Origin of the sequence: Vibrio diabolicus (genome assembly GCF_011801455.1) — a bacterium.
GTDB lineage: Bacteria > Pseudomonadota > Gammaproteobacteria > Enterobacterales > Vibrionaceae > Vibrio > Vibrio diabolicus.
In genome coordinates this window covers 1326437-1557122 of sequence record NZ_CP042451.1, presented here as the reverse complement: position 1 = coordinate 1557122, position 230686 = coordinate 1326437, and the positions used below count along the sequence as shown (strand labels likewise).

Genomic DNA, 230686 nt, shown 5'->3' with positions numbered 1-230686 from the left:
ATCGCAATGTTGAAGAAGGGTTAAGGCTTTCATGGAGCGCACTGGATTTGACCCTACAGCAAAAAGAGTTCTTGTCAGATCATGTAGACTCGGCATCTGAAACCGTTATTGCGTATGAAAAACAATATCGCATTGGTAAGCGAACACTGCTTGATCTATTGAATACTGAAAACGAACTCTTTGAGGCACGTAAAGACTACTTAGATTCTAAATACGCAGAGCAGTACGCCAAATATCGAGTGATGAACGCAACAGGTCAACTGTTGAGTGCATTAAGGGTTGAAATGCCTAAAGAATGGCTAGAAGAAGTGGAGTATTAATTATGAAATACATAACTCTTATTGCACTCTCATTGATGATTTCGGCATGCAGTTCATCCGATAAAGGCGATGAATATGATTATATTGATACGCCCATTGCCGATCAGTGGGCAGATCATCTTGATGATGATTCTGATGGAGTCATTAATGAGCGCGATTTATGTCCGGGTACTCCTTTAGGTGCCGAGATAGATAACGATGGCTGCGGTTCGTATGTCGACTCCTCGCAAGAAATGCAAATTCGAGTTCTGTTCGCGAATGATTCCGATGTGATCAATCCTATCTTTACGGAGCAAATTCGAGAACTATCCGACTTCTTGAAGGAGTATCCAAATACATCGATAGAGATTCAGGGCTATGCCAGTCGTACTGGTACTGCAGAACACAATCTTGACTTATCTAAACGCCGCGCTGAGAACGTTAGAAAAGAACTCATGATGAATGGTATTAGTGGAGATAGAGTCACCATTGTCGGCTATGGAGACACGGTACTTGCAACACAAGGCACAGACCAAGTGAGTCATGCGTTGAACCGTCGAGTCACCGCAACGGTGATTGGCCACAAAGGTGAAGTGAAGAAAGAGTGGACCGTTTTCACGACACTTCCTAAGAGCTAACATCGCGATGAACTGAGTTTAAAAGTAAAAGGTCTGGCAAAATGCTAGACCTTTTTTGATTTTCAATTTTCCCTGTGACTAGACTACTACATGTCTTTGTATTGCGCTTCTAAACTTGCAATCAGACTTTGAGTCACATCATCGACACTTGCACCATCAAAATGGATGTCCAATGTCGAGCCGCCTTTCGTAATACTCAAGTTCGCTTCCGAGCCGCCATCTGGTGCCACTTCTACGTGATACTCTCCGACATCACCAGTATGATCACCGGACTGAAGATCAGTAAGAAGCTCACCAACTTCATCTTTTGATAAGTCATCAAACAGATCGGAGAAGTCTAAAGTATCCTCATCTTTGTTGAAATCAGTAACGGTATCAACCTCGTTGGTCACTTCACTCCACTTAAAGATGTCAGAGCCCTCATCTCCCGTTAAGATATCATTACCCAAACCACCAATCAGAATATCATCACCTTCACCACCAACGAGTATGTCGTTACCACCCTGACCAAACAGTAAATCGTTGCCAGCACCACCAGATAAGTTATCCGACTTATCACCTTGGTGAGATTGGTTGAATTCTTCTAAGTTATTTTTAACGTATTCATGGATGTCTTCACCATCAATGGTAGAAACATCTTGACCCGTTTGCTGTGCCACATGTGATTGAATCGCACTCAAACCTTGCTCATTACCGCCAAATTCAATTAAATCACCCAGCAAGATATCGTCACCTTCTCCACCCTGAATAGTGTCTGAGCCTTGTTTTAGGGGCACATCTTGACCCAATATCGTTTCAGCAAGTTTAGTAACATCGATATCTGACTCTACCACACCATCAGTGTCATACTGCTTAAGTGTCTGTTCATCAACACCACTACCAAGACCTATCGACTCTACTGAAGACAATGCTGCTAACACTTGATACATATGTTGAGCTTGTGTTGAGCTGCCACTTTCATCGTAGTAACGGATAGAACCATTATATCTGTCGATATCACCAAGGGTTCTGCCTGTTAGCGGTGAATATACCTGACCGTAACTATCTATAACGACGTCACCTTTGTAGGTAACCGTCTGTCCGTATGAATAACTACTGTTACTAACTATATCTTGCAGGGTAACAAGCTTGCCAGAATCATCGACATCCAAAATCACTTTCGAGAATTCATTCGGCGCTAAATGATAGAGATGCGTTGCTCTATTTGGTTGACCATCAGTAACAAAGTACGTGATATTTTGGCCATTAGGGTTAGGTTGACTGCTAAACCATTCAACAGCTGACTGTAAACCCGCCTCATAGTTTGTGCCGCCGTCACCCTCATCACCTATAGCACTATTCAGTTCTTTTACAAACTCATCTCTTGCTGTTGGAGAACTCAAGTCAACGGAAATAACTGCTGACGCACTTGAAGCAAACTCACTGAGGTGAATATTCACTGTTCCAGGCTTCTCACCCTGATTTGCAGCACTTAACAGTTCATCAAACACATCTAGCACTTCTTGCTTCGCAGTTCCTACCCAGTTACCCATGCTCCCCGAAGTATCCAAAACAAAGGCGATGTTGTAGTCCTGACCGGCCATGATCTCCAACCCTTGGACATCGCCAACAATAATATCGTGATCGTCACTGCCCGTTATCTGATCGTTCCCATGTGAACCCGACTCTAGAACATAGTCACGAGCTGTAAGCTCAACAGACTCTGTTGTTGAAGCGGCATCATTATTTGCTTCTTCAACCGACGTCGCGGTAACGCTTAGTGGGAACTCTAGACTACCTTCATAATCAAACGGTACTCTGATATCTAAAGAGACCTTACCGTTAGCATCCAGGGTGACAAGATAATTACCGTTTGCGTCCTGATTAACGGCATGTCCATCGATATACAGCTCTACACCATCCGGCAAACCTTCCACAAAAACAGTTTGCGCCAAGCTTTCACTTCCATCGACATCAACCAAATCAACGTTAATATCAACGGGAATCCAACGCTCTTGAAGCACTTCATAGGTGCCGTCGGGCTTCAATTCAACGACTTTGTCTGCAAAAACAATTCGTTCAATTTCATATAAGTGATCACCACGATCATCACTACCTGTGTGGTCGTTTACCGAATCGATAGAACGATTATCTAGCAAAATCCAATATGGGACTTGACCTCCATGATCGTCTTTGAAGGTCATTTTGTAGTCACTGAAGTTTCCAGTTAAGTAAACCGTATCTTGGCCATCATAATCTGTAATAGTGGACGCATCATCACCATAGAAAGAGTCGTTATTACCACCGCCAATAAATACGTCATCACCGCCGCCACCGTAGAAGGTGTCATTGTAATCAGTCCCAACGAATAAGCTATCGGTATCGCTTCTGTCGTTGTTGTCTCCTACCATCACTCCGGCGTATGAGTGATTTTTTTGCACGACATCATCCAAACCAAGATCAGCAGCGACGAGTTCATTCTCTGTAGGCGTTTTATCTATCGCAGAAGTGGCTAAGTTGTGATTAGGATCAACAGCATCTCTCTTTACTAACTCTCCAACATTAATCGTGATCGCAGGGGCATCTGCAACTGCGACAACGTTGATATCAAGCGTATTTGTTGCGCCAGTATTTGTGGTGTAATTAATTAATGGAACATCACCTGACCAGTGCTCGGTAGGTTCAAATACGTAACTACCATCTTGGTTTACTAATAAAGTGCCACTGGTCAAAGATACGTTTTCACCTACCGCATAGTCAGTGCCATTAATAGTAATGTGATCAACCATCAGAAGGTTGTCGTCATCAGAGTCATTAGGCAATACATTACCCTGTAGCGAATTATCTTCGTTGGTCTTCCCAATATCACTTTCCGTTTCCGTCGGTAAGTTCTCATGTACTACAACATTGATCGCCAAGTTAGATTCTGCTGAATCACCATTCGCGCGTTCTGTACTCGTTGCCTTCAAATTGATTGTGAAGTCATCATGGGAGCCCGCTGGTGGAGTCACAGTAAGTGCATCTAATGCCCAACTTGTCACGTCCAGTTCTTCATCAATGTTTGCTACAGTAATAGAGCTGTTTCCATCTGAAAGGATCGCACCTACAGGTAAGCCAGTTAGCGTGACTTTAAGTGATTCAGAGCCATCTGTATCATTTAAGCTTGCTTTAATTTCAGAGAGCGGTATCGCTGTATCTTGTAACCCTTCGTTCAGCTGATATGTTTCGTAAAACGCAACACCATTAACTTCTTGTAGTTCAGACGTTCTGATATCAGTTGCTTCTAGTGCACTTTCATCACTAACTACGTAAAGACTACTATTGCTCAGATTGACAGGCGCTTGTCCATTAATGGATACATCCACATTAAAGTTACCCGGACCACTTTGGTTATGGTGATAGATTTCAATTGGATAAAAGCCAGATACCGAAGGGGTAAAGCTAGCACCCTTAATATCACCACTGTCGCTACCCCAACGAGCTTGATCAAGTAACGTACCACCCAACTTGATAGCAAGGCTATCATCTGCTTGGCCAACAAAGTCGTAACTTGAACCAGCTTCCAGATAAACAAGAGATGTAACGAGAACGGCCTCATTTGCTAAGGTCGCATTAGTACCTAAATCTTCTACATTTGCCCAACTCAATCGAGTACCATCGGCTTCATCAAGAACGTTGATCGCTGAGATTAGAGTCTCTCCATTGACCCCCATACCATCACTAGAACCAACTTGAACATTACTCCATGTCGTAACGTTAAACTCTTGTTGGGGTAATGAGTTCTCGTGCGTCACTGCGATTAAGTTCGGTTTATCAGCGATAGGGTTTACGTCTATTGTCAGTGTTGACTCTTGACCAGTACTCTGTCCATCTGTTGGTTTAAAGCCAATTTGAGCGTAACTAGACTCCTGATCTCCGACTTGATTTCCGCCGAAACTGTCACTGCCAGACTCATTTAATTCAGGTACAAAACGAACACTGTTTTCATCAAAGAGCGATTTATCAAGCACTTGATCGATTTGGACAGACTGCCAATCGCCCTCCGAATCTTTATACTCTAATGACCCATCGCTAGGAAGCGTTGTGATTTGGACGGAGAGCTCTGATACGTTAGAGTCCACATCGCTAATACCGAATGATGACCAATCAAGCATCACTTGGGTATCTTCACTCATCTCAACCGCGGAAGGCGAAGATTCAGGTGCATCATTCACATTTACCAGAGAAACATTGACCTCGGCAGTATCAATCCCGCCAGTTCCATCGATAACCTCAACCTGAAGCGTATAATCGCCCAAGTCAACATCATCGATTGTCTTGTTCAATGAAATCTCTCCGCTTGTCGGGTCGATATCAAAAATACCATTAGTGGTCGAGCCATCTGCAAAGCGGTATACAAGCACGTCATTATCGTGATCTTCAGCAACGACCGTACCAATAACGGACCCACTCACCGTGTTTTCGTTAACTGACCCGAAGTCGTAAACATCATCATTTGGTTTGTCACCAGCACTATCGCCGCCAGAAATAAACTCTGGAGCGTGCTGAGCATCTATAATAGAGACTGTTGCTTCATTCGAGTCACTTGCAAGCGTCGAATCTGCACCAACCGTACCAATTAGAGTCACAGTTAGGTTTTCAAGATCTTCGTAAATACCATCATCGAGAGTTTTTATATCAATCGGCGCCGACGTTTTACCCGCTGGAATCGTGACTGTGTACGTACTTGGAGCAATATAATCTTTGTCATCAACATTCCCGCCGATTGTGAATGTTACCAGTACATCTTCATCTGCTTTTTGGTCAATGTTGACGATAAATTTTGCATCACTACCTTCATCAACTGAGGATTGATCTGAGCTAATAGTCACTTTCGGTGCACTTTGGGCATCAACGATCACAACACTTGCGCTGTTATTTGAAGCAATGCTCGCATCAGCGCCATCCACCTCTTTAATGGTTACTGTGAAAGATTCTGTGCCCTCATAAATACCATCGGTGAGCGTCAGTAAGTCAAGAGCAGCTGAAGATTGACCCGCAGGAACTTCAACACTCAGAACGCCAACAAAATCTTTTCCATCTTGGGCCACGCCACTATATTCGACATGAACCGTAACGCTCTCATCTGCAACTTTATCAAGTGTCAGCGTAAAGCCTGCCGTTTCACCTTCATTTACGCTGTTTTGATCGGCACTAATACTAACTAAAGGTGCAGGATCAGAATCCACAATATTTGCGTTACCAGTTGCAATACCATTACTGGTGACACTACCGATTTCCGTAACCGTCAGACCAAAGCTCTCATTACCTTCATGGACATTATCTAGTTTGGTCGGGACTGCGACTTTAATTTCAGCGACACCTGGAGGTATAGTAACGTCTCCATTAGGCGCTATATCTAATGCTTGAGTTTGACCATGAGTATCCACATAGGTCACTACCATAGTGCCTAGATCAACATCTTCTGCAGTATAGCTATCATTTGTTGTTGACTTCAGATTGACGACAACGGCCTCTTGAACAGGGTTAGAGAGTAAAACGGTAAATATTGCGTTAGTTCCTTCAATGACATCGCCGGCATCTACTACGCTAAGTTCTGTACTATCATTATCAAGAACTGTTGCCGTCCCCGTTTCACCGCCGAGCTCAAGAACGATCGTTTCACTGCTTTCCACAACCAAATCATCAATAGTCGGAATCGATATTTCGAAGCTACTTATACCTGCAGGAACAATCAAGTAACCACCTAAGAAAACAACACCATTTGTGTAGGTTGCATTTGATAGATTTACGTCATTCTTATCAACTGAAGAACCTTGAGCAAGCATATCAACTTGGTACTTAACAGCAGTACTGGTGACTTCATCTAGAACAACCGAAAACGTGACATTGTCACCCTCAGTCACGCTATCACCGACCACAGACAGACTTGGCCCATTTTCAGCAACATTACCATCTAGCATTTCATTAACGATATTGACTGTAGATGGATCGCTAACGCCACTTTCAGAGTCGACGGCCGCATATCCAAAGCTGTCTTCGGCAGGAACACCTTCTACATAACGTAACTCCCAGTTACCTTCATTTTTCGTAGAAAAATCTAACTGAGTAATGACCGAACCTTCAGGAAGAGCTAGATCTTTCCCATAACCAACGCTTGTTTCTTGGAATAGCATGAAGTTGCCTTCAGGCTTCAAAAACTCGAACGTTTGAGTCTGTTGGACATTATTTGAATCTAAGTATGTAACCGTAATAAGCGCTGCGTTGTCATCACCGTAATCAAACAATCCACCTAGTCCATCTAGTCCAAGGTTTACGCTGCCCACAGGGTTGTTAGACAAATCGATCGTAATCGTTTCACCCTTCTCAATACCTTGCCCATCATTGTCAGCGATACCATTGCCGATGTGTGACACCTGGCGGTTGTACTGCGCAAGCTCACCGCTATCAGAAGAAATAGTGATAGAGGCTCCATTTGCTAAATGCTCAGTACGGGAAAGTGATGGACCACCATCTTCACTTAATCCCCAGTTATTGAAATCTGTTGTAGATTCCGAGCCATTAGGCGTATTTGGACGATCTTTGATACCTAATAAGAAGCCAACATTATCAGCTTCATAGTAAAGGCTGTCTTTGTCATAAAGCGTATCGCTTACTTCTTTAATTTCGTGCAACTCACCATCACTATCTTTAAAGAACAACGTACCTGAGGTTGGCAGTTCAGTAATTCGGACATGTAGATCGTTGCCTTTTAAGTCGTCTTCAACATCCGCGATATGATCTTGAGAGTCACCGCTACCCAGAGGTTTCGTATCGGTATCAAACACAACGTGCGTAAGCTGATCATCGGCCACATGCGTAAAGTCTTCACTGTCAGGTTTGTCGTTTACTGGCGTGACATCAACTTTAACAATGGTGGATTCACTGACACCACCGGAGGTGACGATATAGGTGAAACTGTCTACCCCGTGGTAGTTGTCGTTCGGCGTGTAGGTCACGGTGCCATCAGGGTTGACCGAGACAGTACCGTTAGCTGGGCCTTTATTGGTATCAAGCGACACTACTTTATCGTCGCCGTCAAACGTGTCGTTACCTAAGACTTTAATGATGGTTGGCGTGTCTTCCACGACTGTCGCGCGGTCAGATTCAATATCCGCCACAGGTGCAACCATGAAGTTCACCGTTTGGCTGATGCTTTCACCACTTGGATCAGTAGCAGTAAACGTTAGGGTTTCTGAGCCGTTCCAGTCTGCAGTCGGAGTGATATTGGCAACGCCATTCACAATAGAGACTTGGATGTTGTTATTGCCAGAGACGGAGAATTCTAGCGAGGAATCGGAATCTTTAAATACTTCATTCAAGTCGATCGTGTATGCATCGAAATCTTCCGATAAAACTTGGTCTGCAATCGCATTTTCAACAGTTGGTGCATCGTTAACACGATTCACAATCAAACTATCACTGTCGTTAGCCGTTGGATTAACACCATCCGATACTGACGCGCTTATAGTCAGATCTTTAAGGTTGAGTTCATCGTTGTTAACTGCATCAACACCCGCTTGAGTTAGTTTGACTTCATTGCCAACCAACACGAAGTAACCGTTTGAATTGTTTTCTAAAGAAACGGTTAATTGGTCTTCTGGCGTATCAGAATCAGCGACTTCCAACGTCGCCACTACCGTATCCGTGTTCACTGCGTCTTCAGTAATGCTTTCCACGGCATCGACCTTGATGGTTGGCGCATCGTTTACTGGATTAACGGTAACGGTCACCTTCGCTTGATCAGTCAGCACACCGTCGGTGATGGTGTAAGTGATCTCAGCATCACCATTGAAGTTTTCTCCCGGAGTGAAGACGAGTTTTCCATCCACCACTTCAACCGTACCCTGCTCTTTAGGTACAGAGGCTGATTCAATACTCAGCTTATCGCCATCCACATCGCTGTCGTTTGGCAGGACATCAATCGTCACTGGTGTGTCTTCGTCAGTAATCGCCGTGTCATCTTTTGCCACTGGCGCATCGTTGACTGGCGTCACATCGACGTTCACCGTGGTGGATTCCGATACCCCACCGGACGTAACGATGTAGGTAAAGCTGTCTGCCCCGTGGTAGTTGTCGTTTGGCGTGTAGGTTACGCTGCCGTCCGGGTTGACCGAGACCGTGCCGTTAGCTGGGCCTTTATTGGTATCAAGCGACACTACTTTGTCGTCGCCGTCAAACGTGTCGTTACCTAAGACCTTGATGATAGTTGGCGTGTCTTCAACAACCGTCGCTTTGTCTGCCACGATGTCCGCCACAGGCGCTACCGTGAAGTCCACCGTTTGACTGACGCTCTCGCCGCTTGGATCGGTAGCAGTAAACGTTAGGATTTCTGAGCCGTTCCAGTCTGCGGTTGGTGAGATGGTCGCGATGCCATTTTCAATCGAAACCAACACGTTGCTGTTGCCGGACACTGAGAAGCTAAGCACGGAGTCGCTGTCTTTAAATGCGTCGTTTAAATCAATCGTGTAGGTCGCGAAATCTTCCGATAACACTTGATCTGTAATGGCATTATCAACTGTTGGCGCATCGTTAACACGATTCACAACCAAGCTATCACTGTCGCTAGCCGTTGGATTAACACCATCCGACACTGACGCGCTGATAGTCAGGTCTTTAAGGTTGAGTTCATCGTTGTTAACCGCGTCAACACCCGCTTGAGTTAGCTTGACTTCATTGCCAACCAACACGAAGTAGCCGTTTGAGTTGTTCTCTAAAGAAACGGTTAATTGGTCTTCTGGCGTATCAGTATCACGAACCGTTAAGGTTGCGACTACCGTATCAGTGCTCACTGCATCTTCAGTGATGCTTTCTACGGCATCAACTTTGATAGTTGGCGCATCGTTTACTGGATTAACGCTAACTACCACTTTCGCTTCGTCGGTCAATTGACCATCCGTTACGATGTAGGTAATTTCAGCGTCGCCATTGAAGTTTTCTGCAGGAGTGAAAACGAGTTTTCCATCCACCACTTCAACCGTACCCTGCTCTTTAGGTACAGAGGCTGATTCAATACTCAGCTTATCGTCATCCACATCAGTGTCGTTTGGCAGAACATCAATAGTAACTGCGGTGTCTTCTTGTGTCGTAGCGATGTCATCTTTCGCCACTGGCGCGTCGTTGACCGGCGTCACATTGACTTCAACGGTAGTGAATTCGGATACACCGCCTGATGTCACGACATAAGTGAACGTATCTTTGCCGACGTAGTTGTCATCTGGTGTGTAGGTCACCGTGCCGTTGTTATTCACAATGACGGTGCCATTTTTAGGACCATTATCGGCGTCCAAAGACACCACTTTATCAGTGCCTTCGAACGTGTCGTTACCTAAGACGTTAATGATGGTTGGTGTGTCTTCGACTACATCCGCACTATCAGCCTCAATGTCAGCTACTGGTGCTACCGTAAAGTTCACCGTTTGACTGATGCTTTCACCGCTTGGGTCTTTAGCTGTGAAAGTAATTGTCTCTTTGCCATTCCAATCCGCAGTCGGAGTGATGGTAGCAACACCATTCACAATAGAAATTTGGATGTTGTTATTGCCAGAGACTGAGAATTCTAGCGAGGAATCGGAATCTTTGAATACTTCATTCAAGTCGATCGTGTATGCATCGAAATCTTCCGATAACACTTGATCTGTAATGACATTATCAACTGTTGGCGCATCGTTAACACGATTCACAACCAAGCTATCACTGTCGCTAGCCGTTGGATTAACACCATCCGACACTGACGCGCTGATAGTCAGGTCTCTAAGGTCGAGTTCATCGTTGTTAACCGCGTCAACACCCTCTTGAGTTAGCTTGACTTCATTGCCAACCAACACGAAGTAACCGTTTGAGTTGTTTTCTAGCAACACCGTAAGCTCATCTTCCGGCGTGTCAGTATCGCGAACCGTTAAGGTTGCCACTACCGTATCAGTGCTCACTGCGTCTTCAGTGATGCTTTCCACGGCATCAACCTTGATGGTTGGTGCATCGTTTACTGGGTTAACGGTAACGGTCACCTTCGCTTGGTCAGTCAGCACACCGTCGGTGATGGTGTAAGTGATCTCAGCATCGCCATGGAAGTTCTCTGCCGGTGTGAACACCAGTTTTCCATCAATAATTTCGACTGTACCTTGTGTTTCAGGTACAGACGCTGATTGGATAGACAGCGTATCGCCATCCACATCGGTGTCGTTTGGCAGGACATCAATCGTCACTGGCGTGTCTTCGTCAGTAACAGCGGTATCATCTTTTGCCACTGGCGCATCGTTGACTGGCGTCACATCGACGTTCACCGTGGTGGATTCACTGACGCCCCCGGAGGTAACGATGTAGGTGAAACTGTCTGTACCGTGGTAGTTGTCGTTTGGCGTGTAGGTTACGCTGCCATCAGGGTTGACCGAGACCGTGCCGTTAGCTGGACCATTGTTGGTATCCAGCGACACCACTTTATCGTCGCCTTCGAACGTGTCGTTATCTAAGACCTTGATGATGGTCGCCGTGTCTTCCACAACCGTCGCTTTGTCTGCCACGATGTCCTCCACAGGTGCAACCGTGAAGTTCACCGTTTGGCTAGCACTCTCGCCGCTTGGGTCGATGGCTGTGAACATTAACTCTTCTGAGCCGTTCCAGTCCGCGGTTGGGCTGATGGTCGCAATACCGTTCTCTATTGAGACATTTACATTACTATTACCAGAGACGCTGAAGGTCAGATCGCCATCCACATCGCTGAAAGCGGTATTTAGATCGATGGTGTATGGCGTGAAATCTTCCGCCAAGGTTTGGTCTGCGATGCTACTTTCAACTACAGGCGTGTCGTTCACGGCATTCACCGTAACTTTTACAGTCGCTTGGTCAGCTAGAGAACCATCAGTAACGGTATAAGTGATTTCAGCGTCGCCATGGAAGTTCTCTGCCGGTGTGAACACCAGTTTTCCATCAATAATTTCGACTGTACCTTGTGTTTCAGGTACAGACGCTGATTGGATAGACAGCGTATCGTCATCCACATCAGTGTCGTTTGGCAGAACATGAATCGTCACTGGTGTGTCTTCGTCAGTAATCGCCGTGTCATCTTTTGCCACTGGTGCATCATTCACTGGCGTCACATCAACGCTCACCGTGGTGGATTCCGATACCCCGCCTGACGTGACAATGTAGGTGAAGCTGTCTGTACCGTGGTAGTTGTCGCTTGGCGTGTAAGTTACGCTGCCATCAGGATTGACCGAGACCGTGCCGTTAGCTGGACCGTGATTGGTATCAAGCGACACCACTTTGTCGTCGCCTTCGAACGTGTCGTTATCTAAGACCTTGATGATGGTCGCCGTGTCTTCCACAACCGTCGCTTTGTCTGCCACGATGTCCGCCACAGGCGCAACCGTGAAGTTCACCGTTTGGCTAACGCTTTCACCGCTTGGATCAGTGGCAGTAAACGTTAGGATTTCTGAGCCGTTCCAGTCCGCGGTTGGAGTGAACGTAGCAATGCCATTGACGATCGCCACTTGAATGTTGCTGTTGCCAGAAACGCTGAAGCTCAGCTCGCCATCAACGTTATCCACATCGCTGAAAGCGGTATTCAGATCGATGGTGTATGGCGTGAAATCTTCCGCCAAGGTTTGGTTTGCGATGCTACTTTCAACTACAGGCGTGTCGTTCACGGCATTCACCGTAACTTTTACAGTCGCTTGGTCAGCTAGAGAACCATCAGTAACGGTATAAGTGATTTCAGCGTCGCCATTGAAGTTCTCAGTTGGCGTAAATACAAGCTTGCCGTCAATAATCTCGACTTGACCTTGGTCACTCGGCACAGACGCCGATTCAATGCTTAACGTATCACCATCGATGTCAGTGTCGTTTGGCAACACATCAATCGTTACTGAGGTATCTTCCTCTGTAATTGTTGCGTCATTAAGGGCAATAGGCGCATCGTTAACTGAGTTTACTGTTACCGAGACTTGAGCTTCATCCTCTAGCTCACCATCTGAGATGGTGTAGCTAATAGTTGCATTACCATTGAAGTTTTCAGCCGGAGTGAAAACAAGCTTACCATCGACAATCTCAACGATACCTTGCTTTTCTGATACAGAAGCAGAAGTAATGGATAAATCGTCACCTTCAATGTCACTGTCGTTAGCAAGCACATCAATTACAACCTGGGAATCTTCGTCAGTTTGAATCGCATCGTTAGTCGCTATTGGCGCGTCATTAACAGGCTTAATATCTAAATTAGCAGTGCCATTAATAACACCCCCATCGTCATCAATGACGTCATAGGAGAATAACACTTCAGTATCATCATCAGCTTCTGGTATATAAGTCCAAGATCCATCGTTGTTATCAATTAAAGTGCCATTCCCACTCTCAATAGTCACGTTTGTAACGATAAGAGTATCGGCATCATCAATATCGACATTTGATAGTAATTCTTCGGTAGTTATCGTGATGGGATCGCTATCTTCTTCGATAGCGCTTAATGTCACTGGAGAATTAGTAAGTGGTTTATTTGAGCCATCTCCACTGGTTTCTATATTTGTTGCGAAAAAGTCATTTAAGGTCAACGCTTGTGTTTCAGATAAACCGAGGGATTCCAAGCCAATAGTTTCAAAATTTGTTGAGGCCAGTACTTCAGTGCCATCCCGTGCAATCGTGGCACTATTTTGTAAACTTGAACCACTGTTTTCACCCGCAGCTGGCGCGAGTTCTTCATCAACTATAGAAGGGTCTTGACCTTGCTCAATAGCACCAATAATTCGTGCCACATCATCAGAAATATCTTTTGAGCCTTGCTCTTCAGTTAGTTGAATGTTCAAATTTAGAGGTGCAGCATCTGTCGTTGCCACTACCACTTCACCTGGTAGGGGCTGTTGTCCTTCTGTTAGGACTCTCAGCTCCCCATCTAAACCTATTACGACGACTTGATTACCGAGTGACACTAACGCTGTACGATCCATATAAATCTTAACCCTAAATAACTGTCAAGTTTTTGACTAACAATACTAATTTGCTATATATTGCCTGATTATATAGTGCAATAACAGCAATTTGATGCTCAATTAAGTAATTATGCGTCATACATCAATAGGAATCTATGCGCATATTTGTCTTGTTTTAATAAAAGCCACTCAACTCTTGTTAAACATCAATTTCACTTTAAAATCGGGATCCTTATTCAAAATTTAGACCCACCAAATGAATTGATTTATCAAGAATGAAACAAATGAACAATGAATCAACAGGTTACTTCATCGTGTATTAATGTTATTGTGCGCTAAATTATTGACGCCCTTATAGGTATCCCACTTATAAGCCCTCTCACCTCGAGAAATTTTATTATTATCTAGGAGAATCACAGTGAAGTGGACTCGTGCCAACGCCTTTTGCATTGGTGTGTTCGCAGCTAGTCATGCTTTTGGGCAAACACTAGAGCAAGCGGTTGAAAACACATTAAAAACCAATCCTGACATCAAAAGTGCGTTCAATGAATTCGTTAGCAAGCAGTATGTGAATGAAGCATCTGGCGGTGCTTACCTCCCATCCGTAGATTTAGACGCCGGTATCGGTTATGAAGGCATTAACCCAGCAGAAGCAGGGCGAGATTCAACGGATCTGACAAGAAAAGAAGCGACCGTGACACTAACCCAGTTGATATGGGACGGTTCTGCGACACTTAACGATATGGATCGAACAGCAGCTGACGCAGAATCAGTTCGTTATCAACTGCTCGCTGATGCTCAAGACACGGCACTCGAAGTGGCAAAGGTTTACTTAGATTCAGTAAAAGCTTATGAAATTCTTACACTTTCAGAAAACAACTTGAAGGTTCATAAGAAGATCTACGAAGACATTAAAAAGCGAGTTAACTCAGGACTTGGGTCTACCGCTGACCTAACTCAAGTAGAAGCTCGTTTAGCAAAAGCTCACGGTAACTTGGTGGCGGCTCAGAACAACTTATATGACAGCCACACCACGTTTACACGCCTTGTCGGACAGTCCCCACAAGGATTGATTTTTCCGCGAGCGGACCAGAACTTTATTCCCTACACCATAGATGAAGCAATTGACTTGGCATTTGAATCGCATCCAGTAATCAAAATTTCGATGGCAGATGTAGACTCAGCTAAGTTCCAATATAAGCAATCTAAGGGAACTTACTATCCAACGATATCTGTAGAAGCGGCTCAAACGTGGCGTGATGATGCAAGCGGTATCGAAGGAAGCAGTGATGAAACGACAGCGATGCTGCGTATGCGTTACAACCTCTTTAATGGTGGTAGTGATGTCGCCAATGCTGAAAACTTTGCCTATCAACTAAACAAAGCCAAAGATTTACGAGAACGCGCATACCGCAGCGTTGAAGAAGGACTTCGTCTATCATGGAGCGCGTTAGATTTAACGCTTCAGCAAAAAGAGTTTCTAGCGGATCACGTAGATTCGGCATCTGAAACTGTTATCGCCTACGAGAAACAGTATCGCATCGGTAAACGAACCCTTTTGGATTTGTTAAATACTGAAAACGAGTTATTTGAAGCGAGAAAAAACTACTTGGATGCTCGATATTCAGAGCAATACGCGAAATACCGTGTAATGAATGCGACCGGCCAATTGTTAAATGCCTTGCGAGTCGATGTGCCTACGGAATGGAATGAAAAGGTGGAGTACTAATCATGAAACCAATGAAAATTCTATTTGCATTAAGCCTTCTCGCCGTTACTCAACAGGTTGTTGCTGAAGACGAGTATGACTATCGACCTGTACCAAGTGCAGAGCAAATCGCTGACCTTCAAGATGAAGATAACGATGGCGTCATCAACGCTCGAGATATGTGCCCTGGAACACCGGAAGGCTCAGAAGTCGACAATGACGGTTGCGGCGAATACATTAAAGCATCAGATAACATGCAAGTAAGAATACTTTTTGCCAATGATTCTGATGAAATCAATCCCATGTTCAGAAGACAAGTACGTGAACTGTCCGATTTTTTAAAAGAATACCCTACTACGTCGATCGAACTGCACGGCTACGCGAGTAAAGTTGGTGGCTCTCAACACAACCAAGATCTATCAGAGAGACGAGCACGCAATGTCCGTGAGGCGCTATTGAGCTACAACATCGAACCGAGCAGAGTTCGTATTGTTGGCTTTGGTGATACTCACCTAGCGCAACAAGGTACCGATGAAGTCAGCCACGCTTTAAACCGCCGAGTAACTGCTTCTGTCGTTGGTTATAAAGGCGAGATTAAAAAAGAGTGGACAATATTCACTACCCTCCCTGAAAGGTAAAAATATCTGTATTAATGTTTGTTCAAACAAGCATTAATAAACCTAGAACGACATAAGAAAAGGAGCTTCGGCTCCTTTATTTTTACTCATTGCAATAACCGTATTATGCTTTAGGAATCGGCACTTTAGTGTTACCCTAGCGGCGTCATAACAACGAGAGTTTTGAAATGAGCAAACTTACATCAGATATCCAAGCAAACCTTGACCTTTTTGTTGCAGAAACAAAAGAAAACCAACTGGTTTGGGGTTTACGCAATGAAGAAGGTTGGCTATCTTGCGATTCAACTGAATTCGAAAACAGTGAAGTCATGCCTTTCTGGTCTTCTAAAGAAGATGCAGAAGCGCACAATGTTGAAGAATGGGCTGACTTCACTGTACTAGAAATCCCACTAGATATCTTTGTTGAAGATTGGCTTTTAACTCTTGCAGAAGATGGTGTTCTTGTTGGTACTAACTGGAACGATCAGCTAGAAGGCAAAGAAATGGAGCCTCAAGATCTAGCTAAGCTTTACATTGCATAACGACTCCTAGACCTCAACTTTATGTTGGGGTCTTTCTTTTGATGCTCTTTTTTTGATATATCGACCAAGTGCATAGTTTTCCTATTCTTTTTCTTCGTACACCCAACTCAATCACAACGCTGATCAATTAATAGCGCTATGATTCTCCAATTCCAAAGCAACAAAAGAACATAAGGCACGTTTAAATATGCGCACGCTCTATCCTTTGCTTGCGTCACTCTTACTCGCCCCGGTATATGCTAGTGACACTCAAGATATTGAGCCAGAACAAAATATCACGCAGTGGCACGCCGTTTATCAAACCACATTGAGAAGTAATCCTGACTCAGCATTAAGCATGCTTCAAGATCGATACCACACCGCGAAATCGCACAGCGAAAAACTCTACGTCAGCGGGCTGATTTATGAATATATGTCGAACATAAAGCAGCCGTACTATGGAAGCAGCCAAGTTCTCAACAATAACTTTGCTCAGTTAGAGTCAGAGTACATTCTTGCCTTAAATGAACGTAAGCATGGTAGTTATGACGCCTCAGTAAATAGCTTTTCTTCATTGCGACAAAAAATGAAGCAGACTTCAGATTCTGAAGGCAAAGCTTTGATGAACTATCAGCTCTGTTATACGTTGAATCAACAAGGTCGTTATCACAAAGCAAACTTTTATTGCTCGTCGTTAGAAAGCCATCTAAGTCAACAACACCAAGAAAACTTCCCTATTGATCTCGCGTTACGTGTGGTAGCGAATAACTATAACTATCGTGGTGACTATGAAAAAGCGCTGAGCCTTTATCGAAAGCTGCTGGCCAACATGTCTGCTCAAAGCGATCCTTCTGGCATTTACAATGACGTCGGAAATTTGCTAGCAGAGCTTGGGCAGTTTGAACAATCAGAACAATATCTCATCCAAGCCCTACTCGCTCGTCAAGATGAAGGGACACCACTCAAAGTCGCCCAGGTCGAACATAGCCTTGGGGCAATGTATAAGAAATCCAAAGAATTCGATAAAGCCATCAATCATTATCAAAATGCATTAACAATACTCAACCAACTCCAATACCCATATGGTCAAGGGTTAAGCTACTTAGGGCTGTCTGCGGTTTTAGCCGAAAGTGGGCAACTGGATACCGCAGTAGATTACATTAGAAAAGCTTTAGACATTGCTGAAACGTATGAAAATACGCACCTCGAAACGGAAGGGCATTTAGCTGCTGGGTTCGCGTATTTGAAAAACCATGCTACTGAAAAATCGATTGCACATGGCAAAGTCGCGTTAACACTAGCGATCAATAACTCTAGGCCATTATTACAGGCACAAGCTCAATTACTCCTTTCCAAAGCGTACCAAGCCCAAGGTGATTATAAACTGGCATTAGAGCACCACGAAGCCTATTCAAACATTGAATTGGCCAACCGAGACGCTAGCAATATTAAAGCATTAGAGGCATTAGACCTCACAAAGAAAGAGTACGAATATGATCTTCAAGTCGCTCGGTTGAATAATGAAAAAAGCTTAAATCGGCATCAATTTGAGAAGCTTACCGATCAAAAGCGCACTTATAATTTTGTGGTTTCCTGTTTGTTGGTCTTGCTCATTCTGGCATTGATACTTCAGCGACAAACACGACAAAAAGCCAAAATAGATAGTCTAACATGTGCGTTGAATAGAGCGGCAATTATAGAGACCATCAAAGGTCAAACCTCCAAAGCGGACGAAGACTTCCGCTATGTTTTAGCATTAATCGACCTTGATGACTTTAAGACGATAAATGATCAATACGGTCATCCGACTGGCGACTTGGTGTTACAGCAAGTTTGCCAAGTGCTTAAAGCTAAGCTCAATAAGGGAGAGTATATCGGCCGTTTGGGTGGAGAAGAGTTTATCTTATTATTGAAAAACGTCGATGAAATTGACGTTCCTTTCCGGGTGCAAAGCCTACACAAAACGATTTCAGAGAAGCGCGTACGCACGGTAGATAATAGTGATCTGAGTGTAACTGCTAGCTTGGCCTATCTATCAACATCAATGCCGCTTACCAACTTTGATGAACTTTATTCGATACTAGACCAAGCTTTATACCAGGCTAAAAAGCAGGGAAAAAACATCATTATAGACGCATACGATGAGCCAATTAGCCTAAGTTCTGACTATGTTAGCCAGTAAAGCAAGGCACGACTATACGTCAGCAGCCTGCTTGTTCACAAGAGACTGCATTACGGTCTCTTTATTGTTTAGGTAATCATCTAAGCCAGCTTTGCGCAAATCGCACGATGGGCACTCACCGCAACCATCACCAATGACCCCGTTGTAGCAGGTCAACGTATTTTCACGAACCAGTTGCAACGCGTCATATTGATCAGCTAACGCCCACGTTTCTGCTTTATTTAGCCACATTAACGGTGTTTTGATCGTCAGGTTACGGTCCATCCCTTTCACCAAAGCCGTGTTCATTGCTTTCACAAAATCGTCACGACAATCTGGATAACCACTAAAGTCAGTTTCACACACGCCAGTAATTACGGTTTCAGCCCCAATTTGGTAGGCGTAGATTCCTGCGAGCGTTAAAAATAGGATGTTACGGCCAGGAACAAAAGAGTTTGGTAGGCCGTTTTCTTGCAATTCGTGTGAGACAGGGATGTCATCGCGCGTGAGAGAGCTAATCGCAAGTTCGTTTAAAAGGCCAACATCCATCACTTTATGCGCTTTGACACCAAGATCCTTTGCGATCTTTTGTGCCACTTCTATCTCTAACTTGTGGCGCTGACCATAATCAAAAGTAATGGCATGAACTTCATCAAACTCTTTAAGTGCTTGAACCAGACAAGTCGTGGAATCCTGACCACCACTAAAAACAACAACGGCTTTTTTCATTTCTCTCTCCGCTCTTAAGCAATACTTAGGTATTTATGAGTTTGAACAGACAAGCGCCAATTGCGAGCAATGCACGTTTCAATACACAATTGCGTTGCACGAGGCTTTTGGCTAATAGGCTGCAATGCAATGATAGTCTCAACCGCGACATTCGCATTTGCCAATAGCTCATCAAGGTGGTCGATGTCTTTTTGCGTACCAACTGGGTGCTTAATCTCATTCGCACGCTCTAACGCGCTATTGAGAACTGGCAGTTTACCCTTCATCGCCACTTTTGGTGACACGGTCACCCATGTATTTTCTGACGTGATGACTTCTGATGTGCCACTGGTTTCGATTTGGCATTGGCAACCCATATCTTCAAACGCCTTTGTTAAAGGGCGTAGATCATAAATACAAGGCTCCCCACCAGTAATCACGATATGTTTAGCATTAAAGCCTTGCAGTTGATATTGCTCTACGATGTTCTCGGCAGATGCGACGCACCATGTCGGAGAATCTTCCGTCTTCACCAAAATATCACCAATTTGACGTTGGTCATTCTCATCTGCATACCACGTTTGTTTGGTATCGCACCATGAGCAACCAACCGGACACTCTTGAAGGCGAACAAAAACAGCAGGTACTCCAGTGAAAACCCCTTCCCCTTGGATGGTTTCAAACATCTCATTTAGCTTATACAACGTAGAACTCACTCAACTCATAATACTTCGAGGCGAAGACCTTAATGGACACACGTGTCTAGGTCAATTTAAACCAAAAATTAATTGTTAAAATAGACCATTTTGTAGTTTCATAGTCGCGGTGAGCGTAGGTTTCTGGTTCGCGTTATACCAAACCTTATTCACTTACAGTTCCCAAAAACTTTAAGGTAAGAAATGATGTATAAACTGATCGCATTAGATATGGATGGCACACTGCTCAATAGTGATAAAGCAATCTCTGAAGAAAACAAACAAGCGATCGCAAAGGCTCGAGAAGCAGGCGTTACTGTCGTTCTCGCTTCTGGTCGCCCATTAGAAGGAATGCAAGGCAAGCTCGACGAACTGAATATCCATTCCGATAAAGATTTTGTCCTTTTCTACAATGGCTCTATGGTTAAGAACGTAGGAACAAATGAAATCATCCACCAGCAAATCATTGATGGTAAGGCAGCTAAATTAGTCGCTCGTAAAGCGAAAGAATTAGGCGCTTATGTGCACGCATTCAGCCAAGTACATGGCTTGATCACCAATGAGAAAAACCCATACACTGACATCGAAGCCAACATTAATGGCTTAAATGTAACAGAGATTAATTTTGAATCGCTAGAAGATGATCATCCAATCATCAAAGCAATGATGGTTGCCGAGCCAAGTAAGTTAACTGAGGTCATCGCTGCGCTTCCGTCTGAAATACGTGAAGAGTTTACGGTGGTTCAAAGCGCCCCGTTTTTCCTGGAATTTCTTAACCCAGCGAGCAACAAAGGTATTGGTGTTGCTGCAATTGCTGAGTATCTAGGTATTCAACCGGAAGAAGTGATCTGTATGGGTGATGCTGAAAATGACCACCACATGCTGAAGTACGCTGGCCTTGGTATCGCGATGGCAAATGCGATGGAAGAGACCAAACAAATCGCTGATTACATTACGGCAAGTAATGATGAACACGGTGTAGCTAAAGCGATTGAAAAATTCGTCCTTAACGCTTAATTCTCTCCGCCGCTATGGCGTCAACGTTATTACCTTTAACTCAGCCATGGCGTCAGATATACGCAAAGCCACATTGTTGAGCTACTCAACGTACAAAAAAGCCTTGCTGTAAAGCAAGGCTTTCTTTTTACTCGTATGCCTGAGAAAGAAAGCATACAACCATCAATCTAGCACTGTTTCTCTCTGTTGTTTTTCATGAATCAGCTTTCTTGCAAGCAAGATAAACAGCAACATCAACAATGGATAATGCAACGTCGACAATACCAATGACCACAAACCACTAAACGAGACAACAGAGCTTGAGTACAAATAAAGTTGCTCAACGAATACCAACGCAAGCGTTACAAAAATCATCTGACGAGAATCCAAATGCACTTTTGACTCTCTAAACGTCATAACCAATGCTGATGCCGTAATTAAAATAGCCAACCAACGACCAAACACAGGTAATGGCCAGATAACAGAGATGACCGCCGTTACCGCAGTCATAATGAACCAGACGCCTTTTGAGCTCAGCACTTGATCAACATTCACGTCTTGATTTGTTTCCAATCGCAGAACATGCCAGGCCACCAAGCTTCCTAACAGCGCACCAAACAACATATCTAAGAAAAAGGCGCTACCAAGGAAAAACTTACATAACATAATAGTAAGCGTGATGAGCATCATGACAGCGGTCGTACCATTCAAACCGAAATAATGTGTTCTCTGAAATAAAAAGGTTAAAACACAAAACCAAACGGCAATAGGCAAACTTGGAAAACTAAATCCAAAGCTGTGTGTTAACTCCATCATTGGTATGTAGACATGCGGGCGAGGAAGCGCAAAGCCCTGTTGAGCTACAAGTACCATCAGGGACGTCGCGCTAATAGCGAAAAAGAGTCGGAATACAAATCGACTGCCAAAACGCATCATTACTAACGGAAATAGAAAAAGCAGTATCGTAGGTTCTGTCAGTTCTATAACAAGATTTGAGATCTGATTCGCTACCTCGAAACTCGTTTCTGATAAAGCTCCTACCCAGCTTTGTAAGTCTTTCATCCACCTCAATTCAATCTGACGAAATGAAGGCGCGGATTCGATCAGCTGAGTCACATAAGATGCGGACTGCTGAGTAGCTTGTTCAAAAAACTGAATGGCTTGTGGCCATTGAGCGGGATAGCGGTACAAAAATGATGGCAGCTCGGATGGTCCAAGTAACATTGCAGATGCGATTTCTACTCCGTAGTGAGGAGCAAACCAAATAGGTAACTCATTCCCACCTAAGGAATTGTTCATCGAAAAAGCAATAATCTCAGAGTCTGATATGCAATCGTAATAAACCGCGGTGTCTGTTCTGCCAAGTTCCTCCCCAACCGTGACCACTAAACCCGTTTCTTCCCACGTTTCTCTTTGCGCAGCAACTTTGGGGGATTCTCCATCAATAATTGTCCCACCAGGTAGAGAAATCTTATCCGTCAATATTTCATGAACTAGCACTAACTTGTCGTCAGCACGAACAACGCAGAGCGCCCCTTTTACTTCGCTCGCGGCAGCTTTAGCCGTAGAGATTGGTGAAACAGGTAACAAAATAAAACAAAGGATGAGTAATAACAGCTGTCTCAACACAAAATATGACCTTAAGTAAACATTATGATAACCAATGAATAATGGCAGTTAATCTTATCTTTTTCGATAAAAATTAAGTAACGAGTTATGCCAAACAACGTTGATCGAATAAAGCATGATCTTGAAGCTCATTGGAGAGTAATTTAATGCAAACCTGACAAAAATCAGACAAAACATGAAATGTTGATCGCAATTCTGCCAGTTATATGAAGGTAGCGTCAGGATAAAGTCATACACATTTTATGGGTTCTCAAAGTTGGAACAATAAAAAAGGGCTTATTATTCGAAAACAATAAACCCTGCTTATGATAACTATGCGCTGTTCGTTGAAACCAAGAATGAATTCTACCTCAAGTCACCAACGAGTCAGCTTTTGAATGCTTGATGGTTAGTTAGACTTGCAATGTGCGTCGCGAACTTCTTGCCAAACACCCCAAGGTCCAGAGTCTGCTGGGTTATCGCCTTGAGTCCACCACTGCGCCTGCCACACTTTGCCATTCCAAGTAACGTTATCCCCTTTGAGATACACCGTACTCGCTTGCCATTCTGCTGCGCAGTTATCTGTTGGAGGCGTTGTCACTGTTTTCGCTTGAGCCGACACTAGCGCCTGATATTGTGTACTGGTCTTATCAACGTTGAAGTTCAAAGCAACTCTTGCTTCTCCCGCCTGAGCTGCTCCAAATTCGACATCGACACGACAACTTGCATTCATTGCTAACGTCGCCTGAGAACACTGATCATTTGCAATAACGGCAGCATCAGCAACGCCAGAAGCAAACGCGCGAACGTTTTCTACAGTGAACGTCGTGTTACCTGAATTTTTGATAACAAAACTATGTTGCTGCAACTCGCCAACATTAAATGATGCCAATATCTGTTCGGTGGTATACCCAACAGAAACATTCTCTTTCGGAGGTGTAGTCGTGCCAATGACACCATTAACAAAATTACGCATGGCGGCGATATCGCTATAAACACCATACATACCCGGACGAGCACAACCTATCCCCCAACTGACCACACCAAGTTGAGTAATTACGCCACCACGATTAATAACGATTGGGCCACCACTATCTCCCTGACAGGAATCTATCCCACCTTGAGGAATTCCCGCGCAGAAAGACACCTCTCCAACGGTTGTATAATTGCCACCGGCTTGACGACAAGTCGTGTCCGACACGAGCGGAACGTCAACCTCTTGCAACCGAGATGGAGAGCTTCCTCCTTCAGAGGTTCTCCCTAAACCTGCGACTGTAAGCCAATCTCCGATGCTGGCGTATTGCGTTAGACTGCCATCGGCAATTTCAACCGCAGCAACACCTTGAGGTACAGAGTCCAACTTTAAGACTGCGAGATCGTGAGAAAGCGTTGCTCGGCGATATGCCGGGTGCATGTGGATTTCACTCACGTTAGCTCGAACACCGTCAGTGCCATTGTAAACGACGCCACCAATTTTAACCGCAATCTGATTCGGTGAATCACCCTCGACACAGTGTGCCGCAGTCAGGACGTAGCCATTCCCAATATAACTGGCACCACAATATGATCGGTTACCATAACGGCTAACAATTTGGGTGTAGAATCTCCACTCACTAGGATCAGCAGTGATGCCGCCTACGATCTGGGGTTGTATTGTGTGATTTTGTGTCTGTGACAAATCATCAGCACTTGCGAACATTGGCAAAACAGCCAACGCAAGTAACGATTTTGTTAGTTTCAAAATATTGTCCTCTTGTTTTTGTAAGCACGATCCTCGTGCTACTAATAAACAAGCAGACAAAAACGCCAATACCAATGTGGGCGCATATTAATTTACTAACATTGCGAGCAACTTATAGAGAAAAGTCTATTGACGAACTGAATGATTTCAATTCGCTAGAATGTGTATCACAATATTAAAATTAAGCATGGCCATTAGCTCAACGGCTTTCTTAGATAGTGAATATGGTGTGCAAACCCTTGTTTTTCATACAAAGAGACTGCACCCTGGTTAAAGTGCCATACTTCAACAAACATCTGTTTTGCACCGTAATCAGAGAACGTTGACTCAATTTTGTTAATCAATGCCTGAGCCGTGCCTTGTTTCCGAAACTCAGGTAACACATAGAGCTCATCCACACTTCCCATCATAACCGGCTGACTGACGGTAGAAACAAGTTCACAGAAATGACCAGAGATAAAACCAATAATTTCATCTTCTTGTTTTGCTACATAAACAAGACATTCAGGATCATCAATGTATCGAGCAATACTTTTTTCTTGCTCTATCTCCTCTGCAGTTTTGAACAGCTCCGGAGATTGAAGATGATGCTCATCATGCAGCTCAAACATAAGGTCGTTGAGCGACTCAAGGTCGCTAAAACACGCAGATTTAATTACAAACGTGGTCATACAAAGGGTCACTAAAAATTGAATGGCTGTAGTTTGTGAGGAAAATGCCGTATTGGCAAGTCACAAAATTGCCTGCACGAGACGTTTACGCTATCTACAAACAAAAAAGCCCCTGTACTTAATAAGCGTACAGAGGCAGAACCAACCTACAGAGTTCGAGGATCAGGGGTTAGTTAGAATTGAGTTTTAATTAACGTCTTAACACTCGTTCAATTTCGTTCAAGCTACTTGGGTCATCAATCGTTGACGGAACGGTGTATTTTTCACCATCGGCTATTTGACGTATGGTTCGGCGCAGAATTTTACCCGAACGTGTTTTCGGTAAGCGATCTACAACCAATGCATGCTTAAAGCAGGCAACCGCACCGATCTCACTACGTACCTTGCCAACAAGCTCACCTTCAAGATCAAGCTCGTCCACTTTGACACCATCTTTAAGCACAACAAAACCAAGTGGTAACTGCCCTTTTAACTCATCGTGGATACCCACGACTGCACATTCCGCAATCGCTGGGTGGCCACCGACAATCTCTTCCATTTCGCCTGTCGATAAACGATGCCCCGCAACATTAATCACGTCATCAATACGTCCCATAATGAACAAGTAACCGTCTTCATCTAGATAGCCACCATCACCTGACACATAGTAGCCAGGGAATTGGCTAAGATAACCGGTTTCAAAACGGTCATGGTTACGCCAAACCGTTGACAGACAACTCGGTGGCAGCGGACGTTTTAGCGCGACAAAGCCTTGTTGATTTGGTTTCACCGGTTCACCAAGCTCATCAAGAATTTCGACTTGATAACCCGGAATTGGCTTAGTTGAAGAACCCGCTTTCACAGGCATCATCTCAATGCCCGTTGGGTTACCCGCGATAGCCCAACCCGTTTCCGTTTGCCACCAGTGGTCGATAACCGGTTTATCTGCTTTACTCTGCACCCATTCCAGTGTTGGAGGGTCCAAGCGCTCACCAGCCATAAAGATGGTTTTTAAGTTAGACAGATCGTACTGCTTTAAGAACTCACCTTCTGGGTCTTCTTTCTTGATCGCACGGAACGCTGTCGGGGCAGAGAACAACGCATCTACTTTGTATTCGTCACACACTCGCCAGAATGCACCAGGATCCGGTGTTCGGACGGGCTTGCCTTCGAATAAGATTGTTGTGCAACCGTGAATCAGTGGCGCGTAAACAATGTAAGAGTGCCCTACTACCCAGCCAACATCAGATGCCGCCCAAAATACGCCATCTTGAGGAATGTTGTAGATTGCGCTCATGGAGTACTTCATCGCGACGGCATGGCCACCGTTATCACGCACAACGCCTTTTGGCTTACCTGTCGTACCAGAAGTATAAAGAATGTAGAGTGGATCGGTTGCCAACACCGGAACACAACCGTGTGGCAACGCTTGGTTGTACTCTTGCTGCCAATCCAGATCTCTTTCTTGGTTTAGATCGGCTTCGCACTCAGGACGCTGGAATATAAATACTTTTTCAGGCTTCCATCGGCTGTCCATAATGGCCTTGTCTACCATTGGCTTATATGGAATAACTTTGTTGATCTCAATCCCACACGACGCCGTCATGATGACTTTCGGCTCTGCATCTTCAATTCGTACAGCAAGCTCATTAGGTGCAAAACCACCGAATACAACGGAGTGAATCGCCCCCAAACGCGCGCAGGCTAGCATCGCCATTGCAGCTTCTGGAATCATCGGCATGTAAATAACGACTCGGTCGCCTTTTTCAACGCCTTGGGCAGACAGCATGCCGGCAATTTTTGCCACTTGGTCACGCAGGTCACTATAGGTATACGTTGTTTTATTGCCGGTTACTGGCGAGTCATAAATGAGTGCCGTATTATCACCGCGTCCTTGCTCGCAATGGTAATCCAATGCTAACCAGCACGTATTCATTACACCATCTGGAAACCAACGTTCTATGCCGTTTTCATCAGATTTCAAGATAGTTTTAGGAGATTCGAACCAATCGATATTCTCCGCTTGAGCGCGCCAAAAACTCTCCGGTTCGTTTTTCGCCCATAAATATTCTTTTTCGTATGAAGACATATTGCTTCCTCCAGTATGTCCTGACATTGCTCTCGTTCTATTCAAAGACCGTTCTTTTCACTCAAAGACATCAGAGGGTACACGCACAAATCCCTCCATTAGTATTCTCGCACTTCGGCTCATGATGGCTTTGTGTACCACCCAGCCCTGTTCAGCTTGCTTCGCTCGTGCTCCAACTTTTAACGTTCCTGAGGGGTGGCCAAAAGTCACTGACTCTTTTTCACCGCCACCAGCCGCCAAGTTAACCAACGTACCCGGCACACACGCCGCTGAAGCGATAGCAACGGCTGCTGTTCCCATCATTGCATGGTGAAGTTTGCCCATCGACAACGCACGTACCAGCACATCAATTTCCGACTCATTGACCGCTTTGCCACTTGAAGACAGGTAACTTTTCGGTTTAGAAACAAACGCAATTTTCGGTGTGTGCTGGCGTGTTTGAGCTTCTTCTAAATCAGAAATCAGGCCCATTTTTAACGCGCCATATGCACGGATGGATTCGAACATCGCTAATGCTGTGTCATCGTTGTTGATATCGTCTTGCAGCTCGGTGCCCTGATATCCAATCGATTCAGCATCAATAAAAATGGTTGGTATGCCCGCGTTAATAAAGGTCGCGTTGAACGTACCCACATCCGGCACCACTAAATCATCAACTAAGTTGCCTGTTGGGAACATGCTGCCCTCGCCATCAGAAGGGTCAACGAAATCGACTTGAATCTCGGCGGCCGGAAACGTCACGCCATCGAGCTCAAAGTCGCCGGTTTCTTGGACAAAACCATTAACAATTGGAACGTGAATCAAGATAGTTTTGCTGATGTTCACCTGCCAAACACGCACCGTCACAATGCCATTTTCTGGAATGCGATCTTGTGGAATCAGCCCAGCATGAATGGCGAAAGGACCGACAGCGGCAGACAAGTTGCCGCAGTTACCACTCCAATCGACGAATGGTTTGTCGATCGACACTTGTCCAAACAAGTAGTCAACATCGTGATCGGCTCGGCTACTGCGAGAAACAATTACTGTTTTACTGGTGCTTGACGTCGCGCCACCCATGCCATCAATTTGCTTTGCGTACGGATCTGGGCTGCCGATAACACGCAACAAGAGTTTGTCACGAGCTTCGCCTGCCACTTGTGCTTCTTGTGGCAAATCGTCGAGGTTAAAAAAGACCCCTTTACTTGTACCGCCACGCATGTACGTCGCCGGCACTTTGATTTGGCTCATTTGATTCGGAGTTTTGCTTTCCATACCCACTCCTTATTGCGCCAAGAAATCTTGCGCGAAACGCTGCAAAACACCACCTGCGTTGTACACGTGAACTTCGTCAGCGGTGTCTAGGCGGCAGGTAACAGGAACGTCAACTTTATCGCCGTTGCTACGCGTGATAACCAAGGCCAGATCCGCACCCGGTTTAATCTCGCCAACTACGTCGTAAAGTTCCGTACCATCCAGTTCTAACGTATTACGGTTTACACCTGGTTTGAATTGCAACGGCAGTACGCCCATGCCAACCAAGTTAGTACGGTGAATACGCTCAAAGCCTTCAGCAACAATGGCTTCTACGCCTGCCAAACGAACACCTTTTGCTGCCCAGTCACGAGATGAACCCTGACCGTAATCAGCACCAGCGACTACAATCAGTGGCTGTTTACGGTTCATGTAGGTCTCAATCGCTTCCCACATGCGTACAACCTGACCTTCTGGTTCGATTCGCGCCAGAGAACCCTGAACGACTTCACCGTTCTCTTTCACCATTTCGTTAAATAGTTTCGGGTTAGCAAAGGTCGCACGTTGCGCCGTTAAGTGATCGCCACGGTGAGTCGCATAAGAGTTGAAGTCCTCTTCCGGAACGCCCATTTTGGCAAGGTATTCACCCGCAGCACTGCTCGCCATGATCGCGTTGGATGGTGACAGGTGGTCAGTCGTGATGTTGTCGCCCAGAATCGCTAATGGACGCATGCCAGACAGTGTTCTTTCACCCGCCAGCGCACCTTCCCAGTAAGGTGGACGGCGAATGTAGGTACTCATCGGACGCCAGTCGTAAAGCGGACTAGAGCTTTTCTCTGCGTCATCGAGCTTAAACATCTGGATGTAAACTTGGTTAAACTGCTCTGGCTTAACGTGTTTGCCGACCACAGCATCGATCTCTTCGTCGCTAGGCCACAAATCATTTAAGTAAATTGGTTTACCGTTTTGGTCAGTACCCAAAGCATCACGTTCGATATCGAAACGAATCGTACCCGCTAGCGCATAAGCGACAACCAATGGTGGTGATGCAAGGAAAGCTTGTTTTGCGTAAGGATGGATTCGGCCATCGAAGTTGCGGTTACCAGACAGAACGGCTGTCGCATATAAATCGCGATCAATGATCTCTTGCTGGATTTTTGGATCCAACGCGCCACTCATGCCGTTACAAGTGGTACATGCGTAACCGACGATACCAAAGCCAAGCTTTTCTAACTCTGGTAATAAGCCCGCTTCTTCCAGGTAAAGACGCGCTACCTTAGAACCCGGAGCAAAAGACGACTTCACCCAAGATTTACGTACAAGGCCGAGCTCATTGGCTTTCTTAGCCACAAGGCCGGCAGCAACGACGTTTCTTGGGTTGCTGGTATTAGTACACGATGTGATAGCAGCGATGATCACTGCGCCATCTGGCAACTCACCTTCTTTCTCTTCCCACGCACCAGAAATGCCACGTTGTGCCAATTCAGAAGTTGGCAAACGGCGGTGAGGGTTTGACGGGCCGGCCATGTTACGACTTACTGATGATAAATCGAACTCAAGTACACGCTCATAAACGGCAGTATCTAGATCGTCAGCCCAAAGTCCGGTTTGCTTTGCGTACTTCTCAACTAAGTCAACTTGCTGTTCGTCACGACCAGTCAGTTTTAGGTAGTTGATGGTCTGCTCATCGATGTAGAACATACCCGCGGTTGCACCGTATTCTGGTGTCATATTGGAGATGGTTGCACGGTCACCGATTGTTAAATCACGTGCACCCTCACCAAAGAATTCAAGATATGAAGAGACGACACGCTCATTACGCAGAAACTCAGTAATCGCGAGGACAATATCCGTTGCGGTAATGCCCGGTTGACGTTTACCCGTTAGTTTTACACCAACAATATCAGGTAGACGCATCATTGATGGTCGGCCAAGCATTACGGTTTCAGCTTCCAGACCACCAACACCGATCGCGATAACACCGAGGGCGTCTACGTGAGGCGTGTGACTATCTGTCCCCACACAGGTATCTGGGTAGGCAATACCCTGCTTTGCTTGCACCACAGGAGACATTTTCTCCAAGTTGATTTGGTGCATAATGCCGTTACCCGCAGGAATCACGCTTACGTTCTCAAACGCTGTTTTACACCACTCGATAAAGTGGAATCGGTCTTCATTACGGCGTTCTTCAATCGCGCGGTTTTTGTCGAAGGCGTCAGGGTCAAAGCCCGCATGCTCAACCGCTAAAGAATGGTCAACGATCAATTGAGTCTCAACCACAGGGTTCACTTTTGCAGGATCGCCACCCTGATCCGAAATAGCATCGCGCAGACCCGCTAAATCGACTAGAGCGGTCTGACCAAGAATGTCATGACAAACAACGCGTGCTGGATACCAAGGAAAATCAAGATCACGTTTACGTTCAATTAACTGTTTCAGGCTATCCGTCAATGTGTTCGGTTCACAGCGACGGACCAGTTGCTCGGCTAGCACGCGGGAGGTATAAGGGAGTTTTTCATAGGCTCCAGGAGAAATGGCATTGACGGCTTCGCGTGCATCAAAGTAATCCAGTTGAGTTCCCGGAAGCGGCTTACGATATTGGGTATTAATATTTGTGTTCATGGTTTGCTTCCATTCAGTCTGTACATCTTGCCTTCATCAACGTTTTTCCATTGCTCCAGAAACATCGTGATGAGAGGGACTCCTTCCTCTGTCAGAGAGAGGTACAAAGGAAGGAGGTGGTCAATCAAAGCGTATGTGCCCTAATTAACCTTCGCGCTAGCGATTCTCGATAGGCACCCATTCTTGATGATCTGGGCCCGTGTAATCAGCACTTGGGCGAATGATGCGGTTATTGGCACGTTGCTCATAAACGTGTGCCGCCCAGCCCGTTAAACGACTCATCACAAAAATTGGTGTGAACAGCTTGGTTGGAATGTCCATGAAGTGGTAAGCCGATGCATGGAAGAAGTCCGCATTACAGAACAGACCTTTCTCTCGCTTCATCACTGATTCCACACGCTCAGAAACAGCATATAGATGTGTATCACCGACTTGCTGTGACAGCTCTTTCGACCAGCGCTTAATCAACGCGTTGCGAGGATCACTTTCGCGATAGATGGCATGGCCAAAGCCCATGATCTTGTCTTTGTTGGCCAGCATTTTCATGATGTTCGCTTCCGCCTCGTCTGGCGTTTGCCAATCTTCAATCATCTCCATCGCTGCTTCGTTTGCGCCGCCATGAAGTGGTCCGCGAAGCGTACCGATTGCTGCCGTGATACAAGAATGAATGTCTGATAACGTTGATGCACAAACACGCGCTGCAAAAGTTGATGCGTTGAATTCATGCTCAGCGTAAAGGATTAAGGAACAGTGCATCACTTGCTTGTGTAGCGCTGATGGCTCTTTATCTGTAAGCAATCGCAAGAAGTAACCGCCGATGCAGTCTTCGGTTTGATCTTCTGTATCGATACGAACGCCATCGTGACTAAAACGATACCAGTAGCAGATGATAGCTGGGAAAAGCGCCAGCATACGTTCCGTCGAATGCAATTGCTCATCGAAGCTCATTTCTTGCTCTAGGTTTCCTAACACAGAACAACCAGTGCGCATCACATCCATTGGATGAGCAGTAGCAGGAATAAGCTCTAACGCTTGCTTAAGCTCAGTTGGTAAGCCGCGAAGGTTTAAGAGATGTGTCTTGTACGCATCCAGTTCTTTCTGAGTTGGTAAGTGACCGCGTAACAGAAGATGTGCAACTTCTTCAAATTGAGCATTATTGGCAAGGTCAGTAATATCGTAACCGCGATAAGTCAGACCGGTCCCCGTTTTTCCGACAGTACATAAAGCTGTGCTTCCGGCGCTTTGACCGCGTAGGCCTGCACCACCTAACTCTGCTTTCTTTTCTGCAGTTTGAGACATTGTTTGAACTCCTTTTCTGTCTGGCTTTGCCCTCTTTGGAGCGTTTTTTAGCCAGACGAATTTCACGTTATTGAATTAGATAAATTCCGATTATCTTTTCTTGGGCTTCCGTCTATCTTTTCTTTTCCCGCTATTTTCCTTCAGAGAATAGCTGGTCAAGTTTGTCTTCGTAATCGTGGTAGTTCAGGTGCTGATACAACTCTTTGCGTGTTTGCATTGAATCAACCAAAGCTTCCTGATTGCCCACTTCTAGCAAATGCTTATAAACCGTTTCAGCGGCTTTGTTCATGGCTCGGAACGCACTTAACGGGTAAAGCACCATATCGACTTTCGCTTTTGCAAGCTCGTCGCAGCCATACAGTGGCGTTGCGCCGAACTCGGTAATGTTCGCCAGAATAGGAACGTGCTTTCCAGTTGCTTGCTCAAGTGCGTTTGAGAACTGAAGGTACTGATCCAGCTTGGTCATCGCTTCTGGGAAGATCATGTCTGCGCCAGCTTCCACACACGCAATCGCACGCTCAATTGCACTGTCCATACCTTCAACAGCTAGCGCGTCTGTACGAGCCATAATCACGAAGCTTTCATCATTGCGTGCGTCAACCGCTGCTTTTACGCGATCAACCATCTCTTGCTGGCTCACAATTGCTTTGTTCGGACGGTGCCCACAACGTTTCTGTGCGACTTGGTCTTCCATATGAACCGCAGCAGCACCCGCCTTTTCCATTGCTTTGATCGTGCGAGCAATATTAAATGCGCCTCCAAAACCAGTGTCGATATCAACCAATAGCGGTAAATCACACGCGTTAGTGATGCGGTCAACATCGACCAGTACGTCGTTCAATGTTGTAATACCGAGATCCGGCAATCCGTATGACGCGTTTGCAATACCGCCGCCAGACAAATAAATCGCTTGATGCCCCAAGTTTTTCGCCATCATGGCGCAGTAAGGGTTAATGGTGCCGACAATTTGCAGCGGATTGTTTTGTTCAATGGCGAGTCTGAACTTCGCTCCCGGTGTTAAGCTCATGACGAATTCCTTCTAGTCTTTGTCTAAACTTTCTGTATGTATAATTTGCGATTGGATGAGCTTTCGACTTCCTGAGATGTGTCTTCTCATCAGCATTTCTGCAAGCTCTTCATCGCGATTACGGATGGCTTCCAGAATGAATTTGTGTTCAGTCAACGCTTCATTTGGACGAGATTGCGCGCGCGGTGACTGATAGCGGTACATGCGTAACAAGTGGTAAAGCTCGTCGCACAGCAGAGAAATCAGCTTGCTGTTTCGGCTTGCTTGGATGATGCGATAGTGAAAATCAAAATCTCCATGCTGATGGAAGTAAGAGGCTCCTTCCACTTGATCAATGTGCTTAGAATGTGTCGACAATAGCATTTCCAAGCTCAAGAGCTCTTCTTGCGTAATATGTCGCGCTGCTAACCTTGCCGCCATACCTTCTAGCGCTTCGCGAACCGCATAGAGTTCTATCAGCTTTTCTGGAGAAAAAGTGGTCACTCTAGCCCCGACATGAGGAATACGTTCAATGAGCCCTAGCCCCTCTAAACGCATTAATGCTTCACGCAAAGGGCCGCGGCTGACTTGATATTTCTTCGCCAGTTCAGGCTCCGAGATTTTATGACCAGGCTTAACATCACCATTCACAATGACTTCAATCAGTGTTTCTGTCAGTGTTTCTGACTTGGTGTGTTCTTTCTCAGAACCCAGTACTTTATAACGAGTTTTCAACTCAGAGTTCATACTCAGATACTCACGTTACCGACATCAAAATGTCTACAATTTCTTAACCTGAATATAAAGTAGTCGATCAAAGTGTCGACAATCAAGTAAATTGTCGACAATTTAGACTAAGGTCGTAATTTAAATCGATGAAAATCATCTATTACGAGCTAAATTGAGGGGTAATTGCGAAGGAAAAAGCAAATTGTCGACAACTAAACACCTCTTAACATTATGATATAAAAGAAAAACAATTAAGCTGTCGAACAATTAAGGATACAAAAGGCTATTCTTTAGATGAAAATTGCTCAAAAACTTGCTGCGATGTCATCTTTTGTGAGGTGGGATTGAGGTCATAATACGCGGGCTTTTCATCGGTAAAGATCTCTAATGAGAGTTTGAAATCTGGATTGTCGAACAAACCAGCGGAGAGAATGTACTCGCCTGTCGGTAACAAATGATAGAAAAGGTTTGTGCCGCATTCGCCACAAAAGCCTCTTACCGCCCATTCAGACGATTGATAGCGCTTTGGCTCGGCCCCCTTAAACGTTACGTTAGGACCACAATGCACAGCATGGAGTGCTCCACTCGACCATTTTCGACACATCGAGCAGTGGCATAGACTCACTTCATTCTTAGCATCTGCGATCACTTCAATAGCGCCGCACAAACATGTCCCTTTCATTCTCTGTTTCCTTATTCGTTTGATGTCATTCCATTATGACGCAATTGTTAGCACGCACGCGTGATGTGCAACCAATTTTTCAGCGTGAACTTTATGAACAAAATACCCGTTATGCTCAATATTCTCTTTATCGACGTTTTAAAGACATCAATTTAACACTTGATTAACCTTTGATACATCAGCATCCAGTTCGAGTTAAAGGCTGAAACAAAAATAAGACTCATCAAAAAATAGAGTCACCAACATAAGGAACGTGAACATGTTAAAGGTAATCAAACCAACGCTCGCCACATCTATCATCGCAGCTTCATTTTCATTTAACGCTTTTGCTGCTGATGTAGAAAAAATGCATTTCTTGATCCCTGGAGGTGCCGGTGGCGGCTGGGATATGACCGCACGAGGTACAGGTGATGTGCTACTCAAATCAGACATCGTTGAGACGGTATCTTTTCAGAACCTTTCTGGTGGCGGCGGCGGTAAAGCCATTGCGCACTTGATTGAAACGGCAGATCGCCAAGAAGATACGCTGATGGTGAATTCAACACCGATCGTCGTTCGCTCTCTAACAGGTATTTTCCCTCAATCCTTTAGAGATCTCACTCCCGTTGCAGCCACCATTGCGGATTACGGTGCCATCGTAGCCTCTGTTGATTCGCCATACAATTCTTGGGAAGACGTAGTAAAAGCATTTGAATCTAACCCTCGCAAAGTGAAAATTGCGGGTGGCTCTGCTCGTGGCTCGATGGACCACCTCGTCGTTGCCGCCGCATTTAAAGGCGAAGGATTTGATGCGCGTAAAGTGCGTTACATCGCTTACGATGCGGGCGGTAAAGCCATGGCAGCCCTTCTTTCAGGCGAAACTCAACTGCTCTCTACGGGCCTAGGTGAAGTACTGGAGATGTCAAAATCTGGTCAAGTCAAAGTGCTAGCGGTAACTGCACCAAAACGCCTAGAAGCTGCACCAAACATTCCTACGCTAACAGAATATGGTAACGAAACTGTCTTCGCTAACTGGCGTGGATTCTTTGCTGCACCAGGTACTAGCCAAGAAAAGCTGGATGAATGGAATGCAGCATTTACCAAAATGTACAACACTGACGAATGGCAAGTCGTCCGTGACCGCAATGGTTGGATAGACAACTACAAAGCGGACAAAGCGTTCTTCGCGTTCCTTGAAGAGCAAGAGCAGCAAATGGGTGACTTAATGCGCGAGTTAGGCTTCCTAAAGTAACAGTCGAACTGGGTCCCTCAGATTCCAACCTCACCCAATAACGTGGGGTTGGTATTTCCCCAACTGTATTTGCACTCTAAGTTTCACCGTATATGGATATTGTCGACAATCGGCATGCACACTCCTTTGTTTATATACCCAAAGCAGCTCGACTAGCAGCGAAATGCTTAATTGTTAATGGTTTAGTTTATTCATTAACGTCCATATGCGGTCTTTTTTATTTTTGTTAGGAGTTGAATATGTCTCGTTCAACCAACTTTTTCACCAAAGAATATTTGCTCTGTCGTGACCGTGTCGGCGCAATGATCTTTCTACTCTTCTGTCTTTGCTACGGTTATCAAACCTCGCAGATTCCATTGTTTCCAGGTGATGAGTATGAACCATTCACCGCACGTACTCTGCCAACCATCCTGACTTACGTTGGTGTCGGCCTTTCTTTGCTATTGCTGGTGACAGGACAACCAGATAAACAAAGTGGCGCAGTGCTGACCTTCAATTGGAAGTTACTGATCGCTTTCTTGGTTTTGATGGCGCTTTACGGCGTGGGCCTGACTTACCTAGGTTTTGTTATAGCTACTGGCTTCTTTTTATTGGCTGGCTTTTATCTGCTGGGGGAAAGACGTAAACCCGTTCTGTTCGGCGCGTCGTTTCCATTCGTGATCGCGTTCTATTTACTACTCACTCAAGGTTTGGACATCTATCTCGAACCGGGTTTGATTTTCACCATCTGGTAGTCAAAGAAAGGACTGAATTATGTTAGATGGAATTCTACAAGGTTTATCCACTGCAGTAATGCCAATGAACATCATGATGGTGATCGTTGGTTGTTTCGTCGGTACATTTATCGGCATGTTACCTGGGCTTGGGCCGATCTCAGCCATTGCTTTGATGATCCCAATTACTTATGGCCTAGAGCCCTCTTCTGGCCTTATTTTGATGGCGGGTGTTTATTACGGTGCGGTATTTGGTGGTTCTACGTCGTCGATTTTAATTAACGCGCCGGGTTGTTCTTCAACCGTAGTGACAGCATTCGACGGATACCCAATGGCTCAAAAAGGCCAAGCAGGTAAAGCATTAGCTTTGGCAGCTTATTCTTCTTTCACTGGCGGTACACTATCTGCCATTATGTTGCTTGTTGCCGCACCAGCATTGGCTAGCGTTTCACTTAGCTTCCAATCGTCAGACTATTTTGCGTTGATGCTACTTGGGTTATCAGCAGTCGCGGCTTTTGCGGGGAAAGGTCAGGTCATCAAAGCATGGATGATGACCATTCTTGGTTTGATGCTATCTACAGTTGGTATCGATAAAGGCGTAGGCGTTGAACGCTTTACCTTCGGTTTGACGGATTTAATGGATGGCTTTAGCTTCTTGTTGCTTGCAATGGCGACATTCGCACTGGGTGAAACATTGATGGGCATTCTTAAACCATCAAAAGACACCAGCGATGAAGAACAGGAAAAGCTGAGTAACATTGGCTCAATGAAAGTGACCAAGGAAGAAATCAAAGATGTTGCGCCTGTTTCAATTCGCTCTTCAATATTAGGTTTCTTCACTGGCGTTCTTCCTGGCGCAGGAGCAACCATTGCTGCTTTTTTAAGCTATGGTATGGAGCGCAACCTCGCACCTAAAGAGAAAAAGGAAGAGTTCGGTAAAGGCAGTATCCGTGGTTTGGTCGCGCCAGAATCAGCGAACAACGCAGCCTCTAGTGGTTCATTTGTACCGCTGCTAACGCTTGGCATTCCGGGTTCTGGTACAACAGCAATAATGCTCGGCGCGCTGATCGCTTACGGTATTCAGCCGGGCCCTCGCCTGTTTGTTGAGCACCCAGACGTGTTCTGGTCGGTGATCATTTCCATGTACTTCGGCAACATCGTACTCGTGATCCTGAACTTACCGTTGATTCCGTACATCTCAAAGCTTTTGGCGGTGCCTAGAACGGTACTTCTGCCGATGATTTTATTCTTCTCAATCACCGGAGTTTATTTGGTCTCATTCAATACCATGGATGTGTTCGTGATGCTGATTGTCGCTATGGCTGCCATTGCACTTCGACTCGCTAACTTCCCACTTGCGCCTTTATTGCTGGGTTTCATCCTTGGGGGATTAATGGAAGAGAACTTACGCCGCGCATTAATGATTTCAGACGGCGAATTGAGTTTCCTATGGGAGCGCCCTATTACCCTTACCTTTACTGTTTTAGCCGTATTGGTACTGGCAAGTCCACTAATCGTAAAGCTGATTCAAAAGTTTAAAGCACAGCCAGTGAGCGTTGAGCAGTAATAGCTGTCTCTTTCAACCTAGATAAAGCCATCCATCGCGATGGCTTTTCTTTCTCCTATCAAATCGTTCACTTATTAAGCAAAACAATATTGACAAGTCATCGCCTATATATAAGAGTAGTTGCATGAATACACACTTAGCGCAACTTAACCAACGAATTATCATCATTCCATAGGAATGGTGGGATATTTGATGCGCTCAATATTTATCGAACCCACCCATAGCGGTGGGTTTTCTGTCTCTACCGTATGGGAAATACTCTTTTGGAGGCGGTCACATGCAAAAAGTAGCGGTTTTTGGTAAGCCCGGCAGCGGAAAATCGACGATAAGTAAAGCAATCGCGTCTGCTACCGATCTCCCTCTTCATCAATTAGATTCCATAGTCTATAAACCAAACGGTGAGCCCGTTGAGCGTAACGTTTTTGATGAAGCACATAGCAATATACTTCACTCAGATCGTTGGATCATAGATGGTCTGGGGCCTATCAGCTCCTTTAATGCTCGTTTAGATGCAGCCGATACTCTCGTTTATATTGATCTACCATACTCCGTAAGCTATTGGTTTGTGACGAAACGTCTCCTTAAAGGACTATTTATTAAACCCGAAGGTTGGCCTGATGGCAGTTCGGTATTGAAAGGGACATTACAAAGCTACAAAGTTCTTCAGCAATGCCCTGCATTCTGGAATGATGACTTTATGTCTCGTCTCGAAGGGTACTCTCAAAGTAAAACCGTTCATGTCATCAAAAACGTCACAGAACTGAACAATTTTGTTTTAGAGCGGGTAAAGTAAACTTCATATCAGAACACTAGAGCATGTGGGATGGGCCATCTAAAGCTCTAACAATGAAAAAGAACATAACAAGGATTGTTTATGCTTTTAGAACTAGCGCTTTTATTCGTTGCCGGCGTAGTTGGTGGGATCATTAACTCCATTGCGGGAGGCGGAAGCTTTATTACTTTTCCAGCCCTATTGGCGGTTGGTGTGCCTCCTATTATGGCCAATGCAACAAACACTTATGCTTCATGTGCGGGGTACATTAGCGGAGCCGTTGGCTTCAGAGAAGAGATCATGAAGAACAAGCAAGAACTGTTGTTCACAGTCTCATTCAGTTTAGTAGGTGGCGCTGTCGGAGCATATCTGCTGCTCAACACACCAGAATCGCTATTTTTGGAAGCCATTCCTTGGCTACTCTTGTTTGCCACCGTGCTTTTCCTGACTGGTTCTCGTTTAACAATGCTTATCAAAACTGTCGCGAAAGAGCACAAACACGCAGGAATACTCGGAGCAATCGCTTTGGGTCTATTACTTGTTGGTGTCTCTGCTTACGGTGGTTTTTTCAACGCAGGTTTAGGGGTTATTGTTCTGAGTTATCTGGTAGTAGCGGGTCACCAAGACATTAATTTAATGAACGGTTTGAAATTGCTGGTATCTACGTGTGTTTCACTCATTGCTATCGTGATATTTGTTGCGAATGGTTCCATTGACTGGCGCACAGGTAGCGTTGTTTTGGTCGGTACGTTGGTGGGTGGTTATCTTGCAGCTCGTGTATCTCGTCAACTTAATCCCAATCATGTTAAAGGGTTTGTTGCTCTTTCTTCTATTCTGATCACTATCTACTTTTTCATTGATGTTTATGCTTAAGTAAAGCTTGCACAAGTAGATAACACTCCTATAAAAAACGCCATCGCGAAAGATTAATGCAGATAGCTTAACGAGGTTTTTGTGTCATTCCAGCGAGCCTTGGCGAGACTAGGAATCTAATAGCAGTACGCTGAGCGGCTAATGAAACTATTTTGACCATAAAGTGCTCGGATAGAAGATCCTTTATCACGCTCCTCCGTCGCTGTACAGGATGACGAGAGACATAAATATGCCACTCGCTGTTAAACGAGTGGCATTAGTCGCGAAAGATGGCGTTTTACATCAATAATAAGCGAAAGTAACGGTTACTTAATCAGCCCTACTTCTTTGTAGTATTTAAGCGCACCTGGGTGAAGAGGCGCAGATAAACCGTCTTTTACCATTTCCTCTTTCTTCAAGTTCGCAAACGCTGGGTGGAGACGGCGGAAATCATCGAAGTTTTCAAATACCGCTTTGACCACGTTATAAACCACATCTTCTGGTACCGCAGTAGAGGAAACAAACGTCGCACCCACACCAAAGGTTTGAACATCACTATCTGTGCCACGATACATACCACCCGGTACATTTGCGACACGATAGAAGCTATTGTCTGCAACCAATTTTTCTACATTAGGTCCAGCTACCGTTACGATATTACTATCACACGACGTAGTGGCTTCTTTAATCGCTCCACTTGGGTGACCAACGGTATAAATCATCGCATCAATTTTGTTATCACAAAGTGCTTTTGATTGCTCTGCTGCTTTTAACTCAGACACAAGCTTAAAGTCATCGTTACTCCAGCCATACTGGCTCATTAACACTTCCATGGTGCCTCGTTGACCTGAGCCAGGGTTACCAATGTTGACGCGCTTACCTTTCAAATCATCAAAAGTTTTGATGTTCGCGTCTTTACGTGCAACGACAGTGAACGGTTCTGGATGAACGGAGAATACGGCGCGTAGTTCTTTAAAAGGCCCGCTTTCCTTAAACTTACTGGTTCCTTTGTAAGCATGATACTGCCAGTCTGATTGAGCGATACCGAGATCCAATTCACCAGCACGAATAGTGTTGATGTTATAAATCGATCCCCCAGTACTTTCTACCGAACAACGGATACCGTGATCTTCTCGCGATTTGTTAACCAAGCGACAAATTGCTCCACCAGTCGGATAATAAACCCCTGTTACGCCACCAGTACCAATCGTGACAAACGTTTCTTCCGCAGACGCAGAAAAGCCAGTTGTGAGTGCCGCTAAAGAAGCAGCAAGTGCGATTTGCTTAAACTTAAACATTGAACATCCTTTTTACCTGTGTTAATGACCGTTTAAGTATAGCAACCGTTAACAATTTGATAACGTTTGAGTTCTCATCTTTGAAGGTTGAATTATAGATATGTACTTTTTTATCAACGTAACCTACTGATAAATAATATCTATACTTGAATTGCACAAAAAAAGCGTTGTATAAACAACGCTTTGTAGTTAATGAGATGGACGGTTACACCGTTGGGACTGACGCTCGCCACGCTTGGTTCTGACTATCTGAGATAGAACGGAACAAGTCACGTAGCTCTTTCAATAAACCTTCTTGGAAACCAATGTTTTCATCGGCTTTCTGTTTGGCTGCTTGTGCGCGAGTCGCTTGTACTTCATCATCTTTGCTGCGCGCTTGCGCTTTGGTTTGCTCTACATTCGATGCTGAGTTTGCCATCTGGCCCAAAGCTTGAAGAATAGCGTTCTTCGCTTGGTTTGAGCTCATCAACTTATCGAACTTACGGCCACCACTTGTCAGCTGCGCTGTCGTGTCTGCGATATTGTCTTTCGCTAGTGAGTGCGCACGCTTAACCTGATCTTGCTGAGTTTTAGACAAGCTATTGTTATTCAATAACTCTTCTGCTTGATCGAAGCCAGCTTTTTGCGTTTTCAGTACATTATTGCTCGCCATTTCATTCTTGATTTCTTTCCCTGCTTTGAAAGAACCAAGGGCACCAATAATTGCGGTAGCACCCGCTAATACACCCGAAACGACTGCCATCGCGATCATCGCACTTGCCGAGTTGTTTAGTTCTGCCGCTTGGCTTTCTAAACTCGCGACGTTTGCTTCAACAGCAATTTCACGTTGTAGCACTTGCTGCTCACGGCTCAGCTTTGATACTTGATACAACAATGTTAATAGCGTCAACGATTGTGATACCGCATCTGATGGTGACTTGATCACCTCTTCACCGTTAAGCGCTTTCATTGTTGTGCTCATTAGCGAACTGACCGTCGGTGCAAGAGCGTTCATTAAGTTTGCAACAACTTGAGCTTGGTTGCTCACTGCTGGTACTTTAGGAGTCTCTAACTGGTAGCGTGCTGCACCAGAAACACCTGATTCACTTTGGCTTTTAATAGCGCCCGCTTCAAGCTTTGTTTCTGGTGTTTTTTCTGCTTTGGTTGTTTTGATAGTGTCGCCTAAACCATACAGTTCGCCGCGTCCCGTTCCGCCTACTTTATCTAGCATAATAAACTCCTTATACCGTTGCAGGACGGCTTAACACCGTTTGCATGGTTTCACTTTTCGCTTGGATCATTTGCATGATGACGCTCATCAGCTCTTGGAAATCTTCCATCAACTTGCCAATTTCTTCTTTAAGCTTGTCGATGACGGCCTGGCTTAAGGTCATTTTGGCGCGAAGGTCTGTGATATCAGCCTGAATTTCTGTCACGTGAGCATTGTTAGCTGCGTGGACACTGTCCGTTGCGCCTTTACCCACGTTGACGGCAAGATCGACGGTTTCTGCGCCATAACGAATCGCTTTCGCTGTTGTTGTCGCAGCTTTTGTGCCCATATCCGCCACTTTCGCCATGTTTGCAGCGGCTTTCGTAGCGATTTCTGTGACCTTTTGAGCTACCTTACCAGCACCTTTTGCTGCAAGTTTCGCGATACCGCCAGCTGCTGCACCACCAAACGTCACAACAGCTCCAATAACCGCGACGGCGATTTCTAGTGCCATTACGACTTTGTTTAGCACATCGACATTTACGCCCGCTTCTTTTAGCGCATCTTGAACGGCTGGCTCTTGCAGCGCCATGCTCACTGCTCCCATGACGCCACCAGCGATCATAAGAGCACCAGCTGCTGCACCAACACCCGTTGCCACCATTACGGCACCAACAACAATAGAAACCACCGCACTGATCCAACCAAAGATCTTCGCTGCTAAGCCTGATTTTTGGGCTTCTTTTGCAGCGGCTTCCGATTCTTTGATTTTGTCTTGGTTTTCCACCATCTCTTTTTCGTGCTTAGCTTTTGCGACCTTCACTTCCTGAATTTTCAGCTCGTTTTGAGCACTTTTCAGTTTATCCGTGATAGCAGCAAGCTCTACTTCAAAATCATCAGCAGAACCTGCGATGATTTTGACTGCAATCGAACCTGTTTGGTCTGCAACTGCATGGAGAGATTTTGCAATGGTATCGACGATCTTTTGCAGCTGTGCCATGGCTTTTAGCGTCAAATCATTCACTTTGTCGCTAACAGCTGCGTTAGGTGCATCTAACTGAACTTTCACTTTTCCAGTGTTCAGTACATCTGCATCTTTACTCTTCACGTTTTCTACCGTCACAGAAGGCGTCGCTGCAGACGCCGTTTTCTGCACGTTATCTAACGTGGTTTGGCCAGATTCAGGGCTATAAACCTGTGTCTGGATGCGGTCAAGTGCAATAGAACTCATAGTCTAATTACTCCTTTTTATTTCTCACCGCTTCTAACATGATGCCTGCACGCTCATGCAAATCTGCATATTGTGATTTTCCGGCAGACATCTCCTTCGCGCTATAAAACCCACTCTCTGCTTCTGTCAGTTGTTCCAGTTTCAGGTGACATTCAGCAGAGTGAAAAGGTGGGCGTGGATCATTTACGTCCACTAGCGCTGCGTAGCTGTAGGCGTCTATTGCCTGCAGATACTCACCCAACTCCTGACGAGCCGCGCCAAGGCCAATGAAAAATCGCGCCTGATAATGATCAAGCATGCTGAGTAATTGAAATACTTTCGCTGCTTGCTCAATCTTTCCCGATTGGAAAAAGTTGTAACCTACGGCATAAATATGTTCGATGGTGTCCTGAGACACATCGTGCAACATTTTTAGCGTGCCTCCCTCTTCCAGAAAAGACAGCAGCTCTTCTGCTTGCATTTGGGATGGATCGGTCGCGTTTGTTTTAGTCATGGTTGGTTATCCTTAAATGGCTCGTAGGATTTCTTGTAAAATACTGTGGTACTTCTGAACAAACTTGTTCATTGCTTCAACGGTCGAGTTGTATTGAGAACTGGTGTCGTTCAGCTCAGTGGTTTTGATTTGCACTTCATCGTTAAGCAACTTGGATTTAGCACTGACAGAACTAGAAAAATTAGACAGTTTTTTCGACTTCTCTTCGTCTTGGTACGACGCACCATCACCGATAGTAATACCTTGTTTTTGAAGGAAGTCTCGATGGTTTGTTATCTTATTATCCGTCAAATACTTGTACTCAGGTGAAGCTTCGAAATCCGTTTGATTGCTGTAGTTAAAGTCACTCGCTTTGAAGTTACTTTCTGGATCTCCCGGTTTATAAACTCCATCAACACTTTGCGTAGAGTGAATTTTCGACTGAACAACACCAAAGATTTTTAGTTGCACGGTTAAATCTTGCAGTGCTTCCTTTTGCTCGTTACGTTTTTCTAAGCGATTTACGCGACGCTCGTTTAAGGCAAACAGCACGCGCTCATCAAAGCGATCACCAATACTAGATTCAACGACAGCCAGCAAATCACGAGCCGTCAAAGAGTGCTCTGCTCTCACCTCGCGATCCGCTTTCTCTTTATCGGTGATATTGAGTAGACGCTCTTTCAATGCCCCTAAGTTCTTGCGCAATGCCTCATACCGCTCGGTAAACGAAGCCCCGGTAGATTCACCTTTTACTATTTTTTCAAACTGTAATCGGATGTCTCGTTCGGTGTTTTCTTTGATTAAATTAACTTGAGCTGCCGTTATTTGTGTCTTTTGGACATCGGCTATCGCGCTATCTTGGTAAAAGTTGTCGATTTCTATCTTTGTTAAACTCACGGCGAAGTTGGCGAACAAGCCAGAAAGCGTCAAAGGTTCGGTTCCACCAATGACAGTGTTAAGTGCCGCTTTAAGATTTTTCGTTCCAGCCGCATCCCCATAAGCTGCGCTATATTGGCCTTTCACTTGAACGGCCATTTCATCTAACGCTTCTTTAAGCTGCTGTTTAGAAATACCAGGAGTCCAGGTAATTCTGTTAGCTAGCGCACTTGCGTCATCGGTGCTTAAAGTAATACCGATGCCTTGAAAACTACTTTTTAATTGAGCTGAGACTTGAAGAGCGAAACTCTCTTTAGTCAACAGGAAATCCGAGCTCTTCAGTTGCGCGAGATTAACGGAACCTAAGCTACTAAAGGCATTGCGAAGAAAAGAAATAGAAGCATCTCTCACTTCACGGAAGCCCATTTGATTAGCAAGCTCTGCAACAAAAAGAGAAATTTCTTTGGTGGCATTAGCCAGTTTTGTCTCGGATAGGTTGGCGATCTGCTCCGCTTGGTTACTCTGAGTCCCCAAATTAAATTGACTAACAAACTCAGTAGATAACGAGCTATCTACGTTTTCCGTCAGTAACTTACTAAACCAAGCTTGAAACTGATTTGATAGCGTTTGGTTTGTTTGAGCATTGAACTCGGCTGCGGTTAATTCGCCATCTGAGTTAGCACTTTGTAGCGACTTTATCCAAACAGATGCGGTGTCGGTCAATGATATACCAGCAAACGCGTTATTTTTCGCGTTTAGGTTTTCAAGTGTATCAACATAAAGCGCGATGCTTTGTGATTCCGTTTGTCCCGAGATAGTTGGCAATGAAGAAATTAGAGAGGCAAGTTGCTGAGTCTCTGCTTCACCCAGTACAGGGGTAAATGCCTCTATCAAGTTTTGTTGGAAAGTGGGTAATGGTGCACTACTCGCAGCTGTGTCTGTTGCTCCTGTCGTAGAGCCAGTCGTTTTCATATTCGTCATTTCCAAACCTCTAAATCATCATGCCGCGCATCACTGTGGGACGCTTTCTGCGTTTACCTGACGTACCTTGTAGCTGATTTTGTTGTTGCCGGCGGCGCTGGACTTCGTCTATTAGCTCTTGCTCTGCACGTTTCATGGTATCTACTGGCGCTTTTATGCCGCCAAGTAAAACATCACCCGCAACAGGACCAACACCTAAGCCTTCCAATAGCTCGTTAAAAATATCGGTTCTGTCTTCAGCTTTTCTAATGGCAAGCTCAGCGTTCTCAATCGCATCGGTAAACGGTTGCTTCATCTTGATTCCTATCTTAAAGCGGGTCATCTCATCGGTGCTGTCAGTAACAGTCGTGAGTTTTTACTTTTTCAACTTTTTCAAAGGTCTATAATCTGCTAGGCGTAAACAGTACCAGTCGTCTAGCTCATCATGGCTTGCACCGCATGCTTTTAGATAGAACTGTGCTAATCGCTGGCTGCTCATGTTGCTACCACGTAACACATCAACGTTTCCGCGAATGACCCAATCGGAGGGATAAAGTTGAATGGCATGTTCAGCCAAGAGAAATAAGCCGGCAAAGGGGTTACTCAACCCCAATTTTGGACGAACGCGTTTCAGAAGAACGATGATGATTTCTCCGTCCTCCACCCGAAAAACGAGCTCTAAACCCTCTACTTCAATTCGATAACCAAGTTGAATTTCACTTTTTTGCCAAAAGTATGGCGTCACTTCGATCCCCGCTTGCGCGAGCGAGAGCATTAGTTTTGTTTTCATTACATCCCCACCCTTCCAAGTGGCTGAATATTGATTTGCTGAGTTAATTCTTGAAATGACAAAACGGGCAGATCGTAGTACTCCGATTCAATAAGCTTTCGCACATATCGGCGTACATCCATAGACACAACTAACACAGGCTTATTCGGCATGCGGCTTAAATCACCAATGGTCTGTTTCACATCACTCACAAATTGTTGAGTTACTGACGGGTCTAACGCCAAGTAGCTCCCTGCAGAGGTTTGACGAATACCGCTGCGTATTGTGTCTTCGAGACTTTGATCTAATAAGTAAGCGGGCAACATGTTTTGTCCGCTCGCGTATTTGTAGCAAATGTAACGTTTTAAGCTGGAACGAATGTACTCCGTCAGCTGTACAACATCTTTCTCTTTTTGGCCCCACTCAACCATGGCTTCCAAGATCACGCGAAGGTTTCGGATGGAAATATCTTCAGAAACCAAGCGTTGCAAGATTTCCGTCATTTTTTGTAACGGGACAATGCGCTGGGCCTCTTTAACTAGCTCCGAATAACTGCCTTCCATCTGCTCCAATAGATAACGCGTCTCCTGAATACCAATAAAGTCTTGTGCGTACTCCTTGAGAACATGAGACAAGTGGTACGTTAAAATTCTGTCGGGTGTGAGAAAGCCGACATGGCTAGTCGTGAGTTTTTGCTCGTAACTTTGTGCCACCCAAATGCTAGAAATACCGGGTAGAAAATCTTCATCTTGCTCATAAGGCACGCCTAATAAGTCGATCTGCTCATTCCCTTCTGTCACCAAGAGTTGGTCTTTTACAATTCGTCCTCGTGCAACCGGAACTTCTTGTAACTGAATTAAATATTCGTCATTTTGCATCCCCTCGTTAAAACGCAGGTGGATACCCGGGAAAGGCACGCCGAGGTCGAGATATAGTGCGCGCCTCACCCTTGCTAGCTCTTCATTCAATGCGACCGCTTCCAAGCTTTCCTGAAGGCTCGCGTCAAGATCAATTAAGAGCGGGACCGTCATGGCGAACTCTTCTTGCTCACCTAATTTGCCTTTACTGTTTCTAGATGGGGTTGGTTTGCTTGGCTTCGCTGCTGGTGAACCCGCCCCTTGCGAAACAAAGCTTGATAAGTCGGTACTATCTGATTCAGCCTGTTTTTTCTGTTGATAGAAAAGGAAGAAACCACCACCACCAACCACTGTGGCCAAGACCAGAAAAGTAATTTTTGGAAAACCAGGAATCAGTGCGAACAGCACCAAAAGCACACCGCCAATAAGAAGCGCACGTGGCTGAGCAATGACCTGCCCACCAATGTCCGAACCAAGATCAGAAGAGTCTTCATGAGAAACACGCGTCACGATAATACCGGCCGTAATCGCGATAAACAGAGCCGGAATTTGCGACACCAAACCATCGCCAACGGTCAAAATCGCAAACAACTCAAGCGCTTCAGAAGCACTCATGCCTTTTTGCGTTACCCCGATCGTGACGCCACCTAAGATGTTGACCACAATGATGACCAAACCAGCAATGGAGTCGCCTTTAACGAACTTCATCGCGCCATCCATCGAGCCATACATTTGGCTTTCTTTTTCAATCAGTGATCGTCGGTGCCGTGCTTCGTGTACGTCAATCACCCCAGCGCGCATGTCACCGTCAATACTCATCTGCTTACCAGGCATCGCATCAAGTGAGAATCGCGCACTAACTTCTGCAACCCTCTCCGAGCCTTTGGTGATCACCATAAACTGAACAATGGTAATGATCAGGAACACAACGATACCGACCACTAAGTTACCGCCCACAACGAAGTTACCGAAGGTATAAACGATTTGACCAGCATCGCCTTGCAGCAAGATCAAACGGGTTGTCGTGATGGATAAAGACAAACGAAACAATGTCGTGATCAGTAGCACCGCAGGAAATGCAGAGAACTCAAGCGGCGTAGTGATGTAAATCGCTAACATAAGCAGCACCACCGCAATGCTCATGTTGGTGCCAATCAGCACATCCACCAGCGCGGTAGGCAGTGGCAATATCATCATAAAGACGATCGCGAGCAACATCACAGCAAGCATAATGTCTTTACGTTGCCCTACCTTGTTTAAAATATCGATCAACTTATTCATGTGATTCACTATTTAAAGATTGCAGATAGCGTCGGTGCGCTTGGCGTGCCCCATCGACGTCATTTTGTTTCCAACGAGCTTGGCTTAAGCAAAACCAGAGTCCTGCCGAATCAGGTTTAAGGTCGGATTTTAATAAGTGCTCACATACCTCAACAGCACGCTCATATCGACCACTTTGTAAACACGCCACTGCGAGCGTTTGCATCGCCTCTTTGTGTTGCGGGTCTATCTCTAAAACCGCATCGAGAATAGAGATAGCATGCTCTGGCTTTTGGTATTGAACTTGTAGTGCAGCGTGAACAAGCAACAGTTCAATGTCTTTGGATCTCAACATGTTGGTTAGACCTGGATAAGAAGATTGAGCGCCATGGTGAGGTAGCGCTGATCCAGTTGCGTGCTTTGTAACGTTTCGGATGCTTTGATAAAAGAAGCGGAGCCTGAATCCTGTGCAAGAACTTGCAACTGAGCCAACGTTTCATCGAACTGTTGGCGGTACTTTTCTGGACGCAACAATTCTGAGTGCAACAATTTTGGCTTGGTTAACGCGATTAGGTATTGGTCTGAAGGCCTGAGGTCATAGAGCTTCTCTAAGTGCGTAGCGACCGCCTGTCCATCAGGAAGTAATTGAAACCGTTCGGGGAAATCGGCCTTAACCTCACTATGCGTAACATGCGTGAAGGCTTCTATGCCTACGTTTAAAGTGCTTACTCGAGTCATGAGGTTGCCACATCGTTATGTAGACGAACCAAAAGCGTAAACGCTTGTTCTAAAGTCGGAAGCGTGACCTCTTCTCCGTTTAACCTCGCAGAAAAAACCAAAGTTTGCTCATCTAACAAACCAGTTTTAATTTCGAAAGGCCAGCCTTGATCGGCATGACACAAACTGAGTGCGCTTTGAATGATGTCACTGGTTTGATGCCAAGATAACGCTTGAGACAACATCAAGAATAGCTGCTCCCCGTGTCGCTCAATATGTAGTGTACCGCTTTGCTCAAAATCCAGCTGCACCCGTCCAGCTGATGAGAAATCGACGGCATCGAGCCCCATTCCTCGGCAAAATTCATTGACGGATGCATCAATCCAACTCATCTTCCCACGCTTCCTCTTCTTCTATATCAATGGCTTCGTCTAGCGCCTTTTGTACCGCTTGTATTAAATTCTGTCGTTGTTCTTCATCGGCGAATACATCAATAGGGATCGCGCGAACTAACTTGTGGAACTCTCGAAAAAAATCGATTTTTTGTTGTACCGCCGTCAATTCCATTGCGTTGGAGACTTTCCAAATCTCATCACTGCTTACCCATCGCTGCTCTACCAACGCAATCACATCAGCCATCAAATTAGAAACTTGATAAGCCATAACTCGTCCTTTCCGGTTTAAACATTTGGAACAACTGACTCACGCGATCTTGCAACGTATTCAGAGTTTTGAGTTTTTGCATATCGGACATCAACCACTGCAACTTAACCGAGTCGATACTGCTGCCTTGAACACTAAGATCTGCACTCATGCCTTGCAGCATAAACTCAACAGCGGTCGATACCTCCTGTTCACCAAAGCGCGCCACTACGTCTTGATAAGCAGCGCCGAGCCCTTGATAGCTATGAACGGTATCGCGATAGAAACCGCGCAGCTGATGTAATGAGCTAAACTCTTGCTCTTGGCTGTACTCATCAGCAAAGTTTGAGACGCGAATTTCCGTATCAATTTGAGCCCAAGAATCTGGGTTTTGCTCGATTCTCAGAATCGCTTGATCAATCAGCGCTAGTAGATGTTTACTTTCTGGGCTCGCACTCAAAAACTTTTTAACGGCTTTTAACGCAAGGTATTGATGGCTTTTCTCCTCTGAAAATCCATTCAAATAAGCTTGCAATTGAGCGATGGTCGAGATATTTCCTCCCGCCATTTTTGCAGCCAGATCTTTGATCTTTTGGTTCTTTTCAAGATCAGGGACTTTTCGCAGATAGTCAGAAACGAGTTCGTGCGCTTCATTAACTCGAACGCCACTGTCTTTTACTTTACGCTTGGTCAAATCTTTTTCTGCTTTTTCGGAACCGAGTGAAGTGAGCTCTTCCATCGCATCAAAAAGTGATTGTGTGGCATTGTGAACACGGACCGTTTCACCGCGGTAATTGCCTTTTCGTGAAGCGTCGGTACGAGACGATTCCAACCCGTTTTGGATAGACGCATCAAACTTTGGGTTTGTTGCGATATGATTGTTGATAATACTCATTCACTTGCACTCCTTCCGTACAATACAGGCGAATTATAGGAAGTGCGCTTTCTCGAAGCTGTCAAAATCAGACGTGTTTTTTTAGTGCGTTTTCAGTTTTCTAAAAACTCCCGACTGATATTCACTATAAATACCCCCTCATCCTTTCTATCCTCCCAACATCAATCATTGCGCATATTTTTACCTTGAACGATTTCTCATACATCACTGATATCCAACAATCTGCGATCAGGCAAACTCGTCTGATCCAAATTCGCGGGCGCGTTACGCAAGTAACCGGCACCATCATCAAGGCCGTTGTCCCCGGCGTTCGTGTTGGTGAGCTGTGTGAGTTGCGTAATCCTGATCAAACTCTGTCTTTATTAGCGGAAGTCGTTGGCTTTCAACAGCATCACGCTCTGCTCACACCGTTAGGAAATATGTTTGGGATTTCCTCAAATACAGAAGTTAGCCCAATGGGAAAAATGCATGAGGTCGGCGTTGGCGATCACCTATTAGGTACAACGCTTGACGGGCTTGGGCGTCCTTTCGATGGTACGCAAAGTCAGGAACCAAGTGCTTGGTATCCGGTTTATCGCGATGCACCGCCACCAATGCAACGTAAACTGATTAAAAAGCCAATCTCTCTTGGGGTTCGATCCATTGATGGACTACTGACCTGTGGTGAAGGTCAGCGCATGGGCATTTTTGCAGCGGCGGGCGGTGGTAAAAGTACCCTACTGGCAAAACTGATTCGATCCGCAGACGTCGACGTGACCGTTCTCGCCTTGATTGGTGAACGCGGACGCGAAGTACGAGAGTTTATTGAGCATGACTTGGGCGAAGAAGGAATGGCCAAATCGGTTTTAGTGGTCGCGACATCCGATCGCCCGGCCATGGAACGTGCCAAAGCCGCTTTTGTTGCCACTTCTATTGCGGAATATTTTCGTGACCAAGGTAAACGCGTGTTACTGCTGATGGATTCTGTAACGCGTTTCGCCCGCGCACAGAGAGAAATTGGCCTAGCCGCAGGTGAGCCACCAACACGACGCGGCTATCCGCCTTCCGTTTTTGCCGCTTTGCCAAAGCTGATGGAACGAGCCGGCCAATCTGACAAAGGGTCAATTACAGCGCTGTACACCGTGTTGGTTGAAGGCGACGACATGACAGAACCTGTCGCCGATGAAACTCGCTCCATTTTAGATGGGCACATCATTCTCTCGCGCAAACTTGCGGCAATGAACCATTATCCCGCCATTGATGTACTCCGATCAGCAAGCCGCGTGATGAATCAAATCGTTGAACCTGATCATCAGGCGTCTGCTGCTCACCTTCGCGAAATGTTAGCCAAGTACGAAGAAGTTGAGCTACTGATAAAAATTGGCGAGTACCAGCATGGGGCAGATAGCCGAGCAGATATGGCGATTGCACAAAGTGATGATATACGCGCCTTTTTACGTCAAGGAACGCATGAGCCAAGTGATCTTGATGGTGCTATCGCTCAACTAAAAGGGATGGCGAACCAATGATCGAACGGTTATTAGAAATCAAACAAATTCGAGCTGAACGTGCGGATAAAGCCGTTAAGCGCCAAGAATACCGAGTATCAAATTCGGCAGCACAGGTTCAAAAGGCCGAACGTTCCGTCGAGGACTATCACGTTTGGCGTCAGGAAGAAGAAGAACGACGTTTTGCCAAAGCAAAGCAACAAACACTCGTTCTCAAAGAGTTGGAAACATTGAGACAAGAAATCGCGTTGTTGAGAGAGCGAGAAGCCGAGCTTAAACAGCGCGTTGCCGAAGCAAAAAAAGCGCTTGAGCACGAACGCTCGGTACTTAAAGAAAAACAAAAAGAGGCACGGCAAGCCCATAAAACCAAAGAAAAATTCGTTCAGTTGCAACAACAAGAACTCGCGGAACAGTCGCGAGAAAGACAATACCAAGAAGAACTCGAACAAGAAGAGTTTCGCACTGTCGATATTATCTAAAGGTTCATTATGCGCATTACTCCAACAGAAGAAACACCGAATACGCTGTACAAATCAACGCCAGAAAAAAAGCCCCTGGAACGAGAGGTTGAGCTTCAATCACAGTTCGAGCGTGCAATGACGGAGAAACCTAGCAAGGAAGAAGAATCTACCGTTGCGAGCAAAAAAGACACTCAGAGCAGAGACGAGAGCCTTCCGTTAAGACATGAAGCATCTCAAAGCCTAGACAAACAATCGAAACTTTCTAACCAAGAAGCCAGCACTTATAGAAATACCGCTACATTAAAAGGAAAAAGTGACGTCGTCACAAAGGAAGGCGTAGAGAAACCACAAGACGACGCAACAAATAGCGAAGAACGCCTGATTGAAAACAGTAAATTGCATGAGAAAGATAAGAAACTTGAGATCGATCAGGCTCCAAACTCATCCTCGATTGAGCGCGTTGGCCCCCATTCTCAAGCACAAGCTTCTCTCGACGGTTCTCTCCCTAAAAAGGCCGTAGGGAAATCGCTCGCTCAAGATGCAATTAACCATGCTAACTTCACGACGAAACAAACCGAAACGACACACAATAAGCGTGCAACTCAGCGACTACAAGACACAGGCAAACTAACAGACAAAACCGATAGTCGTTCTGAAACTAAATCGCTTGAGAAAATCGAGACGAAAAGCGCAACACTGTCCGGTAAAGCGGATGACGAAAAAGCAGATCCTCAACACCTTGCGAGCGCGGCAACGCAAGGCGATGTCATTTTAAAGAGTGTCGCTTCACAGGCTCAGCCGGCCCCTGTACGAGAAGTAAACACGTTACTCCAACAATTGGTGGACAAAATCTATGTTTCGCTGCCAACCGCATCGGACAACAAAGAGGTTCGACTGTTTCTGAGTGAAGGACAATTAAAAGGTGGCGAAATCCACATCAAGTTGGACGCGCAAGGTTATAGCGTGACGATTCGACAAGAGCATGCCCTTTCCATTATTAGCCAGCAAGCTAGACAAGATCTTGCCGAACGCCTAAACCGATTTGGCGGTGATCAGCCACTTCGTCTAGCGATCAGCGAACAAACTCAACAGCTCGATCAACAACAACATGAACAACAACACTCACGCCAGAAACGTAGCGTGTATGAAGAATGGCAAGCGGAGAATGACCTATGACGCCGTTAACGATACCCAAAGTCGATTCAGACAGTATTGCGCTCAGTAATCAACTTTGTGCAAAGCAATGCCATTTCCAAGGGGCTGATGGTCAGAGCGTATCGATTACTGTTTCTCAAATCCCTTCATTTGAAGGATTCCGTTTAACCACGTTGATTGGAGGGCAAACGATCCAAGTGGATTTTTGTCGTGCGCAACTCCAGAAATGGCTTGAGTCTACTCTGAATGCCACTGCATTCGAGTCACTGCCCAACTCGCTCCAGTTAGCACTTTTGAGTTCTCAGATTGAACCGCATAGTGAGGCATTCAAAGCACTATTTGGTCAGTTGCCCATTCTTAGCCAGTTACAACCGTTAGAGTCGAGCCAAGTTCAAGAGCATACCTTGATGTTAACCCTCAATAAACCTAACGGCTCTCTTTGTTTGTGGGTTAGCGAAGGAGCAAACGTGCTGTTGGATGCACTACCAAACAGCGCTGCTCTTCAGGCGCGACATCTCGCTTTACCTGTGTGGTTAAGCCTTGGAAAGACCCATTTAATGTTAAGCGAATTTAATTCGCTCGAACTGGGAGATGTGATCTTTTTTGACGATTGTTATATCGCCCAACAACAAGCCATTTTTCAAGTATCTAACCAGAATCTCTGGCGCTGCCAACTGGATGACCAAATTCTTCACATTATTGAAAAAGAAACCAATATGAATGACGTAAACACTTCAGAAATGTTAACCGACCACCAGCAACTGCCCGTGGAACTCACGTTTGATATCGGCCATCAAACCATCACTCTAGAACAGCTTAACCAGCTTCAGCCTGGGTACGTATTCGAGCTAAACCAACCTGTATCTAAGCCGGTAACATTGCGTGCCAACGGCAAAATCGTCGGTGAGTGTGAACTGGTTAATGTTAATGAGCATTTAGGTGTGCGCGTACTGGAACTGTTTGGTGGCACGCAGGAGCCAGCATGATCCAGTTACCTGACGAGCTCAATCTCATTGTCAGCTTAGCACTGCTGGCACTGATCCCATTTATCGCGATGATGGCGACGTCGTTTGTAAAACTCGCCGTTGTATTCTCACTGCTGCGTAACGCTCTCGGTGTACAGCAAATTCCACCGAACATGGCGCTGTACGGATTGGCGATCATTTTGTCTATTTTCATCATGGCTCCCGTCGGGTTTGAAACCTACGACTACGTAAAGCAGCATGATATCTCCCTCGAAGATTCTGCAAGTGTAGAAGGCCTCATTGAAAGCGGTTTACAGCCTTATCGAGAGTTTTTGAAAAAACATATTCGGGAAACCGAAGCCATATTCTTTACCGATGCTGCGCGCACATTATGGCCTCAAAAGTACGTGGACCGTTTAGAGTCAGATAGCTTGTTGCTGTTGCTGCCAGCGTTTACGGTCAGTGAGCTTACCCGTGCTTTTGAAATTGGCTTTCTATTGTACTTACCGTTCATCGCTATCGACCTAATTGTATCGAATATCTTGCTCGCCATGGGCATGATGATGGTATCGCCAATGACGATTTCCCTCCCCTTCAAATTGTTACTCTTTGTCTTGCTTGACGGCTGGACGAAACTCACTCACGGCTTAGTGCTGAGTTACGGTTAATCACGGAGAAAGTATGCATTCTGCAGAAATCATTCATTTCACGACTCAAGCATTAACCCTAGTTTTGTACTTGTCGTTACCGCCGATTTTAGTCGCAGCGTTGGTTGGTACATTGGTGTCGCTTATTCAGGCGTTAACTCAGGTCCAAGAACAAACGTTGGGGTTTGTGGTCAAGCTTATCGCGGTCATTATTACGCTGTTCATCACAACACAGTGGTTAGGGGCAGAGCTCCACGCCTTCGCCTCGCTTGCTATGGATAAAATTCCTCAAATACGATGAGCTATCACGACTTACACCAGGCCTTATTTTTGTACAGCCTGACGTTGCCTCGGTTAATGGCATGCTTCATCTTTTTGCCTATTTTGAGCAAGCAAATGCTAGGCGGCACCATGGTGAGAAATGGTGTGCTTTGCTCACTCGCACTGTTTATATTTCCGATGATTAATCAGCAAAGCTTGCCCGCAGAAACCGACGGTATTTGGCTGATAGTGATTTTGGGTAAGGAGGTATTAATTGGGCTATTGATCGGGTTTGTTGCTGCTATCCCCTTTTGGGCAATAGAAGCGGCTGGCTTTCTGGTCGACAACCAACGTGGTGCTGCCATGGCAAGTATGTTTAACCCAACGCTAGGCTCGCAATCGACGCCAACCGCAGTGTTGCTGACCCAAACGTTGATTACCCTGTTCTTCTCTGGTGGGGGCTTTGTCACTTTTATCTATGCGTTATTCAAAAGCTACACATCTTGGCCGGTCGTGGACTTTTTCCCAACCGTTAGTGATGCATGGGTGAGCTTCTTCTACGCACAATTTGAACAGCTTATGTGGCTTGGTGTGCTGATGTCTGCCCCATTAGTGTTGGCAATGTTTCTTGCTGAGTTTGGTCTGGCTCTTATCAGTCGTTTTGCACCGCAATTGAATGTTTTTTTCCTTGCCATGCCAATAAAAAGTGCCATCGCAAGTGTTTTACTGATCGTGTATCTCGGGTTAATGATGGATCACTTTGAAGTACAGTTTTACGGAATTACCCGATTCGCAGAACAACTCAATACCATTTGGCAATAACGCTTAGGATTCTTTATGAGCGCAGAAAAAACAGAGCAACCCACCGCAAAAAAGTTACGCGATGCCAGGCAGAAAGGTCAGGTAGCCAAAAGCCAAGAAATCGTATCGTCTGCATTAATTTTAGCGCTCATAATTGTACTGTTTGCGTTCGCAGATTCTTACATGTCGCACATCTCAGCGCTTATTCTCCTACCAAGTAAGCTTGCTTATCAGGGCTTCCAAGATGCGCTAGTCGATGTCGCTATTGCCATCGCAAAAGAAATTGCCTATCTACTCGCCCCGATTATTCTGGTTGCTGCACTCGTCGCCATCTTTTCCAATATGGGGCAGTTCGGCTTTCTATTTAGTGGTGAATCCGTTAAACCCGACATCAAAAAGATCAATCCCGTCGAAGGTGCCAAACGCATTTTTTCGCTTAAGAGTGTGATTGAGTTTATCAAGTCGATCCTTAAAGTCTCTCTTCTTTCCTGCATTATTTGGGTGACCTTACGCGGTAACATCAACGCTTTGATGCAAATTCCAACTTGCGGGCTAGAATGTGTCCCGACCATTACTGGCGTCATGATTAAACAATTAATGATTATCTCTTCGGTAGGTTTCATCGTCATCGCTGCAGCTGATTTTGCGTACCAAAAATTTGACCACACGAAGAAACTCAAAATGAGCAAGGACGAAGTGAAACGCGAATACAAAGAGATGGAAGGCAGCCCTGAAATCAAAAGTAAACGCCGTCAGTTGCACCAAGAGCTACAAGCCTCCAATCAACGCGAAAACGTTAAACGTTCTAATGTATTGGTTACAAACCCAACGCATATCGCGGTTGGTCTTTATTACAAGAAAGGCGAAACGCCCCTGCCCGTCATCACCTTGATGGAAACCGATGCGGTAGCCAAACGTATGATCGCAATCGCTAAAGAGGAAGGCGTTCCTGTGATGCAAAAAGTCCCTCTTGCTCGCGCACTATACGCGGACGGCAACGTCGACCAGTACATCCCAAGTGATCTTATTGAAGCAACCGCCGAAGTGCTTCGTTGGTTGGCATCATTGGAGTCGGATAAGGCGCTGAACTAACATGATTTCGAGAGTAAAGGCTATCGTACGAAGAACGGTTATCACTTTTCTATACGTAATGATATTTTTAAATATGTCACCCTTCGCTATAGGTTTCAGCATATCGAATTTGCCTACTTTTGCTTGTCTCAATGAAGCACTTGGTTCATGAAAAGTCGTGTTTACTAACGTCAATAGTGGTACTGTACTGGACAGTTTTACTTTCACCTCTAAACCACCTAAAGCTCGGTAATAAACCACGCCAGCCACAACAAAGGTGGATTTTTGCTTGGGTTGATTTATTTATGCGCATATCTACCGAAAAGAAACGAACTCGAATCATCAAAGTTGCCACTGACCTTTTTATAAAACAAGGTTACAAAGACACATCACTCGATCAAATCGTCGCGATTTGTGGAGGCTCAAAGCAGACGTTATATCGCTATTTTTCGAACAAAGAAGGGTTATTTGTTGAAGTTTTAGCATACAATACCAAAACCAGCTTAGAGTCCGTCTTCCAGCTTGCCGACAAGCAATCGGAGCCTTTACAAGAAACATTGAATGACTTCGCCAAGAAGTACCTAAAAGGTGTATGCTCCAATCCTATGCTATCACTTTATCGGATCGTTTCGGCTGACTTCAACAAACATGATTCCGTACCAAATCAATTCTGGCAGACAGGGCCGCATCGCATTCATCAATACCTCATCGACTTTTTAAAGAGTGAAACTGTCAGCTCACAACTCGATGTTGAAAATGCCGACCTCGCTTGTGAGCAACTACTCGCATTAATTAAACTTGATTACCAGAACATGGCACTAATTGGCTTCGACTTTCCGACAGATGAAGAGTTAGATGCACATACGAAAAAAGCGGTCACCGCCTTCCTAAATCTATACCAAAAGTAAACTCACTGAATATAAAAGGGAGCATCATCGCTCCCTTGTTGTTTCTATGGCTTAGTGAATCTCTCGCTTCGCCGCCAGTTTTTTACCGATTATTAAGATTGGCGCGAGAGCAAAGACCGAGATAATAAACATCAATAATGAATTACTCAGTGCGAGAGTGGTCGCCTGTTCTTTGACAACAGAACTAATTTGGCTCATTCCTAATGCCGAATTTGGCAAGTGTCCATGAGTCAGAATCGTACTGCTCAACGCATTTTTATAAGCACCAAAAGCATGATTCACATCATCTAGCGTTCGGCCAATCTCTCCAGCAGCTTGTGCACTATGGCTTTGCATTACCCGAGAGAACACGGCACCAGCGATCACACCACCAATGGTACGAAAGAGGTAGAAATTGGCGATGCCTTCTAAGCGCTGCCCGACATTGAAGTACATCAATACTGCAATGGTCACAGACACATTCAATAAGCCGACACCAAACCCTCGCAACATCATCGGAACGGGCAAAGATTCCGTACCAGCAAAGCTAGGTAACTGACTAAACTTATGTACCGAAAGTATAATCATCACCACACCAAACGGGACGACTGCATCCGCTAATGGCCGGCGGAAGTAATACACCAGCACGCTGACTAACATACCACCTAGCATGGCATAAAATGCCGGTAGTTGGGCATATCCAGCATTAAGGTTGTTGTACTGCAACGCCATTTTCAAAAAGCTAGTAAACAACACATTGCTCGCCATAACAGCAAAACCTGCCAAAAAAGCGTTGTACATAAAAACATTAGTTTTCAACTTACTATGCAGCTGTATTGATGCTGTATTTAAAGGACTGGTTTTCACAAAGTAATACACCACTAATAAAGTCAGAGCCGCGGCTATCGAAGAGGCTTTAACAAACCATTCCGAGTCAAACCAGTTGTAATAACTGCCTCTCATCAATAGAAATACAACGAGGCTTATTGTCAGGGCAAAAACTAAATAAAACCAACAGCCAGATTTGGGTTCGTCCTCGATTTGAATCGACTTAGGATTGTAGATGCATGCAATTACCAAGGCAGAGAAGTACAGCCAAGCCGACACGACACACAACAGTGACCAATCAAAGATTTCGACAATATTGGCCACTACCCAAGGGTAAGCGCCGATCGGTAGCAAGGTTGAAAATACTAGCGTTAAAGCAATAATGGCAGGTAGCCAACGCTGTTCAAAGAAGTGGAGCAAGTAAAGGTTTAATACCACCATTAACATGCTCATAAAAAAGCCACTCGAGAGCCAAGTCAGAGTGAACACCAGTTCTTGCTGTCCGCCCCAGTAAAGTACAAGATTGCTCGCTAGACCTACCAATAAAATGGCATGTAAGAGAATTAACGTACCCAATCTACGCACCAATATTGGTGTGAATATAAAACCTAATACCTGGGTAATCATAAAGCCGACTTTAACCAGAGCAACTTCATCGACAGATAAGCCTGACGTTGCCGCCATCTCATACGATAACTCGGTAAACATCACGGAGTTAATACCAAAAGCAGCAATCGCAAAAAGCGTCAAAATCAGCAGCGGTGAACGTTTTTCCATTGCAGTTAACCTTGTGCCGCGGTCTCGATCGTTACTTCTGCAGACAACCCCGGATAGACTCGTTGACTCAACTCTTGAGGGATCTCTAGCTCAATACGTACTGGTACACGTTGTACTACTTTTACGAAATTGCCTGTCGCATTTTGAGGTGGCAATAAACTAAACTGTGCACCAGTCGCCGGGGTTATCGAAGAAACACGGCCATGCAATGGATGGTTTGGAAACATATCCAATACCACTTCAACCTCTTGCCCAGGCACAACGTTCTCAAGTTGTGTTTCTTTAAAGTTTGCCTCTATCCAAACATAATCTGGCACCATCACGATGAGCCCCATTCCTGGTTGTACAAACTTGCCGACTTGCACTTGTCTATCTGCCACATAGCCATCGAATGGTGCACGCACCGTGGTTCTTTCCAGTGAAATATTAGCCAGTCGTAAGTTTGCTTCTGCTTTTTTACGCTGTGCTGTCAGTTGCAACTTCTCAGTCATCAATGTGTCGAGCTGTTTTTGCTCAGCAGCTAAGCCCAATTTAGCGGTTTCAAGATTACTGCTTGCTTCAATAGATCGCGTTTTTTGTGCTTCAAACTGATTTTTGCTCACAGATTGCTTTTGTACCAAACGAGAAAGACGTTGAAACTCCGCCGCTTGGTGTTCGGCATTTGCACTCGCGCGGCGAATACCTTGCTTCGCCTGCTCAATTTTCATTAACTGCATATCCGTTTTGATTTGATTTGCAGTAAGCTCAGATTTCGCAACATCTAGTGCTGCTCGAGCAATTTCTTGGTTGGCAATAAAGTCTTCATCATCAATGACAAACAAAGGAGTTCCTTCTCTTACCCACTGGTTATCTTTGACAAAGATTTCGCTTACTTGCCCCCCAACCTCAGGTGAAATGGCCGTAACGTCTGAATGAACATATGCGTTATCCGTCATTACAGTATTCGGCTGGTATAAGGCACAGCCAGCAGCAAATAACGAACCAACAACAAGCGACAAGGCGATAACTTTCTTCTTCATGTTTGAAACCCATTTTATGATTTTCACAAACTGTACTGTACCGTACAGTTTTAGTAAAGGCACATTTGATCATTGCCAATCAAAAAGATCAATCTCATTGATTTATCATGAACTTCTTGAGAAAAGTGTTTCGAATGAAAAGAATTAAAATCTAACCATTTGTAATGTAAACAAAAAACACATTTAAACTGAATAAGTAAAGAGAGGATTGCAACTCCCCCTACCTTTATTGAAGCTTGCTCCCCAACTCGGCGCATCCGTCGCAAACATTTGACTGGCCGAAGTTTTCGAAGTTACCTCACCAATTTTCATTAGCACCTCAATCTGACACATCAACCCAACGATAAGCACAAGCTAGTAGCATTTTCTTCAAACGAATTTGACATCGCCCAATATAGTTGTGTATACAACCATATTGTTCGTTCATGTTATTTGGTGAAATTCTCCATGTCCCAATACAACCATCATCAGTCTCTCGGTCACCTTACGGGGCTTGCTAGTCGTCTGTTTAACCGATTACTCACTACCCGTTTCAAAGATGCTGGTATTGATATGACAGCAGAACAATGGGGTGTCGTGTTGCTGTTGCGAAACAACGGTGCTCTTTCTCAGAGTCAGATTTGTGAACTGTTGTACTTAGAAAAATCGAGCGTCAGTCGCTCAATTGATGGGCTTGAAAAGCGCGGTTGGACAGAGAGGAAACCTTCGCCAACGGATAGTCGAAGTAAGTTAGTCGTGCTAACAGAAAAATCTTTAGACACCGTTGATACATGTGCAAATATCGCTTCGCTAGTACTGCAAGAAGCCCAACAGAACCTTGCTGATGCCGACCTAGATAACAGCAAACAGCAACTTTCTAGCGTGGTAGCGAACTTACGCAAGCTTAACGGACAAATTTAACTTATCAGCGTACGTTGCGACAGAAGCTGGTTTAACAGTCAGGCTCAACCTTGGAGAAATACGATGACAAAACGCAATGCTTTAATTACAGGTGGCGCTCGCGGAATTGGTGCAGCAACAGCAAAAGCACTCGCTGCAGATGGTTACCGAGTTTTTATCAACTACGTAAATAGTGCTGCGGTCGCGGAAGCGTTAGCTCAGGAAATTCAAAACGCCGGTGGTGAGGCGTACACTTTAAAAGCTGACGTTCGTGATGACGCACAAATACAAGGGATGTTCGACAGCATAGCAAATGAACATGGTGGCGTTGATGTTCTTGTCTCAAACGCAAACATGAGCTTTACCGCTAAACCTTTCACTGAGCAGTCGTGGGAAGAGTTTGCACAAAAGCTAAATGACGAAATGCACGCTGCATATCAAACGGCAAAATTGGCGGTAGAAAACATGAAAGCCAACCAGTTTGGTCGCTTAATTTTTATCTCTAGCACCTTATCAGAAGCTCCTGCACCAAGCTTTATTGCTCATGGTAGTGCAAAAGGTGCACTTGATAGCTTTAGTAAATACCTCGCTCAAGAACTTGGTCCTTTCGGGATTACGTCTAATGTCGTTGCTCCGGGCCTTGTAGAAACAGACGCAACAAAAGGTGCTCCTGAAGAGTTTAAAGAAACCATTCGAATGTTCACACCAACGCAGAAAATTGCCACACCTGAAGACGTAGCAAACACCGTGAGCTACTTGGCAAGTGAAAAAAGCGGACATATCACGGGCACATACAATCCAGTATGTGGCGGCGCCTACCTACCATAGCGCCAAGTGTGCTAGGCACAAATACAAAGGCATGTACGCATGCCTTTGTATCTTTAGGTATTGCTTTGCAACGCGCAAGCTTCCTTCATGGGCAGTTTTGTCTGAAGAAAAATAGAAAGTCCTATCTATTTCTTATAATCTGTGTATAGTGAGCTCAGCTCCTAACCGTGAGCTATTGATGAAATATTTAGTTCGAGTCTCTTCTTAGTTTTCTTTAGAGTCATTTCGTTACTCAACTCCTGTAGCAACTTATTCTTTATCTTCCATTAAATAGCCTCAGTTTTGATTTAAATACGAACGAGAGTTAGCTCTCTTAGCATGGTTATCACAACGCGCTGTCTTTACATCGATAGGTTTATAAGGAATTTAACCTTATAAAAACAATCAGTAAGCGTCAAAATAAGACATAACGCCGCATAGCCACTTCGTGTATATATCATCACTATTTAGGAATAGTCATTAGCGGTGAAATATATTAATCAGCGCGATGACAATGGAATATTTAGACTTAATTTAAACCATTTTGACTTCGTTATTCCTATAAAAGTAGAGGTTAATTAGATTGACCTTTAATAAACACGCTCTAGAGGAATAAAAATGAGAAAAAAACGAGATAGCTTTCAAAAAAAGAATAAAAAAAGCAATTATGAAGATAAGTTTGAGTTGATGGTAAAAGAATACCACAGCGCAAAAGAAGTATTAGACGCAATGCCAGAAGGTTCGGCTGACTACGACAAGCAGAAAAAGCACTGTGAATCTCTATTTGCTAATGCCGAGCGCTTTTTTAAGCGAAATCAGTAGGCCAATTTAACGCCTAAATAAACACCCAGCAAAACACCATATACGGTAAGGGAGCAGATGCTCCCTTACTTTCAATTAAACCCAACCTTCCGCTAAGTACATCAGTCGCAATTGACTTGGTGAGCCCAGTTTATCTAATGCATCCAACTGAGCGTCACTCAGGTTTGGGCATTTATCAAGGTATACTCGTCCATTTTCTGCATCAAGTGGCAGTTTGTAAGTCAGCTTTTCATTGATTTGACTCGCCTCACCTTTATCGATCGCTCGAACTGCAGGCATGAGCCAATCCCAATCTTCGCCCAATAGCTTTTTAAACGCACTATGAGCAGTTGCCTCAGTTTTACTTGGCGCATCTTCTGGACTTAGCTTCAAGATAGAATCAACGTCAGGGACTAAGTGTTCACTTGGCTCTGAGCCCAACATCTTTTTCAACGTTAAGCGAGCATCTTCCATCTCTTGTGCTTCTTTAGGCGCTTGAGGTGATGTCATCGCCGTGTTCTCTTTAGGACCAAGGTACGCCATCAATGCGCGTACAGAAGCTGGATCTTGCATACTGAAGGTAAAGTCTCCTTTGGCATTAGAAACTTCAAGCCTTGGTAAAACACCAGACATCTCACCTTGCATGAGTTGCTCTTTGACTTCTGTATTTAGTCCGTATGCTCCAGCTTGGTTCGCAACAAAACCACCACCACTGATGATGCCAGTCGTGGCAGCCGAACCAATGGCTTCTTTTGCTATCGGCGTAACACCCGCTGTCGCTACAGAGCTCACACCAAAAGTACCCAAGCTCCCTGTCGCCATGCCCAATGTTGCCCCAACTGCACCTTCAGCTGATAACATTGCATGACCTTGAGCCAATGTTTGTTGCATCGGCATAGAGAGACGTTGGTCTCGCCCTGGAAGCTGCGAAATTTGCTCCAGCTGATGGTGGTAAGCTTCAGCATCGCCATTGACTGCCGCTTTGTGCAGCTCACGTCCTGTTGAAATTAATAGCCCTACGCCAGGCAAAGCTAGGTTGATGACAGCATTAACGCCAGAACCTTTCAGTTTTTCTTTGCCCATCTGTAACAGTTCGGCACCAAAACCATCCATTTTCCCCGGGTACTGAGCCTCTAAACTCACCTGCATACGCGGATCTTTGCTGATCGCGTCAAACGTATTTTTAAGCTGCTGGTACGTATCGCTGCTCACCTTGACTTCATCCAACAAGCTGACAACTTCTAAGATTTTGCGCTCAGTAAGCGGCTCACCGCGATAACCAGAAGGGCTAACTAATGAGTAAGCTAGCAAGGCAACCTCAGGCTTTTCTTGTTTAAGTAGCGCCTGTTTCAAATCAAGGTGAGTTTTGATGTTTTCTTGGAAAAACTTAGTGTATTTGCTTCTCAACACGCCTTCGTGGATAGAAGCAAACTTGTGACCTTTATGGAACGTTGAAGGTTCTTTTACCTCACCTCTTTTACTGATCACTCGGTCATCTTTTTGCGCAGCGACTGCACGAAACTGTTCTAGATCAGGTACTGGACTTTGGCTGATTTTTTGCGTTGTATTGACCATTTTTCTCTCCTACACACGAAGTGATTGAACATGAGCTTGTTCATGATTAGGGGTGGTTGGAATCGCTTGATCCAACATTGCAAAACGCGCTTGCCACAATTCAGTCTGTTCAATAACCTCATGAAACCAAGCAGTAAGATTCGTCGTGTTTAGGTGCTCAACGGGTTTACGTCCCGCTAAGACAAGCTGTCGACCATTTGGGGCTAAAGCAAGTGCAAGGCTGCCACTACCGATGCCCTGATAATTAGCATGAGCAAGAAGCTCTAAACCTTTTAGTCTTTGTTCGCCCGACCTTTCTAATCCTCCGAACGTCACGGACAACATTAAGTCATCCGTATCTGTCGCGATGAAATACAGCATGTAGCGGTCGTCGACCAGTAGCTGACAACGTTCATTGTCTTCAAAATTCAGTTCGGGTAACTCATTGAGTTGGCAAAACTCCAAGAGCAGTTGTTGAATCGTGTTCATAACTTTTTCCTTTTGTTTCAATAACTCTATTGAACAACGATTGCAGATTGAACGATGTCGGTAATGGCTTTATTTTTGTCACTTTCTCGTCTTCATTGTGAGGTTTTCCGCAGAAGTCTCGCTGTAAAAATGAGTTGCCAGAGTAATCAAAAAGAGCAGTTCAGGGCTGCTCTTTTAATCAAGGTTAGATGATTAGCATTATGTGGTTTCTCACTTCTTTTGCAGAGTGACTAACCCAGTTTATGGCTATCAAAAATGACTTCTGTTGGCGGGAACATATTCGAAACAGGTGGTCGTTGCGCATCTCCAAACATTGGTGCACCGAATGCGGATGTTGCCCAAGGATCAACAATTTTCACATCCTTACTCCATGTTGATGGATCTTTGATATCACTCCCCTCTTGTCGACCAACCAGTACATAAAGGTGTGTACCTGAATGGCCCTTTTTAAACGCAACCACTTCTACTTTAGGCTCACCTTCAGGTGTGCCTGACATGCCTTGAATCATCTCCGCAGCGGCAGCAAAGGCAAATGTAGTACAGCAGCCGGCTTTCGCGTTTTGTACTGCCTTAGCAATGTTCTGTAGAGTGCTTAATTGCGGTGCGGTTCCTCTTTGTGCTGCAGCTTGAACTCCGTTTGCGGACATAGTCGCTCGTTGATCTTGCATGATTCGCGCTTGGTTCGCGTGAAGCGCTTCTAATCTAGGCTTTCCTTTGGTTTCATAAAACTGCGAACCTTTTACACCAAATGTATTTAAGTCTGTACAGGCAAAATCACCAAGCTTTTGAAGGTTAGTTTTATGTTCGTTGATCAGCGCTACACTCGATGAGGTTTTATTCGCTTTAGAAGAAGAGGCCGCCGTTTGTGGGGCTGGCCAATGTGAGCTCGGACCAGACGACAATCTCTCAAGATTTTTCAGACTACCAAGCGTTAACTTGTTTTCACCGTTCAACACATTTTGCAGCATCAACTTCGCAACGTCTTTAGGAATGCCCTGCTTCGTGAGCAGATTCACCACAATGTCTTTCGCTTTATTCTGGTGGCTAATACGCGCGCTGACGCTTTTGTTTTTAGGCGCCCCTTCTTTAACAAAAATATCTTTGCCATTATGCGCTCGAACCTCTTTATCGTCAGCTTGATTTTGTGTCGCCAAATGGGACGTTAACTGACTCAACGAATGCATGTGTGATGTATTAATATTGACCATGTTTGATGCCTTAAACCTGAATAAATGCGTGTACGTCTGTTTGGCTAAAATCTACGACCGTATTGTTCTGAAATAACTGAGCCCATGTATCCACTAGCTCATTCAGTTGAATCATCAAGTTAGCAATGTTGGTGAGTTCACTTTCGGCCGCAATGGCAACCTGAAGAACCACATCTTTAGTGGTTGGATTAACGCAAAACTGCACACCGCCGGTCTCTCGGTATAAGAAGTTGTATTCAAGTAAAACTTGAAGTTTTTCTAACGTAATATCCTCTTGTTCTATGTGCAGGTTTTTAGAAATCAACAACTCGCCTTTTTCCTCCACGAGCAGAACATCGACACTGTTATTTTCAGCAAAATGCAGTGACCACATTTGATCGTCATACGCTGTCACGCGCTCAAGGTTCAGCACTTCTCCCAGTTCAGAGAGAAGCATATTAATCTTTCCTGTATCCATGTTGTGTCCTGTCTAATTTAACATACCTAAGTAGCCTCGAAATATCTGATGCAGCGAGACGACTTGGGTATAACGGCTTATTTAAATAAGCTCATAAGGATAAGAGCGATTTTATGGCGTGATAGACACAAGAGCTTTATTTAAACGTCTCAATTTTATTGCTATTAGCCGTTTTAGCGAGGTAGAAAAATGAGGAGCAAGTTGGATAAAGAAATAAGAAAAGAGCGGCAATCACCGCTCTAAAATTTGAATAGAAGAGAAAAATTACTTGATGCCGTGAAGGCTGTTCTCTGCGTTCATAGCCAAAGGATTGAATGAGTCGTTACGAAGTTCTGCTATCGCGTATAGCATGCGTCCCATGCGACCGTTTCCATCAGTAAACCCGTGATACCCAATGACTCCTGCAAACAAGTGTTTACCCAGATCTTTATCCGCCACTGGGTTTTCTTTCAAAAATCCTTCAATGTGCTGCTTTAGCATCCCCTCACCGCCAATACTTGAAGGCAAAGTACCACCCGAAATATTTGGCCCTCGGTAGTCACGTTCAACATCAGGTACCAATCGAGCGTGTAGCTCTTTTAAGTTGTCCATATTCAATAAGTCTTTACCATTAGACGCGTACTCTTTAAGTAAAGACGTAATGTTTTCGGCATCGTTTCCTTTAGAGTTAGAAGCATTAATGATCCACGCCGCAGCTCGTTCGACATTATCGGTGACGCCACTTTTGTTAAACGCGTCCTCTGCCAGTCCTTCAGCGTATACACCTTGGCTTAGATCGGTGCTTGCTAGACCTTCGATATGGCGTTGCGCCGATTTAAGATGCATCACCTCCATATCAAACACCGCTTGCATTTGATTGATGCTACCTGCTGGATTTTTTTGCGCTGCAGACACACCACCGCCATAGTCTTTTACTACACGTCCAGCAAGCGACTTCGCTGCACTTTCGCCAATCAGTGATGTGAGGTTTTTACCAGAATCGGTTTCTAGCATTGATTCTGTCATTGCTCGCTCCGCTAACTGGTTTAGCTCAGCAGAGTGCGATTGGACCGTTTTGCTATCCAATTTTGCGAATGCATTTAATACATCTGATGCGGTTTTTATGTTTCCATCTTTGAAGAACATTTGTCCATGCTCAACAGAAGAAGCAGCTCGTAAACGCTGAGCTTGGCCTTGCTCATTATCAAATACGGCTTTTGTAAGGGCTTTCGCAACCGATTGTGAGCTGCCTTCGCGAAACAATTTTCCTGTCGCTTCAAAAAATCGCGCTACCGCACCATTAGTAGGATTGGTACGAGTAAATTCTTGGGTCGCTGCGTTGATTTGGTATTCTTTGCCACCAATACTCAGCTTGCCTTCGTTTAGTATCTCGTTGCGAGCTTGCGGCATGGCAACCTGCAATGCGCTAACACTTCCAAAACTGATCATGTTTTAAACCCTTAATGTGGAAAAATGAGTAGTACTCGTTACCGGGACTTCGGTTGTTTTATTGATTACTTTTTGCGTGTTCGCACTTTTTAGCCATTCGATGAAATTCGCTAATGATTCATCAAGAAAAGAAGCAGTTAACAGTTGCTGGTGCAGGTGTGTGAAACCAATGTATCCCGTTTCTGCCTCCCAGAATACCGCTGGAGAGCCTTGCGTTAAGGCATCTTTCATATGTTGACGCAAAACATCATCACTCGGCTTATCGCCTGAAATCAGCCCAATAAGTGTCAGGCGATCTTCTTGTGCGCGAATTGTGATTGCTGTGTTTTGGTCAATGAGTAGATGACAACAATCATCCTCATCAAAAACCAGCGACTCCAGTTGGCAGCGGCTGGCAAAATCTGTCAGTAAAGAAGTTATAAATCCATTAGCCATTCGACTAAATAATCCTATTTTTGTTGTTTTAGAGGCGCTGCTTGGTTGCAACACTTATCAACTAAGCAGCTTTCTTAGGTGTATTCTTAAGGATTTATGGCAGTGAATATTTTAGAAATGGTCGGATTTTTTTTGTTTAAAGGCATTAAAATGAAAAAACTCAGCAAGTGCTGAGTTTTTAAGATTTATTCATGAATCGTAATTTTACGCTCACTGAGCTGCTTCACCATCGCTTGCTTTAATGCATGCAACTGTCCATCAATACTGGCGTCGATGATCCCAACTTCAGTTTCCAGAATGCAGCCTCCATTTTTCAAGCGAGCGTCTGCTACCACGTCAACGTAACCGACTTCAGGGTAATCACTCAATACACCAGCCACCTTTTCCCTCACATCAACAACCTGCTCTGGATGGACATGTAAAATGACCTGCTTTTGGTTGCTCACCAATTGCAACGCTTCTCGCACGACGCTCACCGTGGTATCGACATCATCAAAGGTATCGATGATCTTACGTACCGCTTCCAACACCACGCCTGTCATTTTTTCTTCGACTTGCTGATAGTAATCATTACAACGCGCTAGGGTTTCAACCATCGTTTGCGCATTTTCAATCTTGGCTTGTGCAAGGCCATCTTGATAACCACGTTGTTTTTCGGTTTCGTAGGCTTGTTGGGCATTAGCAATGATGCTTTCAGCTTTGGAGTTCGCGGCTTCAACTAAGTGTTGCGAATCAAGATAACTGGCATAATCTTTCGCTTTCAGCACCTTTAAGCCAGGTGCCAGCTGCAAGTTGTCTGTTTTTATTTCAACAAATGAAACCATTGGGGAATAACCTGTTTTGCGATTTTTTTTGTGAGTCGATACGCCAGATCTCGCTGATCTTTTGCCAACCAGCTAGCCATTTCCGTACTCTCGCTGAGCTGCTGTTCTAGTTTGAATTGCCAACGCAGGACAATGTCTTCTGGCGAGTTAACTAAAACAAACCTTATCCAGGAGTACCCAAGCGCTTGCATTTTTGCTTCAACAGACCGCTCATCCAATGATTCTGGCAACGGATGTTGCCAACCTTGCGGCCAACTGGATAACAACATCGGCCCGTTTTGAATCAAGAACCGAGCGCCTTCCAATCCAAAGACGTTGTTCAGAACCTGTTTCGGATGTTTTAAAACAACGCCTCGCATTGCCACACAATGTAAAGCTCCGCCCACCATCAATACGAGTTGATTCAACGCATCCGCTGGGAGCAACGCCAAGCTATGGCAAGGTTTGTTAAAAGCCGTCTCTGGAACTGGAGATAACGCCCACTCATTTATGCACCATTGGTTAAACATGGGGTTATCTCTCCAACCTTCAATATTTAATAACCAAGGCTGTTTCTGTTCTATCCAACTTTTATGGATGTATTGGCAAGGCGCGTAGTTAAATTGATGTTGTACCTGCGCGAGTGGTGTTTCTGGTTTAACCACGCTTTGTGTTCCTGCGGCACCAAGTAAAAGTAGCGATATTTGAACCGATAAGCGCAGCTACCAAGAACACCAGGATGGCGACAAAATTATTCGCCGTCTCTTTGGTGACCTGAACCGACAAAATGCTTTTAAATTGATTGTTTTGAGTAGCAACTCGTACCTCTGATGAGGGTACCATCACTACGCTGATTCGATCGTAATTCAACCCCTCAATACTGTTGTTCACCAATAATTTGATCTGCGGAACATACGAGTCAAGCGCAATATCCGCCGCATGTTTAATAAACACAGAGGCAGATGCAGGCGTTGGACGCTCTCCTGGACGTAGATCTTGATCTTCCAAAACAACATGAACACGTGCCACCAGCACGCCATCAATTTGAGATAAGGTTGAAGAAAGTTCTTGAGATTTCGCGTACACCAAACGTGCTCGTTCTGCTAATGGCGACGAGATCAAATCGTCTTTGGGAAACACCTCTTTCAATGTAGAAAACTGCTCTCTTGGGTAACCTTTTCGCTTCAGCGCGTCTACAGCGAAGGCGATTTGAGAACTGTCTACCATTAACTTGACGGTGTTGTCTTTGTCAGGTTCTTTTGTTGCAACGACACCTTCGGATAATAAGATCGACAACATCTCATTCCCCTCTTTCTGAGTTACGTTGGTGTACAGCTCGGTCTGACACCCCACCAGAAACAACGTGAGCATGATGAAAACCGCTCTCATTTTATTCATCATCACTATTGTGCCTTCAATAAGGTTTCTACATTTTGTGTGGTTTTACCCACGGTTTTCGCGATCAGCTCTTCTTGAAAAGTAATGCGCGTCAGTGCCCACTGCATTTGCAGTAATTGCGCCGGATCATCACCCACCATCTTCATGTTGTCTTGCAGGTTACTTTTCGCGTTATCGATAGTATTTTTTAACTCGCTGATGTTTTCGAGCAAACCGCCCTCCAAGCCATTATTCGCCTCGGGAACCGACATAGCTTGTTCGAAACGTTCACTTAAACCGTCCTCGACTTGTGCATCCTGCAACTTATCAATGTTGGTTTGCATCACCTCGGTGTACTGCGTGTTTATCATATGTACTCCTAAGACAAATCTAACTTGTGACTATGAGTCACGATGTTTTTCACCATCGCATTTTTTTGAATCATGAAGCTAAGCTCATCACGAACCATGTCCAGTGTTGATGCCATACCAGGTAACGACTTCAACTCAGCCCAGCTGTGCCATAAGGCTTGTTCTTTCTGGGCACCCAGTGGAAAATGCTGCGCCAACATTTCTTTAAGTGCTGCTTTATCGACAGGTGGCTCAGCAATAAGCTGGCCCGAAAAACCCCCTAGCAACTCCTGCTTCAACACCTTTAATAAATCAGCTTGCGGGTGTTCGGTGCCCTTTGCACTCTTCGCCTCATGAAAGGCGTACCACATTGCCTCTCGTTTAACTTGAGGATCGGAGAACGCTTCATTCAACGATGATAAGACGCTTTGTTTACTGACAACGTCTGCGTCTTTTAGTGATTCATACCACGCTTTGATGCCCGCCAATTTCGCTTCTGTTTTCTCTAACGTCTCTTTTGGAGAGGCGTGTGAAGCTTCCGCTTGCTTGGCATTACGCTCCATGAGCACATTCATCTTATCTTCATCGCTCCGCTCATAATGGCGCGACTCCGATTGGCGCAGAGGTTGAGGCTGAAGAGTTAGATTACTTGAATCAACGATCATCCAAGGTTCCTAATGTCCTGAGAAAAGCTTGCAGCAAATGCTTGGCTTTCTTCGCTTCCCTGTGATGCGAGTTCTACCCAACTTTCCGCTTTGCTCAATAAACCAGCTTTGGCGGAAGCAAGGGCCGCTAAACTGATCAGATCTGGATAGGCGTTGCAAAGTGGTTCGAGCAATTGATGAGCCTCTTCGTACAAGCCTTTATTCATGAGGCTCATTGCACGAATCATCACCACGGTCTCTTCAGAACCGGAGCTTGCTTCAAGGCCGTCCGCAATCGTGTTAGCTTCTTGATGACGATGCATACCGGTTGCCATCAGCGCGATTTCAGCCAGCAGTTGGCGCGTTTCTCGTTCCATGCTTTACACCTTCTGGAGAATCGACTGCATCACATCTTTAATCGCACGAGTGGTGGTCGCATTGATATTGTAAACAACAGACCATTTGTTGATCGCGTGCTGAAGCTCGGCAAGCTTTGATGGATCATCGGCATTGGTTTCTAGGTTCTTGATGGCTGCCGTCACTTCTGTGTTGGCATCTTTCGCTTGTTGTTCTAACTTAGTTTTAACATCATCAAGGTTTACACTGTTACTAGCATCGTAAAATGACATAAGACTTCCTCGTATTTTTAGTTCGCTTCGTATGATTCAACGACTGCATGTGCGGCGGTGTAAGCTTCATACTGTTTGAGTAGCAATTGGTACTGCTGTGGTGAGCACCCTAAATCCAACTGACGTTTCACCACCGCTTGTGCTTCTAAGAGCTTGCTCTTAATCTTGTGCACTTCCGCACCGTTTTTGTCGTTATTTAAAATTTGTTCAAGATTTGTCATTGTTCGTCTCGCCCTCGTATCCGAGTTCTATTGTTATCACCCGCCCGCCTTTGACCAGCTCAATGCCAGCAGGCGTAACACTGGATATGCGGTAGCCTTGAGGCGTTCTTGCACCAACCATGTAACGAACGTTATCGGTCAGAATCACATATGGAACCTGACCAAAGTTAACGCTACGAAACGGGAAATCGATGTTGGTGCCTTTACTCACCTTAGGTATGGATTTCAAAACTAAATACGGTTTTTCACCATATTGTTCTCGGAAGTCTCGAGTCACACCGTAAAATCGAGTCGTTTCGATATCATCAAGTTCCCCGCGTACTTCGATGCGATCACCGCTAGTAACCAACTGGACTTTTTTCAGTAGCTCCGCATCCGTCAATAAGGCTTTTAGCGTGTCCATGTAGGCACCCGCTCTTTGCAGTTCAACCTTCCACGCTACGAGGCCCGGTACGTCTCGCTCTAAAATTTGCTCAACTTGGTTCCAGCGGCTTGCATCATCGATATAACCCGTCAGTAACAGTGTGCCCGTCTCATCCCCATTTTCGACTTTCACCTGGTGATAGCCGAGGTTTCGCAAAATAAATCGAACCCCGCGACGGATTTCTTCCATCGTTCTTAAGTCACTTTTGTAATTGATACCTAGTACATCAATTCGACCAAGCAGATCGAGTTTCTGAGTTCGATCTTCAACATAGCCTTCCAAAACCGCTTGGCGTGCGGCGGCATTCCATTCCACACGAACGTCGCTAAGTTTGAGCTCGCCTAAGATATTGCGCACCAAAACAATGGGTTCTGCTTCTGTGACAGTCTCGTTGTTGTTTCCGTTAGCTTGGCTGTACCACATACCAGCAAAAATGACACTCGGGACAAAACTACAAAGCAAGGCGATGAGCGTTGTTTTTTTCCAGCTAGAGCGTTGTACAGCAACAACAGGTGTATCCTGTTCGCTAGATTCGTCGCTGACGTTACTCACGATTAACGCATCTTCTGCGTACCCCAGTGCGAAATTCACAACGCCTACAGAGACAACGGCATGGCGTGACAACTCGATCCCATCATCTTCAACAGAGATGTTTTCACCGTTAATATTTGCCTCTTTGCAGCCTCGTAAAATGACCGAGTCTTGCTGGCAAACCAACGTGAAATGGTTAGCTTCGACCCCAGCATCAGACAGCACGAGATCTGCGATAAAGTCGTCACTGCCAAGCACAAGAGCGCCCTCAGGTAAGGTGACTTCAACTCCGGAATGCACGCCTGATAAAATACGAATTTTCCATTGCTGCATCGCGGTTAAGGCTCCTCTGATGGACGCACACACTCACTTTGTGAGTCATCGCATTCCAATACTTTTACACGCCAACCCTTTTGCCCTGTCGGCAATTGGCACTGCGTCAATTGAGACGACTGTTGCTGTGACAATAAGTCTTGCTGATAGCGCTCTGCTTGAGTCTTTGATGTGCAGCTATACACTTCGACGACCGATTTAAATTCAGCACTGTTGTTGGAAATGTTGTTGAGCTTACCAATGCTTGGTCGCAGATCGTACTCATTACCAATCAACACACTATCGCCAATACCATCCACAACGATTCGCGGTTCTAGAATAAACATGCGCACCGTGCGGCGTTTAGTGTTGGTATTACTTCTAAACAACGCACCTAAATATGGGATGTCTCCCAACAGTGGTACTTTACGTAACTGATGACTCACTTCATCTCGATAAACACCACCGATGAGCAAGCTTTGCCCTTGTTTCACCGTCGCCAAGGTACTGATTTCAGTTTTACGAACGGAAGGAAGGTCGTCGACACCACCATCGGTAATCTTTGCCCCGTCTTCGAGATGAAGGCTCAGATTGATTTCTGGTCGGGCAGCAAACCTGTCACCAACAATACGCGGGACAATTCTCAGTAACGTGCCATACGTGACCTCTTCCAGTGCTGCGGTCTCTTTACCAACCAGCTTGACGTAAAACGTGCTGCTGTTGTTCAGTACCGCTTCGACATTTTCTTGGGTTAACAGTGTTGGTCTTGAAACCACTTGAGCACTGCCTTGAGATTCCAATAATCGGATTTGAGCCAACAGGTAATTCAGATTGGTTGAATCAAGCAAAGACTTAAAATTTTGTCCGCTGCCGAGAGTCACATCACCCGAACTCACATCCCCTGTTGTTTTGATATCAACAATTCGATTATTTCCGACAGACACTCCCGCTCGCCAATCCACGCCTAACTGACTTAAATCGTTGGCACTGATGTCGACAATCGATAATGCAACTTCAATTCTTGATTGCGGTTGGTCCAATTGAGCGACCAGTTTGCGATAGAGCGGTAATCGCGCTTGAGTATCACGAACAATAATCGCATTAAGGCCCGGCTCTGCTTCAACCGTTGCTCCGCCATGAACTGAGGCGGTTTTATTGCTTTTTACAGGCTTATCTGAACTGGTAACTTCTTTACTCGACGCGCTCGTGACTTGAGTTTGAACACCAGACACGACTCGCTTTAAAACCGAGGCGATACCCGGAACCGTAATGGTCTGATCTCGATATGCAATTTCTCTATCCGTTGCAGAAGCGTACTTCAAAGGAATTATTTCAACGAATAACTCGTCGGTTGAATTCGATTTCTGCAGCAGGCGCGTTTCTAATGCTTCGGCCGTTTGTACAACTAAGTCGACATAACGTGGAGGACCTGCAAGATAAACCAACCCTTTACTTTCAGCGGCTCTCCACCCATAGCGCGAATCCCACACTCCAGTGGAAATTAACGTGCTTCGTAGCTCTCTGGCGGTCAATAATTCTAATTGGAGTAAACGTGAGCGCGTTTCTGTCGCCTTATAGACATGTAAGACGGCACCATCGAAATACCACATCAAGTTATAGACTTGCGATAAGTAGTCGAGGAACTCAGCCGGATCATCAGGAGTAAAACGTCCACTCACTCGATCATTAACTTTGTCACTCACCGAAACCGAAACGCGATAGTTTGCGCCAAAGTTATTCAACAACTCTTTTAATGAGTCGTTATCTGCATAGTATCGGAATGGTTGTTCGGGCCAGTATAAGTCTGTTGCTTGTGCGAATCCCAACGGAGCAAAGCTCACAGTACACAACAGTATCTTTGTGGCAGCACGTCTGATGTTCGGAAAGACTTTTCGCATCATGGCAACCACACATTATGATTAATCGTGTGGTTCACGCGCTCGTGCTCCAATAATGCCATATAACGCTCACATAGATTAACGTGCTTAGAAAGCAAAGAAGAGAACAGCTCAATCGAACAGTCCTCGATCCTCACTTTGCTTTGTAAAATCAGCTGCTGATCATCATTCGCTGTTAGTACGCAGCCATCTTCACGGATTGTTTTTAATGAGAGCTGCATGCAACGTTGTAACGCTTGTTCTTGTTGATAATCTAGATGCTCTTTAAACTGGAAGGGTAAAGCCGCTTCCCATAAAAACCATGATGCGTGTTGTTTGATGGTCAGTGACAACTGATCAACCTCGATGTTGTAAGAACCATTTTCTGAGGCAATAAAATCCCCTACCTTTAGCGTTTCCGCTAAAGATTTCATCATCTTATCTAACATTTAACGCCCTATTTAAATCTGGCTGAGGTGATTGCAAGCCTGGCCGCACTGGCCGCTTTGAGTGTCAAAATAGTAGTGATCGATGTCGCCAACAATTTGCATGCTCTTGAACCACTGCCATACTTTCGCAACCGCATTTTGGTCGTTGTAAACCACATCACATGCATCCCAGACTTCGTTCAGCTCAGGAGCTTCAAGTCGAACTTCCGAACACCACTTTTTCCACTCAGAGATAAACTGAGCAGTCGTAGAAGTGTACTCTGCGAACCCTTTAAGCTCGTCTAGGGACGGTTGCCACTTCTCAATTAACGAACGATGACATTCAATCACTTGCATCTGTTGTTCGCTCAACGTCCCGAGTTGATCTTTCAACTGGTGTTGTTGGCGCTCAATTAAATCGAGCTGCTGTTGCACAAACACCGCACTGGTGTCCTCTCCCGATAGTTTCGACCAATATTCCTTTTGAATATCGAGCTGATTGATAAGCTGTTCCACTTTAATGGAGGCATGCAAAGCGCTTTGATCAACTTGACGGTTAATCCACTCGTTTAGCGATAAATGAAAACAAAGCATCAACGTTTTTGGTACCGCTAAATTGAAGCGAAACCCAAGACGCGCGTTGATGTATTCCAGTCTTTGTTCAAAGGTCACGAGTGTGCGGCTATCACTGAGCTGCGACCCAATTTCCAAAAATAAACGCATGGCGAATCGGTCAAGCGACGCACCGAGCTTTTGATACGTTTTCACCAACTGGCTTGCGCACAGGCTGTCGACGACGCTTCTATCCAACAAGCGCTGAAGTAAAGATAACTGTTCATAATTAATGACGCCTTCACTCAACAATTGTCGGTGATTGACGTGCACAACATTGAAATCCTGCGTTGATCTAGAAGCACTTTCATATCGAGCTCCTCTCTGCAAAACAGTCACTTTCCGTTGTGTCACAATGCTGTCTGGAAAAAGCGAACGGCGTCGCCAATGCTGCTTTTTCATTTATGTTCGTCTCCGCACCCCTCTCGAACGATCCAGAAAGAAAGAGGTGTAATAATTTTTAATCGTTCGTTGTTACATGACGCATAATAGAATTTACGCTGATGAGTGACTTTCAAAATTAGTCAGAAAATTTTAGTCCCAAGTCATTTCATTTCGCGATAGCTACTTGATCGTCTCCCGAACGTACACGGCTTGGCGTCGTTCCAAAACGACGGCGGTAACTCTGCGTAAAGTAAGACTGACTAGAAAACCCAGCCTCCATCGCCACATCCACGATGCTCATCTTGCTCGTCAACAGGAGTTTATGAGCGTGCAACAGTCGGCGCTCACTGATCCAAGCTCTTGGAGAAATGCCATAGTGCTCATTAAATAGCTCTTTAAAAGTCGTTAAGCTAGCACCAAACTCTTGCGCATAGTCAGTCAACTTCCACTCTTTGAGATAATGTTGTTCCATAAATCGACGTAACCGTTCCGATGTTCGGTTAGTTTGTTGTGACAGCAACGCATAGAGTGATTCTCCCCCTTTGCCGTGCAGCAAAAGAATGAGTAACTCTTCATATTTTAGGCACATGATCGCATCTGGATACGCCTGTTGCTCAAGCGTCTGCATGCTGGAAAGCACTTGCTCTACGAGTATGTTCAAACCAAAAGTAAACAAGCCAGAACAAACTTTATCTACCTTGGGCAGCATCATCAAAAGATCACTGTGCTTTTGTAATAGCTGGCTAACGAGTTCGTTGTCGTAGGTTATAATCGACGCTTTGTATGCCCCGTCTAAGGGCGAGTACTCGAATAAGTAATCCCCTTGGGATAGAAACACCCCGTTTTCTGCCGCAACATCGATTGTGCAATCACCTGTTTGAACTCGAAGCTGACCATTGTGAACGACAACAATGTGAGATTGGTCTGAGTGAAATACTTCGTCAGATTTTTCATAGCGGGAAAAACTACGAATTTTTCGCGAGCTCGAGCCGACCTTTTCTGTGTTTAGTTGGCCTGACACATCCATTTTCTACCCTTCATTATTTTGAGTTTCTCAGTACGAGTGTTGAGAAACTTTCAAAGCAATACTTTGATTGTTGTTATTTCTAAGTACTGCTATATCAATTAAAGAAGCAAAGAAAAGAGCATAGAAGTTCATATCACTTACCATACCCCCCGAATAATTAGCGAATATCCTAAGCATTACCCTTACCTAAAGGTAAAAGTTTATCTTAGTAAACTCTGCTGTCCGTCTTTATTATTTTTATCAGATAGCGTTTATTATTAGCCAAAACTTAAATATCATTTCGTTATTAAAGTTTAGGATTTTTGTTATACATTAGAATAAAATTAAATAGATTATGGTATCGTTTATCGAACAAACTGAAATTTCCAAAATCTTAAAATTGTATATTTTATAGCCTAAAACGCCAAGCCAACGTGTTCAAGGAGCGAGATATAATCATAAAGAATGCTATTTTTGCAACAAGTATAAGTCTAAAAAACAACTGACCCGATGACTTAAACCATGTGATTAATGTTTGTAAAAAACAACAAAACTTTCACAACAGGAAAGTGCAAATCTTTATTTTTAATAATTTAGTAAGGTCTAATTAAATGTAACCGATTACTTTTCATCTGGTTATTTTTTTGGCACGAGCATCAAATTTTCCTGCTTTCCCTCCACTGAAAATAAATAGTTCTTTTCTTTTTCCGCTACAAGTTCCCCATTCGAGTATAGCTTTCCAATTATCTTCATGTTTCCGTCACCAGCTTGAATCGGTGCAATTAAAAATGAATACTGTACGGGTAATTGAACGCCTTGGTAGTGCTGCGACGCAGACCTAAGGCACTGATTTTCAATTACTTTGCATATCTCCACATCAAGAGACGTAATCGAAGGTGGAAAGTATCCATCGACAGAAACCCAACCATAGAGTGTCGCCTGACTCTTTGTGTCAAAGCTACCTTCCCTTACAATCGGCACAGATTGACTACACCCACTTAGTAGGAATAGTCCGACAAAACCAGCCCACATAGAATTGTTCATTATGACACCATAAACTTATTTTATAGACTTAGTTCATTTTAATTTCACACAATTCTTTATGTAAAAATATAAAAGATCAACTTATATTTATACTACAAGTGGACAATAAATCGCATTCTTCAACAACACATATTTAACATTAGATTTAATTTAACTCATCGTGACTGCACCTTAATACACTTTCAATTAGGCGGGTATATTAGAGAACAAAGATATTTAAATATCTAAGAAGCACCACAATATGCATCAGAGCACATTTGTTATCGCTGTTCTATTTAGCTCACCGAAATTAAAAACCAAAATATAATAACAACCGACCAATATTGATAAACATGAAGAGATACATCTAATATTTTCCTTGATAAAATTTCAAAAGGGACTATTCCTATGTCAGCACGCCAAACTATCGATGAGATTTTGCTAAAGTTTGCTCATCAAATAGGCTTGCCTGCACTGCATCTAACGGAAAATGAAGTAAGCTTAGCGTTTGATGATAATCTAATAGTGCATATCATCTTTCATCCTGAATCGACAACCCTCCAGCTCGAAGCTGAGATTGTTGGTCTTCAAATCGTTAATTCCGATCTCTATCGTTCTTTCCTAGCCTTTAATTATCACTGGCCTGAGCATCAATTATTCTTTAGTTTAGATAATCATCGACATGTACTCTGTTTAAACCGACTCATTAACATTAAGCGACTGGATTATGAGTATTTTGAAACTGCTTTGGCGGAATTGTTGACGCAAAGTGAGTCGTGGGAGTCGTTATTGTCTGCTCATGTCGCCACTGCTGAGGTAGCTCCGATGCCACAAACTTTAGACTTAAGAGTTTAGGTGTCTCTATGTCCAACGACATCCAATCTAAATACACTAACTTACCGGTTCATGAAGTAAAGCAAGCACAGCAAAGTGATGCTCTGCCACAAGGAACGTTTCATGGCCGCAAAGTGACCCTACTCTCTTCATCAGAAAGCAGTTTGGCTCGAATGAGCTCTAAAAGAGAACTTAGCGAATGTTTCAACCAGTTTGCGAGTCTTGAGTCTTGTAGTCGCGTCTTGGGTTTTGATCAGCAGTTTAGTCTTGAAAAGCAAAACACCGCGGTCGAAAAACTACTTGAACGAAAAGTGACCGTAATTCAACGTTCCTGAGCACGCAATATAGATGGGTTCAAAATATAAATTTCACGTACATACACCCTCCCACCCGCAAGCCCATGCAATAAAAAACCCCGAAGGCTCGGGGTTTTGGTTAGTACTGCTTTTTCTTTGTTAACTACTTCATTTAGAAGAAGCCTAGTGGATCAACACTGTAGCTAATCAATAGGTTTTTCGTATTTTGGTAGTGATCCAGCATCATCTTATGTGTTTCACGTCCAATACCTGACTTTTTATAGCCACCGAACGCAGCGTGTGCAGGGTAAGCGTGGTAACAGTTAATCCAGATTCGACCAGCTTCGATATTACGGCCCATACGATATGCGACGTTCGCATCACGAGTCCAAACGCCTGCGCCTAAGCCATATTCGGTGTCGTTCGCGATTTCTAATGCTTCCGCTTCATCTTTAAACTTAGTGATAGCAATCACTGGGCCAAAGATCTCTTCTTGGAAAATACGCATCTTATTGTGGCCTTCCAACATCGTTGGCTGAATGTAGTAACCCTGATTGATTGACTCTGGCTGTTCAGATACGCCACCACCAAAGACCACTTTTGCGCCTTCTTCACGGCCGATTTCGAGGTAACTTAAAATCTTATCAAACTGTTCTTGAGAAGCCTGAGCACCAACTTGAGTATCGGTATCGAGCGGGTTACCTTGCTTGATTAACTGCGCCCGTTCCGTCAATTTCTCTACAAACTTATCGTAAATCGCTTCATGAACTAATACACGAGATGGACAGGTACAAACTTCGCCTTGGTTGAAGAAGCCAAGTAGCGTACCTTCGATACACTTGTCGAGGTACTCATCTTCGTAATCGAAAACATCTGAGAAGTAGATGTTTGGAGATTTACCACCCAACTCAACAGTCGAAGGGATCAAGTTGTCCGCCGCACATTTTAGAATGTGATTGCCAACTTGTGTTGAGCCCGTAAATGCGAGTTTCGCAATGCGGTTGCTGGTTGCTAACGCTTGGCCTGCTTCTGAACCAAAACCATTAACAACGTTGATGACGCCCGGTGGCAGTAGATCACCGATCTTTTCCATAAGAACCAGAATCGACGTTGGCGTTTGTTCTGCTGGCTTCAATACCACACAACAACCTGCCGCAAGTGCTGGTGCCAGTTTCCAAGCCGCCATCAACATTGGGAAGTTCCATGGAATAATTTGACCAACCACGCCAATCGGCTCCGGGAAGTGGTAGCTTGCTGTGTGCTCATCCAGCTCCGCCGCACTGCCTTCTTGCGCGCGAATGCAGCCAGCAAAGTAACGGAAATGATCCACCACCAAAGGTAAATCCGCAGCCAAGGTTTCACGAACTGGTTTGCCGTTTTCCCATGTTTCTGCAACTGCAAGTTCTTCTAAATGCTGTTCGATACGATCAGCGATTTTCAGCAAGATGTTAGAGCGTTCAGTCACACTGGTTTTCGCCCATTTTGCTTTGATGTTGTGTGCCGCATCCAATGCTAAGTTGATATCCGCCTCGCCAGAACGAGCAACTTTACAATACGCTTGTCCGTTGATTGGTGAGATATTATCAAAGTACTCACCGCCCGTTGGTTTTACCCATTCCCCACCGATAAAGTTATCGTAATGCGATTTGAAATTAACGATGGCATTTTCACTACCTGGCTGTGCATAGATCATAACTCTTCCTTTTGTTTCTCGTTCAATGTGTTATTGCAGTGTCGTATCGCACTGTTCACAAAGAGCATTACGCAAGTCACACGCCAACTACACCACACTTGTTGTTAATTAAATGTAAAACTATGATTACCAAGCGATAACAAACCAAGTGAGCGATGTTTGAGCGGATGTATGGTGTGAACACCAATGTTCAAGTGTTCCAAAATGGCACACCCTCACTGTGACAAAATGGTACAGTCATGGAACTTCAACACATTAGCGATAACAATTGGCTTTCAACTTCATGGATCCGAAGTGAACAGGCGGGTTTAAAACAGCGTCGACGCCCTGAAGATATTCGAGTGACACCAGCGACACTTCAAGATAGGCGTCACCAACTCAACTTCTTATTGGAAACCGTCACCCAGTTTGCTCTCCCGCTGTTTAATCAGCTTTTTGCTCATAGTGACAGCCGCTTAATTCTGACGGATGCCGACGGCGTCATCATCGGCAGTTGGGGACAACCTAAGTTCCGCGAGAAGTTGACCGAAATTGCGCTAAGCTCTGGTGCGTGCTGGCAAGAAAAGGTCAAAGGCACCAACGCGATTGGGACTGCGATAGTTGAAGCAAAACCGGTCTCAGTCATCGGCGATCAACACTTCATCCAACATCATCGTTTTATTAGCTGCTCGGCCAATCCTATTTTCGATCATCTTGGCCATTTGATTGGCGTGCTAGATATCACCAGCGAACAAAAGAAACATGATTTCTCAACGCAAGTGCTGGTACAGAACATGGTTCAGCAAGTTGAAAATCAATTGCTTAACTTGATTCCACAAGGGCATATTCGTGTGGATTTGGCGTGTGAAAAAGGCTTACTAAACAGTGGATGGCAAGGCATTATCATCGCTAATGAAGATGGACAGATTCTCGCACACAACCAAGTTGCTTCTCAGCTCCTCGCGCAACAAAACGTCATCGGGCAATCGCTCGACGACATTCTTTCTATCCAAAATGCCGACCATCCTTTCGTGTTCAAAACAAAGCCGTTGACCGACAAAAAAGTGAAGTCTCGTTCCGTTACCGCTTCCAATGATCTGCATTACGGCGATTCTACTGTCGAACATTGCTGGCAACAAGCCAATCGCGTTATCGATAAAGACATCAGCTTACTGATTCTCGGAGAAACTGGGGTTGGTAAAAATGAGTTTGTGAAAGCGCTACATAAAAACAGCCAGAGAAAAACGGGGCCGTTGGTTTCCGTCAACTGTGGCGCACTACCGAAAGATTTGGTTGAGTCCGAATTGTTTGGCTACGTAGCTGGTGCATTTACTGGCGCAAACAGCAAAGGCTATCAGGGAAAAATTCGCCAAGCACACAAAGGGATTTTGTTTCTGGATGAAATCGCAGATTTACCCTTGGAAGCTCAAAGCCGTTTACTGCATGTATTGCAAGATAAAACCGTGCTTCCTGTGGGTTCAAACCAAAGTGTTCAAGTCGATACGCAAATCATTGCGGCCACACATAAAGATCTCGAGAGCTTGGTTAGCGAAGGATTGTTCCGTCAAGACTTATACTATCGCCTCAATGGTTTGATCATCGAATTGCCTCGCTTCGAAGAGCGAGATGATAAGCAACAACTGATCGAGAATATTCATCGACGTCACGCTGAATCTGAACAACAACTCTGTCCTCACCTATTTTCTCTGCTGCTTTCTTACTCTTGGCCAGGAAACTTGCGTGAACTCGATAGTTTAATCAAAGTATCCGCGTTAATGGCGCAAGGTGAAGAAACGTTAGAGCTCGCTCACGTACCGACTCACTTGAGTAAGAAACTCAGCCAAGCTCAAGACGTAACAACCTCTGCCGAACCCACGTTAGAACTGCGTGCAACCGTCGAAGACAAACTGCTCAAAACATATCAAGCCAATCAGGGGAACATCAGCAAAACATCTCGCATGCTTGGCGTCAGTCGAAATACGATTTATAGAAAGCTGAAAAGCCTCGGCATATTGGGTTAATCCATAACCTCAGATACAAAAAGAGCACCTTTGCGGTGCTCTTTCTATTTGAAACCTAGCTTACAGGCCGCCTTGTTGTTGAGCCTGTTTTACTAATGCCTGACGTTGAGTTTCCTTCTCAGAGATCACTTGGTTGTCCTTGTGTATTTCCTGATCCAATTCTGCCGGAATGAAAACAAAGTACTTGTTAAGAGTCATCTTAGAACCTCAATTTGTTGTGTTAATCACCTTCTTGGTCAACGTAAACAACACCAGAAAAACACGTTTTACTGGATCCTTGTTGCTGGTTTCAAAAAATAGAGGATGTTCATTTATTAAACATCCTCCATGTGGGCGCTAATTATAGGCGTAGTTCAAAGGCTTACCTAGCACTCTTTTTCGCCTTTCTTGCAACCTTAGTTTCACTCTCAAACCTGATGCAATCACACATATTCAATAAAGTACTGTTAAACAAAGAAAAGTGATTTTCATCGTGACTGATAATGAGGATGAGCTTCCCGGAATTATTGACTTGAAATTACGCCTAGTAAACTCGAAGGCTGCAATAATAGCGTTAAAAGGCCTTAATCCGCACAGCAAAAACTTTGAAGTGATAGACAAATGCATTCATATATTTGTAAAGCCGTTTATGGATTTGTCTACCAGTTCAATATTTCACCTTTTTTGAGAAATCTTTAGCCGCTTTTTTGTGTGAAACGCCCAAAAAGAACAGACAATCAAAGTGTGGTATATGACCACACTTGTCTATCCCCACTCCGCTTTGGGAGGCGTTTATGAAAAGTAGCAAACTTGGCCATGTGATGTCTTTCAGCAGAATGTTTTCCTTCATTGCGTTTTTGACGGCTACATTCGCATGGATTCTCAGCATGTATGCCCTATTTACTGTTTCTGTAGTAGCTCTTGTGGTCAGCGCAATTCTCTACCTCAAAGACAGGTTTTATCAAAACAAGAAAACGACCACTGAAAAGAGCGCCTAGGCGCTCTTTAAGTTTCATAAAGCCAGACACAAAAAAGGATGCTTAGGCATCCTTTTATACTTAGTCGATTTACTTAAAACGATTACACGTCGTAAGTTGTAGACGCTGTGTCACCGCCTGTACCTGTCCAGTTAGTGTGGAAGAATTCACCACGCTCACGGTCGATACGCTCGTAAGTGTGAGCACCGAAGTAGTCACGTTGAGCTTGCAGTAGGTTCGCAGGTAGACGAGCTGTTGTGTAACCGTCTAGGAACGTTAGTGCAGAAGTCGTACATGGCATTGGGATGCCTGCTTCTAGAGACTTAGCCGCCACTTTACGCCATGCTACTAGGCTGTTTTGTAGGATGCCTTTGAAGTAATCATCAGAGCCTAGGAATGCTAGTTCTGGATTCGCTTCGTATGCATCACGGATGTTGCCTAGGAACGCAGAACGGATGATACAACCACCACGCCACATAAGAGCAACGTTACCGTAGTTTAGATCCCAGCCATTTTCGTTCGACGCTTCGCGCATTAGCATGAAGCCTTGAGCGTAAGAGATGATCTTAGACGCTAGAAGCGCTTGACGTAGTGCGTCAACCCACTCTTGCTTATCACCTTCAACTGGTGTGATTGTCTTACCGAACAGTTTCTCAGCTTCAACACGTTGATCTTTCAGTGCAGATAGACAGCGAGAGAATACAGACTCAGAGATTAGCGTTAGAGGAATACCAAGGTCTAGAGCGTTGATACCCGTCCATTTACCTGTACCTTTTTGGCCAGCAGTGTCTAGGATTTTCTCAACTAGAGGCTCACCGTCTTCGTCTTTGTAGCCAAGGATGTCAGCCGTAATTTCAACAAGGTAGCTGTTTAGCTCAGTGTTGTTCCACTCAGCGAATACCGCTTGCATCTCGTCTGCAGACATACCAAGACCGTCTTTCATGAACTGGTAAGCTTCTGTGATCAGCTGCATGTCGCCGTATTCGATGCCATTGTGTACCATCTTAACGAAGTGGCCCGCACCGTCGTTACCAACCCAGTCACAACAAGGCTCACCTGCATCAGTTTTTGCAGAGATACCTTGGAAGATTGGCTTAACCGCTTCCCAAGCTTCTGGAGCGCCGCCAGGCATGATTGATGGGCCAAAACGTGCACCTTCTTCACCACCAGATACGCCAGTACCGATGAAGTGGATGCCTTTTTCGCGTAATGCTGCAACGCGACGGTTTGTATCTGGGTAGTTTGTGTTACCACCGTCGATGATGATGTCGCCCTTATCTAGTAGAGGGACTAGCGCGTCGATGAATTTGTCTACCACATCACCTGCGCGAACCATTAGCATCACTTTACGTGGCGTTTCTAGCTTCTCTACTAGTTCTTCTAGAGAGTATGCACCGATGATGTTCGTGCCTTTCGCTGGACCTTCCAGGAACTCGTCTACTTTAGCAGCAGTACGGTTGTGAGCGACCACTTTGAAGCCGTGATCGTTCATGTTTAGGATAAGGTTTTGACCCATTACCGCTAGGCCAATTACACCGATATCACCTTTCATTGTTTCTCTCCAATTTTGTTTCATTGACGAGCAGCGTTTAAGCAATTTTTGCTGCTGCGTCCAAATCTAAATACCATTCCGTCAGACCAGACTTCGCTTGAATCTTAGCCGCTGGGTATGGCAGTGCGTGTGCAGGTGAACTGTTGATCTCTTCAACGATGTCCGCTTTTCCTGCACCAAGCACTAAGTAACTGATGCGTTTTGCTGCTTCTAAGACGCGTGCCGTTTTTGACACACGAAGCTGGCCTGACTCAGGATGAGATGCCACAAGAGATAGATTCGCATCATCATAATTCGTTTGGCCAGGGAACAGAGAAGCTGTATGACCATCTGCACCAACACCTAATAAGATCCAGTCAAACACAGGGGTTCCGTTTTCAGTCGGAATCACCTCTGACATCTCTTTCGCAAAGCGTTCCGCTTCCACTTTAGGGTCATCTTCACCGCGAATACGGTGGATGTTTTCTGTTGGAATGTTTACTTGGCTAAACAGTAGCGCGTTCGCTTCTCCGTAGTTGCTTTCCGCATCGTCAGGTGCGACACAACGTTCGTCACCCCACCAGAAGTGGAGATTTTGCCACTGAATAGAGGTTGCGTAAGCCTCTGAAGCCAACAGTTTGAACAGCATTTTAGGAGTGCTGCCGCCAGAAAGAGAGATGTGAACAGGTCGGCCCATTTCGCTGAACGCTTTCATGTCGTTAGCTAGGCTTTCAACTACCTGCTCTGCTGTTTGGTAGATCTTATGGTTGATCATAGTTCACAGTAATCCGTATCTGTTAAGTTTTTACATGGGAAGCGCCAAGCGCGACCATCACGCTTTAGCAGGTCGTCTGACTCTTTAGGACCCCATGTGCCGCATGCGTACCCGAAGAGGGATTGTGGATCTTGTTTAAAGTCTAAAATTGGCTGTACGTACTGCCAACACGCTTCCACCGCATCACTACGTGCAAATAGCGTAGCATCACCATTCAATGCATCAAGTAGAAGACGCTCATACGCAGTTAGCATTTGCGTTTCTTGTAGGTCAGCATAATGGAAGTTCATTTTCACTTCTTTCGCTTCAAAACCTGCGCCTGGCTCTTTCAAGCCAAAGCTCATTTGAATGCCTTCGTCTGGCTGAATGCGAATGATCAGCTTGTTTTCTGGTGCGTTTTGACCAAACACTGGGTGCGGTGTTTGTTTAAAGTGGATAACCACTTCAGTCACGCGTGTTGGAAGACGCTTACCAGTACGCACGTAGAATGGCACGCCATTCCAACGCCAGTTGTTAATGTAGGCTTTCAAACCGATGTACGTTTCGGTACGAGAATCATCTGCAACCCCCGGCTCTTCACGGTAGCCACGTAGACTTTGTCCACGAACTTCAGAAGCGGTGTATTGACCTAATACTAGATCGTTACGCAGAGCGTTTTCGTCCAAAGGTTTTAAACACTGGAGTACTTTAACAACTTCATCACGCATCGAATCTGCATTGATCTGTGCTGGTGGCTCCATACCCACCATCGCCAATACTTGTAGCAGGTGGTTTTGGAACATATCGCGCACGGCACCCGAGTTGTCGTAGTAACCACCACGCTCCTCTACGCCGAGGAATTCTGCGCCCGTGATTTCAACATAATCAATGAAGTTACGGTTCCAAAGCGGCTCAAACATCGCGTTTGAAAAACGAAGTACAAGAAGGTTTTGTACCGTCTCTTTACCTAAGTAATGGTCAATTCGGTAAATTTGATGCTCTTGGAAGTGCTCGTGAATTTCTTTATCCAGAATACGCGCTGATTCAAGGTCATAACCGAATGGTTTCTCAATAATCAGGCGTTTCCAACCATCTTCTTCTTTGTTTAGGCCGTGTGCTGCAAGACTTGCAGGAATCACACTGTATAAACTTGGTGGGGTTGCTAAGTAGAAAAGTGTATTGCGCTGATCGAAACGATATTCGTCAGCAAGTTGGTCTAAACGAGAAGATAGCTTACTGTAATCTTGTGTGTCAGAAGTATTGATAGCTTGGTAGTGCAGATGGTTAATAAATGCATCAAGCGTTTCTGGCTCAGTCTTTTCCATTTCCTGAAGCGATTTTTTCAGCTTCGCGCGGTAAGACTCATCACTGTATTCAGTGCGACTTACACCCAGAATGGCAAAATTTTCTGGAAGCTGCTTGTTCGCATAGAGGTGGTATAAAGCAGGAATGAGCTTACGGTATGTAAGGTCACCTGAAGCACCAAAAATAACGATGCTGCTGTTTTCTGGTATTACCATCATCTTTCCCTTAAAAACGAGGTACTTATTGTGTGCCCGGATACGGCTAAAGGATGAGCCAACCCTATCAATGGCACCTCAAAATAGAAAATTGGTCTTACCTATTACGTTGATAGGTAAAGTCTATAGGCCCAAAGAACCTCAAGAAGTAGCACTCCCAAATCTGTTGGAAACACGACGTATTAAGGTCATTTAGGTCACTTATGTCTCAAAAGTACACACTGTACTCGCTGGAGGAGAGTCCGACACGGTGCAGTATTGTCTACGACTATTTGATTTACATCAACACTTGCCAGTGCAAACGTTTAAATAAGTTGCACAAAACATCATAAATATTTGTATTTTATGGATAAAAAAAGTTGCACTAACGTAAGACAAAAATTAAGCAAAAACTCTAATATGGACAATCCTTATCCATCCTTGCAATCCATTACAATTTTATTGTGATCTATGTGGCCTGAATTTTATCCTCTCACTCTATTGATAATGATACTCAATTAAAGATAATGAGGATACTATTAATGCGAAAGTAGAATGTCATGAAACCAAGCACAAAGAATCTGCACCCGATAAACCGAATACACTCTGTGCTTGATTACATTCACAACAATCTAGATATCGCACTTAGTGTGGATGAAATCTCGAAAGCAAGCTGCTGGTCACGTTGGCAACTGCAACGCGTTTTCCAGCAACACACTGGCGTATCCGTCGCTCACTATATTAGAGAGCTTAAACTAAGCCTTGCGGCTGAACGCTTAATCCATACATCAGATCGCTCGTTAGATATTGCGATAGAAATGGGGTTTGCTTCTGAACATGCATTCAGTCGAGCGTTCAAAAATATGTTTTCAAAAAGTCCTCGAGATTATCGTAAAGCTCAGCAACTAACGGGCTTGAGGCAACCTTTAACGTTGCGCGAGACACCAGAAGACGAAAGTAGACATAAGTGCTTTATCGAAGTTCGAATAGAAACAAAACCTGCTTTTGTGCTTGCTGGTTATCATGAACCTATTTATGGATTGTTTTCCGCAACGCCCAACTTCCAATCCAAAGTGCCCTCGCTGTGGTCACAGCTCTATTCATCTGAAAACCATACTCATCTGAAAAGAAACTATCTTGGTGTGATTGACGTAACAAAAGCGTATTCAAGCAACCAGCAACTCGAGTATTGGGCAGGTTATGAGTACAACTCAGCGTCAAGAACTTCAATATCCAAAGGCTCTACGCAAGAACCTAATCTTCTGGTTGTTCCTGAGCAAACCTACGCAGTAATTACGCACATAGGTAAAGCATCAAATCTAGCGGCGACGCTTGAGTGGTTCATTTTGCACTGGCTCCCCTATTCCAATTATCACGGTATTGATGGCTACGAGTTAGAAGTTTATCCAGAAGACTATGATGTTGAGAGCGAGAATGCCCAAATGCATTACTGGATACCTGTCAAACCGAACGAAGCCACGCCTATTAGATAGAAGCCTAAGCACTTAGGCTCTGGCTTTGCACCAAATTGTTAACTTTTCCTATTTCTTTCGCTATAGAATGCAAACAACAATCATTATCAACAAATAAAAAGTAGTGGAATTAATAAATATGGAAAGTCCGAATCGATTTCATCGTTCTGCGGTTGCAGTCGTGGTATCCGCGCTTATTGCTGGTCACGCCAGTGCCACTGAGAGCACTTCTCAGCACGAAACTATCACAGTACTTGGCGAAACATACCGAAACACCGCAACTAAAACCGTTTTAGAACCGGAAGAAACGCCGCAAGCGATCACGGTAATCACTAAAGATGACATGGACCTGCGCGGCGTAAACTCGGTGAGCGAAGCATTGCGTTACGCGCCTGGCGTAAATACAGAGCTGCGTGGCGGTGCCGTTTCCCGACTTGACCTATTCAATATTCGTGGTTTTATTAACTACACCAACTTTTATGATGGTCTTCCTTTGCTGTACAACGGCTGGAACCTTCAACCTCAGGTCGATTCCGTTGCCCTTGAACAAATCGAGGTTTTTAAAGGGCCAACGTCTGTTCTTTACGGCAATATTCCACCAGGAGGTATGGTCAATATTATCGCCAAGGCGCCTCAGTCAACACCTTCGCACTCTGTCTCGATTAGTACTGGGACTAACAGCCTAAAAGAACTGACGTTCGACACCACAGGACAAATTGGTGATTCTAATGTTGATTACCGTATTATCGGCCTAGCAAAACAGCGAGATGGTCAAGCCGATACGTCTGAAGACGAACGTTATGTCCTCGCTCCATCTTTCAATTGGCAAGCGACAGAAAGCACCTTAGTCAACGTGAATGTTTACTATCAAAATGATCCATCAGCAGGTATCTACACGACCGTGCCGGCGTCTGGCTCAGTGATTGACAACCCACTTGGCTCGATGTCACCAAGCACTTATTTGGGGGATGAGGACTGGAACACTTACGAACGCGAAGTTCTGATGATGGGTTACAAAGTCCAACACGACTTTAACAACAATTGGCAATTTCTACAGAATGCCCGCTACATGACCGCCGATGCCTATCAGGAAAACACATATAACGGTGCACTTGAAGCGGATAACCGTACCGTTGGTCGAAATGCTTATTTAACCGATGAAAAGTCCAAATCCTTTGTGATTGACAACCAACTATCTGGCTACGTTAAAACAGGAAATTTTGAACATAACTTATTGTTCGGGCTTGATTATCAGTATCTAGATTCGGATGTAAAATACAAAGATACGCTTGGGTATTCGCTAACTCAGGACATCTTTAATCCTGACCACAACAGCATTGATCGTAATGCACTGAATTTTCAATACAAACAAAACTTAGATATCAAAACGAAGCAAATTGGCGTTTATTTGCAAGATCAAGTTCGTTACGACCAACTTGTAATGATTGCGGGTCTTCGTTGGGATAAATACGATTCAAATACAGACGCCGTGAGCGATTACCTAGGAGCAATATCCAACAGCAAGGAAGAGTTAGACGATACCAACGTATCTTTCCGAGTCGGCGGTTTGTATGAACTCGACTTCGGCCTATCCCCATACCTTACTTACTCCGAGAGTTTTGAGCCGATTGCGGGTGCAGATGCCACAGGCAAAGCGTTTGAACCATCAACCGGGCATCAGTGGGAACTCGGTTTTAAGTACGCGCCATTGTCTGGCGATATTTCGGGTAATTTAGCGTTCTTCCATATTACGAAGAAAAACGCGATCTTGACCGATCCGAATAATCCATATGCACCGAACTATCAAGCGGGCGAAGTGGTATCACAGGGTGTTGAACTAGAGGCAAAGTGGCAAGCCACAGCACAAGCTGATTTCACTCTAGGCTACACGTATACCGATATGGAGATTACCGAGGACAGTTATTACAACCAAGAAGGTAAAACGCCAGTTTGGGTACCTGAGCAAACGGCCTCTTTATGGGCCAATTACTTCTTTGAAGGAAATCTTTCAGGCCTTCGTACCAGTGCTGGCGTTCGCTATGTCGGAGAAGCACAAATTGATGCTCAAAACAGCGAAAAAGTGCCTGACTACACCTTGTTTGATTTTGCAGCAAGTTACGATTTCTCAACAGTATCTGAATCAATGAAAGGGGCTAGCGTCACCCTTTCTGCAAGCAATCTATTCGATAAAGAATATTATTCTTGTTACGACAAAAATAACTGTTGGTTTGGCGCTGAGCGCTCTATTGAAGCGAAGTTAGAATACAACTTCTAGTCTCTTGCAATAATTTGTAAAGCGATGGTTTCTACAATAAGCCATCGCTTTTTATTTTGCATAGAGCATCAATATAAACGCTACCGCGTCACTTTTTTATAGCACCTTTCCGGCCTACCTACCGACCCATAGTTTAAATCAGCCTCTAGTTCACCAGTGCTGATCAGATACTCCAAATAGCGCCTTGCCGTTGTTCGGCTCGCACCAATCTTTTCGCCTGCCTCATCAGCGGTCAGCACACTACCATTTGGGAACAACTCTCTGATCTTATCCAAGGTTACACCATCAATCCCTTTCGGTAATCGGTTCGGCAAGTTGTCTTGATTGGCGTGAGACTGCAGCATTTTATCAACGAGGTTCTGATCCAAACTCTCTGCGATGTCTAGTTGTTGGCGTTGGGACACATACTTTTTCAGTGCGGCATCTAAGCGTGGAAACATCACTGGTTTTAACAGGTAATCGACAACGCCACCTCTCATTGCCTGTTGTAGCGTATCGACATCCCTTGCCGCGGTAATCAAAATGACATCACACGTTTGGTTGTTCGCACGTAATGTATTGAGTATCTCAAGCCCTGTTCCATCAGGAAGGTATACATCCATCAACAAGAGGTCTGGCTTAAGAATATCGAGTTGCATTTCCGCTTCTATTCTCGTGGTCGCAATGCCGACCACTTCCAAACCTGCCAATTGGCTCAAGTATTTGTGGTGCAGCTCAGCAATAGCCAGATCATCTTCAATGATCATTACGCGAGTCGCCATACTCATAATTGTTCTTCCTTGGGTAAATACACCGTTATTCTTGTTCCATAATTTGTGTTGGGCATCATCTCAACATGGCCGTGATATCGAGTAGCCAACTGGTTGACAAGATGCAAGCCTACCCCCCGATTTTGACGAGATTTCGTCGACACCCCTTTTTTAAATAGCGCCTGCGGCTCTATATCGCTTGGTAAACCACAGCCTTGATCTATCACCTCAAGTATCACTTCATTTCCGTAATCGCTCACTGACACATCGATATTTCTGCGCTCCGATGCGACATTCGATTCATCACGAATCGAGGTTAACGTTGCGTCGAAAGCGTTATCAATTAAGTTGCCCAGAATGGTGACAAGGTCTTCCGAATTTAGCCACTCAGGCAGAGGCTCCAAACGACTGCCTTCTTCAACCACCAGCTGTAAGCCTAACTCGCGAGCACGTTCAGTTTTTCCAAGCAACATACCAGCAATTAACGGGTCTTTAACGGTGTCTCTTAAAAATTCGATCATCGCTTGATAGTGTGCGGTTTCTTGCCCAATTAACTTTTGCACCGCATCCAGCTCACCCATCTGAACTAACCCGCTAATGGTGTTTAGCTTATTTCGATGCTCATGGGTTTGCGAACGTAATAAATCTGCATATTCTTTGGTTTGTGATAACTGCTCGGTTAGGTCGTTGATTTCATCCCTTAAACGGAAACTCGATACTGCCCCCACTATTTTTCCATCCACATAAATTGGCGAACGGTTTGCGATCAGACGTTTATGATTAAGGAATATCTCAATATCATGATCTTCCTGTCCGGTTTCTAGCACCGTATATAAGTCACTATCGCGTAACGTCTCAGTCAACGGTTTATTAAGAGCTGCCTCTCTATCAATACCGAGAATCTGACAGGCGCTACGATTGATCGAGCGAAGTATCCCTTGGGCATCAATACTTAACACGCCCTCTTTAATGGTACTCATCGTCACTTCTAATTCGCCGTACAACCGCCCTATCTCTTCAGGCTCGAACCCCAAAATGGCGCGCTGAAACTTTCTCGACGCATAATTGGATACAATGGCATTAGCGACAACAACTACGATGACCATGAAGATCAAAAAGGCCAAAAATGGCTCGATGCGGTCTTGCAGCCGGTCGAGCAAATAGCCAACCGAAACCACACCAATGATGTTCCCTTGCTCGTCAAAAATCGCAGCTTTACCACGAACTGAATAACCTAACGAGCCCTGTGCCGTCGAAACATAAGACAATCCCTGCTCTAGCGCTCGACGATTGTCGCCACCTCTCATTGGTTTACCCAATCGCTCATCAACGGGGTGAATTAATCGCACTCCCTCATGGTCGCCAATAACGATGAATGCAGCACCGATGGCTTCGGTTAATTCTCGGAAACGAAGTTGGTATGGCTGAGGATTTTGGGCAGCGACCATTTCGCGAACAACGGCGGAGTCTGCTAAAAAACGGGCAACACCCAGTGCTTTTTCTCCCATTTCTTGCTCTTGATTGATTTTGAGATAAGTGAATCCTGCAGCGACAAGCAATAGAAGCTCTATCAACCCCGACAGCGTCATAATAATGAGCATTCGCTTACGAAAGCTGATCGTTTTCCAACTCATTGATACATCCTTATGATTCACTCCCAAGCGATCACGTTAACACTCAGTTAACAGCATGGCTTTGTTGCGGTGATAAATCTGTGAGGAAGGCAAGCAAACCGCAGAGTTTACGGTTAATTAATCGACGAGCTGAAACATAAAATTACAACCATTCACCAAATTCAGCATTCCTCTCTGATACTCAATTCCATACATAAATTGCCCTTTAAAACATGATCGTGATCACATCGATTTTAGCGGTTTTTGAGGCGTTTTTAGACTTTCCAACGTATAATTTTTAATCAACGAAACCATTGAGAGTTTCGGTTAGAAAGCAGTGAAGCTGGAAGTCTATTAAAAGCTCAACATTGATGTCAGTGATTTGGAAAAAATAAAACAAAACACAAATACTGACTATATGACAAACACTTAGACACCATCTGAAAACTGGAAAACTATAAACAGAGGTGCATTTATAGTTAGAAGGAACACCAAACATGGAACGCGATACCTTTGGAATATGCCTGAATAAGGCCATGCTGTCAGAGAATATGTATTCAACATTTACACACGTCAGGGCTTATGAAAAAAACGGAGGCGGTACTTCTGATCTCAAGGTCCTGTTATCGTTCCCTCAAATGAGTGGAAAAGACCTATTGAATACGATGCGAGGTTCTCGTCAGCTTGAGTGGAGAGCAGAGTTTCACTGTCCATATACGAAGTAAACTTGTAACATCTCCCGCGCCCAGCACAAACATAACTGGGCGCATACTACTATCCAATTTCCCCTCCTACTTAACACCAAGTTACGAATCCTTTATATTAGAGCTTATACTCTACGACAAAGCAGCCATTATGAAAAAAACAGGAAAGTTTTGGATACTGGGCTTACTTAGCAGCTCGATTTCCCTTGCCTGTCATGCGGCACCGATCACTTTTGATACCGCATGGCAGCTATTGCTAGAAAACAACTATTCTCTTAAAGCTCAACGCTCAAACGTCGAGAATTACCAATACCAAGAGAGTGCCACCAGCAATCTCAACTTACCTCAGGTTACCATTGGCGCGAATTACACGCGTTTAGATACCGATATCACGCTGTCAGGAAAACAGATCCTAGACAGCACAGGAGCACACATTAACGTACCTCCTGCTTTTCAACCTATTTTTGGTGCCTTAGCTAATACTACTTCGACCATAACCGAGCGCGATATTTTCTCTTCGTCTATTCGTGCCATTTGGCCAATTTTTACTGGTGGTCGTATTTCTGCGGCTCAATCAGCAGCAGAAGGCAAAACAGATGAGGCGAAAAGCCAGCTTCTAATGGAACAACAAGCGCGCTTTGAAGATTTGTCGAAGTACTACTTTTCTGTCGTGCTGGCAAAGGAAGTACTCGCAACGCGGCAAGCGGTTGAAGCTGGACTAAAAAAGCATAGAGATTTTGCCATTAAGCTTGAAGAGCAAGGACAAATCGCACACGTTGAGCGCCTGCAAGCCGAGGCTTCTCTAGATAAAGCATCAGTAGAAACACGTAAAGCCGCCAGCGATTTGAGTATTGCTCAAGCAGCATTAGGTAAATTACTTGCGCAAGATGACGCCGTAGAGCCCGCTGAATCTTTGTTTATCAACGACAGTCTTCCCCCTCTAACCGCTTTTGTCGATCAAACGTTGCTTACCTATCCGGGGTTAGACCTTCTGAGCGCTAAACACAAACAAGCCTCTAGCTTAATCAAAGCAGAAAAAGGGAAATACTATCCTGAAGTTTACCTTTACGGAGACTACAGCTTGTATGAAGACGACTCTCTCGCAAGCCAAATGAAGCCTGACTGGTTAGTTGGTGTCGGTGTGAGCATTCCACTGATTGAATCATCAGGGCGAAGCGAAAAAGTCAAAGCAGCTCAAAGTGTCGTCTCACAGGTCGACTCATTAAAATCCCAAGCCAAACAAGATTTATCGCTGCTAGTACAAAAGACATACTTGGAGGCTAAGCAAGCCATTGATGAAGTACAAGGGCTCGAATCTAGCATTGAACTTGCTAACGAAAACCTGCGCTTGCGTGAAAAAGCATTTACTCAGGGTCTGTCTTCTTCTCTGGATGTTGTGGATGCGCAGCTTTATGTCGCGAGTATAGAAACACAACGTTCAGCGGCACGTTTCCGCTATTTAATATCTTTAACCAAGCTACTCGCATTGAGCAGTGAAATGAACAGCTTCGAACAATATCAAAATACCGCTTATATCCCTGCTTCAACATCCAAAGAGGTGAAATAAATCATGGCAGCTAAATCACTAAAACCCGTTTTACTCTCACTTTGTGCTTTGGGTGTTGCCTCTTGGGTTGGCTATCAATTTTACCAAGCCTATCAGCCAGAACCGATCCGCTTACAGGGATTAATTGAAGCCCAGCAATACAGCATTTCCTCAAAAGTTCCAGGGCGTATTGATGAGGTCATGGTCCGTAAAGGCGACGATGTAGAGAAAGGTCAGCTTATTTTTACACTTCATAGTCCTGAAATTGAAGCGAAGCTAGAACAAGCAAAAGCAGGTGAAAAAGCGGCGGACGCCTTAGCTCAAGAAGCTGAAAAAGGCGCACGTGAGCAACAAATCCAAGCAGCAAAAGATCAGTGGATGAAAGCTAAAGCCGCCGCGAATTTAATGGAAAAAACCTACAATCGTGTGAATAACCTCTATAACGATGGCGTGGTTGCAGAACAAAAGCGCGATGAAGCTTTAACGCAATGGCAAGCAGCGAAATACACCGAAAGTGCCGCGTTTCAAATGTACGAAATGGCAAAAGAAGGCGCGAGAAGTGAAACCAAAGTGGCAGCGGCGGAAAAAGCGCGCATGGCATCAGGTGCCGTAGCCGAAGTAGAAGCGTATGCGAAAGATACTCAGATCTACAGCTGGTTTGACGGCGAAGTCTCTCAAGTTCTACTTCAAAGTGGTGAATTAGCACCTCAGGGCTTCCCGGTTGTTACTGTGATAGATACAGAAGATGCCTGGGCGACAATTAATGTGCGTGAAGATTACCTTCAACACTTTAAAAAAGGAGCAACCTTTGATGCCTATTTGCCTGCCTTAAATAAAAATGTTGAGTTCAAAGTAACGCATGTTGCCGTTATGGGTGACTTTGCAACGTGGAGAGCAACCGATGCTTCTCAAGGTTTTGATCTTCGTACCTTTGAAGTAGAAGCTCGTCCAGCTCAACCCGAACCTGAACTGCGTATGGGAATGAGTGTTGTCGTTGAACTTTAATCACAACCACTAGGTTAATGCTATGACGATTAAGATTTCACAGCGGCATATCTTACGACGAGACAAGTGGTTACTTTCGTGCCTTACTTGGATACCTATTTTGCTCGCGATGATGATTTGGGGAGTGTTCTCTGCGGGCATTGCCCGGGATCTGCCAATCGGTGTGGTTGATCTACAACATTCCCAACTTTCTCGAAAGCTCATTCAATCTTTGGATGCGTCGTCGAGTCTGGCTGTTAACTATCACTACACCAGTGCAAGCGAAGCAAAAAATGCGATGATTGAAGGCGATATCTACGCTTACGCGGTCATCCCATCTAAGTTCGATCAGGATATTCTCCAACACCGCCAACCTCAACTTTCTGTCTTTTACAACAGTCAGTACATTTTGGTAGCGAAATTGATCAACTCTGCCGTTGCGCAAGCACAAGGCTATTTCGACGCTCAGGTTGAAGTAATGAGCAACTTGGCTAAGGGTAACACCACAACGTTAGCAGCGGCTGGTCAAGCTGTACCCGTGTCGACACAAATAACCGCATTATTTAACCGTAACAATAACTACGCACAATTTTTGGTAACGGCTATCGTGCCAGCCATTTGGCAAATATGTATTGTAGTAAGCACTATCTTGATTCTTACCGCGCACTTTCGCATTTATGGTGGAAAGAATGGCTTTGCGTTTTTGGGCGAAAAGCCATACGCCAGGCTCACTTCCCTATTAAGTCAGTACATTCCGGTCTTTATGGCACAAGGTGCGTTGTTCTTGTATTGGTTTTATTCCGTGCTTGATTGGCCAATGGAAGGCAGTTTTGTGGTTATGCTACTAGCACAATTGGCGACGGTTATCGCCTGTATCATTATGGGATCGTTGTTCTTCTTCTTGTCGATGGATCCTGCACGTGCGATGAGTTTTGCTGGCGCGTTTACGGCTCCAAGCTTCGCGTTCATGGGAATTACATTCCCAGTTTCTGACATGAACACGCTCGCTTATGCATGGCGTTCATTATTGCCGATTACCCATTACATTGAAGTACAAGTGAGTCAAGCAAGCTATGGAACATCGGCCGCACAATCTTTAAGCTCGCTATGGCCTATGATTGGCTACGTTGTGCCCCTGATCATTACCGCAGCCTTGATGGGTAAACATCGAACAGCTTCATCAACACGCCAAGCGAAGGAGGCGGTATGACATTGTGGCAACTGATTAAAGCGGAACTTAAGGCCGTTCTAACCAATCCAGTCGTTACGTTGACCGTGTTTGGTGGTGTCGTATTTTACTCGTTTTTATACCCTTTGCCTTATGCACAACAAACGCCTCGTGAACAACCAATCGCGATTGTTAATTTAGATGGTAGTCAGACGAGTTTAAAGCTGGAACGTATGGTTGATGCCACTCCACAAGTCAACGTAGTTACTCGACTTCATACGATTGCCGATGCAAAACAAGCATTTTTACAACGAGAGATCACCGGTTTTTTAGTCATACCAGAACACTTTTACAAAGACCTAATGCTAGGTAAAAGCCCGACTCTAGCCTACGCTGCGGACGCCTCGTATTTTCTCGTGTACGGAACCGTGGTAGAGGGGTTGGCCCAAGCGGGAGGCACATTAGGGGCCCAAGTGAAAGTCAGTAAAATGGTGATAGATGGTGTGCCCATGAGTGTGGCTAGCCATAATTACTCTGCTATTAAGCTTAATATGAAACCGACGTTCAACCCAACCATGGGTTACATCGAATACGTAGTGCCAGCAGTATTTGTTCTGATTTTACAACAAACGTTGATCATGGCGGTTGGATTACAAACGGGAACACAGCGTCATGGTCGTGGCTACTGGTCTCAAGTATCAACGGGAGCGCTGCTGCTTGTGAGAACGTTAGTATTTGTGGCAATTTATTATTTACTCGGCGCCTATTATTTTGGTTTTAGCTTCGAACGTTTAAGCGTAAACCATATCGCCAACGCGGGCGAACTACTGACCATGTTGTTCCCGTTCTTTTTAGGTTGTTGCGGACTAGGCTTCTGGCTAGGTTACTTACTACCTAGGCGTGAACTGGTCACCTTAGTCGTCCTCGTGAGCTCTATGCCGCTCATTTTCTTGGCTGGTTTTATTTGGCCAGTTGAAGCTATTCCTGCTCCCCTACTATGGACTGCTGATTTAAGCCCAAGTACTTGGGCGATCAAAGCTTTCTTAGCGCTAAACCAAATGGGGGCAACCTGGCAACAAGTCGCTCCACATTGGACGGCACTTTGGGCACTCACCGTGCTTTGGGGTAGCGTTGCGTACTGGATTGCTAAGCGCAATAACAAGCCAGTTGTAACAGAAAGTCTAAGTTGATTTCTCTCTACAGCTCAAAGATATAATCACAAATCAAAAACCTGATGGACGATCTGAGGGGCGAAGTATCGCCCCTTTTTTATTGGCGACGTTAGCCAACGTGATTGGAAAGTTCGTTTAGCATGCTTCAGCCTCTCTAAATGGCACCTTCGGAACGATCCCATGACCTTATCGACAAATAGTTGATTTTTTGGAAGCATTGTTTATGTCACATGTTGTAACATTGCTTACCTAACGTATTGTAACAAGAGAGAATTGGATGTCTAAAGCGGAATCATCTTCCAGAAAGTTAAGCTTTATTATTATTGGCCTCGTTTTTGTGGTTTGGCTATATAGCTTGTGGGCTGATCGAGTAACACCAATCACTGGCACCGCTCGGATTCATTCTTATCTTGTCCGTATTACTCCAGAGGTTTCGGGGAACCTAACTGAAATCCATGTTCGTAATAATCAAGTCGTTAATGCTGGTGATGTGCTTTTCGAAATTGATCCAAGAGATTATCAAATTAATCTGCGTTCAGCCGAAGCAAACTTAGCCATTGCTGGCCAAAACATTGGAGCCAACACAGCGGCTGTTGAAGTGGCACAAGCTAAGGTCATTGAATCACTCGCAGCTCGTGACAACGCAAGAGAACAAGCAGCTCGCGTAACCGAGCTTGCCGCAAAAGGGGTATTGAGTAAATCTGAGCTAGACAACGCCATCGAAGCCAAAGCACGAGCTCAAGCCACATTAGAGGCAGCAGAAGCGTCCTTAGCTCAAGCCAAGCATAATCTTGGTCCCGAAGGGCAAGATAATCCCCAGATTCTCGCAGCTATAGCAAATCTAGAAAAAGCGCAACTCGACTTACAACGAACGAAAGTGATTGCTCCATCAAAGGGGATCGTTTCTAACTTACAACTCACTGTTGGGCAAAAAGCGACGACTGGCTCACCTCTTGTCACTTTCATTGATCCGAGAGGCGTGTGGGTATCAGCGCTTGTTCGCGAAAACTCACTCGAGCATGTTCGTGCGGGACAAAAAACAAAGATTGTGTTGGATGCTTTACCTGGCAGAGTGTTTGAAGGGCGAGTAGAAAGCATTGGTTGGGGTACTGGTGGCAGTAACGACGTCGATCCGACAACTGGCTTTTTGGTTGCAGACAATAATTCCTTAAACGCACAGCGCTATCCTGTAAATATTGTTTTTGAAGGCGGAGATATTCCCGAAAACGTACGTTATGGTTCGAAAGCAACGGTCGCTTTTTTAACTGAGCAAAGCACCTTTGGAGAGTGGCTGGCCTCTTTCTGGATGAGAGTGTTGAGTATCTGGACTTATGTTTCATAGTTCAGCAAACCCAATCATTAGATTGGTTTTCACTCCGATTCTTTTACTGTTTTACTTACAGTATTCAGGTGCACCTACTCCCCTTATCGCGCCAATATTCGTTGTGATTTTTCTAACACTGATGCCATCTAAACCCCCGTTCAACATGATGTTGAAATTGCTGGTAATACTCTCACTTCTCAGCTTTGGCATCGTAACTTTAGCAGGAGCGCTCATGAGCTCTCCTAGTGGCTTCTTACTGTTTACTTGGTCACTTCTCTGTTGGAGTTATTACCGAAGTCATCGCGATCCCAAAGACATCGTTTCGACACTCACTTTGATTGTTGTATTGATTATCGTGGTCACAAGCCAACAAATGGGGTTGTCGCTTGAGGGGTTGCCATGGGTCTTATTTACTAGCTTCATTGTTGCGTTGGTTGCCACATATATTAGCTTTTGGTTATTCCCTGGGGACGAAAAAGATATACAACCAGACCAAACCACTCTTGATGGTGCAAACGAACATATCGGGCTTATCGTCTTTAAAGCAACCGCATTGTGTGTTGTTTTGTACGCGCTAATATCATCTGGAAGCTCTCAAACGCTATTGATCGCAATAACATTTGGCAGCATGATTAAGCACCCAGTTAATCAAGACAGTCATTCCTTTGGGCGGTATCGAATTATCACTACAAGCCTAGGGATCTTGTTTACTATTCCATGCATGCTTGCAGTAGCCACAGGTGCACCTACTTACGTTGTACTTGGCGTTACCATCTTTTGTGGCCTGCAACTAGCGTGTTTTGCAATACGTCGACAGACACACTTAACCATCTATCAATTGCTTTTTACTAACTTCACTGTGCTGACTTACCAGATTATTAACAATACGGGCATCGAATCATTTTCTGCTCAAATGACTCGATTCGTCTCTATTTCTATCGCTATAGTTCTAGGGGTACTGGTTCTCAATTTATTTAGATCAGAGCAAGAGGTGAAATAACTGCAGCCTCTCTTTCTTAAACTAACAGCGGCTGAGCGATATGAGCTTTCTCATTGAACGAAGCTTGAATAAATAAAAAAAGCATCGATCTTATACTCACATACAGAGGATTACTCCCTCCCAATAACCATTAACGTCCAATCAGAAGAAAAGAATTTTTCAAGTAAAAAAACAAGACTCGAATTGAGTCTTGTTTATAAATGTGGTCTGGATGAATACGGTTATGGCGTCGCTTTAAAATCGCGGATTAGCTTCTCCCGATACGCCGTAACAACCCTCATGATAGAGTCTTTTACATCCCCTATTTGCTTAGAGGGTTGACACCAAAGGCCAAAACCAAACTTAAAGCCTTCTAGTAATTCACAGACTTCAACGGGCTCTATATCATTATTAGAAAATTCCGAATGAGCCAGCGTTCTAGGAAGAACTGCCCACCCTAGCCCTGCTTCAACCATTTTTACAACAAGAGCCAACTGATCGACTTCTTCATGATTCGAACTGACGATAACTTTTTCACCCATTCCTTCTTCAATGAAAGATCGCAACACAAATTGCTTGCTATTCCTCAACGCAGTTAACACTCGGTCGGGTGCCATAGAAGCCAGTTCACCACCTTTCTGGACAAAGGGAACAAATTCGAAGTGACCTAAAAACGTCGAGTCTAGACTGTGTATTGCACGGCTATCATGCACATTGACAATACCGAACTGGTACTCACCAGTCGCTAAACCTTCTTTGATCTCGTTACGGTTACGAACAAAAAAGTTAACTCGCATCATCGGAAAATCTGCCGCTAATTGAACACGAAGTAACACCAGCAAACGATGTGGGATGGCACTAGAATAGGCAATGCTGACACTCTCTAAGCCACCATGAGCAAGGCTCAATGCAACTTTGTCGAACGTACGGGCTTGTTCAATTGTTTGCTTTGCATAGTGGTAAAGAAGGCGAGCATCTTCAGTGGGTTCTACGGAACGGCCAACCCGATTAAACAAGCTCACAGCAAGTAAATCTTCTAAATTCGTAATAACCTGCCCGATGGTTGTTCTGTGCTTATTCAATTTTACAGCAGCCTTGCTAAACGAAAGCTCCTCGTAAACAGCAACGAATGCCAATAGTTGTTCAAGACTAAAATTCATAGGTTTTCTTATATCTTAGGGCTACATGGCTAAACTATCACAAGTTATTGAGAATGCTAGCTCGGAAGAGCGACTGTTGACCCGAGGCTTTTATCTTCATCATTAGATACGTAGTTATTCCGCACGTAAATGCGAAAACTTATCGCACTCACACTCCCCTTAAAGCACGTTCGACATTAGACGTAACTCATTACGAACTCTCTAAAAAAATACATTGATGGATTTGATCCTACAAAAGCGATTATTACATTTGTAGGATTTCTCTTATCTTTGCATTCATCAAATAAATAGAGAAAAGCACTATGAACTCAATGCCACATGAGCTTGTGTGGGGTGAAGTTTACTTCCCACCCTTGTTGCTGGTTATTGCATTGGCTTACATTCTCACCATTTTGGTTGGAACCGTTGCAACAAAATTAGGGGTACACAAATACGTTGCGTTTCCAGCACTTGCTGAGCTGAGCCTAATTGTGATTTTTACTGGCGTTATTGGTCGATTCATAACCATCTTTTGAGGCAAATTCCGTGATAAAACGTTATCTAATCACATTTTTATTACTGTGTTCCGCTGGCACTGTGATTTTCAGTTACTACCAATCATACTCAAACAATCCTTGGACTAGAGATGGTCATGTCAGCGCGTACATTGTGTCTATAACGCCCCGTGTAACCGGGCAAGTCATCAAGGTATATGTTGAAGACAACTCCCAAGTTAATGCGGGCGACTTACTGTTTGAGATTGACCCAAGCATTTATAAAGCGGCGTACCACAAAGCGCTAGCAGCTCAAAAGCAAGCCATTGCATTACTAGCAAAGGCCAAAAATGAAGAGCAGCGAGCACTTAAGTTAGAAAAGCGCACACCTGGCGCTGTACCTGTACTGACATTGAATAACCTAGACAATGCGGTGGAGACAGCCGTTGCCAACGTAGAACTCGCGAAAGCCAATGTTGAAGAAGCCAAGCTAAACCTTGATTACACCAAGGTGTACGCTCCAACAAATGGTTACATCACTAATTTTAATCTGCGCACCGGCTCCCAAGTTGTCGCAAACTCACCAGTTGTAGCATTAATTGATGAAGACAGCTTTTGGATCGAAGGCTATTTCAAAGAAACGGATTTAGTTGGTGTTGATCCACGAGATAAAGCATACGTGACCTTAATGATGCACGACGAAATGGTGCTGGAAGGTAAAATCAAGAGCATTGGTTATGGCATCGCGAAGCAAGACGGTAGTACAGGTAACAACCTTCTGCCTAATGTGAATCCTAATTTTCAGTGGATACGCTTAGCTCAACGCATTCCAATTAAAGTGAAATTAGACAACTTACCAAAAGATTTTCAACTACGCGTCGGTATGACGGCATCCATCAAAATAATCAAACAATAAGTGCGGTGAAATGTATGTTTAATGCCTCAACCAAAGAAGCAATTAAAGCTGCGCTGTCTATCGTTATCGCAATCTGCCTCGCCTTATGGTTTCAATGGGAGAAACCCTATTGGGCAGCGATCGCCGTCGCGGTAATGGCATTAAATGAAAGCTTCGCTCACTCGATAAACAAAGGTCATAACCGCCTAGTGGGAACCCTACTGGGCATTGGCTATGCCTTTTTCCTCATCACAGCATTTTCTCAAGATCGCTTCTTGTTCCTGACTTTTTTTACCCTATTTTTAGGTGTATGCATTTTCATGTCGAGCGACGAAAAGTACGGTTATGTGTTCTCCATAGGCTTTGCGGTGTGCTCTATCATCGCTTGTATGGGAGGGTTTGATAGTCAAGTGACGTTCCATTTCGCAGTACTTCGAATGCAGGAAACTATTCTTGGCATCATTACCTTCTCCGTTGTTTATCGTTTGGTTTGGTCAGTGAATACTGAAGAGAATTTCATTCAACGCTTTGAGAGCAGCCGTGAGGTGTTGCTTAAAGCTATAGACAAACCAAATGACATTGATATTGATGCCCTTGAAACCAACACAGCAAACATTGAGAAGATGTGCCAACTACTGGGATTACCGCTCACGGGCAGTTACCACCTCAAAGAACATCGAAAGCTGTGGCATCAGCGCCTCGAAGAGATGAAACGTATTCAAGAACGATTACTTGAACAAGTGGAAAAGCCCCACTGTGATGATATTGACTGGAAACCTGTGGCTCAAAACCTGACGCTATTTGATATCGCTCAGCCAACCACGCATCTAATTGGTCGTACCTTATTGACTGAACAAGTGAACCAGAAAACATCTTGGCATCGTGAACACCGGACTTTCATACAGCACTTGAAAGAAGACCGCAGAAAGGTTTTACAAGGAATATCGATGTTTATCACCTCGTTATTGGTTTGGATTTATCTCCCTGTACCAGGTGGGTTTATATTCCCTATGTTGGCCGGTGTCTTTTCATCAATAGTACCTACAATGCCTCCTAGCGTTGTTAAAGATGCCTTCTTTGGCGTTTTGGGAACAGGTTCAGTGATACTGCTGCAATACATCTTCTTCATGCCCATGATGACTGAGCTCTGGCAACTAGGGTTATTTTATTTCATCAATATTATTTTGATTTGGGAGGTATTTTCTACACCACAGCTGATGATCCATAGAGTCTTAGGCGTCAATTTATTGGTGGTATTAACCTCAGGCGCACTTAACTTGACCCCGGAGTATCGTATCGAAACACCTTTACTCATGCTGGTAAACATCATGCTCATTTTGATGATCGCCAAGTTATTTAATGACCTGTTTCATCCCCGCGTAACCGCTTAAACAAGTAATTAAACTTAATAAGGAAATGCTTTGAACAATGGTTAGATCAAATTACATAATGGCAAATAACACCGCCCGAAAAGGTAAAAATTAAAGACCAAACCAACACACTTTGAACAGGAAACATATGAAATATCAGCGGTGGGAATACTTTAATATCACGAAATGAAAATAATATTTGAGGTTGAAGATCCCAACATGTAGCTAAAGATGCGCCTCTTTTGAGCCGAGGATGCTTGATCAAATACTCAGCATAGGATGAATAAACCGTCCACAACCCTAACAGCCCAAATAACTCGATGATAGAAATAACTTCCAGACTAAATGGCAATAGTGAAGGCCCACCAATGAGTAAGATAATTGCGAAGATCCACATCTTATTTTTCATTACACATCCTTGTTGCTGATTTACGCTTATGTATTACCAATAACAACACCAAGTAAAAGCTGTTGGCCATAAAAACGCAACCCAACGTTGAACTTTTCATGTCAAGCGCTGGGTTGTGTTTTTTTTAAGTACTTTTAAATGTAAAATCAGTCAGTTAAACTAGATCGAAGGACAGTTTCCTTTTTCTGCCATGTCTACTTTTAGTACTTCTGCTTTACCTTTGCTTTCGTCCACGAGTTCTACGCCCGCACCACCAACAAATACACCCATTTTAATGTATTGATTAACGAAATAATTACGGCCCTCTTCCGTTAAGATAGTTAAGTGATTTTCAGAAAACTCAGACTCTGTACTTACTTGATGTTCTTTATTGCCTTCGACCTCATGGTAGAAGAATACACCAGGAGCTGTTTCACCAATACATTCCCCATCGACGTAAACATACTTTTTAAGCGCTGCTCCGACAAAAGCATCTTCTCGATAAATGTAAATCCCTGCGTTCCCCTTTTGAGGTGCTTCAAATGATTTCATTTGATTTGATACTGTCGAATCAACAGTAGGAACAGAAGCACAACCTGACAAACCCAAAAGGAATGCGGAACACAGAATTACTTTATTTTTCATGTTATTAACCTAGCTACGATAAAATCGCGCCAACCATACTATAAATAAATACGTTCACTTATTGGTATTTATGAAATTTGTGATTCAACCTATGCAATAGCACTCATTTTACGTATAGGTTGAGCAAACATTAGCCATATAAAAATCACGAGAATAAAATGCCCTGTATCTAACGATCACTAAATGCCACTTTACTCGCTAGACTGATAAGCAGAATACCCGAAACACCTTCAAGAGTTCTAGAGTAACGCTGAGAGTGTGAACGACTAAATACCCAATTACCCACAGATGCGTACAAAACGTTACATGTCGTCGCAAGTGCGCTGAACAGCAAGCCAAGTACTAATAATTGCATTGATGTTGAGCTTGCAGACGTATCAATAAATTGAGGCAGAAATGAGAGGAAGAATAACGCTACTTTTGGATTCAAGACGCTGACAATAACCCCCTGAACAAACACATTTTTATTATTATCAACATTTTTGTTTTCAACGATTTTACTTTCTCCACGCCACATGGACAGTAATGACTGAACACCTAAATAAACTAGGTAAGCGGCCCCTAACCATTTAACAACGCTAAAAGCCAAAGATGAACTCAGAATTATTGCTGACAAACCTAAACATGCCGCTAGTGTATGAAAAAAGTAACCAACACCAAGCCCCAGAGCCGCTTTCAGCCCAGCAGATAATTTACCTTTCATTGTATTGGAAACAATATAAATTACATCAGGTCCAGGAATCATGTTGATAGCGAGACAAGCGACAACAAATAATAATAGTGAGTTTGAATCCATTCTTTTCTCCAAATTAACGTCTTGCGGGATAACATCTCATCGAACTATAAGTAATGCAACGTCTAGGTTTCCGTTGGTTATCAAGGCGTTGACCGTAGTTCATTAACGTGCCTGCCATCGCAGGCCCGGGGCTAGCTATAGCTGATACGACAATCAGTGAATAATTTATCCCTTCCATTTTTACTCTAAGCCTCCACATGGAGTTTTATCAACGCTTATCGCGGAATAATGTACATCAGAAGCGTAATCCTGATTAACGCGCCAAGTGTCACGAATCAAGCCGGGGCTCTCTGGTATTTTACTGCTCCAAAATAACATCAAATCCACCATAAATGAGACGCTTTCCATCAAAGGGCATTGGGTTATTCTCAGGACTCATTCGAGGATCACCCATGATCCGCTGCCACCCTGAGTCTCGAACTTCTTTTGAAGGCCAGACTACCCATGAAAACACAACGGTTTCGTTGCTTTCAGCTTTAACTGCCATGGGAAATGATGTGATCTCACCATCTGGTACTTCACTTCCCCACGTCTCAATAACCTTTAAGGCCCCAAACTCCCTGAACATTTCTGCTGCTATTTTTGCGTGTGCGATATACTTTTCTTTATTCGCTGTCGGTACTGCAGCGACAAACCCATCAATGTATGACATAAGTAAACTCCTTTCATTAGAGTTATAACCATAGCTCAATAAAAAGAATGCACATGATGCCAAATCATAGAAGCAGGTACGTAATACAGCTTGAGAGCTACATTCCTAGCTTGGACTTTATATGCATATTTGAAAGGTATGTGTTTGGATCTAGCTTAGTTAGCGTATTTATAATTTCCAGAACGCTCGAATACTCAATACGTTCCTCTTCTGCATGCCCGATCCCACCTATTGTAAAGTGAGTAAAGCGGTAATCACGATAAACGTTTTGCAGCTGGCTAGAAATATCTTTGAGTAATCTTTTACTGAGGGCGAATGCAGGGTATTCACTACTTTCTGAAAGCTCTGCTGTAGAGCCAATAGATACAATATTGCATTTATCGTTAAGTGAACCTAAAGCGTTAAGCTCATTGACTAAATTAAGATACCCAATCGGGCCAACATTCATAAACTCAATCAGTTCGTTTGTTGTCAATTCTGAAGACTCTCCCCACATCGACGCCAAATAAACTATGATGTCAAACTCTACACCTTTGAAGCACGTGTAATCTGGTTTTTTCTCCGGACTAACATCAAGACGAACAGAAGCTACTCCATCCTCAACTAGCTTTGATCTAGAAATAGTATAAGTTTCTGTATCCTGTAAGTTCGTAGCCAAGAACCTTCCTAGACCCTTGCTACCTCCAACGATTAAAATCTGCATAACCCTATTCCTTGGTTAAGGTTGTCTTTCATATTGTCCGCCAAACTGTGCATTAGGCATCACTTTAACGTTTCTATTGTTTGCCTCTGGCCCTACTTAGTTCTATCTTCAATTTCATCGAATGATTCAACTGAAATACGCTCTGCAATTTCACTCATCTTCTTCATTTTTTCTGGGTTATTAGTTCCCCAAAACCGCTCCCAGTCTTCACGTGTTCGCCACTTGGCAATAGTTAAAACCTTTTCTGGTACATCATAAGAACGAAGCATAAAACTACCAAACGCCCCATCTACTGACTGATGAATTGAATCTGTCGTTGAACGCCATATATTTTGAAACTCATCCATTTTTTCACTTGGCACACGCCATTCATACACAACTCTAAACATAACACTTCCAGTAAAGTTTCTAGATTTAATACGGCAAAATATCAAGCTCCCTAAACCAGCTTAATAGATGAATAAAGCAACATAGAAGAATCACCTGAAAAACAAAGCGTAAACGCTCTAAATCACTCCGATTCGATTAGTCATGCACACATTCAAAGATTTCGTATTGACGTTTAACATTGGCTGTTACTTTTCCCCAATGTGAGGCTTGAACTCTTTCCTGATGTTGTTTAAAAGAGGCTTTGTCGACGAACTCCTCATAGACATCAAAACGAAAAGGATTAATCGGGCTTTGAGTCACAAGAAAAGTAAGGCAGCCCGGCTCTTCTAGCGTGAGCCTTTTGTGAGTTATTAACTCATGTTTTACTAACTCTAAATCCTTTTCCGGAACTAAAATAAAGCCTTTCAATGCTACCTTCGACATATCATCCTCCCGCTCCTATCGTGTAGCGTTTCGTTAAGAAGTAGCCAACACGCCCTCTATCTCAATCATCATATCGCAAATGTGAATCTCACCATGAACTAATATGCCACGTGTATCGACTTACGAGCATAAGGTTATCTCAACCCTTTCTTTGCCTTTACCGATGTTCTTGCGTTTTAGTTGAATTTGGCCGACTTCTGATGTGCGCTTTAAATGAGTGCCACCGCAAGGTACTTGCGCAAACCCATCCACTCTCCAATACCTTCTTTCACTCTCTTGATCGGAAAAGTCACTAATAATAACTGAATCAGAGTTAATCAAATCTTGCACATCAGTTTCAATTTCTTTCAATAACGGACCAATACTTTCAGACCACTCGAAATCTATGCGGCTCTTATTTTCAGAAATATGCGCGCCTATCTTAACAATGCCTTCCCGACGCTGATAAAACATCTCGAGCACCACTTCGGCAGCAAAATGTAGCTTCATTAAGGCGTATCTACGCTTCCAATCAACACACGTGGTTACAGTGTCACCAAGAGTGAAATTTGGAGAGGATTCCAATGTGTAAATAAGTCGAACACCTAACTTTTGAGCAATCAAAACCGGAATACCATTAATCGTTCCTTTATCACTCTCTTGGCCTCCAGACTCCGCAAAGAAGATAGTCTGGTCCAATTCAACTTTATTTCCGTCTACATTGGTCACTCTTGAGTTAAGTTCTGTTTGGTAGGGATTAACCCAAAATAATTTCTCGCTCATGCTGCTATCCTTGCAGTAAGTCCTCTCCTTGATAGTACATTCAGTGTCTACCAAGTCAATCCGAGAAACCTCAACGTCAAGTATAAGGCTACGTATAGAGCGCTGGCAGGCTATATCTATTAGATGCTTTTAAGGCCGGATACTAAACGCTGTTCAGAGGGTTAGCTAACAACCCATAAATTGCGGAATCTGATACAACTCCATTCACTTCCCAGCGCTGCCTTAGGAAACCTTCCTTTATAAAACCTAACCGTTCCAAGACTTTACCTGAAGAAACATTGTCTGGATCTATCTCAGCCTCTATTCGACGTAGATTCAGTGTCTTAAATGCGTGTTCGATTAATGCGTTTCCCGCCTCTAGTACAATGCCTTTACCCCAGAAATTGCGACTAACGCCAAAGCCAATTTCTGCGCGCCTGGACTCTTTCACGTAGTTAAACAGCATTATCTTACCCAGAAGTTGGCCATTACTCTTTAGGAAGATGCCTAGTGTCATTTCTGTATTGCTATTCATAGCCTGTGTACTATTGGTTATAAATGTTAGAGCCTCATCAATTGAACCCCAAGGGCCAGAGTTCCAATATTTCATGACCTCATGGTCTGAGAATATGCCAAACAATTCGCTTGCATTATCTTCAACTAGCTCTCTTAGAATTAATCGTTCCGTTTCAATCTTAGTTACTAACATTTTTTGGCCAGCCTTTTGATTTGTTATTGGTGAATAAAAACCAACTAAAGTGTGATATACGTAATACAAATGCTCTCGTATAACACTTTTTAATAAGCTCAACGCATAGTAAAAGCGCCACTTGTCACGATTCTCAATTGAAGCAATTTTTAGGCCTTCAAGTGCTTCAACAAGTAACCTTTGAACGCATCATAGTTTGGAATGAGTTGATCACGAGTCCTAAGTTCGGACTCAAAATAGGCCATATACTTTATTGCTTCATTTGGCGAAGTTTTACTTAGAAGCAAAGGAAGCAGTCGTATACGAGTGGAATAACTGAACACGGGCCAGACTTTTACATCTTCGCTTTTTAAACTCTCGATAACCCGCTTTCTATCTCTTAGTTTTTCTAACTCAATAGGTAGTAACTGTTTTACCATATAAGCGAAAGCTATAGGACTAATTGCGTCGGTATATGAATTACCAGTGATACTGCTCAACATGCGAGAAACACCACCAATACAACGCATTTCTCTAGGTAAGACCTTTTCTATATCTTTGTATTTAACCCCGAAGGAAGGGTTCAAAACAGTAAGCCCAAAGTTTAAGTGAAACCATTCGACATCGACCCTACCCACCTTGCGCTCCCATACTCCTCTAGATTTGATAAACTTGAAACCGCTCGGGGCTAAAACCTTATCAATCTCCAAAATGAAAGCTTCGGAATGCTCTTTATTCATAATTACGTACTGATTCTGATTGCCTAACACCGAATTGAGGTGTGAGCAACGCCACCACCTAAGCGAAGCTGTTCCACCCTGAAAACAAAGCCCGACTTGAACCCAAACCCCCAGCGCTGTCAATTTTTAAACAAGCTAGTGAACTACCACCACTGTTCTCACTAACTTATCACCGAGCCGTTGCCTCTTTTTACCAAGAACGAAAATTGAGTCAATAAAACCGAAGAATGGAGTAATAATATTTCTAAAAAGTGACTGAAAAATATTGCACCTTTTACCCGTTCTTGCACTTATAACTGCAATGCCCAAAAGTTTTTTTGCCCACACTTTGACCATTTGGGAAACTATCAGAAAAAAGGTAATACGACACAGCCGCTGTTACTGCTGTAGCGCGAACAAGTTCCTTTTCAATACCGATTTCTAAGCCGCCCCACAAAACGAGTGTAAAAATGCTAAAACTGACAAAAAAGTCGATCATTTGTCCAACACACCTAATTCCCGGACTAGCCAAAACGTAATTTTCTAGAGTAAAGTTTTCTACATTTTTCATTTTAAAATTTGGACTAACAATTGTTTATTTGTGGACTAACGTTATGGGTTGAATAACATCCCCACCAAAACTAATCCATAGTGCCGTACAGCAGGTCAAACCTAAAGAGCCAAGCATTTTTCTCCCTTTTAAACACTTTACTACACTCGCTCTAAAGACTGGATTGGTAATATTTCAACATCTCTTCTTGATTAAGCTCTTTATTTTCTAACTTTTGTTGATCTTTAAAGATTTGAGCTAATGAAGGGAGAATTGAGCGATTGACTTTATAGTAATCAGACCAAAGTTTCCCTCTCATCACCGCTTTCGCACAATGAAAGTACATACTCTCGATGACTATTTTGATAACAACCTTAGGATCTTTACTTCCATCGGGGCAAGCAGATATCAATTTGGAGTCTGTGTGAATACTTGCAATTCCTTTAATACGCAGTACTTCATCAATACCATTTACCATCAATAACAACCCAACTTTGGGGTTACTAATGATATTTTTTAGACTATCTATACGATTATTCCCCGAGCTATCAGGGAGCAACAATGTTGATTCATCTAAAACTTTTACGAAGCCAGGCTCCCCTCCTTTCGGAGAGAGATCGATATAGCCTTGAGTATCGGCGGTACTTAGAACTGCAAAATGGCAATTATTAATTAATGTAATCGCATGAACATCTAGGGCAGGCAACGCTTTATTTTTAGCTCTCGCACTTGGCTCTGCGTAAATTTCTTTTAACTGCTCTATTGTTTTAATTTCACTCATTCAATGTTGTCCCTTCACTATCGTATAATGCTTTGCTTGGAAGTAAGCATAACTCTGACTTCTGCATAGCCACTCAACCTAACGCAAAGTAAAAATGCTACGCGTGCAAATTATCTCTTCAACGCTTTGTTATCTAACGACTTAAATTAAAGCCTTTCACTGAATTCCCCACACTGCTTACACTTGTAACCATGCTTGTAAAAGAACAATGGAAAACCCAGTAAAATAAAGACTAAGAAAGCTGGACGCTTACCTTTTGTAAATGCAAATAGCTCTTTACTACCACAGTTAGGGCAAACATCTTTTCCTTCATCAACGGCAAGTTCACTTTCTAATGATTCTGAGAAATCACTGCTAAGTATTTGTTTCGCGTCTTCTGCATCACTTTCGGCCACCATCAGACGAACGCCGCCCATTGCATTTGAATAAAGCCACTGAGTATTCACCGTGTGCTCGTCAGCAATGTGGCTTTCTATTCCGACACTATCTAGGCTTGCTCTCGCAATATGAGCTTCATGAGGAAAAGAAAACCTTGCTACTACAATCACATATTACTCCTTGTGGAAAAGCGCTCTCGTAAGGTATAAGCTACGCGAATTAAAAATGCCACGTGTGGCGTTTCTTTTCAAACAATTTAGTAGCCCACTACAGACTAGTACATATACCCTAACCAATCTATATGACCAACAGCCCAAGTTTTGCCGCTGATAGGTTTAACATATAAATCATCGACTTGCTCTATAGCAACACCGTAATTTTTATGTTCATGAACTCGCAACCAAGAACTTAGAGAGTTAAGGCGCACATAACCATTAGCCACATAAAAACGATCCAAATCGGAGACTAAAATGATGAAGTCGACATCTTTAGTTGACGCATACTCGCTGAGTTGAGACAACATTGTTGTGCCAATACCTTGCCTTTGAAGTGTGCTCTCGACACAAAAGTCACTCACACCTAATACTTTATAAATTTCATCACCAACGCGAACAGCTCTGTAGTCTAATCCCATATAACCAACTAACTGGTCACCTTCGTACTTCAGAACTCTCATATGCGGGAGTTGCTTATAGTAAGAACGAGCAACCTGATGTTCAGGAAACGACTTGTTTCTCAGAGCCTCAATTGCATTATGCTGCGCTTTAGATAACTCGATTTCTGGGTAAATATCCATATTTGACCTTTGAGGGCTAATGACCTGTTAAAGGGTGATCAACACAATACCGAAACTCCCGCATACCGCCTTAATCACTGAGCTCAACGCATAGTTAAAATGCCACGCATAGCGAATCTATCTTAAACGCTATGTTATGCGCGTGGTTAATACATACCTACATAACCGTCCAACTTGCGAATTACCCCAATATTGCATTGGACTCACAGAGTACTCGACCGTCATCTAAAACGACTGTCGGGATTTTACCATTTGGATTGAGGACTAAAAATTCTGTTGTTTTAGCCTCGTTATCTAAGATATTAACGTGTTTCCATTGGTGCTCAATGCCAAGGAATGACAATAGTAATTTTACTTTTAAGCAGTTACCTGACTGCAAATCTCCATATACAACCATTACACTCTCCATGTTTCAATTCGTAAAGCGCATAACGCGCAGTTAAGGCATGAACTACGCTACCACCCAAACTAAACGATTGTGCCTAAAACACGAAACCCAACCTTGAACTGAAAATGCCAAGCGTTGGGAGTCACTCTAAAATGCTTTGTTAGCTGGCTACTAGCACTGGCTTAATCTATCACGCTCACCTTTATAACCTCCAACCTTTCAACAAGTGCGTCAGCCATTAACTTTAACTTATCCGGCTGTTTTATAGAGTAGGATTTCATTGTTGCTAATACATCAACTCTTAACTTTTCTAACCGATTCGCCTCATTGCCTGTATGGTCTGTGAACACCATCCCTTCTAGCTCACTTAACCATTTGTCAAAAGACTCCGGGTTTTCAGATAGTAAAAGTAAAGTATTCTGAGGCTCAACTTTTAGTGCAACCAACAATAAGGGAGAAACTTCTCCCGAAATAGCTCCGTCTCTACGTTTCCAAATTTCTACCAAAGAAAAAAGCGTAGGAACTATTTTCGAACCGCCTTTTTTTTCAAGGTTTGATTCAATAGATTTGTAGTTTTCTATCATCCAGTTATGTAAGAGACTTACTTCTGGCGTCTTAGCATACAGTAGTCCTGAACAAAAAACAGACACAATTAAGATTGCCATATTCCTTATCATCATTGCTGCTCCAACTGATTAGATATATTTATGGTAATTTTTTTGTAGCTCGCGATTTCAGCAAAAATTTCTTTCAGAGCCGATTTACTATTACCTACATAGTAATGAGATTTAGCCACACTCCCCCACGTTTTACCAGGCATCAAACACCCAAGAGTGTCTTTGTGATAATTTCCGGCATGGATTAGAATAAACGTTCTCCCTGGAACATTTTGTAATTCATATACATTAGGATACTTCGGTGAGCTATAAGGCAATAATTTGTAAGCCCCTGCCTTGATCCTTTTATCGGATCCTTCAGTTATCGAGTCTGGTCCTGCGGGCTCCAATACAAACCAACTTTTACTTACTCCCTCAATCGTCAACTTACCTAAAGTTGTCTCTCCCATTTGATTTGTTCGCTTTAGATTTAGTTTAACTTCATCTAGTTTTTTCATTGCTCTTATCCTAGCTATCAAATCAATGAAATTAACAGAAGAGTATTGTTACAACAGATCCGTTTCATCATTAATAGAGACATCGCTAACTTAAATGAAATTGAGCATTAAGTTTTTTACACCAACTTTAGTGTAGACAGCTAACGCCGCGTTAAGGGACGCTGGCACACGATACAGAAGTGACCACATAACACCCTAACAAATTGAAAATGCCACGTGTGCCAAGTCCCTCTTAAACGCTTTGTTAGGTAATACTTTTACCAAGATCTCAACAAAGTTATGGACGCTGATTCAACTTTATTTTCAGATATGTCGACAACAAAGAAATCTGTATGAACTGCGACTAAATTATTATTCGAGTCGTAGCCGCCAATTACCGGATAGAAACCATCTCCCCCCCCCCCCTGAATGGAAAAGAATAAGGTTCTTATCGCTATTAGGCAGCTGTATGTTTGCAAGCCCTTCACGTATTAGTGTTTTTCTGTTCGTTTGATTGAACCAGCAGTCATCTCTACCATTGTCAAAAAGTCCTTCATACCAACAATCTTCCTCGGGCATTACGCATACTAAAAATGCCACGCGTGCTGAATCACTCTTAAATTGTTTGTTATGTGCGAACTAGTCGCATTGGAACAAACCTTACGCCATTAACGTTTTGCTCACCTTCTGTGGCAACAAAACCTTGAGAATCATAAAACTTTTGCGCGTTAACAGACGATCTCAATCTTACTTCACTGGACTCAGTAAGCGATAACAATTTATCTAGCAATAGTTTGCCTAACCCTTTGTTTTGAAAGTTAGTATCAATGAACAGATGAGTAATGCAATCATTTTCTCTCAACGCAGCAAAACCAATGACTTTGTTATTTTCTATCAGCTTAAGGTTTTGAAACTTTGATTTATCAAATGTAGTTTCAACATCAGACCGCACTTTTGAAGAAAACAACGCCTGCCCTTCATTGCTGAAATGAGGAAGGATATTTTTGTCGACAACGCGCTTAACCAAATCAACAACTTGGTTAAGGTCAGATTCTTGAGTTTCTTCGATTCTCACGTTTATCTCTCTAGCACATAACGCCCAATTAAGGTGTGAGCCACGCTACCACTATACTCAACTTAGACGCCGCAAACACTAAACTTAACCCAAACCAAAAATGCCAAGCGTGGGGAATCACTCTTAAATTGTTTGTTAGGTGTTTATTTCATCTAACCTAACCAAAAGCCACAAGTTTTTGTCTGTTGGTGTATAGACAATACCTTCACCATATTTATAACTGTCAATTTGCTCTTTCAGCTCATCTGAATCTGATTCATACAAAGTGAATCTAAATGATTTGGATATGTTATATTTTGAATCAGAGCATATAACATTAAGTTCTAAACGATACTCTCCCGTTTCCCAAACGTTGTGCGAGTTTGAAAAACTACGTACTTCAGTGAGTAAAGAATCCGAAATTTCGACTAACCCTGTCGTTTCTTTGGGTCTTTTCTCTAAATTATCGGAGATATCATCACGTACACGTTTAGTAAGGGATTTACACTCTTTCTCGTCACGTTGAGAAAAATCATTATAAAAATTTGTCAGATGAGCCCATTCATCACCTGACTTTAACTTAAACTTTGTTAAAAGAACTTGTCCGCTTTTCTCAGGCGTTTTTATGTAGTTCTTACCTGAAATACTGCCAATTGCCTTACTTCCTTGTTTTAAGAAAACATCCAAGCCCGTAATCGTTACCGGCTTTCCACCAGTATTATTTAAGATAATATGCAACTGCAAGTTAGGGTTTCCCAACATATGCGTTACACCTACTTTCTCATACACATCTAACTCAAGTTTCCCTCTGCGCAGAAGCTTATGAATTGGGGGCAGTTGTGATAGCACCAAAGCTAAAAATGCGATAGCCGCAGACCACACTTTAGGATCTGAATAAAATGAAATTTCTTGAACTTCCATAATGAACCTTATTTAAACACCTAACGCCCTGTTAAGGGGTGAGCAACGCAATACCGAAGCCGCCGCAAACCACCTTAAACACTAAAATCAACGCATAGTAAAAATGCCACGCGTTGCGAATCCCTCTTGAACAGTTTGTTAACTGAGCGCCCTTCAGTTTTCGCCGAGCTTACAGCCACTGTAGCCAAAGCTGGTTTCACTAATTAATGATTAGTAAAGCTAACTCAAATATGTGTTTAACCAAAAGATTACAGTTTATCTTTAGTTTGAAATGTGTCTCACAACACCATACTTCGGAGATGTAAGTTCGCCGAACTAATCGCGAATGCCTTATATTATTAGAAGGCTTTGTGCCGCCTTTCACATCAGTAAACTTAAGTACCAAATTTAAATTAGTCGCATTAGCTAAATTAAGGAAACCAACCGAACACGCTAGACCTCTGGACCTAGAAACCGTATCAATGTGCTTTCGTATTTTCTGCGCCAGTTAACGCCCTGCTAAGGGGTGAGCAACGCAATACCGATGTCGCCGCATACCACCTTAATCACTAAATTCAACGCATAGTAAAAATGCCACGCGTTGCGAATCCCTCTTGAGCAGTTTGTTAGTCGCGAGGCACCGAGCGACAATTTTAAGCCGAACAAAACTTTGCGAACAACAAACTTTATGTGCTTTGATGCATTTAAGTCAGGCCTAGTCTCAAAGCGGCTACTCAATGAAACCACTTAGAACAAACAACGTCGTAGAAAACGGACTGACAACACCAAAAAGCGCTTTTGGAAAGCCAATCTCACAGTACGGACTTTCAACAAAGTCACTGAAACCACGTGGAACTTACCACACCAGAGAAAACGTCATTTCAGCGAGTAAATCGGCTTTTGTACCAACAAACTCACCGAGCGGAGTTGCAACCAAAAACAAACTCTCGATTGCCCTGCTCTGTCAGCACCAAAGAACAAAACAATCGCTAGGACACTTGCAAAATTTTGGACTCAAAACAGCTAAAACTAAGTTCTAAGGGTCGACGATGAATCTGTGTTCCAAACAAACTGCTGCTAAATTTTAAGCTCAGAAACATGATTTTGATTGCTAGCTTTTTCTGGCGACTAACGCCGCGTTAAGGTGTGAGCGACGCTTGGCTATACTTGAGCGAAGCGAAACTGCCAAGCGTTGCGAATCACTCTTAAATGCCTTGTTAGTTTTTGCTACTCAACACCTACAAAAACTTCTCTATGAGGACTTCGTCTACGTATTCCCCGCGAACTTTTGCATGCTTCTTCGCAGTACCTACAATTTCAAAGCCTTGTTTAAGATAAGTTGCCAAAGCTCGCTCATTATCACTACGGACGTAAGCAAATAGCTTTTCATAGCCCTTTTGCTTTGCAACTTCGAATGTCGAGTTGAAAAGCTCTTTTGAAACACCTTGACCACGAGCATTTTCACTGACAAACGTACCAATTATGCCCACGTGGTCAAAAGCTTTTGTGTATTGTGCGAACGGCTCAATATTTTGGAAACCAATAACCGTTGAGTCACTTCCGGACAACGCAACTGTAAACACACCGCGCTCAGGAAATTGAGCAATAAACTCTTTTTCTTCTTCAGGGGTAAAGGTTGTGTCCAATACTGTGTATAAGCCTTCAATAATGATGGGATTGAGGACATTTGTAATGCCTTCAGCATCATCGAGAGTCACATGACGTACAACTAAACTCATGCAACTTAACTCCTATTGTAATTGGAATTGCTTTGTACATGAGTTCAAGATTTCCGGCAACAACTAACGCCCAATTAAGGGGTGAACAACGCCTCCACCCAACCTAAAGCACTGTGCCATAAACACTAAATTTGAAGTAGAAGCAAAAATGCCAAGCGTTGTGAATCCCTCTTAAATTGCTTGTTATGTAGCGATGCTCGCTAGGATGCAAACCAAGAATGCAGGCACCCCAGATATAAGTAGCTTGATGCAAAAAACTGTGTTTTCTGAAAACCGTTCTTCATCAACTTCATCCGCTACAGTACGGTCAACCATAGAATCTGTAACCGTATCAACTTTGTCGTCGGACTGCCCTATACCACCTAGAGGCGGGTACATGAAAAATAAGGCGGTTGTTCCCCATAAAAGCATTACGATGAAAAATGCGTAGTCCGACACAAACTTAAGTCCAAAGAAGCCTGTAGACATCTCAAGACCAACAACTATTACGGCTGCTATTACATTCGCAACCAATACAAATCGAACTAAACCAAGCATTTATACTCCATTTCTTACCTAGCTACATAACGCCTTGTTAAGGTGTGAGGCACGCAATACCGAAGGTTCCGCATAACACCTTAACCACTAAAACCAACGCATAGTAAAAATGCCACGCGTGCCGAATCACTCTTGAACAATTTGTTATACGAATTTCTTCAGTGCCAACACTTGCTGTTCAAATAACTCACAATCTGACTTTGAGTATGACTTAGCGACATTAACCCATTGAACGCCCGTTTCATCTATGTGGCGAAACTCGACTTGAAGTGCATATTTAGAACAACGAAAAAGAGCAAAAACCAAACCTACAACCGTCAGACTAAGAACTAAAACTAGTAGCCATTGTGGCACCTCTTCCAACCTTGGAATAACTAACCAAACTGCCCCTGAAAAAACACACACCCAGAATAAAACTTGACCTAAATTATCAAGAAAACTTAACTTTTTAACCCTAACATTGTTTATCTTAGACAAAGGATATGAGTCTTTCTTAAACCTGAACTCTTTTGAATCCAAGTTAAAATCAGTACTTTTGTACATAATTTCCCTCTATTCGTATAACGCCGCGTTAAGGGGTGCCGGCACGCAATACATAAGCCTCTGCATAGCGCCGTAAACACTGAACCCAACGCATATTAAAAATGCCACGCGTGCCAAATCCCTCTTGAACGCTTTGTTATATGCGAACGTTCAAGCCTGAGATTTTAAGCCAAGCCATACTTTGAAACCATGGTTTTTTATGTGCTTTGATGCATTTAAGTCAGGCTTTGACTTGCAGCGACTTGCCACTGAAACCACGTGAACGCACCACACCAGAGAAAGCGCCCTTTCAACAAGCAATTCCGCTTTTAAAAAGGCAAACACACAGAGCTGAGTTTCAGCGAAAAATTTCGCTCAAGTTGACCTGGTATTATCAGCTCCAAAGAAGAAAACCACCGATAAACGGCATGCCGAAACTGAGTCACTAACCGAAGAAAACGAGAATCAAAACCGGAGAAATCTGACACTCCAAAGCCAAAACCAGGTGATGAAAACTGAGATTTTTAACCTGAATTTTTTGGCTTTCTTCATCTGGCATATAACGCCCAATTAAGGGGTGAGCAACGCTACCACCCAAACCTAATGCATTGTGCCATAAACACTTAATTTGAAGTAGAAGCAAAAATGCCAAGCGTTGCGAATCCCTCTTAAATTGATTGTTATACGTTTTTCTCAGAGAGGGCCATGATCATTAAGCGCGTTTCTAAATTGGTGTAACGTGCGGATCGCCTTATTATAGTCTTGCATAGTGTATTGTTGGTATTCCCTATCCGAAACTAAAACTATATGAATATTATTTCTTTGGTCCCAAAGCCAGTCCAAATCATTCTTTAACGATTGTTCGATAACTTTTTTCTCAACAAGTATTTCGGTTCTGCGCTTGTAATTGTTCCTACCCCCATGCCCGTGAAGATAATTTTTTCCTATTGATTCGACTATGTTGCCTATTATTGAGATACCTTGCTTAATCAGCATTTCTTGGGCAGTTCCTTGAATATTTGTTCGATTCAACATCCAGCGATAAATATCCGTTGAAAGCAACGCATAGGAAATATTGTCTTTTAAAATCGAACAAGTGAGGAAGCTATATCGTGAACGATGCTCATCACAACGTCTTATATATCCATATGGAAAACGAATTTTCGCATCATCATGGTTGCCATCTCCTAAATAATCCTGAATTTGCTGTAGCTTTTGAGAAACCTCATTTGCTGCCAATTTTAACTCTTCATCATTTTTGATCACTGTTTCCTCCTTGAAACGTATAACGCCCTGTTAAGGGGTGAGCAACGCAATACAAAAGCCGCCGCAAACCGCCTTAAACACTAAAATCAACGCATAGTGAAAATGCCACGCGTTGCGAATCCCTCTTGAACAGTTTGTTATGCAATCATTCCGAGCGATTTCTAAGTTCATTTCGGTCATGAATTTGTTGATTCCATTCTGAGATTTTGTAACTGCATTCTTGATCAAAATCACTCAAGGCATGTCTGGTTTGGTAAATTTTTTCAACTATTGCATCTAGTGATTCAACAGAAAATTGGCATAGCTCGTGTTCAAGCCCGTCATTTCCGACTTTGAACTTAACTTGAGTATATCCGTCTTCATCTGTGTATTCCCAATTGGCATGAACTACTTTATTCCTTAGTACTCCACATTCTTTGAGGCTAGATATCAAGGGCTTGTACTCTTTGATATCCCACCCAAAGCCACGAATGAAATCATCATTAAACTTTTTAAATAGATCAACTTTCGTTGAATACATCATGGAATGTAAGACAAGTAAGCCTTTTTGATCTGATCGATCAGAAAATGTCTCGCATAGCAGACTATCGAGACTTGCCTCTAACGCATTAAAGGCAACAACTATTTCACCAATTATTGGCAAAAAGTCTTGTATCATCTCGTAGCTATTTTCCGTATCACCCAATCCGTCCAGTATATTCTGCCCGACTGGTGTCTTTTTAATTTTCATACTGAACCCTAACTATGTTGCATAACGCCCTGTTAAGGTGTGAGCAACGCAATACCGAAGCTTCCGCATACCACCTTAAACACTAAAACCAACGCATGATAAAAATGCCACGCGTTGCGAATCACTCTTAAACAGTTTGTTAGGAATATGCCTCCACTCCATAAAACATTCTCAGTATAAAGGGACGAAAGTAAGAATGAGATGTCAAATAGTCAACTCCGAGATAAGGCATATCTCCATGAATCGGATGGTTTTCGAGACCGACTTTTTGACAAAGGTCATAGTCTAATTGCATTACGTCATCATAGAGAACTCTCAATAGTCCTGTTGGTTTTACCAAAAAATTATGACAAAAAACGTCTTCTAAAAGTTCCGACTGATAACTGCTCCAATCAAGAAAGCCCTGATCGATATGACCTTCTTTACCATCAATTGTTTTAGTAGCAGATTCCACAACCCTTCTACCGATTATAAATAGCTGAGAACTCCATACTGAGTATAAATTGGACATAACATATTCAGAATCCTCGGAGTTAATACCTTTAGGGATAAGTTCATTGATATTCGGAAGAAAAGCTAATGGATGCGGAATATCTTCTGGTTTTGCTTTGTGACATTCCACTAAATGCTGTGCTCCTCCAACAGCATAAGGGTTCAAGCCAACCAATACTAACGAATTGGTATATGGAAGATGGTCTGCTAACTCTGACCAAGTTTGAGAGCAATAGGTAAAACCATGGATGCCTGCTTCTTCCATTTGTTGTGCTGCTTGAGCAGCAACACTATTAAATTGTTCAATCAACTCAGGGCTTGGGTTCTTGCCTTTTGCTGCATCCCAACGCTCTTCGTCGTATTCCCACACAATTTTACAAACACTAAAATTGTTTTCATTAAAAGCTACATTGCTGAACTTAGCTAATTCGGAATCTGTTGGTACCCACAGCTTTAATTTTAATGTAGTAATGTCCTCGGGATCTTCCAACTCAGGTATTAGAGCGACAATCTGGCGATTATCAAACGTTAAGCTCTGTATCACCGCATCTCTAGCGATACGAGTTTTCATTGGTGATATGAGAATATAAACGCTATCTTCTCTACTCATTGCAGGAAATAAGGTAGTCAGGTGGTTTGAATAAGCGAGCAACTCTGTAAACGCCTGTCTCTCTGTTTGAGAGCTTTTCTTTAGTTCGACGATTGCTAGTCCAGTATCACCCGGAAAAGTAGCAAGGAAATCAGCCCTAATCGTAGAGTTTGATTTTTGCTCAAGAGGAACTTCACATCCCATAAGCTCTATACCAAAGAGTTTAGAGTGAAGCTTATTTAACTTTTTGTTAATGCGATTACGGATTAGTGATTGCGCATTCACATCAGATAAGTCGTCTTTAAAGGAAACTTCAACTAAGTCATGAGTTTCATCCAAGAAAGAAGAAAAATTTTCTCTATTTTCCCAGATGTAGTTTTGTATTTCTTTTTCTGAAAATTTCATCCGATTTACCTTATATTCCTAACGCCCTGTTAAGGGGTGAGCAGCGCAATACCGATGCTTCCGCACACCACCTTAAACACTAAAAACAACGCATAGTGAAAATGCCACGCGTTGCGAATCCCTCTTGAACAGTTTGTTAGGGCGCAGAGCCTATTGATACACGCTGACTTCTATTAAGTTTTTATCAAGATCCAAAAAATAGACCGATTGGATTGCACCAACAGCTCCTGATTTTTCGACTGGACCCTCAATGATTTTGACATTTTCTTTGACTAAATGATTTACCACTGATGTCAACGGCCAATCTGAAACTAAGCAAACATCACCTGAACCAACATTAGCTACATTTCGTGGTTCTTGACCAAGAAGCTGAAAGTTAATCTTTTGATTTCCGAACGTTACTGCCTTACGGCCATTGGCAAAAGTTACTTCTTCCATGCACAAAACCCGTTTATAAAAGTCCACTGATTTTTCTATGTCGGAGACTGTGAGAACAATATGATCTATGTGATGAATCATCATTTTACTCCTTGCGCCCTAACGCCCTGTTAAGGTGTGAGCAACGCCATACCGAAGATACCGCATACCACCTTAAACACAAAACGCAACGCATAGCAGAAATGCCAAGCGTTGCGAATCACTCTTAAACAGATTGTTATGTAAATTTTCACAATTCACTTAAAGCATCCAATAAATTTTTACGATATAAATCTCTGTTATTTATCGCATTCACAAGTTCGTGATTCTGTTCTGGGATTAATTTACCCTGATTTCCTGTCTTAGCGATCTCTACGTGAACATCGTACCAATGCTGATAATGACTGAAAAAATCCTGAATTTTATCAAAAACATTTTTATTGATATTACTTATCTCAGTTAATAACTCTCCAGAAGATTTCCAATCAACATCTTGAATATTCAGTTCTCTTGAGCAACGTTTTACTACATCATTGAATAAGATCTTTAAGTCTTCTGGACCAATATACATGTTCATTTCGATTTCCTTCTATTTACATAACGCCCTGTTAAGGGGTGAGCAACGCAATACCAAAGCCGCCGCATACCACCTTAACCACGAAATTCAACGCATAGTAAAAATGCCACGCGTTGTGAATCCCTCTTGAACAGTTTGTTATACGATGCCTCACAGCAAGCGCTGAAACTGACCGTTTTTAGCTTTGAAACCTAGCTTATTAAACAAAGCTTGAGACCGAAAGTTACCCTCATCAATATCTGCATACAATCTTTCAATGCCCAAAGATTTAGCATGATAAAATAATAAACTAAGAGCTTCCGACATATACCCTTGTCGCCAGTACGATGAATTTAGTAAGCATCCGACCTCGCAGGAATCACCGTTATCACTAAAACTATGTAAGCCGCAGGTTCCAATAACTTTGTTTGTCGCTTGAACCATAATCGCCCATTCCAACGATTCACCTGATTTCTCCAGCCGGACGACGCTTTCTAGCATCTGAACTATCATATCTTTCGATGTGAAAACTGGGTCAGAGGCAAATTCCATTGTTTGAATATCACCATAAATTTCAAACAAATCATCAGAATCATTCGTTTGAATTGACCTCAAAACAATTATACTTCCGTGTAAATCAGGCTTCATTTCTCTCCTTAATCGTATAACGCCCTGTTAAGGTGTGAGCAACGCAATACCGATGCCGCCGCATACCACCTTAAAAACCAAACGCAACGCATAGTGAAAATGCCACGCGTTGCGAATCACTCTTAAACAGTTTGTTAAGGTGATGGTTAGTCAACTTATGTAGGTAATATCCAAGTTTCTCCCCAAAATACACCATATATGCAATATGTTAAGAGAATTAACCCTGAAATAATTATAAATATCGATGCGTTTTTGTGAAAATTATGTTCAGAAAAGATCTTCGGTATCCGCACTGAATAGAATGAAAATAACGCAATAAAACCGAACAAAACAACAACAACTGCACTCGCATTAAGGTAGGAAAAGTTTAAGGAAGATAAGAAAGCAGGGATAGCTAACCCTACAAATACACCACTAATAATAGAGCATGCCCCAAATATGACTTGGTTAATTGAACGAAGAACTTTACCTGCGTACTTTTGGACATAGGAAAATTTATGGAATATCGCGCAAATTGATCCGACAAAGAAAATAGTATAAAGCGAAAGTTTTGTTCCATTGAATTGAAAAAACTCTCCAACTGTAACCTGAAATATTCCGAACCACCGTTCATTCGAACCCAACATTAAAAACCCGATTAAGGAACAGATAAACATTGGATCTAGCATCATTTGGAAATAAAGAGCTGTGGCTTTACCTTCGCTTAAATTGGCTACAAATCTACTTTCTGACCACTGTTCTTTGAAATCTTTCAAAAACATTGAACCTCTCCATTAAATTGAATCACCTTAACGCCGCATTAAGGTGTGAGCAACGCTACCACGAAACTTAACCATACCACTGTAAACGCGAAACCCAACGATGGGATGAAAAATGCCAAGCGTTGGGAATCACTCTTAAATGCTTTGTTAAGGCTCTGATTATAACTGTATCCACGCCCGTTCTATAGATGCGATCTCGGACTCTACAGAAATTGCAAAGGTGTCTGGGTTACCTGTAAAGCGATACATTTTCTTTGTTTGTACGTCTAAAACAGCATAGTTGTAACTGTTATCATCAAATGCGGATAACATAGTAAAGCAAATATAGTTTGCTCGATCCTGAGTCATCCTGTCATTTACACTGAAATACAATTTGATCACGTAATCCACACCATCAATATTTAGATTTAACTCGGGATTACATACAATTTCGGTTTTACTTGATAAATAGCTTTCTCTTACAGGCTCGTACCAACTGATGTTTTTTCCTTTAGCCCATGTAACGAAGCTTTTTGCTAACGAGGAATAATTACCTTTCTTATCATTTGGCATTTTTTCAGCTAATTGCTTAAGCTCAATTAGCTGACCTTTATGCTTCAAGATACTAACAATTTTATCACGAAACTTTTTATAGTAGTCAGCACTAGGATGGTATGGCTTTTGATTCTTTTGCTTTTTTATTAAGTTTAACTTTTTTGTTCCGCTTTCAGTAGCAATCGCGGAAAACTCTTTTACAAATATCTTAGGCATCGCTTTCTTCCTTTTGGAACCGAAAGCACATTTTACCAGATATGATACCGATCGCTTTGCTACCGATCTCAATACTGAGCCTTAACGCCGCATTAAGGTGTGAGCAATGCTTGGCTATACTTTGAGCGAAGCGAAAACGCCAAGCGTTGCGAATCACTCTTAAATGCTTTGTTATTTTGCTGTTACCCACTGGCTTTCAAGCCCAATGGTGTGGCTGTCAAAATCAATTGAAGCATGAACACCCAGAGGTGTAACCAGCATTGGATGCGTATGACAACTATCGAAACCGTAAAGTATAGGAACGTTTTTACCATTTAACACTTCCAACAAAACGTCAACCGGCGTGCGCCCCGTCCCTTTGTCATTAAACAGTTCATGCTTGCCTAATACAATTGCACCAACCTTTTCAAACACACCGCAAGCCATTAAATGGGCAAAAGAGCGCTCGACTGTTTCTATACCTTTGAGAGAGTCTTCAAGCAGGAGGATATCGCCTGGCTCTATCTTAGGCATATATTGGCTACCCCATATGCCTGCCATGGTATTCAGATTGCCACCAATTATACGACCACTAACTTGGCCATTACCTAAAAATTGCCATTCATTTACGTAACTAGTTTTTGGAGAGTCTTGAGTTTCCCAGTCGTGCTTAACATCTGTCCACGACGAAGGCATTGTGTACTGGTATGAGTCAGACTCCGAGCATAAGATTTCCAGAAAGGACTTAAGTGTTTCTTCAACTAAGGGAGGAAACTCACCAAATGATGCAACCAGTGCAGGACCATAAAAAGTAATAAGCCCTGTTTGAGCATAGATACCCAGTAGCAAAGCTGTTACATCAGAGTAACCAATGATAATCTTAGGATCGTTTCTGAGTGCTTCATAGTCGATGTAGGGCAATAGAGAATTACTATTGCTACCACCAATTGTAGACATGATACACCGTACATTAGGGTCACGGATTAATCGGTTAAACTCTTCTGCACGTTCTAGAATTGAGCCTGAGCGATATGAGTCAGAACAGCCAGTAAGATGACCCTCCACTAGCTCAAAGCCTTGAGACTCCAGACAAGATTTTGCTCGCCTGAAGCGATTTGGCGCAAAAGCCGTTGCTGGTGATGAGGGTGAGAAAAAGCCAATTTTATCACCAACTTTTAAAGCTTGTGGGAATATCACTTACCCTTATCCTCCATAATTAAAATAAGCAAAATAACGCCGCGTTAAGTGGTGAACAACGCCAACCACGAAACCTAATCCATTGTACCTTAAACACTAAACCTGACTGGAACTGAAACCGCCAAGCGTTGTGAATCCGCCTTAAACGCCTTGTTAGGCGAAGTTTCTCACCAGTATTTAAGTGGTTTTGAAAGCAGGTTACCTGAAACCCTATTACCAACCAAATGCACACAGACTTTTTGCGATTCAAGAACCACAAAAGTCACTATGTTACAACCTCACTTTTAACAACCACGAAATACGACCTTTCAGCGACAAAGTTGCTTTTAAACCTGAAAAACCTAAAGCTACGAAATGACAGCAAAAGCCAGAGCCTCGATTAACTTGCCTTTGCCACACTTTGAGCCAGTAAAACTCGCCACCAACCAGCACCAAAAATGAATGAGGCAAACCACGAACTTTGACATGTTTTACGATTGGAGGCATTCAAGAATTTGAGCCGACAACGCTTAATTGCCGACTTAGAAAAACGAATGCTCAAAGAGAACTAAGAAGATGAGAACACAGAACTTTTCTGCCCGTCGCCTAACGCCGCGTTAAGGAGTGAACAACGCCACCACCTAGCCTATATCATTGTGCCGTAAACAATAAAGCTGAATCAAACTAAAAATGCCAAGCGTTGAGAATCCCTCTTAAACGCTTTGTTATGGCTAACAACTCACGAATGACCTGCAAAATTAACCGACTGTTTTAGATGAACTTTACACGTTCATCTAAGCACTCATTAGAACCCATTTCGAATTCGCGGCATATCCAAGGGCGATTTTCATAAATTGTGCACATTAGAGTGTCTCTATCTAAGGCCGCACACCAACCATCATTTAATCGCATCATTGTTTCACCGCCATACTGGTCACGTGCGATGAACTCTTCAGGCACGCCAGTATCAGAGATAATCATAACTTCAAGACGGCAGCAGCAAGCTTTGCAGTTTGAGCAAGATATATTTGAGGAAGAAGGTGTATTAGTTGGTATAAGCATAAGTAACTACAGTTTAGTCAATTGTACATGATACCGTAAATTTGATGCTAACAACCTTCATTTCTGAGATTGCTTACCTTGTGAGCCATAACGCCGCGTTAAGTGGTGAACAACGCTAACCACCAAACCTAAGCCATTGTACCTTAAACACAAAATTCAACTTAAACTGAAATCGCCAAGCGTTGTGAATCCGCCTTAAACGCTTTGTTATAGCGCTTTACTGTTTACAAGTGACCAATGATGAGGCATTAATTCACGTATAGTTTTGAAAACCAATGCATTATCTGGAGTCGTAATAGCTGCTTTGACGTCCCCACCCCAGTGAACGAGGCGCTCTTGGCAAACTCCGCATGGTGACAAGATTAGAAACTCATCGTTCTCGCTTTCACGACATAGGCATAATGAGTGGGTCACTCGCTCATTGAGTTTATGAGCCTCTAAATAAGCTCCCACTTCCATACACAATGAAAGAGCATCATTTTTAGTATCAGGGGCAATACTTGTTAATATTTTTCCTGACTCAGTTCTAACAGCCGCAGCACCGCCCCACCCCGAAGGATATCGCGCACTTACTAGTTCTACTGCTGCTTGATAAAGCTCTTTTTCGATATTATCCATGACCATCCATATTCAATTTTATCGAGCGCATATAACGCCCAATTAAGGTGTGAGGCACGCAATACCGATGCTACCGCATACCGCCTTAATCACTAAAGCTAACGCATAGTAAAAATGCCACGCGTGCTGAATCACTCTTAAATTGTTTGTTATACATTTTTTTTGATGTGTTCAAATACCGCTTTTCGCCAATGAATTAAATGCGGCAAACAACCTGTAAGAGTAAGTTCTGAACTACCATTTAAATCTGATAGCAGGTCAGACAGAGGGTAATCAGCAGAATCTCTGGAATGCAATACTTCATCAATCGTCTTCTGTGATTTTGGTTTTAACTCTTGAAGCCAAATATGCCATTCAGGAGCGTGTTTCCAGTAATTTGCAGCAGAATGGATTAACCTTCCTACCGCTACGCCATTGCTGGTTCTAGGACCTAAGTCTCTGGCTAAACCAGGATCTATTTGTATATCTTGAAGAACATCGAATAGATACCTTTGCATGACGCAGAAGCCAACTCCAATTAAGTATTCCCCATGATCACAATAACTTTCTACTTCCCACACACTCGAACTTTCAATTTCTTTGTTAATGGACATCAGAGAGCTATCTAGCGACTCCAAGACACCTTTTAAATAACCGACTCCAAAGTCATGTAACTCAATACCATCTTGATTATTTGAAGTGATGATCATAGATGTACTCCCTAAATGTATAACGCCGCGTTAAGTAGTGAGCAACGCCACCACTAAACTTAACCATACCACCTTAAACACAAAGCCCAACGATGGAATGAAAAATGCCATGCGTTGGGAATCTGTCTTAAACGCTTTGTTAGGTATTCTTAGCCCGCTTTCTCGCAGGTTTCTTTGATACTGCTACTGGCTTGTGGTTCGCGACCGCTCCAGCTTGTGTAAATGGATTACCAAAATTTGGATTAAACTTATAACCACTTTCAAATAATGGCCGTAGTTTTTCCCAAGCTTTTATATCACTTATCTTAGGCGCTTTAAACGCAGAACCTGTTTCGAAGGTTTTACCGTTACACTGGGGACAAACGACTTCGTATTTAACCTCTGTCCATTCACCAGTTTTTGATTGATCGTACTTGTGCTTTTTAAACACTTTCCTGCAATCTAAACATGCAAATTTCACTGTAATATTTGATTTCATCCTGAATACCTAACGCCCAATTAAGGTGTGAAGCACGCGACCACGACACTTAACTAGACCACCGTAAACACTAAACTCAATCCAAACCGAAAATGCCAAGCGTGCTGAATCACTCTTAAATTGTTTGTTAAATGTAAATCAACCTTTGGCCAACCATCCAATAAAAGCAGCAAGAACACCACCTAGAATGCTCAATAATGGATTAGATAGCCATCTATATTCCTTATTTTGTTCAATAGCTCTAGAATGAAGTTCAATGGCAGTCTGAATAAGAACGGTTATTTCTTCTCCACTGAGCGGCGTTCGTGAGATTCTCTTTTTCTCTTCATCATTCAGCGCATTAAATTCTTGAAAACTCAAATCTCTTTGTTCATCAACATTATATCGTTTTCGATAGCTTCGCCTCCAAGCTAAAGAAACCTTTTTACCTTCTCCGTCAACACGAAAAAACTCTGGGTGCTCTTCAAATATCGTTTTCCAATAATCTGCATTATTTTCATCACCTGTAATTCTCATCGCCCAGCCAGCATAATCAAGCTTATAGAACCCATACTTACCCATAACTTGGATAGCTGAAATAACATTACCTAACCGGTTGTGATTTTTTAAATAGGGGGATTTCGACATTTACTAAATTATCTCCATTTACATTTAACGCCCTGTTAAGGTGTGAGCAACGCAATACCGAAGCTCCCGCAGACCACCTTAATCACTTAAACCAACGCATAGTAAAAATGCCACGCGTTGCGAATCACTCTTAAACAGTTTGTTATGCGATTAGACCCACCTAACCTGAGTAACTTCAGGTTCAGCTCTCATTCTGGTCGTACCTAACTCAACGAATAGTGCATACCTATAATGGAGATCCGTTTTATAAGCACGAAGTTTGAGCATATCTTTGCCACTACCAACACTTGATGACGATTTTTTAAACTCAATTACCAGTAAATTATCATTATTACTGCCCCTACGGTGAACGATAATATCCGGATAAACTGTCATTGCATTATCATCGAATACAGTGGTGTCTTCTGTACCAATATACAATTCCTTTGGGTCATGTCCATCTCGATTAAACTCACAATCAACATCATAACGCACGAATTGTGCTTGCAAGTACATACCAATTCGATGAGTAAGAGAACGTTCATTCGCATTAACTTCTAACAAATATCGATCATGGGCGATAAATTGTCTAAGAGAGGCAATGACCTGATCTGCTACTTCTGGGTTTTCTCTAAGTGTCGTTTCAATTTCTTCGTTCATAAATTCTCAATCGCATAACGCCCTGTTAAGGGGTGAGCAGCGCAATACCGAAGTTACCGCATACCACCTTAATCACTTAAACCGACGCATAGTAAAAATGCCACGCGTTGCGAATCCCTCTTGAACAGTTTGTTAACCCAATTTTTTCGTTAGCAGTGACATAAAACTTGCAAGCCTATGAAATAAATACTCAATATGGTCACTGTCAGAAAGCTTTACCTGACTCATTTCTGAGTGACGGATGAAGAACGTATTTCCTATGCTTGTTAGTTTTCTAGCTTCTTCCTCAAGTTCAGCCCGAAACTCTGTATCAGACGAGCAACTGTCTAGCAAAATAGTCATTGATTGCTTTTTATTCTCTGGATTAGAGACCGTTTTTATACGTTCAAACGCATCCCAGAGCTCTTTCAAAGCTTCATATCTAACCCGCACATCAGGGTTGCAAATTTTTGTATTTGCATGCTCAAGTAGATCATTCAGTGCTTGCTCTGACGTTTTTTGAGTCCTCTGAATAACTGAAGTAAGTGAGCTGCTCACAACTCTGACAATTTGACCATCCCCAAGCAACTCATAAGCCAAACCGTTTCGGGTAAAAATGGTATTTATCTTTTTTAAGAATTCATCTTGTGCAGTTTGAATGTCAAATGAAGCAATATGATGATGACCGTAAAACTGATGATATTGACCCAGCACTGACTTACTGACATTGATATAACAGAACTGAATAAGATCAAGTACATCTAGATAGCTAGGTGTGAATGGTACTTTTTTAGAAACCCAACTATCTGGGTTTTCTTCTTGCTCTGTTACAAAAGGATATTCAATCTCTAGAATTTCCGCTTGAAGTGCTGATGAAAACATTTTTTCATTAGTTCCATAACAACCTTGACCATCAGGGCAAAGCTCAGGAAACCTCTCACCAAAACACCCAGTGTCAATTAGACCTTGAATATAAGCGGTCAGTCCAAGCCACACATTGTGCGGAATTTCATTTTTTGTTTGAGGCAAAGCGCCTCTTTCTGAATCACTAAAGTACTTCATAGTTACCTAAATTGGGTTAACGCCCTGTTAAGGTGTGAGCAACGCAATACCGAAGCTCCCGCATATCACCTTAAACACTAAAACCAACGCATAGTAAAAATGCCACGCGTTGCGAATCACTCTTAAACAGTTTGTTATAAGGTTAATAGCGCTAGGATTAGCCCGCCTACTACCGTGCCGATAACTGCAACTACCGTTTGACTAAACATAGAGCTACCAACTAGCTTTTTAACCGATGACGTTTCTTGAACTTCACCCGCTGCTGATGTTAAAAACTGGTCAGTAACATCATCACCACAATCTTTAATTTCGCTATCTTGATATCCATATCCGGGACTGATGAGAACAATCGGACTTCCAGTGTTAAAGTCGTCAATTTCTTTACGACTACGCTCCTGAAGTTTCTGTAGTTCTGCTTTATGAGAGAACCGGGTAGATATAACTCGAATGCTTTTCAACGAACGCGTTTCAATAACAGAGCCAGACACCAATAATCTGACACCCTTTTTATAAGGTAAAACAAACTTGGCAAACAGTTCAGGCTCAGAGAGATCTTTGAACAAGCAAATCCATGAATCACTGTCTTTTTCTTTGATTAATACGTGATAGTTACTCATTACTTTATTTAACCTTATAACGCCTTGTTAAGGGGTGAAGCACGCAACACCGATGCTACCGCATACCACCTTAATCACTTAAACCAACGGATAGTAAAAATGCCACGCGTGCTGAATCCCTCTTGAACAATTTGTTATACGCGTCCTATCGGTTGTACTTTACCTTATTCAGAACTTCTTTTAGTTCATGCGTTTTCTCAAGGTTTACACCGTGAATATTGGCTAAAGCACAAACATAATACAAGACGTCATATAACTCTTCTGCGATTGAACCTTTTAATTCATCTAGCGTTGGTTGCCCACTTTTAGCTTTACGAATAGATTCCGATAATTCGCCAACTTCTTCGATTAGTTTTAAAAAGTAGTGTTCAGATTGCTCTGGCGCATAATCGAATTCTTTTATATGACTTTGTAATTCAGATAACTTCATAACGTCCTTTTTGTATCATTTTCATTAAGCGTATAACGCCGCATTAAGGTGTGAGCAACGCTACCACGAAACTCAACCAAGCCACCGTAAACACTGAGCCCAACGATGGAATGAAAAATGCCATGCGTTGGGAATCACTCTTAAATGCTTTGTTATAACGATTTTTTCATGCCTTGGTGCGCATTTCCTATTACCTCGTAACGCTCTTGTTGGAAATCTATTGCTGGAATATCCATACACTCCGATAACCAAGGCCATACTTCATTGGTTTTGCCGTTTTTTTGGTGTGCTAAGTAAAAAAATGATATTACTGGCTCAACGCATTCTATGATGTTGAAAACTGAGTCTTTGAAATAGGACTTGTAAAACTCAGTTGCATCAATCGACTTTTGATGAATAATCTCATTACGAAACTCTTCCAGTTTCATAAACTGCCCCCACCATTTTTGCTTTTCAACAGAACTGGTTTCATATATTTGAGGCAAGATGCTTTTTATCTTAACTTTTAGACTGAGCCAACGCTCAATCGCAACTTTGTCATAAGATTCGATTATGCCTTTAGAGTTCTTTTTGGCTTGATAAATATAATTTTCTGGAATACTAAGATTAGCAAAGGCTTCAAGAGCAGTATAAGCAAAGGCAATAGCTGACTGCACTTCCTCAATGTAGTCATATACATCTGTTGATATACTACTGATGGCTTCTTTTTTATCTCCAGTCAGTTTTGTAATATCTAGCTCATAATCACTGCTCTTGAACTTATGATTAAATATTGTTTTTGCCCGACGTGATGACTTAGAACTAACGCTCATCAGCATACCGATGTTATTAGGCACAAAGTAACTAATTTGTCTCGAACGATTCAACTTTACAGTATCAATATCCTGAAGAAGCATTGACCCACTTTTATCTTTAGAAAAATGGAAAGTAGGCTTCGTCATTCTTACATCGCTAACCCTATAGTTTTCTGGGGTTAGCCCAACAACTAACGAATTTTTATTCTTCATAATTAACCTATCGTTATAACGCCCTGTTAAGGTGTGAGCAACGCAATACCGATGCTTCCGCATACCACCTTAACCACTAAAACCAACGCATAGTGAAAATGCCACGCGTTGCGAATCACTCTTAAACAGTTTGTTAGGCATTACTCAACAAAATCAATCACTTTTTATATTTAGTCTCGTAACCGGGGTTATCTTCAGGGCGAAGTGAGTTTGGATAGAGTAAGTCAGACTTCACATCAATAGAAACTTGTTTGATATTTCTGAACGTATCATTTGGGTAAGGAATCGCTATCATATCATTAGTAATCTTTTGACCTTTACCACCGACTTCACCACAAAAAACCTTGATCGTTCCAACGTTAAACAAACTCTCAATTGGATTAATATTAACTTCAACATTTGTGATCTTATCGTAATCAATTACTTTATAATCAATACCCATAAAGCCACTACGAAAGAGAAGCCGCTTGTTGGAATACGCATAAAACGTGTTTGGATATACTAGCAACTTGTATAGTATTAGCGCTAAACCAAACCACATTACACACCCTTCAGATAAAAGCTGCACAGGATCTGTAGAAAAAAGTTCCGAGGATGACCTGCCTAAAAATAAAAATAGCAGTGTTCCGCAAAAGAACACAAAAGAAGCATTTAGCATGTATGCTATAAAATAAGGCTTTCCCACCCAGAGTATTTCTTCATTGTCATCTAAGACTGGTTTAAATATATCTTTCATAATATTAGTTTCTAAATAATTGCCACTGATGCCTAACGCCGCGTTAAGTGGTGAACAACGCGACCACCCAACCTAAATTATTGTACCGTAGACACAAAAGCCGATTAAAACTAAAAATGCCAAGCGTTGTGAATCCGTCTTAAACGCTTTGTTATGTGTTTCTTTCCAATGAGTTTACATAGTAAAAATATGAGAAATCTTTACTTTTATAGGTGCGACCTTTTAAGTCTGAAACACCTGCCTCGATGGGCACATCTGTTTTAGCAAAATCTGTCTGATTACAATACTGATCTAAGCTTTTAAAGCCGAGCTCTTCAAGAACAGAGTCCGTAATAGTGCCAACATCACACGAAGTGCCGGGATTGAGAGGTGACGAAAGCTTTCCAATACCAAACCAGTCGATCCTATTTTGAAACTTAGAAACACGCTTACCTAAAGCAGAAAAGTAAAACGACTCTGGTTTTAATATTACTGGTTGTCCTCCGATATTCGTAACTCGAATTTTTAGAGTTTCCTCTAATAACTCTTCGTCAGGAGAAAATTCTTCCGAATAGCTAGATAAGTCACCAACGACGATTTCGACAACACAATTGGCTCTGCGCTCATACCTTGTTAAACAAAACGTAAGAACACTAATAATAAAACCGAGTACGCCCGCAATCTTCGCGACTACATCCAAATCTATCATCGAAACCTCAATTTTTCGGAAACACATAACGCCGCATTAAGGTGTGAGCGACACTTGGCTACACTTGAGCGAAGCGAAACTGCCAAGCGTTGCGAATCACTCTTAAATGCTTTGTTATGCGCGTTCTCCACGATTGAACGCAGTTACCGTAGCGCGTAACCTAGTGAGTTTAAGCTCCGTAAGTAACACTGTAAAAAACGACAACATTGAAACCGAGATAAGCGCAAAATTTATCAGATTGCTACCACTATTATCATGCACACCTGACAAACCGATAAATAATAAAAAACAAGCGACTATCGAGAGAATCGAATCATTCGTTTTCACTTTGTACTCATCGGCACAGATATCTTTTACTATCGAAACTGGATTTGAAAGTCCGTCGAGTCTAACTGCAATTTTTCCATTTTTTATTTTGACTTTTAGGCCAACACTTTTCAATGAATTCGCTAAATCTTCCATGATTGAAAATCTCCATTTCTGCAAGCGCATAACGCCCTGTTAAGGTGTGAGCAACGCAATACCTAAGCTCCCGCACACCACCTTAAACACTAAACGCAACGCATAGTGAAAATGCCACGCGTTGCGAATCACTCTTAAACAGTTTGTTAGCATTCTTTTCTAAGAGCCCTTAAGCCAACCATTGTTTGGTCACCCTTTTCTGTAAGGCACCAGTAAGTCTGTTGGTCTTTAACACTTCTATTCTTAATACCTTTCTGTATTAACCCTAGCGCTCTTAGTTGCACGATAATTGTTTCGAAATCACTTCTTGAAATATTACAACTATATGTATCGTAAGATTCAAAACCTTCAAACTCCCAAATTTGATCTGAATTATCCCTAGCCAAAAACTGATTTATACGGGTTTTTAGTTGAGTTTCAGATACTTCATCAATCAAAAGTGGGGCTAGCTCAAAGAACAGCTTATTCCAAGTAATCTCTGTGTCGTAGTCATGCTCAAGCCTATCAAAAGGGTTATGTTCTTTTTTAGCAGTTGCACGTACGAGAATTTTAAAGATGTCATCTCCTTGTGCCAATTCTCTAGTGTTGATACCAGTCTCATCTTTAGTCTGGGACAATTGTTTCTCTAAGTTTTCAATTTGCTTCTTCAAACGGAGTATCTCTTGAGCTGTTCCATCATCTGGAACGTTGTCAGCTCTTACCCAACCCACCGAAGGAGAACGCTTTTTGAGTTGAACGATACTCCTTCCTAAAACGCCAGCCAACTCCGCAGGAGAACTCCAGTATCTACATAGTTTTTTCTGCGCTAGTTCTTTGAACTGACTGAGCTTCGCGACGAGTTCTGGAGAAGTATCTATCTTGTCAGCAGGAATAGAGCCGGGGTTAGAGTGTAAGAAAGATATTATTGGCTTATTTGTTTCTAGAGCATACCGGTACTCCATTTCTGTATATCCAATACCATTAGAAGCACATGAACCGTAGCGCCCACCTAAAATCAGCACATAATAATCACATTCATCAATTACAGACTTTATAAACTCCCATTGTTCTTCATCTGCAGCTGGAAATAACTCCATTCCAATTGGTATACATTCCAACTCCAGTAAAGCTTGAATGACTTCTTTTCGTTCATCAATGAGATCTTTATAAGTAGAACTGACGAACACTTGATACTTTTTATCCATCCTCGAATCCTATATTTTGCAAGGAATGCTAACGCCTTGCTAAGGTGTGAGTAACGCAATACAAAAGCTACCGCACAGCGCCTTAATCACATAAGCCACCGCAAAGTAAAAATGCCACGCGTTACGAATCACTCTTAAGCAATTTGTTAGTACATGCGCTACTTCTATTTATGCGCTCCAAGATATTGAAAACTAGCATGATATGAAAGGCTTTGAACACTGAAGTGAGACGGGCAGCTACAAAACTTAATTCCAGTTGAAAGACGAAAGTTGGCTAGAAGAAAAACGCACTTAACTCCCCTACTTTTACTGGCTTCAAATTAGAAAAGGATTCGATCCTCGCACTTTGATGGCAACACCCAACGAACGACAAGATTAACTCAGGAAGTACAACGAAAACGAAGAAGCGCCAAAGAAATAGGCTAAGAGTTAGAGACCGTAAACGGTGAAATCAAAGCAAACACTCCGCATATAGTGCCACCGGAAAGAACGTGAAAGGCACAAACTGAAAGGTGTAAAGACAAGCGCCAAAACAGATAAACACCAAAACTTATGACCTTTGATGTCAAACCCGTACTAACGCCGCATTAAGGGGTGAACAACGCAAACCACCCAACCTAAACCATTGTGCCGTAAACATTAAAGCTAATTCAAACCAAAACTGCCAAGCGTTGTGAATCCCTCTTGAATGCTTTGTTAGTTGCCAAGCCCAAGGCTAGGATTTGGAGTTTATTACCGCTTTGCCGACACTGTTTTTACGTGCTTTGAAAAACTAATATCAGGCGCAGATTCAAAGCACCTGTCACTGAAACCACTTGGGACATGCAGCGCCGTAGAAAACGGGCTAACAACACCAACAAGCTCCTTTGAACAGACAATGTCACAGAGCTAACTTTCAACAAATAAATCGCTTTCTGAAACAATTAACCCAAACCACAAAAATAACCGAAGCGTGATTATAACAAACACAAAAGCTTAAAACTGAAATACAAAGCCAGGGAAAACTCGTGGACAGTAGCATTAAACATTCTGGCTTTAGCTACGTTTTCCTCGTTGGCAACTAACGCCCTGTTAAGGTGTGAGCAACGCAATGCCGAGGCTCCCGCATACCATCTTAAACACTAAACGCAACGCATTGTAAAAATGCCACGCGTTGCGAATCACTCTTAAACAGTTTGTTAACTAACTACGATTTGTAAATATCTAAAAAGCTATAGCTCGGCTCGGGCATATTACGGGTATAGAAGGCTTCTGGAACATAATCCGTTTCAAACCCCAAGTGAAAACCGTATTTCTGGTAAGCAAGTTTTGCAAGTGCCAGTAACGGCATAGAAAAATAACCAGTTAGCTCTTCCTTTAATTTTTTTTGACTCCAATACTTGTGGTGCCCTTTGACCGCTTCATACATCGCTTGTTGATATTCCGCTTCACCACAAACTGATTTATTTAGAACTTTTGTCATCACATTAATCGTTGGCAAATCGACAAGGTTAGCATGTTCAAAGGCTAAACCCTCAAGATACTCAGGAGTACTTACATCAATAAACTTCAGAATTAACGACTTAACGTCACCAGATTTTATTCCGAGCATGACCATTTGGAGCTCAAAGAAGGTACGAGACCGAACATTATACCACTCAGTGTTTGGGTGATCGGCTAGGTTGGAAAGGTACTCGATGTCACACACCTGCTCACAGAATAAAGATAGCCAACTTAAGTAGGTTAGATATAGCGCACCTTCAAGACCATTGTATTCATCTTTCTTTGCTACTAGAGTCACCTCCGCTTTGGGGAGCACAACCGAAATCGTCTCTCCATCACTCAATAGCTGTGACTGTACTAATTTAATATCAAAGTACTGATGCATATCCATCGCTCTAAGACTGGATTCTATGTCACCAACCTTGTGGTATAGACAACTTGTTAGAGAAAGACCTGCAAGGCTCACATCATATAAATCGACTTTCCCACTTTTATAGTAAAAATCAAAGTCATCGAGCAGTCGGTTACATTTCATCCCATAGGGGTTAGAAAGTCTCTTTAGGTAGTCTGCATGACATGGTATTGGTTTAAAGTGTTCTTTTGATGTCATATAAACATTTCTCTTTAATTTATTAACTGGATCGAAGGAGTTAGTTAACGCCCAATTAAGGTGTGAGCCACGCGACCACGACACTAAAATTGAACACCGTAAACACTAAACTTGACCAAAACCAAAAATGCCAAGCGTGGGGAATCACTCTTAAATTGTTTGTTAACTTACATTCTCAAACAGTTTCGTCAGCTTTTTTAGTTCGACCTCTTTTGACTTAAGCCTGCGAGATTCTTCGATAATACTCTTGTAACACAAGTACGTTGCCGAGATTTCACTTTTTACTCTGCTCTCAATGAGGAAGTAATTATTGTCTTCATACATATCCCAAACCCCACAACCAGACTCAAATTTTAGTCCTTTTACAAACTTATTCATTAACCCGTTTTTAGGTGCAGGATACATATAGCCTGTATTTAGGTTAAACAAAGGAGTTGCTATCTGAGACAAATCCATTACTCGAAATTTATTCTGTAATTCAAAGGCTTGCTGATTTGATAGTAACTTGTACCTTTTGAATAACTCGAACAAGATCGGCACGTCTGAAGATGAAATACCGATACCGCACAAAACAGCTGACCTCGTACCATTGTGTGCTTTGCTGACTTTTTCTGAGGCTTTAACTAAAACATCAAGTATTCGCTCAAGGAGCACACGCTCATTATTTTCGTGCTCCCACAGCCAATAGCTTTTAATTTTTTTTGGAATAGCATCGTCGTGGGTTTTGTCGACAGTAAAGCCGTTTATACTTAAAAAACCACCACCTAGAATTCGGGATGCTTTATCCCATGGGTTATAACAAAAACCTACTTCCTTTCGCGACTTTTCAGGAACATAAAATTCCAGATCAAAAATAACTGTAATACAGCTACCTAATTTAGTTTTCAATTTTGATGTACCTCCATGTAAGTTAACGCCGCGTTAAGGGGCGCGGGCACGCACTACAAAAGTGACAGCATAACACCTTAACCACTAAACCAACCGCAAACCGAAAATGCCACGCGTGCCAAGTCCCTCTTGAACGCTTTGTTATGGCGATTTACTTTAGACTTGCTTGAATTATTAATAGCTCAATTTCATTGTTCGATGTGTTAGCCAAACCATGTGTGCCAAAGCGTTTATTAACTATCATATCTCCTGAAGTCACTTTTCTTTCCTTGCCTTCAATGGTCATGGTACCTTCACCTTTCAAAATGATATACATTTCTTCATCGTCTCCATGAGTATGCTCGCCCATAGAGCTTCCCGGTGGCATAACGACACGAATAGCGAAATCCCATGCACCATCGAAATCTTTACGCCTGAACGCACGATAGATGTCTATAGAGCCTTCTCCATCATGGCTGTTTTCATCCACTTCTTTATCGCAAGTGTAAAAATTACGTATCATTTTTTCCGAATTCCTTTCTGATTATTTTCCGCAGATCTGCAAAGCGCCATAACGCCCAATTAAGGTGTGAAGCACGCGACCACGACACTTAATTTGACCACCGTAAACACTGAACGATACCCAAACCAAAAATGCCGAGCGTGCTGAATCACTCTTAAATTGTTTGTTAGTTGCCAAACCCAATTTACTGATTTTACGACAGTTTAGCCTTTGCGAACAAAAAACTACGTACTTTAATCTTGTTAAGTCAGGCGCAGTCTCAAAGCGGCTAGCCACTGAAACCACTTGGAACATCCAACGCCGCAGAAAACGGACTAACAACACCAAAAAGATCTTTTAGAAAGACAATCTCACAGTGCGGACTTTCAACAAAGTCGCTGAAACCACGTGAACTCACCACACCAGAGAAAGCGACCTTTCAGCAAGTAGATTAGCTTTTGAGACGGCAAACTCACCGAGCAGTGTTTCAGCAAATAATGGCCGTCCGTCTAACCTAAAACCTGCAACACCAAAGAACAAATCTGCGGTGCAACAATGCCAAATTTGGATCTTAGCTGAAATACTCAACACTGGATTTGGGCAAAAAAACTCATCTAACTTTGAGCTTTTACCGTTAGATTTTGCAATTTGACTGCGTTTTTCCTCATGGCAACTAACGCCGCGTTAAGTGGTGAGCAACGCATGCCACCGCACCTAAAGCATTGTGCCGTAAACACTTAAGCCGAAGCAAACCAAAAATGCTGAGCGTTGTGAATCCGTCTTGAACGCTTTGTTATGAGGCAACTTGAAGCGACAAAGAAAGGAAGTTTTCGTCTCTTTCAGTTACCTTATAGCCAAGAGATTTGTAAAACCTTACCGCACGCTCATTTCTAGTAAAGCTTGATAAGGTTACGTAACTGCGCCCTTGTTCACGCGCGATTTCATGAACCTCGTTCATGACCCTTTCACCTAGTTTCTGATTTTGAAACTCTGGAAACACGATGAGTAAATGTACATGAAGTGCATTGTCGTAAGGCTTGAAGCATAGCATTCCAACTTGCGCGTTATTGAGATAAACCCAGTGAAACCAATGCGGCTCATAGTCACGTTTTAAACGATCGACCTGAAACTTATCACACCAACCAAAGATGGCATCAACATGCGAATAAAGTCCCTGTTTCACAACAGAAAATAGACTTTCAAACTCATCACTTTCTATTTGTACTAGTTGAATATCCATATGCCTCATAACGCCCAATTAAGGGGTGAGCAACGCCTCCACCCAAATCTAAAGCGTTGTGCTATAAACACTAAAATTGAAGTAAAAGCAAAAATGCCAAGCGTTGTGAATCCCTCTTAAATTGCTTGTTAGGGCTCTATTTTTTAGCAACTGTTGATATTGTATCTAAAGCTTTTTCATAAACACTTGTTGGAGCTTTGCCAATGTCTATGGATGATGGAGAAAAATGTTCGATAAATTTGAAAGCTACTATTGGGTCACCGCCAGATGCTCTTAAGGCATCAGCCTGCGCATGATATAACTCAGCAAGTCTTGCATAATAACGCATAAATTGTACTGCAATTTGAATTAATAGTATGACAAAACCTACAGCCCCGAAACTAAATGCTATGGTGGAAAGTGAGGAAGCAAAACCAGATGACGGAGTTTGAGAAGAACTTTCGCTAGACTTTAAATCATTAATTAAAGTTATTGTCTCTTTTAGCTTCGTTTCCGCAATTTCATTAGACACCATATTTTTCTCAAGACTTAAAAGGCTATCTGCCAATTGAGCCCCTCTTGCTTCCAATGTTGCACTAAGCGATCTACTAGAAAAGGCAAACGATACATCACGATCTTGATACTGATAAAAGATCAACACAACAAGGATTTGAACTACACAAAGTAATGCTGTCCCTATCATTAGCATTGTTCTTCTTGCTCTTCTTCCCCTTGCTTCTAGTGCATCTATCGAACTATCAAAGTTCATATGCTTTGGTAGCTCATTTTTTATTTCTTCATTCATACTAATTTCCTAGACCAACTTTGAGCCCTAACGCCGCGTTAAGTGGTGAACAACGCGATCACTGAACATAAAGCATTGTGCCGTAAACACTTATGCTGAATCAAACTAAAAGTGCCAAGCGTTGTGAATCCGTCTTAAACGCTTTGTTAAGTGCGTTTTGGAAGCGGGTACTTTAGATTAACTTCTTTTGTTTCAACTTCACGAGGCCCTTTAGTAGGGTCATGAAAATACCAAATATTAAACTTACGTTCATGTGGCTTGGTATCATGCAATAAAGTATCCCAACCTAGATAACTCGCAATATTCTCAGCAACTTTCAGCTTGGCGGGAGAGCTAGCCTTACCTTGGAATGCACTCATTACCGCCCCTAGTAAAAAGTCGGCAATTTGAATGTGCTCTGATTCCTTAGAGTCTTTAGTTACAACCGAGCGAATTGGTACTTCACCACCAAATTGATTTTTAAGCATGCTATTAGCGATTTTGTGAAACGCTTCATCTGCTTTTTTATAGCGCGAAGGCAAAGGGTCTACTTCGATGCGAAACTCACATTGTCGTTGAGGGTGGGCTTTGTGAATTGCGCTAATTTTGGTTTGAATTAATTTTGTGAAATGCTTTCGCATTGCTAGGTCATAGTCACCGTCGTGATACTTTTTATCAACCATGCCCTTTCGTATAACAATACAATGAAAAGCTAACCATTGATGCTTGAAGAATGTTTCTATTAGATCTTCATAAAAACCAGCGTAGTGCTTTTTGTGAGCCTTTTGCCATTTTATTTCATTGTCATATTTATGTTTGTCTCTTAGCTCTCGAATAATTCGAACAAAGTCTCCACGCCTCTGGTACTTCATCCAAAGTGAACCAAAACCATAATATTTCTGACCATCTACGCCTGATTCATCACAGGCCACATGCCAAATTAATTTACCGTCTTGCATTTCACCTCCAATGTACCAATTACTCGAAAGCACTTAACGCCGCATTAGGGGGTGAACAACGCAAACCACCCGACCTAAACCATTGTGCCGTAAACACTAAAGCTAACTCAAACCAAAACTGCCAAGCGTTGTGAATCCCTCTTGAATGCTTTGTTATGTGTATTTTCCTTTGACCCCATTGATACGCCAAAACCAATATATATGCGGTGTAAATGCCAATAGCAGCGAGAAATATGGGTTAACAATAAAGGCAAATAAAATCAAAAAGAAACTTACCAATATTAACTTAAATCGGAAAACTGACCACATTTCTAAACCCACTGTGTAATAACACACCACGGCTGGAGCACAAACAATGAAATAGATAGCAAAAGTCACGTTGTCGGGCGAATCTATTTGGTCGTTAAATACAACAGCCACGAGAGTTAGGACTATGTGAAGAACCAACCCACTTGCCACTATCCAATAGTATTGGATGCCATTGATTTTCATGAAGTACTTCCTGTACACATAACGCCGCATTAAGGTGCGTACAACGCTAAGCACCTACACTAAACCCTTACACCTTAAACACTAAAGCCAAGTTTAAACTGAGATCGCCAAGCGTTGTGAGTCACTCTTAAATGCTTTGTTATGCGTGATTTTTGACGTACTTTGTCATTGCTGTCTCTGAAACTGATAGACCATCGATTCTATATTGATCTTTGAACTCTCCGACAACACTGAAACCTGTTTTAAGATAGAGGTTCTTTGCCGGAATATTTTCCGATAATACACAAAGATCGAGCCAATCAATTTCTGCTTTTTCTTCGCAGAAGTTTATGACTGTATCAATCAGCCTTTGACCAAGGCCTTGCTTGCGACAAGTGGCATCTACGCCCATGCCAAGTAAAACTCTGTGAGAACGGCTTTCATCGCCATGGTAGCGAAGATCAATGTGTCCTTTGATACTTCCAGAAGTGTCTTTTACAACCCAGAGCTTTCTCCAACCTAAATCGCCGAACTGATGTGAAAAACCTTGGATAAACTTATCTTTTGTTGTTTCTGGAATTTCACTTTCCTCTCTGGAAATTGGTTGGAAAAGAGGAACTTCGCCATTACCATTTTCATACAGCTGATTTTCAAGATACGCAAAGAATGAATCTAAATCCGATTTTTCAGCTTCTACTACTTTCATCTGATACTCCATCGATTACGCATAACGCCGCATTAAGGGGTGAACAACGCATTCCACCCAAACTAAACCATTGTGCCGTAAACACTAAAGCCGATTCAAACCAAAACTGCCAAGCGTTGTGAATCCCTCTTAAATGCTTTGTTAGTTGCCAAACCTAAAGCTTTGATTTGAAGTTAATTGCCGCTTTGCCAACACTAGCTTCACGTGTTTTGGAGCACTCAAATCATGCGCAGTTTCAAAGCGCTTGTCACTGAAACCACTTGGAAAAAACAGCGCCGTTGAATACAGCCTAACAACACCAAAAAGCTCATTTGAAAAGACAATATTACAAAGCTGACTTTCAACAAGTGAATTGGCTTCTGAAACAGAAAGTCCAACCTCAAAAGAAAACTGAGAACGATTTTCACGAACCCGAACGACTCAAAATTGAAGTACGAAACGCCACCAAAAACACACTAATTTTAACTCTAAACATTCTGCTTTAGCTGCGTTTTCCTCGTTGGCAACTAACGCCGCGTTAAGTGGTGAGCAACGCTACCACCCGACCTAAACCATTGTGCCGTAAACACAAAAGCTGAATCAAACCAAAAATGCCAAGCGTTGGGAATCCGTCTTAAACGCTTTGTTATAGCGCAACTCAAACTTTCCACTTGACGTAACAAAATGCCGACTGTAACATTGTTACAGCTAATCAATACTACGTTTCAAGGAATTATTATGAGTAAAGTATTAAGACTTACTGTTGATGTTTTCAACCGCTTAGAAACTAATGTTTCAGGGTTCGAATCACCATCAGAAGTTACAAACCGAATGATAGATAGCCACGAGGAGTATGAGGTCTTCCAATATGTAGCTCGTGCAATTATCAGTGCAAAAGACTTTATCGATGAAACTGGCTCACGAGAAAAAACAGTTTTGCTACATCACCCCATAGAAGCTATTGATAAAGCAATGTTATTTGCAAAGGAAGTTTTCCCCCAATACACGATAACCTACAGCTATGAGTCACCTGGGTTAAACCTGAAAATAATTTCTAAATAACCCTTAGTACAGTGGCATTGAATAGATGTCACTGCGCTATAACGCCGCGTTAAGGGGTGCCGGCACGCAATACAAAAGCTACCGCACAGCGCCATAAACACTGAACCCAACGCATATTAAAAATGCCACGCGTGCCAAATCCCTCTTAAACGCTTTGTTATATGCGAACGTTCAAGCCTGAGATTTTAAGGCAAGCCCTACTTTGAAACCATGATCTTTATGTGCTTTGATGCACTCAAGTCAGGCTTAGACATACAACGACTTGTCACTGAAACAACTTGGAACAAACCGCGCCGCAGAAAACGGACTGGCAACACTAAAAAGCGCTTTTGAAAAGACAATTTCACAATGAGATCTTTCCACAAACTCACTGAAGCCACGTGAACTCACCACACCAGAGAAAGCGCCCTTTTAGCGAGTAAACCAGCTTTTAAAAAGGCAAACTCACAGAGCTGAATCCCAACGAAAAACACAGCCTGGACTGACCCTGAAAAATCAGCAACAAAGAAAAAAACCACCAACACACGACAGGTCGAATGTGAGCCACGAACCAAGAATAATTAGGATGGAAGCCGGACGAACCTGACGCCACAAAGACAAAATCCACGATGAAAGCTGAGGTTTTTGACCCGAATATTTAAGCTTTTTTCATCTGGCATATAACGCCCTGTTAAGGTGTGAGCAACGCAATACCGAAGTCGCCGCATACAACCTTAATCACTAAACGCAACGCATAGTAAAAATGCCACGCGTTGCGAATCACTCTTAAACAGTTTGTTATAGCGCTAGTTTGGCGTAGTTGATGAAGACGCGTTTGCTGCTTGAGTTGCTTGTTCTGGTGTCATTTGGCCAAAAAGCGTGTCCATCATAAAACCAATTCTCTTACTTGCATCACCAAATTTATTAGGATTAGCGGTATAAGGAACTTTAAATTTCACTTCCCCAACTCTTTGCCCGCCTTGATAAGCTGTTATCTCCGCGTTTTTCAAATATAACGCCAGATCCCACCCCCAGTGACCTTCATATTCAAGAGTCAATTTGTTCAGGTCGTGCTTAGAATTATCAGGTACGACAACATAAGAATAGTTATGTTCTTGTAGCCAAGACTCAATTGTATTTTGGAACCCAGAGCGAGTTTCATTATCTTTAACAACAACTATTTCCGACTTAATATTAGTCTCAGGAACAGGGGTGCCCATATATCTGGGAGACCCACAACCAACTAGTGTAAGAGAAGCTAAAGACAACACTATAATTTTTTTCATTTTTATTTTCTCATATTGTTTTTCAGACACATTGTATCTGTTTGTTTATGCGCTATAACGCCGCATTAAGGTGTGAGCAACGCTGCCACCTAACCTAAACCTTTACATCGTAAACACGAAACCCAACCTTGAACTGAAAATGCCAAGCGTTGGGAATCACTCTTAAATGCTTTGTTATAAAACATTTACGTGGTTAATGACTTTCTGCACAAACTGTTTCAAATTAGCAGGTGCCCCTTCTTTATGTAGTGACTCTAGCGCAGGTACTATCCATTTATTCTTTCTGACATCTCCAAGATCTATCCACCCCTCTAGCTCGCCCACAGGTACAACAAACAGTCCATTAAGCGATAATTGTTGTATAAGCTCTTCGACTTCATTTTTAAGCTCCGGCGACAAGACTCTTGTACCTGAGGATTTAACTGTTGCCCATTTGCTGGCATCTTTTCTAATTCGGTTTATCGCACCTCTGGCGCCTGAAAATGTATGCTCCCCATTGTTCAATTGATACAAAAACTCTTCAATTTGACCAGTGATTGCTTTAACAGCTGCCAGTTCATCGCCAGATGCAACTTCTTTAGCAAGGGAATCTAATACTGAGATTTGAGTTAAGGACAAATTTTCTTGACCTAAACTATCCAATAGATTATTGAGGTCATCTTTACTATTGAGAACATCTATATCTAAAATACCACAACATGGAATGTTGGCTAATTTTAATAATTGTATGACGAGGTGCACTGTTTGTTTATTATGGGCATGAATAAAAAGCACTTCTTGGGTTGATAAATCATTAGCTGCAACAGTACTATAAAAAACTCTATCTGAGTCTGCCTCACACACGACAACTCCACGATGAAATAACGAATCTAAAACCCGCTGGCTCGACAAAATAGGTGACTTTGCGAGCTGTTCCGTAGATTCCTTTGGAATCATGTTAAAAGTGGTCGTATCTGAGGTCCGATTTAATCTATACAGATCAACAGGGTAACTTGCAGATAATATACCCGAAATAAAATTGGAATTATGTGTTGATATGATTACCTGTCCAGGAACTTGTGCCATATGCTTAGCAACCCAAAAACCCAATTGCCTTGCTTGAGCTGGATGGAGAAACGCTTCTGGCTCATCAAGTAACACAACTCGATCGTGGGATAGAAGAAGACTTAATACAACACCAACAAAACTTCTATAACCATCACCTTGTTCATCAAGTATTGGGTAATCTTTGAAGTAATTAGCTGCATATTTAGGGTCTTGTGGTACATTTTCGAATTTGTCAGCAACTCGAAAAGTTAGTTCAGTTAGCCCACTATAATCTAGCTTGATATCTTTCCCAAAAACTAGATTAAATGCCTCCCTTAAGGCATTTTCAACACTGATGTCAGCTCCATACAATGCTTGAAGTAGGTTTTGTGCTGTGACTTTATGTAAATTGGCAGAAGGGGCTGTTTTAGCAACATTTAGTCTAGATTCAGCATCTAAGTATGAAACTCTAAATTTTGCGATGTTTCCAAACAATGCTTCAATTCCATTTGCTTCATATTGAGATTGCAAATATCCTCTTTGAAAAGCAACTGACTCATTATCGCTTAGCTTAGATGTAATTCCCGACACATTTTCCATGCCAACATTATATTCGTCAGGTTTAACATCAAGTCCTTTCAGGAAGAAACCAAATTCAGGTTTGCTATCAAATTCGATTGAGTCAAGTAAGGTTGTTTCAAAGCCTTTCTCTTTGATAAAAATGGAGTGAATGTCCTTTAATGTTTGGGATTTCCCTACATTATTTGGACCAATTAATACAGTAAACTTTCCAACAGTGACTTGTCCGCCACCTTTTATATTTATTTTATCAATAATCATTACGAACTCTTTGTTTTATAACGCCGCGTTAAGTGGTGAACAACGCAAACCACCAAACCTAAACCATTGTACCTTAAACACTAGATTCAACTTGAACTGCAATCGCCACGCGTTGTGAATCCGCCTTAAACGCCTTGTTAGGCGAAGTTTCCCACCAGTGTTTAAGTTGTTTTGAAAGCAGATTACCCGAAACAAAATAAGCAACCAAACACCCACTGACTTTTTGTGATTCAAGAACCATAAAAGCCACTATGTTTCAGCAGAAATTTCTACAACCACGAAATACAGACTCTCAGCGTTCAAGTTGCTTTTGAGGAAGCGAAACGTAAAGCTGCAAACTTAAAGCGAGAACGAAAGCCTCGATTAACTTGCCCTTTCCACACTTTGAGCCAGTTAAAATCACCACTAACCGACACTGAAAACCAATGAGGCAACCCACGAACATTGGCATGTTTTACGGCTAGAGAGATTCAAGAATTCAAGCCGACAATGCTGAGTTGCCGACATGGAAAAACGAACTGCCGAATAGAACTAAGAAGATGAGAACAAAGAACTTTCCAGCCCGTCGCCTAACGCCCTGTTAAGGGGTGAGCAACGCAATACCGATGCCGCCGCATAACACCTTAAACACTAAAAACAACGCATAGTGAAAATGCCACGCGTTGCGAATCCCTCTTGAACAGTTTGTTATATGCCCGAACTCATTGTGTATTCGGAATGTCCAGTGTACTCATCCAATTGCTCACTCACGACTTTGAAGCCTTGAGACAAATAGAATTGATAACTAGCCTGATTTTCCTTGTATACAGAAAGATTCAATACCGCCCTCTGAGTTTTAGCATGACTCAATAGCTGCTTACCAATGCCTTTACCTTGAAGTTCAGGAGAGACAAATATAGCAGCTAGGCTACTTTCATACAGTGCGTAAAAGCCGAATACTTTCGACTCAGCTTCGTAAACGTAAGTTTCTGAAGCTGGAATGTAGATGCTACGCATGTTTTCTACTTGAGATTCCCAGAACTCAGCCGAAATGAAATCGTGAGCTTTAACTGACGCTTTAAGCCAAATTTCAAGAACTGAATCCATGTCATTTTCGTTGTACTTTCTTATCATTTTAAAGCTCTAAATAGCCGAATTTATCGGGGCAATATAACGCCCTGTTAAGGGGTGACCAACGCTACCACCTTGCTTGAAAGCAGCAACGTAAACACGTCTACCAAATTTAACACTAAACCGCCAAGCGTTGGGAATCCCTCTTAAACAGTTTGTTAGGCGCGATTGTCAAACTCTACAGCTTCGACACCACGCTCTTTAGGTCTAATTACCACAGTGTTTGAGATCATATCGTGCCAGCCTTGTTTCTTCCCACTGAATGCAACCCAGACAAACCCTAAACACAAGGGAATGGTACTAACATAATATGCTAAATATCTAATAATTGATTTACTCGTTGATAATGGCTCACCAGTTTTAGCATCAACAACTTTCAACTTTAATGCGATTTTTCCTGGTGTCGCAGAGCGGTAAACCCAAAATAGTACAGTTGCTATAAAAGGAAATATCCAATTAAGTAATAGGTCCCAACCACCAAGAATAAAACTCTCAGACTCAAAGTAGTAACTACCATATATCAAATAGAGTATTGGCATAGTCAGCATAAGAAATAGAATTGAATCTATTAGAGTTGCACCAAATCGTACCCAAAAACCAGCATATTCATACTGACTATTATGTTCCATAATTTTACCTATTTATTTTCATCGAAGATCAATTGCCGCCTAACGCCCTGCTAAGGGGTGAGCAACGCAATACCGAAGCCGCCGCAAACCACCTTAATCACTAAATTCAACGCATAGTAAAAATGCCACGCGTTGCGAATCCCTCTTGAGCAGTTTGTTAGTCGCGAGGCACCGAGCGACAATTTTAAGCCGAACTAAACTTTGCGAACAACAATCTTTATGTGCTTTGATGCATTTAAGTCAGGCGTAGTCTCAAAGCGACTACTCAATGAAACCACTTGGAACAAACAACGCCGTAGAAAACGGACTGACAACACCAAAAAGCGCTTTTGGAAAGCCAATCTCGCAGTGCGGACTTTCAACAAAGTCACTGAAACCACGTGGAATTTACAACATCAGAGAAACGTCATTTCAGCGAGTAAATCGGCTTTTGTACCGACAAACTCGCCGAGCAGATTTGCAACCAAGAACAGACGCTCGATTGCCCTGCTCTGTCAGCACCAAAGAACAAAACAACCGCTAGGACAGTTACAAAACTTTGGACTTAAAACAACTAAAACTAAGTTCTGATGATCGACGATTAATCGGTGTACCAAGCAAACAGCTGCTAAATTTTAAGCTCAGAAACATGATTTTGATTGCTAGCTTTTTCTGGCGACTAACGCCGCATTAAGGTGTGAGCGGCGCTTGGCTATACTTGAGCGAAGCGAAACTGCCAAGCGTTGCGAATCACTCTTAAATGCTTTGTTAGCTATTTTTTTCCAACGCCTCTCGGAGCTTAGCTATCGTATGTTGACTGTAGACTTTAATTCCATTGCGCTCTAACAATGCAGTCGCTACCCCTGAGCCATCGATTTTGATCCCGTTGAATGTACCGTCATAAATTTTTGAACTGCCACAGGAAGGGCTGCCTTCCGCGAGTATCGCGTACTTTATTTGCTGTTTTTTGCAAAGATCCAAAGCGTTCTCTGCCCCACTTACAAATTGTTCAGTAACATCAATACCATCATTTCCAACAACGTTTGCCAAACCATCAAGCACATCAACACCTTTACCAGTAATGATTTCGGCAGGTGCTCTAGGAATAGGTAAACCTGCTGAGACTTCGGGGCAAAAGGTCACTAGTTCTGCGTTTGACTTGAGCCATAGCAACTCAGGCTCTTTGACTGATAAACAGCTCGCATTGTATCTAACGTTGTTTCCAACCAGACATGAACTAACGAGAACTTTTACCACTGGAACTCCTTTATATACGAGAAATAGCTAACGCCCAATTAAGGGGTGAGCAACGCAACCGCCGAACCTAAAGCATTGTGCCATAAACACTAAATTTGAAGTAGAAGCAAAAATGCCAAGCGTTGTGAATCCCTCTTAAATTGTTTGTTATATGCACAGAATTTCCACTTGTTTGATGGCGTCAGAGAATACTTTATTACACTTAAAATCGGGCTGACTGCCTACTTTATGCCAGAAGAAATTGAATTCATGCCCGCCGTCGTCTTGAGTAAAGAAACTCCAATTATTCGGTAATTGTTGCTCTATTTCACAAAGCACGAAGTGCCACAAATGATTTTGAAAACCGCTTTCCCAACTACCTAGGTAGCGAGTTCTTGATACGCTAGATAACCCTGATTCTTCTTTTAGCTCTCTCAAGGCGGCACTTTCAATAGAAATATCCGACTGTTCTAATGTGCCTTTAACCAACTGAACTTCAGCTAATGGATGTTCAAACAGCAGTAACTCGCGATTGTTTCCTGATTTTCTAAGCACTATAGGGCAGACTTTGACTTCCCTCTTTCGGATTCTTTCTTCCACTGAACTCTCCCGTGCATATAACGCCCTGTTAAGGGGTGAGCAACGCAATACCTAAGCCGCCGCAAACCACCTTAATCACTAAAACCAACCGCATAGTAAAAATGCCACGCGTTGCGAATCCCTCTTGAACAGTTTGTTAGGGCGCAGAGCCTATTGATACACGCTGACTTCTATTAAGTTTTTATCAAGATCCAAAAAATAGACCGATTGGATTGCACCAACAGCTCCTGATTTTTCAACTGGACCCTCAATAATTTTAACATTTTCTTTGACTAAATGGCTTACCACTGATGTCAACGGCCAATCTGAAATTAAGCAAACATCACCTGAACCAACATTAGCTACATTTCGCGGTTCTTGGCCAAGAAGCTGAAAGTTAATCTTTTGATTTCCGAACGTTACAGCCTTACGGCCATTGGCAAAAGTTACTTCTTCCATGCACAAAACCCGTTTATAGAAGTCCACTGATTTTTCTATGTCGGAGACTGTGAGAACAATATGATCTATGTGATGAATCATCGTTTTACTCCTTGCGCCCTAACGCCCTGTTAAGGGGTGAGCAACGCAATACAAAAGCCGCCGTAAACCACCTTAATCACTAAAATCAACGCATAGTGAAAATGCCACGCGTTGCGAATCCCTCTTGAACAGTTTGTTATGTGCGAACTTCTAGCTTGTAGATGACTGCTCAGCAACACTAACTTTAGGCTCTTTCTCTGGCGTCGACCATTTGATGATTGCTCTAAGGTTCATTGAGAAAAAGATGATATTTGCAATTATCATTGCCACACTGCCAGTAAGATAACCAACTGCTACCCAACTAGTGTTACCGCACATCATTAAAATGAAACCGATTTTGTTCTTATTTCCAATTTGCCAAATTGCAAGAAACGTAAGTACCATTGCAACCCAATCGATTCCATAGTACTGAAAATATTCCATTTTTCCTCCAAGCACATAACGCCCAATTAAGGGGTGAGCAACGCCACCACCCAACCTAAAGCATTGTAACGTAAACACTAAGATTGAAGTAGAAGCAAAAATGCCAAGCGTTGTGAATCCCTCTTAAATTGTTTGTTATAAGGCCTTGAATAGTGGTGACTTTTCTGGTGTGACGTCATAATGAAGCACTGCCCATAAGTCCTTCAATGAAACCAAGATATCCGCACACTTTTCACGCTCAATTGATAAGGGCGATTTGTTTATTTTTGACACCGCATCATTTGAGAGCTGGAACACTCTCATGTCATCATCATAACCAACTTCAACAGTACCATTGTCGATGAAAAAGTCTTTGCTATGAGCAACTTCATTTCGCAGCTTAATTAGCGATATCAACGCTTGATATTGCTTACTAGTGTTATCAGTAATACATGAGCCTGAGGAAAACAGATAGCCTAATGCATCTAACTTTTTACCTAGATTCATTGAGAGAAAAGCTGTTGCATGTCTTTTGTAATGATCTCTTGGAAATGTGTGAAAAGCCCAGCTAACGATTCCGTCGTTTAACATTGATTCGAGAGCTGCTGCACACGACAATATGAAAGCGTACTTATTAGGGTTCCTAAATAAATCATCATCTTCGATGTGATCATAAAGGTATTCAGCTGAATCAAGTAACCCTTTTGACGAGCTGACCAATGTTGAAATGTTCATCTTACTCCGAATGCCTTATAACGCCTTGTTAAGGTGTGAGGCACGCAATACCTAAGCTTCCGCATAATACCTTAACCACTAAAACCAACGCATAGTAAAAATGCCACGCGTGCCGAATCACTCTTGAACAATTTGTTAGGCGCCTTTTCGCAAGTCATCCCTTAACGCACTAATAATTTGCCTTGCATTCGAGTCTACTTTATCAAAAAGTTCACTTTCCTTTTGGGAGCCCGTTTCACAATCATGTAATTCCGCGCGATCAAACATATGACTATCGATGAGTTTTTGCAGTTCAGTACTTTCAACAAGTAAAAGGGTTTGTGATAAAGAACCTAAGTCTTCAAATGGACCTTTACCTTCATTTTTAAAACCCATATTAGCTAAATCTTCCACAGCAGCTGAATAGGCAACTAACTTTTTATCTCTAAGCCAATTGTTTAACTCTTTTTTACTATGAACGGTTGAAGCACAAAAATGTCGATTAGTTTTACAAGCAGCCCACCGACACCGAAAGCTGCAGCTAACTGAATAAAATTTCCCACTAAAACTCCTAAGTGCCTAACGCCGCATTAAGGTGTGAGTAACGCGACCACTAAACTCAACCATACCACCGTAAACACTGAACTCAACGATGGAATAAAAAATGCCAAGCGTTAGGAATCACTCTTAAATGCTTTGTTATGTTTATTTTTCTCAACTTCATGAAAAGAAGATATATTTTTAATGTCATTTTCATGCTTATCGACTCTATTTATAATGGATTTTATTTTTTCATTTATAATGTCGAGAGCTATTTTATTGTTTTCTTTTGTAGATTCTAGTTCTTTTCTAACTATGCTCTCTAATGATTCAATATTGTCATTCTGTTTATTTTGATACGTTTCAAGTTCAATTTTATTTTCATCAAACTTATGATCGATGTATTTTATAGTTGCTTTGTCCGAAGATATGTTGATCAACTCATTTTCTAAGGTCACGGAGGAAGTACTTAAGATCGGCACAACGATAGAGGCGACCAAACCTAATAGTGAAAAACTTAAAGCAATTCTAGTATATTTAAGTTGTTCAACAGCTAATTTCAAGTCTTTAGCTTGTTTCACCTGCTCCTTTGACTGATAGCCATTTTTTACGAACTCCTTTAAATCTTCCGTTATAAAAAACTTCCGAGTCGTATAGCTATGGACTTTCTCCATCAGGTCAGTATCGATAATATTTAGTGTTGTATAATCTTCACCAACAAATCTATGACCTAAAGAGTTAAATTCGTAACTCCCTGTAAAATAGAGGAAGCGATCATTGACTAAATTATCAAACAAAATAACAAGTGTAAGCAACAATTCCGAGACATGACTATTAAAATCATTTACGTTTATTTTATCTAAATAATCACTCTTAATCTTAACTGAAACATTATCGTTACTTGAAACATTGATATAGTAGTAGTCACTTAGATATTCTTCGATGATGTTTCCAAGGACATTTAACCCCTTACGACTATCTAGTTTGATCAAGCTGGTAATGATTTTCTTATCTAATTCACTGAAAGATCTTGACACTTAAACTCCTTGATGAATTCACTAATAAACATAACGCCGCGTTAAGGTGTGAGCAACACTGCCCCCAACACTAAAGCATTGTGCCTTAAACACTAAACCCACCTTGAACTAAAAATGCCAAGCGTTGCGAATCAATCTTAAACGCTTTGTTATGTTGCTTTACGACCCCGCCCAGAAAAACTCTACCCTAATACCACTTGGGTCATAACACATTAAATGTTTAGCGGGCCCTGATTTAACAAGTTCTGGACCAAACTCAATTTCGACACCCGACTTAACAAATTGATCACGCAACTCATCTAGTTGCCCTTCACTCTCTACGAGTAAAGCCAAGTGATGTAAACCAACATTCTTTTTTCTGTCAAATGGAACGGCTGCTTCAGCCTTAGACGCCCATAGTGTAAGCATGATATGCCCATCACTCACAAATATTGCTGGATAATCGGGGTTTCTTTTTACTTCACTCCAACCTAATTGCTCAGTGAAAAACTTCGCGCTTGCTTCTAGGTCAGATACCGTTAAGCCTACGCGGTGTATACCTTTTGTTAACGTAATCATTTTGTTTCCTTACTCGTTTAAATTGTTGGCAAACAAAGATTACGCGACAGAAAATAAGCATCAATACACATATTTTGAACAACTTCGTCAGTCTATTAGAATACAGCAGTTCAACTAGCAACATAACGCCCTGTTAAGGTGTGAGCAACGCAATACCGATGCCGCCGCATACCACCTTAAACACTAAACGCAGCGCATAGTGAAAATGCCACGCGTTGCGAATCACTCTTAAACAGTTTGTTAGTTCTTTGACCCACTGAGTGCCTGAGGTTTATAGCCTAGTGAATCCAAATCAACACCTTGCTCTAAAAGGAGTTTTTCAAACAATGGTAATAGTGGTCCAAGGTTTTCATTTAGCGTGTCACGAACCGTATCAACAACTACTTGGGTACCACGCTCGATTTCTATATTGATAAAGTCACCACTGGCTTTTGATTCGAAAACCGTCATTCTACGAGTCTCAGGAATAAGCCAAACTTCAAACCAACCTTCATGCTTATTTACGTCAGCAACAGTCAAGCTCGCTCCATTTAGAGCTATATAACCTTTAGGGAAAACGTATCTTTTCCAAGCATCAGGGAGCGCTAAGCGAACACAATAGTTATCCTCAATTTGTCTTACGTCGACGATAGCTACATTAAAGTCCACATGACCAGATAGCGGGTGACCGCCAATTTCTGCCCCATCTTTTGCGGCTCTCTCAGCGTTAACTAACTGGGATGAGCAATACTTACTCAGAGTTGTGATTAAGAGGCTTTGCAGCATTACATCGAACTTAACACGAACATCTGACTGTATTTCAGTGACTGTCAGACACACTCCATCAATAGCAATGCTTGCCCCAATTTCTAGATCAGTACAAAACCCTTTAGGGAAGTCGATAACAAAAGTTCTAATCCCTCTTTGATCTGTCACATCAACAATTTCGGCTACCGCCTGAACTATGCCTGTAAACATACTTACTCCATTAATAGTTAAAACAACTTTGAGAACTAACGCGCAGTTAAGGTGTGAGAGACGCACATGCACCCTAACCTAAAATAAACTCTGATAAATCCGTGCCTATTTGGGCACTAAAACTCCAATGCGTTTCGAATCGGCTTGAACGTCTTGTTATTCCGCAACTAAAGTCGGCTATGTTTACGCCTAATCTTTTGATATGACGAGAAATTTTCGGTATGCAGGCAAAAATCGAAGCCGAAGTATTTGGCAGCTCACTACCTTAAATCGCTTTAGCGTCACTCTTTAATTGCTGCGCCATATTAAGGTTCGCTTAAAGCGCTTTAAGGCTAGCATGGAAATGACCAATATTCGCCCTTTTCGCCGCTTTTCCAACCTATTACCCCGCCACTTTCACTCTTAGGCTACAACCACGTACATTCAGCCTGAGAGATCCGTGGCGGAAATAACGCCGCATTAAGGGGTGAACAACGCCACCACCCAACCTAAACCATTGTGCCGAAAACACTAAAGCTAATTCAAACCAAAACTGCCAAGCGTTGTGAATCCCTCTTGAATGCTTTGTTAGTTGCCAAACCTAAAGCTTTGATTTGAAGTTAATTTCCGCTTTGCCAACACTGTTTTTACGTGTTTTAAAAAACTCAAATCAGGCGTAGTTTCAAAGCGACTTTCACTGAAACCACATGGAACAGATAGCGCCGTAGAAAACGGACTAACAACACAAAAAAAATCTTTTGAGAAGACAATATTACAAAGCTGACTTTCAACAAACAAATCGGTTTCTGAAACAGAAAATCCAACCACAAAAGAAACCTGAGAACGATTTTCACAAACCCGAACGATTCAAAATTGAAGTACGAACGCCACCAAAAACACTCTGATTTTAACTCTAAACATTCTGCTTTAGCTGCGTTTCCTCGTTGGCAACTAACGCCTTGTTAAGGGGTGAGCAACGCAATACCGATGCTGCCGTATATCGCCTTAATCACTAAAACCAACGCATAGTAAAAATGCCACGCGTTGCGAATCCCTCTTGAACAATTTGTTAGGTGATTTTCGATGACGCTAATTTTTCTTAAGATAATCTCTGTAATCGACTAACTCTTCGAATAACCAACCATAATATTCTGCTTTTTGCTTAAGGTAGCTATCTTCGAGCTTTCCTTGATATCTGTTAATAATATCTAGCTGTATCGAATAACCACTTACTTTTTTACGCCCATATTGCGTGTAAGTTTGGACAAAACAATGAAATCTTTCTTTATCTTTTGGATGGGATGACGACCAAGTCTCCTGATTTATCCAGCGTAAATATGCTTTTTCACATAGTTTCGATAATTTCATAATTCACCTAACGCCGCGTTAAGGGGCGACAACGCTATGCCCCGAAACTTAAAGGTTGTGCCGTAAACACATAAGCCAAACTTTGAACTAAAATCGCCAAGCGTTGGGAGTCCCTCTTGAACGCTTTGTTATACGTAATTTCGTCGATTTCTTAATAGCTTGGAAACGTCATACTAAATTAAGCTCAGAACAAAACTCACTAAGATAGGCAGTAAAATACACAACTGAGCCAACTTAGTACTTGAAGCGTTATTCTTGTACAAAACGACAATGGAAATTATCCAAATTACTATTGCCAAGTAGCTTAGGTAGTCATCCCAGTCGTTATAATGCTGAAATTTAGAAAGAACTTCCAACATAGACGATTCCGGGGTTGCTTCTAGCTTCATTATTTCCGCATTGGCAACATGACCATAGTATTTCGACCAGCATATTAATACCAGCTGAGTCATTAATGTAAAAACTGAGAATATCTTCATACTTCCATTACGTATAACGCCGCATTAAGGTGTGAGCAACGCTACCACGAAACTTAACCAGACCACCATAAACACGAAACCCAACGATGGAACGAAAAATGCCAAGCGTTGGGAATCACTCTTAAATGCTTTGTTATATTTTTCCACTAACGGGTAGCTTGTTGTTAGAACTAAAGTTGCTAATAATTTCTGAGTCAGACTTTTTCTTATCCTCGTCTAACGAGTAATTAAAGCTAACTTGAGGATCACTTGATAGTTTTGAGTACAAAATTGGTCTTAATATTCGCGTCTTATTGTCATTATATGGACTTCTATTCCTATTGTTAGAATTTCTCTTAGCTGAAAAACAGTATATTTTTCTTGGGTCCTCACTATCACTCTTTGACAAAGACTCAACCATAGCAACATCAACTTCTTGAGTTCTATGTAAACCAACAGTTAAGGGGATAAAGTTAGAGAGATATTCATAAAATTGACTTAAGATATCACGCAAATTTTCTGACCACTCAATACCAAAATATGTTCTTAGCTCTTGAGCTGTGATCAAAAGCTTCCTGGTATTAGCTGGAGCAACTAAGTTATCTGAGATGTCATTTTTCTTCAAAAACTCTAGCTCCAAAAGTGCATGTTCTGGTCTTTTAGCATCGTTTTTATCGTACAGCTTAACTAGCACAATATAATCTACCGCTTTAAATGTGAATGGAAACGCATCGATCACCCAACCGTTACTTTCCATGTCTGTTTTGAGTACTCTAAGGTTTTCTAACACATTCATAACGCTACCACTTTATTCTATTATCGTTGTACACATTACAATCTAAATGCCCTTAACTGTACAGCGTATAGTTTGAAAAAGCTCACAATTTAGAATAAAGATAGGATATTTCTGAGCTGTGATTTCGAACAAAAATATAACGCCGCATTAAGGGGTGAACAACGCCACCACCCAATCTAAGCTATTGTGCCGTAAACACTAAAGTTGATTCAAACCAAAACTGCCAAGCGTTGTGAATCCCTCTTGAATGCTTTGTTAGTTGCCAAACCTAACGTTTTGATTTGAAGTTAATTACCGCTTTGCCAACACTGTCTTTGCGTGTTTTCGAAAACACAAATCAGGCGCAGTTTCCAAGCGCCTGTCACTGAAACCACTTGGAACATGAAACGCCGTAGAAAACGGGCTAACAACACCAAAAAGCGCATTTGGACAAACAATGTTACAGAGCTAACTTTCAACATATAAATCGGTTTCTGAAATAGAGAATACAACCACAAAAGAAACCAACGCACGATTTTACAAACCCAAATAACTAGAAATTGAAATACGAAAACCGAGCCAAAAACACACGAACATTAACCCTAAACATTCTGCTTTAGTTGCGTTTTCTCGTTGGGAACTAACGCCCTGTTAAGGGGTGAGCAACGCAATACCGATGCCGCCGCATGCCACCTTAATCACTAAATTCAACGCATAGCGAAAATGCCACGCGTTGCGAATCCCTCTTGAACAGTTTGTTAGGAGTGTGGTTCCGTTGGATTCTGGACTGATTCAACAACCGTTACTTTAGGCACGACTACATTATTATTACGTAAGTCTTGATATGTCAGATAAACCAACAAACATGTAGCGACGGCAGATACTATAGCAGCTAGTGCAACGACAACCGTACAACGATGCGACTTAAGAATTACCTTATGTTGCTCTTGTAACATCTCATGACGTTCGCGCGCTTCTTTTTGCTCTTCATCATAATCACCTTTTGTCCGCCATGGGTTCTCAATTGCTGGATTGATGATATGTACTCTAAGGTTCTTTTTGTCACCATTAAGATTTGATTCAAATACTTTTTGGAACTCTTTATCCATGAAAACTCCTAACGCCCTGTTAAGGTGTGAGCAACGCAATGCCGATGCCGCCGCACACCACCTTAATCACTAAATCCAACGCATAGTAAAAATGCCACGCGTTGCGAATCACTCTTAAACAGTTTGTTATATGCGTATTAAATAGATCGTCGACTTTTAACCCAATTGTCTTTTCTTACAACGATACCAAGCTTATTGATGTCACTATTTAATCTCATACTCGGTTTATCAAATGCGTCTTCAGGTGTTTGCCCTTTTCTAAGACGAGCACAAACCGTTGAATAAGTAACTTGTGGGTTGATGCGAGCATATGCACTACGTATAGAAGGATAATGAACTTGGTTAACAGTAACAGATTTCGAATTCCCGAACCCTTCTCCGTGCCCTTCCAAGGTCTTTTTGACTATTATTTGGTATCCGTTCTTATCCACCCACTCAAAATCAATGATATTAAACTGGCGTACACCAATAGCATCTTTGCCCCATACAACGTAATAGGAATTAGCCTCATCGTGTAGAGTGATTTCTTGGAGTTTTTTTCCACCAGACATACCACTAGCACGCCAAAGATCCCAACCACATTGTTCTGAATATGAGTACATCGAACTAGCAGAAGTTTCGGAGACAGATTCGACCTTTCCTGAAATCACCTTATTGCCATCGCGAACTGTTGGGTGCGGGTAGTTTTTATATTGTTTTTCCAGCCAGTCGCAAAGAGCAACGTCTATCAATTTCTGAGTGAAAATTGAGATTTGATGAGAATTCGACTCAATCCAAGATTCATCTACACCGCAGTTTTTACATGTAAGCAGCAATTTTTGATAAAAGTCAGCAGCTTTAATTTTTCCATTCTGCTCAATTACTAGTAGAGCGTATGGTCTCAAAAATTCAATTAATTCTTTACTCATAACTTCCTTCACTTGAAAGCATATAACGCCCTGCTAAGGGGTGAGCAACGCAATACCGAAGCCGCCGCAAACCGCCTTAATCACCAAAGTCAACGCATAGTGAAAATACCACGCGTTGCGAATCCCTCTTGAGCAGTTTGTTAGTCGCGAGGCACCGAGCGACAATTTTAAGCCAAACTAAACTTTGCGAACAACAAACTTTATGTGCTTTGATGCACTTAAGTCAGGCGTAGTCTCAAAGCGGCTATTCAATGAAACCACTTGGAACAAACAACGCCGCAGAAAACGAACTGACAACACCAAAAAGCGCTTTTGGAAAGCTAATCTCACAGTTCGGACTTTCAACGAAGTCACTGAAACCACGTGGAATTTACAACACCAGAGAAAACGTCATTTTAGCGAGTAAATCAGCTTTTGTACCAATAAACTCACCGAGCGGAGTTACAACCAAAAACAGACTCTCGATTGCCCTGATCTATAAGCACCAAAGAACAAAACAAACACAGGGATGGTTGCAAAACTTTGGACTTAAAACAGCTAGAACTAAGTTCTGATGATCGACGATTAATCGGTGTACCAAGCAAACAGCTGCTAAATTTTAAGCTTAGAAACATGACTTTGATTGCTAGCTTTTTCTGGCGACTAACGCCCTGTTAAGGGGTGAGCAACGTAATACCGAAGCCGCCGCAAACCGCCTTAAACACTAAAACTAACGCATAGTGAAAATGCCACGCGTTGCGAATCCCTCTTGAACAGTTTGTTATGCTCGTGCTCAAAGAAATTGAAGGACTAAACAAGCTATAAACGCTGGCAGACCAGCTATAAAGAAAACTAAACCTGTCTGGTAGTTCATTCGATAGTGCTCGCGTTCGTCTTTTTGAAAATCATGCCCTTCTACCATTTTGTAGACTTTGTCTGTTCTAGGGTCATCTAACCGAGTCGTCTTACTATGAATACCACCTTCCCACATTAGCTTAGCCAAAACCCATATGACGATGACAACAAAGAAAAGAAAGTCGACCAACTGAGTCGTAGCAAAGAATGGAACAAACTGAGCTAGAGCGATAACAATAAGAGCCGCTGAGAGGTTAATTAGAAGCACTTTTTTGAATAAATCGAGCAAAATTACCTCCTAGAGCATAACGCCCTGTTAAGGGGTGAGCAGCGCAATACCGATGCTTCTGCATACCACCTTAAACACTAAAACCAACGCATGATAAAAATGCCACGCGTTGCGAATCACTCTTAAACAGTTTGTTAGTTTTTGATTGTTCTTAGTTGGAACTCTATTTCAACACGTCGGTCCACAGACAAACACTCCTTTAGCTCCATACTCTCAAGTTCCTTTCCACACTTAGACTTAGGGTTAAGTGCTCCTTTTCCGGTCACTTTAACCAATTTAATTACATGCTCATTAAATAGCGAGGATAGCGAGCCAAAAACACTTTTTGCTCGCCTGAGCGATAACGCATGATTTGTATCAACATCTGAAAGCACCGGCATTCTGTCGGTATATCCTGTAATTGAAGCCGAGGCTATCTCAAGTTTTGAACTTTTCAAATATCCTTGAATTTTATTAGTAAAAACGTCTAATTTTTTGAGCCCTTGGGCACTAGGAGTTGATTCGTATGAGTCAAATAATGTATCTGATTCAAAACTTATACATGCATTGAAGCTAGTATTACCATCTAAGGCTTTTAAGATATTAGTTCCTTGACTCTCTAACTCAAGACTAGCAACGGGCGTAAAACCCTTGTCATCAGGTTTAAGTAGGGCAATTAAACTTTTGTCACCAATTCCATGCCATAATACGCTAACATTATGAATTATTCTTGTGGTGCCTTTGTCCAACTCACAACTGAATAAAGGTACTTCTAAACCTTTTGCGACTCGACTTACAATTTTGTAATTTTTTTCACTTAGAACCAAGGACACATTGTTCTGGTTAATACCAAAAACCCTGAAGCTCGAGTCAACGATTCGTGAAACAGTAGTCGTTCCTATCAATGGAGCTATAAAAAATGCCAGTATGATTATACCCACTCGAGCTTTCTCTCTCTTTTGAATCTCAAGATCACTTAACCCATCTGGCTTAGAGTTCCAAAAAAAGGTTGTTATCAGTAGAATCGAACCACTTACTAACGGCGCTAATACAGACCTAAAATCGTCCGTGGAAAAATAGAATATTGAAAGAAACCCGAGAAAGACCAACCCAATAAAAATCATAAATAATTTTGTAGTTTTAGAGTCATTTTTCCCTAGCTTTTTAGAAAAAGGGTATGCAAAACCATAAAGGCAAAAATAGCCAAGAGCTAGCCAAAAAAGGTAAAAAACACCAAACCCAAGTGCTACAAATATAAATACTAAACTATCACCTAAAGTTAATCCCTTAGGGAAAAAATTTATATTGAATGCACAATATGAAAAAACGACTACAACACCTATGGTTATCACTAGTTTCACAAGTAACGATCCATAGCTATTCAAGCTATCAAACAAATCTTTCAACAATAAACTCCCGGAAATCCATATTACATGTTCAAAAAAACTAACGCCGCGTTAAGGGGTGAACAACGCAAGCCACTAAACCTAAATTATTGTGCCATAAACACTAAAGCTAAACTTTGAACCGAAACCGCCAAGCGTTGAGAATCCCTCTTGAACGCTTTGTTATGTGCGTAGCCTATTCTCGTACAACACTCACCCACTTGGAGCGCCATTCTTGCGCTTCCATTGGCTCTGGCCAGAACTCTTTTTGTTTTCGAATAAGCCCATTTTCTACAGTATGAAAAGTAATAGCACGCGCCTTTTGCACGCTATCAGTTATAGAAACATCAGTGACGACCGTTTCGCCATCACAGATAATTGAATGAACGACAAACTCCCAAATACCATTTGCTGGATAGTAAGAGTTGATTGCTGTGAAATTGTCTCGCCCAACAGTAAGCTCACCAGATTGAGGCCAAAACCCTTCAAAATCAGGGCTAAGCCACTCGCTCGCTTTCGCGAAATCATTAGTTTTCATTGCTTCCCAAAATGCTACGACAACTTCCTTTGAATTCATTTTTCCCTCCAAGCACATAACGCCGCATTAAGGTGTGAGCGACGCTTGGCTATACTTGAGCGAAGCGAAACCGCCAAGCGTTGCGAATCACTCTTAAATGCTTTGTTAAGTGTAATTTTCACTCCGCAAGTAACTTATGTAGTTCTTGCTCCTTACCTTTCAAGCTAGGCTGAATTTCTTGTAACTTAGAAAGGATAAAGCTTTGCAAATGATGTGATATCTGGCTTCCTTTGGTCGCAAAAGCTTGCCCAGCAGGTGATTCGAAAAATTCTACTAACCCTTTTAGCTCTTCATCTGAATACATTTCTTGATAAGCGCTAGCAATATGATCTTTAATTTTTGGGTCAGAATAAATGCTCATTTGAAGATTAATGATGTCATTAAATATTATTTGAGCATCATCTTTTTTGCTATCAGGGATGTTCTTGTTAGCTTCGACCTGCTTCTCTAGCATATTTCGCATTGAATCAGACATCTGCTTCACCGATGCATCGACTTCCATCAAATCATACAGTCTCAACGACAGCTCTTTTGGGCTTGATTCCGCAAATACAGATGTTGAAATTACCAATAATAGAAATAAGATTTTTTTCATAACTCCCTCATTACACTTAACGCCCAATTAAGGTGTGAAGCACGCAATACCTATGCTGCTGCATGGTACTTCAACACAGAAACCACCGCATAACAAAAATGCCACGCGTGCTGAATCACTCTTAAATTGTTTGTTATGGCGCTCCACTCAACGTTAGCTCTTGTATGTCAATTTGGTCAACTTCCCTGCCCAATATCCGCTTGTACTCGACTAAACGATGAACTGGGATAACTGGCAACTCGATACCTTGATAATCTTTAATAACTGATTCTGAAAAGTAGATTTCAAGCTGGTGCCAAGAGCCATCTTGACGTGATTGTATCTTAGTATGTTCAGACAAACCGATTTCAATTTTTTGATTTTGGTAAACCAATTGGAAATACTCTAGATCCCAACCATATTCGGCATAATGAGTTAACGGTTTGGATATGTATTTTGCTACATGCGATAGCACTTTGTCTGCGTCTGAGTTTCGAATGTAAAGATCTATATCTGCGATTTCCCGACTTCCACCATGAATAGTTGCCGCTAATCCACCTACTATTTGATACTCCACAACCTCTGCATCCAAGATCTCTTTGAGCCACTGTAAGGCTACTTTAACTTTATCACTCATCTAGTTCCCTTAGCTGAATTTTGCCCTGCGCCATAACGCCCAATTAAGGTGTGAAGCACGCAATACCGATGCTACCGCATACCGCCTTAATCACAAAAATTAACGCATACCAAAAATGCCACGCGTGCTGAATCACTCTTAAATTGTTTGTTATGGCGCTCCACTCAACATTAGCTCTTGTATGTCAATTTGGTCTACTTCCCTACCCAATATCCGCTTGTACTCGACTAAACGATGAACTGGGATAACTGGCAACTCGATACCTTGATAATCTTTAATAACTGATTCTGAAAAATAGATTTCAAGCTGGTGCCAAGAGCCATCTTGATGTGATTGTATCTTAGTATGTTCAGACAAACCGATTTCAATTTTTTGATTTTGGTAAATCAATTGGAAATACTCTAGATCCCAACCATATTCGGCATAATGAGTTAACGGTTTGGATATGTATTTTGCTACATGCGATAACACTTTGTCTGCGTCTGAGTTTCGAATATAAAGATCTATATCTGCGATTTCCCGACTTCCACCATGAATAGTTGCCGCTAATCCACCTACTATTTGATACTCCACAGCCTCTGCATCCAAGATCTGTTTGAGCCACTGCAAGGCTACTTTAACTTTGTCACACATCTAGTTCCCTTAGCTGAATTTGCCCTGCGCCATAACGCCTTGCTAAGGTGTGAGTAACGCAATACAAAAGCTACCGCACAGCGCCTTAATCACATAAGCCACCGCAAAGTAAAAATGCCACGCGTTACGAATCACTCTTAAGCAATTTGTTAGTACATGCGCTACTTCTATTTATGCGCTCCAAGATATTGAAAAGTGGTATGATATGAAAGGCTTTGAACACTGAAGTGAGACGGGCAGCTACAAAACTTTACCCCCGATTGAAAGACGAAAGTTGGCTAGAAGAAAAACGTACTGAACTCACCTACTTTTACTGACTTCAAATTAGAAAAGGATTCGTTCCTCGAACTTCGACAGCAACACCAAAGAAAGACAATTTTGACTTAGTAAAAACCACGAAAGAGAAGAAGCAATAAAGAAATAGGCTAAAAGTTAGAAACCGTAAACGGTGAAATCAAAGCGAACACTCCGCATATAGTGCCACCGGAAAGAACGTGAAAGGTACAAACTGAAAGGTGTAAAGGCGAGCGCCAAAACAGATAAGTACCAAAACTTATGACCTTTGATGTAAAACCCGTACTAACGCCCGCTTAAGTGGTGAGCAACGCAATACGATGTTCCCGCACACCACCTAAATCACTAAATTTACCGCAAACCACAAATGCCACGCGTTGCGAATCCGTCTTGAAGCGTTTGTTATGCCTGATATTTCAACAACTCTCTGATACCTTTTTTTGACCCTTTAACTGAGTATTTTTTGCCAAGAACATCGGTTAGATAATATTTTTTAAATGGCATAAAGCTATCAGATGAATAAAGCTTTTCATGTTCATCGTGTCGAAATCGGTATTCATAGATATCGCCATCATTCAAACGCAAACCTGCTTCGTGAACTAAACCACTTTTAAAAACAGAAGGAAAACCATTTTCATCAAATGAAATCGAGTCATCTTTTAAAGACCAAAGATTCGATTGATTCCAGTTCGCATAGCCAACAATGTTTGAAATAAATAGTGGACGTTTGCCTGTATTAACAACATATATAGCTAAAAAAGGCGGCGGATTATCTAGGTCTAATGAGCGATCATAATAAACTTTACTCAATACTCTGATTTTACTTCTATCACGGTATATTGAATGAACACTTACAGCCAAACTAATAGCAGATACAAGTAATGCCAACCAAGGCAAATAAATCTCTAAACTGACCAAACTATCCAAACTATCCAAACTATCCAAACTAACCAAACTAACCAAACTAACCAAACTAACCAAACTAACCAAACTAACCTTCCTATATTAGGCATAACGCCGCATTAAGGGGTGAACAACGCAAACCACCCGACCTAAACCATTGTGCCATAAACATTGAAGCTGAACTTTGAACCAAGACCGCCAAGCGTTGAGAATCCCTCTTAAATGCTTTGTTATGTGATTTTCTCAAAGGTTTCTCATACTAACCATTTGAAAGACTTTTGTAAGAATTTGTCTGCATTTTCCGTGACGATTTCACCGTGAGCCATGACCAATATTTGCGGATTCCAAGACAACAACCTATTGAGGTGTTTCCGCGCGTCCGCTTTACCAAACATGAAGCTTAAACGCCAATCCAAAGGCATTTTCCCTTTAGGGGCAAGTATACCAACACCTTTGGCCACAACCCGTTGCCAGTAGTTAAAGTCTTTACCTGAAAAGTTCTCAACCAAGTCAGTAACAATTAACGTACTTGAACTGCTATGGTAAAACACACACTCTTCCATTAACGGAGAACCAGAAAATAGTTCTTGTTCAATGTCTGGAGCCCAAGCATAACTTTGCGAGTTATTAAGAGATGCATGAAAAGAGATATCGCTACGCTTTTTAATCACCTCGCTTGTCCCAAGGACTTCTGAGTTTGGATACGCCGCAATCCATTCAGATAAGAACAAGTGGTGTAAATGATTTGGGGCAATTAAATATTTAACAGAACCTAGACTGTCCATTTGCTCCTTAATTGACTCAGACAATTTAATTGGACTATGAACCCATAGATCTCCACTAGAAAGTCTAACAACCGTCATTCGAGTGGAAAAAGGTAACCCTAAGAACTGAACAGGTTCACCATCAAATATCCATATTTCATGCGCTAATTTTTCCATGTTACTCCAATCACATAACGCCCTGTTAAGGTGTGAGCAACACAATACCTAAGCCGCCGCATACCACCTTAACCACTCAAACTAACGCATAGTAAAAATGCCACGCGTTGCGAATCACTCTTAAACAGTTTGTTAGGCATCTTGTCACCACAAACTACTTATCCGTTTTACACCGAATTAACTTCCAAAATGAAAGCATGAAAATGACAAACGAGAAAACAATATGAAGCATTGGTATGCTTCTAGACCAGACAGCAGACTCTCCCAAATGAGAATCAAATTCTTTGCCACACAAATGATGGCCTTCAATGGTTGTTTCAATTACAAAAGGGGCCCAGAAATAAGTTACCGATATAGCAACTAACAACGCCACCAAAGGCGTAGACCATATAAATTTTGAATCTCGATTTCCACGAAACAGTTTCACCATGATGAGAATGAACAGTACTGAGCCATACATTATCGAAACATAAAACCGGCCATCATCTCCCTGTGTGCAGGTACCCGCAACTGCACCGAGTGAAACCAAAAGACCATACAATAGTATCAATACCAAGATGTACATTTGTAACCTTTGATGCCTAACGCCCTGTTAAGGTGTGAGCAACGCAATACCAAAGCCGCCGCACACCACCTTAATCACTTAAACCAATGCATAGTAAAAATGCCACGCGTTGCGAATCACTCTTAAACAGTTTGTTAAGCCCACTTAACCATGTCCATTAAGGGTAATTAAAAGCACTTTTTTCAGGCTTTAATGGACACAAAAAAACACATCAATTATAGTAACTTTACATTGTCCAATAATGGTAATAAAGATGGAACAGATAGAAAAAAAAGCAAGTTTCCAAGGTGATCTTGATATTGGTCCTATTAAGCTTAAATGTTTTGTAACCGATGACGGTGAGCGATTTATCTCGGGAAGGAGCATGACTGGCGCTATTGGAATGAAAGGACGTGGCCAAGGTGTTGCTCGCTTGGTGTCCAATGCAAAACTTGCTCCTTACATGAACCACTCTCTTAATATGGCACTCCAAAACCCTGTAGTACTGACTGGCCAAACACCAAGGCCCGTGCACGGATTTCGTGGCGAAATCTTAGCTGATTTGTGTGATGTAATTCTCGAAGCCCGCAAAGATGGCGTGTTAACCACTGAACAGGATATTCGATACGCTGAATACGCAGAAACACTAATTCGTGGATTTGCACGAGTAGGTATCGTTGCCCTGATTGATGAGGCCACTGGCTATCAAGAGGTTCGCGAGAAAAAAGCGCTGAGTGCAATACTAGAAAAATACATCCGTGATGAACCTAGAAGAAAATGGACTAAAACTTTCCCTGATGAGTTTTGGTATAAACTTGTAAAAATTAAGGGTTACGACAGCTACATGGCTCTAAAAAGGCCAGCGTTTGTTGGCCATTGGGTCAACGACATAGTTTATTCACGCTTAGCTCCAGGGATCAAGAAAACGCTTCAGGAGAAAAACCCTCGAACAGATGCTGGCCATCGAAAAACTACTCACCACCAGTTACTCACTGAAGACTACGGGTTACCAGAACTAAAAGACCACCTAAACAAAGTAATGCTTTTGATGGACGCTTCTAGTAATTCAAAGGAATTCGACAAGCTTCTCAATCGTGTAGCCCCTAAATATGGCGATACTCTCGAGCTACCTCTAGAAGATTAACTTACTCCCACGGGGTAACCTGTGGGTTTAACGCCGCATTAAGGTGTGAGCGGCGCTTGGCTATACTTGAGCAAAGCGAAACTGCCAAGCGTTGCGAATCACTCTTAAATGCTTTGTTATGTCGCTGAACTATAGATACAAAAACGCCGCTCTTTCGAGCGGCGCTTTTTAAAACTATGTAGAACTAAGCTGGAGAGACCTGGTAAGATTTAACTTTACCCTCTTTCTTAGCTTGACTATATGCAGCTTTGATCTTTTTCATAGCTTCTAGTTTAGCAGCTTTAGCTTTTGTAACTTGGGGTTGTGATCTCATAACCTAAACCCTCCTCTCCTAAGTTCATTTTCACTTCAAAGTTTAACTCTTCTGTATAGAGTTTGGCAAGTCGATCATAAAAACGTTTTAACTTTGTGCTCTCTGCAACACAAACATAAGCTTCAGCATTACTATTTCTGTAGTGAAACTCAAGTAAGTCTTTAATGATTCGACCTAACTCGCGCATTCCTGATACTGATATAGAAACTTCCGGCCTTACAAAAAACTCATCAGATTCAAAGTTTTCTTTAAGATCGAACTTTACCTCGTAACTGTTTTCACGATAATCGATGCCAAGTTCTTCGGCTTTCTCACTTATCATCTCTTCAGTCCGAGTCGCATCAACCCGATTGAAAAGCATCACATAGGTATGATTATCAACTGAAAACTCAATGATTTGACAAGAAATATCACCAATATCAAAGTCTTGTAAAATCCAACTAGACAACTGTTTATTCCATTATTCTTTATTTTTAACCATTATACCCGTTAACGCCACGGGTTTGAACCTAGATAGGCTCATCAAATGCAGGGCGACATAACGCCCAATTAAGTTGTGAGCAACGCTGCCACATTACCCAAACACTTCACCGTAATCACCAAACCAATTGAAACCGAAAGCGCCGAGCGTTGCGAATCAGCTTGAATTGCTTGTTATGGGATATTTTGCTTACCTGATAGTTTTCTATACCGCCACTCTCCTATAAACCAAGAGATAACATTAAACGGAATACCAATTGCTAATAGCAACATCACCGTCGTAGGCAACTCAGTGAGAAACTCTCCCCATCGGTTTTGGTTAGTAAAAAGAGCAAAACCAGCAAATTTCCCGAGAAACAGTCCTCCGCTAATGATTAAAGTTTGAGTGATTATGTAGTAAGCAGCACCTTTTTGTCGTTTATTTGCCCAGTTTTTAAACCATTTATTTTGAGATTCTGTCATCTTGTTCCTTTCGCTTTGGTGTCGGTCTTATCTAACCTAACCATATGAAACTAAGATACAATTTGGTTGAAAACTTATACGAGCAATATCGCGATTTAGGCATATCACATAACGCCCTGTTAAGGGGTGAGCAACGCAATACAAAAGCCGCTGAATACCTCCTTAAACACTAAAAACAACGCATAGTGAAAATGCCACGCGTTGCGAATCCCTCTTGAACAGTTTGTTAGGCTTCTGACACGCTACCGACAAATATGGTAAACCAAATCCGACTTGCTGGAACCATTTACCAACGACGTCCATTTAGAGTTTTTAGACCAGTCTTTTAATGGCTTAGAAGGGTTTGACTGCGCACCATCTTCACTACTTCCCGCTAACGTAAGGTACTGCCTTTTCTTACAATTAATTTTGAGCTCCGTAAAGTCTGTATATGCCTTTCCCTTGCCAATGCGACTAGTTAGAACCTTTATCGTACCATCACTTTGCTTTGACTTTTTCAAAACATAATAGGCACCACTATCACCAGCTGAAGGCGCTCGATAGAGCTCTTTTGCCTGAAGGTTGAAGCTCAAATTGAACAGTAGACATATAATGATTACATTTTTCATAGACCCCGCCTTAGAGTACGCTCTTTCCACTTAGAAAAGTATAGTGCTAATGAGTGCATATTTTTCTGTACTAATCGTACTATTGAAGCCTAACGCTCTGTTAAGGGGTGAGCAGCGCAATACCGAAGCCGCCGCAAACCGCCTTAATCACTAAATTCAACGCATAGCAAAAATGCCACGCGTTGCGAATCCCTCTTGAACAGTTTGTTAACTGAGCGCCTTTCAATTTTCACCGATCTGACAGCCACTTTAACCAAAGCTGGTTTTCCTAAGTAATGATTAGTAAAGCTAACTCAAACTAAAGATAACCAAAAGATTACTGCTTATCTTTAGTTTGAAAAGCGTCTCACACCACCACACTTCGGCGATGTATGTGCGCCGAACTAATCGCGAATGCCTTATATTATTAGAAGGCTTTGTGCCGCCTTTCACACCAGTAAACTTAAGTACCAAATTGAAATTATTCGCATTAGCTCAATTAAGGAAATCGACCGAACACGCTAAACTTCTGAACCTAGAAACCGTATCAATGTGCTTTAGTATTTTCTGCGCCAGTTAACGCCGTGTTAAGGGGTGAGACAACGCTACCGCCAAAGCGGATATGACTACCTTAATCACTTAAACTGATTTGAAATGAAAACGCCACGCGTTGACGAATCCCTCTTAAACACTTTGTTATGTTTTACCGACTAAACAAAATATGCAAATGAAAAAGCACCTATAAGTACCAATACCACCAATATATTTGCTTTCCTTTTCTCAGAAACTTTTTTTCTATTGTAAGCATCTAATTCATACTGCTCCAGTATGGGAATTATTAAATCGGTTAAACTTCTATTCTTATCTGTATCTGTCGATAACGATTCCATTAATTTATTTAATTCTTGATATTGTTCATCCGAAGTAATACCACTAATCCATGGCATTTCCTCTTTTACTTTTAAAGCCAAATCATTCATCTCAGATATATTCATATCACTTCCATACAAAAATCATTAAAACTCAAAGAACAAACATAACGCCCTGTTAAGGTGTGAGCAACGCAATACCGAAGCTTCCGCATACCACCCTAAACACTAAAACCAACGCATGGCAAAAATGCCACGCGTTGCGAATCACTCTTAAACAGTTTGTTAAGCTTCGGGCTGAGGGGGCCACATAAATACATTTTCATGCACAAAAGACTTTAGTATACCAAGTGACTTTAGTGCATCCGACTTAGCAAGGTCTTCAGCAGATTCAAATCGACCATCGATCATTTTCTTAGCCAATGAGCCATTTTTTAACCCCGCTTTCGCATGAACATAAGGGTTGCGGATTTTCCGCAACACTTCCAATTGTTCAAAAAGAGCTTCACTTATAATTTCAGCTCCCTTTGCAGATTCAAGGATTTTCTTAAACGACGATTCCGCTATTGCATTCTGTCCTCTCATGATGAACTCACCGGACAATGAGTGCTCAATAAAAGCTTGGCACAAGAGTACAACTGCCATGTAATTACCGTTAACGTAACTATTAGCTAATTCATGAAAAGCTAGGCTAGACTGTAAACCACCAGTAAAAAGCATATCTCCCTGTGGCGAAAATAATTCATTTAGCTCTACAAATCTAACAATACGCTCTGGTCTAGTTTGCTCTTCATCTTCGACAAAGCCAGCGATACCCTGTCGTTTTATTTCTTCGTAGTCCATATTGTCCTCATTGAAGCTTAACGCCGCATTAAGGTGTGAGCGGCGCTTGGCTATACTTGAGCGAAGCGAAACTGCCAAGCGTTGCGAATCACTCTTAAATGCTTTGTTAGGGCACAGTTCTCAAAGATGGCCACCTTACTAACCAGCCCTTTGAATTTACACGATTTTCAAACGTTTCTCGTGACCTTTTAGGATTATGTGTGACACAGTAACCAAATAAGGATTCGTACCCAAAGGCTGCAATACATTCATAGCTACCAGGTGCGACTTGTCGAATGGCAACAGCTGTCTCTTGTTCTGGCCAATAACTCATAGCATCAAGGGAGCTAGTGTATGGTAAATCGCCATTTCGAGTATGCATGAGAGCTTGATTACGAACTTGCCAATTAATTTCTGGCATTAGCTGATTGAGCTGAGATTCATACTGTAAATATGCTTTAGGGTCACTCTCGTCAGGAGCAAAGTAAATAACATCCGCATCGTTCAATGGTGTCGCCGCATCAAAACCATGCAGTGCATCCCAAACAAGATTACGAACGAAACCAGCTGCAATATAGCATTGAGGCAAGCCCAATTTAGAGACGTACTCTAAGGCTTTAACTCTAACTGGATCTTGTTGGATTAATTCTACGATTTTGTCCATTTCCGCCCTGTGCCCTAACGCCTTGTTAAGGTGTGAGGCACGCAATACCTAAGCTTCCGCATACCACCTTAACCACTAGAACTAACGCATAGTAAAAATGCCACGCGTGCCGAATCACTCTTGAACAATTTGTTATGTAGCCGACTTTCAGGTTAGTCCTTTCTGTCCAATTTGGATCTTGGGCTCAATACCAGCTTTGCGATACAAAGCTAGAGCTGATTCATTGAAAGAATATACTTCTAACCACAGCTCTTCTCCGCCGTTAGAAATAGCCCTTTCCTCAAATGCCTCTATTAGCGCCACTCCAACACCTTGACTCCTAAAGCATGAATCCACAACAATCTGTTCAACGTTTGCGATCTTTCGCTCTTTGAGAGTCCAAGACTTACGAACCCATAGCTCACCAAAAACAAAACCTACTAACTGCCCTTTGCTTTCGGCTACCAGAAAAATCGAGCTTTCACTTTTGACTATCTTGTGTAGGTCTATTTTTTGTTCAATTTCTTCCGGTGATAAAAAGTCATCAGGTAAATTTGCTTGATGATACTCATTAAGCTGAAACTGTAGTTTCTTGATAACACTGATATCTTCAATGCGAGCTTGCCGAATATTTAACATATATAAATCCTTTTAACTTACCGTCCTCTCGCGGCTACATAACGCCCTGCTAAGGGGTGAGCAACGCAATACCAAAGCCGCCGCATACCACCTTAATCACTTAAACCAACGCATAGTAAAAATGCCACGCGTTGCGAATCCCTCTTGAGCAGTTTGTTAGTTTGCAAACCCAAAGCTCTGATTTTACGTTATTTTAAACTTTGCAAACAATAAACTTTATGTGTTTTGATGCACTTAAGTCAGGCGTAGTCTCAAAGCGGCTACTCAATGAAACCACGTGGAACAAACAACGCCGCAGAAAACGAACTCACAACACCAAAAAGCGCTTTTGGAAAACCAATCTCACAATGCGGACTTTCAACAAAGCCACTGAAACCACATGAACTTACCACACCAGAGAAAACGCCATTTCAGCGAGTAAATCGGCTTTTGTACCAACAAACTCAACGGGCAGAGTTTCCGCAAAAAGTTAGACTCAGGAAACCCAAAAGTCGCCGCACCAAAAAACAAATCAACCGTTGAAACGATGCCAATTTTGAATTTTCACCACGCTAGTTAACACTGAAATTGAACTCCGATCCGACAATTTCAACTTTGAGCTTTTACCACTAGATCTTGCAATATAGCTGCGTTTTCCTCTTGCAAACTAACGCCGCGTTAAGTAGTGAGCAACGCTACTACTGAACCTAAACTATTGTGCCATAAACACTTAAGCTGAATAAAACCAAAAATGCCACGCGTTGCGAATCTGCCTTAAACGCTTTGTTATGCGTAAACTAACGTTTTTCGCCATAGCTGATCAAACTCTTGAAAAGTAGAAAAACTATGGTCAACGTACTCTGGTTTATACAACTTTTCAGTTTTCCACAATGTCACAAGACCCAAGTTTTTCGCAGGAGCCATATCAGATGACAAACTGTCGCCGCAAAAACACACCTGTTTGCCGCTGTCGCTAAATTTACTTAAACCCATTTTAAAGATACTTAAATCGGGCTTTTTAACACCAACACCGCCTGATGTGATTGTGAAATCAAAGTACTCATCAAACCCTAAAGCCGCAATTTTACGCTTTTGAAAAAAGTCCCTACCATTCGTTATACAGCCGATAGAAACACCACTATTTTTCAATACTGCTAATGTCTCCTGCGCACCATCGAAAGGAACTGAAAACTCATGGAAGGAACGGTCAAAGGCTATCAATAGCTCTCGCTCAAGTTTTGGCGAAAAGTTAAAGCGCTCGGCTAATACGCTAAAAACTTGAGTTTTAGGTTGGATGATATTGTTTTGAGCAATAAACTCACTGACAAACCGTTGTTCCGGTAAATCTAGATTATTCAATGTAGTATTTAAAAGCTCATCAGCATAACTTTTAAGAGACGCACTTTTGTCATGCAATGTATCGTCTAAATCAAATATTATGTTCACAGACTATCCTTGTCTTCATTACGCATAACGCCGCATTAAGGTGTGAGCGGCGCTTGGCTATACTTGAGCGAAGCGAAACTGCCAAGCGTTGCGAATCACTCTTGAATGCTTTGTTATGTGCGTGCTAAACGGTAGCGCCTTACCGTACCCTCACTGTCATCTGTGTAGTTACCGAGGTATTCACCACCACAGTTTTCGATGACCTTTTGAGACGCGGGATTGTCAATTGAGCAAGTAACAATAACTGAATCAGTGACAACATGGTCTCGCACCCAAGCAAGCAGAAATGAGGCTACACCCTTACCACGAGCTGACGGTCTAGTTTCGTAGCCAACATGACCAATGACATTTTCTACATTGGCATTAGTACCTTTGCGAACTCGGATTGCACCTAAAATTTCGGAGTTCGATACACAGTAGTAAGTTGTGCTAGGTAAATATCCCTTTGGTAACTCGGAGATTGCCTTTGAACGTTCGACCAAACCTGACAAATAAGCTGTCGGATCTTGCTCCACACCCGAATATTTTGGAATACCCGATTCTAGGCATTCTTTCGCATAACTCGCTAATATTGGGGCCAAATTAGGGTTGGCCTCTACCACTTCCATGTCAATTTTCCTCATAAGCACATAACGCCCTGTTAAGGTGTGAGCAACGCAATACCGAAGCTCCCGCATATCACCTTAAACACTAAAACCAACGCATAGTAAAAATGCCACGCGTTGCGAATCACTCTTAAACAGTTTGTTAGCATGTTGTTTCCGCTACAAACTCATTCACTTGAGAGCGTGTTGTGAAACGTACTTTAGAACCGTGAAAATCTCTGAACAATTGCTGATGGAACTGTCGTGAACTTTTGGATTCGCGAACCGAGTATTCAGAAGCCCATTTTAATAATTCACGAAAATTCTTCTCCGCCTGTTCCTCATTAAGTTGCTTCGAGCTCTCCGAACCACGAGCATAAAGAGAACTTTCACATTCAGACCATTCCAAATCCAAAAACAACAGCATGTCAGCAGAAAAAATAAGCTGTTCGGCTAAAGCACCAAATACTCCCTCAACTACCCAGTTGCATTGAGACTTTATACTAGCAATTTCATTTTCGATTGCTCCGGTGGAGCGTTTTTGATTATAGCCACCTGGCTCCCATACAATCGAGTCCAAGTTAACTTCTTGCAAATGAAGTTTTCGGGATAACTGTTTCGACAACCAACTCTTGCCTGAGCCAGAATTACCGATGATGAGAATTTTCTTCATATTACTCCCGCATGCTAACGCCCTGTTAAGGGGTGAGCAACGCAATACCGAAGCCGCTGCAAACCACCTTAATCACTAAAGCCAACGCATAGTAAAAATGCCACGCGTTGCGAATCCCTCTTGAACAGTTTGTTAGCCGTTCGAGAGCTCTCGTTCTAAAGTAGCGCCAATTCTCAAATACTGTTCTTTTATTTTTCGCCCATAATTATCTGTAAACTCAAATGCTTTTATTGAGTCGTATGTATTTTTCTTGTATACGAAGCTTTTAAAGACGACTTGATGAGGGTGCTCTTCATCCGTTTCAAAGTTGCATACAAAACTACGGTCCACTAGAGATTGATGTTTACCTAGATTGGTAAAAGCTACTAAGTATTGATATTCATACATTTCAGTTAGGCGCACTATTTCTTTTTTTAGAGCTTCATGATGCAACTCCAAGCTATCTCGCACCTTGTAAATTGACACCTTACTTTGGTCACCAATTTTATTCTGTACGTAAGGAATAGCCCAATAAACTAACACTGATAAGTTGTCCGCAATTGAGTGTAGTTGTGATGCAAAAGACTCTATATGAGCTTCGCTTTCGAACACATTTTTGACGGCATTATTAATTTCCTCTTCTGAGAGAGAAGACCAAGTAGCCATACTTCCGAAATACGCAGATGCTAGATTTACCGCTTTCCAATCATTGTCAGTTATAGAGTTATAAAGCGAGGTTTTAGATTTATCACTATGGTAGTTTACCAACCTAAATTTTTTCTGAATTGATTCAGAGGCCTGCACCAAAAAATCATCATCTACACCTCCTAACTCGCTGATCTTACTGATCGTTCTACCTATATACCAACGCAAATATTATTTCTCCCAAAGACGGCTAACGCCGCGTTAAGGGGTGAACAACGCTATGCGACCCAATTTAAACCATTGTGCCATAAACACAAAAGCTAAACTTTGAACCAAAACTGCCAAGCGTTGTGAATCCCTCTTAAACGCTTTGTTAAGTGCAATTTTTACCCACTTCAGCTGAACAAGTGATATCGATCGTAGGGCTCAACATAAGACAAACATGACAATGCTTTTCCACCGCCTCTTGAGCTGCTCGCAAAATGTCAGACTCCTTAAAACCACTGCCATTTACTGTAAAGTGTAAGTTTGCTGATTTATATAAACGAGGTTCTGATTCCGTTAGGGCGAAAGTAACCTTATTTTCTAGGCCTTTAACTTCAAAACCTTGATCTTGTAGTAACAAGACGACATCCGTAGCACTACATGAACCTAAAGCCGACAATAGAACTTCCGTTGGACAAGGGGCTGTCTCAATTGTAGCGTCAACATTAAACGTAAAGCCGCCTTCGGTTGACACTTTAAAACGACAATCACCATCCCATTTTATATTAATGCTCATACTTCCCTACTTTTTGATGTGACTTTCTCTGATTGCACTTAACGCCCTGTTAAGGTGTGAGCAACGCAATACCGATGCCGCCGCATACCACCTTAAACACTAAAACCAACGCATGGTGAAAATGCCACGCGTTGCGAATCACTCTTAAACAGATTGTTATGCATTTACACTACCGAAGACCGCTTTACTTCCCAGTACTTAAGCTCTGCATCATCAAATTTTTGTTCGAGCGCATCTAGGTCATGCTTGATTTTGAAATTTCGTTCGTCGTCAGTGATAGGAAGTAACCAAGCTACGTGAGCGTGGGAACTATTTAGAGGCATTATTTCCAAGTCCTCTCCAAATGGATACGGCAACGAAATTAGCCAGTTTTCACAGTTAGAACCCTCAAGCCAAGGCTCACCAATAGGCAAGGTATGGCCAAAACCCAAATTATGATTCGAATGGTAATAAGTTACCATTGCCAGCATTTCAACTAGACGATTTGACTCGATCGGTGATACGACAACAAACTCGTGAAGAGCTGAATCACTGGGTGTAATCTCTGATGCACCTACTGAGCAATACACCCACATATTAATTTGAGGGCCAGGTGCAAACCTGACAACCTGAAAATCGGGTACAATTTTCTTAATTGGCCCAAGCTCCCAAGACAATATCTCGAAATCATGACCTTCAAAGAACTCTGCGTAATGTTTAATAATCTTTTCTTTAGTAGACTTCATAATATCCTTGATGCATAACGCCGCGTTAAGTGGTGAACAACGCTAACCACCAAACCTAAGCCATTGTACCTTAAACACAAAATTCAACTTAAACTGAAATCGCCAAGCGTTGTGAATCCGCCTTAAACGCTTTGTTATAGCGCTTTACCGTTTACAAGTGACCAATGATGAGGCATTAATTCACGTATAGTTTTGAAAACCAATGCATTATCTGGAGTCGTAATAGCTGCTTTGACGTCCCCACCCCAGTGAACGAGGCGCTCTTGGCAAACTCCGCATGGTGACAAGATTAGAAACTCATCGTTCTCGCTTTCACGACATAGGCATAATGAGTGGGTCACTCGCTCATTGAGTTTATGAGCCTCTAAATAAGCTCCCACTTCCATACACAATGAAAGAGCATCATTTTTAGTATCAGGGGCAATACTTGTTAATATTTTTCCTGACTCAGTTCTAACAGCCGCAGCACCGCCCCACCCCGAAGAATATCGCGCACTTACTAGTTCTACTGCTGCTTGATAAAGCTCTTTTTCGATGTTATCCATGACCATCCATATTCAATTTTATCGAGCGCATATAACGCCCTGTTAAGGTGTGAGCAACGCAATACCGATGCTCCCGCATACCACCTTAAACACTAAAACCAACGCATGGTAAAAATGCCACGCGTTGCGAATCACTCTTAAACAGTTTGTTAGCTCACTTTTAGGTACCAATACGCCATTGAGGAGCAGCCCAATCTGTAGTCCAGTCTAACTTTTCTGACATGGCTGCAATTTGACCATACTCCTTGAAATATGCATCGACTATATCTGGCTCAGTTATATACAGTGCATTTTCTAAAGACATTGAAGCATTTTTAGTGAGGTTGAACGAACCTGTCCAAACACCATAAGGAGTAACTTTATAGTGTGTATGACCAAAAGAGTTCTGAATTTCTTGAACGTTTGCAAAAATGAGGAATTTATTATGCATTCTTGGAAATGCTGGCACCTTATCTCTGTTATGGTTTCCCACACACCTAACAGCATCAATAGTCGGATCTGACGCGACTGAGGCGCTACTTAGAATGTTACCAAACTCGTACCTCGTTAGATCACACTTAAGTGCATCATATTTCGAACGTAACTTTGACTTCCAATTCGTCCGGGAATATACATCCGGTCTGAGAAAATCTTCTTTTTGAACGACAATTTGTACATTTTTAACACACGCAAGCGTATCTAGTATTGCGTCACTGGTTAGCCAAGCTACGGCTCCAATAACTAAATCAGCATTGTTAATATGACCGATCAGATGCTTTTCTAAATCACGAAAGTAGACATTAATACCATTTGAAGAATGCATACTATTGTCAATGAACCCACTGTCGAAATTCCCATCATTATCTAACTGATATTCATTTAAATTCATTTTAACTTTTTTACCTTTAATGACTATGCTGATGAAAAGTGAGCTAACGCCCTGCTAAGGGGTGAGCAACGCAACACTGAAGCCGCCGCATACCGCCTTAATCACTAAAACCAACGCATGATAAAAATGCCACGCGTTGCGAATCCCTCTTGAGCAGTTTGTTAGTTTGCAAACCCAAGGAGTTGATTTTACGTTATTTTAAATTTTGAAAACAATAAGCTTTATGTGCTTTGATGCACTTAAGTCAGGCTTAGACTCAAAGCGGCAACTCAATGAAACCACTTGGAACAAACAACGTGGCAGAAACCGAACTCACAACACCAAAAAACGCTTTTGGAAAACCAATCTCACAGTGCGGACTTTCAACAAAGCCACTGAAACCACGTGAACTTTCCACACCAAAGAAAGCGTCATTTCAGCGAGTAGATCGGCTTTTATACCAACAAACTCAACGAGCAGAGTTTCAGCGAAAAAGTTCAACTCAGTTAACCCAAAAGTCGCCGCACCAAAGAACAAATCAACCGTTGAAACGATACCAATTTTGGATTTTCACCACGCTAGTTAACACTAAAATTGAAAGCCAATACGACAACTTAAACTTTGAGCTTTTACCACTAGATCTTGCGATATAGCTGCGTTTTTTCTCTTGCAAACTAACGCCGCGTTAAGGTGCGAGCAACGCAATACAGAAGCCTCTGCAATGCACCGTAATCACTTAACCCAACGCATATCAAAAATGCCACGCGTTGTGAGTCGCTCTTGAACGCTTTGTTATGTGTATTTATACATTTCTATATCTTTACCGTGCTGAAAATAGCCCCAAATTCTAACACCACACTCTGTGAGAGATATTTTAGCATTTTGCTCTTTACATATAGCAATGACCTTATCCCTATGATCTCGAACTTCTGGTTCCAGCAAAACGCCTCTTGAATGAGAGATACGAGCATCAATATCAATAAAATGTATCGCTCGAAAGTTTCCCCATATTTGTGCCAGTTCACTGGTATATTGATAGCTAGAGTCACTTTCCGGCCATGTTGACCCGTCAATGTAGGTAACTCGGTAGCTTAGTAGCTCATCGATATCGCTCAACGCTGCAAGCAAATTGTTCCACTTAGTGTTATTCATAACACCAAAAAGACCATTACTATCAATTAGTTTAATGATATTTGACTTTAAATCTAAACGCATAAATTCCCAATACACATAACGCCCAATTAAGGGGTGAACAACGCCTTCCCCCAAACCTAAAGCATTGTGCCATAAACACTAAATTTGAAGTAGAAGCAAAAATGCCGAGCGTTGTGAATCCCTCTTAAATTGCTTGTTATGTGGTGTTTGACGCCGGAAGCTCAACTGTCAGCATAAACAAAGTTCATGTCAAATGACTCTGCTTCAACATCAATTACAAAAGTACATGATTCCCATGAAGTTTGACCGCTTTTTATCTGCTCTTCCCTCAATTGAACTAGAACCTTTAATAGTTTTGTATTGGCTACACCGCCACCAGTAAACCAATGAACATTCCCACTTTCATCTACATAATCAAACTCAAATAAACACGTATCACCAACTTCGGGTAAGGCTGCTTTCATTATTATCTGTTTCGAGTTCTCTGGAGATATATCAAACAATATTTGCCCCAATTGTTGATAGAAACTTTCATCAGTCATCTAAGTTACCTCAATTGAAATCTACACTATTACGTGCCACCACATAACGCCCAATTAAGGTGTGAGGCACGCAATACCTATGCCGCCGCATACCGCCCTAATCACTAAAATTCACGCATAGCAAAAATGCCACGCGTGCCGAATCACACTTAAATTGTTTGTTATAAAGCGGACTCTACGTTAAACGCCTTTTCTAACCACAACGAGCTAATATACTGTCCATGTTTCTTGGCATACTCATTGAAAACACCTACTTCTCTGAAACCAAACCGTTTATGTAATGCCACTGATGCATCGTTTGGTAATGCAACACCCGACAATACACGATGGACGCCATAAGCACGAATGGATGAAAACAACTGAGTATATAGCTTAGAACCTAAACCTTTCCCTTTGGCCTCTTGTGCCAGATAAACGGTCACTTCCACAGTGTCGTCAAAAGCTGAAATAGCTCTGTACTGTTGGGAACATGCAAAACCTAGCAACACGTCGTTTTCTACGGCCACATATAGTTGATGTTTGGTAGTGCTAGAGAACTGAGAGAACCATTCCTGACGATTTTCCAGAGTAAATGGAAATTCCTCAAAGCGTGCATTGGTATGTTCAATATAAAAGTTAAAGATGTCGGTAATGCCAGCAACATCTTCAAATTTACCTGTTCGAATTTCCACGAAATGTCCTTTTTCTTCGAGCTTTATAACGCCGCATTAAGGTGTGAGCGACGCTTGGCTATACTTGAGCGAAGCGAAAACGCCAAGCGTTGCGAATCACTCTTAAATGCTTTGTTATGTTGAAACATTATCCCTGGGCTTTTTATCTTCCATAAACAAAGTTAAGAAATTAGTACATAAGTACATAACAATAGATGCAACTTTAAAAGCACCAGCAGCCTCAGAAGATACATAATTAATTAGATAGAATAATCCAATGATAGAAAAAGCATCACCAACTAACTTAAATAGGTTACTAAAAATCATGGCAGACTTAACCATGTGTTCTTTATATGTACTTCGAAATAATTTCAACATTACGCTAGAAACGGCCACTGGTAGAGAAATAGAAAGCCACCAAATAGCCTGCTCTAAATCGTCACTTTCAATATTAGCGATAGACACACATACAAGTATTCCAGCAATGGAAACACCAGCCATTCCAAAGGGAGGTAATACTTCACTTGAATTAGGTTTACTCACTGTTTTATAACCTTCTTTCATAAGTTCAACATAACGCCTTGCTAAGGTGTGAGTAACGCAATACAAAAGCTACCGCACAGCGCCTTAATCACCATAAGCCACCGCAAAGTAAAAATGCCACGCGTTACGAATCACTCTTAAGCAATTTGTTAGTACATGCGCTACTTCTATTTATGCGCTCCAAGATATTGAAAAGTGGCATGATATGAAAGGCTTTGAACGCTGAAGTGAGACGGGCAGCTACAAAACTTAAACTCGGTTAAGAGACGAGAGCTGGCTAGAAGAAAAACGTACTGAACTCCCCTACTTTTACTGACTTCAAATTAGAAAAGGATTCGATCCTCGCACTTCAACAGCAACACCAAAGGAAGACAATGCTGACTTAGTAAAAGCCACGAAAAAGAAGAAGCACCAAAGAAATAGGCTAAGAGTTAGAAACCGTAAACGGTGAAATCAAAGCAAACACTCCGCATATAGTGCCACCGGAAAGAACGTGAAAGGTACAAACTGAAAGGTGTAAAGACGAGCGCAAAAACAGATAAACACCAAAACTTATGACCTTTGATGCCAACCCGTACTAACGCCTTGTTAAGGTGTGAGGCACGCAATACCGAAGCTTCCGCATAACACCTTAACCACTAAAACCAACGCATAATAAAAATGCCACGCGTGCCGAATCACTCTTGAACAATTTGTTATACGAATTTCTTCAGTGCCAACACTTGCTGTTCGAATAACTCACAATCTGACTTTGAGTATGACTTGGCGACATTAACCCATTGAACGCCCGTTTCATCTATGTGGCGAAACTCGACTTGAAGTGCATATTTAGAGCAACGAAGAAGAACAAAGACCAAACCTACGACCGTCAGACTAAGAACTAAAACTAGTAGCCATTGTGGTACCTCTTCCAACCTTGGAATAACTAACCAAACTGCCCCTGAAAAAACACACACCCAGAATAAAACTTGACCTAAATTATCAAGAAAACTTAACTTTTTAACCCTAACATTGTTTATCTTAGACAAAGGATATGAGTCTTTCTTAAACCTGAACTCTTTTGAATCCAAGTTAAAATCAGTACTTTTGTACATAATTTCCCTCTATTCGTATAACGCCGCGTTAAGTGGTGAGCAACGCTACCACCTTACTTCAAACATTGTGCCGTAACCACTAAAGCCGAGGCAAACCGAAAATGCCAAGCGTTGTGAATCCGTCTTAAACGCTTTGTTAGGCTATTTTGTATTGCGCACCCATTTGTCACTATCTTCTTTTGAACGTGTAATTTTTTTGATCTAGAAAGCTCATTAACTGCCTTAGTGAAATCCGACTTCGACAAACCAAGTTTGTTTTGAAATTCTGAATCTAAAAAGGTTGGATACTTTAGGGCTGCATATATTTTTGCTTCAGGTGAACTAGTCATTGCTTTAGTGATTACTGTCTGATTGCATACCTGCTGAGCCCTAACTTGATTTTGTACCCATTGAGCTTTTGCATGCTTACCTTCACCTTTCGCTAGATCTTTCCGAGCCACGAACCGTCCTTCAAATTTAAGATCTGACGATATTTTTATAATTAGAAGCTTATTAAAGTTCCCAGCACGTTTCACTTTTACTTCTTCTGTCCTCTTTTCAGGAGAAATAGTTTTTATTTCAATGAAATCGTTTCCTAACTTTCCGTCTGAGCCTTGGGTGTGTGGTTTGTGTCTCTTTACACCATACTTAATTTCAGCATATAACTCACCTAATTCACCCCAGATTTGTAAATAGCGACTTGTATGCTTGAAATATAATCTAGCGCTTTCCACTAAATTTATAAAAACCTCAATTAATTCAGGGTTAGCTTCAAACTGCTCTGTATCGTGAGCGTTGTCTATAGTTTCCCACTCTTCAGAAGAAAAGCCTAAATCTTCCAAGACAATTTCATATGGGTTGTATCCGCAAGCTGCTGCTTCAGCTATCTGATCAGCGCTGTAGCCTTGGGCTTGCATATCATATAAATGTTCCCAATCACTCATTTTCAATCCTCATTAGATACAACTACATCAAATAGCCTAACGCTCTGTTAAGGGGTGAGCAACGCAATACCAAAGCCGCAGCATACCACCTGAAACACTAAAACCAACGCATAGTGAAAATGCCACGCGTTGCGAATCCCTCTTGAACAGTTTGTTATGCGTTACTTTCCCTCTGACAGCACAGAAATTCTTTGTAAATCTGTGCTTGGAAAATCAGGATCTACATACACGTACATACGACTTATTAATTTTCCACTAAATTCAAATACACTACAAAAACGACCAGTGGATACATTGTTGTCCGGCCAGGAAGTACCGTCACTCATTACACCTCCTTCCTGTCCTTCAACAATTACCTTGTTTCCAGATGTTGTTATTTGAAAACCGTCTATGTCGTGCCAGATACTGTTCAATGAGCTACCAATTCTATTACCAAACTCCACTAAGGCACTCTTTCCTTTCGCCTGTCCAAATTTAGGAAAGAAAAAATCAACATCCTCTGAAAATAGATCCAGATAACTAGGATCACCTGCATCTACTTTCTCGAAATACTTAACCACTAGCTCAACTAAATCGTCTTTTTCCATAATTATTCTTACATCCATAATACTCTGACGCATAACGCCCTGTTAAGGTGTGAGCAACGCAATACCGATGCCGCCGCATACCACCTTAATCACTTACACCAACGCATGATGAAAATGCCACGCGTTGCGAATCACTCTTGAACAGTTTGTTAGTATTCAGACCCAACCTGTTACACCGAACTTAGAAAGAAGTCTTACTTATCAGTTCTCTATCGTCTTGACACCACAGTTTTCACAGATCGTATGTCGAGAAAACTCATCCATAGAAGCTAAAAATGGGCCAACTGCCCAACCTTTGATTAACCCTGCAATAAACTCTTTACGCTTTTGATGTTTTACACCAGCAAAAGGACTAGGGTTCCTAATCAATACGGTGATATGTTTGGATTTAATGTTGCAAGCAGAACACTGATATTTGTCTATCTGATGAAGCACTAATTTTCCTCCTGAATACTAACGCCCTGTTAAGGGGTGAACAACGCTACCCCCCAGCCTAAACCATTGTGCCGTAAACACTAAAGCCAATTCAAACCAAAACCGCCAAGCGTTGTGAATCCCTCTTGAACAGTTTGTTAGTTGCCAAGACTAAGGCTTTAACTTGAAGTTGATTACAGCTTTGCCAACACCCATATTTAGTATTTTGAGGGACTTAAATCAGGCGCAGTTTAAAAGCGCCTGTCATTGAAACCACTTGGAATTTACAACGCCGTAGAAAACGGACTTTGAACACCAAACAAACCTTTTTGAACGACAATGCAGCAGAGCAGACTTTCAACATATAAATCGGTTTCTGAAATAGAAAATCCAACCACAAAAGAAACCAACGATCGATTTTCACAAACCCAAACAACTAGAAATTGAAATACGAAAACCCAGCCAAAAACACATGGACATTAGCCCTAAATATTCTGCTTTAGGTACATTTTTCCTCGTTGGCAACTAACGCCCTGTTAAGGGGGGTGCACAAAAAAACTTAAACCAATAATATCAACAACTTAAACCAACCACACCATCATCAAAAATTCAACATGTAGCACATGTGTAGCATATTGATTAAACCTACCTTACTTTAATCCTGCAAATTTTTAAGCCATTGCTAACTAGAAAATGTGCGACTTGAGATTGATAAGAGGCCGTAGCGGCCTCTTTAAAAGATTCATACTCTCGATATGTGGCAGTATGTATACTTATTAAACTACTCCTGAGAAAACTCATCCTTGGACAAATTATCTGGTTGTTTTATCTCCCAAATACACCCTATTAGCTAGAACTCTTTCACAAACATCAGCGTTCTTTTGCTTTAATTTTCTATCGTTTACTTGCAGAAGCTTTAACATGAGCGTCAACCAATACAATGTCCGAGGCTTTACCACTTTCTTTTATATGTTGATCTCGAATAGCTTGTATTCTAGCGAGTTTTTTACCCAGTGAACCGACATCAATAATCAGAAAGACACCAATATCTGTATCATCTGCTTTCTTGTAGATTTCTAGTTGTTTTTCGTAACCATGTTCCACAGCTCCTTTTGATAGTTTTACCTCTACAACGACCTTAGCCTTATGGCCTTGAGAAACCTTGAAATCAACAGGCCCATTACCGGCATCAGCTTCAGGAGTAAGATCTAAATCATTTGCCTTGCAATAACTAGATGCAACAGCAAACAATAAACGCTGTGCGGCTTTTTCTTTACACGGCCTTTCATCTTCAGTCCACAAACACTTCCAAAGCCCTTTATTTTCAACAAGATCTTGGAACTGCTGAATAATCTGGTCGACGACCTCTTTAACCTCTTTTATACCCAGCTTTCTACCTTTATACATGGATAAATCAAAAGGGTGTTGCCCACTGACTTCACTCATTACCCTAGTCCAACGAACTTCACCGTTTCGGTCATCTTTAAAGTTATACGGCTCTGGGTCTACTGCTCGGAGCATATTAAGAACCTCTTGAAAAGCGTCCTTACTTTTCATTGCGCGCTCTTTCATTATCTGTTTCTGCTTCCTAGTCATCGTTGCCCAAACTTCACCAAGTTGAGCATTAACCCTGTCACGCAACTCTTCATTCTCTCGAGTTACTCTAGAGATATCACTCCAATCACTAGCAATTGGTAAATCTCTTACTATATCTGTTGGAACCATTAATAGAGGCTTTTCAGTAAATGGGTTAATTAACAGCTCTAACGTTCTCCCATCCAGCTCTATAATTGCTGGCTTTAGACCCAATTCTGAAATTTTACGTGTATTGAACTCAATTAAGTCCTCAAGAATGATGTTCGTTGTCATATCGCTGATACGATCGGGACCAACTCCTTCCTCAAATAAAGCAAGAGCCATAAATAAGTCAGGGTCATCAACACCAAGCTTAACAATCTGTGATGCAGCTTCAAGCGTTGTTTCAATAAGGTCTTTGCCGAACCCAGAACCACTTGTCCCCGATGCATACCCGAGACAAGTCCAGCCTATCTCAGAGAACTTAAACTTTTTTTTAGCTGCTTTCCAAGCTACATCATCCACTTTTTTGGATGCTGAAAGAAGCTTTATAATCTGCTCAAAACGTTCTCGATAGCTATCGCTTGCGCCAACCGACATTTCCTTGTGCTGACTGTCTGGAAGCAGCATAGGATCAATGAATAAGAGTGTGTCGCTGTTTAATACGACATCTACTACCCCTGCCTCATCTACATCTTGGGGAGACAAATTGAAGTGCTGTGAAAGTGTGAGTGGTTCCTTAATTGTGCCCATAATTCATTCACCTAGATAAATTTAAAAATCATCAATATAAATCATGTTGCACTTGGTAAATGTGAGCTAAACGACAACTATATATGGATATTTGAAACTCAAAGTGGATTTGTCATAGTTGCGCCAGTACCGCTCAGACTTGGCTTCTGAAAAGCCCCAGCATAAATTTTATGGCCTAAGGTCCAAAAGCTAGTGCATTCTAAATTCATTTAAATAAAACAAGTGATACCATTCCTATCAATAATTTAGAACGCAGAGAAAAACATGAATAAAACTTGGCTTGTATACGTTGGCAAGGGCCCTAAAAACGCGATTCTCGCTAACTATCTACTAGGAATGGAAAATAAGACTTGGGGGTTTGAAAAGGAAACTGATGATTTCTGGAACATCAAAGCTGGTGATACTATAGTATTCGCCCATCACATGTCTTGGCCCAAAGCTGAAAAAGGGCCAGCCCCTGGTTGGTTCCCCAAGTTCTGTCCAAATGCAGAAGATTTTCTTTGTGACATCAGTGAAATGATCATAACTCAAGTAACTAAAGGAGCCTACAAGACGACGGCGAAACTTTGGTCAGACAAAACTTATCCATATAGATTCGAGTTTGATATAAAGGAAAAACTCAAAGATGTTCAGATAAGACCCGATAAGTCAGACATAAAAGTTGGAAATGCCATTGCCATCTCCATTGCTGGAGGAAGTAGAATCGTTCCGTTAGATAGCCCATTGAAACAACCAAAACCTAAAGGCAAACCTAAACCTTACAGCCTCAAATATATCAACGATGAGCAGGGTTCAGAAGAGGGGAAGGTATATTTCACTCATCATAAAAAGAGAGAACGTGACCCTAATGTTTCAAAAAATAAGAAACAAAAAGTCCTAGCAGACACAGGCGATTTACGGTGTGAAGTTTGCGACTTTTCATTCTTCAAAACGTACGGTAATAGAGGAAAAGAGTTTGCTGAATGTCATCATAAAAACCCTCTCTCAGACCTATCCGATACCGACACAACACTCACGAAACTTGAGGATTTAGCAATAGTTTGTGCTAACTGTCACCGCATGATACACAGGTATAAACCATGGCTCGAGTTGGATGAAATTAAGGATATTTTCAATGAGCAAAAGCATCAATAAATTGACCGAGGCACTCGAACAATTTGCAAAGAAAAGAGACTGGGACAAATTTCATTCCCCAAAAAATCTAGTGATGGCGCTATCTGGAGAGGTTGGGGAACTTACAGAGTTGTTCCAATGGCTTACCGAAGAGGAGAGCCAGAACCTTACAGAAAAACAAAAAGCGAGGGCCAAAGAGGAGTTAGCAGATGTATTTTTGTACTTACTTCGCCTCTCCGACAAAACAGGTGTTAACCTAATAGATGCAGCATATGAAAAAATCTCCATCAATGAAGCAAAATATCCGATTGAGAAAAGCTACGGAAGTGCGAAGAAATATACCGATTTCGATTAGAAGCAGAATAAGCCTTCGCTTGGGTCGTGACCTTTCATTACTGTATACCCTAAATCTTACTAATCATTACTCTGCACTTGTCAAATTAGTTGTATAAGGGAGAGAGCTAAGATGAGCCTGCTATAACTCGCAGGCTTTAAGATAGACAACTTTGAATGGATTCACTCTAGCTATCAAATTAAGGCTTTGGTGAAGCTTTAGAAGATTGACTTTCTAAAGTGTGTAGACAACAGCTGAATACGGACAGAAACATTACAAAATGTAATAACACTCCCACCAATTCAATTAAAGCCTTAATTTTCAACAATTAACTTAAAGTTCGCCTATCTGGTAATTTCAATACATGGTATAAAAGTTCTTTATCAGCTTTGCGAGGCCCCAATGGGACGATTAACATCAGAAGAAGAGTACGAGTATAATAAGAGAGTAAGCCGATTTGTTTCCGCTTACCGGAAAAGTAGAGGCCAACATTCTTTTTCTCCGCAAAATATTTTTGCTCTGGCTGCTCAATACGGTCTTTCCAATAATAATTCCAATAAGCCTATCGATACAAAGACGCTATCAGCCTTATTAAAAAGGCAACATCCTCGAGTAATTTCTGCGGAAGAGTGGCGTCGAACACGCACTATACGCTTTTACGATTACCTACTGCGCCATGGCACCTCGCCTAAAGACGCAAAAAAGTATCTTTCTGAACGATTTTCTAGTGACGATCATCATGTAACGGTATCTTCAATAACAAAAGTTTTAAACAGAAATGGAAGAGTGACCTACTCGCCCAAGTCAAAAGCAATAGCAATTACCAAAAATGCACAAAGGATATTTGAGTCAGGTCAGACTATACACGAACTCATCAAAGAAACTGACAGCACGGTTCAAGAACTTAAAAAGTACATCAAAAGTGTCAAACCTGAACTTTTTAGAGCTATGACTGATAGTTGGTTCGATACTACTCGTACCATATTTTTTCGTGATCTAGAAAAGCTTACCCCAGAAAACTGTCAGCTATGGGGATTGATTTGGGCTGATGGCTCAATTTCTGATAATTCCCACTGCTCTATCAGACTCAACATAAATGATAGAGCATACTTAGAAGAGATCGCTCAATCGCTGACTCTTGGAACTAATCTTCCTAGCGTATACGAAATTGATCGTTCCAGAGGAAAGGGATATTCACTAACTAATCAAGTCGAGCTAACCATTACCAGTCAAAAATTTTGCACTTTTTTGCGCCAGCTAGGGAAACCAGCAAATTCTCTAGCCACAGAAACCAAACTACCCATAGGGTTTGAAGATTGGCCAAAGCTTTGTCAATTTGCCTTTTTACGAGGTTTTTTTGAGGGTGATGGCTCAATTACATACAACCCGAGGAACGGCCATTACAACATATTTTTTGCTCTTGATAGCAGAATAGCATTTCAACTCAAAACTTGGCTTGATAAAACACTTAAAGCTAATACTCATTTGCGAGATGATAAGTCAATAAAAAGACTATCAGTTTCGACTACGCGATATGTCGTTGCTTTGTGTTTGTGGATGGAGCGTGCGTCTACTATCAATTTAAAAAGAAAAACGACTCTGATGAAAAACGCATATCATCATATACACGGAAAATATGGCTTACATCATGAAGGGTTTGAACAAGTTAAAACACTTACAGATGATCATTTTTTAGACATGATTAATACACTAATAGCCTAACTCTGTGCGGACATACTTGATTAGTAAAGATTACCCAAACAGTACAAAAAAACTCAAAAAGCCAATAAATGTATAATATAAGAAAATCACCAATACCATATATGTTCCACTTGGTTGTAAATATACTGTTTAAACCGTTATGAATTTTTAGAATTTCGTATTTGCTAACTCCGATCAACAAAAGGTGTTGAAATGTTTTATGTCTAAACCCACAACAACTCATGAGCATTCTTGTTCAACAACTTTCTTTATCGCTCCGACATGAAATAAGCCCTGACCATAGTAATACTGTAAACAATCGGCACAGATAAGATTATCGACATAGTTAGCGACCCTGAACTTGCAACGAACACAAGACTCGACTGCTGGACGTTTCTTGACTGCACTCATAACTCGTTCAGCCTTTTTCTCTCGTGGTTTTTTATATGGTCGGTGACGGATTTGGGGAATAACCGTAACATCAACAATAGGTTCAGGTGGCTGCCCGTTTGATTCCACAATCATAGCATTGAGTGTCGCTGTTAGTTCTCTCTCTCGGCTGACATATCGGGCATGGCTGAGCCAACGTCGACATCCGTCTTCAAATACATACGCTAGTGCCAGCTCTTTAAACGAGTCATATTTTTGGTTTTTGAATTCATGATAAAGCTGTTTAAGTGGCTCTAAGTTAATCTCTAAGATAGAGAGCTTTCCTCTCTTATCTGGACTGTAACTTGGACGCCCTTGATAACTAAAATGTATACCGATAACGTATCCATTTATACGACAGAGAACATCAACTTCACTATAGGGGGCGCTAGGCTCGACCTCAAATTCCTCAAAGGTCAAGGTTCGCTCTTGAGTTACATAGCCTGTGACAATCCGAGTCCGGTCATATTTATCCTTTTCAGACAGCTCTATCTTCCATTCTGGTGAACTGATATCAAAGGTTGTTAGCTCTCTAAGCGACTGTTTAATGACGAGTCTTGCCACCACACAAAAAGAGTAATCGCACTCTATTTTCTCATCTTGGTCTTCTTGTGCTTTTTTGTCGTGAGCAAAGTGATGCGCCATCTTTTCAGGGTCACCTTTCTTGGCGACGAGCACTTGCTTACAGCTAGGGCAGATACAGCCACAAGCCCTACCGCGCTCTACTTCACTAACATCATAATACTTGCCATCTTTTAACCCAAAAGGGATCAACATAATAGCCTCAATAATAGGGTCACAGTGTCATCGATGATTTTTGCGCCAAGCAATACCACTATCAAGCTGTGGTCGTTACAAATGGGAAACTAGGCACATAAAAACTATACGCCCTTGTTTAATTACATACCGAGAGTAGTGCTTCACTTTCTGAAAGTGAGGCAGATTACCCCACCTACCTCACTTAATATCAATTCAAGTGGAGTAAGTGGGGTAATTTTGAATACCTAGCAAAATGACGTTTGAGGGCGAACGGTAGGGAAGCAGTAACGGTTAGAGCCGTTGAGCATTTTCTTTTCTAACTTACCGTCTTTAGTAAGTTGGTTGAGCGCTTTGCCAATCACATTTCCTTTTGATGTGTCAGCGTTGATAACTTCACATATCTGTTTGGTTGATAACCACTCTCTCGCTTTACCTGTACATTCTTCTAGGTGGTCGTTTAGCAAGTTATACCAATTGCCTTTATCTACATATTTGGATGACTCTTGCGACACTTGCGCTTGAATGTCAGACGACAACATCCAAGGATGATGTTCAACCATGAATTTGTGTTTCACCTCTAACCAGAATTGGCGCAGATTCTCTGGTTGGTTCAGCGTTAGCTCACCCGTTGGTTTGTAGTCCCAACCCAATATGTTATTTAGCGTGTCCATGTCCGTTTCACCTACTAACTCAATGACGGCGTAGCGGGTATTTCCAGTTTCGTCTTTTAGAAAGTCCGTGCCGTTTACCGTCGCAATGAGGTTGGTTTGTCGGTCTTTCTTAATGTCATTACGAGCGTAAGGAGGACGTACCGTATCGCAAGCTCTTGTGACGAACGCTTTCAACGCCCCTTGACAGTTTTTGGTTGAGCGTTCTAACTCACCTAGCTCCACTATCCATGAGCGAATAACGGTCAACACACTGTCTTTGTTATCAGGATTGAGCTCTGCCCCTTCAAGAAACGCACTTGGCATCACATTGGCAATTCGTTCAACGAACGCGGTCTTTTTAAAGGATTGCTCACCTTGTAAAACAGGCACGAGTTTGGATTTAAAGCTACCCACAAAAAGACATGCTACACAGCCCACCAGCCAGTGTAGCAACACAATGTTAGAGAGCGCGGGATTCTTAGTCTCTAAGCAATTAAGTACTGCTTCCACGCGGGGCTTTCTATCCCACTCACCATCGAGCCAATCAGCGATTGGATGGTAACTACTTTCATGTGCCACGGCGTTAAAGTGGTCATCAATCGCGGATTTGGGCAATGTGTAAATTGACGCCAACGATACGAGCTCACTTCTGACTATATCAGGTGAACCCATACAAACCTTGCCTTTAAATATATCTGGCTCTAACGTCATTTTGTTGAGCTTGGCTTGGTAGCCCGTGCTCTTCAGTAATGCTTTCAAGTTGTCAGCTGTGTTCAATACAATTTGTTGGCCTGACTCCTTATATCTGACATGGGGAAATTCTGGTGCATTGCCATCATTAAGCATGGAACCCCTCCCCTTGTAGCAAGTGTTCACGTTTTACATGACTATCTAGCCACTGGTCTAAGTCTTCTTTGAGATAACGGACTGCACGACCAATTTTAATGAAAGGAGGTGCAGTAGTTCGGTTCTTACGCTGCCCTTCCATACGAGCTTGGCGTAAAAATGAACGGCTCATACCAATGTAAAGCGCCGTTTCTTGTTCTGTGTATACACGTTTATCAAGTGTGGTTTGAGTCATGTTGTTGTTCCCTTTTGTTCATTGAGGTTTCAACGTAACGACCACAAACGTCATATGACGTTATCAACGACGATGACGACGACGTTTTATTTTGACGACCTAATTTGCCGCCTTACGTCGACCAATACATTCTTTCTGAATGAGTCATAGGACATGGTATTTTCATTATCCCCACGACCAAACCACGTCACCGAGTCCTGAGTAATGCTTTCAACCAGTGCATCAACATCAAATTGACGGTTAAACTCGTTCACTCTCACGTCCAGCCTTATCATGTTCCAAACCTTATCCGCTCTGGCTTGAGGGTTGAGTGTTAATACTCGATGAGCAATTTGTGCAATGGGGTGGATTGGCATCGGTTGGATAACCGAATCCAACCCGAGTTCAGTAGGCGCATTAACCGACTCAATACACTGACCAGCAGTCTGGCTAACCGCTGAGCCTAGTGTTGCCTTAACCGTATCAACCGCTTGGCAAGTACTATTCAATAATACGGCTTTGCCAAAAACATCAACGACCTGTTCCATATCAACGCGTATTTGACTAGGTTTAACCGTTAACGCATCGGTTGAAAGGCGTTGACCACGTTGACTTGGGTAGTGTTCAGCAAGTTGATGCGTCACGTCATTAGAGAAAATGGCTGATGCTTTAGTGATGAATTCCCCAACCACGCTCTCAGTGGTTAGAGAGGCATTAACTGCGGCATACGCAACAAACGCTTTGTTCGGTTGGGAAAGTGCATTAGGTGTGTATTTAAAGTGCGCTTGCAATACATTATCAAACGCTTCAGTAACCGCACGCCAACGGTTGATACCATGCATCTCAACAATAATTACGTGTTGAACCAGTATAGATTCTAGTGAAAGCGCAAACCGCTTAGATGAGCTTTCAGTGAGTTGGACAATGCCTTGATAGTCGAAGATAGCAGCCACAGATTGGCTGGGTGGATGAATTGCACCAAGACTCGAAGCAGAAATATCGGCAAACAAAAATAACCGCTCATCTTCAATGGCATCCAGTATATCCCACTTAGTTAAATGAGTTTTATCACAGACTTCCTCAAGCCTTATATAACGGCGCTTAAACTGGCTCACTTCAATTCCTTGTTGAGTTAACAATTTCAACAACGAATTACAGCACCAAGACTACTGTATATAAAACCATACCTTTAATGCTTCGAGTGATATCTCGATTTATCTTGCAATTTAACCAATCAGATTCACCGCCGCTGCTTTGTGCTCTGGAGCTAAGTGCGCATAACGCAGCGTCATCTTAAGGTCAGCATGCCCAAGCAACGCACGCACGATATTCAAATCAACGCCCGCCATCACTAACTTGCTTGCGAAGTGATGCCGCAAATCATGGAACCTAAAATTCTCGACATCAGCCTCTTTCAATAATGATTGCCACGGATATTGAAAGAACTCAACGGGCTGGTTATTCGATATAAAGACATAGTCAGCATCAGGATTCTGTGTTCTCCAGCGTTCAAAAAGCTTTAATACCGTGTCATTGAGCGGTATTGTTCGCGTCTTCTTCGACTTGGCATTTTCAGAACGAATTGTTAAGTAGCGATTAGGCAGTGAAACTTGTTCCCATCGAAGACTTAATAGCTCTCCTTTGTGCATTCCTGTATTCATTGCGGTGAGCACTAACGGCTCAAAAAAATCAACGAATTCAACCTGCTCGATTTTTTTGCAAGACTTTCGAACACGATCATTCCGGTCTTGTAGCGCGTCCAGTAAACGCTTTTCTTCTTCATTAGATAGATACCGTATTCGAGTGTTATCTTGCTTGATGAGTTTAACGCTGCTTAAGTTATGGCTATCTATGAACTCCCACTCTACCGCACGATTTAAAGCGGCTCGAAGTCGGTTCACACAATACTCTATCGTTGCAGGGGCACGCCCTAATTTTCGACGCTCCGTGATCCACTGCTGAATATCCCATGCTTTTATCTCCTCTAACGGTTTCTCTAGGAGATGAACAAACGAATGAGCGATGCAAGCATAAGCCTGATCCGCCCGTTTAGGGTTCATTGAGATGAGGTAATCTTTATAGTGCTCAGAAAGAAAACGACCAAGCGTAAGGTTTTTGCGCATCTCGGTCTTTTTAGCTTCATGACGAGATTCTTGGATATCCACCCCGCTCGCAACTAATCCCGCTTTCTCTTTGACTAAATCTCTCGCTTGAGTAGGTGTGAGTGAATCCGCCGAGCCGATGAAGTAATTTCGTTGTTTGCCATTTAAGCGGTAGTAAAAGTAATACTTGATTGCGCCTTTGGGTGAAATACGAGCATGAAATCCGCTGATTTCAGTGTCGTTAAGCCGTCCCTGATCGACAGTTAGTGCTTTGATTGAGGAGTTAGTTATCTTCTTCTTAATGGGCATGCACAAGTCCTTTGTGTAGCGTATATGTAGCAAAATAATTGTACATACACGCATACCCATGAACAACAAAGCACAAACAGCATACATATAAGTACATGTTTTTATGCGAGTATTAACTCATTCTTGTTCATTATTGTTTACTGGAGGCTTCTACACATTCCCACTGTTAAGGGGTGAGCAACGCAATACCGATGCCGCCGCATACCACCTTAAACACTAAAACCAACGCATAGTGAAAATGCCACGCGTTGCGAATCCCTCTTGAACAGTTTGTTATGCGATAACTGTAGAGTGCGCAGAGATAACCTGCCAGTTACCCTTTTGCTTTGTCCAAACACGAGAAAATGCAAACTCACCGTTTGCTACAGCCCCATTATAACTGCCTTTGATTTCCGCGTTTACGTAAACCAAAACGACATCCTTCTGAGGTACTACGTGAAGATCATGGAATTGAATCGACTTAATAACTAGTAAGCCTGAGCCATGCAGTGCTATATCGTCTTGTTTGGAAGTTCGATGACCAAGGTGATTAACAAATACCAAGTCATCAGACAATAAGTCTTGCAAGGCAATCGTATCTGAATTGAGTATTGAAGTTTTTAACTTCTCCTCTACTTCAATTATTTCTTTAACTACATTGCTTTCCATACTATCAACTTCCTCATATCGCATAACGCCCTGTTAAGTAGTGAGGCACGCAATACAAAAGCCTCTGCACTGCTCCGTAAACACAAAACTCACTGCAAACCCAAAATGCCACGCGTGCCGAATCTGCTTGAACAGCTTGTTATGTTTTACCACAACTGACTCGCTCACATGGCAAAGAACTGAATTGCATAAAGAATTGTTTAACTTACGTCACACGACGTTGTGGAATAATCCGACAAAAGCGATAAACACAAAACGTGTAATTCTCGGGAATTTGATTGAGGCAACTTTGATGACTTTCAGCAAGCGATGGCGTCCCTTTCAAAACAGCGAAAAACAAAACTCAAATTGCCGAAAGCCCCGCTGCCGATTTGCTAATTGGGAAACATAACCGAAGCGACTTTAAGCCAAACCGATTATCAACACACAGACGCAATTTCAAATTGAAGCAACACACGAACTTTGAAGCGTGATTATGTTTGAGGTATTCATGAACTTGGGCAGACAATATTGAATTGCTGAGACAACTAGAACGAATTGCCAAAGAGGCCAACGAAATAAGAGCCAAGAAACTTTTATTTCTTCTAAATCAAAGTGAAACATAACGCCTTGTTAAGGTGTGAGGCACGCAATACCTAAGCCTCCGCATACCACCTTAACCACTGAAACCAACGCATAGTAAAAATGCCACGCGTGCCGAATCACTCTTGAACAATTTGTTATGTGTATTTTTATAAGGGGTACACCATAACTGTTTCAGTCTGCCCAACATAATACACCTGAAAACCAAGCTGTTTATAAAATGGAACTAGTTCAGATGAATGTTTCACTTCAATCGTTAAATGAGAGTAGTCAGAGGTCGCAAGCATTGCTGTTTGTTTGATTAAACGCGTTCCAATTTGTTTATGTTGAAACTTTGGCATTACAAAAATATCTAATTCTATGGGTTTATCAACGTTTCTAATAAAAGACTTTCGTAAACCACAATATGCCACACGCTTTCCGTCAGCGACGAAGAAAGCCACCAACAGATATCCACAGATGTCTAGTTTGACAAAATTACCAGAAAGCACTGACGAACCAGAATCTACGATCTTTTCTCGAATATTGTTTATGTCATATAAACACTGATCTAACTCAGAATCGAATATTTGAATCATACCACCTCCTCATACACATAACGCCCTGTTAAGTAGTGAGGCACTCTATACAAATGCTTCTGCACTACTACGTAATCACAAAACTAACCGCAAACCAAAAATGCCACGCGTGCCGAATCTGCTTGAACAGTTTGTTATGTGTTTTTTTGTTCTAGCTGCTTTGCTTTAGATAACCTTTTTTCAATAGACGCAAACCTTGGTCCAGCTTTGATGCCGATTCGTTGGTTTCCATATATTTCGTCCATTACGGAAATATATCTTTCGCAAATGCTCACTTCTAAACCATAGTTTTTGGCTTTTCTTGCCAGTATTGCTACACGCTCAAAATAGTAAGGTGCAGGAGCCTGATTTGTAAGTTTGAACTTATTTAGTTCTGACTCGCAACATTTGAGCATTGTTTCGAGATCATGTTTTTTCTCATAGGCAATTTCATAAGTTGCTTTTCCTTCAACAAGTAACTCACCATTAGTTGCCTTTGTAATAATCTCGCCAGCCGTTTTTCCAGTGAGATCATCAGCGGAAATTTTTCCTTTGTTCAGCATATTTTTGAAGAAGTTCATATTTCATCCTAAACGTGGAGCATTCGAGACACATAACGCCCTGTTAAGGGGTGAGCAACGCAATACCGAAGCCGCCGCATACCACCTTAATCACTTAAACCAACGCATAGTAAAAATGCCACGCGTTGCGAATCCCTCTTGAACAGTTTGTTATGTGCGTGGTTGAAACCTACTCTACACTTGGCTCCGGTAAAACTGGTGGTGTACTGTCCATATAAGTTAAAAAGTTTTCCCATAACTCGTGCGTTCTTTGCTTAGTTAACTTAGTTTTGCACGATATCGCCATAATTCCACGAATAGTTCCTTCACGCCATTGCGTATAAACCGAATCACAGTGAGAGGACATATATGCTTGCCAATCCTGTTGCGCAAGCTTAATTGCTGCGGTCAGTTCTGGGTCATGAGAGTTGTGCTCAAAGCTAGTGTTTAGATATTTGTCTAATTTAACTTGTGCTGACTCTAGTTCAATAGCGGCACATTGGTTTATCTCGATTGTGGTCATCGCATTATTACAGTCAATGGACTCTTCTTCAGCAAGAGCACCAAATGAAAGACTAGCTAATATGATGATTAGACACTTATTCATCATTTTCTCCGAAAGCACATAACGCCCAATTAAGGGGTGAACAACGCCTCCCCCAAACCTAAAGCATTGTGCCATAAACACTAAATTTGAAGTAGAAGCAAAAATGCCAAGCGTTGTGAATCCCTCTTAAATTGCTTGTTATGAACCCGGTATCAACTTTTCAGCCTTGTCTGCCACCTCTCTAGGTGTATAAATTCCATAGCCAATAACAAGTACAGCTATTAAAAAACAAGCAATAATTGCTGTTGCACCAGAGTTTTTGAATTTCAAGTGAGCAGTCATTGTTGCAACACCAGAAAAGAACAATGTTGATAATAGTAATAGCGTTGAATGTTTACTCTCAATATCAAAGTATACGTTTGCAAAAACACATCCTAATGCAATGACTATTGACCCAACAAAAAAACAAAACGTAATATTAGATTCTGTGGCTGATGGAGGTGCTGGATTTCTTGGGGAGACATCAACACTAAAAAGAGAGCTATCAAAATTGTGATTTTCTGTAAAATTCTTAATTACTCTTATATCATCAGCTAACTTTCTGATTTCTTCGACATTTATCTTCCCTTGAGATTCCATTAACCTCTCCCTCCTTGAGAAGATGATACGACTCGTTTGACGTCACTAATTACAGCATCGCCTGTCCACTCACTAACAGAGTCTTCGCCCTTAATTACAACAATCCTGTTATTTTCTAAGTAAAGACTAGTACCTCCGAATTGAACATTCCCGACATCACCACCAATCATTCTTTGCGGAATTTTTGATAACACATGTCCGACGCTTTGGCTTACCGACGAATACTCAACTTTTTCATCATCATCTTGATTGAGGAAGAACTCAAAAACCGCACCACTTGAAGAAACAGGATGAATAACTGTTTTAATGGTTATGTTTCGAGCTAAATACTTAGCAATGTTACGTTTAAATAGCTCAACGTACTTATTTAACTTTGATTGTTTTCTCATTACTTACTCATCTAACTACAAGATTTAAAAAGGGTTCATAACGCCCTGTTAAGGTGTGAGCAACGCAATACCGAAGTTGCTGCATACCACCTCAAACACTAAAACCAACGCATAGTGAAAATGCCATGCGTTGCGAATCACTCTTGAACAGCTTGTTAGGCAAATAGTCAAAGTGATTTAATGCCTTGACCCAATATCATGATCTTCACCACCGCCCTCAATTAACCTTGTTAATTCATCACACAAGACTAAACGATTATTATGTATCGTGAACTGGGCTATAACTTTGACTTTTATAATCGAACCATCTTTTTTGTGGGCTGTTACTACATGATTACTGAAAACAACATTGCCCTCTTGAACCAAAGTAAGAAAGTTGACATCTAATTTACTAATAACTTTCTTCTGTGCCTCTATATGATTTACAAAGCTATCATAATCCAACTCCACTCCATCCACTTTTTGTATATAAGATGGGTCGACGTACAGCTCAATTAATGAAACATCTAACTCCGGAGCCATAAGAACATCTGTAAATAAATTTTTAATAAGTGCTTTTTCTAAACTCATTTCAATTATCATCTCACCAATATTTGCCTAACGCCGCATTAAGGGGTGAACAACGCCACCACCTAACCTAAACCATTGTGCCGTAAACACTAAAGCCAATTCAAACCAAAACTGCCAAGCGTTGTGAATCACTCTTGAATGCTTTGTTAGTTGCCAAGCCTAAAGCTTTGATTTGAAGTTGATTGCCGCTTTGCCAACACTAACTTTACGTACGTTGAAAAACTAAAATCAGGCGCAGTTTCAAAGCGACTTTCACTGAAACCACTTGGAATTTACAACGCCGTAGAAAACGGACTTTGAACACCGAACAAACCTTTTGGAAAGACAATGCCTCAGAGCTGACTTTCAACTAACAAAGCGGCTTCTGAAACAGAAAACCCAAACCGAACAAGAAGCCAAAGCATGATTTTCACAAGCCCAAATAACTAGAAATTGAAAGACGAAAACCTAGCCAAAAACACACGAACATTAGCCCTAAATATTCTGCTTTAGGTACGTTTATTCTCGTTGGCAACTAACGCCGCATTAAGGTGTGAGCGGCGCTTGGCTATACTTGAGCGAAGCGAAACTGCCAAGCGTTGCGAATCACTCTTGAATGCTTTGTTATGTGCGTGCTAAACGGTAGCGCCTTACCGTGCCTTCACTGTCATATGTGTAGTTACCGAGGTATTCACCACCACAGTTTTCTATGACTTTTTGAGACGCGGGATTGTCAGTTGAGCAAGTAACAATAACTGAATCAGTGACAACATGGTCTCGCACCCAAGCAAGCAGAAATGAGGCTACACCCTTACCACGAGCTGACGGTCTAGTTTCGTAGCCAACATGACCAATGACATTTTCTACGTTGGCATTAATACCTTTGCAAACTCGGATTGCACCTAAAATTTCGGAGTTCGATACACAGTAGTAAGTTGTGCTAGGTAAATATCCCTTTGGTAACTCGGAGATTGCCTTTGAACGTTCGACCAAACCTGACAAATAAGCTGTCGGATCTTGCTCCACACCCGAATATTTTGGAATACCCGATTCTAGGCATTCTTTCGCATAACTCACTAATATTGGGTCCAAATTAGGGTTGGCCTCTACCACTTCCATGTCAATTTTCCTCATAAGCACATAACGCCCTGTTAAGGGGTGAGCAACGCAATACTGAAGCTGCCGTATACCACCTTAAACACCAAAACCGACGCATAGTGAAAATGCCACGCGTTGCGAATCCCTCTTAAACAGTTTGTTAGGCATATGACTCAAAGGTGTCCTCAATCAGTGCTTCGATCAATTCTACTACAGCACCAATATCTGCGATAACCTGCGCGTGTAATAATACTGGATTGATCTTACTAAATTCATGTATGTACTTTGGAGTACAATCAACCTCACCGAGCTCTGTATAAACCACGTAAGGTATTAAGTACGGTGGGACTCGATGTGCAGTTGGATCCCTAAAACTCTTTATATGCTGATGCCAATCATCGAACTCAGCAACTTTTTTGGATACGGCTGGAGTTATGTACTCTGTGAACTTCTTTTTGCCGAAAAGGCCAATATTAAATTTAAACTTATCAAGATCTTCTGTTTCATCTAGCTTATGGTGATAAGCTAAAAACCAAGCAATATTGTCACTAATGCCTGAGCAGTTGACTAAGAAAGCATGTAAGTGAATATTCCCTATAGCTAGAGTATTGTCACTCAACACGCTTTTCCCCGGGCACAATGAATCAAAGAAGAATGTCAGACAATGACTCAAATTGCTTATCCTACGGCAGATTCCATATACAGCGTGCTCACGCAACCCTCCTGTCATTTTGACAGACAGCGTTAGTACTTTTTCTTGAATATCACGAAACCGAATTTCGTATTCATTTCTGAGCCTGTATAGCTCGTTCAATTGTTCTTCGCTATAACTCACCAACTACTCCAATATGCCTAACGCCCAGTTAAGGGGTGAAGCACGCAATGACTAAGCCTCTGCATAGCACTTCAACACCGAAATAAAACGCATACCAAAAATGCCACGCGTGCTGAATCCCTCTTGAACTGTTTGTTAACTGGATTTGCAAAGGTGGAGTGCTTGCTCTACCGATTTTGCGATAATTACACGCTTATTGCTTGTAAGTGTATTGAGTTTGTCCATTATTACGGGTTTCGAATTTTGGGGATAGTCCCATAAAAATTTGATGAACTCGATATCAAACCTTTCATCGCAACCTTCAGCTAAATCTGGACGCTTACTACTTAATAATGTTCTCTTTAGTGCTCGATAGATACAGGTATATCGGTTTACATCTAAGAATATTACTGTGTCACAAGCTTCAAACCTTATATCAAGGGTGCTCTGATAATTACCATCGATAATCCAACACTCGCTTTCACAAAGACTTTTTTGAATTTTGAGCCAGTCATCTTTTGGGGTTTTAACCCAATTTGGTTTCCAATATAGCTGATCGAGATGATGAACAGGCAAATTCAACTCTTTACCTAATAGTGCCGAAAATGTGGATTTACCCGAACCGCCGGAACCAATGACCGCAATTCTTTTCATCGGACTTACCTCGTCATCAATCCAGTTAACGCCCTGTTAAGGTGTGAGCAGCGCAATACAAAAGCCTCCGCACACCACCTTAATCATTAAAATCAACGCATAGTAAAAATGCCACGCGTTGCGAATCACTCTTAAACAGCTTGTTAGTTTTATTGCTGGCGACTCAGTAACAAACTTGCTCTAGACATAGCCAAAAAAGTTGCACAACCTCTATTGAAGCCCTTTGCCATTTTCGGCTTCGTAAACCACTGCCTTAAGTACATTCCAAATATCGCATAAATCGATATCGCAACCATTTCTAAAAAGAGGAACGTAACCCCTAGAGCGAAGAACTGTTCATTTACACTCGCTGAAACATCGACGAACTGTGGTAGAAAGGCGGTAAAGATTAAGATCGCCTTTGGATTACCAGCGGCGAGCAAAAATTCTTGTTTAGCTAAACCTAATCGGTTGCGAATATTTTCTAGTTCAGAAACAGCACTTGCTTCCGAACGCCAAAGATTAAAGGCAATCCACAACAAATAAGCCGCGCCCACAATTTTAATCGTTAGAAATAGAGTCTCAGAAGCATAAAGAACGACTGCTAAACCAGAAGCAGTTAAGGCAATCATTACAGCGAATGCGGCAATACGACCAAGTCCAGCAATAAAAGCAGATTTGAAACCGTAACAACGAGCATTGTTCATGGACAATAGATTGTTTGGACCAGGAGTCATATTGAGCGCAAAGCACGCAGGTATAAAGAATAATAACTTCCAGATTTCCACAATATTTCCTCCATAAAACTAACGCCCTGTTAAGGTGTGAGCAACGCAATACAAAAGCCGCCACATAACACCTTAAACACTAAACGCAACGCATAGTAAAAATGCCACGCGTTGCGAATCACTCTTAAACAGTTTGTTATAGCGCTGATAACAAGCTTTTACTTAAGATATGATACTTCTATATTTGAAATGTAAACTGCATGTGTGCCCTCAAACTCTCGAAAGTTCTTGATCGACTCAAGAGATGAAGATGCAGCTTCTTTACTAGTTGCCGTGGCAAAATCAATAGGATTTGGCTCAATGATGGACTTGATATAGCTGTCAGAAAAGCACCCTGCTTCAGATGAAAATGGTTCGATTACAATATCAAAGACTCGATTTAAGCTTCCAGTCAGAACGTTCTGGGAACGACCACCTTTGAACATTTCCAGATCGAAAGTCACATCCCGTATCGTTGAAAATGTATTATTTTCTACTTTTACGAATATTGGTGATGAGAGTGGACACCTATTATTATCGCCATCTCGTTCAATGGTTGCCGTAACTTCCACACCATAAAAAGAGATAAGACCTAGTGTTATAGCCATCACGGTGATGACCAACCAAAGAACTTTCTTCATAACATTTACCAACTTGTTAAACACAGAGCACCAATACAGAACAACACACCAGACAAAGCGCTATAACGCCCTGTTAAGGGGTGAACAACGCCACCACCCAACCTAAACCATTGTGCCATAAAACACTAAAGCTGATTCAAACCAAAACCGCCAAGCGTTGTGAATCCCTCTTGAACAGTTTGTTAGTTGCCAAGCCCAAGGCTCTGATTTGATGTTAATTACTGCTTTGCCAACACGAGCTTTACGTGTTTTAAGAAACTCAAATCAGGCGCAGTTTCAAAGCGCCTGTCACTGAAACCACTTGGAACATGCAACGCCGTAGAAAACGGGCTAACAACACCAAAAAGCGCCTTTGGACAGACAATGTTACACAGCTAGCTTTCAACATATAAATCGGTTTCTGAAATAGAAAATCCAACCACAAAAGAAACCAACGATCGATTTTCACAAACCCAAATAACTAGAAATTGAAATACGAAAATCTAGCCAAAAACACACGGACATTAGCCCTAAACATTCTACTTTAAGTTACATTTTTCCTCGTTGGCAACTAACGCCCTGTTAAGGGGTGAACAACGCAATACCGATGCCGCCGCATACCACCTTAATCACTTAAACCAACGCATAGTGAAAATGCCACGCGTTGTGAATCCCTCTTGAACAGTTTGTTATATGCGTGCTGGCACCCATCACCACACATACAACTTAACGTAAACCAAGAAAGATGCTATGAGAATAAGACCACACCAAGCGAAAAATACGAAGGCTTTCGCCTCAGTTTCTGCTTCTTCCCTATCGGGAAGTAAAGCCATGAAATAGCATCCGATTGGAACTAATTCGTACATTTTACCTGCATATTGGTTATTCATGCCTAAGAAAGGTGGAACATACAAATACAGAGCTGAATAGCTGACAAAAAAGATAGTAACTAAAGTTCTATTCCAACCTATCTCTTCGCCTTCTTGGTACAGCTTAAATAACAGGTAGATAGCACCCAATATTGCTAGTATCAAAAACATCCTGTTCAGAAATCCCTAAAGCATATAACGCTTTGTTAAGGTGTGAGGCACGCAATACCGAAGCTTCCGCATAACACCTTAACCACTAAAACCAACGCATAGTAAAAATGCCACGCGTGCCGAATCACTCTTGAACAATTTGTTATGAGGCGCGCTCTCACTGTTGTTCAACTAGCCCCATTGTTTCAGCCGTAGATATAGCATTAAAAGGGCTACTGATTTCGCCAGACAAGACCTCAACTTGTCGCTGGTCTAAATGCTGAATTCTTGAATCACTTGGCTTGTCAAAATAGATAAAACCTTTTAAGACTTCATTTAAAGTAGTGATATCTACTTCATTTAACACAGCCTTGAGATTACTCGCCTCGACTTGAGTGCACTCATAGTCCTTAAGAAAGTGAATGTATAAGAATACTTCTCTTTTATCGTCAAGGCTCAAGCTTTCAAACCATTCAGATTTGGGGAAATCTAATATCGTTTGTTTACCAATTTTGTCGCACTCTTGCCATTTGTCATCCCATACTTTCAAGTAACTCAGCTTATCAACTTTCGCTGAGCAGCCAACGAGAAGCAGAGGCAATAGGTAAATAAATCCTTTTTTCATCATAAATCTCTAAGCTAAATAGCGACGCCTCATAACGCCGCATTAAGGTGTGAGCAACGCTTTCACAAAACTTGACCATACCACCTTAAACACGAAACCTAACGATGGAATGAAAAATGCCAAGCGTTGGGAATCACTCTTAAATGCTTTGTTAGCTTTTGTACGCTACGATGTCAGCATTTTCTAGTTGATATCTTTGTAACAACACCATCGCCCTTCCAGAAACTAAGAGTAGCCCATCATTTGTTACGCTAAAATCGTCTTTACCGATGGTTCCGGATACTTGGAGCCACGAAAAACGAGGTAAAGTACACTCTGGATACAATTCTTCAAATACGTCAGAAATAGATATTTCAGCCACTTCCAGATTGTATCCTGACAACTGCGATGAACTTAAGGCCGTTGCTAAACGTTCAGTGACTAAAAAGCATGGAAATGAAGTCAATAAATCATCACCTAACCACCCATCAAACTGAAAATGCAGCTTTTCTATTATCGGTGGATGCAAATCGAAATTTGCCAAAGTATTTTCACCCAAGCTCCCAGGAACTTCTGGTTCGATCAAATATTGACTCACTTTATTCTCCTAAAGAAAGCTAACGCCGCATTAAGGTGTGAGCAACGCAACCACGAAACCTAACCATACCACCGTAAACACAAAACCCAACGATGGAATGAAAAATGCCAAGCGTTGGGAATCACTCTTAAATGCCTTGTTATGTTCGTAGCCTCTATTCCGCTGAACTTCTGATAAACTTGTGATTAAACCAGAAATAGTACAACCCAAAGACAGTTCCAATTGGAATAAATAGCAACCAAACAAAGGATGCTTTGAAACAAATACTGTAAGCCCAGTCCCGTCCTTTTAACAAGAAAAAACCACCAAACGATGATAGTAGAAAAACGAACCCAACTAGCATGTTACCTAAAAACACAAGCAACGTTTCTGAACTTAAACTATCCAAGTTCCTCAAGGGTGTTGCAACCATTATAAATGCCATTAGGCCTCCAACTAGGAAGTAAACCAAACCTAATATATTTCTATGTACTTTCAATTTCCTCTCCAGAACATAACGCTTTCTATACGGCAATTTGCCTCCTTTCTGGCAAGCTAACCCCCTTTTTCTGATCAAAAGCGCTATAAATCGTAGCACCTATATGCATGAAACAAATAGAAAAACAGTATGAATATGTGTGGTCGCGCGCGCAATTAGACGGCGCAATACACGCTAATTACAAAAGAGGTGATAGACTAAAGATACTGTATAAATAAACAGGTCAACTTTATCATGAAAAGTCAGTTTTTACTTAGTGTAAAAGAGCACATGCTTACTCGTCATTATGCGAATAAAACCATCGAAAGTTATCTATTTTGGATAAAACGCTTTATCACTTTCCACCAGCTTGCCCACCCTTCGACACTAGCAGAAGATGATGTCGTTCAGTTCCTGAGTTACTTAGCGGTAAAAGAAAAAGTTGCGGTAAAAACGCAAGCTTTGGCACTGAACTCAATATCATTTTTATATCGTGATTATTTCAAAACTCCACTATCACTTGATATGAGATTTCAGAAATCTCTGACCGAAAAGAAACTTCCCGTTGTGTTAACTAGGGAGGAGATCCGACGATTCGTTCAACATATCGACCCGAGGTATAAACTCCATATTCAGTTGCTTTATGGCTCAGGGCTTCGAGTCATGGAGTGTTTGCGCTTAAGAGTTCAGGACATCGATTATGATTATGGCGCAGTTCGTGTTTGGCAAGGAAAAGGAGGTAAAAATCGTACCGTAACGTTAGCAAAAGAGCTACATGAGCCGCTTAAAGCTCAGGTTAATTTAGCAAGAGATTACTATTTTAAAGATAGACACATGCCTGGTTATGCGGGGGTATACATCTCTGAGGGTTTACGACGTAAATACCCAAAAGCGGAGCTAGATTTTAACTGGCACTTTTTATTCCCATCAACAAAGTTAAGTACAGATCGGGACACCGGAGAGCTCAGAAGACATCATATCAATGAAAGTGCAATACAAAGAGCGGTAAAGCGCGCTGCAACGGATGCGTGTATCGAGAAAACAGTAACATGCCATACACTCAGGCACAGCTTTGCCACACATTTATTGGAGTCTGGTGCTGACATTAGAACAGTACAAGAGCAGCTTGGTCACACCGATGTAAAAACCACACAGATTTATACTCACGTTATCGAGCGCGGGGCTGGTGGCGTGTTGAGTCCATTATCCAGCCTTTAGAAAAACAAAGCCACCTCGAAAAGGTGGCTTGCTGTATAACTCGCTATTGACGAACACCGAGTTTCACATTGCCTTTTGAATCAAACCAAAGCGCTTGTGAACGGCGACGTCCAATCAATATTGGACCATCATCATAAAAGAGAAAGTTCTTCCAATGCTTTTTAAAAATCGACCATTTAGTTTCGATGACATTGTACTTCTCGTAGCAAAAGTAAACGGTCACATCGTCTTGCCAATCGATATGTGCTTCTACTTCCGCTGGCATGTCCGGATCATCTAACTCCCACGAAGCCATCCAATCAACGACTTCAGACCAGTTCGCCTCGTTCATTGGCCAATCTTGGGAGCTAAGTCGATCCATATCGGGGCTTTGAGCACTAATATTTTCTTTCCAAAATTGTGCTGAACGAGCTTGGCTCATCGGCTTAATAAAAGCCAAATCTTCTTCTGGCACAGGCATCGACTGATGCGTAAAAATCCATTTTCTTTGGTATTCATCCAAAGGCAAATAAGACATTCAGTCTCCTTTATTACGATTTCAGCCAACCTTTCTCTGTGGCTTCTTCTATCAACTCTTTCGCTTTGTCCCATAAGGTAACAGAGCCAAATTCAATTCGTTTATTAATGGTAAGTGCTTGTTCACGAGAGACGCCATGTTCCTTCCAACTCTGACCATTATTATGGTAGTTCAAGAGCATTGGAATTAACCGATCGAGTGCTTTTGCATACTTAGCATCATCGGTCTGCGCGGCTTCAAATTCATGCCAAAGCGCCAATAATTCTTGCTCCTGATCGCTGGGTAACATACCAAACAAGCGTTCTGCCGCTCTAATTTCTTTTTCTGCCTGCTCTTGAGACGCGGCAGTATCATAAACAAAGGTATCCCCCGCGTCGATCTCTACTACGTCATGTATCAATAACATTTTCATCACTCGGCAAATATCAACAGGTGCATTTGCATGCTCTTCCATCAATATTGCCATCAGTGCGACATGCCAACTATGCTCACCACTATTTTCGAGACGCCCTTCAGCACTTTTAACTCGGGTTCGGCGCAAAATACTTTTGAGTTTATCGAGCTCGATTACAAGTGCTAATTGCTTTTCCAATCGCTCCATACTATCGCCCTTCTGGTTGCCAATTCGGATTAATAAGTGACGTTAGAACGTGGTCTTGCCATTCACCATTAATCAAAAGGTAATCTTTTGCATACCCTTCTCGATTGAACCCTACATGCTCTAGCACAGATTCACTACGTTTGTTGTGAGGCATGTACCCGGCTTGAATACGATGCAGTTTCTGAACGTTAAACATGTAGTCGCAAGCCATAGTTAATCCACGACGCATATAACCATGCCCTTGTGCTTTTTCAGCGAGAGAGTATCCGACGTTACAAGAATAAAAAGGGAAACGACTCAAATTACTAAAGGATATCGTACCTAGCATTTCACCCGAAGAGGCTCTGACCAAGAGGCAATAATACCCCAACCCCATTCGATGCAGCTCATTGAGCTTGATAAGCTTTTGCAACCAACCGTTCACTGAGAAAAAAGCTTCTTCACGTTTCGGCTCAAACGGTTTCAGATATTCTCGGTTCGCTTGAAAATACTCGGCAATCATATCTGCGTCACCGATTTCAGCGGTACGCAGAAGCAAGTCACCGTCCAACTTATGAACAGCGATAGATGAGCTGTTATCTTCCATTACAAATGATTAATTCCGTCTTTTCGTTCAATTCGATTAATTCTTGCGGATACCGTAATCACGCAGTTTATTAGCGATTGAGGTATGCGATACATTTAAGCGCTTAGCAAGCTTGCGGCTTGATGGGAATGACTGATACAAACGCTCCAGAACTTGAGATTCATAATCACGCATGATCTCATCCAATGAACCGTCGATGTTAAGAGTCGCACTACCAGCACCGACTGACTGAGGCTGAGGTAAATTGAAGTGATCCGCGTTTAGTATACCACCATCCATTTCTGTGAGCGCTCGAAGAACCATGTTATCGAGTTGGCGCATGTTTCCTGGCCACTGATAATTTGCAAGGGCATCAACTAGACCATCATCAAACTCTGGCTTATCAATCCCAAGCTGTTGAGCATGTTTCGCCACAAATAACTCAAGCAATGGCGCAACGTCATTTGAGCGCTTACGTAACGGAGGAATGCTGAGCGTAAGTACGTTGAGACGATAATACAAATCTTCACGGAACATTCCTGCCTCAGAAAGTTCGGCAAGGTTATGTTTTGTTGAAGCGATGATACGAACATCGACATGCATCTCATCTTCTGCACCGACACGACGGAAATTACCATCTTGTAGAAAACGTAACAGCTTGATTTGAAGATGCGAACTCATTTCACCGATTTCATCAAGAAATACTGTCCCGCCATTTGCTTGCTCAAAGATGCCTTTGTGACCTTGTTCGTGGTTAAACGAGCCCGGCGCATGACCAAAAAGTTCGGTTTCTGCTACATCGTCAGGCATCGAAGCACAACTCAAAACTAAGAATGGCTTGCTCGCACGGCTAGAACGGCTGTGGCAAGCTTTAGCAAGCATTTCTTTACCGGTCCCTGTTTCGCCCTCAATTAACAGTGGCTGGTCAAGCACAGACAGCTTCTTAGCTTGGTTCATTAGCGCTTTATGACGGTTCGATATACCAACAAAGTGCTCAAAACCCAGAGGATTATGCAGTGGTAGCGCTTCTTCTATTCTTGCGACTTGCTGACTAGAGCGAATCGTCATCAGTGTACTAGCTAAGGTCGAGTTTTGCGCTTCGTCTCGGATATAAACTGGCATCAACTCAAGAACATAGTCCAAGCCATCAATCACAAGGTTTTCCCGCGTTCTGCCATTCACACCTTCAGACCAGCGAGAAAAACGAACACTTGGCAGCAAAGCTCCGATCTGCGTACCAATTACTTCTTGCTTGTGAAGACCAAGCAGTGAAAGTGCAGACATGTTTGCCATGTCTACGGCACCTTTAAGGTCGATGGCAAAAACCGGATCGGGCAAGTTATCAACTAGCGAGAGCAACTCCGTATTGTGGCGCTCCATCGGCATAAACTGGATTTTACGTACGTCTTTCACCCCCGGAATACGGCGGATTTCAGCCATCAGCTCACTAAACGTATCAAAATCAATATCTGGGCAATTCAAATAGATAATACCGCTAATATCGATTTCGATACCACGCAAGTCGATGCTTTTAGACGCTAAAATATCGAGCAGTTCTCGGGTCAAGCCGAGTCGATCTTCACATAAGACTTCAAGACGCACTGAAAATATCCCAATTCACGACTGTCAGGAAAAGTTGACAGTAGTTTCTATCATGCTTGGAATGGCGTCAAGCAATCCTATCCATCAAAGTTGATATTCGTTACGGTTTCATCGTAATTGATGCAACTTTCGCCGCCACAGCCTTGCGTATGGTGCCCAATTTAACCTGACGGTCAGGATACCAAGGTAGTGGACGCAATAAGGTCATCGCTTTCAAGCCCAAACGCGCCGTTAGAATACCAACACCTAGCCCCTGCCCCGCACGAGCAGAGACTTTGCCAGCAAGGTCCATCGACATCAAGTCCATACTGGCATCAATAGCTAGCTCACTGGCACCAGCCGCCGCCATATTGACAAATACCGCTTTTAGTAGCTTGATGCGAGAGGCGTAACCTAGCTCTACCCCATATACTTTGGAGAGGTTGTCGATCATTTTGAAATTTCGCCACGCCACCAGCAACATATCAGCGGCAGCCAGAGGGCTCACAGCGACTAGGGCCGCACACTCGGTTGCGTGCTGCGATACGATTTTCGTTGCCAACTTGTCTTGTTGGCTCACGACCATCGAGTCATACATATCAAGGACTTCAGCATCACTATGAGCAGGGTTAATGCTGTTCCGCCAACGATCAAAGCCCGGGCTCTCTACCATCACATCACTTTGTTCTGCCACATTTTCGCAAAAGGCTTTCCCTTTCCCCACACTCTCACTATTAACAAGCGCTTCTGCTTCTTCTTGAACACTAAAATGATTTCGTAGTTTGCGCAGTTTCCAAAGCTCTTTACCCATCGCCCCTAAACCAAGCGAAGCGATCGCAGCAATAAACCCCGTCCAGCTTAAAGCCAGCCAATCAGAAGTTTGAATTGCGGTTATAACCGAGTCCACCGCTTGCCAGCCAACCAAACCAGCGAAGGTGGCAAATGCGCCAGTCGCGAGCCACTTTCTGCCCGGTTTTGGACGAATGACATGCTCGAGTTGCAATTCCTGTTCGGTCTCCTGGCGCTCTTCTTTAACTTCAACAGGTACGAATGTTTCTTTTTCGCCGAATGTTTGCTGCGCCGTCAACTCCGGTTGATTCGATTGCTGCTCTTTTTCCATTGCCTTTTCAGAGAAAACTTGTTTTTGCTTCAACTCACTCATTTCAATTTATCTCCAATCAGGTAATCCAGTGCTTTGTCTAAGCGTATGTGCTTCACTGGCTCATCATTCGGTGAGGGCATTGGACGGAATGACGTAAAATCAAATCCGTTGTTTTGCCAATAAGCCGCATTTGGTAGCTTTTTCGGCACTTCTCCCGGAAACATCGTCATCGGCTCACCATCCAACGTCGTACCCTGTAACGCCGGAATCGTCTTATCTCCAGAAGAAATAAATCCCGTCGTGGTTGATTGGATAGAAGCGATACTCATGCAACTCATCTCGATATTCTCGTAGGCTGCGGTTTGCCACGCTGGATGCACCATTTGTTGTAGCAAAGACACCAAATTTGGGTGCTGATCGGGCGTGATATGATCCGCTTTTGTGGCAGCAAACAGCACTTTGTCGATTTTTGGTGAGAATAAACGGCGCAAAAAGCTACTACGACCATAACGGAAGCTATGCATGATCTGCTCTAGCGCTTGGCGCATGTCGTAAAACGCTTCATCGCCGGCATTGAGAGGCTGCAAGCAATCCACAAGTACAATCTGGCGATCGAAGGTCGCAAAGTGATGCTTATAAAACGCTTTCACTACTTTCTGTTGGTATTCCTGAAAACGCGCTTCGAGCATCGCCAAGTTGCTGCCCTTAAGCGCCTTGCTTTCCGGATCAGCACGACACGGGAAAAACTGTAGCACTGGCGCGCCTGCTAGCTCACCAGGTAATACGAAGCGGCCAGGCTGTACCCAATGAAGACCTGCGTCTTTACAGGTATGAAGGTACTCGGTGTATGTATGCGCAACTTTCTCGAGTAGTTTCTCGTTCACTTCAGCAGAAAGATCCACCTTTTCTAATTCAGACAGCCAAGCTTTGGCTAGATCGCCACGCTGGCCTTTAAGTGCATCAAACTGAGTTTGCGACCACGTCGCAAAGTCCATGTCCAATAACGGCAGGTCGAGCAACCACTCTCCTGGATAGTCGATAATATCAACATTTAAAATTGCGGTTTTACTCAACAGCTTTTTCGTGGTTTTATTTGGTTTGTACTTAAGCGCTAAGCGAATCTCACTCACATCCCGTGTTGGTACTGGCCATTGAGGTCGGGTCGCATGGATCTGGCTCATCGCTTCGTCGTAAGCAAAACGTGGCACCATCATATTCGCTTGAGGTTCACGCTTCGCTCCAATAAGACGCTTATCTCTGGCTGCAGTCAAAAGAGGCAAATTATCATGGGTAGCGGTATGGAGAAGCTGATTCACTAATGACGTGATGAATGCCGTCTTACCTGCACGAGAAAGTCCGGTGACGGCAATTCGAACATTGGAATCCATACCTCTGTTGATAAAGTCATTGACTTCTTTCTTTATTCTTTTCATTGCGCTTCTTTATCTTACTCCGCTCTAAAACAACGTTATCAGCCACTTCGGGGATTAATCTATGAATACTTACCTTTCAATACTGAACTCTATGAGTCTAACTTTATATACCTTAATAAAAGATGAACAAAACATTCGCTTAAAGCAGGATGAAAAAAGAAAAGCCTCTGAGTGGTTCAGAGGCTTACTTAATCAACACTAAAGCATTAGTGACCCTATTTATTCTGATTACTGTGTTGAACAGAAACCTGCTTTCTTTGAGTCTAGTCGTCTTCGATTAATTTATAGATAACAAATAGAGCGATTTCTAAAATCAGCCACAATACACACGTGATGGTCACGTACTTCTCATCAAAGATGCTGATGCCGTGAAGGATCAAGTCGTAGCCAACAAAGCCACCTACCACTACAGCAAGAATAATTTGTAGAATCTGAATAAAACGAGGCATGCCGTCTCCTAATTATTGTTCGCATAACGTTTGATTGCTATGCCCTGAGGTTTATATCTACATTATATAGACAAAAAGTGCAGTTTTCGCTGCACTTTTGTCAAATGTTTGCTAGGTAAATCAGCACCTTGTCACATTCTCTCTCCTGAGACAATGTAAGATTACCGTTTGCCTTACGCTTCCATCTCTTGGATTTTCACTTTCCAAGTGTCAGGACCGATTTGGTGTGCGTTAACGCCATTTGAGTCTACAGCCACTGTTACTGGCATATCTTCAACTTCAAACTCGTAAATCGCTTCCATACCTAAATCTTCAAATGCGACAACGCGAGCTTTCTTGATCGCTTTCGCTACAAGGTACGCCGCGCCACCAACAGCCATTAGGTAAACCGCTTTGTGATTCTTGATAGATTCAACCGTTGCAGGACCACGCTCAGCTTTACCGATCATGCCCATGATGCCTGTTTTTTCTAGCATCATATCGGTGAATTTATCCATACGCGTTGATGTTGTTGGACCAGCAGGACCAACGACTTCATCACCAACTGCATCGACAGGACCTACGTAGTAAATGAACTTACCGTTTAGATCTACACCTTCTGGTAGACCTTCGCCATTATCTAGCATGCCTTGAATACGTTTATGCGCTGCATCACGGCCAGTCAGAATTTTACCTGATAGAAGAACGGTTTCGCCTGTCTTCCACTCTTGTACTTCTTCTTTAGTAATCGTGTCTAAGTTTACGCGACGCGTGTTTTCTCCCGCTTCCCAAGTAATGTCTGGCCAATCTTCTAGTTTAGGTGGCGTGAGCTCTGCTGGGCCGCTGCCATCAAGCGTGAAGTGTACGTGACGAGTCGCCGCACAGTTCGGGATCAAACAAACAGGCTTAGAAGCCGCGTGCGTTGGCGCCGTTTTGATCTTAACGTCGACAACAGTTGTCAAACCACCAAGGCCTTGCGCGCCGATACCAAGTTTGTTCACGCGATTGAAGATATCAAGACGAAGCTCTTCTTCTGCGTTTTGCGGGCCACGGTCAATAAGCTCTTGAATATCGATGTGTTCCATTAGAGATTCTTTTGCCAATACCGCTGCTTTTTCAGCCGTACCGCCGATACCAATGCCAAGCATGCCAGGAGGACACCAGCCCGCCCCCATTGTTGGTAGCGTTTTTTCTACCCACTCAGCAATATCGTCAGATGGGTTTAGCATCACCATCTTAGTTTTGTTTTCGCTACCGCCGCCCTTCGCAGCGATCTGAATTTCAACTTTATCGCCCGGAACCATGTTGATATGTACGACGGCAGGCGTGTTGTCTTTGGTATTAATACGTTTACCGGCAGGATCCATAAGTACTGACGCACGCAACGGGTTGTCTGGGTTCGTATACGCTTGTCGAACACCTTCATCTACCATCTGCTGAACCGTCATGTCGGTTGAGTCCCATTGCACGCCCATACCGATGTTGACGAAACACGTCACGATACCAGTATCCTGACAAATTGGTCGGTGACCTTCTGCGGACATTCGGGAGTTAATTAGGATCTGAGCAATCGCGTCTTTAGCGGCTTGGCTCTCTTCGCGGTGATAGGCTTTTTCAAGAGCTTGAACAAAGTCTAGCGGGTGGTAGTAAGAAATATACTGTAGCGCATCAGCGACACTGCTGATCACATCCTGCTTGCGTATTACCGTCATTACATGCCTCGTTATAGTTATGCTTCCATTATTGGCTTGGCTTCAATCGTGTTTGTTGAGCTTATTGCTCTTTTGAGCTTCGTTTTTTATAAACAATTGTCGAACGGCTGATATCGACACACGAAACGCTGAAGTCGCCTACTTGTAAACCATCTCAAAACCCTATCAATAGAGGGAGTTTGGCTATACAGAGGAATATGATACTCTTGCTGCCCATGACATGCCATGCAGTGAACGATCTCTTTGTCACAAATTACACAAATGAACAACATGGACAATCAATTCATTGATTTTAAAGCGCTGGAATATGCACCAGAGTTTGCTCTTCACCTCTTTTCTCGCATTCAACACCAGCCTTGGGCGATGTTGCTGCGTTCTGCATCAGAAACGCATATCGATAGTCGCTTCGATGTGTTGGTTGCCAACCCAATTGCAACGTTAGAAACCACTGCCGACAGCACACAAGTTGAAACGCCATCGAATGCCTATTCAACTCAAGATGACCCATTCACGCTGCTTCATCAGTTGCAAGAAGAGTGGCTTCCTCACGTTGAGTTAAATAAAGAATTGGATTTGCCTTTTGTCGGCGGAGCGCTCGGTTACTTCAGCTACGATTTAGGTCGACGCGTAGAAACAATGCCAGAACTGGCCGAAAAGGACCTCAACACGCCTGATATGGCGGTAGGTCTGTATGAATGGGCCGTCGTTGTTGACCACAAGCTTAAAAAAGCATGCTTAGTCGGTCAGAATATCGAGCAAGCTTGGCAATGGATAGACAAACAAGAAGCGGAGCAAAGTGTAGACTTCGCTCTGTCCGGCGATTGGCAGTCAAACATGACGAAAGAGAGCTACGCTACTCGCTTTGACAAGGTGCAAGAATATTTGTTGAGTGGTGACTGCTATCAGATCAATTTGGCGCAACGCTTTAACGCACCGTATCAAGGCAGCGAGTGGCAAGCGTATCTGAAATTGGAGTCCGCGAACCAAGCGCCATTCTCAGCGTTTATCCGTATACCTGAGTCTTCGATTTTGAGTATCTCTCCAGAGCGATTTTTAGAACTCAAAGATCGCGTCATTGAAACGAAACCAATCAAAGGCACTCGACCACGCAGCGAAAATCCAAGGCAAGATAACGCTAATGCCCATGACTTGCAGACTGCGGAAAAAGATCAGGCAGAAAACCTGATGATTGTCGATTTGCTGCGTAATGACATTGGTCGAGTTGCATCACCGGGTAGCGTTCACGTGCCAAAGCTGTTTGATATTGAAAGCTTCCCCGCTGTGCATCATTTGGTGAGTACCATTCGTGCGAATTTGGACGAGCAATATTCTCCTGCAGATTTGCTGCGAGCGTGTTTTCCAGGCGGCTCAATTACGGGCGCACCTAAAGTTCGCGCAATGCAGATCATTGAAGAGTTGGAGCCGCATCGACGCAGCGCGTATTGCGGCAGTATTGGCTACATTTCTCGCCATGGTCGTATGGATACCAGCATCACCATCCGCACTCTCGTAGCGGAAAATCACAAACTGTACGCTTGGGCTGGCGGCGGCGTCGTTGCAGATAGCGATTGCGCTTCTGAATATCAAGAAACGTTGGATAAGCTCTCAAAGATTTTGCCAGCGCTGCAATCGTAGGTTTCGTCAAATGGCAACGGTCTATGAATCCTGCTAACGAAAACAAGCAAAAACGCCTCCAGTACGGATAATGCTGCTCGTTTAACTGCGAGTGGGCATATTTCTGTATCTCGTCATCCTGCACAGCGACGAAGGAGCGTGATGTTGGCTCTTCTATCCGAGCACTTTATGGTCAAATTTGTTTCATTAGCCGCTCAGCATGCTGCTATTAGATTCCTAGTCTCGCCAAGGCTCGCTGGAATGACACAAGAAACATCGTTAAGCGATCGGCATTATCCAGTGTGGAGCGTTTTTTGTATGTTTTATTTACAGGTACTTTGGCTTTTAGCCGTTGGCTAACAAGAATCCGTTTTTTTAAGAGGCTGCGTCTACTGCTCAAGCCACTTACACATGATCTGTTCAATATCGGTTGCGGTGTACGGTTTAGTGAGGATGTCGTCCATGCCTGAATCAATGCACTTTTGACGCTCTTCGATGGTAGTGCCAGCGGTTAATGCAATAATAGGATGAGTAAAGCCACGCTCTCTCAGATACATCGTCGCCTCATAACCATCCATTTCTGGCATTCGGCAGTCCATAAATATCAGTTCGTAATCTTTGTTTTTCACCGCTTCTAAAGCTTCTTTCCCATTGGCTTTTAAATCAGGCGTAATGTCGAGTTTTTTCAGCATTTGAGTAACTATCACTTGGTTCATTCTGATGTCGTCAACCACCAGTATTGAGCGTCCTGCCAAATCACTTCGCTCTATGGTAGCTAATTCCCCCTCAGCTGCGCCTTGGGCTTGTCCCTCCTTTAGAGGAATAGAGACTTTAAAGGTGGTACCTTTGCGTTCTTCACTTTCAAAGCTAATCTCGCCCTGCATCAAATCCACTAGATTTTTACAAATCGCAAGGCCCAAACCTGAGCCTTCAAAACTGCGCTTCGCCGAGCGATCTACTTGCACAAATGGGTCAAATAATGAGGGCTGTGCTTCTATCGGGATGCCAATACCCGTGTCTTCAACCTCAAAATGCGCAATACCATTTATCCACTCCACTCGCAGCACCACCCCTCCCAAATGAGTAAACTTAATAGCATTTCCCACCAAGTTGACCAAGATCTGTGTAATTCGCTCTAAGTCACCAACTAAAAACTCGGGAATACCGAGCTTTTTATCGATAGAGAAATGAATTCGCTTTTCTGCTGCTTTAGCTGAAAATACGCCCATGATGGCTTTTTCAAGCTCTTCCCAAGCAAAGACCTTATCGATGATTTCCATCATACCGGCATTCATCTTGCTGAAGTCGAGAAGATCGTTAATGATGACCCTCAACAAGTCTCCCGATTGAGTCAAGTTGTTTAGGTAATGGCGTTGCTCTTCACCTAACTGTGTTCGACTTAGTAGTTCAGCACTACCTAATACGCCATTAAGAGGCGTACGCAACTCGTGGTTAATCATGGCGACAAACTCTTTCGTCGCTTTTTCCGATTCCTCTGCTCGCTTTCGCAGCTCCACTTCTCGCTCTAAACTCAAATGACGCCCAATGACCCCATGAACCAAATCCGATACCAGCTCCATCTGTTTGGAAATAAACGATTGATCGATTTGATCCAACTGAACAGAGAAGATCAACTCCCCTACTGTTTGCTTGTCAATGATGATAGGCAAATGCAAGTTCTCCCCCTGCCAATTGGGGACAGTCTTAATCGTATTCTCATGGCGAAGCTGTAAATGACCAAAATGATGTCGGCGCAAAGAAGAGAGTTTTGTGGAATCAAGATGTAAGTAAGCCGCAGAAATGATTGAGTTCGAAGTGAGCTGTTCAATAAAACTGGCAATCATGGCTTCATCAAACGTGCTCGACAAAAAAGTTCGACCAAACTTAATCAGCGTCGCGTCAACTTTCTCTTCGAACTCAAACTTGCGTAAATCCTTTTTTGATTTCAACTCAAGCTTTTTTAAAGCAACACTTAGCTGTTGAGTAGATTCATAAAGTTCGAAGCTCTTCTGCTCCAATAACCGCTCAGCTGCTTTTCTTGATTCGATTTCTCGTTTGAGTTTCCTTTCTAGCGAGGAACTTCCTGTCATATCGTTCTTATTGTGCCTCTAACCAAAAGCGAACCTGGCTACCATCTTCTGACTGGTTTTGGTGTTTGATATGAATAACTTCACCAAAGTGCGCTGCGCAACCTTTTATTAGACCTAAACATACGTGAGACATGCACCGCGCACTTCGATAATCAAACACCATGTTTGATTGAGTCTCGCTGATAAAATCAAACTGAGGAGGATTAGCATCTGGGTAGAGCTTTTTGACCTCGACATGAATAAAATCTTCAACATGGCGAACAAATTGAAATGTCGTTTCACACTGCTGCAAACTCGCGTGACTAGGAATCGAGCGAAGTAAATTCAAAAAAACGCACTCTCCAAATACTTCTTGCAGTTGTTCAGGTGGAATGCCAGATACTTTACTGAGATTCACAATCAATTTAACCAAGTCTTTATGATCGTAACTACCAACCGCCGTATAAATCCCTTCGTCATTAGAAAGGTCGAGCACTTGGTCTAACACATCGAGACCAAACTTCTCTTCCACTAACTCCATGAACTCGGTGAAAATAATCCCTTTCATCAGTCAATACTTGCCCTATAGTGACGTCTTAAAATAAAGAATGGTTTATAACCTTATAAGTTTCAAATTATTACACCCAAGCAGAGTGAGACACACGACACAAAGCAGGGAAAGAACCAATGGACATGCTTTGGTATTGCCGTACTACTACTTTAATACCGTACCAACGGCGATAGCACCACGCCTCTTGCGGCCATTGAGTATAATAAATAGTGGTTAGGCACAATAAATAAGGATTTGGTTTGGTTATCGACAAAACTCAATTACTGCAAAACTTTCAATTTCGGCTTCCAACGGGTTACCACAAAGAATCCCTCGCGCGACTGAAATGGATGAAAGGAAAATCACTGCGAGACGCAGCGGTCTTAATTGGTTTTGTAGAACGCCCGGAGGGGCTACAGGTCATTTTGACAAAGCGAGCAGCGCACTTGCGTCATCATCCGGGACAAATCAGTTTCCCCGGCGGTAAGTTTGAGCAGGAAGATCGGCATCTAATCAATACGGCTTTACGAGAAACCAAAGAAGAGGTCGGCATAGAAGATGAACATATTCATGTATTTGGCCAGCTTCCAACATTGCCAACGATTAGTCAGTTTAATGTGACACCGTTTTTGGCCTTTATTTCTCCTGAGTATAAAACGCATATTGACCCAAATGAGGTGGAGTCTGTTTTTGAAGTTCCTGCTAACCACATTCTGAATCCGACAAAATTGTACAGCACCAAGTTTGACCTAAAAAACAGCAGTCATCGTGTATTTGCTATCCCATATAGACAGCATTTCATCTGGGGCATGACCGCACAAATCATCGAATCAATGCAAAAACATATCATTTCACATTGAAAACTTCTGATATCGGTATTTTTATGGATGCGATCATCATGCGCATCAATATTAATAAAACGTTGCTTCATAAACATTCATTCACATTAGATTAATTTGCCGTTTTCACCGCAAACGCTTGCGGTGAAATAAATTTATACAAATAGCCCTATCGATAAGTTTTTCTAATTTTACTCATTAGCAGAAATCACGAGTAGCACATCATTTTCGTGATAAAAAGCAGGTTTTTGACATATCATTCAATAAGCGTAAGCAATAAATGATTTAGATCTAATTTTCCTAGTGTAAAATCTTGCAAAATTACTCCCGACTTATTTCCTGTTCCCAAAATGAGTAACTAAAAAATGAATACAACTACTTCTGCGGTTTCTACCGCACAATCGTCTAGTAAGTTTTCTTACAAAGACTTTACCTGGTGTCTGTCCCTTTTTGGTACGGCAGTAGGTGCCGGTGTACTATTCCTTCCTATTAAAGCAGGTGCAGGTGGCTTTTGGCCATTAGTAATCCTAGCCCTAATCGCAGCACCAATGACTTGGTTCGCACACAAATCTTTAGCTCGCTTCGTTCTTTCTGCGAAAAACCCAGAAGCGGACATCACTGACACAGTAGAAGAGCACTTTGGTAAGACTGGCGCAAACCTTATTACGTTCGCTTACTTCTTCGCTATCTACCCAATCGTACTTATCTACGGTGTTGGTATCACAAACACGGTTGACTCTTTCCTAGTTAACCAAATGGGTATGGAATCTATTCCTCGCTGGCTACTTTCCGGTGCACTTATCGCTGCAATGACAGCGGGCGTAGTGTTCGGTAAAGAGCTTATGCTGAAAGCAACTTCAGCGATGGTTTACCCTCTAGTGTTCATCCTACTAGCGCTGTCTGTGTACCTAATTCCTGGTTGGAACACTTCAATGATGGAAGTATCACCTGACTGGGGTGCAATGCCAGCTATCGTATGGCTAGCAATCCCTGTTATCGTGTTCTCTTTCAACCACAGCCCAATCATTTCTCAGTTCTCTAAAGAACAACGTCGTGTATACGGTGATGACGCAGTTAAGAAAACTGACGCTATCACTGGTGGCGCAGCGATGATGCTAATGGGCTTTGTAATGTTCTTCGTTTTCTCTGTTGTACTTTCTCTGTCTCCAGAGCAACTAGCAACAGCACAAGAGCAAAACATCTCTGTTCTTTCTTACCTAGCAAACGTTCATGAGTCTCCACTGATCTCTTACTTAGGTCCACTGGTTGCTTTCGCGGCTATCACTTCTAGCTACTTCGGCCACTTCCTAGGTGCGCATGAAGGTCTAGTTGGTCTAGTGAAATCTCGTTCAAAATCGCCAGTAAGCAAGATCGAGAAGATGTCTCTTATCTTCATCGTAATCACAACTTGGATCGTTGCTATCGTTAACCCAAGCATCCTAGGTATGATTGAAACAATGGGCGCACCGATGATTGCGGCAATCCTATTCTTGATGCCTATCTTCGCAATGCAAAAAGTTCCAGCGATGGCTAAGTACAAAACTTCAGCACCTGTGCAAATTTTCACAGCAATCTGTGGTCTTGCTGCCATTAGTTCTGTAATCTACGGCGCTCTTTAATCATCCCTGCCCTAGCACGGTATGATTAATCCAAAAATATAACGATAAAATTAAGCCTCCCAACTCCCCTTGGGAGGCTTTCTTCTGAGGTAATCGATATGATTAGTGTTTTTGATATCTATAAAATCGGTGTTGGACCTTCAAGCTCACACACTGTAGGCCCAATGAAAGCGGGTAAAGAGTTTATTGATGATCTTCGCGCAATGGGAAAACTGCGCGACATCACTAAAATCACCGTTGACGTTTATGGATCACTATCACTGACAGGGAAAGGTCACCACACAGATATTGCTATCATCATGGGTCTTGCAGGCAACACTCCTGAGAAAGTTGATATCGATTCTATCCCGGGCTTTATCGCTCGCGTAGAAGAAACTGAACGCCTTCCTGTTGGCATGCACTGTCACACAGTATCGTTCCCACGTGAAGGTGGAATGAACTTCCACAAAACAAACCTTGAGTTACACGAAAACGGCATGCAAATCCACGCTTGGATTGATGACGAAAAAGCGTACTCAAAAACTTACTACTCTATCGGCGGTGGTTTCATCGTTGATGAAGAAAACTTCGGTAAAGAAGTTGAGAACCCAGTAAAAGTTCCTTACCCGTTTACAACGGCAGAAGAGCTTGTAAAACAATGTCATGAAAGCGGCCTATCTATCAGTGCGCTAACCATGAAAAATGAACATGCGCTTCATTCTGACGAAGAAACTCGTACTTACTTCGCAAACATCTGGCGCACAATGCGCGAATGTATGGATCGCGGTATGAACGAAGAAGGCATTCTGCCTGGTCCACTACGCGTGCCTCGTCGTGCGGCAGCACTTCGTCAGCAACTGCTTACTTCTGAAAAAACAACGAACGATCCAATGTCTGTTGTTGACTGGGTAAACATGTTTGCTTTTGCAGTAAACGAAGAGAACGCAGCAGGTGGTCGTGTTGTAACTGCGCCGACTAACGGTGCATGTGGCATCATCCCTGCGGTACTGGCTTACTATGACAAGTTTATTCAAACCGTAACTGAGAAAGACTACATCCGTTACTTCGCAGCTTCTGGTGCAATTGGCGGCCTTTACAAGCGTAACGCGTCTATCTCTGGTGCAGAAGTTGGCTGTCAGGGCGAAGTTGGCGTGGCATGTTCTATGGCAGCAGCGGGCCTTGCTGAGCTTATGGGTGGTAGCCCAGAGCAAGTATGTATGGCGGCTGAAATTGCGATGGAGCACAACCTAGGTCTAACTTGCGACCCGGTTGCAGGTCAGGTTCAGGTTCCATGTATCGAGCGTAATGGTATTGCAGCTGTAAAAGCAATCAACTCAACTCGTATGGCACTGCGTCGTTCTTCTGCTCCTACTGTTTCTCTAGATAAAGTTATCGAAACAATGCTAGAGACAGGTAAAGACATGAACGCGAAATACCGTGAGACTTCTCAAGGCGGCCTAGCAGTAAAAGTTATCTGTTAATAAGCCTTGCTGAATATCGACGAAACCCGAGCCGCCGCTCGGGTTTTTTATACCTCATTAACTATGAATAATGGGTTGCTACGCCCAGCATAAAAAAACCTAAAACCTTGAATATATCCAATTATTATGGATATCCCCGTAAAAAATCACATCCCTCTCCTAGCTTTATTGATAACGTAGCCAAAAATTAAACTTGGAGCACACCAACACATGATTAGGTTTGAAATTGGAAACCAAATCTGCGTTTGCTTGTCCGAAAACGAAATATCTTTAGAGCTCAATCAATCACTCCACCACTCCATTCCTGTCAACCCAAATGAGTACGCCATTCTGTCAACCATCGCCAAATACGGCAGCTTAAATACGCCAATTAGCCAGCGACTGATAGAAAGCAAAATCACTCAACAATACAAAATGACACTGCCTGAAAATGGCTTTAAAAACGCGGTGGCCGCTCTAAGAAAGAAATTTCGCAAGCTCACGGAAGAACACGTAACCACAAAAAAAAATATTATCGAAAATATTCACCGGACCGGATACTTCAT

Annotated in this window: 237 protein-coding genes and 3 pseudogenes (2 of these 240 cut by a window edge); 54 read left to right on the top strand and 186 right to left on the bottom strand. The window is 42.6% G+C overall.

All coding sequences use genetic code 11. The features are described from left to right. Positions 1-320 carry the end of a TolC family outer membrane protein gene (locus tag FR741_RS07650; protein WP_167426551.1) on the top strand. It extends 997 nt beyond the left edge of the window, so 320 of the gene's 1317 nt are visible here — the last part of the coding sequence; the start codon falls outside the window, past its left edge; its stop codon occupies positions 318-320. A gap of 2 nt (positions 321-322) precedes the next feature. Continuing rightward, complete coding sequence (locus FR741_RS07645; protein WP_006741557.1) at positions 323-937, top strand: OmpA family protein; 615 nt, start codon at positions 323-325, stop codon at positions 935-937. 86 nt (positions 938-1023) lie between these two features. Here the strand turns inward: FR741_RS07645 and FR741_RS07640 are convergent, their stop codons facing one another. After that, entirely contained in the window at positions 1024-13893 is a 12870-nt protein-coding gene (locus FR741_RS07640) for a tandem-95 repeat protein (protein WP_167426550.1), read from the bottom strand. 400 nt (positions 13894-14293) lie between these two features. Between FR741_RS07640 and FR741_RS07635 the strand changes: the two genes are divergently transcribed. The 4 genes from FR741_RS07635 to FR741_RS07620 all read left to right on the top strand — a co-directional run bounded on the left by FR741_RS07635 (position 14294) and on the right by FR741_RS07620 (position 18903). Further along, a complete protein-coding gene (locus tag FR741_RS07635; protein ID WP_005395046.1) occupies positions 14294-15604 on the top strand; it encodes a TolC family outer membrane protein in 1311 nt (436 codons plus the stop codon). Positions 15605-15606: 2 nt separating this feature from the next. Continuing rightward, on the top strand, positions 15607-16221 hold the full coding sequence (locus tag FR741_RS07630; protein WP_167426549.1) for an OmpA family protein: 615 nt from the start codon (positions 15607-15609) through the stop codon (positions 16219-16221). A 167-nt stretch (positions 16222-16388) separates the two neighbouring features. Continuing rightward, entirely contained in the window at positions 16389-16742 is a 354-nt protein-coding gene (locus FR741_RS07625) for a DUF2750 domain-containing protein (protein WP_005395049.1), read from the top strand. A gap of 187 nt (positions 16743-16929) precedes the next feature. Then, positions 16930-18903, top strand: coding sequence for a tetratricopeptide repeat-containing diguanylate cyclase (locus tag FR741_RS07620; protein ID WP_167426548.1), 1974 nt, complete (start codon positions 16930-16932; stop codon positions 18901-18903). A gap of 12 nt (positions 18904-18915) precedes the next feature. Here the strand turns inward: FR741_RS07620 and queC are convergent, their stop codons facing one another. Further along, positions 18916-19611 carry a 7-cyano-7-deazaguanine synthase QueC gene (queC, locus tag FR741_RS07615; protein WP_005395054.1) on the bottom strand — a complete coding sequence of 232 codons (696 nt, stop codon included), beginning with the start codon at positions 19609-19611 and terminating at the stop codon, positions 18916-18918. Between the two features lie 14 nt (positions 19612-19625). Then, positions 19626-20276, bottom strand: a complete 651-nt coding sequence (queE, locus tag FR741_RS07610; protein ID WP_046874946.1) for a 7-carboxy-7-deazaguanine synthase QueE — start codon at positions 20274-20276, stop codon at positions 19626-19628. 216 nt (positions 20277-20492) lie between these two features. On the opposite strand from queE, the gene FR741_RS07605 reads away from it, so the two are divergent. Beyond that, entirely contained in the window at positions 20493-21302 is an 810-nt protein-coding gene (locus FR741_RS07605) for a Cof-type HAD-IIB family hydrolase (protein ID WP_164666881.1), read from the top strand. Between the two features lie 162 nt (positions 21303-21464). Here the strand turns inward: FR741_RS07605 and FR741_RS07600 are convergent, their stop codons facing one another. The 10 genes from FR741_RS07600 to FR741_RS07555 form a co-directional block, all read right to left on the bottom strand. After that, positions 21465-22910 carry a bifunctional NUDIX hydrolase/phosphatase PAP2 family protein gene (locus tag FR741_RS07600; RefSeq protein ID WP_006741551.1) on the bottom strand — a complete coding sequence of 482 codons (1446 nt, stop codon included), beginning with the start codon at positions 22908-22910 and terminating at the stop codon, positions 21465-21467. A gap of 388 nt (positions 22911-23298) precedes the next feature. After that, complete coding sequence (locus tag FR741_RS07595; RefSeq protein ID WP_167426547.1) at positions 23299-24630, bottom strand: trypsin-like serine protease; 1332 nt, start codon at positions 24628-24630, stop codon at positions 23299-23301. 194 nt (positions 24631-24824) lie between these two features. After that, positions 24825-25301 (bottom strand): GNAT family N-acetyltransferase, encoded by a 477-nt coding sequence (locus FR741_RS07590; RefSeq protein WP_167426546.1) that lies wholly within the window; start codon positions 25299-25301, stop codon positions 24825-24827. Between the two features lie 190 nt (positions 25302-25491). After that, positions 25492-27369 carry a propionyl-CoA synthetase gene (locus tag FR741_RS07585; protein ID WP_167426545.1) on the bottom strand — a complete coding sequence of 626 codons (1878 nt, stop codon included), beginning with the start codon at positions 27367-27369 and terminating at the stop codon, positions 25492-25494. 57 nt (positions 27370-27426) lie between these two features. After that, positions 27427-28623, bottom strand: a complete 1197-nt coding sequence (prpF, locus tag FR741_RS07580) for a 2-methylaconitate cis-trans isomerase PrpF (RefSeq protein ID WP_167426544.1) — start codon at positions 28621-28623, stop codon at positions 27427-27429. A gap of 9 nt (positions 28624-28632) precedes the next feature. Further along, the gene (acnD, locus tag FR741_RS07575) at positions 28633-31224 is read right to left on the bottom strand and encodes a Fe/S-dependent 2-methylisocitrate dehydratase AcnD (RefSeq protein WP_167426543.1); all 2592 of its coding nucleotides are present in this window, start codon (positions 31222-31224) and stop codon (positions 28633-28635) included. Positions 31225-31380: 156 nt separating this feature from the next. After that, positions 31381-32523, bottom strand: a complete 1143-nt coding sequence (gene prpC / locus FR741_RS07570; protein ID WP_012841784.1) for a bifunctional 2-methylcitrate synthase/citrate synthase — start codon at positions 32521-32523, stop codon at positions 31381-31383. Between the two features lie 130 nt (positions 32524-32653). Then, on the bottom strand, positions 32654-33550 hold the full coding sequence (gene prpB / locus FR741_RS07565) for a methylisocitrate lyase (protein WP_005395068.1): 897 nt from the start codon (positions 33548-33550) through the stop codon (positions 32654-32656). Positions 33551-33562: 12 nt separating this feature from the next. Then, complete coding sequence (locus FR741_RS07560; RefSeq protein WP_005395069.1) at positions 33563-34276, bottom strand: GntR family transcriptional regulator; 714 nt, start codon at positions 34274-34276, stop codon at positions 33563-33565. Between the two features lie 265 nt (positions 34277-34541). Beyond that, positions 34542-34940: a GFA family protein gene (locus FR741_RS07555; RefSeq protein WP_167426542.1), complete on the bottom strand. Its 399-nt coding sequence runs from the start codon at positions 34938-34940 to the stop codon at positions 34542-34544. Positions 34941-35199: 259 nt separating this feature from the next. On the opposite strand from FR741_RS07555, the gene FR741_RS07550 reads away from it, so the two are divergent. The 5 genes from FR741_RS07550 to FR741_RS07530 all read left to right on the top strand — a co-directional run bounded on the left by FR741_RS07550 (position 35200) and on the right by FR741_RS07530 (position 40096). Beyond that, positions 35200-36171 carry a tripartite tricarboxylate transporter substrate binding protein gene (locus FR741_RS07550; protein ID WP_124008906.1) on the top strand — a complete coding sequence of 324 codons (972 nt, stop codon included), beginning with the start codon at positions 35200-35202 and terminating at the stop codon, positions 36169-36171. Between the two features lie 239 nt (positions 36172-36410). Further along, positions 36411-36905 carry a tripartite tricarboxylate transporter TctB family protein gene (locus FR741_RS07545; RefSeq protein ID WP_167426541.1) on the top strand — a complete coding sequence of 165 codons (495 nt, stop codon included), beginning with the start codon at positions 36411-36413 and terminating at the stop codon, positions 36903-36905. Positions 36906-36924: 19 nt separating this feature from the next. Beyond that, the gene (locus tag FR741_RS07540; RefSeq protein WP_048626439.1) at positions 36925-38451 is read left to right on the top strand and encodes a tripartite tricarboxylate transporter permease; all 1527 of its coding nucleotides are present in this window, start codon (positions 36925-36927) and stop codon (positions 38449-38451) included. A gap of 277 nt (positions 38452-38728) precedes the next feature. Next, on the top strand, positions 38729-39244 hold the full coding sequence (locus FR741_RS07535; RefSeq protein ID WP_104971761.1) for a P-loop NTPase family protein: 516 nt from the start codon (positions 38729-38731) through the stop codon (positions 39242-39244). 81 nt (positions 39245-39325) lie between these two features. Next, entirely contained in the window at positions 39326-40096 is a 771-nt protein-coding gene (locus FR741_RS07530) for a sulfite exporter TauE/SafE family protein (RefSeq protein WP_005395076.1), read from the top strand. Positions 40097-40401: 305 nt separating this feature from the next. On the opposite strand, the gene FR741_RS07525 is transcribed toward FR741_RS07530, so the two are convergent. From FR741_RS07525 to sctW, 13 genes are all read right to left on the bottom strand, one after another. Then, complete coding sequence (locus FR741_RS07525; RefSeq protein ID WP_006741544.1) at positions 40402-41373, bottom strand: TAXI family TRAP transporter solute-binding subunit; 972 nt, start codon at positions 41371-41373, stop codon at positions 40402-40404. 205 nt (positions 41374-41578) lie between these two features. After that, a complete protein-coding gene (gene vopD, locus FR741_RS07520; protein WP_167426540.1) occupies positions 41579-42583 on the bottom strand; it encodes a type III secretion system translocon subunit VopD in 1005 nt (334 codons plus the stop codon). A gap of 10 nt (positions 42584-42593) precedes the next feature. Beyond that, entirely contained in the window at positions 42594-43793 is a 1200-nt protein-coding gene (vopB, locus tag FR741_RS07515; protein WP_167426539.1) for a type III secretion system translocon subunit VopB, read from the bottom strand. 7 nt (positions 43794-43800) lie between these two features. Next, positions 43801-44286: a SycD/LcrH family type III secretion system chaperone VcrH gene (gene vcrH, locus FR741_RS07510; protein WP_005377258.1), complete on the bottom strand. Its 486-nt coding sequence runs from the start codon at positions 44284-44286 to the stop codon at positions 43801-43803. 12 nt (positions 44287-44298) lie between these two features. After that, the gene (locus FR741_RS07505; RefSeq protein WP_167426538.1) at positions 44299-46122 is read right to left on the bottom strand and encodes a virulence-associated V antigen; all 1824 of its coding nucleotides are present in this window, start codon (positions 46120-46122) and stop codon (positions 44299-44301) included. 10 nt (positions 46123-46132) lie between these two features. Beyond that, positions 46133-46417, bottom strand: a complete 285-nt coding sequence (locus FR741_RS07500; RefSeq protein WP_005395092.1) for an LcrG family type III secretion system chaperone — start codon at positions 46415-46417, stop codon at positions 46133-46135. Positions 46418-46477: 60 nt separating this feature from the next. Further along, positions 46478-46891 (bottom strand): LcrR family type III secretion system chaperone, encoded by a 414-nt coding sequence (locus FR741_RS07495; protein WP_047009808.1) that lies wholly within the window; start codon positions 46889-46891, stop codon positions 46478-46480. Continuing rightward, positions 46891-49017 carry a SctV family type III secretion system export apparatus subunit VcrD gene (gene vcrD, locus FR741_RS07490; protein WP_269819755.1) on the bottom strand — a complete coding sequence of 709 codons (2127 nt, stop codon included), beginning with the start codon at positions 49015-49017 and terminating at the stop codon, positions 46891-46893. The genes FR741_RS07495 and vcrD overlap by 1 nt, the downstream gene beginning before the upstream one ends. Further along, complete coding sequence (gene vscY / locus FR741_RS07485; protein ID WP_167426536.1) at positions 49001-49342, bottom strand: type III secretion system chaperone VscY; 342 nt, start codon at positions 49340-49342, stop codon at positions 49001-49003. The genes vcrD and vscY overlap by 17 nt, the downstream gene beginning before the upstream one ends. A 5-nt stretch (positions 49343-49347) precedes the next feature. Next, entirely contained in the window at positions 49348-49725 is a 378-nt protein-coding gene (gene vscX / locus FR741_RS07480) for a type III secretion system protein VscX (protein WP_005377246.1), read from the bottom strand. After that, complete coding sequence (gene sycN, locus FR741_RS07475; protein ID WP_012841776.1) at positions 49722-50096, bottom strand: type III secretion chaperone SycN; 375 nt, start codon at positions 50094-50096, stop codon at positions 49722-49724. The genes vscX and sycN overlap by 4 nt, the downstream gene beginning before the upstream one ends. Beyond that, a complete protein-coding gene (locus FR741_RS07470; protein ID WP_085344780.1) occupies positions 50083-50367 on the bottom strand; it encodes a TyeA family type III secretion system gatekeeper subunit in 285 nt (94 codons plus the stop codon). The genes sycN and FR741_RS07470 overlap by 14 nt, the downstream gene beginning before the upstream one ends. Next, positions 50348-51241, bottom strand: a complete 894-nt coding sequence (sctW, locus tag FR741_RS07465; RefSeq protein WP_005395115.1) for a type III secretion system gatekeeper subunit SctW — start codon at positions 51239-51241, stop codon at positions 50348-50350. Before sctW ends, FR741_RS07470 begins: the two co-directional genes overlap by 20 nt. 185 nt (positions 51242-51426) lie before the next feature. Between sctW and vscN the strand changes: the two genes are divergently transcribed. The 9 genes from vscN (at position 51427) to FR741_RS07420 (ending at position 58997) form a co-directional block, all read left to right on the top strand. After that, positions 51427-52749 (top strand): SctN family type III secretion system ATPase VscN, encoded by a 1323-nt coding sequence (gene vscN / locus FR741_RS07460; RefSeq protein WP_167426535.1) that lies wholly within the window; start codon positions 51427-51429, stop codon positions 52747-52749. After that, positions 52746-53207, top strand: coding sequence for a type III secretion protein (locus FR741_RS07455; RefSeq protein ID WP_152814918.1), 462 nt, complete (start codon positions 52746-52748; stop codon positions 53205-53207). Before vscN ends, FR741_RS07455 begins: the two co-directional genes overlap by 4 nt. A 9-nt stretch (positions 53208-53216) precedes the next feature. Then, positions 53217-54365: a type III secretion system needle length determinant gene (locus FR741_RS07450; RefSeq protein ID WP_167426534.1), complete on the top strand. Its 1149-nt coding sequence runs from the start codon at positions 53217-53219 to the stop codon at positions 54363-54365. After that, complete coding sequence (gene sctQ, locus FR741_RS07445) at positions 54362-55330, top strand: type III secretion system cytoplasmic ring protein SctQ (protein ID WP_046874924.1); 969 nt, start codon at positions 54362-54364, stop codon at positions 55328-55330. The genes FR741_RS07450 and sctQ overlap by 4 nt, the downstream gene beginning before the upstream one ends. Next, entirely contained in the window at positions 55327-55977 is a 651-nt protein-coding gene (gene vscR / locus FR741_RS07440) for a SctR family type III secretion system export apparatus subunit VscR (protein WP_005377232.1), read from the top strand. The genes sctQ and vscR overlap by 4 nt, the downstream gene beginning before the upstream one ends. Positions 55978-55990: 13 nt before the next feature. Further along, a complete protein-coding gene (vscS, locus tag FR741_RS07435) occupies positions 55991-56257 on the top strand; it encodes a SctS family type III secretion system export apparatus subunit VscS (RefSeq protein WP_152814910.1) in 267 nt (88 codons plus the stop codon). Next, a complete protein-coding gene (gene sctT, locus FR741_RS07430; protein WP_167426533.1) occupies positions 56254-57039 on the top strand; it encodes a type III secretion system export apparatus subunit SctT in 786 nt (261 codons plus the stop codon). Before vscS ends, sctT begins: the two co-directional genes overlap by 4 nt. 15 nt (positions 57040-57054) lie before the next feature. Further along, complete coding sequence (vscU, locus tag FR741_RS07425) at positions 57055-58110, top strand: SctU family type III secretion system export apparatus subunit VscU (protein ID WP_167426532.1); 1056 nt, start codon at positions 57055-57057, stop codon at positions 58108-58110. Positions 58111-58394: 284 nt separating this feature from the next. After that, the gene (locus tag FR741_RS07420; RefSeq protein WP_150918788.1) at positions 58395-58997 is read left to right on the top strand and encodes a TetR/AcrR family transcriptional regulator; all 603 of its coding nucleotides are present in this window, start codon (positions 58395-58397) and stop codon (positions 58995-58997) included. Between the two features lie 51 nt (positions 58998-59048). On the opposite strand, the gene FR741_RS07415 is transcribed toward FR741_RS07420, so the two are convergent. Further along, the gene (locus FR741_RS07415; protein ID WP_167426531.1) at positions 59049-60581 is read right to left on the bottom strand and encodes an MFS transporter; all 1533 of its coding nucleotides are present in this window, start codon (positions 60579-60581) and stop codon (positions 59049-59051) included. 5 nt (positions 60582-60586) lie between these two features. Further along, a complete protein-coding gene (locus tag FR741_RS07410; RefSeq protein ID WP_104974067.1) occupies positions 60587-61600 on the bottom strand; it encodes an HlyD family secretion protein in 1014 nt (337 codons plus the stop codon). A 447-nt stretch (positions 61601-62047) separates the two neighbouring features. Between FR741_RS07410 and FR741_RS07405 the strand changes: the two genes are divergently transcribed. The 3 genes from FR741_RS07405 to FR741_RS07395 all read left to right on the top strand — a co-directional run bounded on the left by FR741_RS07405 (position 62048) and on the right by FR741_RS07395 (position 64108). Continuing rightward, the gene (locus tag FR741_RS07405; RefSeq protein WP_005395130.1) at positions 62048-62500 is read left to right on the top strand and encodes a MarR family winged helix-turn-helix transcriptional regulator; all 453 of its coding nucleotides are present in this window, start codon (positions 62048-62050) and stop codon (positions 62498-62500) included. Between the two features lie 63 nt (positions 62501-62563). Next, positions 62564-63307 carry an SDR family NAD(P)-dependent oxidoreductase gene (locus FR741_RS07400; RefSeq protein WP_150918792.1) on the top strand — a complete coding sequence of 248 codons (744 nt, stop codon included), beginning with the start codon at positions 62564-62566 and terminating at the stop codon, positions 63305-63307. A 597-nt stretch (positions 63308-63904) separates the two neighbouring features. Then, complete coding sequence (locus FR741_RS07395) at positions 63905-64108, top strand: hypothetical protein (protein ID WP_005395134.1); 204 nt, start codon at positions 63905-63907, stop codon at positions 64106-64108. Between the two features lie 75 nt (positions 64109-64183). Here FR741_RS07395 and FR741_RS07390 read toward each other — a convergent pair whose 3' ends face one another. From FR741_RS07390 to FR741_RS07295, 20 genes are all read right to left on the bottom strand, one after another. Continuing rightward, a complete protein-coding gene (locus FR741_RS07390; protein WP_167426530.1) occupies positions 64184-65662 on the bottom strand; it encodes a CesT family type III secretion system chaperone in 1479 nt (492 codons plus the stop codon). 9 nt (positions 65663-65671) lie between these two features. Further along, complete coding sequence (locus tag FR741_RS07385) at positions 65672-66130, bottom strand: CesT family type III secretion system chaperone (RefSeq protein ID WP_164666817.1); 459 nt, start codon at positions 66128-66130, stop codon at positions 65672-65674. 230 nt (positions 66131-66360) lie between these two features. Continuing rightward, positions 66361-67338, bottom strand: a complete 978-nt coding sequence (gene vopR / locus FR741_RS07380; protein WP_048626458.1) for a type III secretion system effector VopR — start codon at positions 67336-67338, stop codon at positions 66361-66363. A 10-nt stretch (positions 67339-67348) separates the two neighbouring features. Further along, on the bottom strand, positions 67349-67795 hold the full coding sequence (locus tag FR741_RS07375) for a type III secretion system chaperone (protein ID WP_233059802.1): 447 nt from the start codon (positions 67793-67795) through the stop codon (positions 67349-67351). A gap of 264 nt (positions 67796-68059) precedes the next feature. Then, positions 68060-69223 (bottom strand): VopS family T3SS effector adenosine monophosphate-protein transferase, encoded by a 1164-nt coding sequence (locus FR741_RS07370; RefSeq protein ID WP_167426529.1) that lies wholly within the window; start codon positions 69221-69223, stop codon positions 68060-68062. A 3-nt stretch (positions 69224-69226) separates the two neighbouring features. Next, entirely contained in the window at positions 69227-69712 is a 486-nt protein-coding gene (locus tag FR741_RS07365) for a CesT family type III secretion system chaperone (protein WP_233059801.1), read from the bottom strand. Between the two features lie 131 nt (positions 69713-69843). Further along, entirely contained in the window at positions 69844-70482 is a 639-nt protein-coding gene (locus FR741_RS07360) for an HrpE/YscL family type III secretion apparatus protein (protein ID WP_006741524.1), read from the bottom strand. After that, positions 70461-71126 carry a SctK family type III secretion system sorting platform protein VscK gene (vscK, locus tag FR741_RS07355; RefSeq protein ID WP_114322286.1) on the bottom strand — a complete coding sequence of 222 codons (666 nt, stop codon included), beginning with the start codon at positions 71124-71126 and terminating at the stop codon, positions 70461-70463. The genes FR741_RS07360 and vscK overlap by 22 nt, the downstream gene beginning before the upstream one ends. Next, positions 71119-71865 carry a type III secretion system inner membrane ring lipoprotein SctJ gene (gene sctJ / locus FR741_RS07350; RefSeq protein ID WP_086015689.1) on the bottom strand — a complete coding sequence of 249 codons (747 nt, stop codon included), beginning with the start codon at positions 71863-71865 and terminating at the stop codon, positions 71119-71121. Before sctJ ends, vscK begins: the two co-directional genes overlap by 8 nt. Then, positions 71865-72209, bottom strand: a complete 345-nt coding sequence (vscI, locus tag FR741_RS07345; RefSeq protein ID WP_005377202.1) for a SctI family type III secretion system inner rod subunit VscI — start codon at positions 72207-72209, stop codon at positions 71865-71867. The genes sctJ and vscI overlap by 1 nt, the downstream gene beginning before the upstream one ends. Before the next feature lie 8 nt (positions 72210-72217). After that, positions 72218-72853, bottom strand: coding sequence for a YopR family T3SS polymerization control protein (locus FR741_RS07340; RefSeq protein WP_167426528.1), 636 nt, complete (start codon positions 72851-72853; stop codon positions 72218-72220). Continuing rightward, a complete protein-coding gene (locus FR741_RS07335; protein ID WP_167426527.1) occupies positions 72850-73209 on the bottom strand; it encodes a YscG family type III secretion system chaperone in 360 nt (119 codons plus the stop codon). The genes FR741_RS07340 and FR741_RS07335 overlap by 4 nt, the downstream gene beginning before the upstream one ends. Positions 73210-73212: 3 nt before the next feature. Continuing rightward, the gene (gene vscF, locus FR741_RS07330) at positions 73213-73461 is read right to left on the bottom strand and encodes a type III secretion system needle filament protein VscF (RefSeq protein WP_167426526.1); all 249 of its coding nucleotides are present in this window, start codon (positions 73459-73461) and stop codon (positions 73213-73215) included. A 17-nt stretch (positions 73462-73478) separates the two neighbouring features. Then, the gene (locus FR741_RS07325) at positions 73479-73682 is read right to left on the bottom strand and encodes an EscE/YscE/SsaE family type III secretion system needle protein co-chaperone (protein WP_012841766.1); all 204 of its coding nucleotides are present in this window, start codon (positions 73680-73682) and stop codon (positions 73479-73481) included. Further along, positions 73669-74970 carry a type III secretion system inner membrane ring subunit SctD gene (gene sctD / locus FR741_RS07320; protein ID WP_167426525.1) on the bottom strand — a complete coding sequence of 434 codons (1302 nt, stop codon included), beginning with the start codon at positions 74968-74970 and terminating at the stop codon, positions 73669-73671. Before sctD ends, FR741_RS07325 begins: the two co-directional genes overlap by 14 nt. Before the next feature lie 5 nt (positions 74971-74975). Then, positions 74976-76850: a type III secretion system outer membrane ring subunit SctC gene (sctC, locus tag FR741_RS07315; RefSeq protein WP_408646616.1), complete on the bottom strand. Its 1875-nt coding sequence runs from the start codon at positions 76848-76850 to the stop codon at positions 74976-74978. Beyond that, positions 76847-77275 carry a YscB family type III secretion system chaperone gene (locus tag FR741_RS07310; RefSeq protein ID WP_012841763.1) on the bottom strand — a complete coding sequence of 143 codons (429 nt, stop codon included), beginning with the start codon at positions 77273-77275 and terminating at the stop codon, positions 76847-76849. Before FR741_RS07310 ends, sctC begins: the two co-directional genes overlap by 4 nt. A 12-nt stretch (positions 77276-77287) precedes the next feature. Beyond that, positions 77288-78268: a T3SS regulon anti-activator ExsD domain-containing protein gene (locus FR741_RS07305; protein WP_006741518.1), complete on the bottom strand. Its 981-nt coding sequence runs from the start codon at positions 78266-78268 to the stop codon at positions 77288-77290. A 148-nt stretch (positions 78269-78416) separates the two neighbouring features. Beyond that, the gene (locus tag FR741_RS07300; RefSeq protein WP_006741517.1) at positions 78417-79277 is read right to left on the bottom strand and encodes a helix-turn-helix transcriptional regulator; all 861 of its coding nucleotides are present in this window, start codon (positions 79275-79277) and stop codon (positions 78417-78419) included. A gap of 615 nt (positions 79278-79892) precedes the next feature. Continuing rightward, positions 79893-80300: a YscW family type III secretion system pilotin gene (locus FR741_RS07295; protein ID WP_145531990.1), complete on the bottom strand. Its 408-nt coding sequence runs from the start codon at positions 80298-80300 to the stop codon at positions 79893-79895. 387 nt (positions 80301-80687) lie between these two features. Between FR741_RS07295 and exsC the strand changes: the two genes are divergently transcribed. Both exsC and exsE2 read left to right on the top strand, forming a co-directional pair. Beyond that, the gene (exsC, locus tag FR741_RS07290) at positions 80688-81134 is read left to right on the top strand and encodes a type III secretion system regulatory chaperone ExsC (RefSeq protein WP_167426523.1); all 447 of its coding nucleotides are present in this window, start codon (positions 80688-80690) and stop codon (positions 81132-81134) included. Positions 81135-81142: 8 nt separating this feature from the next. Continuing rightward, the gene (gene exsE2, locus FR741_RS07285) at positions 81143-81448 is read left to right on the top strand and encodes a T3SS regulon translocated regulator ExsE2 (protein ID WP_167426522.1); all 306 of its coding nucleotides are present in this window, start codon (positions 81143-81145) and stop codon (positions 81446-81448) included. Between the two features lie 133 nt (positions 81449-81581). Here the strand turns inward: exsE2 and exaC are convergent, their stop codons facing one another. After that, a complete protein-coding gene (gene exaC, locus FR741_RS07280) occupies positions 81582-83102 on the bottom strand; it encodes an acetaldehyde dehydrogenase ExaC (RefSeq protein WP_167426521.1) in 1521 nt (506 codons plus the stop codon). Between the two features lie 239 nt (positions 83103-83341). Between exaC and FR741_RS07275 the strand changes: the two genes are divergently transcribed. Then, the gene (locus FR741_RS07275) at positions 83342-85102 is read left to right on the top strand and encodes a sigma-54-dependent Fis family transcriptional regulator (RefSeq protein ID WP_167426520.1); all 1761 of its coding nucleotides are present in this window, start codon (positions 83342-83344) and stop codon (positions 85100-85102) included. Between the two features lie 60 nt (positions 85103-85162). On the opposite strand, the gene FR741_RS07270 is transcribed toward FR741_RS07275, so the two are convergent. After that, a complete protein-coding gene (locus tag FR741_RS07270; protein WP_005464410.1) occupies positions 85163-85300 on the bottom strand; it encodes a hypothetical protein in 138 nt (45 codons plus the stop codon). A gap of 575 nt (positions 85301-85875) precedes the next feature. Between FR741_RS07270 and FR741_RS07265 the strand changes: the two genes are divergently transcribed. Beyond that, complete coding sequence (locus tag FR741_RS07265; protein ID WP_005397371.1) at positions 85876-86079, top strand: hypothetical protein; 204 nt, start codon at positions 85876-85878, stop codon at positions 86077-86079. A gap of 82 nt (positions 86080-86161) precedes the next feature. Here the strand turns inward: FR741_RS07265 and gnd are convergent, their stop codons facing one another. The 3 genes from gnd to zwf are packed head-to-tail and all read right to left on the bottom strand — an operon-like array spanning position 86162 to position 89863. Continuing rightward, positions 86162-87610, bottom strand: coding sequence for a decarboxylating NADP(+)-dependent phosphogluconate dehydrogenase (gnd, locus tag FR741_RS07260; protein WP_005397369.1), 1449 nt, complete (start codon positions 87608-87610; stop codon positions 86162-86164). Positions 87611-87647: 37 nt separating this feature from the next. Next, positions 87648-88364 carry a 6-phosphogluconolactonase gene (gene pgl, locus FR741_RS07255; RefSeq protein WP_005397368.1) on the bottom strand — a complete coding sequence of 239 codons (717 nt, stop codon included), beginning with the start codon at positions 88362-88364 and terminating at the stop codon, positions 87648-87650. Continuing rightward, complete coding sequence (zwf, locus tag FR741_RS07250; protein WP_167427096.1) at positions 88361-89863, bottom strand: glucose-6-phosphate dehydrogenase; 1503 nt, start codon at positions 89861-89863, stop codon at positions 88361-88363. Before zwf ends, pgl begins: the two co-directional genes overlap by 4 nt. A gap of 539 nt (positions 89864-90402) precedes the next feature. Between zwf and FR741_RS07245 the strand changes: the two genes are divergently transcribed. Both FR741_RS07245 and FR741_RS07240 read left to right on the top strand, forming a co-directional pair. Further along, positions 90403-91335, top strand: coding sequence for an AraC family transcriptional regulator (locus FR741_RS07245; RefSeq protein WP_167426519.1), 933 nt, complete (start codon positions 90403-90405; stop codon positions 91333-91335). A gap of 118 nt (positions 91336-91453) precedes the next feature. After that, the gene (locus tag FR741_RS07240; RefSeq protein ID WP_167426518.1) at positions 91454-93589 is read left to right on the top strand and encodes a TonB-dependent siderophore receptor; all 2136 of its coding nucleotides are present in this window, start codon (positions 91454-91456) and stop codon (positions 93587-93589) included. A gap of 80 nt (positions 93590-93669) precedes the next feature. Here FR741_RS07240 and FR741_RS07235 read toward each other — a convergent pair whose 3' ends face one another. Together FR741_RS07235 and FR741_RS07230 are read right to left on the bottom strand one after the other, a co-directional pair. Further along, entirely contained in the window at positions 93670-94356 is a 687-nt protein-coding gene (locus FR741_RS07235) for a response regulator (RefSeq protein ID WP_109170215.1), read from the bottom strand. Then, positions 94353-95972, bottom strand: coding sequence for an ATP-binding protein (locus tag FR741_RS07230; protein ID WP_074191257.1), 1620 nt, complete (start codon positions 95970-95972; stop codon positions 94353-94355). Before FR741_RS07230 ends, FR741_RS07235 begins: the two co-directional genes overlap by 4 nt. 476 nt (positions 95973-96448) lie before the next feature. Here FR741_RS07230 and FR741_RS07225 point away from each other — a divergent pair, with 476 nt between their 5' ends. The 7 genes from FR741_RS07225 (at position 96449) to FR741_RS07195 (ending at position 103849) form a co-directional block, all read left to right on the top strand. Then, positions 96449-96676: a hypothetical protein gene (locus FR741_RS07225; protein ID WP_005377125.1), complete on the top strand. Its 228-nt coding sequence runs from the start codon at positions 96449-96451 to the stop codon at positions 96674-96676. 130 nt (positions 96677-96806) lie between these two features. Further along, positions 96807-98222, top strand: coding sequence for a TolC family protein (locus FR741_RS07220; protein WP_167426517.1), 1416 nt, complete (start codon positions 96807-96809; stop codon positions 98220-98222). Positions 98223-98225: 3 nt separating this feature from the next. Continuing rightward, positions 98226-99206, top strand: a complete 981-nt coding sequence (locus FR741_RS07215; protein ID WP_124008930.1) for an HlyD family secretion protein — start codon at positions 98226-98228, stop codon at positions 99204-99206. A 22-nt stretch (positions 99207-99228) separates the two neighbouring features. Next, complete coding sequence (locus FR741_RS07210; RefSeq protein ID WP_167426516.1) at positions 99229-100395, top strand: ABC transporter permease; 1167 nt, start codon at positions 99229-99231, stop codon at positions 100393-100395. After that, complete coding sequence (locus FR741_RS07205; RefSeq protein WP_167426515.1) at positions 100392-101543, top strand: ABC transporter permease; 1152 nt, start codon at positions 100392-100394, stop codon at positions 101541-101543. The genes FR741_RS07210 and FR741_RS07205 overlap by 4 nt, the downstream gene beginning before the upstream one ends. 259 nt (positions 101544-101802) lie before the next feature. Next, positions 101803-102867 (top strand): HlyD family secretion protein, encoded by a 1065-nt coding sequence (locus tag FR741_RS07200; RefSeq protein WP_046875202.1) that lies wholly within the window; start codon positions 101803-101805, stop codon positions 102865-102867. Continuing rightward, positions 102857-103849, top strand: a complete 993-nt coding sequence (locus FR741_RS07195; protein ID WP_167426514.1) for a DUF2955 domain-containing protein — start codon at positions 102857-102859, stop codon at positions 103847-103849. The genes FR741_RS07200 and FR741_RS07195 overlap by 11 nt, the downstream gene beginning before the upstream one ends. A 221-nt stretch (positions 103850-104070) precedes the next feature. Here the strand turns inward: FR741_RS07195 and FR741_RS07190 are convergent, their stop codons facing one another. Then, a complete protein-coding gene (locus FR741_RS07190) occupies positions 104071-104988 on the bottom strand; it encodes a LysR family transcriptional regulator (RefSeq protein WP_109170209.1) in 918 nt (305 codons plus the stop codon). A 302-nt stretch (positions 104989-105290) separates the two neighbouring features. On the opposite strand from FR741_RS07190, the gene FR741_RS07185 reads away from it, so the two are divergent. The 3 genes from FR741_RS07185 to FR741_RS07175 are packed head-to-tail and all read left to right on the top strand — an operon-like array spanning position 105291 to position 107747. Beyond that, positions 105291-105503, top strand: a complete 213-nt coding sequence (locus tag FR741_RS07185) for a DUF1656 domain-containing protein (RefSeq protein ID WP_012841753.1) — start codon at positions 105291-105293, stop codon at positions 105501-105503. Between the two features lie 10 nt (positions 105504-105513). Next, a complete protein-coding gene (locus FR741_RS07180) occupies positions 105514-106377 on the top strand; it encodes an HlyD family secretion protein (protein WP_167426513.1) in 864 nt (287 codons plus the stop codon). 14 nt (positions 106378-106391) lie between these two features. Next, positions 106392-107747, top strand: a complete 1356-nt coding sequence (locus FR741_RS07175; RefSeq protein WP_167426512.1) for an FUSC family protein — start codon at positions 106392-106394, stop codon at positions 107745-107747. Between the two features lie 46 nt (positions 107748-107793). On the opposite strand, the gene FR741_RS07170 is transcribed toward FR741_RS07175, so the two are convergent. The 19 genes and pseudogenes from FR741_RS07170 to FR741_RS07075 all read right to left on the bottom strand — a co-directional run bounded on the left by FR741_RS07170 (position 107794) and on the right by FR741_RS07075 (position 119832). Then, entirely contained in the window at positions 107794-108135 is a 342-nt protein-coding gene (locus FR741_RS07170) for a hypothetical protein (RefSeq protein ID WP_041852946.1), read from the bottom strand. 159 nt (positions 108136-108294) lie between these two features. Then, positions 108295-108759, bottom strand: a complete 465-nt coding sequence (locus tag FR741_RS07165; protein WP_005397344.1) for a DUF2846 domain-containing protein — start codon at positions 108757-108759, stop codon at positions 108295-108297. A 169-nt stretch (positions 108760-108928) separates the two neighbouring features. Next, on the bottom strand, positions 108929-109555 hold the full coding sequence (locus FR741_RS07160) for a LysE family translocator (protein WP_150918836.1): 627 nt from the start codon (positions 109553-109555) through the stop codon (positions 108929-108931). A 298-nt stretch (positions 109556-109853) separates the two neighbouring features. Continuing rightward, a complete protein-coding gene (locus tag FR741_RS07155) occupies positions 109854-110207 on the bottom strand; it encodes a DUF1428 domain-containing protein (protein WP_012841750.1) in 354 nt (117 codons plus the stop codon). Positions 110208-110304: 97 nt separating this feature from the next. Continuing rightward, positions 110305-110910, bottom strand: a complete 606-nt coding sequence (locus tag FR741_RS07150) for a hypothetical protein (RefSeq protein ID WP_114324203.1) — start codon at positions 110908-110910, stop codon at positions 110305-110307. A gap of 92 nt (positions 110911-111002) precedes the next feature. Continuing rightward, entirely contained in the window at positions 111003-111299 is a 297-nt protein-coding gene (locus FR741_RS07145; protein ID WP_047009856.1) for an antibiotic biosynthesis monooxygenase family protein, read from the bottom strand. A 136-nt stretch (positions 111300-111435) separates the two neighbouring features. Then, positions 111436-111723 (bottom strand): putative quinol monooxygenase, encoded by a 288-nt coding sequence (locus tag FR741_RS07140; RefSeq protein ID WP_167426511.1) that lies wholly within the window; start codon positions 111721-111723, stop codon positions 111436-111438. A 120-nt stretch (positions 111724-111843) separates the two neighbouring features. Continuing rightward, positions 111844-112518 carry an alanyl-tRNA editing protein gene (locus FR741_RS07135; protein WP_269819760.1) on the bottom strand — a complete coding sequence of 225 codons (675 nt, stop codon included), beginning with the start codon at positions 112516-112518 and terminating at the stop codon, positions 111844-111846. Between the two features lie 109 nt (positions 112519-112627). After that, a complete protein-coding gene (locus FR741_RS07130) occupies positions 112628-113173 on the bottom strand; it encodes a GNAT family N-acetyltransferase (RefSeq protein WP_167426509.1) in 546 nt (181 codons plus the stop codon). Between the two features lie 149 nt (positions 113174-113322). Beyond that, positions 113323-113892, bottom strand: a complete 570-nt coding sequence (locus FR741_RS07125) for a hypothetical protein (RefSeq protein WP_233059800.1) — start codon at positions 113890-113892, stop codon at positions 113323-113325. Between the two features lie 135 nt (positions 113893-114027). After that, a pseudogene (locus FR741_RS23775) lies at positions 114028-114370 on the bottom strand (RDD family protein). Positions 114371-114593: 223 nt separating this feature from the next. Continuing rightward, on the bottom strand, positions 114594-115202 hold the full coding sequence (locus tag FR741_RS07115) for a pyridoxamine 5'-phosphate oxidase family protein (protein WP_167426507.1): 609 nt from the start codon (positions 115200-115202) through the stop codon (positions 114594-114596). Positions 115203-115348: 146 nt separating this feature from the next. Next, positions 115349-115750 carry a putative signal transducing protein gene (locus tag FR741_RS07110; protein ID WP_104971817.1) on the bottom strand — a complete coding sequence of 134 codons (402 nt, stop codon included), beginning with the start codon at positions 115748-115750 and terminating at the stop codon, positions 115349-115351. Positions 115751-115854: 104 nt separating this feature from the next. Then, positions 115855-116376, bottom strand: coding sequence for a GNAT family N-acetyltransferase (locus FR741_RS07105; RefSeq protein WP_104971818.1), 522 nt, complete (start codon positions 116374-116376; stop codon positions 115855-115857). Positions 116377-116560: 184 nt separating this feature from the next. After that, positions 116561-116773 (bottom strand): annotated as a pseudogene (locus FR741_RS07095) (glutathione S-transferase N-terminal domain-containing protein); the annotation flags it as partial. Positions 116774-116946: 173 nt separating this feature from the next. Next, positions 116947-117429, bottom strand: coding sequence for a hypothetical protein (locus tag FR741_RS07090; RefSeq protein WP_146192903.1), 483 nt, complete (start codon positions 117427-117429; stop codon positions 116947-116949). An 11-nt stretch (positions 117430-117440) separates the two neighbouring features. Then, a complete protein-coding gene (locus tag FR741_RS07085) occupies positions 117441-117878 on the bottom strand; it encodes a DUF5675 family protein (RefSeq protein ID WP_041852942.1) in 438 nt (145 codons plus the stop codon). 607 nt (positions 117879-118485) lie between these two features. Continuing rightward, the gene (locus FR741_RS07080) at positions 118486-118932 is read right to left on the bottom strand and encodes a GNAT family N-acetyltransferase (RefSeq protein ID WP_012841740.1); all 447 of its coding nucleotides are present in this window, start codon (positions 118930-118932) and stop codon (positions 118486-118488) included. A gap of 135 nt (positions 118933-119067) precedes the next feature. Further along, positions 119068-119832 carry a hypothetical protein gene (locus FR741_RS07075; protein ID WP_167426506.1) on the bottom strand — a complete coding sequence of 255 codons (765 nt, stop codon included), beginning with the start codon at positions 119830-119832 and terminating at the stop codon, positions 119068-119070. 716 nt (positions 119833-120548) lie between these two features. Between FR741_RS07075 and FR741_RS23630 the strand changes: the two genes are divergently transcribed. Next, positions 120549-120851, top strand: coding sequence for a hypothetical protein (locus FR741_RS23630; protein WP_101958703.1), 303 nt, complete (start codon positions 120549-120551; stop codon positions 120849-120851). Positions 120852-121049: 198 nt separating this feature from the next. Here the strand turns inward: FR741_RS23630 and FR741_RS07060 are convergent, their stop codons facing one another. From FR741_RS07060 to FR741_RS06825, 33 genes are all read right to left on the bottom strand, one after another. Beyond that, a complete protein-coding gene (locus FR741_RS07060) occupies positions 121050-121550 on the bottom strand; it encodes a GNAT family N-acetyltransferase (protein WP_167426505.1) in 501 nt (166 codons plus the stop codon). 183 nt (positions 121551-121733) lie between these two features. Then, positions 121734-122087: a hypothetical protein gene (locus tag FR741_RS07055; protein WP_167426504.1), complete on the bottom strand. Its 354-nt coding sequence runs from the start codon at positions 122085-122087 to the stop codon at positions 121734-121736. Between the two features lie 144 nt (positions 122088-122231). Continuing rightward, positions 122232-122630: a DUF6232 family protein gene (locus FR741_RS07045; protein ID WP_017058505.1), complete on the bottom strand. Its 399-nt coding sequence runs from the start codon at positions 122628-122630 to the stop codon at positions 122232-122234. A 672-nt stretch (positions 122631-123302) separates the two neighbouring features. Beyond that, positions 123303-123875, bottom strand: coding sequence for a hypothetical protein (locus tag FR741_RS07040; RefSeq protein WP_145473845.1), 573 nt, complete (start codon positions 123873-123875; stop codon positions 123303-123305). 145 nt (positions 123876-124020) lie between these two features. Beyond that, entirely contained in the window at positions 124021-124605 is a 585-nt protein-coding gene (locus FR741_RS07030) for a hypothetical protein (protein WP_050567843.1), read from the bottom strand. A gap of 139 nt (positions 124606-124744) precedes the next feature. Next, a complete protein-coding gene (locus FR741_RS07020; protein ID WP_025523526.1) occupies positions 124745-126091 on the bottom strand; it encodes a hypothetical protein in 1347 nt (448 codons plus the stop codon). 150 nt (positions 126092-126241) lie between these two features. Beyond that, a complete protein-coding gene (locus tag FR741_RS07010; RefSeq protein WP_017449638.1) occupies positions 126242-126610 on the bottom strand; it encodes a VOC family protein in 369 nt (122 codons plus the stop codon). Between the two features lie 148 nt (positions 126611-126758). After that, a complete protein-coding gene (locus FR741_RS07000) occupies positions 126759-127085 on the bottom strand; it encodes a hypothetical protein (RefSeq protein ID WP_140272641.1) in 327 nt (108 codons plus the stop codon). 150 nt (positions 127086-127235) lie between these two features. Further along, positions 127236-127712, bottom strand: coding sequence for a GNAT family N-acetyltransferase (locus FR741_RS06990; protein WP_025613395.1), 477 nt, complete (start codon positions 127710-127712; stop codon positions 127236-127238). Between the two features lie 155 nt (positions 127713-127867). Beyond that, positions 127868-128473, bottom strand: a complete 606-nt coding sequence (locus FR741_RS06980; protein ID WP_167426502.1) for a hypothetical protein — start codon at positions 128471-128473, stop codon at positions 127868-127870. A gap of 159 nt (positions 128474-128632) precedes the next feature. Further along, positions 128633-129223, bottom strand: a complete 591-nt coding sequence (locus tag FR741_RS06975; RefSeq protein WP_167426501.1) for a hypothetical protein — start codon at positions 129221-129223, stop codon at positions 128633-128635. 171 nt (positions 129224-129394) lie between these two features. After that, a complete protein-coding gene (locus FR741_RS06970; protein WP_104973951.1) occupies positions 129395-130399 on the bottom strand; it encodes a S66 family peptidase in 1005 nt (334 codons plus the stop codon). Between the two features lie 750 nt (positions 130400-131149). Then, complete coding sequence (locus FR741_RS06965; RefSeq protein ID WP_079879636.1) at positions 131150-131440, bottom strand: YkgJ family cysteine cluster protein; 291 nt, start codon at positions 131438-131440, stop codon at positions 131150-131152. A gap of 207 nt (positions 131441-131647) precedes the next feature. Further along, entirely contained in the window at positions 131648-132058 is a 411-nt protein-coding gene (locus tag FR741_RS06960; protein ID WP_167426500.1) for a cytidine deaminase, read from the bottom strand. Positions 132059-132207: 149 nt separating this feature from the next. After that, positions 132208-132747, bottom strand: coding sequence for a hypothetical protein (locus FR741_RS06950; RefSeq protein WP_167426499.1), 540 nt, complete (start codon positions 132745-132747; stop codon positions 132208-132210). A 139-nt stretch (positions 132748-132886) separates the two neighbouring features. After that, positions 132887-133225 (bottom strand): hypothetical protein, encoded by a 339-nt coding sequence (locus tag FR741_RS06945; RefSeq protein ID WP_021448749.1) that lies wholly within the window; start codon positions 133223-133225, stop codon positions 132887-132889. Positions 133226-133363: 138 nt separating this feature from the next. Further along, complete coding sequence (locus FR741_RS06935; protein ID WP_020840814.1) at positions 133364-133852, bottom strand: hypothetical protein; 489 nt, start codon at positions 133850-133852, stop codon at positions 133364-133366. A 150-nt stretch (positions 133853-134002) separates the two neighbouring features. Continuing rightward, the gene (locus FR741_RS06930; RefSeq protein ID WP_167426498.1) at positions 134003-134491 is read right to left on the bottom strand and encodes a hypothetical protein; all 489 of its coding nucleotides are present in this window, start codon (positions 134489-134491) and stop codon (positions 134003-134005) included. A 132-nt stretch (positions 134492-134623) separates the two neighbouring features. Next, the gene (locus tag FR741_RS06925) at positions 134624-135532 is read right to left on the bottom strand and encodes an AbiJ-NTD4 domain-containing protein (RefSeq protein ID WP_167426497.1); all 909 of its coding nucleotides are present in this window, start codon (positions 135530-135532) and stop codon (positions 134624-134626) included. Positions 135533-135666: 134 nt separating this feature from the next. Further along, positions 135667-136149 (bottom strand): hypothetical protein, encoded by a 483-nt coding sequence (locus FR741_RS06915; protein ID WP_089202935.1) that lies wholly within the window; start codon positions 136147-136149, stop codon positions 135667-135669. A gap of 145 nt (positions 136150-136294) precedes the next feature. After that, complete coding sequence (locus FR741_RS06910) at positions 136295-136579, bottom strand: MazG nucleotide pyrophosphohydrolase domain-containing protein (RefSeq protein WP_031830313.1); 285 nt, start codon at positions 136577-136579, stop codon at positions 136295-136297. Positions 136580-136731: 152 nt separating this feature from the next. Next, complete coding sequence (locus FR741_RS06905; protein ID WP_167426496.1) at positions 136732-137586, bottom strand: hypothetical protein; 855 nt, start codon at positions 137584-137586, stop codon at positions 136732-136734. 157 nt (positions 137587-137743) lie between these two features. Further along, complete coding sequence (locus FR741_RS06895) at positions 137744-138322, bottom strand: PH domain-containing protein (RefSeq protein ID WP_021454262.1); 579 nt, start codon at positions 138320-138322, stop codon at positions 137744-137746. 151 nt (positions 138323-138473) lie between these two features. Beyond that, positions 138474-139010, bottom strand: coding sequence for a hypothetical protein (locus FR741_RS06890; protein ID WP_025558159.1), 537 nt, complete (start codon positions 139008-139010; stop codon positions 138474-138476). A gap of 114 nt (positions 139011-139124) precedes the next feature. Next, positions 139125-139472 carry a hypothetical protein gene (locus FR741_RS06885; RefSeq protein WP_025527348.1) on the bottom strand — a complete coding sequence of 116 codons (348 nt, stop codon included), beginning with the start codon at positions 139470-139472 and terminating at the stop codon, positions 139125-139127. 146 nt (positions 139473-139618) lie between these two features. Beyond that, positions 139619-140656 carry a DUF4062 domain-containing protein gene (locus tag FR741_RS06875; RefSeq protein ID WP_029852097.1) on the bottom strand — a complete coding sequence of 346 codons (1038 nt, stop codon included), beginning with the start codon at positions 140654-140656 and terminating at the stop codon, positions 139619-139621. Between the two features lie 1186 nt (positions 140657-141842). Then, positions 141843-142748 carry an Imm49 family immunity protein gene (locus FR741_RS06860; protein WP_167426493.1) on the bottom strand — a complete coding sequence of 302 codons (906 nt, stop codon included), beginning with the start codon at positions 142746-142748 and terminating at the stop codon, positions 141843-141845. Positions 142749-142910: 162 nt separating this feature from the next. Beyond that, positions 142911-143636, bottom strand: coding sequence for a hypothetical protein (locus FR741_RS06855; protein ID WP_167426492.1), 726 nt, complete (start codon positions 143634-143636; stop codon positions 142911-142913). Between the two features lie 151 nt (positions 143637-143787). Continuing rightward, the gene (locus FR741_RS06845; RefSeq protein ID WP_167426491.1) at positions 143788-144138 is read right to left on the bottom strand and encodes a cupin domain-containing protein; all 351 of its coding nucleotides are present in this window, start codon (positions 144136-144138) and stop codon (positions 143788-143790) included. A 772-nt stretch (positions 144139-144910) separates the two neighbouring features. Continuing rightward, positions 144911-145366, bottom strand: coding sequence for a GNAT family N-acetyltransferase (locus tag FR741_RS06840; RefSeq protein ID WP_167426490.1), 456 nt, complete (start codon positions 145364-145366; stop codon positions 144911-144913). A 127-nt stretch (positions 145367-145493) separates the two neighbouring features. Further along, positions 145494-146141, bottom strand: a complete 648-nt coding sequence (locus FR741_RS06835; protein WP_167426489.1) for a hypothetical protein — start codon at positions 146139-146141, stop codon at positions 145494-145496. Between the two features lie 146 nt (positions 146142-146287). Next, positions 146288-147079: a DUF3800 domain-containing protein gene (locus FR741_RS06830; protein ID WP_167426488.1), complete on the bottom strand. Its 792-nt coding sequence runs from the start codon at positions 147077-147079 to the stop codon at positions 146288-146290. A 631-nt stretch (positions 147080-147710) separates the two neighbouring features. Then, on the bottom strand, positions 147711-148256 hold the full coding sequence (locus tag FR741_RS06825) for a GNAT family N-acetyltransferase (RefSeq protein ID WP_012841675.1): 546 nt from the start codon (positions 148254-148256) through the stop codon (positions 147711-147713). A 717-nt stretch (positions 148257-148973) separates the two neighbouring features. On the opposite strand from FR741_RS06825, the gene FR741_RS06820 reads away from it, so the two are divergent. Beyond that, positions 148974-149297 (top strand): hypothetical protein, encoded by a 324-nt coding sequence (locus FR741_RS06820; RefSeq protein WP_167426487.1) that lies wholly within the window; start codon positions 148974-148976, stop codon positions 149295-149297. 785 nt (positions 149298-150082) lie between these two features. On the opposite strand, the gene FR741_RS06810 is transcribed toward FR741_RS06820, so the two are convergent. From FR741_RS06810 to FR741_RS06790, 4 genes are all read right to left on the bottom strand, one after another. Then, positions 150083-150562 carry an Sbal_3080 family lipoprotein gene (locus FR741_RS06810; RefSeq protein WP_017449622.1) on the bottom strand — a complete coding sequence of 160 codons (480 nt, stop codon included), beginning with the start codon at positions 150560-150562 and terminating at the stop codon, positions 150083-150085. Between the two features lie 174 nt (positions 150563-150736). After that, positions 150737-152428: an ATP-dependent nuclease gene (locus tag FR741_RS06805; protein WP_167426486.1), complete on the bottom strand. Its 1692-nt coding sequence runs from the start codon at positions 152426-152428 to the stop codon at positions 150737-150739. Between the two features lie 687 nt (positions 152429-153115). Then, on the bottom strand, positions 153116-153541 hold the full coding sequence (locus FR741_RS06795; RefSeq protein WP_167426485.1) for an N-acetyltransferase: 426 nt from the start codon (positions 153539-153541) through the stop codon (positions 153116-153118). Between the two features lie 155 nt (positions 153542-153696). Further along, complete coding sequence (locus tag FR741_RS06790) at positions 153697-154167, bottom strand: RDD family protein (RefSeq protein WP_167426484.1); 471 nt, start codon at positions 154165-154167, stop codon at positions 153697-153699. A 268-nt stretch (positions 154168-154435) separates the two neighbouring features. On the opposite strand from FR741_RS06790, the pseudogene FR741_RS23745 reads away from it, so the two are divergent. Next, a pseudogene (locus FR741_RS23745) lies at positions 154436-154737 on the top strand (hypothetical protein). Positions 154738-154914: 177 nt separating this feature from the next. Here FR741_RS23745 and FR741_RS06780 read toward each other — a convergent pair. From FR741_RS06780 to FR741_RS06685, 13 genes are all read right to left on the bottom strand, one after another. After that, positions 154915-155403 carry a DUF523 domain-containing protein gene (locus FR741_RS06780; protein WP_047706528.1) on the bottom strand — a complete coding sequence of 163 codons (489 nt, stop codon included), beginning with the start codon at positions 155401-155403 and terminating at the stop codon, positions 154915-154917. Positions 155404-155550: 147 nt separating this feature from the next. Continuing rightward, positions 155551-155982, bottom strand: coding sequence for an NUDIX hydrolase (locus tag FR741_RS06775; RefSeq protein ID WP_167426483.1), 432 nt, complete (start codon positions 155980-155982; stop codon positions 155551-155553). 150 nt (positions 155983-156132) lie between these two features. Beyond that, complete coding sequence (locus FR741_RS06765) at positions 156133-156501, bottom strand: VOC family protein (protein WP_046875497.1); 369 nt, start codon at positions 156499-156501, stop codon at positions 156133-156135. Between the two features lie 150 nt (positions 156502-156651). Further along, on the bottom strand, positions 156652-156924 hold the full coding sequence (locus FR741_RS06755) for a nicotinamide mononucleotide transporter (RefSeq protein WP_005462157.1): 273 nt from the start codon (positions 156922-156924) through the stop codon (positions 156652-156654). A gap of 135 nt (positions 156925-157059) precedes the next feature. Continuing rightward, positions 157060-157638 (bottom strand): hypothetical protein, encoded by a 579-nt coding sequence (locus tag FR741_RS06750; protein WP_167426482.1) that lies wholly within the window; start codon positions 157636-157638, stop codon positions 157060-157062. A 135-nt stretch (positions 157639-157773) separates the two neighbouring features. After that, positions 157774-158031 carry a hypothetical protein gene (locus FR741_RS06740; RefSeq protein ID WP_167426481.1) on the bottom strand — a complete coding sequence of 86 codons (258 nt, stop codon included), beginning with the start codon at positions 158029-158031 and terminating at the stop codon, positions 157774-157776. A 260-nt stretch (positions 158032-158291) separates the two neighbouring features. Continuing rightward, positions 158292-159194, bottom strand: coding sequence for a hypothetical protein (locus FR741_RS06735; protein WP_167426108.1), 903 nt, complete (start codon positions 159192-159194; stop codon positions 158292-158294). Between the two features lie 159 nt (positions 159195-159353). Continuing rightward, positions 159354-159752 carry a VOC family protein gene (locus FR741_RS06730; RefSeq protein WP_167426480.1) on the bottom strand — a complete coding sequence of 133 codons (399 nt, stop codon included), beginning with the start codon at positions 159750-159752 and terminating at the stop codon, positions 159354-159356. Positions 159753-159992: 240 nt separating this feature from the next. Continuing rightward, entirely contained in the window at positions 159993-160709 is a 717-nt protein-coding gene (locus FR741_RS06720) for a riboflavin synthase subunit alpha (RefSeq protein WP_145473855.1), read from the bottom strand. A 1068-nt stretch (positions 160710-161777) separates the two neighbouring features. Next, complete coding sequence (locus FR741_RS06710) at positions 161778-162056, bottom strand: hypothetical protein (protein ID WP_167426479.1); 279 nt, start codon at positions 162054-162056, stop codon at positions 161778-161780. 612 nt (positions 162057-162668) lie between these two features. Next, positions 162669-163310, bottom strand: a complete 642-nt coding sequence (locus FR741_RS06705) for a DUF6037 family protein (protein ID WP_029853472.1) — start codon at positions 163308-163310, stop codon at positions 162669-162671. 737 nt (positions 163311-164047) lie between these two features. Next, entirely contained in the window at positions 164048-164398 is a 351-nt protein-coding gene (locus FR741_RS06695; protein WP_025506746.1) for a hypothetical protein, read from the bottom strand. 137 nt (positions 164399-164535) lie between these two features. Next, the gene (locus tag FR741_RS06685; RefSeq protein ID WP_069522928.1) at positions 164536-165306 is read right to left on the bottom strand and encodes a hypothetical protein; all 771 of its coding nucleotides are present in this window, start codon (positions 165304-165306) and stop codon (positions 164536-164538) included. A gap of 251 nt (positions 165307-165557) precedes the next feature. Between FR741_RS06685 and FR741_RS23525 the strand changes: the two genes are divergently transcribed. Beyond that, positions 165558-165860: a hypothetical protein gene (locus FR741_RS23525; RefSeq protein WP_174856094.1), complete on the top strand. Its 303-nt coding sequence runs from the start codon at positions 165558-165560 to the stop codon at positions 165858-165860. A gap of 218 nt (positions 165861-166078) precedes the next feature. Here the strand turns inward: FR741_RS23525 and FR741_RS06665 are convergent, their stop codons facing one another. The 8 genes from FR741_RS06665 to FR741_RS06610 all read right to left on the bottom strand — a co-directional run bounded on the left by FR741_RS06665 (position 166079) and on the right by FR741_RS06610 (position 172352). Continuing rightward, on the bottom strand, positions 166079-166429 hold the full coding sequence (locus tag FR741_RS06665; protein WP_025611616.1) for a hypothetical protein: 351 nt from the start codon (positions 166427-166429) through the stop codon (positions 166079-166081). A gap of 134 nt (positions 166430-166563) precedes the next feature. After that, the gene (locus FR741_RS06655) at positions 166564-167814 is read right to left on the bottom strand and encodes an OmpA family protein (protein WP_012841723.1); all 1251 of its coding nucleotides are present in this window, start codon (positions 167812-167814) and stop codon (positions 166564-166566) included. Positions 167815-167989: 175 nt separating this feature from the next. Continuing rightward, a complete protein-coding gene (locus FR741_RS06650; RefSeq protein ID WP_167426476.1) occupies positions 167990-168370 on the bottom strand; it encodes a nuclear transport factor 2 family protein in 381 nt (126 codons plus the stop codon). A gap of 118 nt (positions 168371-168488) precedes the next feature. Continuing rightward, on the bottom strand, positions 168489-168965 hold the full coding sequence (locus FR741_RS06645; protein ID WP_167426475.1) for a DUF2059 domain-containing protein: 477 nt from the start codon (positions 168963-168965) through the stop codon (positions 168489-168491). Positions 168966-169098: 133 nt separating this feature from the next. Then, complete coding sequence (locus FR741_RS06635) at positions 169099-169581, bottom strand: hypothetical protein (protein ID WP_015296910.1); 483 nt, start codon at positions 169579-169581, stop codon at positions 169099-169101. 150 nt (positions 169582-169731) lie between these two features. Then, a complete protein-coding gene (locus FR741_RS06625) occupies positions 169732-170214 on the bottom strand; it encodes a hypothetical protein (protein WP_053808630.1) in 483 nt (160 codons plus the stop codon). 696 nt (positions 170215-170910) lie between these two features. Then, on the bottom strand, positions 170911-171498 hold the full coding sequence (locus FR741_RS06615) for a hypothetical protein (RefSeq protein ID WP_233059798.1): 588 nt from the start codon (positions 171496-171498) through the stop codon (positions 170911-170913). Between the two features lie 167 nt (positions 171499-171665). Further along, on the bottom strand, positions 171666-172352 hold the full coding sequence (locus FR741_RS06610; protein WP_167426474.1) for a DUF4336 domain-containing protein: 687 nt from the start codon (positions 172350-172352) through the stop codon (positions 171666-171668). A gap of 818 nt (positions 172353-173170) precedes the next feature. Between FR741_RS06610 and FR741_RS06605 the strand changes: the two genes are divergently transcribed. Next, complete coding sequence (locus FR741_RS06605; protein WP_167426473.1) at positions 173171-174040, top strand: P63C domain-containing protein; 870 nt, start codon at positions 173171-173173, stop codon at positions 174038-174040. A 281-nt stretch (positions 174041-174321) separates the two neighbouring features. Here the strand turns inward: FR741_RS06605 and FR741_RS06600 are convergent, their stop codons facing one another. The 24 genes from FR741_RS06600 to FR741_RS06420 form a co-directional block, all read right to left on the bottom strand. Next, complete coding sequence (locus FR741_RS06600) at positions 174322-174801, bottom strand: hypothetical protein (protein WP_045380682.1); 480 nt, start codon at positions 174799-174801, stop codon at positions 174322-174324. 206 nt (positions 174802-175007) lie between these two features. Next, on the bottom strand, positions 175008-175295 hold the full coding sequence (locus FR741_RS06595; RefSeq protein ID WP_167426472.1) for a hypothetical protein: 288 nt from the start codon (positions 175293-175295) through the stop codon (positions 175008-175010). Between the two features lie 242 nt (positions 175296-175537). Further along, positions 175538-175903, bottom strand: a complete 366-nt coding sequence (locus FR741_RS06585; protein WP_167426471.1) for a hypothetical protein — start codon at positions 175901-175903, stop codon at positions 175538-175540. 689 nt (positions 175904-176592) lie between these two features. Further along, entirely contained in the window at positions 176593-176877 is a 285-nt protein-coding gene (locus FR741_RS06575) for a hypothetical protein (RefSeq protein WP_167426469.1), read from the bottom strand. 159 nt (positions 176878-177036) lie between these two features. Then, positions 177037-177594, bottom strand: coding sequence for a hypothetical protein (locus FR741_RS06565; RefSeq protein WP_233059797.1), 558 nt, complete (start codon positions 177592-177594; stop codon positions 177037-177039). A 106-nt stretch (positions 177595-177700) separates the two neighbouring features. Further along, complete coding sequence (locus tag FR741_RS06560) at positions 177701-178237, bottom strand: nucleotidyltransferase family protein (RefSeq protein WP_167426466.1); 537 nt, start codon at positions 178235-178237, stop codon at positions 177701-177703. A 147-nt stretch (positions 178238-178384) separates the two neighbouring features. Then, positions 178385-178855 carry a GNAT family N-acetyltransferase gene (locus tag FR741_RS06550; protein ID WP_167426465.1) on the bottom strand — a complete coding sequence of 157 codons (471 nt, stop codon included), beginning with the start codon at positions 178853-178855 and terminating at the stop codon, positions 178385-178387. A 765-nt stretch (positions 178856-179620) separates the two neighbouring features. Beyond that, positions 179621-180280, bottom strand: a complete 660-nt coding sequence (locus tag FR741_RS06540) for an HAD family hydrolase (protein WP_167426464.1) — start codon at positions 180278-180280, stop codon at positions 179621-179623. A gap of 113 nt (positions 180281-180393) precedes the next feature. Continuing rightward, positions 180394-180888, bottom strand: a complete 495-nt coding sequence (locus FR741_RS06535; RefSeq protein ID WP_140054582.1) for a GNAT family N-acetyltransferase — start codon at positions 180886-180888, stop codon at positions 180394-180396. A 139-nt stretch (positions 180889-181027) separates the two neighbouring features. Beyond that, positions 181028-181537 (bottom strand): P-loop NTPase family protein, encoded by a 510-nt coding sequence (locus tag FR741_RS06525; protein WP_167426462.1) that lies wholly within the window; start codon positions 181535-181537, stop codon positions 181028-181030. 132 nt (positions 181538-181669) lie between these two features. Next, positions 181670-182389, bottom strand: coding sequence for a hypothetical protein (locus FR741_RS06515; RefSeq protein WP_047734361.1), 720 nt, complete (start codon positions 182387-182389; stop codon positions 181670-181672). Between the two features lie 145 nt (positions 182390-182534). Next, positions 182535-182942 carry an OsmC family protein gene (locus tag FR741_RS06510; protein WP_025625187.1) on the bottom strand — a complete coding sequence of 136 codons (408 nt, stop codon included), beginning with the start codon at positions 182940-182942 and terminating at the stop codon, positions 182535-182537. 164 nt (positions 182943-183106) lie between these two features. Continuing rightward, on the bottom strand, positions 183107-183667 hold the full coding sequence (locus FR741_RS06500; protein ID WP_167426461.1) for a suppressor of fused domain protein: 561 nt from the start codon (positions 183665-183667) through the stop codon (positions 183107-183109). Positions 183668-183801: 134 nt separating this feature from the next. After that, entirely contained in the window at positions 183802-184212 is a 411-nt protein-coding gene (locus tag FR741_RS06495) for a cytidine deaminase (protein WP_167426460.1), read from the bottom strand. Between the two features lie 160 nt (positions 184213-184372). Next, positions 184373-185080: a phospholipase D-like domain-containing protein gene (locus tag FR741_RS06485; protein WP_167426459.1), complete on the bottom strand. Its 708-nt coding sequence runs from the start codon at positions 185078-185080 to the stop codon at positions 184373-184375. A gap of 771 nt (positions 185081-185851) precedes the next feature. Beyond that, the gene (locus tag FR741_RS06475; protein ID WP_049877648.1) at positions 185852-186274 is read right to left on the bottom strand and encodes a DUF6678 family protein; all 423 of its coding nucleotides are present in this window, start codon (positions 186272-186274) and stop codon (positions 185852-185854) included. Between the two features lie 161 nt (positions 186275-186435). Further along, on the bottom strand, positions 186436-186756 hold the full coding sequence (locus FR741_RS06470; RefSeq protein WP_140307512.1) for a hypothetical protein: 321 nt from the start codon (positions 186754-186756) through the stop codon (positions 186436-186438). A 161-nt stretch (positions 186757-186917) separates the two neighbouring features. Next, positions 186918-187427 carry a GNAT family N-acetyltransferase gene (locus FR741_RS06465; RefSeq protein ID WP_167426458.1) on the bottom strand — a complete coding sequence of 170 codons (510 nt, stop codon included), beginning with the start codon at positions 187425-187427 and terminating at the stop codon, positions 186918-186920. Between the two features lie 114 nt (positions 187428-187541). Continuing rightward, positions 187542-187970: a hypothetical protein gene (locus FR741_RS06460; protein ID WP_167426457.1), complete on the bottom strand. Its 429-nt coding sequence runs from the start codon at positions 187968-187970 to the stop codon at positions 187542-187544. A 674-nt stretch (positions 187971-188644) separates the two neighbouring features. Beyond that, positions 188645-189043 (bottom strand): DUF6232 family protein, encoded by a 399-nt coding sequence (locus tag FR741_RS06445; RefSeq protein WP_167426456.1) that lies wholly within the window; start codon positions 189041-189043, stop codon positions 188645-188647. 53 nt (positions 189044-189096) lie between these two features. Next, positions 189097-189966 (bottom strand): hypothetical protein, encoded by an 870-nt coding sequence (locus FR741_RS06440; RefSeq protein WP_233059796.1) that lies wholly within the window; start codon positions 189964-189966, stop codon positions 189097-189099. Between the two features lie 161 nt (positions 189967-190127). Then, complete coding sequence (locus FR741_RS06430) at positions 190128-190553, bottom strand: nuclear transport factor 2 family protein (protein ID WP_167426455.1); 426 nt, start codon at positions 190551-190553, stop codon at positions 190128-190130. Between the two features lie 201 nt (positions 190554-190754). Then, the gene (locus FR741_RS06425; RefSeq protein WP_167426454.1) at positions 190755-190988 is read right to left on the bottom strand and encodes a hypothetical protein; all 234 of its coding nucleotides are present in this window, start codon (positions 190986-190988) and stop codon (positions 190755-190757) included. Between the two features lie 873 nt (positions 190989-191861). Continuing rightward, complete coding sequence (locus FR741_RS06420; RefSeq protein WP_069490629.1) at positions 191862-193295, bottom strand: hypothetical protein; 1434 nt, start codon at positions 193293-193295, stop codon at positions 191862-191864. Positions 193296-193559: 264 nt separating this feature from the next. Between FR741_RS06420 and FR741_RS06415 the strand changes: the two genes are divergently transcribed. From FR741_RS06415 to FR741_RS06405, 3 genes are all read left to right on the top strand, one after another. Next, the gene (locus FR741_RS06415; RefSeq protein ID WP_139150425.1) at positions 193560-194429 is read left to right on the top strand and encodes an HNH endonuclease; all 870 of its coding nucleotides are present in this window, start codon (positions 193560-193562) and stop codon (positions 194427-194429) included. Next, complete coding sequence (locus FR741_RS06410; RefSeq protein ID WP_140358705.1) at positions 194410-194763, top strand: nucleotide pyrophosphohydrolase; 354 nt, start codon at positions 194410-194412, stop codon at positions 194761-194763. The genes FR741_RS06415 and FR741_RS06410 overlap by 20 nt, the downstream gene beginning before the upstream one ends. 381 nt (positions 194764-195144) lie before the next feature. Next, on the top strand, positions 195145-196464 hold the full coding sequence (locus tag FR741_RS06405; protein ID WP_069490634.1) for an LAGLIDADG family homing endonuclease: 1320 nt from the start codon (positions 195145-195147) through the stop codon (positions 196462-196464). 219 nt (positions 196465-196683) lie between these two features. Here FR741_RS06405 and FR741_RS06400 read toward each other — a convergent pair whose 3' ends face one another. The 19 genes from FR741_RS06400 to FR741_RS06260 all read right to left on the bottom strand — a co-directional run bounded on the left by FR741_RS06400 (position 196684) and on the right by FR741_RS06260 (position 212376). Continuing rightward, entirely contained in the window at positions 196684-197649 is a 966-nt protein-coding gene (locus FR741_RS06400) for a competence protein CoiA family protein (RefSeq protein WP_167426453.1), read from the bottom strand. A gap of 227 nt (positions 197650-197876) precedes the next feature. Continuing rightward, entirely contained in the window at positions 197877-199127 is a 1251-nt protein-coding gene (locus FR741_RS06395; RefSeq protein WP_140358704.1) for a VapE domain-containing protein, read from the bottom strand. Further along, on the bottom strand, positions 199120-199362 hold the full coding sequence (locus FR741_RS06390) for a helix-turn-helix transcriptional regulator (RefSeq protein ID WP_069490639.1): 243 nt from the start codon (positions 199360-199362) through the stop codon (positions 199120-199122). Before FR741_RS06390 ends, FR741_RS06395 begins: the two co-directional genes overlap by 8 nt. 86 nt (positions 199363-199448) lie before the next feature. After that, positions 199449-200456, bottom strand: a complete 1008-nt coding sequence (locus FR741_RS06385; protein WP_069490641.1) for a hypothetical protein — start codon at positions 200454-200456, stop codon at positions 199449-199451. Between the two features lie 111 nt (positions 200457-200567). After that, entirely contained in the window at positions 200568-201752 is a 1185-nt protein-coding gene (locus tag FR741_RS06380) for a site-specific integrase (protein ID WP_167426452.1), read from the bottom strand. Positions 201753-202025: 273 nt separating this feature from the next. Continuing rightward, entirely contained in the window at positions 202026-202400 is a 375-nt protein-coding gene (locus FR741_RS06370) for a nuclear transport factor 2 family protein (protein ID WP_167426451.1), read from the bottom strand. Positions 202401-203131: 731 nt separating this feature from the next. After that, positions 203132-203560 (bottom strand): GNAT family N-acetyltransferase, encoded by a 429-nt coding sequence (locus FR741_RS06355; RefSeq protein WP_167426450.1) that lies wholly within the window; start codon positions 203558-203560, stop codon positions 203132-203134. A 134-nt stretch (positions 203561-203694) separates the two neighbouring features. After that, a complete protein-coding gene (locus FR741_RS06350) occupies positions 203695-204120 on the bottom strand; it encodes a hypothetical protein (RefSeq protein WP_167426449.1) in 426 nt (141 codons plus the stop codon). A 169-nt stretch (positions 204121-204289) separates the two neighbouring features. Beyond that, positions 204290-204706, bottom strand: coding sequence for a lysozyme inhibitor LprI family protein (locus tag FR741_RS06345; RefSeq protein ID WP_167427077.1), 417 nt, complete (start codon positions 204704-204706; stop codon positions 204290-204292). 138 nt (positions 204707-204844) lie between these two features. Continuing rightward, positions 204845-205285 (bottom strand): hypothetical protein, encoded by a 441-nt coding sequence (locus FR741_RS06335; RefSeq protein ID WP_167426448.1) that lies wholly within the window; start codon positions 205283-205285, stop codon positions 204845-204847. Next, positions 205285-205674 carry a hypothetical protein gene (locus tag FR741_RS06330; RefSeq protein ID WP_167426447.1) on the bottom strand — a complete coding sequence of 130 codons (390 nt, stop codon included), beginning with the start codon at positions 205672-205674 and terminating at the stop codon, positions 205285-205287. The genes FR741_RS06335 and FR741_RS06330 overlap by 1 nt, the downstream gene beginning before the upstream one ends. 177 nt (positions 205675-205851) lie before the next feature. Then, positions 205852-206244, bottom strand: a complete 393-nt coding sequence (locus FR741_RS06320) for a hypothetical protein (protein WP_167426446.1) — start codon at positions 206242-206244, stop codon at positions 205852-205854. Between the two features lie 603 nt (positions 206245-206847). Continuing rightward, positions 206848-207342 carry a GNAT family N-acetyltransferase gene (locus tag FR741_RS06315; protein WP_167426445.1) on the bottom strand — a complete coding sequence of 165 codons (495 nt, stop codon included), beginning with the start codon at positions 207340-207342 and terminating at the stop codon, positions 206848-206850. A gap of 139 nt (positions 207343-207481) precedes the next feature. Beyond that, positions 207482-208156, bottom strand: coding sequence for a hypothetical protein (locus FR741_RS06305; RefSeq protein ID WP_167426444.1), 675 nt, complete (start codon positions 208154-208156; stop codon positions 207482-207484). A 135-nt stretch (positions 208157-208291) separates the two neighbouring features. Beyond that, positions 208292-208789 (bottom strand): DNA topology modulation protein, encoded by a 498-nt coding sequence (locus FR741_RS06295; RefSeq protein ID WP_012841694.1) that lies wholly within the window; start codon positions 208787-208789, stop codon positions 208292-208294. A gap of 149 nt (positions 208790-208938) precedes the next feature. Further along, positions 208939-209556, bottom strand: coding sequence for a LysE family translocator (locus FR741_RS06285; protein ID WP_167426443.1), 618 nt, complete (start codon positions 209554-209556; stop codon positions 208939-208941). A gap of 158 nt (positions 209557-209714) precedes the next feature. Then, positions 209715-210176, bottom strand: coding sequence for a hypothetical protein (locus tag FR741_RS06275; RefSeq protein WP_167426442.1), 462 nt, complete (start codon positions 210174-210176; stop codon positions 209715-209717). Positions 210177-211352: 1176 nt separating this feature from the next. Next, positions 211353-211802 carry a hypothetical protein gene (locus FR741_RS06265; protein ID WP_100085115.1) on the bottom strand — a complete coding sequence of 150 codons (450 nt, stop codon included), beginning with the start codon at positions 211800-211802 and terminating at the stop codon, positions 211353-211355. 148 nt (positions 211803-211950) lie between these two features. Further along, positions 211951-212376 (bottom strand): hypothetical protein, encoded by a 426-nt coding sequence (locus FR741_RS06260; RefSeq protein WP_074190742.1) that lies wholly within the window; start codon positions 212374-212376, stop codon positions 211951-211953. A gap of 712 nt (positions 212377-213088) precedes the next feature. On the opposite strand from FR741_RS06260, the gene FR741_RS06255 reads away from it, so the two are divergent. Next, complete coding sequence (locus FR741_RS06255; protein ID WP_012841657.1) at positions 213089-214051, top strand: integron integrase; 963 nt, start codon at positions 213089-213091, stop codon at positions 214049-214051. A 43-nt stretch (positions 214052-214094) separates the two neighbouring features. On the opposite strand, the gene FR741_RS06250 is transcribed toward FR741_RS06255, so the two are convergent. The 8 genes from FR741_RS06250 to FR741_RS06215 form a co-directional block, all read right to left on the bottom strand. Beyond that, on the bottom strand, positions 214095-214568 hold the full coding sequence (locus FR741_RS06250; RefSeq protein WP_167426441.1) for a DUF2947 domain-containing protein: 474 nt from the start codon (positions 214566-214568) through the stop codon (positions 214095-214097). 13 nt (positions 214569-214581) lie between these two features. Beyond that, entirely contained in the window at positions 214582-215169 is a 588-nt protein-coding gene (locus tag FR741_RS06245) for an HD domain-containing protein (protein WP_005376917.1), read from the bottom strand. 1 nt (position 215170) lies between these two features. Beyond that, positions 215171-215755: a ribosomal protein S5-alanine N-acetyltransferase gene (gene rimJ / locus FR741_RS06240; RefSeq protein ID WP_046876178.1), complete on the bottom strand. Its 585-nt coding sequence runs from the start codon at positions 215753-215755 to the stop codon at positions 215171-215173. A 36-nt stretch (positions 215756-215791) separates the two neighbouring features. Continuing rightward, the gene (gene tyrR / locus FR741_RS06235; RefSeq protein WP_005376914.1) at positions 215792-217336 is read right to left on the bottom strand and encodes a transcriptional regulator TyrR; all 1545 of its coding nucleotides are present in this window, start codon (positions 217334-217336) and stop codon (positions 215792-215794) included. A gap of 100 nt (positions 217337-217436) precedes the next feature. Further along, positions 217437-218477 carry a YcjF family protein gene (locus FR741_RS06230; protein WP_167426440.1) on the bottom strand — a complete coding sequence of 347 codons (1041 nt, stop codon included), beginning with the start codon at positions 218475-218477 and terminating at the stop codon, positions 217437-217439. Then, positions 218474-219850: a YcjX family GTP-binding protein gene (locus tag FR741_RS06225; RefSeq protein WP_167426439.1), complete on the bottom strand. Its 1377-nt coding sequence runs from the start codon at positions 219848-219850 to the stop codon at positions 218474-218476. The genes FR741_RS06230 and FR741_RS06225 overlap by 4 nt, the downstream gene beginning before the upstream one ends. A gap of 263 nt (positions 219851-220113) precedes the next feature. Continuing rightward, complete coding sequence (locus tag FR741_RS06220; RefSeq protein WP_012841654.1) at positions 220114-220299, bottom strand: hypothetical protein; 186 nt, start codon at positions 220297-220299, stop codon at positions 220114-220116. Positions 220300-220472: 173 nt separating this feature from the next. After that, positions 220473-221990: a fumarate hydratase gene (locus FR741_RS06215; protein WP_005376905.1), complete on the bottom strand. Its 1518-nt coding sequence runs from the start codon at positions 221988-221990 to the stop codon at positions 220473-220475. Positions 221991-222260: 270 nt separating this feature from the next. Between FR741_RS06215 and pabB the strand changes: the two genes are divergently transcribed. Further along, positions 222261-223625: an aminodeoxychorismate synthase component I gene (gene pabB, locus FR741_RS06210; protein ID WP_174856093.1), complete on the top strand. Its 1365-nt coding sequence runs from the start codon at positions 222261-222263 to the stop codon at positions 223623-223625. A gap of 368 nt (positions 223626-223993) precedes the next feature. Here the strand turns inward: pabB and FR741_RS06205 are convergent, their stop codons facing one another. Further along, positions 223994-225694, bottom strand: a complete 1701-nt coding sequence (locus FR741_RS06205) for an ATP-binding protein (RefSeq protein WP_114323198.1) — start codon at positions 225692-225694, stop codon at positions 223994-223996. 7 nt (positions 225695-225701) lie between these two features. Beyond that, on the bottom strand, positions 225702-226241 hold the full coding sequence (locus tag FR741_RS06200) for a heme NO-binding domain-containing protein (protein ID WP_012841652.1): 540 nt from the start codon (positions 226239-226241) through the stop codon (positions 225702-225704). Positions 226242-226483: 242 nt separating this feature from the next. Here FR741_RS06200 and FR741_RS06195 point away from each other — a divergent pair, with 242 nt between their 5' ends. The 4 genes from FR741_RS06195 to tpdA form a co-directional block, all read left to right on the top strand. Further along, the gene (locus FR741_RS06195) at positions 226484-227083 is read left to right on the top strand and encodes a CoA pyrophosphatase (RefSeq protein WP_167426438.1); all 600 of its coding nucleotides are present in this window, start codon (positions 226484-226486) and stop codon (positions 227081-227083) included. A 344-nt stretch (positions 227084-227427) separates the two neighbouring features. Beyond that, positions 227428-228681, top strand: coding sequence for an aromatic amino acid transport family protein (locus FR741_RS06190; RefSeq protein WP_005396901.1), 1254 nt, complete (start codon positions 227428-227430; stop codon positions 228679-228681). Between the two features lie 98 nt (positions 228682-228779). Then, positions 228780-230141, top strand: a complete 1362-nt coding sequence (locus tag FR741_RS06185) for an L-serine ammonia-lyase (RefSeq protein WP_005396900.1) — start codon at positions 228780-228782, stop codon at positions 230139-230141. Positions 230142-230351: 210 nt separating this feature from the next. Then, on the top strand, positions 230352-230686 hold the 5' end (the start) of the coding sequence (tpdA, locus tag FR741_RS06180) for a cyclic di-GMP phosphodiesterase TpdA (RefSeq protein ID WP_167426437.1). 1381 nt of this gene lie beyond the right edge of the window; the window shows 335 of its 1716 coding nt (coding positions 1-335); the start codon lies at positions 230352-230354; the stop codon falls past the right edge of the window.

Bases quoted from the DNA above. Each gene is read 5' to 3' on its own strand.
- FR741_RS06275 (WP_167426442.1), bottom strand. From the start codon at position 210,176: ATGAAGAAAGTTCTTTGGTTGGTCATCACCGTGATGGCTATAACACTA.
- sctC (WP_408646616.1), bottom strand. From the start codon at position 76,850: ATGATGCGAAAAGTCTTTCCGAACATCAGACGTGCTGCCACAAAGATA.
- FR741_RS06935 (WP_020840814.1), bottom strand. From the start codon at position 133,852: ATGTCGAAATCCCCCTATTTAAAAAATCACAACCGGTTAGGTAATGTT.
- FR741_RS06565 (WP_233059797.1), bottom strand. From the start codon at position 177,594: ATGGACTACGAAGAAATAAAACGACAGGGTATCGCTGGCTTTGTCGAA.
- FR741_RS06200 (WP_012841652.1), bottom strand. From the start codon at position 226,241: ATGAAAGGGATTATTTTCACCGAGTTCATGGAGTTAGTGGAAGAGAAG.
- FR741_RS06685 (WP_069522928.1), bottom strand. From the start codon at position 165,306: ATGAGTAAAGAATTAATTGAATTTTTGAGACCATACGCTCTACTAGTA.
- FR741_RS06710 (WP_167426479.1), bottom strand. From the start codon at position 162,056: ATGAAATTATCGAAACTATGTGAAAAAGCATATTTACGCTGGATAAAT.
- FR741_RS06370 (WP_167426451.1), bottom strand. From the start codon at position 202,400: ATGGAAAGCAATGTAGTTAAAGAAATAATTGAAGTAGAGGAGAAGTTA.
- FR741_RS07420 (WP_150918788.1), top strand. From the start codon at position 58,395: ATGCGCATATCTACCGAAAAGAAACGAACTCGAATCATCAAAGTTGCC.
- rimJ (WP_046876178.1), bottom strand. From the start codon at position 215,755: ATGGAAGATAACAGCTCATCTATCGCTGTTCATAAGTTGGACGGTGAC.
- FR741_RS06885 (WP_025527348.1), bottom strand. From the start codon at position 139,472: ATGGAAGATTTAGCGAATTCATTGAAAAGTGTTGGCCTAAAAGTCAAA.
- pabB (WP_174856093.1), top strand. From the start codon at position 222,261: ATGGACAATCAATTCATTGATTTTAAAGCGCTGGAATATGCACCAGAG.
- FR741_RS07500 (WP_005395092.1), bottom strand. From the start codon at position 46,417: ATGAAGCAACCGTTTACCGATGCGATTGAGAACGCTGAGCTTGCCATT.
- queE (WP_046874946.1), bottom strand. From the start codon at position 20,276: ATGTTTGAAACCATCCAAGGGGAAGGGGTTTTCACTGGAGTACCTGCT.
- FR741_RS06960 (WP_167426500.1), bottom strand. From the start codon at position 132,058: ATGGATAATATCGAAAAAGAGCTTTATCAAGCAGCAGTAGAACTAGTA.
- acnD (WP_167426543.1), bottom strand. From the start codon at position 31,224: ATGAACACAAATATTAATACCCAATATCGTAAGCCGCTTCCGGGAACT.
- FR741_RS06905 (WP_167426496.1), bottom strand. From the start codon at position 137,586: ATGAAGAATAAAAATTCGTTAGTTGTTGGGCTAACCCCAGAAAACTAT.
- FR741_RS07245 (WP_167426519.1), top strand. From the start codon at position 90,403: ATGAAACCAAGCACAAAGAATCTGCACCCGATAAACCGAATACACTCT.
- FR741_RS06795 (WP_167426485.1), bottom strand. From the start codon at position 153,541: ATGATAAGAAAGTACAACGAAAATGACATGGATTCAGTTCTTGAAATT.
- vscX (WP_005377246.1), bottom strand. From the start codon at position 49,725: ATGACTCGAGTAAGCACTTTAAACGTAGGCATAGAAGCCTTCACGCAT.
- FR741_RS07335 (WP_167426527.1), bottom strand. From the start codon at position 73,209: ATGGAACGAGAAACGCGCCAACTGCTGGCTGAAATCGCGCTGATGGCA.
- FR741_RS06470 (WP_140307512.1), bottom strand. From the start codon at position 186,756: ATGACTGATGAAAGTTTCTATCAACAATTGGGGCAAATATTGTTTGAT.
- FR741_RS07240 (WP_167426518.1), top strand. From the start codon at position 91,454: ATGGAAAGTCCGAATCGATTTCATCGTTCTGCGGTTGCAGTCGTGGTA.
- sctT (WP_167426533.1), top strand. From the start codon at position 56,254: ATGAGCTATCACGACTTACACCAGGCCTTATTTTTGTACAGCCTGACG.
- FR741_RS06625 (WP_053808630.1), bottom strand. From the start codon at position 170,214: ATGTGTGACAAAGTTAAAGTAGCCTTGCAGTGGCTCAAACAGATCTTG.
- FR741_RS06430 (WP_167426455.1), bottom strand. From the start codon at position 190,553: ATGGAAAAAGACGATTTAGTTGAGCTAGTGGTTAAGTATTTCGAGAAA.
- FR741_RS07645 (WP_006741557.1), top strand. From the start codon at position 323: ATGAAATACATAACTCTTATTGCACTCTCATTGATGATTTCGGCATGC.
- FR741_RS07150 (WP_114324203.1), bottom strand. From the start codon at position 110,910: ATGCAGATTTTAATCGTTGGAGGTAGCAAGGGTCTAGGAAGGTTCTTG.
- FR741_RS07305 (WP_006741518.1), bottom strand. From the start codon at position 78,268: ATGAAAAAGCAGCATTGGCGACGCCGTTCGCTTTTTCCAGACAGCATT.
- FR741_RS07205 (WP_167426515.1), top strand. From the start codon at position 100,392: ATGACATTGTGGCAACTGATTAAAGCGGAACTTAAGGCCGTTCTAACC.
- FR741_RS07275 (WP_167426520.1), top strand. From the start codon at position 83,342: ATGGAACTTCAACACATTAGCGATAACAATTGGCTTTCAACTTCATGG.
- FR741_RS06400 (WP_167426453.1), bottom strand. From the start codon at position 197,649: ATGTTGATCCCTTTTGGGTTAAAAGATGGCAAGTATTATGATGTTAGT.
- FR741_RS07000 (WP_140272641.1), bottom strand. From the start codon at position 127,085: ATGAACATGTATATTGGTCCAGAAGACTTAAAGATCTTATTCAATGAT.
- FR741_RS07130 (WP_167426509.1), bottom strand. From the start codon at position 113,173: ATGTTAGTAACTAAGATTGAAACGGAACGATTAATTCTAAGAGAGCTA.
- FR741_RS06525 (WP_167426462.1), bottom strand. From the start codon at position 181,537: ATGAAGAAAATTCTCATCATCGGTAATTCTGGCTCAGGCAAGAGTTGG.
- FR741_RS06895 (WP_021454262.1), bottom strand. From the start codon at position 138,322: ATGAAAGATATATTTAAACCAGTCTTAGATGACAATGAAGAAATACTC.
- FR741_RS06755 (WP_005462157.1), bottom strand. From the start codon at position 156,924: ATGGAATATTTTCAGTACTATGGAATCGATTGGGTTGCAATGGTACTT.
- FR741_RS06535 (WP_140054582.1), bottom strand. From the start codon at position 180,888: ATGGAAGTGGTAGAGGCCAACCCTAATTTGGCCCCAATATTAGCGAGT.
- FR741_RS06495 (WP_167426460.1), bottom strand. From the start codon at position 184,212: ATGGATAACATCGAAAAAGAGCTTTATCAAGCAGCAGTAGAACTAGTA.
- vscY (WP_167426536.1), bottom strand. From the start codon at position 49,342: ATGTTGAGATCCAAAGACATTGAACTGTTGCTTGTTCACGCTGCACTA.
- FR741_RS07415 (WP_167426531.1), bottom strand. From the start codon at position 60,581: ATGGAAAAACGTTCACCGCTGCTGATTTTGACGCTTTTTGCGATTGCT.
- FR741_RS06605 (WP_167426473.1), top strand. From the start codon at position 173,171: ATGGAACAGATAGAAAAAAAAGCAAGTTTCCAAGGTGATCTTGATATT.
- FR741_RS07590 (WP_167426546.1), bottom strand. From the start codon at position 25,301: ATGACCACGTTTGTAATTAAATCTGCGTGTTTTAGCGACCTTGAGTCG.
- FR741_RS07530 (WP_005395076.1), top strand. From the start codon at position 39,326: ATGCTTTTAGAACTAGCGCTTTTATTCGTTGCCGGCGTAGTTGGTGGG.
- FR741_RS07115 (WP_167426507.1), bottom strand. From the start codon at position 115,202: ATGAGTGAAATTAAAACAATAGAGCAGTTAAAAGAAATTTACGCAGAG.
- FR741_RS06485 (WP_167426459.1), bottom strand. From the start codon at position 185,080: ATGAATTTAAATGAATATCAGTTAGATAATGATGGGAATTTCGACAGT.
- FR741_RS07145 (WP_047009856.1), bottom strand. From the start codon at position 111,299: ATGTTTAGAGTTGTGTATGAATGGCGTGTGCCAAGTGAAAAAATGGAT.
- FR741_RS07105 (WP_104971818.1), bottom strand. From the start codon at position 116,376: ATGGATATTTACCCAGAAATCGAGTTATCTAAAGCGCAGCATAATGCA.
- vscS (WP_152814910.1), top strand. From the start codon at position 55,991: ATGCATTCTGCAGAAATCATTCATTTCACGACTCAAGCATTAACCCTA.
- FR741_RS06765 (WP_046875497.1), bottom strand. From the start codon at position 156,501: ATGATTCATCACATAGATCATATTGTTCTCACAGTCTCCGACATAGAA.
- FR741_RS07195 (WP_167426514.1), top strand. From the start codon at position 102,857: ATGTTTCATAGTTCAGCAAACCCAATCATTAGATTGGTTTTCACTCCG.
- FR741_RS06925 (WP_167426497.1), bottom strand. From the start codon at position 135,532: ATGAAGTACTTTAGTGATTCAGAAAGAGGCGCTTTGCCTCAAACAAAA.
- vopR (WP_048626458.1), bottom strand. From the start codon at position 67,338: ATGGTCAATATTAATACATCACACATGCATTCGTTGAGTCAGTTAACG.
- FR741_RS07045 (WP_017058505.1), bottom strand. From the start codon at position 122,630: ATGTACAAAAGTACTGATTTTAACTTGGATTCAAAAGAGTTCAGGTTT.
- FR741_RS07455 (WP_152814918.1), top strand. From the start codon at position 52,746: ATGATCGAACGGTTATTAGAAATCAAACAAATTCGAGCTGAACGTGCG.
- FR741_RS06295 (WP_012841694.1), bottom strand. From the start codon at position 208,789: ATGAAAAGAATTGCGGTCATTGGTTCCGGCGGTTCGGGTAAATCCACA.
- sctW (WP_005395115.1), bottom strand. From the start codon at position 51,241: ATGAGTATTATCAACAATCATATCGCAACAAACCCAAAGTTTGATGCG.
- FR741_RS06355 (WP_167426450.1), bottom strand. From the start codon at position 203,560: ATGATTCAAATATTCGATTCTGAGTTAGATCAGTGTTTATATGACATA.
- prpC (WP_012841784.1), bottom strand. From the start codon at position 32,523: ATGTCTCAAACTGCAGAAAAGAAAGCAGAGTTAGGTGGTGCAGGCCTA.
- FR741_RS06190 (WP_005396901.1), top strand. From the start codon at position 227,428: ATGAATACAACTACTTCTGCGGTTTCTACCGCACAATCGTCTAGTAAG.
- prpF (WP_167426544.1), bottom strand. From the start codon at position 28,623: ATGGAAAGCAAAACTCCGAATCAAATGAGCCAAATCAAAGTGCCGGCG.
- FR741_RS06460 (WP_167426457.1), bottom strand. From the start codon at position 187,970: ATGAAAGAAGGTTATAAAACAGTGAGTAAACCTAATTCAAGTGAAGTA.
- FR741_RS07310 (WP_012841763.1), bottom strand. From the start codon at position 77,275: ATGTTAGATAAGATGATGAAATCTTTAGCGGAAACGCTAAAGGTAGGG.
- gnd (WP_005397369.1), bottom strand. From the start codon at position 87,610: ATGAAAGGTGATATCGGTGTAATTGGCCTAGCGGTAATGGGTCAAAAC.
- FR741_RS07220 (WP_167426517.1), top strand. From the start codon at position 96,807: ATGAAAAAAACAGGAAAGTTTTGGATACTGGGCTTACTTAGCAGCTCG.
- FR741_RS07555 (WP_167426542.1), bottom strand. From the start codon at position 34,940: ATGAAAGGGACATGTTTGTGCGGCGCTATTGAAGTGATCGCAGATGCT.
- FR741_RS06930 (WP_167426498.1), bottom strand. From the start codon at position 134,491: ATGAACGAAGAAATTGAAACGACACTTAGAGAAAACCCAGAAGTAGCA.
- FR741_RS06250 (WP_167426441.1), bottom strand. From the start codon at position 214,568: ATGTCTTATTTGCCTTTGGATGAATACCAAAGAAAATGGATTTTTACG.
- FR741_RS07545 (WP_167426541.1), top strand. From the start codon at position 36,411: ATGTCTCGTTCAACCAACTTTTTCACCAAAGAATATTTGCTCTGTCGT.
- FR741_RS07265 (WP_005397371.1), top strand. From the start codon at position 85,876: ATGAAAAGTAGCAAACTTGGCCATGTGATGTCTTTCAGCAGAATGTTT.
- FR741_RS06245 (WP_005376917.1), bottom strand. From the start codon at position 215,169: ATGGAGCGATTGGAAAAGCAATTAGCACTTGTAATCGAGCTCGATAAA.
- FR741_RS07175 (WP_167426512.1), top strand. From the start codon at position 106,392: ATGTTTAATGCCTCAACCAAAGAAGCAATTAAAGCTGCGCTGTCTATC.
- FR741_RS07540 (WP_048626439.1), top strand. From the start codon at position 36,925: ATGTTAGATGGAATTCTACAAGGTTTATCCACTGCAGTAATGCCAATG.
- FR741_RS06380 (WP_167426452.1), bottom strand. From the start codon at position 201,752: ATGCCCATTAAGAAGAAGATAACTAACTCCTCAATCAAAGCACTAACT.
- FR741_RS06475 (WP_049877648.1), bottom strand. From the start codon at position 186,274: ATGCGTTTAGATTTAAAGTCAAATATCATTAAACTAATTGATAGTAAT.
- FR741_RS07620 (WP_167426548.1), top strand. From the start codon at position 16,930: ATGCGCACGCTCTATCCTTTGCTTGCGTCACTCTTACTCGCCCCGGTA.
- exaC (WP_167426521.1), bottom strand. From the start codon at position 83,102: ATGATCTATGCACAGCCAGGTAGTGAAAATGCCATCGTTAATTTCAAA.
- FR741_RS06825 (WP_012841675.1), bottom strand. From the start codon at position 148,256: ATGAAAGTAGTAGAAGCTGAAAAATCGGATTTAGATTCATTCTTTGCG.
- vscR (WP_005377232.1), top strand. From the start codon at position 55,327: ATGATCCAGTTACCTGACGAGCTCAATCTCATTGTCAGCTTAGCACTG.
- FR741_RS07495 (WP_047009808.1), bottom strand. From the start codon at position 46,891: ATGAAAACAAAACTAATGCTCTCGCTCGCGCAAGCGGGGATCGAAGTG.
- FR741_RS06820 (WP_167426487.1), top strand. From the start codon at position 148,974: ATGAGTAAAGTATTAAGACTTACTGTTGATGTTTTCAACCGCTTAGAA.
- sycN (WP_012841776.1), bottom strand. From the start codon at position 50,096: ATGAGTTGGATTGATGCATCCGTCAATGAATTTTGCCGAGGAATGGGG.
- FR741_RS07505 (WP_167426538.1), bottom strand. From the start codon at position 46,122: ATGACGAATATGAAAACGACTGGCTCTACGACAGGAGCAACAGACACA.
- vscF (WP_167426526.1), bottom strand. From the start codon at position 73,461: ATGTCATTTTACGATGCTAGTAACAGTGTAAACCTTGATGATGTTAAA.
- FR741_RS06915 (WP_089202935.1), bottom strand. From the start codon at position 136,149: ATGAGTAACTATCACGTATTAATCAAAGAAAAAGACAGTGATTCATGG.
- FR741_RS06750 (WP_167426482.1), bottom strand. From the start codon at position 157,638: ATGAACATTTCAACATTGGTCAGCTCGTCAAAAGGGTTACTTGATTCA.
- FR741_RS06650 (WP_167426476.1), bottom strand. From the start codon at position 168,370: ATGAATTCAAAGGAAGTTGTCGTAGCATTTTGGGAAGCAATGAAAACT.
- FR741_RS07450 (WP_167426534.1), top strand. From the start codon at position 53,217: ATGCGCATTACTCCAACAGAAGAAACACCGAATACGCTGTACAAATCA.
- FR741_RS07215 (WP_124008930.1), top strand. From the start codon at position 98,226: ATGGCAGCTAAATCACTAAAACCCGTTTTACTCTCACTTTGTGCTTTG.
- FR741_RS07560 (WP_005395069.1), bottom strand. From the start codon at position 34,276: ATGAACTCTGAGTTGAAAACTCGTTATAAAGTACTGGGTTCTGAGAAA.
- FR741_RS06440 (WP_233059796.1), bottom strand. From the start codon at position 189,966: ATGAGTGATTGGGAACATTTATATGATATGCAAGCCCAAGGCTACAGC.
- FR741_RS06335 (WP_167426448.1), bottom strand. From the start codon at position 205,285: ATGGAATCTCAAGGGAAGATAAATGTCGAAGAAATCAGAAAGTTAGCT.
- FR741_RS06610 (WP_167426474.1), bottom strand. From the start codon at position 172,352: ATGGAAAAATTAGCGCATGAAATATGGATATTTGATGGTGAACCTGTT.
- FR741_RS06420 (WP_069490629.1), bottom strand. From the start codon at position 193,295: ATGGGCACAATTAAGGAACCACTCACACTTTCACAGCACTTCAATTTG.
- FR741_RS07295 (WP_145531990.1), bottom strand. From the start codon at position 80,300: ATGAACAATTCTATGTGGGCTGGTTTTGTCGGACTATTCCTACTAAGT.
- FR741_RS07370 (WP_167426529.1), bottom strand. From the start codon at position 69,223: ATGATCAGTTTTGGAAGTGTTAGCGCATTGCAGGTTGCCATGCCGCAA.
- prpB (WP_005395068.1), bottom strand. From the start codon at position 33,550: ATGAGCTTAACACCGGGAGCGAAGTTCAGACTCGCCATTGAACAAAAC.
- FR741_RS07400 (WP_150918792.1), top strand. From the start codon at position 62,564: ATGACAAAACGCAATGCTTTAATTACAGGTGGCGCTCGCGGAATTGGT.
- FR741_RS07395 (WP_005395134.1), top strand. From the start codon at position 63,905: ATGAGAAAAAAACGAGATAGCTTTCAAAAAAAGAATAAAAAAAGCAAT.
- FR741_RS06500 (WP_167426461.1), bottom strand. From the start codon at position 183,667: ATGAAGTCTACTAAAGAAAAGATTATTAAACATTACGCAGAGTTCTTT.
- FR741_RS07225 (WP_005377125.1), top strand. From the start codon at position 96,449: ATGGAACGCGATACCTTTGGAATATGCCTGAATAAGGCCATGCTGTCA.
- FR741_RS06890 (WP_025558159.1), bottom strand. From the start codon at position 139,010: ATGATAGATTTGGATGTAGTCGCGAAGATTGCGGGCGTACTCGGTTTT.
- exsE2 (WP_167426522.1), top strand. From the start codon at position 81,143: ATGTCCAACGACATCCAATCTAAATACACTAACTTACCGGTTCATGAA.
- FR741_RS06910 (WP_031830313.1), bottom strand. From the start codon at position 136,579: ATGAAGTTATCTGAATTACAAAGTCATATAAAAGAATTCGATTATGCG.
- vcrH (WP_005377258.1), bottom strand. From the start codon at position 44,286: ATGACTAAAACAAACGCGACCGATCCATCCCAAATGCAAGCAGAAGAG.
- FR741_RS07385 (WP_164666817.1), bottom strand. From the start codon at position 66,130: ATGAACACGATTCAACAACTGCTCTTGGAGTTTTGCCAACTCAATGAG.
- FR741_RS07075 (WP_167426506.1), bottom strand. From the start codon at position 119,832: ATGGAAGTTCAAGAAATTTCATTTTATTCAGATCCTAAAGTGTGGTCT.
- FR741_RS06595 (WP_167426472.1), bottom strand. From the start codon at position 175,295: ATGACAGAATCTCAAAATAAATGGTTTAAAAACTGGGCAAATAAACGA.
- FR741_RS07170 (WP_041852946.1), bottom strand. From the start codon at position 108,135: ATGAAAAATAAGATGTGGATCTTCGCAATTATCTTACTCATTGGTGGG.
- FR741_RS06975 (WP_167426501.1), bottom strand. From the start codon at position 129,223: ATGCCTAAGATATTTGTAAAAGAGTTTTCCGCGATTGCTACTGAAAGC.
- FR741_RS06695 (WP_025506746.1), bottom strand. From the start codon at position 164,398: ATGGATAAAGAGTTCCAAAAAGTATTTGAATCAAATCTTAATGGTGAC.
- FR741_RS06840 (WP_167426490.1), bottom strand. From the start codon at position 145,366: ATGAGGCATATGGATATTCAACTAGTACAAATAGAAAGTGATGAGTTT.
- FR741_RS06950 (WP_167426499.1), bottom strand. From the start codon at position 132,747: ATGATCATCACTTCAAATAATCAAGATGGTATTGAGTTACATGACTTT.
- FR741_RS23630 (WP_101958703.1), top strand. From the start codon at position 120,549: ATGAAACCACTTAGAACAAACAACGTCGTAGAAAACGGACTGACAACA.
- FR741_RS07165 (WP_005397344.1), bottom strand. From the start codon at position 108,759: ATGAAAAATAAAGTAATTCTGTGTTCCGCATTCCTTTTGGGTTTGTCA.
- FR741_RS06315 (WP_167426445.1), bottom strand. From the start codon at position 207,342: ATGGAAGTGGTAGAGGCCAACCCTAATTTGGACCCAATATTAGTGAGT.
- FR741_RS07270 (WP_005464410.1), bottom strand. From the start codon at position 85,300: ATGACTCTTAACAAGTACTTTGTTTTCATTCCGGCAGAATTGGATCAG.
- FR741_RS07535 (WP_104971761.1), top strand. From the start codon at position 38,729: ATGCAAAAAGTAGCGGTTTTTGGTAAGCCCGGCAGCGGAAAATCGACG.
- FR741_RS06575 (WP_167426469.1), bottom strand. From the start codon at position 176,877: ATGAATATATCTGAGATGAATGATTTGGCTTTAAAAGTAAAAGAGGAA.
- FR741_RS07405 (WP_005395130.1), top strand. From the start codon at position 62,048: ATGTCCCAATACAACCATCATCAGTCTCTCGGTCACCTTACGGGGCTT.
- FR741_RS06845 (WP_167426491.1), bottom strand. From the start codon at position 144,138: ATGATACGTAATTTTTACACTTGCGATAAAGAAGTGGATGAAAACAGC.
- FR741_RS06550 (WP_167426465.1), bottom strand. From the start codon at position 178,855: ATGTTAAATATTCGGCAAGCTCGCATTGAAGATATCAGTGTTATCAAG.
- FR741_RS07085 (WP_041852942.1), bottom strand. From the start codon at position 117,878: ATGAAAAAACTAGATGAAGTTAAACTAAATCTAAAGCGAACAAATCAA.
- FR741_RS06215 (WP_005376905.1), bottom strand. From the start codon at position 221,990: ATGACGGTAATACGCAAGCAGGATGTGATCAGCAGTGTCGCTGATGCG.
- FR741_RS07185 (WP_012841753.1), top strand. From the start codon at position 105,291: ATGAACTCAATGCCACATGAGCTTGTGTGGGGTGAAGTTTACTTCCCA.
- FR741_RS06395 (WP_140358704.1), bottom strand. From the start codon at position 199,127: ATGCTTAATGATGGCAATGCACCAGAATTTCCCCATGTCAGATATAAG.
- FR741_RS07340 (WP_167426528.1), bottom strand. From the start codon at position 72,853: ATGATCGTTGATTCAAGTAATCTAACTCTTCAGCCTCAACCTCTGCGC.
- FR741_RS07010 (WP_017449638.1), bottom strand. From the start codon at position 126,610: ATGATTCATCACATAGATCATATTGTTCTCACAGTCTCCGACATAGAA.
- FR741_RS06350 (WP_167426449.1), bottom strand. From the start codon at position 204,120: ATGAACTTCTTCAAAAATATGCTGAACAAAGGAAAAATTTCCGCTGAT.
- FR741_RS23525 (WP_174856094.1), top strand. From the start codon at position 165,558: ATGAAACCACTTGGAACAAACAACGCCGCAGAAAACGAACTGACAACA.
- FR741_RS07375 (WP_233059802.1), bottom strand. From the start codon at position 67,795: ATGGATACAGGAAAGATTAATATGCTTCTCTCTGAACTGGGAGAAGTG.
- FR741_RS06585 (WP_167426471.1), bottom strand. From the start codon at position 175,903: ATGAAAAATGTAATCATTATATGTCTACTGTTCAATTTGAGCTTCAAC.
- queC (WP_005395054.1), bottom strand. From the start codon at position 19,611: ATGAAAAAAGCCGTTGTTGTTTTTAGTGGTGGTCAGGATTCCACGACT.
- FR741_RS06390 (WP_069490639.1), bottom strand. From the start codon at position 199,362: ATGACTCAAACCACACTTGATAAACGTGTATACACAGAACAAGAAACG.
- vopB (WP_167426539.1), bottom strand. From the start codon at position 43,793: ATGAGTTCTATTGCACTTGACCGCATCCAGACACAGGTTTATAGCCCT.
- FR741_RS07325 (WP_012841766.1), bottom strand. From the start codon at position 73,682: ATGACAAATCTTGAACAAATTTTAAATAACGACAAAAACGGTGCGGAA.
- FR741_RS06790 (WP_167426484.1), bottom strand. From the start codon at position 154,167: ATGGAACATAATAGTCAGTATGAATATGCTGGTTTTTGGGTACGATTT.
- FR741_RS06830 (WP_167426488.1), bottom strand. From the start codon at position 147,079: ATGCAAGACGGTAAATTAATTTGGCATGTGGCCTGTGATGAATCAGGC.
- FR741_RS07020 (WP_025523526.1), bottom strand. From the start codon at position 126,091: ATGAAATTTTCAGAAAAAGAAATACAAAACTACATCTGGGAAAATAGA.
- FR741_RS07470 (WP_085344780.1), bottom strand. From the start codon at position 50,367: ATGGCTTATCAAGTTTCTAATTTGATGGCTGATGTGATTGCGTTGGTA.
- FR741_RS07585 (WP_167426545.1), bottom strand. From the start codon at position 27,369: ATGTCTTCATACGAAAAAGAATATTTATGGGCGAAAAACGAACCGGAG.
- FR741_RS06645 (WP_167426475.1), bottom strand. From the start codon at position 168,965: ATGAAAAAAATCTTATTTCTATTATTGGTAATTTCAACATCTGTATTT.
- vscU (WP_167426532.1), top strand. From the start codon at position 57,055: ATGAGCGCAGAAAAAACAGAGCAACCCACCGCAAAAAAGTTACGCGAT.
- FR741_RS07160 (WP_150918836.1), bottom strand. From the start codon at position 109,555: ATGGATTCAAACTCACTATTATTATTTGTTGTCGCTTGTCTCGCTATC.
- vscI (WP_005377202.1), bottom strand. From the start codon at position 72,209: ATGATAAACACGCAGTACACCGAGGTGATGCAAACCAACATTGATAAG.
- FR741_RS07030 (WP_050567843.1), bottom strand. From the start codon at position 124,605: ATGAAAATTAAAAAGACACCAGTCGGGCAGAATATACTGGACGGATTG.
- FR741_RS06635 (WP_015296910.1), bottom strand. From the start codon at position 169,581: ATGAGTGATAAAGTTAAAGTAGCCTTACAGTGGCTCAAAGAGATCTTG.
- FR741_RS06230 (WP_167426440.1), bottom strand. From the start codon at position 218,477: ATGAGTGAGTTGAAGCAAAAACAAGTTTTCTCTGAAAAGGCAATGGAA.
- FR741_RS07300 (WP_006741517.1), bottom strand. From the start codon at position 79,277: ATGGATGTGTCAGGCCAACTAAACACAGAAAAGGTCGGCTCGAGCTCG.
- FR741_RS07630 (WP_167426549.1), top strand. From the start codon at position 15,607: ATGAAACCAATGAAAATTCTATTTGCATTAAGCCTTCTCGCCGTTACT.
- FR741_RS06345 (WP_167427077.1), bottom strand. From the start codon at position 204,706: ATGAATAAGTGTCTAATCATCATATTAGCTAGTCTTTCATTTGGTGCT.
- FR741_RS06445 (WP_167426456.1), bottom strand. From the start codon at position 189,043: ATGTACAAAAGTACTGATTTTAACTTGGATTCAAAAGAGTTCAGGTTT.
- exsC (WP_167426523.1), top strand. From the start codon at position 80,688: ATGTCAGCACGCCAAACTATCGATGAGATTTTGCTAAAGTTTGCTCAT.
- FR741_RS06220 (WP_012841654.1), bottom strand. From the start codon at position 220,299: ATGCCTCGTTTTATTCAGATTCTACAAATTATTCTTGCTGTAGTGGTA.
- FR741_RS06980 (WP_167426502.1), bottom strand. From the start codon at position 128,473: ATGTTTTTGAAAGATTTCAAAGAACAGTGGTCAGAAAGTAGATTTGTA.
- FR741_RS06205 (WP_114323198.1), bottom strand. From the start codon at position 225,694: ATGACAGGAAGTTCCTCGCTAGAAAGGAAACTCAAACGAGAAATCGAA.
- zwf (WP_167427096.1), bottom strand. From the start codon at position 89,863: ATGGTAATACCAGAAAACAGCAGCATCGTTATTTTTGGTGCTTCAGGT.
- FR741_RS07155 (WP_012841750.1), bottom strand. From the start codon at position 110,207: ATGTCATACATTGATGGGTTTGTCGCTGCAGTACCGACAGCGAATAAA.
- FR741_RS06835 (WP_167426489.1), bottom strand. From the start codon at position 146,141: ATGAATGAAGAAATAAAAAATGAGCTACCAAAGCATATGAACTTTGAT.
- FR741_RS06810 (WP_017449622.1), bottom strand. From the start codon at position 150,562: ATGAAAAAAATTATAGTGTTGTCTTTAGCTTCTCTTACACTAGTTGGT.
- FR741_RS06720 (WP_145473855.1), bottom strand. From the start codon at position 160,709: ATGTTTACAGGCATAGTTCAGGCGGTAGCCGAAATTGTTGATGTGACA.
- FR741_RS07360 (WP_006741524.1), bottom strand. From the start codon at position 70,482: ATGGTTTCATTTGTTGAAATAAAAACAGACAACTTGCAGCTGGCACCT.
- FR741_RS06965 (WP_079879636.1), bottom strand. From the start codon at position 131,440: ATGCTTATACCAACTAATACACCTTCTTCCTCAAATATATCTTGCTCA.
- FR741_RS07190 (WP_109170209.1), bottom strand. From the start codon at position 104,988: ATGAATTTTAGTCTTGAACAACTATTGGCATTCGTTGCTGTTTACGAG.
- FR741_RS07200 (WP_046875202.1), top strand. From the start codon at position 101,803: ATGTCTAAAGCGGAATCATCTTCCAGAAAGTTAAGCTTTATTATTATT.
- FR741_RS06945 (WP_021448749.1), bottom strand. From the start codon at position 133,225: ATGAAATCAAATATTACAGTGAAATTTGCATGTTTAGATTGCAGGAAA.
- FR741_RS06225 (WP_167426439.1), bottom strand. From the start codon at position 219,850: ATGAAAAGAATAAAGAAAGAAGTCAATGACTTTATCAACAGAGGTATG.
- FR741_RS07140 (WP_167426511.1), bottom strand. From the start codon at position 111,723: ATGTCGAAGGTAGCATTGAAAGGCTTTATTTTAGTTCCGGAAAAGGAT.
- FR741_RS06330 (WP_167426447.1), bottom strand. From the start codon at position 205,674: ATGAGAAAACAATCAAAGTTAAATAAGTACGTTGAGCTATTTAAACGT.
- pgl (WP_005397368.1), bottom strand. From the start codon at position 88,364: ATGATCAACCATAAGATCTACCAAACAGCAGAGCAGGTAGTTGAAAGC.
- FR741_RS06510 (WP_025625187.1), bottom strand. From the start codon at position 182,942: ATGAGCATTAATATAAAATGGGATGGTGATTGTCGTTTTAAAGTGTCA.
- FR741_RS06265 (WP_100085115.1), bottom strand. From the start codon at position 211,802: ATGATGAAAAAAGGATTTATTTACCTATTGCCTCTGCTTCTCGTTGGC.
- FR741_RS07525 (WP_006741544.1), bottom strand. From the start codon at position 41,373: ATGTTTAAGTTTAAGCAAATCGCACTTGCTGCTTCTTTAGCGGCACTC.
- FR741_RS06705 (WP_029853472.1), bottom strand. From the start codon at position 163,310: ATGAATGTGTTAGAAAACCTTAGAGTACTCAAAACAGACATGGAAAGT.
- FR741_RS07235 (WP_109170215.1), bottom strand. From the start codon at position 94,356: ATGAGTATGGCGACTCGCGTAATGATCATTGAAGATGATCTGGCTATT.
- FR741_RS06730 (WP_167426480.1), bottom strand. From the start codon at position 159,752: ATGATTACGTTAACAAAAGGTATACACCGCGTAGGCTTAACGGTATCT.
- FR741_RS06415 (WP_139150425.1), top strand. From the start codon at position 193,560: ATGAATAAAACTTGGCTTGTATACGTTGGCAAGGGCCCTAAAAACGCG.
- FR741_RS07605 (WP_164666881.1), top strand. From the start codon at position 20,493: ATGTATAAACTGATCGCATTAGATATGGATGGCACACTGCTCAATAGT.
- sctQ (WP_046874924.1), top strand. From the start codon at position 54,362: ATGACGCCGTTAACGATACCCAAAGTCGATTCAGACAGTATTGCGCTC.
- FR741_RS06320 (WP_167426446.1), bottom strand. From the start codon at position 206,244: ATGAGTTTAGAAAAAGCACTTATTAAAAATTTATTTACAGATGTTCTT.
- FR741_RS07625 (WP_005395049.1), top strand. From the start codon at position 16,389: ATGAGCAAACTTACATCAGATATCCAAGCAAACCTTGACCTTTTTGTT.
- FR741_RS06405 (WP_069490634.1), top strand. From the start codon at position 195,145: ATGGGACGATTAACATCAGAAGAAGAGTACGAGTATAATAAGAGAGTA.
- FR741_RS06805 (WP_167426486.1), bottom strand. From the start codon at position 152,428: ATGATTATTGATAAAATAAATATAAAAGGTGGCGGACAAGTCACTGTT.
- FR741_RS07230 (WP_074191257.1), bottom strand. From the start codon at position 95,972: ATGAGTTGGAAAACGATCAGCTTTCGTAAGCGAATGCTCATTATTATG.
- FR741_RS06860 (WP_167426493.1), bottom strand. From the start codon at position 142,748: ATGACATCAAAAGAACACTTTAAACCAATACCATGTCATGCAGACTAC.
- FR741_RS06185 (WP_005396900.1), top strand. From the start codon at position 228,780: ATGATTAGTGTTTTTGATATCTATAAAATCGGTGTTGGACCTTCAAGC.
- FR741_RS06410 (WP_140358705.1), top strand. From the start codon at position 194,410: ATGAGCAAAAGCATCAATAAATTGACCGAGGCACTCGAACAATTTGCA.
- FR741_RS07060 (WP_167426505.1), bottom strand. From the start codon at position 121,550: ATGAGTTTAGTTGTACGTCATGTGACTCTCGATGATGCTGAAGGCATT.
- FR741_RS07210 (WP_167426516.1), top strand. From the start codon at position 99,229: ATGACGATTAAGATTTCACAGCGGCATATCTTACGACGAGACAAGTGG.
- FR741_RS07550 (WP_124008906.1), top strand. From the start codon at position 35,200: ATGTTAAAGGTAATCAAACCAACGCTCGCCACATCTATCATCGCAGCT.
- FR741_RS07410 (WP_104974067.1), bottom strand. From the start codon at position 61,600: ATGAAGAAGAAAGTTATCGCCTTGTCGCTTGTTGTTGGTTCGTTATTT.
- FR741_RS06255 (WP_012841657.1), top strand. From the start codon at position 213,089: ATGAAAAGTCAGTTTTTACTTAGTGTAAAAGAGCACATGCTTACTCGT.
- FR741_RS06875 (WP_029852097.1), bottom strand. From the start codon at position 140,656: ATGGATAAAAAGTATCAAGTGTTCGTCAGTTCTACTTATAAAGATCTC.
- FR741_RS07390 (WP_167426530.1), bottom strand. From the start codon at position 65,662: ATGGTCAATACAACGCAAAAAATCAGCCAAAGTCCAGTACCTGATCTA.
- FR741_RS07125 (WP_233059800.1), bottom strand. From the start codon at position 113,892: ATGAATAAAGAGCATTCCGAAGCTTTCATTTTGGAGATTGATAAGGTT.
- FR741_RS06560 (WP_167426466.1), bottom strand. From the start codon at position 178,237: ATGGACAAAATCGTAGAATTAATCCAACAAGATCCAGTTAGAGTTAAA.
- FR741_RS07090 (WP_146192903.1), bottom strand. From the start codon at position 117,429: ATGGCAATCTTAATTGTGTCTGTTTTTTGTTCAGGACTACTGTATGCT.
- sctD (WP_167426525.1), bottom strand. From the start codon at position 74,970: ATGCAGCAATGGAAAATTCGTATTTTATCAGGCGTGCATTCCGGAGTT.
- FR741_RS07055 (WP_167426504.1), bottom strand. From the start codon at position 122,087: ATGCTTGGTTTAGTTCGATTTGTATTGGTTGCGAATGTAATAGCAGCC.
- vopD (WP_167426540.1), bottom strand. From the start codon at position 42,583: ATGCTAGATAAAGTAGGCGGAACGGGACGCGGCGAACTGTATGGTTTA.
- FR741_RS06990 (WP_025613395.1), bottom strand. From the start codon at position 127,712: ATGAAGCCTGATTTACACGGAAGTATAATTGTTTTGAGGTCAATTCAA.
- FR741_RS07640 (WP_167426550.1), bottom strand. From the start codon at position 13,893: ATGGATCGTACAGCGTTAGTGTCACTCGGTAATCAAGTCGTCGTAATA.